Raw genomic sequence first — 227,926 nt, forward strand, 5'->3', positions numbered from 1 at the left:
CGAGGTGCCGAAGGCGCTGACGACCGACCTGATCGTCGCCACCGGCCGCATCACCGCCGCCGACCTTGCAAACCGCTTCGGAATTGCCAAGCCGCGGCTCGCCATCGCCGGCCTCAACCCTCATGCCGGCGAAGGCGGCGCGATGGGCACCGAAGACGAGCGGATCGTGCGCCCGGCGATCGACAGGCTGAGGCAGGAAGGAATCGACGCCTTCGGGCCATTGCCGGCCGACACCCTGTTTCACGCTCGCGCCCGCACCGGCTATGACGTGGTGCTCTGCATGTATCATGACCAGGCGCTGATCCCCGCCAAGGCGCTGGCGTTTGACGAGGCAGTCAATGTCACGCTCGGCCTGCCCTTCATCCGCACCTCGCCCGACCACGGCACCGCCTTCGACATCGCCGGCAAGGGCATTGCCCGTGCCGACAGCCTGATTGCGGCGCTGAAACTCGCTCGCCTGCTTGCCGATACCGGGAAAAGGCCGTAGGCCACTGAGCCAAATGAGCCCAATTCGATGGCCTTAACCCGACGAGCCCAGCCCGATGAGCCCAGCCCGATGAGCATAGACGGCCTGCCGCCACTGCGCGAGGTGATCGAGCGCTATGGGCTGCAGGCGAAAAAGGCACTCGGCCAGAATTTTCTGTTCGACCTTAACCTGACAAGCAAGATTGCGCGGACCGCCGGCGACCTGAGCGACGTTACGGTTATCGAGGTCGGTCCCGGTCCGGGCGGGCTGACTCGGGCCCTGCTCCTCAACGGCGCCCGGCGGGTCGTCGCGATCGAGCGCGATGAGCGCTGCCTGGCGGCCCTGGACGAGATCGCGAAGCACTATCCGGGTCGGCTCGAGATCGTGGCCGGCGATGCGCTGAAAACTGATTTTGCAGCGCTTGCCAAAGGAGCGCCGGGAAGCGGGGGGTCGGTGAAAATCGTTGCCAACCTGCCTTACAATATCGGCACCGAATTGCTGATCCGCTGGCTGACCGTGACCGAGTGGCCGCCTTTCTACGCATCAATGACGCTGATGTTCCAGCGCGAGGTCGCCGAACGCATTGCAGCCAGCCCCGGCAGCGAGGCCTATGGCCGGCTCGGCGTGCTTGCAGGCTGGCGGACGGAGGCGAGGATTGTCTTCGACGTGCCGCCCCAGGCGTTCACACCGGCACCCAAGGTGACGTCCTCGGTGGTGCATCTAGTGCCGCGCGCCAGCCCCTTGCCGGCAGAGGTCAAACGGCTTAGCCGCGTCACCGAAGCGGCATTCGGCCAGCGCCGGAAAATGCTGCGGCAGAGCGTGAAAAGCCTCGGCGGCGAGGCACTGCTCACCCGCGCCGGCATCGATCCGACCAGGCGTGCGGAGACGCTCAGCGTCGAGGAATTCATTCGCCTGACCAACGCGGTGTGATGCCGGGAAGCGTCCGCGTGGAATTTCCGCTCTCATGGCATAGATAGCCGGACAAACCCTGCCCGGAGACAAACAGTGGCCGCCTATGTCATTTCCGACGTCACGATCCGTGACACAGAGGCTATCGAAGCCTATCGCGCCCGCGCGGCTGCCTCCATCGCCCAGCATGGCGGGCGCTATCTGGTACGCGGCGGCGAGGTGGAAAGGTTGGAAGGCGACTGGTCTCCCGGGCCGCTGATCATCGTGGAATTCCCCGACATGGACACGGCGCGGCGTTGGTACCGCTCCGCCGAATATGCCGCGGCATTGGAACTGCGCGACGCCGCGCTCAGCCGCAATCTGATCCTGGTCGCGGGGACAACGCCTTGATCAATCCGTCTTCTCATCGAGCAGCCCTGAGACAAAATCGAACAGGCCCGGCCGGCGATCGCGTCTGAGCCGTTCGGCCGTGACGATGCCGCGCACCTCGGCGAAAGCACGGTCGAGATCGTCGTTGACTATGACGAAATCATATTCCTTCCAGTGCTCGATCTCGTTGCGGGCGTTCTTGAGCCGCGTCTCGATCACCGCTTCCTGGTCCTCGGCGCGACGCTTCAGCCGTGCCTTCAATTCCTTCATCGACGGCGGCAGGATGAAGATCGAGACGATGTCGGCGCGCATCTTCTCCTTGAGCTGCTGAGCGCCTTGCCAGTCGATGTCGAACAGCATGTCGCGGCCTTCGGCCAGCGCCTGTTCGGCCGGCTCGCGCGGCGTCGCGTAGCAATTGCCGTGCACCTCCGCCCATTCGAGCAGCGCATCGGAATCGCGTAGCCGCTCGAACTCGCGCATGGTGCGGAAGTGGTAATGGACGCCCTCGATCTCGCTGCCGCGGCGTGGCCGCGTGGTGACCGAGACCGACAATTCGAGGCTGGAATCGCTCTCCAGCAGATTGCGCGCGATCGTCGACTTGCCGGCGCCTGACGGCGACGACAAGACCAGCATCAGCCCGCGGCGCCGAATGCGGGAACCCAAATCCCTAGCGGTCATGGGGCTTGGCAGTCATGTGGCTTGGCATCGGGATCATTCCAGATTCTGGACCTGTTCGCGAAACTGGTCGACGACCGCCTTCAGTTCCAGCCCGATGGCGGTGACCGCGGCAGCATTCGACTTGGAACACAGCGTATTCGATTCGCGGTTGAATTCCTGTGCCAGGAAATCGAGCTTGCGGCCGATGGCGCCACCGCCGGCGAGCAGCGCCCGCCCCGACGTCACGTGCGTCTTCAGCCTGTCGATTTCCTCGCGTATGTCGGCCTTGGTGGCCAGAAACGCCGCTTCCATATGCAGCCGGCTGGCGTCCAGATTGGCGGACGCGTCCATCAGCAGGCGGATCTGCTCGGCGAGCCTTTCGCGGATCGTGGCCGGCTCGCGTGATGGATCGGCCTCGGCCCGCAGCGTCAGCGCCTCGATGGCATCGATATGGCCGGACAGCAGGGAACGAAGTGCGGCACCTTCGCCCTGGCGCGCCTGCTGCAGCCCGTTCAGTGCTGCTTCCAGCGCCGACAGTATTGCGGTATCGAGCGCACTGCGCGCCTCTTCGGTTTCGATGGTTTCGGGAATGTCGAGGACGCCGCGCAGCGCAAGCAGGCCGTCGGCCGCCGCAGGGGCTACTCCGAACTGCTCCTGCAGCCGCTTGGCCAAGCCCGCCAGATCCCTCAGGAAAGCCTCGTTGACCACGGGTTGCGCTTGCGCGCCGGCGGCGCGGCCAATGGTCAGCGTCATCTGGAAATTGCCGCGCGCAAAACGCTTTTGCACCGTCTGCCGGACGGCCGGCTCCAGCCGGTCGAAACCTTGCGGCAGCCGCAGCCTGACCTCGACGCTTTTGCCGTTGACGGACTTGGCTTCCCAGGCAATCGCAGTGCCGTCGTGTTCGGCGACACTGCGCGCAAAACCGGTCATGCTCTGCAAGTTCATGTAGCCGTGCGTCCCTTTGCCGAATGCCCTCAAGCCGGAGCAATTTTCTCCGGGCAGGATCATGTGAATTTCAATGCCATAGCAGCCCTTGCACATCCACCCGGACATGCACAGGGCCAACCTGATGGCGTCCGGCCCTACTGGGCGGCGGTGGCGCCCGCATCGTCAACGATGGCTCCCGCCGGCGTGTCGGCTCCGGTATTGGTTGCCCCGGCCTTGGCGGCGTCCTGCGCCTGCTTTTTCAGCAGCGCCCGGTAGCGAGCGACATTCTCGTTATGCTCATCGAGCGTCGAGGCAAAGACGTGGCCGCCGCTGCCGTCGGCGACGAAGTAGAGATCGCTGGTCTTCGACGGATTGGCGACGGCCTCCAGCGCCGCACGGCCGGGATTGGCGATCGGCGTCGGCGGCAAACCGTTGATCAGATAGGTGTTGTAGGGCGTCGGCTTCTGGATGTCCGACTGATAGATCGGGCGGTCGATGGGTTTGCCCTTGCCGCCGAAGAGGCCGTAGATGATGGTCGGGTCCGACTGCAGCCGCATACCCTTGGCCAGCCGATTGAGGAAGACGGCGGCTACGCGCGAGCGTTCATCGCCCTTGCCGGTCTCCTTCTCGACGATCGAGGCCAGGGTGACAAAATCCTCAACATTGGCGATCGGCAGATCTGGCGCTCGGCGCTGCCAGACCTCGTCGACCAGCTTCTTCTGGTCGGCCAGAAGCTTGTCAACCATCTGCTGACGTGTTGCGCCGCGGGTGAAGCGCAGCGTGTCGGTGGCGAGGCTGCCCTCAGGTGGAGTGGTCGACGGCATATCGCCGGTCAGCGCGTCCTGCTCGGCGATCCGTTGCAGCGCCTGCTCCACCGTCAGCCCCTCGGGGATAGTCAGCGAATACATCACCGACTTGCCGCTCTTCAGCAGTTCCATGATGTCGTGCATCGACGCCTGCGGCTTGATCTCGTATTCGCCGGCCTTCAGCGCGGAATCATTGCCGAAGGCGCGCACGCCAAGGCGGAAAATGCGGGCGTCGCTGATCAGTCCTCGCCGCTCAAGCTGGTCGGCGATCTCCTGGACGCCGCTATTCGGCTTGACCAGGAAGGTGTCCCCATTGGCCGACGGGCCGGGCTCGTTGAACTCCTGCTTGCCGAAATACAGCGCAACGCCCGCCGCCAGAACCATCAGCATCACCGAAGAGATGACAAAGTTCATGAACACGACGAACTGGCTGCGCGAGGCACGCGAGCGCTTCGGCGGCGGCGTGCCGGCCTCGGGCCGCAACGCCTCGCTGGCCGTTTTCGGCACGATCGGGCCGGACGTTGCTCGCCGTTGCCCGAATTCCCCGTTATCGGCCGGATTTGTGTTCATAGCGCCCTACCATCTGATCTTGCGACGAATCCCCTCGGGCAGAGTAGGGGCGAATATGGCAAAATTGACGGCAGACGGAAACCGGCAGAGCGGTCAGCCATTGTAGCGCTGGAAGACGAGCGAGGCGTTGGTGCCACCGAAGCCGAAGGAGTTGGACAGCGCCACGTCGATCTGCCGGGCTCGCGGCTTGTGCGGCACCAGGTCGATCGCCGTTTCGCGCTCCGGATTGTCGAGATTGATGGTCGGCGGCGCGATGTTGTCGCGAATGGCGAGGATCGAAAAGATCGCCTCGGCAGCACCAGCCGCGCCCAGCAGGTGGCCAATCGACGATTTGGTCGACGACATCGATATCTTAGAGGCGGCGTTGCCGACCAGCCGCTCGACGGCGCCGAGTTCGATCGTGTCGGCCATGGTCGATGTGCCGTGCGCGTTGATGTAGTCGACATCTGCGGGCGTCAGCTTCGCCCGGTTTAGCGCCGCTGTCATGCAACGGAAAGCGCCGTCGCCATCCTCGGCAGGCGCGGTGATGTGATAGGCGTCACCGGTCAGACCGTAGCCGGTGACCTCGGCATAGATCTTGGCGCCGCGGGCCTTGGCGTGTTCGAGTTCCTCGAGCACGACAACACCGGCGCCCTCACCCATGACGAAGCCGTCGCGATCGCGATCATAGGGACGCGAGGCCGTTTGCGGCGCGTCGTTGCGCTCGGTGGAGAGCGCGCGGCAAGCGGCGAACCCGGCGATCGACAGTCTCGTCACCGGCGCTTCGGCGCCGCCTGCGACCATAACGTCTGCATCGCCCCAGATGATCAGGCGGGCGGCGTCGCCGATGGCGTGCGCACCGGTCGAGCAAGCGGTGACGACGGCGTGGTTTGGGCCTTTCAGCCCATGCCGGATCGAGACCTGGCCGGAGACGAGGTTGATGATCTGGCCGGGGATGAAGAACGGGCTGATGCGGCGCGGGCCGCGTTCCTTGAGGATCATCGCATTCTCGGCAATGCCTTCGATGCCGCCGATGCCCGAACCGATCAGCACGCCGGTGGCGCACTGTTCCTCGTGCGTCTTCGGCTGCCAGCCGGAATCCTTGAGTGCCTCGTCGGCGGCCGCGATCCCGTACAGGATAAAATCGCCGATCTTGCGCAGTTCCTTCGGCTCGAGAACGGCTTCAGGATTGAAAGTGGCATTGGAGCCGTCACCGCGCGGAATGACGTGGGCGACCTTGCAGGCAAGGTCTTCCACCTCGAATTCGGTGATGCGCTTGGCTGCGCTGCGGCCGGTCAGAAGCTCCTTCCAGCTGTGCTCGAAGCCCATGCCGAACGGCGAAAGCAGCCCAAGGCCCGTGACGACGACACGCCTCATCGCAGGTCCTCCTCGGTGATGACTGCAAATAGCGTCAGGCCGAGGCCTTGTCGATGTATTTCACCGCATCGCCAACAGTCAGGATGGTCTCGGCGGCGTCGTCCGGGATCTCGACACCGAACTCTTCTTCGAACGCCATAACAAGTTCGACCGTGTCGAGGCTGTCCGCGCCCAGATCATCGATGAAGCTCGCCTGCTCCGTCACCTTGTCGGCATCGACGCCAAGGTGCTCGATGACGATCTTCTTGACGCGCTCTGCGGTGTCACTCATTTGGGCATCCTCGTCTTTTGGTTGTCTGTCTTCGTTAGCGGGCAGAATGCCGCTAATCAAGCTGAAAGATGGTCCTGCCGGAAACGCAGCGGAACAGGACCGGTTTTTGCCCGAACCGCCGGGTTGCGGGCGGCATTACACGAAAAATCCCATGCATCCAAGACGGAATGAAGCGTTTTCCCAAGTGTTAGATCATTGCCATGCCGCCATTGACATGAATGGTCTGGCCGGTGACGTAGGCTGCCTCGTTGGAAGCGAGGTAGGCGACGGCAGAGGCGACTTCGGCGCCCGTGCCCATGCGCCGGGTCGGGATCGCCGCCATGATCGCCTCTTTCTGCTTGTCGTTGAGCTTGGCGGTCATCGCCGATTCGATGAAGCCCGGGGCGACGCAGTTGACGGTGATATTGCGGGTGGCGATCTCCTGCGCCAGCGATTTGGAAAAGCCGATCATACCGGCTTTGGAGGCGCAGTAATTGGTCTGGCCGGGATTGCCGGTGACGCCAACCACTGAAGTGATGTTGATGATGCGGCCATGGCGGCGCCGCATCATCGGATGGGTAAGCTCGCGGGTCAGCCGGAACACGGCGGTCAGGTTGACCTCGAGCACGCTATCCCAGTCGGCGTCAGCCATGCGCACGAACAACCCGTCCTTGGTGATGCCGGCATTGTTGACGAGGATGTCGACGCCTTCGAGGTCGGCCTCCGCCTTCTGGCCGAGCGCCTTGACGTCGTCGCGGTTGGAAAGATTGGCCGGGAAAAGCTTGACCCGGTCGCCCAATTCGGCGGCCAGCGCCTCCAATTTCTCGATACGTGTGCCATGCAGGCCGACGATGGCGCCCTGGCCGTGCAGCACGCGGGCGATCGCCTCGCCGATACCTCCCGATGCGCCGGTGACGAGCGCCTTGCGGCCGGTCAATTCGAACATTCTTGCCTCCTGATCTGAGCGAACACCCTTTGCATGGAGCGGGGTCAAATCGCCAGTTGATTATGCAAGCGCCGCCAGCGCCGCCTCGACATCCGCCGCGGATCCGATGGCAGTGGTGGCAATATCGCGGTTGATGCGGCGGGCCAGCCCCGACAGCACCTTGCCGGCGCCCACTTCGTAAAGCGTCGCAACGCCGTTGCTGCCGAACCACTCCACCGTTTCGCGCCAGCGCACGCGCCCGATCACCTGTTCGACGAGGCGGCGGGCAATCTCGTCAGGATCGCTCGTCGGGGTCACAGTAACATTCGAGACCAGCGGCACGACCGGCGCACGCTTCGTCACGGCGGCCAACGCCTCCCGCATGATCTCGGCCGCAGGCTTCATCAATGCCGAATGGAAGGGCGCCGAGACCTGCAGCATCAGCGCCCGCTTGGCGCCCTTTTCCGTGCATAGCTTCGCCGCCAGTTCGACCGCCGGCCTGGCGCCGGAGATCACCAGCTGGCCGCCGCCATTGTCGTTGGCGATCTGGCACACCAAGGCTTGCGCGGGATCTTTGGCGGTGCCTTGGGCGGCCTCTGCGCAAGCGGCCTCGACGTCGGCCTGTTCCAGCCCGATGATCGCCGCCATCGCGCCCTCGCCGGCCGGTACAGCCGCCTGCATGGCATTGCCGCGGATACGCAACAGCCGGGCGGCGTCGGCGACCGAAACGAAACCAGCGGCCGCAAGTGCCGAATATTCACCGAGCGAATGGCCGGCGACATAGGTGACCTTGCCGTTCAGGGAGAAGCCGCGCGCCTCCAGCGCCCGGACTGCGGCAAGTGACACCGCCATCAGCGCCGGCTGAGCATTGGCGGTCAGCGTCAGCGTCTCTTCCGGGCCTTCCCAGATCAGCTGCGATAGTTTTTCACCGAGCGCGTCGTCGACTTCCTCGAAGATCTGCCGCGATTCCACAAAAGTATCGGCGAGGTCCTTGCCCATGCCGACAGCCTGGCTGCCCTGCCCCGGAAAGGTGAATGCGATGGCCATCGTCGGCTCCCAGCTGCTGGTTCTCGCTGCCTGTGACGCAAGGCGTGCGCCCAAGTCAAGTCCAACCTTGACCGCTCGGCGTCGGCCGAGTGCCTGTTTCGGCAGGCTTTTTGGCGATCACTCATGATGAAAACCGCTCACGATTTGTTTGCTGGCTCTTCTTATTTCCGCCGCAGGCGCTAGGCTTTGCGTGACAGTTCGATGACAATCGAGTGACGCCTTTGTTGCGGGCCGGGGAACTATTGAAGTGGCAAAGACCAAGCAGAGCGCAGCCGAGGCGGCGCCACAGTTTCTTGAAGGCGATCCGTCGACTGGCTATCTGCCGGCGCGCAGATGGCCTGTCATCCGCTATGGCCTTATCAGCTTGCTGGCTGCGGCTATCCTGGTGTTTGCCATCGAACTGATCGTGCGCGGCAACTTTGCCGGCACCATTGATTTCTTTCTGCAGCCTTTCAAACCCGGCTGGACCACGATCATCATTTTTGCGCTGATCCTCATCGGCCTCGACGCCGTGCTCGGCCGCAGCCATCAGAGCCTGATGATCGTCGCGCCGCTGACATTGTCGCTGGCGTTCGTCGGCCACCAGAAGTCGCTCTATCTCGGCGATCCGCTCTATCCGACCGATTTCCTCTATTCCCGGCAGATCGTGGCACTGATGCCACTCCTGGTCCGCGATCGCCCGGGAACCGCCATTGCCCTGGCGATCGGCATCGTCGGCGGGCTGTCGCTGCTCGTCTATGGCTGGCGGTTATGGCGCCGCCGCGTTCCGGCGCTCAGCCACAAGGGCCGCCTTGCCCGGCTGACGCTGACGGTGCCGCTGATCGCTTTCTTCGTCTCCATCATGGACTATGCCACTTTCTCGTGGACGCGCGACCGGCTGCAGATCATCCCGATTATGTGGGACCAGAAGGAAAACTATGCCTCGAACGGTTTTGCGCTCGCCTTCGCGCTGAACGTCCCGATGGCGCATGTCTCGGCGCCGCCCGGCTATTCCGACAAGGCGATCGAAGCGATCGGCAAACCGCAGGTGATCGCCTCGGTACCTGCCGAGAAGCCCGACATCATCGTCGTGATGAGCGAATCCTTCTGGGATCCGACCAAGCTGCCCGGCGTCACCATCACACCCGACCCTATCCCCAATGTGCGGGCACTGCGCACGGGCTACATGTTCTCGCCCGAGTTCGGCGGCATGACGGCCAACATCGAGTTCGAGGCCCTGACCGGCTTTTCCAACGCCTTCCTGCCGGCGGGCAGCATTCCCTACCAGCAATATGTGCGGACACCGACTCCCTCGCTGGCGACCTTCCTGAAAAGTCAGGGCTACCGAGCGCGCGCCATCCATCCCGGCACCAACTGGTTCTGGAACCGGGGGGCCGTCTATGCCGATTTCGGCTTCAACGACTTCAAGTCCGAGGAGACGTTGCCGCCCATGCAGAAGCGCGGACCGCTCGCGTCGGACGCAGCGATGACCGACGAGATCATCCGCGAAGCCGATACCAGCGCCGAGCCGGTCTTCTTTTTCGCCGTCAGCCTGCAGAACCACGGGCCGTATGAGCCGTATCGCTATACCAATCCGACCCACAAGGTGCAGGCGCCGATCAGCCAATGGGCACGTGAATCGCTGTTGAGCTACGCCGAAGGCTCTTCCGACGCGGACCGCGGCCTCGAGCGGCTGATCGAATGGGCGAAGAAACGCGAGCGGCCGACCGTCATCGCATTCTTCGGCGATCACCTGCCGCCGCTTGGGCCGGTCTACGTCGAGACCGGTTTCCTGAAGGACAATGTCGCGCCGCGCAAGGAGCCGGCCGACCAGATGCTGCAGCACCACCAGACGCCATTGATCGTCTGGTCGAACCGCAGCGGCCCCTCCGAGGATCTGGGCGCCGTCAGCCCGGCCTTCCTGCCCTACCATATCCTGAAAACGGCCGGCATCAGCCATCCCTATTACACCGGCTTCCTCGGCCAGTTGCGAGAGCGCTACCGCGTCATCGACCGTAATTTGCTGTTGGCACCGGGGGGCGAGGCCACCCCCGATTGGTCGCGTCAGAAAGAGATCGACCCGGCAATCCGCGACTTCCGTCTGCTGCAATACGACATGATGTTCGGCAAGCGCCATGCGGCGCCCGATTTCTTCCCCGAAACCACAGGCAAAGTGGCTGCACACACGAGCTGAGGCAGCTGAAGTTGCAGCGTGATGCGCGAACTCCGATCGTGTCGTCGAGAGACGGGAATTGTTGCAGCTGATTGCCGACTGCGTAGAGCTGTTCGATTTGTTGGCGTTACCTCGACCGTCTCCCGCGATTATACGAACAGGGCATCCGGTTTGTTTTGTCAGGCGAAATGCAGGAAAACATTCTTGGGTCCGGGCAGGGAATCCGTAAGACCTTGCGAATGAGGCCAGCAGCCCAATAAGACCGGACAACTCATGTGCTACCTAATCCGGACAACTCATCTGCTTACGACACGTCGGCCGTTTGCCCTTGCCTTGCGGCCAAATTCCTGTATAGACGCCCGCAATCTGCCGGTCCTTGCTGGGGGCTGAACGGAGGGCCGGAGGTTTTTCGAAACCTTCGCGTGAAGCCAGAAGCGCTTCCGCCTCCCGTGTCTCCGCTCTCGACCGTCTCGTCATGCTCCTTTCTTCCCCGCCTTCGCAAGGATTGCGGGTCAGAGAAGTTGCAGAGGCTTTTGCCGCCGGGAACCGGGAGAGAAACGAAGAAAGGCACGAACACTATGGCTCTATACGAACATGTGTTTCTTGCTCGGCAGGACCTCTCGCAGCAGCAGGTCGATGCGCTTGTCGAACAGTACAAGGGCGTCATCACCGCGAATGGCGGGTCCGTCGGCCGGGTCGAGAACTGGGGACTGAAGTCCCTCACCTACCGGGTCAACAAGAACCGGAAGGCATATTATACACTCATGGACATCACCTGCCCCCCGGCCGCGCTCAACGAAATGGAGCGCCAGATGGGTCTGTCCGAGGACGTACTGCGTTTCCTGACCATCAAGGTCGATGCGCATGAGGAAGGTCCGTCGGCAATGATGCAGAAGCGCGAAGAGCGCTCGGAACGCGGCGGCTTCGGCGACCGCGACCGTGGCCCGCGCTCATTCGGCGACCGCGATCGCGGTGACCGTGGTGATCGTCCGCCGCGCAGCTTCGGCGATGGCGGTGCCGATCGTGGCCCGCGCCGTCCGCGCGAAGGCTTTGAAGGAGCCGCAGAATAATGGTCGACATCAATCAGATCCCAACCCGGCGCCCCTTCCACCGCCGCCGCAAGACTTGCCCGTTCTCTGGCGCCAACGCGCCGAAGATCGACTACAAGGACGTGCGGCTTCTGCAGCGCTACATCTCCGAGCGCGGCAAGATCGTGCCATCGCGCATCACCGCCGTCAGCCAGAAGAAGCAGCGCGAACTCGCCAAGGCGATCAAGCGTGCCCGCTTCCTCGGCCTGCTGCCCTACGTGGTCCGCTAAATCTACGCGGGCGGTTCGCCGCCCGCTTTTTGTCACCGGCCACGACGGGCGTAGCCGGATCGAACACCAAATCCCGGGTTGGATTTCGACACGAGATCCTAACTGCCGCGACAGGCAGGACAGCGACACAGGCGGTGACGCCCCAGCTTTCTGACCTGTTCCAGACAACTCGGCGCCGATCCTGAGGATAGCGCCCAAGCGAAGGAACAAAACCATGGAAGTCATTCTTCTCGAACGCGTTTCCCGCCTCGGCCAGATGGGCGACACCGTCAAGGTCAAGGACGGATTCGCCCGCAATTTCCTGTTGCCGCAGGGCAAGGCGCTGCGCGCCAACGAAGCTAACAAGAAGAAGTTCGAGGGACAGCGGGCGCAACTGGAAGCCCGCAACCTGGAGCGCAAGTCCGAGGCCGCGCAGATTGCAGAAAAGCTCGACGGCAAGAGCTTCATCGCCGTGCGCTCAGCCGGCGAGACCGGTCAGCTTTATGGTTCGGTCTCGACACGCGACATCGCCGAGCTGGTGACGGCGGAAGGTTTTTCGGTCAACCGCAACCAGATCCTGCTCAACCAGCCGATCAAGACCATTGGCGTCACCAATGTGGCGATCGCGCTGCATCCGGAGGTCGAGGTTACCATCACGCTCAACATTGCCCGCACGGCCGACGAAGCCGAGCGCCAGGCCAAGGGCGAAACGCTGACAACCGCGGAAGCCATCTACGGCGAGGACATCAACGATAATGCGCGGCCGGAAAACTTCTTCGATCCGAATGCGGAGTTCGAGGGCGGCGAAGACAACGGCTGATCGTCATTCGTCGGCATTCGCCGGCTAATCGCTATTCTGGACCAATGCCCGGGCCTCGTACCCGGGCATTTTTATGCCAAATGGAACTTTTCGAACCCCTATATCTTGATGCAGAATAAGACAGCCTGTCTGACCGAGAGGGGACATTTGGTCATGAATATTCTGCTGAAACGCATTCTCGACCGCCTGGTCCGCACAGGCAATCTCAAGGTGACAGGGCCGCAAGGCTCGATGGTGACTTTCGGTGACGGCAGCGGCGAACCGGTGCACATGCACATCAAGACCAGGCATGCCGAGCGCGCCATCACTTTCGATCCGATGCTGGCGGTGCCGGAAGCCTACATGGACGGTGAACTCGACATTCTCGAGGGCGGCGTGCTGGGGGTGATGCGGATTGCCTTCCAGAACATGGGCAGCGGCGGTATCGATGCCACCTGGTCGAAAGCGATCGAAGGTCTGCGCCACGCCTTCCGGCGCCTGCAGCAGATCAACACGGCGTCGCGGGCGCGCCGCAACGTGCAGCGCCATTACGATCTGTCGGGCGACCTCTACCGCCTCTTCCTCGATGAGGACATGCAATATTCCTGCGCTTATTTCGAGCAGCCGGATATGACCCTCGACGAGGCACAAGCGGCCAAGAAGCGCCATATTGCCGCCAAGCTCAGGCTGAAGGCCGGCCAGACGGTGCTCGATATCGGCTCCGGCTGGGGTGGGCTTGGCCTTTATCTCGCCAAGGCGTTCGACGTCGACGTACAGGGCGTGACGCTGTCGACCGAGCAGCACGGCGTTGCCACCGACCGCGCCCATGCGCAGGGCCTGCAAAACCGGGTTCATTTCGACATTAAGGACTATCGCGAACTCAATGAACGTTTCGATCGCATCGTCTCGGTCGGCATGTTCGAGCATGTCGGCGTCAATCATTTCCGCACCTTCTTCGACAAGTCGGCGACGCTGCTGAAACCGGACGGCGTCATGCTGCTGCATACGATCGGCCGCTCCGGCGTGCCGTGGGCGACCAGCGCCTTCATCCGCAAATACATCTTCCCGGGCGGCTATATTCCGTCGCTCTCCGAAGTGATGCCGGCCATCGAAAAATCGGGGCTCGTCGTCACCGACATCGAGGTTCTGCGGCTGCATTATGCCGAGACGCTGAAGCATTGGGGCGAACGCTTCGCGGCCAACCGCGACAAGGCCAAGGCGATTTATGACGAGCGCTTCTGCCGTATGTGGGAGTTCTATCTTGCCGCCTCGGAAGCTGCGTTCCGCTGGCAAGATCTGGTGATCTTCCAGATCCAGATTGCCAAGAAGAACGACACGCTGCCGATGACGCGCGACTACATGGCCAATTGTGAGAAGGCGCTGGAGATGCGCGATCTTGGACGTCGTGAAAAGGCTCCGGCGGCCAAGCCCGCTCGCCGCCGCAAAATGGTGGATCCGGAGTAGACGGCCGGCGATCGCGCCATTGCCGCTTGCCATTTGCCGACTGGCACGCTGAAAAGGCTCCCGTCAACGCGGGACCTTTTTATGACCTACCTCCTCTACGTCGCTGCCGCACTTGCCGAGATCGCCGGCTGCTTTTCGTTCTGGACATGGTGGCGGCTGGAAAAATCGCCGCTGTGGTTGGCGCCCGGTCTCGTCTCGCTGGTGCTATTCGCGTGGCTGCTGGCGCTGGTCGACACCAGCGCCGCGGGCCGGGCCTACGCCGCCTATGGCGGCATCTACATTGCCGCCTCGCTGGCCTGGCTGTGGCTGGCGGAAGGCGTGCACCCCGACCGCTGGGATCTTGCCGGTGCCGCGATCTGCATCGTTGGCGCCTCGGTCATTCTGCTCTCACCTCGGACTGTCTAAGCGATGGAACTGCCCGTCCCGCTTAGACAAGGCGTCGATCGCCTTCTCGAACAGGTGCCGTTGCCGATGCTTAAGCAAGCGGCAAAGACGCTGTCGGACCGCTACCGCGCAGAGTTGCGCGACGGTCGCCTGCACATGGCCGAAGACATGGCGGTGAAGGCCTATCTGGCAACGCGGCTGCCGGCGACTTATGCTGCCGTCCGCGCCAGCCTCGACGCGGTAAGCGAGGCGCGGCCCGATTATGCTCCGAGAACGCTGCTCGATGTCGGCGCCGGCCCTGGCACGGTGCTTTGGGCCACAATCAATCTCTGGCCTGATCTCCAGCAGGCGGTGCTGCTCGAGGCCGGCGCCGCGGTACGAAGGGTCGGCGAAGCACTTGCCGCGCATGCGATCACGGCCAGGACCGCCTGGCGGACCGGCGACGTCACCGTCGACCTGGTCGATCTGGAGCCGGCCGAGTTGGTGACTTCAGCCTATGTGCTGGATGAGATCGCGCCGGCATCGCTGGCAAAACTCGTCGACCGGCTCTGGCAGCTGACCGCCGACACGCTGCTGGTCGTCGAGCCGGGCACGCCGGCCGGCTGGCAGCGTATTCTTGCCGTGCGGCGGCAGCTGATCGATACGGGGGCGCACGTGCTTGCGCCCTGCCCGCATGAGGCGCCCTGCCCTCTCGTCGCTCCCGACTGGTGCCATTTCGCCCGCCGGGTCGCCCGCTCGCGCCTGCACCGTCTGGCCAAGGATGCCGAGGTGCCGTGGGAGGACGAGAAATTCATCTTTGTCGCGGCTTCCCGCCATCCGGCCACTCCGCCTCGAGCGCGAGTGATCGCACCGCCGAAGTCTGGCTCCGGCAAGGTCTTGCTGAAGCTTTGCCAACAGGATGGAAGTGCTGCCGAGCGACTGTTCACCAAGCGCGATGGCGAGACGTTCAAGGCCGCACGGCGACTGGAGTGGGGTGATGCCTTGCCGGAATGACCGGCAGCTATTTTCCTGTTTTGTTCTCGCCCAAGAACGGCTAGGCTCGCCATCTTGATTCGAGTCAATTGAGATTCTTTCCACCGAAAGAACCTGGCTGTGAATCGCGGGCATCAAAGTTGGTTGGTTGGGGACTGATGCAGATAAGTCATCACCGACTTGTCTCGTTCTGATATCGAGAGACCGGGGATCAGGACCGGGGACATCATGGCAGAGGCAGCACGAAAATTCGGCGTGGCGGAAACACCGCTCTATCGCGAGGCGCCGAACAACATCGAGGCCGAGCAGGCGCTGCTCGGCGCCATACTGGTCAACAACGATGCCTTCTACCGCGTCTCCGACTTCCTGAAGCCCGGCCATTTCTACGAGCCGCTGCATAGAAAGATCTTCGAGGTCGCGGCCGAGCTCATCCGCATGGGCAAGATCGCGACGCCAATCACGCTGAAGACCTTCCTGCCGGCCGACGAGAAGGTCGGCGACATGACGGTGGCGCAATATGTCGTGCGGTTGGCGGTCGAGGCCGTCACGGTCGTCAACGCCACCGACTATGGCCGCGCCATCTACGATCTGGCCACGCGGCGCGCGCTGATCACCGTCGGCGAGGACATGGTCAACATCGCCTATGACGCGCCGGTCGACATGTCGCCCTCCGACCAAATCGAGGATGCCGAGCGGCGCCTGTTCGAGTTGGCCGAGACCGGCCGCTATGATGGCGGCTTCGAGAGCTTCACCGACGCCGTCAAGACCGCCGTCGACATGGCCAATGCCGCCTATATGCGCGACGGGCATCTGTCGGGCGTCGCCACCGGCTTGCGCGACCTCGACCGCCGCATGGGCGGCCTGCAGTCGTCCGACCTGATCATCATTGCGGGGCGCCCCGGCATGGGCAAGACCTCGCTCGCCACCAATATCGCCTTCAATATCGCCGAGGCCTACGTCCCGGCGCAGCAGGCCGACGGGTCGTTCAAAGCGGCCAATGGCGGCGTCGTCGGCTTCTTTTCGCTCGAAATGTCGTCCGAACAGCTGGCCACCCGCATCATCTCCGAACAGACCGAAATCCCGTCGTCGAAAATCCGGCGCGGCGAGATCAGCGAGATGGATTTCGAAAAGCTCGTCGCGTGCTCGCAGACGATGCAGAAAATCCCGCTGTTCATCGATCAGACCGGCGGCATTTCCATTGCTCAGCTGTCCGCCCGGGCACGTCGCCTGAAGCGCCAGCGCGGCCTCGACGTCATCGTCATCGACTATATCCAGCTGATGCAGGGGTCGAGCGCGAAATCATCGCAAAACCGCGTCCAGGAGATCACCGAGATCACCACCGGGCTCAAGGCGCTAGCCAAGGAGCTGGCGGTGCCGATCATTGCGCTGTCGCAGCTGTCGCGCCAGGTCGAGAGCCGCGACGACAAGCGCCCGCAGCTTTCGGATCTGCGCGAATCCGGTTCGATCGAGCAGGACGCCGACGTGGTGCTGTTCGTCTACCGCGAGGAATACTACCTGAAGAACCGCGAGCCGAAGCCGGGCACCGACGAATACATCAAATGGGAACACGAGATGAACGAAATGCGCGGCAAGGCCGAAGTCATCGTCGCCAAGCAGCGCCACGGCCCAACGGGGTCGGTCAGCCTCGCCTTCCAGGGCGAGTTCACCCGCTTCTCCGACCTTGCCGAGGAACATCATTTGCCGGATCGGTTTGAGTAGCATGGGTAACCACTTCAGACGCGCCGCCGTTCTTGCTTTTGCGCTCATTGGCGCGGTTGCCGCCCTCGCAACCGCCTCTGCTTGTTCCATGCCTCCACATTGGACGCCGCAGCGAGCGTTTGCGGAGGCCTCCCTGGTATTCCGAGGCATGGTTACTGAAACTGAGCTTAGCCCAATCAAACTTGGAACTGTTCCGCCTGATGAGGGTGATGGCCGAATACTGGTTAACGTACGATACGAGATTGCCGAGGTGTTCAAGGGCAAACCGGAACCGAATGGCGTGGTCTCCACGACCACTCTGATCATGGGTGGATGCGGTGTGCCTGTTCTGGCCGGGCAGAATTTCCTGTTTTACGTGGATGCGATCACTGAGGAAGCGCGGAAAGCGGAGCCGGAGTTTGCCACCCAGACACAGGGGATGATTTCCATCTACAACTCGCAGATGCTGCCACCCAACCCGGAATTGCTCGACGAGGCGCTTGCCGAAGTTCGCGCTCTCGCCAAGAAGCACTGAATTTGAACCAGCTCGCTAAACCACGCCCCGAAAATGCGGTCGGCGCTCTACGGCGCCCCCCTCTGTCCTGCCGGACATCTCCCCCACATGGGGGGAGATTGGCCGTCACTCGCGACGCCACTCTTTTTTGCGACGCGGAAAATTGGCGAAATCCTACGTTCAGTCCGATCTCCCCCCTCGTGGGGGAGATGTCCGGCAGGACAGAGGGGGGCGCTGTCCCGCCTCCCTATCCTGCGCTGGCACCTGCCACACCCGAACCGGGCCACGCCTGATGGCCAAATCGCGCGTCCAGTTCATCTGCCAGAATTGTGGTTCGGTGCATCAGCGCTGGGCCGGCAAATGCGATGCGTGCGGCGAGTGGAACACGCTGGTCGAGGAAGGTACGTCCGGCGGCATCGGCTCGGGTCCGGCCAATAGCCGTAACGCGCGCAAGGGTCGCGCCGTAGTGCTCACCACCTTGTCCGGCGACATCGAGGACGCGCCGCGCATCGTCTCCGGCATCGGCGAGCTCGACCGCGCCACGGGCGGCGGCTTCGTGCGCGGCTCGGCGCTGCTGGTCGGCGGCGATCCCGGCATCGGCAAGTCGACGCTGCTCACCCAGGCCGCGGCCGCGCTGGCGGCAAAGGGCCACCGCATCGTCTACGTCTCGGGTGAAGAGGCGGTCGCCCAGATCAGGCTGCGCGCCCAGCGGCTCGGCGTCGCCGACACCCCGGTCGAGCTCGCCGCCGAAACCAATGTCGAGGACATCCTCGCCACCATCGCCGATGGCAAGCGGCCGGATCTGGTCATTCTCGATTCGATCCAGACGCTGTGGACCGACATGGCTGATTCGGCGCCCGGCACGGTGACCCAGGTGCGTGCCGCGGCCCAGGCGATGATCCGCTACGCAAAATCCACAGGGGCGGCGATCGTTCTGGTCGGCCATGTCACCAAGGAGGGCCAGATCGCCGGCCCACGCGTCGTCGAGCACATGGTCGACGCGGTGCTCTATTTCGAGGGCGAAGGCGGCCACCACTTCCGTATCCTGCGCACGGTCAAGAATCGTTTCGGGCCAACCGACGAGATCGGCGTCTTCGAAATGTCGGACAAGGGCTTGCGGGAAGTCGCCAACCCGTCCGAGCTTTTCCTCGGTGAACGCCACGCGAAGTCGCCGGGCGCCGCGGTTTTCGCGGGCATGGAAGGCACACGGCCGGTGCTGGTCGAGATCCAGGCGCTGGTAGCACCGTCGTCGCTCGGCACGCCGCGCCGCGCCGTCGTCGGCTGGGACGGTGCCCGGCTGTCGATGATCCTGGCGGTTCTGGAAGCTCATTGCGGCGTCCGCTTCGGCACCCACGACGTCTATCTCAACGTTGCCGGCGGCTACCGCATTTCGGAGCCGGCGGCCGACCTGGCGGTGGCTGCGGCACTGGTTTCCTCGCTCACCGGTCTTGCCCTTCCCGCCGATTGCGTCTATTTCGGCGAAATCAGCCTTTCGGGTGCGGTGAGGCCGGTTGCACATGCGCAGCAGCGCCTCAAGGAAGCCGAAAAGCTGGGTTTCGGAAGCGCGGTTCTGCCCTTGGGCAGCGAGGAACTTGTCGGTTGTAATGGGGTCGGGGGGATCGGAGCCGGCGCTTTCCAGCCCACCGAGCTTGCCGATCTCGTGGCGCGCATAGCCGGCTCACGGCGCAGCCGCGTCGACGAGCGAGAGTGATGCGGCTCGTCGAGCCGCGAAAAAGAGATCGGAGTGGGGCGAAAACATGCCGATTACGCTGCTTGACGGAATTCTCGTCGGCTTCACCCTGGTCTCGGCGATGCTCGCCATGGTTCGCGGCTTTTCGCGCGAGATCCTGTCGATCATCTCCTGGGCAGCCGCCGCGGCGGCCGCCTTCTTCTTCTACAAGCCGGTGCTGCCTTACATTCAGCCCTATATCGACAACGAAAAGGCCGCCATGGCCGCGGCCGCCGGTATCGTCTTCATTGTAGCGCTGATCGTCGTTTCGGTCATCACCATGAAGCTCGCCGACTGGATCATCGATTCCAGGATCGGCGCGCTCGATCGTACACTTGGCTTCCTCTATGGCGCGGCGCGCGGTATCCTGGTCGTCGCTGTTGCTCTGCTTTTCTTCAATTGGCTGGCCGGCGCCAAGGCCCCAGGCTGGATTGCCAACGCCAAGTCAAAGCCGCTGCTCGAATCGATCGGCGCCAAGCTCGAAAGCCTGCTGCCCGAGGATCCGGAAAACGCCATCCTCAACAAGCTCAATCCGAATCAGCCAGCCACCGAGACGCCTCTGGCCCCAGACGCGCCTGCAGCGGAAGCACCTGCCGCCGGCGACGACGCCACCGCACCGGCACCCGACGACAGTGACGCGCCGCCAGCAGACAATGCGCCCGCGACGCCGGCACCTGCAAACCCGGCGCCGGCAAACTGATTTCGACAGACTTGCCAATCTGCAGACTTGGCGAGGCATCAAGACTGACGATCATGTGAACGCCGCACGACGTGCGTTGCTTTCGATCCGCTATGGCCTTATATGGCGACTTTAGCGGAGCTTGAGCCCCCAATGGCAGCCTCAATGGCAGACGCAGACGACGTGCTTTCCGCCGAAGCCGACGACCATTTCCACGACGAATGCGGCGTGTTCGGCATTTTCGGCCGGCAGGACGCCGCAGCCATCGTAACCCTCGGCCTGCATGCGTTGCAGCATCGAGGCCAGGAAGCGGCCGGAATCGTTTCCTACGACGGCACCCAATTCCATGTCGAACGCCATGTCGGCCTGATCGGCGACACCTTCACCAAGCAGCGTGTCATCGACAGCCTGCAAGGCAACCGTGCCATCGGCCACACGCGCTATGCCACCACCGGCGGCTCCGGCCTGCGCAACATCCAGCCTTTCTTCGCCGAACTTGCCGATGGCGGCTTTGCCGTCGCCCACAACGGCAATCTCACCAACGCCATGACCGTGCAGCGCGCGCTGCAGAAGCAAGGCGCCATCTTCTCTTCCACCTCCGATACCGAGACGCTCTTGCATCTGGTTGCCACCAGCAAGGAGCGCGACCTGAATTCGCGCTTTATCGATGCGGTGCGCCAGGTCGAAGGCGCCTTCTCGCTGGTGGCGATGACGTCCAAGAAGATGATCGGCTGCCGCGACCCGCTCGGCATCCGCCCGCTGGTACTCGGCGATCTTGACGGTGCCTGGATCCTCGCCTCGGAAACCTGTGCGCTCGATATCATCGGGGCGCGTTTCGTGCGTGACCTGAAGCCCGGCGAAATGGTCGTCGTCACCAGCAAGGGGATCGAAAGCCTGTTCCCGTTCGAGCCGCAGAAGACCCGCTTCTGCATTTTCGAATATGTCTATTTCGCGCGGCCGGATTCGTCTGTCGAAGGCCGCAATGTCTACGAAGTGCGCAAGCGCATCGGCGCCGAGCTGGCGCTGGAAAGCCCGGTCGAGGCGGACATCGTCGTGCCGGTGCCGGATTCGGGCACGCCGGCGGCGATCGGCTTTTCACAGGCCGCGGGCATTCCGTTCGAGCTCGGCATCATCCGCAACCACTATGTCGGCCGTACCTTCATTCAGCCCGGCGATTCGATCCGCCACATGGGCGTCAAGCTCAAGCACAACGCCAATCGCCGCATGATCGAAGGCAAGCGGGTGGTTCTGGTGGACGATTCGATCGTGCGCGGCACCACCAGCCAGAAGATCGTGCAGATGGTGCGCGATGCCGGCGCGAAGGAAGTGCATATGCGCATTGCCTCGCCGCCGACGCGCGCCTCATGCTTTTACGGCGTCGACACGCCGGAGAAATCGAAGCTGCTGGCATCGCGCATGTCGGTGGAGGAGATGGCCGAGTTCATCCGCGTCGATTCGCTCGGCTTCCTGTCGATAGACGGGCTCTATCGCGCCGTCGGCGAAGCCGGCCGCGACAACGAGCAGCCGCAATTCTGCGACGCCTGCTTCACCGGTCAGTATCCGACCCGGCTTGCCGATTTCGAAGGCTCCGACAATGTGCGCACGCTGTCGCTGTTGGCGGCAGGTGGGTCGTAGGCCTTGCCGGTCCGTTTGTCTCCGTCCCCTTGGCCCCTTACGGCGGTTTCACCTTGCCTGTCGGAATCCATCGTATGAGCCTTGACCTCTCCGGCCGCGTTGCGGTCGTCACCGGCGCGTCGCGCGGTATCGGCTATTTCATCGCCAGGGAGCTTGCCGCGGCCGGTGCGCATGTGATTGCAGTTGCTCGCACCGTCGGCGGCTTGGAAGAACTCGACGACCAGATCAAGGCAGATGGCGGGCAGGCGACGCTGGTCCCGCTCGATCTTGCCGACATGGCGGGGATCGACCGGCTGGGCGGCGCCATCCACGAGCGCTGGGGCAAGCTCGATATACTGGTCGCCAACGCCGCTGTGCTCGGCGTCATCGCCCCGATCGGCCATGTCGAGGCCAAGACCTTCGAGAAGGTGATGACCATCAACGTCACCGCAACATGGCGGCTGATCCGCTCGGTCGACCCGCTGCTCAGGCTTTCAGATGCCGGCCGTGCTATCGTGCTGAGCTCCAGCCTTGCCCACTCCGCACGCGCCTTCTGGGCGCCTTATGCGGCGTCGAAGGCGGCGGTCGAGGCCATGACGCGTTCATGGGCGCATGAGACCGAAAACCTGCCGCTCAGGGTCAATGCCGCCGATCCCGGGGCAACGCGCACCGCGATGCGGGCGCAGGCCGTACCCGGCGAGGATCCTGAAACACTGCCGCACCCTTCGGAGATCGCCAAGCGTATCGTGCCGCTGGCCAGCCCTATGCTCAAGGAGACCGGGCTGATCTTCCAGGCCAAGCACAATCGCTTTGTCGCCTACCGGCAGCCGGAGTAGCCACACATCGCATTTTGCCGGAAGAATTGCGCCGGCACCAACGTTGTTCGGGTGCCACAATTCGAGGAACGGAGGACCATATGCGGAGACTGCTTCTCTTGACTGCCACCGCGCTGCTTGCAGTTATCGGCGCCACGTCGTCGCAGGAGGCAACGATGAGCTTTTTCGTCACCAGCGTCGGCTCCGGCAAAGGCGCCGATCTCGGCGGTGTGGCCGGCGCCGACGCCCATTGTAGTTCACTGGCCGAAGCCGCGGGCGTTACCGGCAAGACATGGCGCGCTTATCTCTCGACCAGCGATACCGATGCACGCGACCGTATCGGCAAAGGCCCGTGGTTCAACGCCAAGGGCGTCAAGATCGCCGATGATGTCGCTTCCCTGCATAGCGATGCCAACGCCATCACCAAACAGACGGCACTCGACGAAAAGGGCCAAATGGTCAACGGCCGCGGCGACACGCCCAACCGGCACGACGTTTTGACCGGCTCCAAGCCGGATGGCGCGAAAATAGCCGACCAGACCTGCGGCGACTGGACGCTGAGCGGAGCAGAAGGTGTGGCGATGATGGGTCATCACGATCGTACCGGCCTCGATGATTCGGCAGCCGCCAAATCGTGGAATTCCTCGCATGCGTCACGCGGTGGCTGCAGCCAGGAGGCGCTGAAGGGCACCGGCGGCGACGGCCTGTTCTATTGTTTTGCGGTGAACTGAACCACAGCCGGAAAACGACCGACATCACGCGGCTGTGATGCCGTGGCTTAACGCCGCGCTTTGGCCCAGCTTTCGCCGCTGGGCCGGAGTTGCTAGGATCGTGCGACTCCCAAACAAGCAGAGCGAGGAAATACTCATGGCGGCACCGAGCGTAGCGTTAGTCTGGTATCTGGTGATCGCCGGCCCGCAAGGCGGCATGGTCGTGCTGCCCAGCACATTCGACACCCGCGAACAGTGCGCCTTCGCCATAACCGAATACCAGAAGCAACCGACGCCGGCCGGCTGGTCGGTGCAGTGCGTGCCGAGCGCCTCGCCCTTCGCCGACGAGGGCGACGCCGAGGAGCCGTCGGCGCAGTAGGACAGCGTGATCTCCCCCCTTGAGGGGGAGATGGCCGACAGGCCAGAGGGGGGTTGGTCCGATCGGGCTCGGCCTGCTGCAGCGGTTGGCGCTTCACGCGAGACAACCCTCTGTCGCCTTCGGCGACATCTCCCCCTGAGGACCCTCAAGGGGAGATCGTCAGCGTCGCGCGCTGACCGTCAGCTCCGGCTTCTGGCTGATGGTCTGAAACACCACGCAGTAGCGCTCGGTCAGCTTGAGCAGCGCATCGATGCGCTCCTGCGGTTCGTCGGTGTCGAGCCCAAATGTCAGCCGGATGGCGCGGAAGCCAACCGGCGCATCCCTCGCCACGCCAAGCGTGCCGCGAAAGTCGAGATCGCCTTCGGCTTCCACCGTGGCGGCTCCAAGCTTGAATTCCAGCGCCGTCGCCACTGCCTTCAGCGTGACACCGGCGCAAGCCACCAGCGCCTCCAGCAGCATGTCGCCGGAGCAGAGTTCGAGCCCGGTGCCGCCGGTCGCCGGATGCAGCCCGGCAATGGCAATCGCCCTGCCCGTCTCGACCTTGCAGGCGATCGATTGGTCGTCGATCGAGCCCTTGGCCTTGAGGGTAATCAGCGCGCGCGAGGCGTCGTCGCGATAGGCCTCCTTCAGCGGCGCCTGCATGGCCTTCAATGCGATCGCGTCCATTTCATTTCTCTCCCATAGTTGTCTGGCTTCGCCGCTTAACGGCGGTGTCGCCTGCCCCAAACGCAAGTCCCCGCTGGCGTAGCGCTTGGCAGGGTTTCGCCCGTATAGCCTGACGATACGGGTGCCCGACATCCAACGCCTTCACACCCTCTCTCGCAACACATTCGTAAGGCCGCCGGACATATGGCCGATATCGCCACCCTGGAAACCCGCGAAAGGGTTCTTGCGGGCCTCCTGTTCAACGGCGCTGCCGTCTGCTGTTTCGATGCACGACGCCTCGATCAAGCTGACACTATGGTGTCAGGACGGGGCAGCGTAAGCTGGTAAAATGACGGAATCGCTGGACATGTCAGGCACAGTGGAAAGCGCCCGCGAACGTACCCTCGGCATCATCCTGGTCTCGGCATCGGCGGCCGTCTTCGGCCTCACCGGCGTGCTGACCAAATCGATCCATGCCGACCCGCTGACCATCACCTGCTGGCGCGGCTTCGTCGGCTCGATCCTGATCAGCCTTTATGTGCTATGGCGTCGCCAGCGCTCCGGCGGTCGCGACAGCCTGCGGCTCGGCTGGCGCGGCTGGCTGCTGGCGATCGAGGGCGCGCTCGCCAGCATCGCCTTCATCTCGGCGTTCAAGTTCACCTTTGTCGCCAATGTCGCGATCATCTATGCCACGGCCCCTTTCGTCACCGCGCTGCTTGCCTTCATGCTGGTCCGCGAGCCGTTCCGGCTGCAGACGCTTGCCGCCGCCGCCGTGTCACTGTGCGGTGTGGCGATCATGGTCTGGTCCGGCTTCGGCACCGGCCATCTGTTCGGCGACGGGTTGGCGCTGCTGATGACGATCGGCAGCGCGCTCTACATGATCATGGTGCGGGCCTTCCGCGATACGCCGGTGGTGTGGGCGGGTGCCATGTCGGCGTTCCTCCTGTTCGTGCTCGGCTGGCTCATCACCGATCCGCTGGCCGTCTCGGCCAGGGACGCTGTGCTTCTAGCCACCTTCGGCGCCTCGTTCGCGCTGGCCTCGATCCTGTGGACGGAGGGCACCCGGCTTATTCCGGCGGCCGAGTCAGGATTGCTGGGCTCGGCCGAAGTGCCATTCGCGATCCTGTTTGCCTTCCTGTTCCTCGCGGAGATCCCGCCGGCAGCCAGCATGCTCGGCGGGGCCATCGTGCTTTGCGCGGTGTTCGCTCACGCCGGCCGAGACTGGCTGATGGCCAAGCAGCGCGCAGCGGATGCATGACCAATCCTCGCCGCGTCCGAGGGCGAGTTGGCGGTCCGATCACGAGAAGTCCGTTCCTCAAAATAAATTTGAAAAGTCATGGAACCATCATAGGGCTCAGTCATTATGGCTGCGACGGGCCACCCCAAGTCCCCCCAAACCCCTCGGCCCGTCCTACTCAGAGCCGACCGCAAGGTCGGCTTTTTCTTTGCTGGCTCAGTTGGCCAAGGCCAGGTTGCCGCTGAACAACGCGGCCAGATCCTGCGCTGGTCGATCGGCATCCTCACGCAAGCGGATGGCGAATTCGGCGACCGGCACTGGCGGCAGATCAAGATCGCGCGGCGCCTCGACGATGCCGGAATGAGCGAAGCGCGCAGTCCTCAACGTCAAGGCGATGCCGGCGTGCACTGCCGTGCGCAGGCCGGCAAGGCTGGCACTGCCGGCAGCAATACGGTAGCGACGGCCGGCCGCATCGAGTGTACTGGTCGCCGCTTCGCGAAACCCGCAATGAGGATCGAGCAGTGCCAAGGACAGTTCGTCATGGCGGGTGGCCAGCCCATTCTGTGAGCAAAGCCAGATCATCGGTTCCTTGAGCACGCCGATTTCGTCGCGTGTCGGCACCTGCCGCATGGCAATGGCCAGATCAAGGGCGCCGGCCTGCAAAGCCTGCGCCAGTTCGGCGGAACGGCCGACGCGCAATTCGATCCTGACGCGAGGATGGCTGACAGCGAAAGCCCTGAGAAGCTGCGGCAAGCCGCTGTCGGCGAAGTCCTGCGTGGTGCCGATGGCGACGCGCCCGTCGGCACGCGCCCCTTTGAGGGCCAGCCACGCCTCGCGGTGCGCGGCAAGGATGCGACGCGCGTGGCCGACAAGATCCTCGCCTGCCGGCGTCAGACCGCGTCCTCGCCCCTGCGGTACCAGCAGCGCTTCGCCGACAACATCCTCGAGCCGCTGCATCTGCGCGGTCACTGCGGACGGCGAGCGGCCGACGATCGACGCAGCCCGCGCCAGGGAACCGCCATCGACGAAAGCGAGGAAAGTCTTGAGGAGGTCGGGATCGAACACCTGCATAATTCGATATTATCAAAGTGTTTATCAAAAACAATTCGATTTTTTTGATTTAATAATGATGGCACGATTTTTTGGACGGCGAGAAACGCCGCTTGAAGCCGAGGAGAAGAAACATGCCGATCATCAATGTCAGCGTTACCGGCAAACCCGATGCCGGTTTGTCAGCCGCCATTGCCAAGGAGGTAACCGAACTGACGGCCATGCATCTGCGCAAAGACGCAACGATTACAGCTGTTGCCATTTCCTATCACGACCCCGAGCACTGGTTCGCCGGCGGCAAGTCGCTGGCCGAGCATGGCGCCAACACGGCTTGGCTCGACATCAAGGTTGTCGACGGCACCAACACCAAGCTCGAGCTGGAGGCGTATCTGCAGGCAATTTTTGCCGCATTCGGCCGGCTTCTGGGCAAGGTGCATGAGGAAAGCTACGCCCTCGTGCATGAAGTACCTGCGGCGGCCTATGGCTTTGGCGGCAAAACGCAGGAATTCCGCTTCATCAGCGGAAGGATGAAAGCGGCGTAGCTGCGATAGGCAGCCGAATCCAGTGATGACAGGAGAAAAGGAAAATGGAGCCGCATTGACGTTGATCCAACTTCGGCTAGGTTCTCACCCGAAGCGGCCACTGAAGAGCCGTGACGTGAGATTGTTGGGAGATGCGGCGATGATCCTGACACTGGCGCTGCTTGCGGGTCTTGTCGCGGAGTGGCTGCTGATCGGCGTGGTGGAGACGTTCCGCCTCGGCCTGCGTTTGAGCCAGGCGCTGCTCTACGTGCCGTTCAAGCTCGCCTACCGGATCAGCGACGAGCGCATCAAGATTGCCCGCAAGTCGGCGGCCCCGGTCATCTACGTCGTTTGGCATCAGTCACGCATCGAGCCGGCGCTGATGCTGTCGCTGCTGCCGGAGGACACGCTGCACATCCTCGACCAGGCTTCGGCCAGGTCGCCGTGGCTGGAGCCGTGGCGTGAGCTCGGCCGCACCATCGCCTTCAACGCCGAGCATGTCTTCGTCAGCCGCAGATTGGTGCGGGTGCTGAAGGGCAAGGGCCGGCTCGCCGTTTACCTGCCGGATGCGGTCGAGCCCGACGTCAAGTCGTTTCGGTTGTTTCGCGCCATCACCCGTATCGCCATGCAGGCCGACGCGCGCATCGTGCCGATCTTCGTTGCCGGCGCACGCAGCCTGCCGGCTTCACTGACGCCAGCGGACAAGGCGCCCCGCCACTGGTTTCCGCAGCTGTCGATCAGCGTGCTGGAGCCGATGACCATTGCCGAGTTGGTGGCGCGGAATCCTGATCAGGCCTCCAACACAAATGCGTTGTTCGATCGCTTCGCTGAGGCCAGGCTTTTCGGCAACGATCTCGATCGCGGCCTGTTTCTTGCCATGCGCGATGCCGCCGACCGGGTTGGCGCTTCCCATCCAATTGTCGAGGACGTCATTGGTGGCGCGCTGAGCTACCGGAAAATGTTCATCGGCGCCAGGGTTTTGGGCCACCGCTTCGAGGCAATAACAGCGCCGGGCGAAGCGGTTGGGCTGCTCCTGCCCAACGCTAATGGCGTCGTGCTGTCGTTCGTCGGACTTTTGTCGGCTGCGCGGGTGGCAGCAATGATCAACTATACCGCCGGCCCGGCCAGCGTCACCGCCGCCGTCCGCACGGCGATGATCCGCACCGTGGTCTCCTCACGCGCGTTTGTCGAAAAGGCCAACCTCGCCGACATCGTCGAGGCGGTGGAAAAGGGCGGGGCGAAACTGTTGTGGCTGGAGGATGTCCGCGCAAGCGTGACCGTGCTGGACAAGGCCGCAGCCGCCTTGCTGTGGCGCTGGCCGCTGCAGCGCCAGGATGCGGCCAAGCCGGCGGTGATCCTGTTCACCTCCGGCTCGGAAGGCACGCCCAAGGCAGTGGTGCTGTCGCACCGGAACCTTCTTGCCAATGCGATGCAGGCGGAAGCCCGCATCACCATCTCGCCTGCCGACATCCTGCTAAACGTGCTGCCGGTGTTCCACTCGTTCGGGTTGACCGGCGGCACCATCCTGCCGCTGGTCACCGGAGTAAAGCTGTTCCTCTACCCGTCACCGCTCCACTACAAACTTATTCCGGAGGTGGCGCGCAAGGTCCGGCCAACGGTGATGTTCGGCACCGACACGTTCCTCGCCAACTATGCCCGCACCGCCAAGGACGGCGATTTTTCCAGCCTGCGCTTCGTCGTCGCCGGTGCCGAGGCGGTGAAGCCGGAGACGCGCCGGGTGTACCGCGAGCGCTTCCAGGCCGAGATCATCGAAGGTTTTGGCTTGACCGAGGCCGCACCGGTGGTTGCCGTCAACACCGCCATCCACGGCCGCGACGGAACGGTCGGGCGGCTGCTGCCGGCCATGCGCATGAAACTCGAACCGGTCGAAGGCATCAGCGACGCCGGCCGGCTGTGGCTCGACGGGCCGAACCTGATGATGGGCTACATGACCGCCGATAGGCCGGGCGAGCTGCAGCCGCTCGAAGGCTGGCACGACACCGGCGATATCGTTTCGGTCGATCGCGAAGGCTTCATCACCATTCGCGGCCGCGCCAAGCGCTTCGCCAAGATAGCCGGCGAGATGGTATCGCTTGGTGCGGTCGAGATGCTGGTGCAGTCGCTGTGGCCGGAAGAACATCACGCCGTGGTGGCAGTGCCGGACAAGCGGCGCGGCGAGCGCCTCGTTCTGGTCTCCACCGCCGACAATGCGGATCCCGACGAATTGCGCGAATTCGGCAAAAAAGCCGGGGCGGCCGAACTGATGGTGCCGAACGACATCGTCAAGGTCGAAGAGATCCCGGTGCTGGGCTCCGGCAAGACCGACTATGTCTCGACTAGAAAGCTGGCGCTCGAGAGGCTGGGACTGAGCGCAGCCGCCTGAGGTTTGCTGTCGAAACTCCAAAGCGCGTCGCGTTTGACCGGCCTTGTGCGACGCGCTTAGATTCTTGCTTTTGTATGCCGTTATCGCAAAACCGCTGCACATTTTTGCGCGACATCCATTAGAAGACCACTACCGACAACAGCAGAATGATGCCGACGGCCATCATCAGCAGGCCCGGCCAGTTCTGCGACAGGCCGAGAAAACGGAGCCCGCGTCGTCGCGGCTCCAGAGTCGGACCTGGTGTTGCGAGATTGGGCGTCGGACTATCCGGCGCGGCGGAGACAGCGGCCGGCTCACTAAGCCGCCCGCGCATGATGGCCGCAACCGCCATATAGACGAGGCCGGCGACAGTCAGTAACGCGCCGATGAGGATGACAGCCATTTCTCCTCGTTTCCGATGGTTTGCGCCCGATGCGGCAGCTTGCGCGACGTTGACGATGTATCACGACCCGCCGCTCAAACGGACCTACCAACACAAACGATCTGGCCGCCCAGCAAGTTCCGAAAACGGGTTTTTGAGCTGCGTTCCACAGCGCCGCGTGCTCTGCGAGCCGCTCCCAAGTCAAAATCCGTCAGCCAATGTCCGACGACGGCACCTTCTCGCCTTCGCGCTTGGCGCGTCTCGAATAGGCGCGCACGCTGAACGGCAAGAAGACCAGGTAGCCGGCAACCGAGGCCGTCAGCGTATACCAGGGATAGGTCATCAAAAGCAGGACGTAGAGAACGACTGCGAGAATGATCGGCAGCACCCTGTCGCCCGGTATCCTGACGCTCTTGCCGGAATAGACGGGCAATCTGCTGACCAGCAGGAACGCCACCAATATTGTAAAGCCGGTGGCAATGAAGGCCGCCAGGCGGCTGGGTTCAAGCCCAAGCCTGAGGAAGAACAGATAGAGCGGCAGCATCACCAACACCGCACCCGCCGGCGCCGGCACGCCGACGAAATATTCGGTCTGCCACTGCGGACGGTCGAGCTCTTCGTCGAGCACGTTGAAACGGGCAAGCCTCATCCCACAGGCGATGGTGAACAGCAGTGCGGCGATCCAGCCCGGCGAACCTGCCCTATCGAGCAGAAAGGCATAGAGCACCAGCGCCGGTGCCACGCCGAAATTGACGATATCGGCCAGCGAATCCATCTGGGCGCCGAATTTGGAAGTCGCCTTCAGCATTCGCGCCAGACGGCCGTCGATACCATCAAGGAAGGCGGCGAGCAGCACCATCACCACCGCTGGCTCGAAGCGGCCTTCGAAGCCGAAGCGAATACCGGACAGGCCAGCGCAGATGGCAAGCACCGTGACCAGATTGGGCAGCACCATGCGCATCGGGATTTCGCGAATGCGCGGGCCACCGCCGCCATGCGCCTCGAATTTCTTGAACGGCGGCGCCACCGGTCAGGAGACCCGCACGAGCGGCGTTGCAGCAACGCCGCCGAATTCCGCCAGCACCGTCTCACCGCCAACCGCGGTCTGGCCGACGGCGACACGCGGCGTCGCGGTCGAGGGCAGGAATACATCGACGCGCGAGCCAAAGCGGATCAGCCCGAAGCGCTCGCCGGTGCCGATGGCGCCGCCGGGCTCGGCCCAGCAGACGATGCGCCGCGCCACCAGGCCGGCAATCTGCACCGCGGCGACCGTTCCATTGGGGCTTTCGATGACCAGCCCGTTGCGCTCGTTCTCGGTGCTTGCCTTGTCGAGTTCGGCGTTGAGGAATTTTCCTGGCCGATGCTCGATCCTGGAAATGCGGCCACGCACCGGAGAGCGGTTAACGTGGCAGGAAAAGACGTTCATGAATACCGAGATGCGGGTCATTTCGCCGCCGCCGAGGCCAAGCTCGCGCGGCGGCACGGCCGGGCCAACCGCCGAGACGATGCCGTCGGCCGGGCTGACAACCAGCCGCTCGTCGATCGGCGTGACACGCTCGGGATCGCGGAAGAAATAGGCGCACCAGGCTGTCAGGATGAGACCGATCCAGAACAGGGTCGAGGAGAAATAGCCAAGAAAGAGCGTCGCCGCGCCGAACGCAGCGATAAAGGGATAACCCTCGCGATGGATCGGAACGAACGCATTCTTGATCGTGTCAACGAGGCTCATGGGATCAGGACAACCTTGGTTCCAAGTCCGGCCTCAATAGCGGAAACACCCCGCGGTCGCAACGCGACAATGGGGGCGGTTGAGGGTTTGGCGGTCGCGCCGCCGTCTCTCAGAACGACCAAGCGAAATCCACTCAGGCACCCGCTGCCGCCGCTTGGTCGAAATACTCGTCGAGCTCGCGCCGATCGGCCTCCGCCAGGCTCTCTTCGTGGCTGCCGCGCAGCTCGGCGCCGTTCGGGGTCGACTGGAGGAAGAATACGTGCCCGTCGGCCATAACCACCCAGTTCACAACCGTGTCGCCTTCCCTGGCCACGACCGAGTTCGCCGAGACAATTGCTTCGGTCGGATCGAACCCGGCCCTGCGTAGCAAGAGGTCGACAGCGACCGGCGCATGATAGGCTGCGGCCAATTCGAGCACCGTTTCTATTGCCTGCGCTTCAACACGGGCAAGTCTCTTGCCGACGCGCGGGGCGCCGGCAGCGAATGGATTCTCGCCCGGACGCGCGACGTACGAATCCTTCGGGGCGATATATTCATAGACGGCCGCATGCGTGGGCGTGGCGACGGCTAGACGCGGCTCCTTGGCATTGGTGCGCAGCTGAAAAGCCAACAGTTTTTCGCCCTCGACGTCCAGCACCCTTGCCATGCCGAGCGCCAGCTTGACCTCGGGCCTAGGCGCCTCGGCGCATGCAAGGCCGACGCCGACATCACGCCAGCCCGTCATTTGATTGACCAGCTTGCCAACAGAACGATGGAGTAGCCTCGGCTGGCGCCGGGGATTGGTCACGGCCAGCTGATGAATGGCTTCTCGGTAGTCGGCATCCTCAACGATTGCGAGTTCAGGCCACGAGTTTATCCAGCGCGCCGATAGAGCGAGCATCGATGCGGCCTGATCGGCTTGGTAGAATAGACGGTCGAGAGTACTGAGCTTATCGTCAGTACCTCCTTCGAAGCCTGTCTGTTCCTCAGTCTCCTCGGGGTGCTCCGCGACCCAGGCAGCCATTTGGTCCAAAGTCGCCAGTTGTCCGTGCGCGCCCATCTCAGCGAGGGCGGTGCGTGCGTCGGCAATGACGGTGTCGAGTTCTTCGCCAGAATTATAGATGAACTGGCTATGGCCGCCATTGTTGACCTCAGCCAAATAGTCATCGGCATGACAGGCCTGCATTGCCTTGGGGCTGATTTCCGTGGAACGGTAAAGGCCTTGCGAGACCATGGCTTCGACGAATTCTCTGACGGCTACAATGAGACCGAAAGGATTGTCGGCCGCGTCTTCCACGACTGAGCGCGGCACGATCACCGAAGATGATGGCTTGCCTGGGAATGACTGTTTGGACCGAGTCGGTGAAATGGTCGCTGATCGCTGAAATTTCTTCTTAGCCCAGCGGGAAAATCTTTCAAACACGCCAAACGCCCTTCCTGCTTGCCACTACAGGATTCTGCGGGCCAACGTGATTCTTGCATTTGACTTTCTCGTCCGCAAGCACCGGCCGGTTATACTTCATTGAAGAAGGATGAGTGGAGGCGCACGGCGCATCGCGCGGTTCCGTGCGGCTACTCAGGTCAAATATAAACGACGCCGTCGCCATCCTCATTTGTCGGAACGCAGCACTCTCGCCCGTCCTTGGCAAGACAGCGCCTCTCATCGGCCTTTCGGCCTTGACGATTTGCGCAAACTCGGAGGTTCTCGGCCCATGCAGAAATCAGCAGCTAGGCAAGTGCAAGTGGTGATGAACGGCTTGGCCTTCGGCGAGTCACCGCGCTGGCACGATGGCCGGCTGTGGTTCTGCAACTGGGGTACGGGCCAGATCATCGCCGTTGACGCCCTAGGCAACAGTGAGATCGTGCTCACCGTGCCGGCCACCCTGCCCTATTCCATTGACTGGCTGCCGGACGGGCGCCTGCTTGTCGTGTCCGGCCGCGAAGGGCTGATCCTCAGGCAGGAGGTAGACAGGACATTGGTCACCCATGCCGATCTGAGACAACTATCAAAGAGCCCGTGGAACGAGATCGTCGTCGATGGACGCGGCAACATCTATGTCAATGGTGGTGGGCCTGCTCCGGGTCCCGGCCAGCAATTCGGCCCCGGCGCCATCGTGCTGGTCGCACCTGACGGCTCGGTTCAACAAGTGGCTGAGAACCTCGCCTTCGCCAATGGCATGGCGGTGACGCCTGACAATAAGACGCTTATCGTTGCCGAGTCCCACGCCAACCGGCTGACCGCCTTCGACATCGCTGCCGATGGCGGCCTTTCCAACCGCAGGATCTGGGCCAATCTCGGCAACGGTTTTCCAGACGGCATCTGCCTCGATGCCGAAGGTGCGGCCTGGTATGCCGACGTTCCGAACCGGCATTGCGTGCGGGTGCGCGAGGGCGGCGCGATGCTCGAAAGCGTCGATGTCGACCGCGGCTGCTTTGCCTGCATGCTCGGCGGCAGCGAGGGAAAAACGCTGTTCATCGTCGCCGCCGAATGGCGCGGCTTCGAACATATGATCAGCGATGCCCGTAGCGGCCATGTGCTCAGCGTCGACGCTACTGCGCCGGGCGCCGGCTGGCCGTAGAGAGCTTACATCCCGGGAATCCGCTGATAGTTGGCAATATCGGCCTTGACGCCAAGTCGCGCGATGGTCTCCTGAGGATTGAAGCCGCTGCGCTCATGCGCAGCCTTGATGATCGGCACCACCTTGTCGACAGCGGCCTGCCCTTCCCATTCGACAATGGTCACGAGGTTGAACTCGCCCGGCCCCGAGAATTGCTCAAGCAGGAAATCCTGGACGAACCCTTGCTGCTGGCGCAGCAATTCATGCGTCATTCGGACCTTGGCCAGAATCTCCTCGCGGGCGTTTGCCGGAACGACAAACTTGTCCACCCGGAATACGCTTCCGCCACTACCTGCCTGATTTGTCCCATTCATATCGATTGTCTCCGTTTTTGAACGACGCATCTTGCTGCGATCCAAAACGGCCTACGATCTCAACTTAAGTTGAGGTCAAGCACGATTTTCAGCTCACCTCCGAGGTGCGGCGGCGGACGACGACGCCGAACTCGTCGCGTTCGCGGGCAATACGCAGCCGCTCCTCGGCTTCGCTTGCCTCGCGCTGGCGGTCCCACATCGATGCATAAAGGCCGCGCTTGGCCATCAAGGCGGCATGGGTGCCGCGCTCGGCGATCCGGCCGTCCTGCAGGACGATGATTTCGTCGGCGGAAATCACTGTAGACAGCCGATGGGCGATGACGAGGGTGGTGCGGCCCTGGCTGACCAGGTCGAGTGCCGCCTGGATCTCCTGCTCGGTGTGGCTGTCCAGCGCCGAAGTCGCCTCGTCGAGCATCAGGATCGGCGGAGCCTTCAAGATGGTGCGGGCAATCGCCACCCGCTGCTTCTCGCCGCCGGAGAGTTTCAGCCCGCGCTCGCCCACCATTGAGCGATAGCCGTCGGGCAGCCGCTCGATGAACGGTCCGATCTGGGCCAGCTCTGCTGCCTTGCGCACATCCTCCTCGCTGGCGCCGATGCGGCCGTAGCGGATGTTGTAGGCGATGGTATCGTTGAACAGCACCGTGTCCTGCGGCACCATGCCGATGGCGGCGCGTAAGCTCTCCTGCGTCACGTCGCGAATGTCCTGGCCGTCGATCAGAACCTTGCCGCGCTGGATGTCGTAGAAACGAAACAAAAGCCGCGAAATGGTCGACTTTCCGGCTCCGGAGGGACCGACAATGGCCACCGTCTTGCCTGCTGGCACCTCGAAGCTGATACCCTTCAGGATCTTGCGGTTGGGGTCGTAGGAAAAATGCACGTCACGGAACTCGACATTGCCGGCGCTGACGACCAGTGGCTTGGCGCCCGGCCGATCGACGATCTCGCGCTTGACGTCAAGCAGATCGAACATGTTTTCGATGTCGGTCAGGCCCTGGCGGATTTCGCGGTAGATCATGCCGATGAAATTCAGCGGCACCGAAAGCTGCATGAGCATGGCGTTGACGAAGACGAAATCGCCGACGCTCTGTGTGCCTGCCTTCACCTCGAGTGCCGACAGCACCATGACGACGGTCATGCCGATGCCGAAGATCACGCCTTGGCCGAAGTTCAGCCAACCAAGCGAGGTCCAGGTCCTGGTCGCAGCCACCTCATAGCGCGCCGTGGAACGGTCGAAGCGCTCGGCCTCCATGGCTTCGTTGTTGAAATATTTGACTGTTTCGTAGTTGAGCAGCGAATCGATCGCCTTCGTGCTGGCTTCATTGTCGCTGTCGTTCATCTCGCGGCGGATCGAAATACGCCAATCGCTCGCCCTGACGGTGAACCAGACATAGAGCCAGACCGTGACCGCGATCACCAAGACGTACAGCCAGCCATAGGTGACGGCGAAGATGCCGGCGGTGAGCGCGAATTCGACGATCGTCGGCGCAGTCGCCAGCATGGTGAACCGGACGATCGTCTCGATGCCTTTAGTGCCGCGCTCGATGACGCGCGACAGTCCGCCGGTGCGCCGTTCGAGGTGGAAGCGCAGCGACAATTCGTGCATGTGCACGAAGGTACGGAAGGCGAGCCGACGCACGGCATGCTGGCCGACCCGTGCAAACAGGGCGTCGCGCAGCTGGTTGAAGCCGAGCTGCACCAGCCGCACGGCATTGTAGGCGACGACCAGCATGACCGGCGCCAGCAGAAAGGCCGGCAGCGGCGGCGGCGATTTGCTATCGCCGGCCAGTGCGTCGGTCGCCCATTTGAAGAAATAGGGTCCGGCCACCAGGGTCAGCTTGGCGACAACCAGCAGCACGGTGGCCCACACCACCCGGGCCCTCAGGTCGGCGCGGTCGGCCGGCCACATGTAGGGCCAGAGATTGCGCAACGTTCTGAAGGTCGAGCCGGAATCGGCGGAAACGGTTTTCTCGGCCATTCTTGTTTACCTTTTATAATCTTAGCGGCCGGAGCAGCAGGAATCGACCAGCGCGGCTAGTGATGCCGAAACATCGGCGAGCGCGGCGCGGTCGAGCTCATAGCGCGAGCGCTGGCGGTCAGGCTCGAAGCGGATCAGCCCGGCCTCGACCAGGATCTTCAAATGCTGGGAAACGGTGGACTGCGCCAGATCGAGATGCTCGACGACCTCGCGACAGCAGCAGGAACGGCTGGCGGAAAGGTGTTTGAGAATTTCGATCCGCGCCGGATGCGAAAGGGCCGCGAGCCGGACAGCGACAGCGCGGCTATCCGGCGTGCAGTTGGCCGGCGTGCAATTGGCCGGCGCGCGTTCATCTGCCGCCCGGCGTCGGTCCATTACGGGGGGAGATTCGATCATCGTGCATCGGCGATAAACGATGACTGGCCCTGCCGCAAGCTATCCTGATGGGCAGAACGGCTACTCGGTCTTGGCTGGCGCCGTCGTCATCTGGTCGCCCATTGCCTTGAGATCGGCGGGTTCGCCTTCCTTCGATTTCTCCGGCACCTTGAACACCTGTCCCGGCCAGATGCGGTTCGGATTGCTGATCTGGTCCTGGTTGGCGAGATAGATGGTCGAGTAGCGCATGCCCTGGCCATAGACTCGCCGCGAAATTCGCCACAGCGTGTCATGGCGGCGGATAATGACTGCGCCATCGGCATGTTCGAGCTTAGGAGCGACGGTCTCGGGAGTCTCGCCCGGGGGTGTTGCGACGGCCATTTCGGCCGGAGCCTCGGTGGCAGGAGTGGGGGTGGTTGCCGGCGTTTCGGCGGCTGTTGCCGGTGTAGTCGGCGCGGCTTCGGTCGCTGGCGCATTCGGCTCGGCCGGTTTTATCTCGGCAGGCTTCGGCTCGGCCGGCGCCACGGCGGCAACCGCCTCGCCTGGCTCGCGTTCGAACGGCACGGCGGCACGGGCCACCACGCTCACGCCGTCGGCATCGAGCGCGTCGACATGGATGGTGTAGGTGCCGACCGGGATGTCACGTGTCGCTTCGACCAGGAAGTGGCGGTCGGGCGAGGTCTTCGCGTCGCCGAGCAGGATATCGTTGGCATAGGCGCGCACCTTGCGGCCGGGATCAGTGACGCCGGCAATGAAAATCTTGTTGCCATCGATTTCGACGGCTTCGACGACGATCTTGGGCTCTGCCGCGGGAGCAGCAGACGCTGCCGGTGTGGCGGGCGCCACCGGAGCCGGTGCGGCTTCAATGGCGGCCGGCGCGGCTGGTGCCGGCGCGGCGGCGGCCGGCAGTTCGGTGCCGGGGGCAGGCAGCGCGGCATCAGATTTTGCCTCAGGGGCCGGAACAGTGAGCAGTTCGGACGGCTTGCCCGGCTCCTCGACCATTGCCAGCACCTGGCCGGTGGAATTCCGGGGGATCGAAACGACGGCGGTCTGCGCCGAGGCGGTCGCGACATTGCCAGCCGTCGAGCGCAGCGTGATCGTGTAGTCGCCGGGCTTCAGCGGATCGTCGAGAATAATGGCAAAGGCGCCGTCGGGACCGGCGACCGTCGAGCCGAGCACAGTCGAACCGTTGAGAATCTCGACCTTGGCGTTGGGCGCCGCATTGCCGGCGACGACGATCGAGCCGTTGCTTTCGACGCGCACGATGTCGAAGGTCGGCACGATTGCACCTGCTGCGGTCGGCGCAGCGGGCGCTGCCGCATCGGTGGACGCCGCGGGCGCAGGCGGCAACCGGCCCTCGGTCGCCGGAGCGACCGGTTTCGAAGCCGGCGGCGTCAGCGCCGCGACCTCCGCAGGCCGGGTAGAATTGAGATACGGGTCGAGCGCGCCCGATAGATAGGCGGTTCCCGCCGCGGCGACAGAGCCGCCAGCCGCGAACAAAAACGCCTTCAACGGATTAATTGCCATGTTTCCCTGCCCCTTAGCCACCTAATTCGGTCTAGCCTGTTTTACCAAATCCGACAAGAAAAAGCCCGCCCCAGGGCTTGACCATGCCAATAGTCCCTATCACCAATCATAACATGAACACGATTCGATCTGTCTGCGTCTATTGCGGCTCGTCCCCGGGCCGAGATGAAACTTATATCAAGGCCGGACATCTGCTTGGCCGCTCGATCGCCAAGTCCGGCCTGCGTCTGATTTACGGGGGTGGCACTAAAGGGATCATGGGTGCCGTCGCTGAAGGGGCATTAAAGGCCGGCGGCAAGGTAACCGGCATAATTCCACGTTTTCTGATCAACCGGGAGGCGACCGAAACCGCGCTTAACCGGCTCGACGAGCTCGTCATCACCGACAATATGCATGAGCGCAAACATAGGATGTTCGAGAAATCCGACGCCTTTGTGGCGTTGCCCGGCGGCATCGGCACGGTCGAGGAGATCGTCGAGATCATGACTTGGGCGCAACTCGGCCACCACCGCAAGCCGATCGTCTTCGGTAACGTCGGAGGGTTCTGGGATCCGATGCTAGCGCTGCTCGACCACATGGCAACGGAAGGCTTCATCCACACGGCGCAACGGGTAAAGCCGCTGGTGGTCGAGGATCCGGAAGCAATCGTCGCCGCCATCATGGTGGCGGGATCGTCCGTCGACGCTCCGACGGAGGGCGTACAGTCGGTGATTGATAAGATGTAGAGTGAACAGTGAATAGTGAAACACAAGACGTTCCAGACCGCGCCTGTCTATCCACTACTGATTATTCACTATTCACTCCTTTCCCTACTGCCTTCCTTAAATCCGCAATGACCGGCCAACCGCCTTTCTTCGTTACGCGGCTCGAGCTGATGCGGAAACGGTCTTGCGCACCGAAGAAAACATCGACCAGGAGTACATCGCCAGTGCTGCCCAGATCAGCCCGAAGGCTATGGCCTGAACACTGCCGAAGGGTTCGCCGAAAATCAGCACCGCGATCAAAAAGACGATGGTCGGCGCGATATATTGCATGATGCCGATGGTGGAGAGGCGCAGCAGCCTGGCGCCGAACGCAAACAACAGCAGCGGCACGGCGGTGACCGGCCCGCAGCCGATCAGCAAGGCGGTGTCGTTCAACGAGCTGGAGACGAAATGATCCTGTCCTGTGGCGATCAGGAAGATGATGTAGCCGAGCGCCGGCACCGACAGCAGCAGCACTTCAAGCAGGAAGCCCTGGCTCGGGCCGATTGGCAGCGTCTTGCGGAAGAAGGCATAGGCGGCAAAGGAAAAGGCCAGCACCAGCGACACCCAAGGCAGCTTGCCGGCGTCGATGGTCAGTACCGCGACGGCGATTGCCGCGAGCACCACCGCCACGACCTGCAGGCGGTCGAGCCGTTCGCCGAGCAGCAGCGCGCCGACAACGACGCTGACCAGCGGGTTGATGTAGTAGCCAAGCGCGGTCTCGATGGTGCGGTCGACCGCGATCGCCCAGACATAGATGCCCCAGTTGACCGAGATCAGCGCCGCTGTCAGCACGGCCATCGAAATGATGCGCGGCGAACGAACTGCCGCTTTGAAATCGGCAGTCCGGCCTGCCCAGACCAGGACAGCGGCGGCGATTGGCACCGACCAGACGATGCGGTGGGCGATGACTTCGGCCAGCGGCAGATGCGCGACAGCCTTCATGTAGAAGGGCAGCAGCCCCCAAAGGAGGTAGGCGCCAAGCGCCAGCAGAAAACCGCGACGAGCTTTGGTGTCGGCTTCGATTTGCATTGCTTGGGCGGTCATGGCCCAACGCTATGCGCCAGCGGCTTGCCCAAAACCATCGCAAATTTCTGATGGATCAATGGAGTCTCGCTGATGGTTCAACGCTACTCCGCCGCCGCCAATCCCGCCATGTCGCGGTTCTTCATCAGCTTGTAGACGATCGAATCCATCAGCGCCTGGAACGAAGCATCGATGATGTTTTCGGAGACGCCGACCGTCCACCAGCGCGCGCCGGTGCCGTCATGGGATTCGATCAGCACGCGGGTGATCGCCTCGGTGCCGCCATTGAGGATACGCACCTTGAAGTCGGCCAGCTCGAGATCGGCGATCTCGCTCTGGAATTTGCCGAGATCCTTGCGCAGCGCAATGTCGAGCGCGTTGACCGGGCCATGGCCTTCGGCGACCGACATCTTCTCCTCGCCCTCGACCAGCACTTTCACAATCGCCTCCGAGACCGTCTTCAACTGGCCGTTGGCGTCGAAGCGGCGCTCGACCATGCAGCGGAACGAGGTGACGCGGAAGAATTCCGGCAGGCCATGCAGCATCTTGCGCGCCAGAAGCTCGAAGCTGGCGTCGGCGCCTTCGTAAGCGTAACCCTCCGCCTCACGGTCTTTGACCACGGCGATCAGAGCGTCGAGGCGATGGTCATCCCGGGGCACGTCGATGCCGCGCCGCTTCAGCTCGGCGAGGAAATTGGCCTTCCCACCTTGGTCCGACACCATGACGCGGCGGCGGTTGCCGACAGTCTCTGGCGGCACATGCTCGTAGGTCGCCGGCTCCTTGGCCAGCGCCGAGGCATGGATGCCGGCCTTGGTGGCGAAAGCGGAGGCGCCGACATAGGGCGCCTGCGCTTCGGGCGCGCGGTTCAGCAACTCGTCGAAGGCGCGGGACAGACGCGATATACCGGTCAACGCCTCTGCCGAAATGCCTGTAGCAAAGCGGCCCGAAAAGGCCGCCTTCAGCGCCAATGTCGGCACGATCGAGATCAGATTGGCGTTGCCGCAGCGCTCGCCGATGCCATTCAGCGTGCCCTGGATCTGGCGCACGCCGGCCTCCACGGCGGCAAGCGAATTCGCCACCGCCTGGCCGGTGTCGTCATGGGCGTGGATGCCGAGATGGTCGCCCGGTATGCCGGCGGCGATCACCTTTTCGACGGTGGCGCGCACCTCAGAGGGCTGGGTGCCGCCATTGGTGTCGCACAGAACCACCCAGCGCGCGCCGGCTTCATAAGCCGTTCTGGCGCAGGCCAGCGCATAATCGGGGTTGGCCTTAAAGCCATCGAAGAAATGCTCGCAGTCGACCATCGCCTCCTTGCCGGCAGTGAGCGCCGCCTCGACCGAGGTCTTGATCGCCTCGAGGTTCTCCTCATTGGTGCAGCCGAGCGCGACGCGGACGTGGTAGTCCCAGCTCTTGGCGACGAAGCAGATGGCATCAGATTTGGATTGGATCAGCGTCGTGAGGCCGGGGTCGTTCGAAGCCGACACGCCTGCCCGCTTGGTCATGCCGAAAGCAACGAATTTGGCATCGGCCGTGCGGCGCTCGGCAAAGAAGGCGGTGTCGGTTGGATTGGCGCCGGGGTAGCCGCCCTCGACGTAGTCGATGCCGAACGCGTCCAGCAGCTTGGCGATGGCGATCTTGTCCTCGACGGAAAAGTCGATACCCGGCGTCTGCTGACCATCGCGCAGCGTGGTGTCGAACAGATAAAGGCGCTCGCGAGCCATGGTCATTTCCCGGCAAACATGTCCGTTGCGCGGATCAGCCTGTCGAGGATGCCCGGCTCCGAATAGGCGTGGCCGGCGCCTTCGATCAGATGGAAGTCCGCTTTCGGCCACGCCTTGTGCAGCGCCCAGGCATAGCGCGCCGGGCACGGCATGTCGTAGCGGCCGTGAACGATGGTACCCGGGATATCCTTAAGCTTCCATGCATCGCGCAGCAGCTGTCCCTCTTCCAGCCAGCCGGCATGGACGAAATAGTGGTTCTCGATGCGGGCGAAAGCCAGGGCATAATCATCCTGGCCGAAGGGACCGCTGGTTTCCGGTTCCGGCAGCAGCGTGATCGTCTCGCCCTCCCACAGGCTCCAGGCGCAGGCGGCCTCGACCCGCGCCACAGGATCGTTGCCGACCAGCCGTTTGCGGTAGGCGGCCATCATGTCGGCGCGCTCAGCCTCCGGAATGGGTGCCAAAAACCGCTCCCACTTGTCGGGGAACATCTCCGAGACGCCGAACTGGTAGTACCATTCGAGTTCGGCGCGGGTCAGCGTGTAGATGCCGCGCACGACCAGTTCGCTGACCTGCTCGGGGTGGGTCTCGGCATAGGCCAGCGCCAACGTCGAACCCCACGAGCCGCCGAACACCAGCCATTTGTCGAAGCCGCACATTTTTCGCAGGCGCTCGATGTCGGCGACCAGGTGCCAGGTGGTGTTGGCTTCGAGCGACGCATTGGGCGTCGATTTTCCGCAGCCGCGCTGGTCGAACAGAACGAGGTCGTAGAGCTTCGGGTCGAACAGCCGCCGGTGCTTTGGCGAAATGGTGCCGCCCGGCCCGCCATGCAGGAATATAGCCGGCTTGGCCCCCTTGGTGCCGGAGCGCTCCCAATAGACCTGATGGCCATCGCCAACGTCGAGCATGCCGGACTCGAAGGCCTCGATCTCGGGATAGAGGGTACGGAATTCGCTGCTCATAATTTCAGGCCCTGCTGCGGCCAGTTGGCCGTCTCGTGATCGGGATGCTGGAAGGAGATGATGGATTCCTGTCGCGCGTAGAAATCCGGGTCGTCGTGGATCGGTGCGTCGAAGATCGTCTCGACCCAAGGCAGCCTGGCGGCGTAGTTGACCTGGATCTGCGGCGCCAGATCGGAACGGTCGTCGAAGGCGCCGATGGCGATCTCCAGCGCGCCGGGCTGGCGGTAGGTCAGCGGTGTGCCGCAGCGGGCGCAGAAGCCGCGATCGATGTTGACCGACGACTGAAAGTAACTCGGCTCCTCGCGCACCCATTCGACGCCGTCGCTCGGCACTGTCACCAGCGCGCCGAAAAACGACCCGAACTGTTTCTGGCACATGCCGCAATGACAAATGGACGGGCGGCCGAGCGCCCCGTGGATGCGGAAGCGCACGGCGCCGCACTGGCAGCCACCGGTACGAACGGTTTCGGTCATGATTTTTCCTCCGGCGGCCATTGTTCGGTGTCGTGGTCGGGATGTTGGTAGGAGACGAGGTCGGCGAGATAGGAGGCAGACGAGACGTCGGCCATCGTTTCCTCACCGGGCAATTCGTGAACATGATCCACATAGGGGAGCTTGGCTTCGACACCCCATTGGATCGTCGGCGCAATCTCCTCGGGGTGGTCGAATGCGGCGATGGCGAGCGCCACGCCATCGGGCGCTTCGAAGGTCAGCGGCGTGCCGCATTCGGCGCAGAAACCGCGCAAAGCCGCGTTGGACGAGCGGAAGCGTTTGGGCTCACCGCGCGTCCAGTCCAGCCTAGCGCCGCGCACCGAGACCAGCGGCAGGTAGAAATTGCCGCTCGCCTTCTGGCACATGCGGCAATGGCAGACGGAAGCATCGCCGAGCGTGCCTTCGACGCGGAAGCGCACGGCGCCGCACTGGCAGCCGCCTGTATACACCGGTCTGTTGTCGAGGCTCATCGCGCACTACTCCGGAGCATGGCAGACCGCCTCGACATTGTTGCCGTCGGGGTCGAGGACGAAGGCGCCATAATAGTTCGGATGGTAGTGCGGGCGCAGGCCAGGCCCGCCATTGTCTTTGCCGCCGGCGGCGATTGCCGCGGCGTGAAAGGCATCGACCTCGGCGCGGCTGCGCGCGGTGAAAGCGACATGCTGATGATGCTTCGACTTGTCCTTGCCGGCGTGCAGCCAAAACACCGGCCGGTCGCGGCCGTAGCCGCCGACCTTGGCGCCGCCGGTATATTCCTGCGGCACCATGTACAGCAGCGAGGCGCCGAGCGGCGCCATCGCCCTGTCGCAAAAAGCCTTCGACGCGTCGAAATCCGAAACGGTGATGCCGAGATGATCGATCATGGAACTACCTCCGTTGCTGGCTGGCCTGCCAACACGTCGGCGCCAGTCAGGCCGGCCACGATCACGATGTGCTGGCAGACATTGTCAATATCGCGAACGACGTCGTCGTTCCAAAAGCGCAGGATGGTCCAGCCGCTGGCATTCAAGTACGCGCTTCGTGCCTCGTCACGCTGGACGCTTTCGGGATCCGCGTGCTGGCTGCCGTCAACCTCAATGATCAAGCTGTGTGTCGAGCAAGCAAAGTCGATGATGTAAGGTCCGATCGGCACCTGCCGGCGAAAGCTCATCCCCATCAGCCGATGGGCGCGCAATTCGTTCCAAAGCTTCAACTCGGCATCGGTCATGCCACGGCGCAGAGATTTTGCATTCTTTCGCTGACGCGATGGAACGAGGTCGTGACCCATCAAGCACCCTCGCCTTCGCGATTGGCGAAATCATCGACGACAGCCAATCTCCCCCCTTGCGGGGGAGATGTCCGGCAGGACAGAGGGGGGTACTGTCCCTCCGGCCTGTCAACCGATGGCAGCCACGCCCTCAAGCAGGTTCCGGGGTGCGAATGGGTTACGTCGAAAGTCGGCGATCCTTCCCACCCCCCTCTGTCCTGCCGGACATCTCCCCCGCAAGGGGGGAGATCGGCCATCACAAAAGCCTTCGCCAGCCTTGCACACATTTCGACCTCCACCCTCACCGCTTTACCTCCCAGGTGGTGATGCGGGCGCCGGTGACCGGGTCCTTTCCGTCCTTCAATTGCACGCCTTGCGCCAGAAGCTCGTCGCGGATGCGGTCGGCCTCGGCCCAGTTCTTTTCGCGAATAAGACCGAGTCTTTCGTCTATACGCGCTCTGATACGATCCTTGGTGGGACCAACAGAGCCGTATGAGTCGAGGGTGTCGTCCTCCTCCTGAATGCTTGCGTGGGCGACGGCCTTGGTCTCAGTCACAGCTGGGACGCCACGTAAGAATTCATCTGGGGTGTGCTGCATAAGACCCAGAAGTTTTAGACCAGCCAAGACTCGGCCCGCATCATCCCCAGCTCCGTACGCAGATGAAGAAGCGGTGCGGAACGCATCGTATGTCTGCAAATCGTCGAGCAGATGCTCCAATATTCGAGGTTCCGGTGTGATTGGGTTCACGGGCCAGATTTCATCAAATCGACGGTAGAGTTTCGTAAGCAGCCTTTCCGCCTCTTCCAGCTTGCGCACGGAAAAGTCGATCGGCTCGCGATAATGCGTCATCAGCATCGCCAGCCTGAGCACCTCGCCCGGCCATTTGCGGCCGCCAAAGGTATCCGTCTCCAGCAATTCGGTGATCGAATAGAAATTGCCCAGGCTCTTGGACATCTTCTGCCCTTCGACCTGCAGGAAACCGTTGTGCATCCAAACCTTGGCCATCGTTTCGGTGCCGTGGGCGCAACGCGATTGCGCGATCTCGTTCTCGTGGTGCGGAAAGATCAGGTCGAGACCACCGCCATGGATGTCGAACACCTCGCCGAGATAGGCGGCCGACATCGCCGAGCACTCGATGTGCCAGCCCGGCCGACCCCTGCCCCACGGGCTGTCCCAGCCCGGCTCCTCGGGCGAAGACAATTTCCACAGCACGAAATCCTGCGGGTTCTTCTTATGCGCATCGACGGCGACGCGGGCGCCGGCCTGCTGCTCATCGAGATTGCGCTTCGACAACTGCCCATAATCCGGCATGGAAGCGGTGTCGAACAAGACTTCTCCAGCCGCGACATAGGCATGGCCGCCTTCGATCAAGCGTTGAATCAAGAAGATCATGTCGACTTTGCCGTCGGGCCTGGGCTCGACGAACTCGGTGGCGCGCGGCTCGACCGTCGGTTCCAGGCAACCGAGCGCCGCAACGTCCTTGTGGAACTGACCGGCGGTCTTTTCGGTGACCCGCCTGATCGCTTCGTTCAGCGACAGCTTGCCCGATGCAATCTCGCCGCCGAAATCGCGCAGCGCGCGAGCGTTGATCTTGTCGTCGACGTCCGTAATGTTGCGGACATAAGTGACGTGCGCTTGCCCGTAGAGATGCCGTAGCAAACGGAACAGCACGTCGAAGACGATCACCGGCCGCGCATTGCCGATATGGGCGAAGTCATAGACCGTCGGGCCGCAGACATACATGCGCACGTTGCGCGGATCGATCGGGAAGAAATCCTCCTTGCTCCGCGTTAGCGTGTTGTAGAGGCGCAGGCTCTTCGATGCGTCAGACATACGTGCGTTCCCGGTGCGTTACTTTGGTTGAGCATGATCTTTGGGATCGTGCTCTGGATGAAGCCAGTTACGCCGAGGCGCAAATCGGGCTCCAGCCTGCTGGCCGGGGCGTTTGTCCAATCTTGGAGGAGATGAGGCGAAAACGTCCAGGACCAGCGCGAGGCTAGCCGATAATGCAAATGCCACAAATGGCGAAAGGCGTTTTCATGGCCGGCTTTATCGCCTTGCCCGGTGTTGCCGTCAAGTCGCTACCTTCGCCAAAAATATCGTTGGATCACAGGAAATGCGGCACTGAAACATTTTATTAAACATGTCGGCACTGTCATGAAACATTCGCCGGCTAGATCAGCAAGCGTCACGATTTGGTCGGATTCGGCCAGCAAACGCAGACACGAAGACGTTACTAGGGAAGAGAAGAATGCCCAAGCAGGAACCCAGCCGTGCCAAGCAACCGGCGCTCGACAGCTATTACCGAGCGATCGGCCCGGCAGCAATCGTCGCCGCTCTTCTGCACACCGCGAAGAAGAAGAAGCCGGCACAGAAGATCGTCTCGCCGCGCGCTGCCTGAGAATGCGGTCGGGTGAAGATTGAGGCGCTCACGGCGAGCCAGTAACAGTAGCTTTTGCTAAAATAAACTCATCTGATTGTCGTTCGCGCCGGACTTCTGGCGCTTGACCTTCTCGGGCTCAGGCTCGATGACGCCCTTCTCCTGAATCTCCGACCCGGTATCGGCGACCTTATTGACGAGGTCGGAAACCGGGATCGCTTCGAAGAAATCGGGCTGGGCGGGTCTCAGCAGATCGGCCACGTCGCGCGGCTCGAGCGTGCGGCAATCCAGCCAGCGTGCGAAATCCTCGGGATGGATCACTACCGGCATGCGGTCGTGGATATGGGCAGTATCGGCATTGGCGTGGGCGGTCAGAATGGCGCCGGTGTCCACTTCCGAGCCGCCCGGCTCGGCATAGGTCTCAATCAGCCCGGCGAAGGCGACAAGCCCGCCCTGTCTTGGCCGCACCCAATAGGGCTGCCCTCTTCTGCCACCGGTTTGGTGCCATTCGTAGAATCCCGAAGCCGGCACCAGGGCGCGGCGATGGCGCATGGCAGCGCGAAACGACGCCTTTTCCGAAGCCCCCTCGGAACGCGCGTTGAACAGCAGCGGGAAATTACGCGTATCCTTCACCCAAGCAGGAATCAGGCCCCAGCGCACCAGAATCGAGCGGCGGTCGGGCAGGTTCGAGCCCGGCGCCTGCGTCAATCCGGCGAGCGCCATCAGCACCGGCTGCGTCGGCGCGATATTGTAGCGGGCCGGAAACTCCTCAGGTTCCGCCAGGCCGAGAAAGGCAGCGGTCTGGTCCGGAGTGGCTGTCAAAGCAAAGCGTCCGCACATGAATTCAGCTTTCGATTGGTGGCGTATGAAAGTGGCCATGGAACCTGCCTTTCGCAACCGCTAAAGCTGTTCGCCGACGGTCGGTCCACAACGGGCTGTGCCAATCGAGCGATCCGGAGCCATGGAAGCACGCAAGATCATTCCGGCAGTCTCGGCCTGCGTCGTGCGCGAGAACACGGTGCTGCTGGTCAAGCGGGCCAGGCCGCCCTCGCAAGGCCTCTATGCCTTTCCCGGCGGCAAGGTCGAAGCCGGCGAGACGCTGGAACAGGCAGCACGGCGCGAATTGCTGGAAGAGACCGGATTGCAGGCGTGCAGCTACCGGCCGCTGCGGGAAATCCACATTGACGGCAGCGGGGACGGACATCCGGTCGACTACTGGCTGACGGTGTTTGGGGCCGATTATGCCGGCGGCGAGGCGGTTGCCAGCGACGACGCCGAAACCGCGGCTTTCTATACGCTGGCCGAAATGATGGCGATGCCGCTCGCCGATGCAGTGTTTGAAATTGCCGACGATCTACTCGGTCCCAAAAAAGACGGCGAGACGTGAGCCAGAGAATCGCCTTGCAGGCGACAAATTGTTCCAGCACAAAGCCTCATGAGCCGCACGTCTTCGTTTCTCGCCGCATGCCTCGCCGTCAGTGTGGTTGTCGGTGCGCGCCCGGCGATTGCCGCCGAAGCACCGTTCGAGCCCGGGCTGATGCGGCTGGCGGAAGTGCTCGGCTCGCTGCATTTCCTGCGTAATCTGTGTGGCGAGAAGGGCGATCGGTGGCGAGCCGAGATGGAAAAACTGATCGCATCGGAAAATCCGAACCCGGAGCGGCGCGCCCGCTTCATCGCCAGCTTCAACCGCGGCTACCGGTCGTTCGGCGGCACTTATACGCAATGCACCGCCTCGGCGACGGAAGCCATCAGCCGCTACATGAAGGAAGGCGAGACGCTGTCTCGCGACATCGCTTCGCGCTACGGAAACTGACGACGGCAGCCGCTTTCCGGAAAAGCTGCATCAAGGGTCGGCGCCGTCGCGGCGGACGCGTTCGACACTTCCCCGCTTGCCTCGACTGAGGTCTTGGTGCAAACCTAATGTTGCACTTTTGCAACTATGTTAACGAAACGTTAGCGCGCAGATGTGAAATTAACTCAAACTGAAGGTTTCCGTCCCCTTGGCCGACCTAATCGGCTAAGTTTGAAACGGATCGGATGCAGGTTTGCTAGACGCGACGGAATTTGTAGACAGCGACCAAAAAAATGTCGCATTTACAGATACTTACTTGCGCCTGCGTGTAAAAGGGACAACTCAAGCTTGATCCCTGTCCAACGGATCACCGCTTGAAAGGGTGGACATCGCAATGGAACATGGCGTCAACGACATCGACGCGCTGGTCAGGGAAGAAAAGCGCCTGACTGCCGTGGAAAGCCACAGCGAAGCCTGGGCAGAAGGATTGTCGGCGGGGATCGAGCCGGAAATCATCGCCGAGGCAGCCCTCGAAACGGCATTCGGCGAAATGCTGCGCGCCAATGGCGAGACCTCGGCGCTTGCCCTGCTCGATCGCATGCGTGAAAAGGTGATTGCCGGGGCCTTCGAGCCCGAAAGACTGCGGCACTGATCTCGGTTCTTTGACGACGGCGCGCCGCCGGACGTCATGTCCGGGCACATGGATGGGCTGGAACCAGGGAGTAGCAGGCGGTGAATTTTTCGATATCAGGCAAGCCACGCGGCCTGGTCCTCGGCATTTGGCTTACTGCTTCCTGCGCCACAATTCCCCTTGCACTGTTTCTTGCGAGCAGTCCCGCTCACGCCCTCAGCGAGATCAAACGCGAAGACCTGCCCTCGCCGGTCACGCCGCCGCCGGACGGCGACATGTCGCCGTCTGGAAGTACCGTGCCGATGCCCGGCCCGCTCGGCACGGTACCACCTCCAGCCCGCCAGCCGACTCCATCCGAGGAGCCAGAGCAAACCGAACCGAAAGGGCCAACGGACGATGGCGGGATGGCCAATCCGCATGTCGATCCGGACGCGCCTGTGCCCGAAGTCGTCTACGACCTGGCCAAGTTGCCGGAACCGGTCAGGCGCATGCACGATCTGATCGTCGAGGCGTGCAAAAGCGGCGACATCGAAAAGCTTCGGCCGCTGATCGGCACGGGAGACATGATGACCCAATTGTCGCTGGGTGACATCGAGGGCGACCCGATCGCCTTCCTGAAGGGCCTTTCGGGCGATACGGAAGGCCAGGAGATCCTCGCCATCCTGGAAGAGGTGCTCAGTGCCGGTTTTGTCCATGTCGATGCCGGCACGCCGCAGGATCTCTATGTCTGGCCCTATTTCTTCGCCCTGCCGCTGGACAAGCTCGATGCCAGGCAGCGGGTCGAGCTGTTCAAGATCGTCACCGCCAGCGACTATGACGATATGAAGCAGTTCGGTGCGTACATCTTCTACCGAGTCGGCATCACGCCGACCGGACAATGGACGTTCTTCGTTGCTGGGGATTGAGTGGTTTAGCCTGGCCCTTATGAGGCAGGGAGCTTAGCCCGCCAACGCCTCGCAAAACTCCACCGCCCTGCCCTGGCTCGGCGCGACGATCTCGCCTTCCCACATCACGCGCCGGCCCCGAACGATGGTGCCGACCGGCCAGCCGGTCACCTGCCTGCCGTCATAAGGCGTCCAGCCGGCCTTGGAGCCTTGCTGGGCGTTGGCGATGGTCTCTCGGCGCTTCAGATCGACGATGGTCAGATCGGCATCGTAGCCGGCGGCAATACGGCCTTTCCTGGCGATGCCGAAAATACGCTGCGGGCCGTGGCTGGTCAGGTCGACAAAGCGCTGCAGCGTCAGCCGGCCGGCGTTGACATGGTCCAGCATGATCGGCACCAAAGTCTGCACCCCGGTCATGCCGGACGGCGACGCCGGATAAGCTTTTGCCTTCTCGGCCAGCGTGTGCGGCGCATGGTCTGAGCCGAGGACATCGACAACGCCTTGCGCAATGCCCTGCCAGATCCCCTCGCGATGACGCGTGGCGCGCACCGGCGGGTTCATCTGGATCAACGTACCGAGCTGCGCATAGTCATCGGCGCTCAGCGTCAAATGATGCGGCGTCGCCTCGCAGGTCGCGACATCCTTGTGCTGTTCGAGGAAGCCTATCTCCTCGGCGGTCGAGATGTGCAGCACGTGGATCCGGGCGCGAACCTGGCGCGCGATGCGCACAAGGCGCTCTGTGCAGCGCAATGCAGCGATCTCGTCGCGCCACACCGGATGTGAGGACGGATCGCCCGCGATGCGCTCGCCAAGCCGCTCGCGCAGCCGGAACTCGTCCTCGGAATGAAAGGCGGCGCGGCGGCGTGTGTTCCTCAGGATCGAGGCAACGCCTTCGTCGTCCTCGACCAGCAGGTCGCCGGTGGACGAGCCCATGAACACTTTTATGCCGGCCGCACCCGGCAGCCGCTCGAGATTGCCAACGTCTTTTGCATTGTCGCGGGTCCCGCCGACCCAGAAGGCAAAGTCGCAATGCATGCGGCCGGTGGCACGCCGCACCTTGTCGACAAGGGTTGCCTCGCTGGTGGTCAGCGGATTGGTGTTCGGCATCTCGAAGACGGCGGTGACGCCGCCAAGCACCGCTGCCCGGGAGCCCGTCTCCAAATCTTCCTTGTGCTCCAGTCCCGGCTCGCGGAAATGCACCTGACTGTCGACGACGCCCGGCAGGATATGCAGCCCGTGGCAGTCGATCGTCTCGCCCGCCGATGCCTGGCGGAGGTCGCCGATGGCAGCGATGCGCCCACCATTGATACCGACGTCGCGAAAACCCTCGCCGTCGTGATTGACCACGGTGCCGCCTGTCAGGATGAGATCGTAGAGGGGGGCCATGCGGATCCGGTCTCTTGCGGGGGAAGTGCCAGCGGCTTACGTAATGACCGATAGTTTTGCAAGATCAGGCTCGTTTTCCCACCATGCCCTTTGCCTCGCTCAGAGATCGCGCACTCGTTTCCGTGTCCGGACCGGATGCCGAACACTTTTTGCAGAACATCCTGACCACCGACCTAGACGCGCTAGGCCGCGGCGAAGCAAAGCCCGGCGCCTTACTGACGCCGCAAGGCAAGATCCTTTTCGACTTCCTGATCTCGCGCGCTGGCGAAAATATTTTCCTGCTCGAATGCCGTGCTGAGACCACCGATGACTTCATGCGACGGCTGACGCTCTACAAGTTGCGCGCCAAAGTCGAAATTGCCAAGGCAGATCAGTCGGTTGTGACCGTCGTATGGGAAAGCGATTCAACTGCCTCGCAATTTGAATCCGCACCGGTTGCCGATGCGCGGTTTGTCGATGCTATCGTCACGCGCTTCTATGGTGGCGCCGCAGACAGCGGCGACCTTGCCGCATGGCAAGCCTTTCGCATCGCCAATGGCATTGCCGAAAGCGGCAGCGACTATCAGCTCGGCGACGCGTTTCCGCATGATGTGCTGCTCGACGAGATCGGTGGCGTCGGCTTCAAGAAAGGCTGCTACGTCGGCCAGGAGGTCGTCTCGCGCATGCAGCATCGCGGCACTGCCAGGCGCCGAGTGTTGATCGTCTCGGCCGAACGCCCCCTGCCCACTTCGCGCGCAGAGTTGGCCGTGGCGGGGCGACCAGTCGGCACGCTTGGCTCTACCGCCGGCACGACAGGCCTTGCCATTGCCCGCATCGACCGGGTCAAGGCAGCGCTCGACGCCGGCCTGCCGATCCTGGCTGACGACGTCGCTGTGTCGCTCGCCATCCCGTCCTGGGCGAAATTCAGCTTTCCGCAGGAAGCCGTCGGCGCGGAGGACGCCTGATGGCGGCCGACCGCGCCGGGGCGCCGCCGCGTGCCTGGCAACGTATGCTGTCCGGCCGCCGGCTCGACCTGCTCGATCCCTCGCCGCTCGACATCGAGATCTCCGATATTGCCCATGGCCTTGCCCGCGTCGCACGCTGGAATGGCCAGACCAGAGGCGATCACGCCTTTTCGGTCGCCCAGCATTCGCTGCTGGTCGAAACGCTTGTCGGCGAACTGATGCCGGATGCCGACGCTGACGCGCGGTTGGCGGCGCTGCTGCATGACGCGCCGGAATACGTCATTGGCGATATGATCTCGCCGTTCAAATCCGTGATGGGCGGCAGCTACAGGGATTGCGAGACCAGGCTGCAGCGCGCCATCCATCTGCGCTTTTCACTGCCGGCCGAACTCGACGCGGGGCTGCGCAAGGAAATTAAGCGAGCGGATCAGATCGCCGCTTATTTCGAAGCAACGCTGCTTGCGGGTTTTTCGACGGCAGAGGCGACCGAGTTCTTCGGCAGGCCGCGCGGTTTCAACGCCGAGCACTTCGATGTCACGCCGCGCTCGGTGACCTGGGCGCAGAATGCCTTTCTCAAACGGTTTGCGGCGATCGAAAAGTCGCGACGCCAGACTGCCGTTCCAGCCGGCTGAAAACGGTAAATTAACCGGCAGGGACAACAGTGCCGTGGTTAACCATGGTCCATAGGCTTGCCTCATGCCCGTTGCCGGTATCAAGGCTGGTTCATCCGTCCGCCGACGGAGGGCCAAAGGCGTTGGTCTGCCGCGACGGATCGAAGACGAGCTACGCGAACAGAACGAGCGTTTTTCGGCAGCGATCGAGAACATGTCGCATGGCCTGTGCATGTTCGATGCCGATGAGCGGATGATCATCTGCAACAGGAACTACATCAGCATCTTTCGCCTCGACGCCGAAGTGGTGCGGCCCGGCATCCGGTTTTTCGACATCCTCCAGCACAGCGTGGATATCGGCATCGCCTCGCAAAGCGCCGAGCAACTCTATGCCATCCGCAAGCCCTATATCGACCAGGCAAAACCTTCCACCTATGAGGAAACGCTTGCAGACGGGCGCATCGTCAACATTTCGCACCGGCCGCTGGCGTCAGGTGGCTGGGTCTCGATCTACGAGGACATCACCGAGCAACGGCGCGCCGAGCAGGAGTTGAAAGAGCAGCACCGCCGTTTCGACGCAGCACTTGCCAACATGTCGCAAGGCCTTTTGATGTACGATGCGGACGGCAAGCTGATCGTGCGCAACGAACGTTTCCTGGAACTTTATCATGTCAGGCCCGCCGACTTCCCGCTTGGCATGAGCCACCGTGATGCGTTCAAGCGGCTGCTGGAACTGGGCATTTATACAAAGCTCGACCCCGACAGCGAAATCTCGCAAATCGAAGCCTGCCTGCGGGCGGGGAAAACACACGTAACGCATCGTCATCTCGCCGACGGCAGGACGCTGCTGGTTGCGCGCCGGCCGATGAGCGGCGGCGGCTGGGTCGCGACGTTCGACGATGTCACCGAGCGCAGGCGTGTGGAAGAGCGCATGACCCATCTTGCGCACCACGACACATTGACCAACCTGCCCAATCGCTCGATGCTTCGCGAACGGCTCGACCAAGCCCTGAGCGAGACGAGAGACGGATCGCTGGCGATATTCTCGCTCGACCTCGATCACTTCAAGGCAGTCAATGATACTTGGGGTCACCCCGCCGGCGACTGGCTGCTGAAATGCGTGGCCGAACGGCTGCAACGGTGCCTGCGCAATGAAACGGACGTTGTCTCCCGCTTCGGCGGCGACGAATTCGTCATCATCCTGTTCAATCTCAAAAGCCCGGGCGACGCGGAAAAGCTGGCCAAACGCATAGTCGAGATCATCGGAAAGCCGTTTCGCGACAAGAGACACGACATGCGTGTCGGCATCAGTCTCGGCATCGCGCTGTTTCCGAATGACGGCAAGGACGCCGAGACTTTGCTGAAAAATGCCGATATGGCGCTCTATCGGGCAAAGAGCGAAGGGCGCAACCTCTACCGCTTCTTCGAACCGGCCATGGACGCGAGGGTGCGGGCCCGCCGGGCGCTCGAAATCGATCTCAGGGCAGCGCTGTCGCGCCGCGAATTCGAGCTGGATTTCCAGCCGATCATGAACATCGCCTCCGGCGAAATCGTCGGTGCCGAAGCCTTGATGCGCTGGCGATCGCCGGTGCGCGGCCTGGTGCGGCCGGACGACTTCATTCCGGCCGCCGAGGAGACCGGGCTGATCGTGCCGCTCGGAGAATGGGCGCTGCGAAAAGCCTGCACGACCGCGGCCGGCTGGGCGGCTTGGCGCATCGCAGTCAATGTCTCCGCCGTGCAGATCAAAAGCGGTACCTTTGCCCGCAGCGTCATTTCGGCACTGGCGTTCTCGGGCGTGCCGGCCAACCGACTTGAACTGGAAATCACCGAAACGGTGCTGATGGACGAGAGCGATCTGGTGCTCAAGACACTCAGGCAGCTACGCGATCTGGGCGTCCGCATCGCGCTGGACGATTTCGGCACCGGCTATTCCTCGCTGGGCTACCTCAGGCGCTTTCCCGTCGACAAGATCAAGATCGATCGCTCGTTCACCCGTGACATCGACAGTCGCGATACCGCGGCGATCGTGCGCACCATCATCGGGCTTGGCGCACAGCTGGGCATCACCGTCACCGCCGAAGGTGTCGAGACCGAAGCGCAGCTTGAATTCCTGCAAAAAGAGGGTTGTGTCGAGGCCCAAGGCTATTTGATCGGCGTGCCGTCAAAGGCGTCGGACATCAATCGGCTGCTGAAGTCGAGCGCGGCGATCCGGCAGTCCGGCTAAGTGCGACAGTCTCGCGGAAGCGCGGGCAACCGGCTTAGATCTGCTTGAGATGACGCTCGATTCGCGTGTTAATTCCTTGATAGAGAAGGCGGAATTCAGGTGTGGCGAACCAGGAGGTTCCTTGCCGGGTCAGAGGTGCCCGTTCAATGCCTCAACCATATCCTTGTTCGTCGCCACAGGAACAATCTCGAATTCGACCAGATCCGCCCATTCGATGACCCACCGCTGCAGGAGCGTGATGTCATCGGCCTCCACCAGCAGGAAGCAGCGGCTCATATCCGCTGCGATCCAGCTGTGGTGCACGAGAAGCGCGTCCGGCTTCAGGCGGCCCTGGTCGCGGAAACGGCGGTAGATCTCCTTGCGGTCGCAGCCGCGAAAATCCTCGATCACGAAGAACAGCATCTTTTCCCCCACAATCGTATATCATCGCCCCGGCCTGTCCAGCCGCTCCAGGAACCACTGCGTCAGCCGCACCCAGACCTCGTCCTTTTCGCCAGAGTCTTCCCAGCCGTGGTCGAGGTTGGGGTTGTCGTTGACCTCGATGACGAAGACGCCGTCCCTAGTTTCCTTGAGGTCGACGCCGTAGAGGCCGTCGCCGATGCAACGCGCCGCACTCACCGCCGTCTCGACGACATGGGCCGGCGCTTCCTTCAGGGTGAAGGTCTTGATGCCGCCCTGGTCGGGCTTGCCGTTGGCCTTGTGATTGACGATCTGCCAATGTTTCTTGGCCATCAGATAATGGACAGCAAACAAGGGCTGGCCGCCGAGGACGCCGACGCGCCAGTCATATTCCGTCGGAATGAATTTTTGCGCGATCAGGAGGTCGGAATCCTCCAGCCATTCGGTTGCGAGCGTCTTCAGCTCGTCGAAGGTGCCGCATTTCTTGACGCCGCGCGAAAACGAGGAGTCCGGGATCTTCAGCACCAGCGGGAAGCCCAGCGTCTGCGCCGCAAGTTCCAGGTCCGAGGTGCCGGCTATCATCACCGTTGGCGGCACCGGTACCTTGTTGTAGGTCATCAGCTCGTTGAGATAGACCTTGTTGGTGCAGCGGATCATCGACAGCGGATCGTCGATGACCGGCATGCCTTCCTGCTGGGCGCGGCGGGCAAAGCGGTAGGTGTGGTTGGAGATCGAGGTGGTCTCGCGGATGAACAGCGCGTCGTAGTTGGCGAGCTTGGCCAGATCCCGCTTGGTGATCGGCTCGATTTCGACGCCCATCTTTTCAGCGATCTTGGCCCAGTGGCGCAGCGACGAAATCTCCGACGGTGGCAGTTCCTCATGCGGATCGACCAGAGTGGCGAAAGTGTAGCGCGCCGGCGTGCGGCCCTTGGTGTCGCGCCACTCGCGGTTGGTGTAGGTCTCCAGGCACTGGAGAAAGTGCGTTTCCTCGTCCTCGGTCATCCTGGCCAGGGGATGGAACCCGATCTTGCGGATCGAGGCCCATTCGGCGCTGTCCCTGATGTGGACCTCGAGCGCCGGGGCACGGAACCAGTCGAACAGAAGTTTTGCGAAGCGGTCCCAGATCCTGGATGGTCCGATGCCGAAGAAGATGCAGACCTTCTGGGGAAAAGCGCCACCCAGATCCTTGCGGCACTTGTTGAGTGCGAGTTCGAGTTCCGGCAACGCGTGCTCATAGAGCTTGCGCTCCGACAGGTCGATCATCGTTTCGACCGTCGGGATGACCTTATGGCCGCGCGAACCAGCAAGCAGCGACGCGTAATAGCCGCGGCTCTGGTAGCCGTAATTGTTCGACAGGTTGATGACCTTCGGCCGCTGACCGCGAAACAGTGCCGGATGGGCAAGGTAGTCGCGATTGGTGATGATCTTGTGCGGCGTCGCCACTTGGTCGAGATCGTTCTGCCGGCCGGTAAGGATGACCCAGGTCATTGGCTATCGCGCTTTCCGAGAGTGATAGCGGCGCGCAATCCGTCGCGGCCGAATTGCGCCATGTTCATGAAGATGCCGTAAGGCACGGGAATGTTGGCAGCATCGAGGATCGTCTCCTGCCGCTCGTCCTCGACCCAGGGGTCGTGGATCAGGATATGATCGCCGTCGTCACCGATGGCCAATACCCAGTGCGGAACCTTCTTGCCGAACATCAGGAAGCCGCTGATCAGGACCAGCACCAGTTTTCCCTCTGCGATCGCGGTGCGAATGTCGTCAAGCCCGAATGAACGGTAATTCACCGGGATGCTGTAAAGTTCCGCGCGGCGGCGAAAGTCGACCTGCGCCAGCTCCATGACGCGGCGCTTGTCCTCGCTGCGCACCGACTGCAGGAACAGCGCGCCGTAGAAGGAGACATAGATCTCAGCAGCAAGCCCGCTCTCATAGCCGGCGACGGCAAGCCCGAACGGTTCGCAGCCGCCCGGCCCCGACATCATGAAAACGGTCGTCGCCTCACGCCACAGCCTGATTTCCATCACCGGATCCGGCACGAATCCGGGGCCGAAGTAAGCCATCGCCATCATCAGGCAGCATGGTCCGCAAGTGAATTCGCAAGTTTGCTGATAAAACGGCACTTCGGTGGCCACCGGAATGTCGCCGCGCAAGGTCTTTTCATAGCGCAGCGCCGTGGCGCCATCCTCGTAATAGTCCGGCTCGCGGCCGATCTTGCGGTAGCCGCTCTGCTCGTAGATCTGGATCGCGCGCGGGTTGTCCTCGCGGACTTCCAAACGAAGCATCATGCGGCCGTGCTCGAAAGCGGCGGCCTCGGCCTCTTCCAGCAGCAGCCGGCCAACGCCACGGCCGCCGAAAAATGGACCAACGGCGATCGAATAAAGCCTCGCGACGCCGCTGCCCTTGCGAAACAGCACGACTGCATAGCCGGCGACGCGGCCATCGCTTTCGCCAACCAGCAGCTCGGCGGTGTCGCGTTCGATCAGTTGGCGAAAGGAGCGGCGAGAAATGCGATCGCTCGAGAAAACGGCTTTTTCGATGGCGGCGAGGTCATCGACGTCGGACGCGCGGGCCTTGCGAATCTCGGCAGGCATGCGGGCTCAGAAAACCTCGATTGGGTTGTGGAAACGGCCCTAGTCTAAACATCGGTCACACCAGCCGAAGTGCCAGCATTAAGCAAGCGCTATCGCACCTCGATTAGGGCCGAATTGTGACAGTTTTGACTGCAGGCAGGTCGCGCAAAGGCTTTGAACGACCTCCGTGTTTAGGCATCGGCGCGGCTTCGGAAGAGCGAGAGCCTGCTCAGCTTTGCAAGCCCGCCAAAAGCTGGCCATAGGCGCTCTTGGCCACTGCGGCCAGTTGCTCGCGCGGCAGCGAGCCGACGACGGCGCAGCCATAACCCTTGTCCAGCCAATAGACGGCCTCAGGACCATCGTCCTCCCCATAGGTGCCCTTGGCCTTGGCTGCCGATTCGGCGGTGACGAAGAGCGATATGCGCTCGCCCTTGACGTCCTCGTAAAGCAGCATCGCGGCCTTGCCCTGGCCGGCGGGCAGCAGCCGGCCACCGACCAGTTGGAATCCTTGCGCCGCCAGATCCGGCGCGACGAGCTTCAGACCCACCTGGTTCGACAACCAGCTCTGCAAATGATCCTTGTCGCTTGCCGGCACTTCCACCGCATGCCGCGTTTCGGCGGCATAGATGACGTGGGCGGCGATCGCCTCTTCGGCAAGCTGGTCCTCGGCGGTATTTTCCAGTCCGAGGCGGCCGATGCCGGCAAGGTAGCCGCCAGCACCGCCAATCGCCAGGATGGCGGCAGCGGCGGCCGCAAGCCACCAACGCGAGCGCGACGGCGATACTCTGACCACCGGCGCCTCGCCAAGCACCACCTTGCTCAACCGCACCGGCACGGGTTCGTCCAGCACGCCATTAAAGGCTGCGCGCAACGCTTCCCGGTCGGCGGCGTAGCGTGCGCTCTTGGCCTTCATCTCGGCATTGGCCTCGAGCCATGCCTCATAGGCCGTCCGCTCGTCGCCCGGCAACTCGCCATCGAGAGCCATGTGGATGTCGCGTTCGGAGAAATCGCGCCGGCTCATTTCTCAACGATCCTTATCGAGCGGCGGCGCGCGGTATCATCCAGCAGCGCTCGCAGTTCGTCACGCCCGCGCGCGATGCGCGACATCAAAGTGCCGGCGGGCACTCCAAGGATGTTGGCGGCTTCGGCATAGGAAAACCCTTCGATGGCGACCATCACAAGTGCCGCGCGCCGGTCAGGGCTGATCGCCTGCAGCGCGTCGACGATCTCGCGCGAGGCGATGCTCTCGACCTGCTCGGCGGGTGCTGCCTGCGCCTCGCTTGTCTCGAGCGGCAGCATCGCCGCCTCGCCGCGCCGGTTCACCTTGCGCATCTGGTCGATGAACAAATGGTGCATGATCGTAAACAGCCACCTCCTGGGGCTTTCTCCTGTCTGCCAATTGTCGAGCCGCACAAGCGCCCGCTCGAGACAATCCTGGACGAGATCGTCGGCGGAATCGCGGTCGCGCAACAGCGAGCGTGCATAGCGGCGCAGACGCGGTATTTCACCCAGGATTGCTGCCTTCTTTTCGTCCATGACCGCTGGTTCTGGAGCCCCTGTCCGTGGTGATTGAACGCGCCTTTGCAGCGCGGCGCAAGCGGCCAGCGCGAAGCGGTCCGCCGCCCCGGTCACCCAAGCAACTGAATAACGCTGCCGGTGGCAGGTTTATTCCCGGGTTGCATCCGAAAGTTGAAAGAAATGCGTGGTGACGAATAGCGGCGCGTCGACAAACGTCAGTCTTCCCGCGTCTCGTCTGTGAATTTCTTCATATCGAAGTCAGGATTGGGCAGGCCCATCCTCACCGCCTCGGCTTGCAGCCTGGCAATCCGGTCGCGAAGCGACACATTGGTGCGACTGCGTTCGAGTTCGTGCAAAGCGCGGTCCGCACCGCCTCCGTTTTGCTTGGAGCGTCCGTCTGGCGCTGCAACATAGTCGCTGAAGCATCCACTTCGGGGCCTCGTATATAGAGTGCCATTTGATCCTATGTCTCCCTTGCTGCGGGTCAGCGGCCGCAGTACTATTCAATCACACGCACCGCTCTATTTACTATATTTGAAGGCACCGTTAGACCGAGCTTTCTCGCGGTCTGCAAGTTCACCACCAATTCGTGCTGGGACAAAGTCTGAATTGGTATGTCGCGGGGGCTCTTGCCATCAAGAATCTTCTTCGCGCACAGCGCCATGTGATATGTTGCGCTTCGCAAGCTGGTGCCGTAGCAGAACAGACCTCCCGCATCGATCTGCTCCCGCGCGAAGATGGTTGGCAAGCGACGCGCAAGGGCAAGCTCCGCGATTCTTGCGCGGAGTGCTGCAATGTTCGGCTCCTCGAGGACGATGAGCGCTTCGACCAGTTCGCGATCCATCGCTGCAAAAGCGCCGTCAAGATCGGGCTGAGGCCCTATAATGCGGAGAACCTGCGGGTTCAGCCCAAATTCTTGTATTGCCCCAGCATTGGAGGCTGACAGGCAATCGGACACCCCCTGATCGCTCAAGATCGCGATGCGGGAGAGCGCTGGTAAGACGGCTCGCAACAACTCGACATGCGTCCGCGCCTGGTTTGGATCGAAGCTGGTTACTCCTGTCATGTTGCCGCCGGGCTTCTCCAGGCTTGCGGCGAGGCCATCACTGACCGGATCGACGACGACAGAATAAACGACGGGGAGCTCCGTTGTCGCCTTTTGGACCGCACGCGCGGTTACCGCCCCGATCACGGCGATAAGGTCGACGTTCAGCCTAACCAGTTCCGTCGCCAGGGTGGGAAGCCTGCCCAAATCACCATTGGCCGATCGCTGCTCAAACCGAATGCTCCGGCCTTCGGCAAATCCCAATTCTCTCAGCCCCTCCTTGAAGCCTTCGATTGGTCCCCCAGGGCCTGCCGTGATGATGCCGATCGTAGCTATGTCGTTTATGAGCAACGCGCTGTCCTCCAGGCTGGAGCTTCTTGCAGTGGACGACCTAATTTACCTCTCTCGCCGCCCTTGTCAGCAGCCGCTGATAAAACAGGCCGATGCCGATGAGCACCGCGCCGAGGCCGATGAAGGACAGCGCCCGTAACACCCCTTCCAGTTCCGACATGTCGAAGACGAAGACTTTGAGCACGGCGATCGAGATCAGCGCCGCCGACGCTATGCGCAGCACCTGGGACTTCAGCCAGACACCGGCGGTGAGCAGCACCACGCCGATGACCAGCCACAGAGCCGAATAAGTATAGGTCTCAAGCTGGCCGAGACCGCTCCACAGTCCGATGAACTCACCCTTGAACAGGCGCCTGACCGACAGCGTGGCATAGGCAAAAGCGAGCACCGCCGCCACCACCGCCAGCATCGCCGCATACCATTGCGGCCGCTTGTCACGGGAATAGAGTGCCAGTGCGCCTGCCGCGACCGCCGGCAAGAGGTAGGCGAGGAACAGAAGGTTGAACACCGGAATGCTGCCGGTCGATTCATCGGTCAGCAACGGGTTCAACGCCAGAAAATGCTGGAGGACGATGAAGGCGACCGAGACCACGCCCGCTGCAATCGAGCCGTAACGCAGCACCTGACTTGGCGAGCGCATGTCGATAGCGACCAGGATGGCACCGGCACCGATGGCGATCAGCGTGTAGATCGCCTGTTCGGCAAGCGTTGCAGCAGCCGTATCGATGACGCCGCCATGCATGGCATGGCGCACCAGCATGGCGACGGTGAGCAGGCAAAACAGCGCGGCGCCGGCCTCCATGGCAAGGCGCGGTCGGCCATTGGTAGTTCGGGCAAGCTGCCAGGCGGCAAAACCGAAAGCGAGCGCCGGCACGCCATATCCAAGCAGCAGCCAGTTGAACACCGGCGTCTTCGACAGGAACTCGGCACCGACGATGGTCGGGTCGAAGGCAGCGCGGCCAAGCACTGCAATCACCGCACCAACGGAAATCCAGCCAAGCACCGGATAGCTACGCCAGCGCGTCGCCAGCGCCGGCACGGCGGCGGCTGCTCCGAGCAGGATGGTTGTCCAGCCGGAACCAAAGGCCATGTGCAGCATCAGCAGGCCGGCAATCGCCGCGCCGCCGAGCGCGAAGGAGACGGCAGCGCCGCCGGTCAGCGGCGGCGCTTCGCCGCGTGCTATCCATTCGCCGCCGGCGACGAAGACGCCGACCAAAACGGCTGCGACCGCCGCATAAGCAAGGTCACGGTCGAGATTGCCGAAGGTAGACCAGAGCGCCAGCAGGATGACCAGTGGCGCGACAGCGCTCCAGGCCGCCCATGTGGCGGCGCGCAGCCAGCCATGGGCCGCAAAACGGCGCGCTGCCCAAAAGCCGAGGCCGATGAAGACCAGGCCGAGAACGATGCCGACCCTGAGCATCAAGGCATCGGACGCCACAACCGGCATGCCGTCGACGCCAAGAGCGCCGCCCGAAAAATCGGAAGCGATCGTGGTCGGCGGAATGATGCCGAGATAGACCAGTACCGTCGCCAGCCCGGCGGCGTGCAGCAGTGCCAGCGCCCGCGGCCGATAGAGCGCCACCCCCACCAGGGCTGCGACAAGGGCGGCACCCGGCAATGCACCGCGGATGGCGGCGAAGGCCGGATCGACAAACAGGGCCAGCGCCGAAAGCCCGACGAAGAAGCCCGGCGCGATCGACGGCCAATCGAAGCCGCTGCCGGCGACCGTTTCGTCGCGGCGGCCAAGCCAGACGAAGGCGAGCACGGCCAGTGTCACCCCGTCGATAAAAAGGATGACGGAAAGGTTCGTCCCCGGCGCTTCGGTCATGTAGAAGACGGTCCAGATGCCGGTGGCGACGAAGGCAGCGGCCATCAAAAGGCTCCAGTCGCGGATACGGGCGATGACGCCGGTGGCGACGAGCACGATCGCCAGATAGCCGAACAGCGCCCACGGATTGGGCGCCTGCGAGGCGACCAGCAGCGGCGTCACCATGGCACCGAGCAGGCCGACGCCGGCCAGCGCCTGACCGTGGACCAGGCTTGCCGCGATCGTCGCCACCCCGATGGCGCCGAGCAGCGTGAAAGCGAGCGTCGGGCCGATGAAGCCGTAAATGCTGTACGCGGCGTAGACGGTACCGAACAGGATGAAAGCGCCGGCGGCCGTCAGGATTGCCGGGATATAGGCACCGGCGGCACCTTGCACCGGCACCCTGAAGCCGGTGCGCCGGATGAACTCGCCGCCGGCGACCAGCACCAGCCCGAGTGCCGCCGTCATGGCGAGCCGCACGCGCGGCCCGAAAATGCCGGCCTCGATGGTGTAGCGGATCAGGAACAGGCCGCCCAGCGCCAGCGCGATGCCGCCGACCCAGACCGCCCAGCGAGTACCGAGAGCCGTTTCGACGTCGGACTGGCGAGCTGGCTTCGCCGCGGCCGCCGGTAGCGCCGACTCCGGCGCGGATGGCGCCGCGGTATCGGCCTCGGCCTCTGTGGCTGATGCGACCGCTGCGGTCCCTGGCGATGCCAGGTCGGCTGCGGCCGCAAGCGGTATTGCGGCATCCGCCGGTTTGCTGTCGTTTGCTGCCGGTTCTTTGGCTTGCAGCGGCAGCGCAGGCATGCCCGAAAGCACAAGGCTGCGCAAGGCGCCAAGCTCGCGCTCGATCAGGCCGATACGGCCCTGCTGGCGTGAAATGATGACGAACAGCGCGATGATGGCGACGAGGCCAATCAGGCTTTCAAACATGGCGGTTCCCCCAAACCAGGCCAGTTGTCACTGACTTTCAATGTTCAGTGACATTCAAATGCGGCGGCCAAACGGCCGGTCCATTCAACGTGCCACCAGATTGGCCGCCGGACAGATCGAGCATGTTTCAGTGCCGAAAGCCAGCAGCTTGCCGTTGACATCCTTCAGCGCCGCTTCCGAAACCGCCAGCGTGCCGCCCTTTGTGCCAAGGCCGAGCGGCGAAACGTTGCCGGGATAAGGTTCAACGTCGCTCATCTGGTGGTCTCCCCGGCGGTTTCTGCGGCGCTCGCCTTGCCGGATTCATGGCCGGGTGAGTGATGCCTGCGCAAGGCGGCGAGAAACCCGGCGCGGGCGCCGGGAGGCTCGATGCCGCGCGGTTCGTAGACATGGCGGGTCAAAAAGAAGCCGGTCAGCCGGAAGGCGTCCTCGATCGCCGCCGGATCGGCGCGCAGCCCGGAGCCGCGCTGCAGGAAGGCCGGCAGCGCCAGCATCTTGTCGCGCCACGGCGCGCCCGCCGCGCGCGACACGGCGCGGCCGGATTTCGGCGAGACATAGGCAAGATCCTGCCTGGTGCCGGTCGCCGCACACTGGCTGAGATCGAGGCCGAAACCGAGTTCGTCGAGGACCAGCAGCTCGAAGCGGGCCACCAGCTCGCCTGCGGCATCGGCATCGTCGAGATGAGCGATCATCACCGCAAGCGTCTCGAAAAGGCCGCCATGGGCGTCACGCTCGGGCAGAAGACGCAAATGTGCGGCCATCGTCTGCAGGCCGTAGACGGCAACGGCGCTGTCCATCAGCCGGGCGGCGTTCATCTCGATCGCCTCGACCTGGAACGTGCCGAGATGCTCGTCGAGCCGCGCCCGCCACAGCAGGTCGACGCGATTGCCGGGCTGCAAGACCGGCTGCTGTTTGCGCGAACGGCCGCCGCGCACGAGGCCGAGATGGCGGCCATGCACGCGCGTCATCACCTCGAGGATGGCGCTGGTTTCGCCATGCTTGCGGGTGCCCAGAATGATTCCCTCGTCGCGCCATTCCATGACGAGAGCTTGTCACCGGTTGGATGGCGAAATCAAGATGAGCGACTATCCGCCGCAAACCAAAACGGCCCGTAGCGTATCGCTACGGGCCGTTCGGAGATACTGGCTTCGATTAGAACGAGCGCTGGAAGCGGAGAATGCCGCCGACGCTGTTTTCCTTGTCGGCTTTGGTGAAATTCGTGACGGAATCTTCACCAAGATGCAAGTAGTCGACTTCGGCTGTGATCTTGAGACCCTTGACGATTTCATAGGCGATGTTCGCTGCAAGGCCGAAGTTCTTGCCTTCGTCATAGGAGAGCTGGGTGTTGAACGAGATCTTCTCGTTGATAGTGTAGGTGCCACCCCCCCAGACCGCCCAGTTGCCGCTCCACTGCTTGTAGAAGCCACGACCGTGGGCGTCGATCGCGTTGCCTGCGTCATCCGTGAGGTTGTCGTCGGTGCCGTAGCCGCCCATGATGAACAGAGACAGGTTGTCCATGGGCTTGACGTCCAGGCGAACCTTGCCGGCCACTTCTTCATAGTTGCTGTCATAAGCGACGACGCCGGTGATGGCGCCCCAACCCTGCGTGTATTTCACGCCCCCGACGACATGCGGAACGTAGCTGTCGATCGTACCAACGACGCCAGAGCCTTCTTCGAGCGAGACCACGGCCGAGAAGCCAGTGCCGGCGTCGAAATAGTACTGGACGACATTCGTGTCGAAGGCACCATACGGAACCAGCGTATCCTGGATGACGCTACCGGCATAGCCGATGAACGTGTCGAAGGCCGATTCGTCCTTACCGACGCGCAGACCACCGAGTTGGATCCAGGCGAATTTTAGCGACAGGCTCCTGTTATGGGCTTCGTTGGCGAAGATGTAGTCGTTTTCATTACCGAAGTTGAAGCGGGTCTCGGTGTAGGTCTTCAAGGTGCCGAGCTCGGTTTCCTGGCCGGTCCAGGTCTTAAGCGTGAAGCGGGCGTTCTTGCGGTAGGTGTCATTCGCGCTGCCATCATCATGGTCGCCGGTGACCGCACCGTCGAACGAGCCGACATCACCCACGCCGATATCGTAACGGACATAGCCGCCGATGCGCAGGCAGGTTTCGGTGCCGGGGATGTAGAAGTAGCCAGCGCCGTAAACGTCGCAGATCTTGACGTATTCGGCGGGTTCCGGCTCGGCAACGACGACGGCGTCAGCGGCGCGCGCGCCGGATACTGCGATCAGCGCCGCAGCGGAGCCGAGAAGCAGGCTCTTGATGTTCATTTTCTGACCTCTCCAGTCAAAGTTAAAAATGGTTTCGAATTTTGTGGCTGAACAGCAGCATTCCCCGCCTCACCCCACATCGAAAAAGGCTCGCACCGCTCCCCCTTTTCGGCGGCGAACATACCCAACCGCGCTTGATCCTCAATGACTATTCCGAAAATAATTATGGTTTTTGCAACAGAATAAATTCGTGTTGCGCAAATATCACGTTCGTTTAATCCACCAAGCTGAAATGACACAAATGGCACATTGTCACGTAAGTTAGAAGAGTACTTGTACGTTAGCCGTCCAATTGCAGCCCAACGTTTATCTACCCATCTAGAAAATTCGAAGGGTAGAAGGAAATTAAGCCAGCTTCATACGTGCTTCGTGCTGAGCAGCAACGGCAACATCCGCCACCAAATCCTGTTTAAGCAACTCAATTGGAATACGGCCGCCGAGCACGGCAGCGGGGCGGATCAGCCAGTGCCATGCGCGCCGCGGATTCGGCATTGCAGACAACACTTCCCGGATGCCGGATGCCGGCCTGCCGTCGACGAACTGCGCCAGCGGAAACACATGTTTGCGGCCGCCGGTGCGCAAGGCGACGACCCTACTGCTCCGCTGCCAACGATGCAGGGTCGACCGGGATATACCGAAATTGTCTTCCAGGAATGTCGGTCCGGCGACGCGACCTGCCCAGTCTTCGACCCGCATCGAATCGACGTCGTCTCGTCCGGCAGGCCGGCTTGAGACGTGTATGCTCCGGCCTTCAAACCCCGATGAGGCAGACGCCTCGGTGGCTTGGCCGCCGGCTTCCGCTGCCAGTATCCTCACGAACTGCAATACCCTGTCAGGCAGCCTTTCCTGCATGGTGTCGATGGCCCGAAGTTCGCTCGGTTGAAGTAGGGCGATTGCAGCGGCGATGGCTCCGGCGATCCTGCCCGCCGAACCAATCGCATCGTCATCGATGATTTGATCTCGCCGCGCCAGCACCCGCTCGATCTCAACAGCGACGGCATTTGCAACTCGGTCTGACGGATGGGGTCGATGCGATTCCAAGTCCTCATCATGTCCTAGATCTGGCTGCTTGCCCGTCACTTCCGTGTTGCTCGGAAGCGGGTCTTTCGCACAGCCTATACGGAGCATGTATGACGGAGGGACGACGAACGAGAACCGTCCAAGCGGCGACGTAAGGACCGGTCTGACCGCCGCTTGTATCAGAGCCGCGCGTCTTGACCTTAGCCGATCTCTAATGCGGAAACTCCAGCCCCATCTCGCGGTAGCGCTCGGGATCGTCGCCCCAGTTCTCGCGCACCTTGACGAACAGGAAGAGGTGCACCTTCTGCTCGAGGATGCCTGCGATCTCCATACGCGCGGCCTGGCCGATGGCGCGGATCGTCTCGCCCTTATGGCCGAGCACGATCTTCTTCTGGCTGTCGCGCTCGACATAGATTGTCTGGTCGATGCGCACCGACCCGTCCTTCCTCTCTTCCCATTTCTCTGTCTCGATGTGGGAGGAATAAGGCAGTTCCTGATGCAGCCTGAGGTAGAGCTTTTCGCGGGTGATCTCGGCTGCGAGCTGGCGCATCGGAAGGTCGGAGATCTGGTCTTCAGGGTAGTACCAGGGTCCGGCCGGTAGGGTCTCGGCGAGATAGTCGAGCAGGTCCTTGCAGCCGGACCCCGTCAGCGCCGAAACCATGAAGGTGCGCTTGAACGGCACCCTTTCGTTGGCTGCCGCCGACAATGCAAGCAACGTCTCGTGCTTGACCCGATCGACCTTGTTGAGGATCAACACCATCGGCTGCCGGACATCCTTCAGCCGCTCGAGGATGGCATCGGCATCGCCCCGGATGCCGCGCTCGGCATCGATCAAGAGCAGCACGATATCGGCGTCCTTGGCACCGCCCCAGGCTGTGGTCACCATCGCGGTGTCCAGCCGGCGCTTCGGCTTGAATATGCCCGGCGTGTCGACGAAGACGATCTGCGCGTTGTTGTGGGTGGCGATGCCGCGCACGATGGCGCGCGTGGTCTGCACCTTGTGCGTCACGATCGACACCTTGGCGCCGACCAGTTGGTTGACCAGCGTCGATTTCCCCGCATTAGGCGCGCCGATCAGCGCGACGAAGCCGGAGCGGGTAGCGGGCGCTTCTGTTGCGGGAGCTTCGGTGGCGGTCATGCGGCACTCCCTTGATCGAGCCAGACGCCTTCCCGCTGCAGAAGTGCCGCGGCTGCAGCCTGCTCCGCTTCGCGCTTGGAGCGCCCGCTACCGGTCGCCGGCGGATAGGCGCCGACCTTCACACTGACGGTGAACAGCGGATCGTGGTCCGGTCCCTCGCGGCTGTCGATTATGTAAACCGGCACTGCGCTTGCCGCCTGATGCGCCCATTCCTGGAGTTCGGTTTTCGCATCGCGACGGGCGGCGTCAATGGCTTGCGAGCGCGGCTGCCAGTATCTGTGGATAAAGGCACGGGCCGCTTCCAACCCGCCGTCGAGATAGAGCACGGCGATCAGCGATTCCAATGCATCGGCGCGCAGATTGACGCGCTTGCGCCCATCGAGGCCGCGTACGTCCGAACCGGCGCGAATGAGTTCCGGCAGGCCGATCTCATCGGCGATTTCCGCCAGGGCCTCGGCGTTGACCAGGGCGTTCAGTCTGAGCGACAGCTCACCCTCGGCAGCGTCGGGAAATGCCGCCAGCAGCATATCGGCAACGACAAGGCCGAGAACGCGGTCGCCCAGGAATTCGAAACGTTCGTAGTCGACGCCGGCATGACTGCCGCGAGCGCTGGCATGGGTCAGCGCCCGCTGCAGGCGCTGGTGGTCGCCAAAACTGTGGCCGGTGCGCTCCTTGAGCGCCTCGGCGAGCGCATCGGCGGTCAGCCGTTTCGTCGCCGCCATGGTCCTAATTGACGAAATGGAACAGGCGCGAGGCGCGCATCTGCGACGGCCATTTCCAGATTTCGAGCGGGCTGGCGCTGCCGCCGATCGAGAAGAAAATGAGGTTGGCGCGGCCGACCAAATTCTCGTCCGGCACGAAGCCGACGGTGAAGCGGCTGTCCGACGAGTTGTCGCGATTGTCGCCCATCATGAAATAGTGACCGGGCGGCACCTTGAACTCTTTGGTATTGTCGCCGATCGAAGCCTGCGTCAGGTCGAGCGTGTCGTAGCTGACGCCGTTCGGCAGCGTCTCGCGATAGACATCGACCGGCCCGTTCTCCTCGGTGATGTCGCGGTTGTCGATCTGCCCGACTTTGACGCGCGGCACGCCCACGTCGTTGATGAAGAGCTGGCCATCCTTGACCTGGATCTTGTCGCCCGGCAGGCCGACGACGCGCTTGATATAATCGACAGAAGGATCCGGCGGAAACTTGAACACCACCACGTCGCCGCGCTTCGGCTCGGAGCCCCAGATGCGGCCCGAAAAGATGTTCGGCCCGAACGGCAGCGAATAGCGGGAAAAGCCGTAGGACCACTTGGTGACGAAGAGATAGTCGCCTTCGAGCAAAGTCGGCCGCATCGACCCGGACGGGATCGAGAACGGCTGGAACAGGAGCGTGCGGATGACCAGCGCAAGCAGCAGGGCCTGGACGATGACGCTGACGGTTTCGCCAAGTCCACCGGATTTCTTCTGGGTTTTTTCAGCCACGCTCATGTCGTCCTCGATTGTGCGTTGGATGGTATAGAGTCTCGGCGCGCGCTGGGCAACGTCATGCCGGTGGTCAGATGCAATCAATGTGGCGCTTCTTCGACCGGCAACGCTTCAATGATCACAAAGGCTTGAGCGAGCGGAAAATCATCGGTTATGGTGAGGTGGATCACGGCTCGGTGCCTTTCAGGCAGGATTTCGTCCAGCCGCGCTGCCGCCCCGTTGGTGAGCGCCATGGTCGGCTTGCCGCTGGCCAGGTTGACGACCCCCATGTCACGCCAGAACACACCCTGCGCAAGACCGGTGCCCAACGCCTTGGCGCAGGCCTCCTTGGCGGCGAAACGCTTGGCGTAGGAGGCCGCACGCGCCGCGCGGTTTTCGGAGCGCGCCTGTTCGATCTCGGTGTAGATGCGTTGGATGAAGCGCTGACCGTGACGTTCCAACGACTTCTCGATGCGTCTGATGTCGATGAGATCGCTGCCGATACCGATAATCATTCGGCGGGAACTTCCGGCCCGGTTTTTTCAGCCTTTGCCGCTCTTTCGGCCAGACGCTTGCGGCGCTGCTCCTGGAAAGTGACCATGCCCCAGCGGGTGATGCCGTAAAACAGCAGCCCGAAAACCAGGCCGAGCGGTATTGCGCCAACCGTCATCGGCTTCAGTACCGGTCCCCACAATTGCGCGAAGGAAAGATTGTGCAGCATGTCGCCGAGATGGGCAGGCGGTCCGTGTGCCGGCAGGTGTTCATGCAGGATCAGCTTGCCGACCTCCCAGGAGGCGGCCCATAGCAGCGGAAAGGTAAGGGGGTTGCCGAAGACCGTGCCGAGTGCTGCGGCAACCAGATTGCCGGCGATCAGCCAGCACAGGATGGCGGCAATGATGAAGTGGAAGCCAAGCGGGAAAAACGACGCGAATACGCCCGCCGCAACACCGGCGGCCACGGCATGCGGCGTGGCTCTAAGCCGCAGGATGCGCTTGGAAAAATACCGCAGCGAGCGCGAGAACGAGCGGCGCGGCCACAAATAAGTACGCACCCGCTCTAAGAAACCATCAGGCTTGCGCCGTCGAAAAAGCACTCTGTTCCTGTTCCTAGTTCCGTCAATAACTTCACGCCGGCTTCTCCAGCCGGGCGCGACAGCCCCATGCTGCGCTCTACGGTCGCCGAAAAGCAACTACGACTTTGATATAGCGATGCGCTGGCCGAAGAACAACGAGGCCGAGGGCATCCGCTCGGTGGCCGGTCGCGCCAGCCTTGGGTATCGCCGTTCTGAACAGGGCATGATCGCGGCGAATTTAAGGAGCGCCACTTAGGATCGATATTCGCTGACCTCGACGAGGTTGCCGTCCGGATCGCGGAAATAGACCGACATCATCGCGCCACGAGCGCCGGCACGCTCGACCGGGCCGACCTCTATCACCACGCCATTGGCGGCGAGGTTGGCACATATCTCGGCGAGCGGCCGGGCGGCAATCAAGCAGAAATCCCCGGAGCCCGGCGTCGGCGCCTTGGCCTTCGGCTCGAAGGTGTGCCCGACCTCATGCACATTGATCTTTTGCGTTCCAAACAGCAGCGCCGTCGGCCGGTCCGGCTCGTCGAGGCGCTTGAAGCCAAGCACGCGCTGATAGAAGGCGCAGGTGTCTTCAACGGAGCGAACCGTCAGCACGAAATGGTCGATACCAGCAATCACGGCAGCGCCTCTTGACTTGTTTTATGCATTTCTTTGTCCCAAAACCGCTGCACATGCTCGGTTCAAGCCCGCGGATAAGCTTTGGGCGACATGCATTAGATATTGCGGCTGCCCGGCTTGATCGCCGGTATGGCGGCGAGTTCGGGCGGCAGCCTGTCGGCCGGATATGCCGGAACCTCGTATTCGGCGAGCGCGATCAGCGGCACGCCGACATCGCTCTTACCGGCCGAGCGGTCAATGATGCACGCAGCGGCAACGACATCGGCACCAAGTGCGCGCAGACAGTCGATGGTCTCGCGGATCGACAGGCCGGTGGTGACGATGTCCTCGACAATGACGACGCGCGATCCCTTGGCGATCTCGAAGCGGCGCAGCCTGAATTCGCCCCCTTCCCGCTCGACCCAGATCGCCGGCACACCAAGATGGCGCGAGGTCTCATAGGCCGGGATCAGCCCGCCGATCGCCGGGCCGACGACGTAGTCGATCCTGCCGGGCACGCCAGCGCGGATCTTTTCGGCGAGCGCCTTGCACAAGCGCTCGGTCTTGTCGGCATGCATGAAAACGCGCGCCTTCTGCAGGAAGACCGGGCTGCGCAGGCCGGACGTCAGGATGAAATGCCCTTCAAGAACGGCGCCGGCCTCGCGGAAAATGCCCAGCACTTCGTCGGTGTTCATCTTCTGCCTCTTCCAACAAAGTTGGTGGTCTAGCCGTTGACGCGTCGCGCGTCGCTGACGCTCGAATTGTCCTTTAGCTGCGACAGCAGCCGGTTCAAGTGCTTGAGGTCCCACACTTCGAGATCGATCAGCATTTCGGTGAAATCGGGCGCGGTGCGCACCATCGACAAAGTGTGGATGTTGGCATCGTTGGATGCGACGACTTGCGCAATGTCGGCTAGCGAACCCGGCGCGTTGATGGCGGTGACCGAGACGCGCGCCGGGAACCGCTCCTTGGTGCGCTCGTCAATATCCCAGCGCACGTCGATCCAGCGCTCGGGCTGGTCGTCAAAGGCCTGCAACGCCGGCGACTGGATCGGATAGATGGTGATACCGGTTCCCGGCTGCACGATGCCGACGATGCGATCGCCTGGCACTGCCCCTTCCGGCGCGAAGCGCACCGGCAAATCGCCGCGCACACCGCGGATCGGCACCGCATCGTCGCGCGGCTGGTTTTTATCCTTGCGCGCGGCGCGGCCCGGAATCTGGAACAGCATGCCGGCGGCATTGCGGATCTTCGACCAGCCCTCCTCGCGCTGCTTGGGCGCGACCAGCGTGACGCGCTCGTCCTTGTAGTCGGGAAACACCGCCTTCATGACATCGGTGGAGGCAACTTCGCCTCGGCCGACCGCGGCCAGCACATCCTCGATGTCCTTGCGCGCGAGGCGGTGCAGCACCGGCTTCAGGCTTTCCTTGGTGAAGGTCTTGCCGGACCGTTCGAAGGCGCGCTCCAGAATGCGGATACCGAGACCTGAATATTGCTTCCGAATAGCGTTCTTGGTGGCGCGGCGGATGGCCGACCGCGCCTTGCCGGTAACCACCACCGATTCCCATGCCGCAGGCGGCACCTGCGCCTTCGAGCGGATGATCTCAACCTCGTCGCCGTTCTTCAGCTCCGTCATCAGCGGCATGATGCGGCCATTGACCTTGGCGCCGACGCAAGTGTCGCCGACATCGGTGTGGACGGCATAGGCAAAGTCGATCGGCGTGGCGCCGCGCGGCAGCGCGATCAGCATGCCCTTCGGCGTAAAGCAGAACACCTGGTCCTGGAACAGTTCCAGCTTGGTGTTTTCGAGGAAGTCCTCGGGGTTGTCGCCTTCGGCAAGCTGCTCGATGGTGCGCCGCAGCCAGGCATAGGCATTGGTTTCCTTCGAGATCGCATGGGCGGCACCATTCATCTTGCCGCCGGTATCCTTATAGATCGAATGAGCGGCGACGCCGTATTCGGCGATCTTGTTCATCTGGTAGGTGCGGATCTGCAATTCGACGCGCTGGCGCGACGGGCCGACGATGGTGGTGTGGATCGAGCGGTAGTCGTTCTGCTTCGGCGTGGAGATGTAGTCCTTGAAGCGGCCGGGCACCATCGACCAGGTGGTGTGGATGGCGCCGAGCGCCCGGTAGCAGTCCTCGACGGTATCGACGACGACGCGAAAGCCGAAGATGTCGGACAGCTGCTCGAAGGACAACGCCTTGGCTTCCATCTTGCGAAACACCGACCACGGCTTCTTCTGCCGGCTCTTGACCTCGGCCTTGATCGCATATTTGTCGAACAGCGTGGAGAGCGCCTTCTCGATCTCGGACAGCACACCCTTGTTGCGCTCGAAGATTTCGGCGAGCCGTGCGGTGACGGCGCGGTAGGCTTCCGGATTGATGAAGCGGAAGGCGATCTCCTCGAGCTCCTCGCGCATGCCTTGCATGCCCATGCGCCCGGCCAGCGGCGCATAGATATCCATCGTTTCCTCGGCGATGCGCAGGCGCTTGGCTTCCGGCACATGGTCGAGCGTGCGCATGTTGTGCAGGCGGTCGGCGAGCTTGACGAGCAGCACGCGAACGTCTTCCGAGATCGCCAGCAACAGCTTGCGTAGGTTCTCCGCCTGCTCGGCCTTTTTGGAGACGAGGTCGAGCTTCTTCAGCTTGGTCAAGCCTTCGACCAGCTTGCCCATTTCCGGGCCGAACAATTCGTCGATCTCGGCCCTGGTCGCCGTGGTGTCCTCGATCGTGTCATGCAGCAAGGCAACGGCGATCGTCGCCTCGTCCATATGCATTTCGGTGAGGATGGCGGCGACTTCGAGCGGATGCGAGAAATAGGGATCGCCGGAAGCGCGCTTCTGGTGGCCATGCTTCTGCATGGCGTAGACATAGGCCTTGTTGAGCAGCGCCTCGTTGACGTCAGGCTTGTAGCGCTGGACGCGCTCGACAAGCTCATACTGACGCATCATGGGCGGGATCTCGCAATGCTGAAATGAATCATGCGCCGCACTGGCGTACGGCGCATGTCATAAATAGCCACGAAACTGCCGACGCGAAAGTGTCGGCAGTTGTCGCTAAGATCAATAATCGTCGCTTTTTTCCGGCGGCACCAAACCTTCGATGCCGGCCAACAGGTCTTCTTCGGTCATGCGATCGAAGGTGACGTTGTCCTCGGCGTCGTCGGCATGGGTGGCCGCAACGGCGCTGCCGGTCTGGTCGGCAATCGCCTCGCCGTCGGCTTCCGGCTCATCGACCTCGACATGCTTCTGCAGCGAATGGATGAGATCTTCCTTGAGGTCGTCCGGCGACAGCGTCTCTTCGGCGATTTCGCGGAGCGCAACGACCGGGTTCTTGTCGTTGTCGCGCGGTACGGTGATCTGCGCGCCCTGGCTGATCTGACGGGCGCGGTGGCCGGCCAGGAGCACCAGCTCGAAGCGGTTGTCGACCTTGTCGATGCAATCTTCAACGGTTACGCGGGCCATGAGTTGCCCCTTTCATGCCTGGATTTAATGGAAAACAGGCGCGGTCCATAACCCGAACGCCGCCAAAATACAAGCTTTTATGGCGGTGCGCAGCTCCGACGCGGGCCGCCTGCGACGACACAGCGCCGATCACAATTGCTTGCAGTGCGGCATGGCGCCTTGGATTGCCGTAAAACTGGCGTTATCTCGAACAATGAAGGCCAACAGGTCTATTATCAGACCGGTATCAGACTGGCCGGTAGTCGCGACGCATTTAGACGACCGCTTATTTCGAAAAAGGACATTTTTCCATGTTCGATCCTCGTGAAAAAATCGCTCTCTTTATCGACGGTGCAAATCTCTACGCCACCTCGCGCGCGCTGGGCTTTGACATCGACTACCGCAAACTTTTGTCGAGCTTCCAGAAACGCGGCTATCTGCTGCGCGCCTATTACTACACCGCGCTGGTCGAGGATCAGGAATACTCCTCGATACGTCCGCTGATCGACTGGCTCGATTATAACGGCTTCAAGGTGGTGACCAAGCCGGCCAAGGAATTCACCGACTCGACCGGCCGGCGCAAGATCAAGGGCAATATGGATATCGAGCTGACCGTCGATGCGCTGGAGCTTGCCGACGTCGTCGACCATTATGTCATCTTCTCAGGCGACGGCGATTTCCGTACGCTGGTCGAGGCGCTGCAGCGGCGCGGGCGCAAGGTGTCGATCGTCTCGACGATGGCGTCGCAGCCGCCGATGATCTCCGACGATCTGCGCCGCCAGGCCGACCATTTCATTGACCTGATGACACTCAAGAACGAAGTCGGCCGCGATCCGTCGGAGCGGCCGGTGCGTCGGCCCGAACCGGCCGAAGTCGACGAGGAAGACTATTGACGGTCGTTGCCTTGACCGCGCCCCCGGTCGTCTCGCCCGAACCCGATCGCGATTGCCCGCTCTGCCCGCGGCTGCACGACTTCATCGCCGGGTGGCGGCGGCGCGAGCCGTCCTGGTTCAACGCGCCAGTGCCGACCTTTTTGCCGCCGGAAGGCGAGGATGCGGTGCGCTTGCTGATCGTCGGCCTGGCGCCTGGCCTGCGCGGGGCGAACCGGACGGGGCGCCCCTTCACCGGCGATTTTGCCGGCGACCTGCTCTACAACACGCTGATCGCGCACGGCTTTGCGCGCGGCGAATTCAAAGCGCGACCAGATGACGGGCTGGAGCTTGTCGGTACGGCGATTACCAATGCGGTGCGGTGCGTGCCGCCGGATAACAAGCCGGTTGGCGCCGAGATAGCGACCTGCCGGACGTTCCTGGTGCCGACGATCGCGCGGTTTCCAAATCTGCGCGCTGTGCTGGCACTGGGCTCGATCGCGCACCAGTCGACCGTGCGGGCGCTCGGCCAGCGCGTCGCCGCCTATCCGTTCCGGCATGGTGGGCAGCAGCAGGCCAATGGCATCACGCTGTTTTCCAGCTATCATTGCTCGCGCTACAACACCAATACCGGCGTGTTGACGGAAGCGATGTTCGTCAACGTCTTCAGTCAGATAGAAGCTTTTCTGAAGACATAGAGTCGGACGACGCCCGCCAGGGCACGAGCCCTAGATTCGAGCAATCGCAAACAACCAGGCCAGGAGATCCAGCAACCACAGAAACAGTGCAAGCTGCAGCGCGACGCGCAGGCGTTGGATGATCCGCCAATTGCTGGCCATGTCGGATTTGATGCGCAGCAAGCGCTCGGTGCATCCCGTCCACGGTTGCGGGAGGGTGCTGATCGACGAAGTCGTGGAGCAGCTTCTTGGGATCGAAACGGAACGTATAGTTATAATACGGCCACACCATAATCGCGACCAGCAGCCCGATCAGAAAGAGCAATGTCAGCGCCATCCAGTCCCAAGGCCCTACGCCATCCAGGAGCGCCCTGCCTCCAAGGAGAGAACTCGCGAACGCAGTTGCGAAAATCAGATTGCCAGCGCGCGTACTGAGACTTTCAACCACACCCCGCTGGTGTTGGAGGCCACGCACCGCCTCCGCGTAGACAAATGCCAGGCGGGGGTCGCCGCCGTCCGTCGCTGCAGGCGGGGCGTTGCTGTCATTGGTCGATGAAGGGCGCTTTGGCATCAAATGTACTTAGCACAGCGCCACCTGCGATATGAATTGGCGAAGGCTTCGTCGTCATCGCGCCACTGAGGGTGCTTTCGGGCGGACAGGAATAGTGTCAATCCGACGCCGTCGCTTCAGGCTCTGCGGCAAACAACGCGGCCAGCGTCGCCGGCCCGCCTTGGAGAACATTCAGGTCGACGTCGCCGCTGATGCCGTCGACGCGGCCCCGGTTGTGGTACTGCCAGTAAATCCAGGCGTCATGGCCTGGCCGCAGCGCCAGCGAACGCAGCCAGCGCCGGCGGCCGGCTACCTGCCCGGCATAGGCTTGGGCGGCCTCGTCGGTCACATAGAGGATCGCCGTCTTGCCGAACGCTGCTTCGACCGGGCCGAGGAAGGCTGAGAGTTCGGCGCTCAGCTGTTCGGGAGTTGGCCGCTGCGGGCAATTGCCGCCGAACTCGATGTCTACCACCGGCGGCAGCAAAGGCTGATCGCGCGGCACCACCGAGATAAAGTTGCGTGCCTGATCGGCACCCGGCCTGCAGAAGGTGAAAAAGTGATAGGCGCCGACGGCAAGGCCGGCGGCGCGGGCCGCACGCAAATTGCCCGCGAAGGCATCGTCGACATGGTCGCCGCCTTCAGTTGCCTTGATAACGGCGAAGGCGACATCGTCGGCGGCAACACGCCGCCAGTCGATCTGCCGCTGATGGTGGGAAACGTCGATGCCCCTGATCGGATATTTGCCGCGATCCGGAGAAAACGTCTGAAAGTAGGTATAGCCGCCGGCCAGGATGAGGCCCGCCATGAGCAGACCGGCAGCACCCCACAAGACGATCCGGTTTTTCAACAGAGACCTATCCCTATTGGTCCGCCCTGCCCGCCGCTATGGCTCCGGGCGTTCGTCGCTCGAAAAGCCAAATCATTGGCTTTCCTCCGCTTCGGACCGCCCCTCACCCTCGCTCTTTCAGCAGCCGGCCCTTCTCGCGCGACCAGTCGCGCTGCTTTTCGGTCTCGCGCTTGTCGTGCAATTTCTTGCCACGGCCAACGGCGAGCAGCAGCTTGGCACGGCCCTGGTCGTTGAAGTAGATCTTCAGCGGCACCAGCGTCATGCCTTCGCGGTCGACGCTCTGCGACAGCTTGGCCATCTCGCGCTTGTTGAGCAGGAGTTTGCGGCGGCGGCGTGGCTCGTGGTTGAAGCGGTTGGCCTGCAGGTATTCCGGCAGATAGGAGTTGATCAGCCAGATCTCGCCGCCCTCGACCGAGGCGTAGCTGTCCTGGATGTTGGCCTGGCCCTGGCGCAGCGACTTCACTTCGGTACCGGTCAGCACCAGGCCGGCCTCGATCGTGTCGAGCACCTCATAGGAAAACCGCGCCTTGCGGTTTTCCGCAACGGTCTTGTTGTTGGGATCGGCTTTTCTGACTTGATTCATGATGCGGAGAGGTGGCGCCTCATCCCTAGTTTATCAAGCCGGCGTGCTTCATCGCCGCGTCGATCTTCTCGGCGGTCGACGGCTCGACCGTCATTAGCGGCGAGCGCAGCACGTTTTCGACCTTGCCCAGCTTCGACAGCGCATATTTCGCGCCGGAAACGCCGGGCTCCATGAAAATCGCCTTATGCAGCGGTAACAGACGGTCCTGCAGGTCGAGCGCCTTGGCGCTGTCGCCGGAAAGCGTTGCCTCCTGGAATTCGGCGCAGAGCCTGGGCGCGACATTTGCTGTCACCGAGATGCAACCGACACCGCCATGCGCGTTGAAGCCGAGTGCCGAGGCGTCTTCGCCGGAGAGCTGGATGAAATCCTTACCGCAAGTGGCGCGCTGCTCTGAAACCCGCTCGACCTTGCCGGTGGCATCCTTGACGCCGACGATGTTCTTGAAGTCGTGTACCAATTGCCCCATCGTCTCCGGGCTCATGTCGACCACCGAGCGCGGTGGAATGTTGTAGATGATGATCGGCAGGCTGGTCGCCTTGGCGACGGCGGCGAAATGCGCATAGAGGCCGCGCTGCGTCGGCCTGTTGTAATAGGGCGTGACGACAAGGGCCGCGTCGGCGCCCGCCTTCTCGGCATACTGAACCAGGCCGACCGCCTCTTCGGTGTTGTTGGAGCCGGCGCCGGCGACGACCGGAACCCGGCCCTTGGCGACCTCGATGCAAACCTTGACGACTTGGCGGTGCTCGTCATGCGACAGCGTCGGCGACTCGCCGGTGGTGCCGACCGGGACCACGCCCGTCGTGCCTTCCGCGATCTGCCACGCGATGAACGCGCGAAAGGCTTTCTCGTCGAAACGGCCGCTCTTTTCGAACGGTGTAACGAGCGCGGTCAGCGAGCCTCTCAGCATGTCGTCCAACTCCTTGGGGCCTTTCGGGTTTTGTCGTGCGCGCCTTCTAGCCGAAAGCGAAGCGGCGCACCATAGTCTCGACATTGTTGCGCGGCAAGCATTGCGCCGGCAATCGCAATTCGAACGACCTCGACAAAGTTTCTTTACGGGCCCTTCACCACCGACGAATAGGCTTCGGTTCAACTGTGCCTGTTGTAACGTCGAAGAACAGGAAATGACCAGATCCATGCCGGCCAGGCGGCCTCATCTTTTCGCGCTTTTCGGCGCGATCGTCGCGTTGATACCCGGCGCGGCGATCGGCGGCAGCGTCGATATGCGGGTCACGTCGGCGATCCCGATGACGGCGCCGGACAACGATGCGCTGCCGCAGTCCCCGTCGCCTTCCGCCAGCGTTGCGATGCTGAAGAGCGGTCTCGACGCGCTGGCGGCAAACGACATCCAGCGCGCGCGCCAGATGCGCGAGGCGCTGCCGGCCAAATCGCTCGATCGGCACATCCTTGCCTGGGCGATAGCGCTCTATGGCGGCGACCAGGTGCCGAGCGGCGACATCGCCGATGCCGCGAAGATGCTGCCGAACTGGCCGGGCACGATCGCCTTGCGCAAGAACAGCGAGCGCGCGCTCTATCGCGAGAACCCCGCGCCACAGGTCGTGGTGCGGGCGTTCGACGGCAGCCAGCCGCTGACCTTCGAGGGCGTGGTGATCCTGGCCCGCTCCTATGTAGCGCTGGGCGATACGAAGGCGGCGCGCTCGGTGCTGTCGCCGTTCTGGCGCACCGAAAAGCTCGAAGCCAGGGACGAGGCGGCGGTCATCCGCGAGTTCGGCGCGCTGATCCCGGCCGCCGACCATCGCTTCCGCATGGAGCGCATGTTCTATGCCGACCGGGTCGCTTCGGCGCTGCGCGTCGCCGGTCTCGCCGGCGCCCAGCAATTGGCCGACGCCTGGGCGGCAGTCACCAAAGGCGACAAGAACGCGGCCAAGCTGCTGAAGGCGGTGCCGACAGCGCAGCGGGCGGCCGGCTATCTCTTTGCCGAAGCCGAATATCTGCGCAAGCAGCAGAAATTTTCAGACGCTGCCGCGCTGGTGCTGAAGGCGCCGGGCGACCGTGACGCGCTGGTCGATCCGGACGCCTGGTGGGTCGAGCGCCGGGTGCTGTCGCGCGCGCTGGTCGACCAGGGCGACATGAAGACCGCCTACAGAATAGTCGCCGCGCACGCCGCCGAAAGTGCCGCCAATGCCGCCGAGGCGGAATTCCACGCCGGCTGGTACGCGCTGCGCGGCCTCAACGATCCCGGCACCGCCGCGAAGCATTTTGCGCGAATCGCGGAGCTCGCCCAAGGGCCGATGTCGCTGTCGCGCGCCTATTACTGGCTCGGCCGCGCTGCTGAAGTCGGCGGGCCCGGCAATGCCAAGGATTATTTCAGCCGCGCCGCCAGCTACGGCACGACCTTTTACGGCCAACTCGCCGGCGAGCGCGTCGGCCGGCAGACCCTCAACATCGTCTACCCCCAGCCAAGTGCCGCCGACCGCCGGAATTTTGCCATCCGCGAGGCGGTCAGCGCCATCAAGCGGCTGCAGGAGGCCGGCTATGACCGCTACGCCGAAACGCTCTACCGCGACCTTGCCGGGCAGCTGAACAGCCCCGGCGAACTTGCGCTGCTGGCGGCGCTGGCGGAAAGACAAGGCAACCATTTCATGGCGCTGAAGGTCGGCAAGATCGCCGGCGCCCGCGGCATCGACGTCGGCGCGCTGTCGCATCCGCTCGGCGTCATTCCCGACACCGCCAACATCACCGGCTCGGGCAAGGCGCTGGCCTATGCGATTGCCCGGCAGGAAAGCGAGTTCAACATCGGCGCTGTCTCCAGCGCCGGCGCGCGCGGACTGCTGCAGCTGATGCCGGGCACGGCCAAGCAATTGGCGAAGAAGGCCGGCATCACATTTTCTCAGGCCCGGCTGACCACCGATGCCGGCTACAATGCAACGCTGGGCGCTGCCTTTCTCGGCGAGCAGCTCGGCCGTTTCGATGGCTCCTACGTGCTGACCTTCGCAGGCTACAATGCCGGCCCCACCCGCGCCGCCCAGTGGGTGGCGAAATACGGCGACCCGCGCGGCAAGGACGTCGACGCCATCGTCGACTGGATCGAGCGAATTCCCTATACGGAAACAAGAAGTTACGTCCAGCGCGTGATGGAGAATTACGAGGTCTACAAGATGCGCATTTCCGGCAAATACGACATTGTCGGGGATCTGGTGAACGGCCGAGGGTGACGACCGGGCTTCAAGCCAAGTCAGGCTGCGATCCTTCGCGCCCCCCTCTGTCCTGCCGGACATCTCCCCCTCTAGTGCAGGGGAATCGCATATGGCGATTTTGGGGTTGAGTTTAGGCTGAGAAAGGATTCTTTGGAGAGGCAGTTGAGCGAAGGAGCGACTGCCATTTCCTGCCTTGAGAGCTACTTTGGCGCGGTGCCTGATCCACGCGCGCCCAACGCCACGCACCGGCTTGGCGACCTGATCGTGATGATGATCGCGGCAAGCCTGTGTGGTGCCAGCAATGCGACGGAGTTCGCCCTGTTTGCGCAGGAGCGCAAGCAGGCGCTGTCGCGGCTGATCGACTATGACGCAGCTCCCAGCCACGACACCTTCTCGCGGCTGCTGCGCCTGCTCGACCCGAAGGCCTTTGGTCGCGCCTTTGCTGCCTTTGCCGCAGCTTTCGCCCGAGCCAGCCGAGAGACGCCCGAGGTGGTGTCGCTTGACGGCAAGGCTTTGCGGCGGGCCTACGAGAAGGGCTTGGCAGCCAGTCCGCCGTTGACGGTGTCGGCCTTCGCCGCCGAGACCCGACTGTGCCTGGCGGCAGTCTCGCCGAGCGCTGGTGAGAACGAAGTCGAGGCCGCGCTCAAAGTCGTCGAACTCATTGATCTTACGGGCAGATTGGTCACCGCCGACGCGCTCCACTGCCACACCCGCATGGCTGCGGCCATTACCCAAAGAGGTGGCGATTACCTGCTTGCGCTGAAGGGCAACCGTCGTCATTGGCTGCGCCGTGCCAACCTGCAACTGGCCGACGCCACCCCTTCCATTGCCGAGCGGACCGAGACCAGCCACGGCCGCAACGAGTGGCGGCAAGCCGAGATCGTGGCGGCGGCCGAGCCGCTGATGCCCGGCCACCTGGCCTTCATCCGCATCACCAGCCGACGCGATCAGGCCAGGCCGTTGATGCGCCTGTTCATGGCCTCCACGCTCATGTCGCCGCAGCGGGCGCTCGACCTCACCAGAGCTCATTGGCAGATCGAGAACGGCCTGCATTGGATGCTCGATGTCCATCTCGATGAGGATCTCAGCCGTGCCCGCAAGGATAATGCTCCCGCCAACACAGCCCTTCTCAATCGCCTCGCCAGAAACATCCTTCAGACCGCCGATGCTGCCAAAGTTCCCATCAGCCATCGCATCAAGAAATGCGCCTGGAACGACGACTATCTCATCAATGCCATCACTCATATGCGATAGCCCTGCCCTCTAGTGGGAGATTGGCAGCTTCGCTGAGGGGTACTTTTCTGCAACTTGGGATGTTATCGAAAACGGAGATGATGGCCGATCTCCCCCCTTTGAGGGTACCTTGTGGGGGAGATGGCCGGCAGGCCAGAGGGGCGCTGTCCGCCGACATCTCGAAGATTCTCAGCGCCGACGCTTCGATTTGACCGCCTCTGCCCTCGCCTGTAGCTGTCGGAAACGACCCGGACGAGGCAAGGGAATACCATGGCAAGCCAAGGCTTCTCCGACTTCTTCTACGCCGCGCCGGACGGGCTGTCCCTGCACGCCCGCATCTACGACGAAGCGAATTCCGGCCATTGGCCAGTCGTTTGCCTGCCCGGCCTGACCCGCAATTGCCGTGATTTTCACGAGCTGGCGCTTTATCTATCAGTGCAGGGGAAGCGCAAGGTCGTCGCTTTCGACTATCGCGGGCGCGGGCAGTCCGCCTACGATGCCGATATCGGCCATTACAATATCGGCATCGAAGCCGGCGATATTCTCGCCGGGCTGGCGGCGCTGAGCATCGAGGAGGCTGCCTTCATCGGCACGTCGCGCGGTGGATTGATCATCCATGTGCTCGGGGCGATGCGGCCGGCCGTGCTGAAGGCCATCGTCCTCAACGACATCGGCCCGGTGATCGAGTCGCAAGGTCTCGCCCATATCCGCTCCTACCTCGACCCCATGCCAAGGCCGAAGACGTACGCCGAGGTGGTCCGCGACCTGCGCAGCATCCATGGCCCGGATTTTCCGGCGCTGACCGATGCGGATTGGGAGCGGATGGCGTCAGCCTTCTACCGCGAGGCCAAGGAGGGATTTCTGCCCGACTTCGACCCGAAACTGGTCGACACGCTGGCGGGCCTAGACCTCACTCAGCCGCTGCCTGATCTGTGGCCGCAGTTCGACGCGCTGGCGGCGGTTCCGATGCTCGTCATACGCGGCGCCAACTCGAAGCTGCTGTCCGCGGAAACACTCGAGCAGATGCGCACGGGCCATGCCGACATCGAAACGATCACGGTCGACGGCCAGGGGCATGCACCGTTCTTGGAGTCCGGGATCCTTACGGGCAGGATCGCTGGTTTTTTCGAGCGGGCGGAGCGGCGGGGTGATGGGAAGTAAAGCTCGAGAACTGAGGAATTTAATGGGCAGTGCTGCACCGACTTTGAGCGGTGGCGGAGAGGATGGGATTCGAACCCACGAGAAGCTTTTGACCTCTACTCCCTTAGCAGGGGAGCGCCTTCGACCACTCGGCCACCTCTCCGTTGCGCCGGTGGATAAAGAAAAGCGCCGCCACAATCAACAAGCTGGTGTCACTATCGTCGAAAAATCGGGCTTCCGCCAAATTGCCACCTGTGGCTTGCGGCGATTCCGCGGCAATTCCCTGGCTGTTGAGTCGGCGCATGGTCACAGTTTGAGCGGGCCATTGCCGGAATTGGCTGGAATGCGGGGTTGCCGGGGCCCGATAGTTAATGGGAGCTTTCGGAGTGAGGCCAAATCGTGTCATTTGTGCAACAACGCTCGGCGATAGCGCCACCACAAACCTTTTGCCGGTACGATCGTGGTTGAACGACGCCGCCTCATGGGTAATGTCGGGTTTGAAGGAGCGGCGCGGTGCGCATCTTTTTCGGTAGTGGGGATGGGGCAGGGAACGCTGTCCTTCAGCAAAGAATACCCAGACCCGTTTTTTAACTTTTGACTGGAGGTCAGAAAATGAACATCAAGAGCCTGCTTCTCGGCTCCGCTGCGGCGCTGATCGCAGTATCCGGTGCGCGCGCCGCCGACGCCGTCGTCGTCGCCGAGCCGGAACCCGCTGAATACGTCAAGATCTGCGACGTCTACGGCGCTGGCTACTTCTACATCCCCGGCACCGAAACCTGCCTGCGCATCGGCGGCTATGTCCGCTACGACATCGGCATCGGCGACGTCGGTTCGTTCGACGGTGCTGAGAATTTCGATCACGAAGATGGCGATATCCAGGACACCTACTACAAGAACGCCCGCTTCAACCTGAAGACCTGGACCGCTCAGGAAACCGAACTCGGCACCTTGAAGACCTACACCGAGACCCGGTTCAATTTCGGCAACCGCAACCGTCACGTTAGCACCACAACCACCGATCCGGACGGCCCCGAGGGTCCGCTGCTGCCGGTCACGACCATCGTCAGAAATGACGCCGAAAACAAGGGCGTTTCGCTGAACTTCGCCTGGATCCAGCTCGGTGGCCTGCGCGTCGGTAAGGACGAATCGGCCTTCAACACGTTCATCGGCTACGCCGGCAGCGTCATCCAGGATACGCTGGTTCCTTACGGTGATTTCGACACCAACGTCGTCCAGTACTACTTCGATTTCGGCAACGGCTTCTCGGCCGTGGCTTCGCTCGAGCAGGGCGCGGGCCGCGTTGGGACCATCGACAGCTACGTTCCGCATGTCGTCGGCGGCCTGAAGTGGACGCAGGGCTGGGGCGCGATCACCGGCGTCATCGCCTACGACAGCAACTACGAAGAAGTGGCCGGCAAGGTTCGTTTGGACGTGAATGCAACCGACGCGCTGTCGCTGTTCATCATGGCGGGCTACGGCACTGACGATAACCTCAATGACCCGGGCAACTTTGTCCCAGCCAATGGCCGTGGTTTCTACAAGCAGTGGGGCGGCAACTGGGCGGTTTGGGGTGGCGGCACCTACAAGTTCAACGAGAAGACCTCGTTCAACGTGCAGGCTTCCGCTGACGACGACAAGAACTATGCCGTCGCGGCGAACATCGCCTACGACATCGTTCCTGGCCTGACGATCACCGCCGAAGTCGATTGGGACCACTACGGGCGGTTTAACGATCCGGCCAGCTTCACCAACGTCAACTGGACCAGTGCGGACAAGAAGGACAGCATTGGCGGCCTCCTCCGCTTCCAGCGCTCATTCTAATAAGTTCGACCTGACCAATATTGAACCCGGCGGGCAACCGCCGGGTTTTTCTTTGAGCCATTCGCCGGCTGCCACATTTCAAGGCTGCCGCGGAACTTGCGCAGGCCAAGCCGGCAGGCTAGCAAGAAGGCCCCTTTTTTAACGAGCCTTTGCCATGCGCCCTCCCCTTACACCGCTCATCGCAGCGCTTCCCTCCACGGTGCCGTTTGTCGGCCCGGAGGCGCAGGAGCGCGACCGCGGCCGCGCCTTTCGCGCCCGCATCGGGGCCAATGAGAGCAGCTTTGGCCCTTCGCCGCGCGTCGTTACCCGCATGGCCGGGATTGCCGGCGACATGTGGATGTATTGCGACCCCGATAATCACGATTTGAAGGTAGCCGTAGCCAGGCATCTCGGCGTCGGCGCCGAAAACGTCGTCGTCGGCGAAGGCATAGACGGGCTGCTCAGCCTGGTTGCGCGCATGTATGTGGCGCCCGGCGACGCGGTGGTGACCTCGCTCGGCGCCTATCCGACCTTCAACTTTCATGTTGCCGGCGTCGGCGGCCGATTGGTCGCAGTGCCCTACGAGAACGATCGGGAAAACCTCGACGGCCTGCTGGCTGCGGTCGCCAGGGAGAAGGCGCCACTGGTCTACCTGTCCAACCCGGACAATCCGATGGGCAGCTGGTGGGAAGCCGCCGAACTCGGCCGCTTCATCGAGGCCTTGCCGGAAACCACAATGCTGGTGCTCGACGAGGCCTATGGCGAATTAGGGCCAGCCTCAGCGCTGCCGCCAATCGATGTGGCGCGGCCGAACGTCATCCGCATGCGCACCTTCTCCAAGGCCTATGGGCTGGCCGGCATACGCTGCGGCTACGCGGTGGCCGAGGCCCAGGTGATTCGCGACTTCGAGAAGATCCGCAACCACTACGGCGTCAGCCGCATGGCGCAGATCGCCGGCGTCGAGGCGCTTGCCGATCAAGCCTGGCTGGAAAGCGTGGTGGCGCGGGTCGCCTCCGGCCGCCGACGCATTGCCGGAACAGCCGAGGCGAACGGGCTGAAGCCGCTGGCTTCGGCGACCAATTTCGTCACCATCGATTGCGGCCGCGACGGCGCCTTCGCGCTGAAGGTGCTGCGGGCGCTGTTGTCGCGCGACGTCTTCATCCGCAAGCCGATGGTGCCGGTGCTCGATCGCTGCATCCGGGTCAGCGTCGGCCTCGACCACGAGCTCGACATTTTTGCCGAGGAATTGCCCGGCGCACTGGCGGCAGCACGGGGGAACTGAAGAGCCTTCGCCCTATGTGGCTGACTGGCGGCAGCGTGGTTGAATTTGCACGGCGATGCGCCAGACTCGACTCAGAGGATGGAGAGCGCGATGACCGACCGCACTGTACAAGTACGCATATATGGCAAGGTGCAAGGCGTCAGCTACCGGGTCTGGGCGCGGCGCGAGGCGTCGGCGCTTGGCCTCGCCGGGTGGGTGCGCAACGAAGTTGACGGCTCGGTGACAGCCTTGATTGCAGGAACCGGGGCGGCGGTCTCGACGATGATTGAGCGACTTTGGCAAGGGCCGGCAGGGGCAGCAGTTTCGAAGGTCGATGTCGAGGACATCGAGGCACGCAACACGTCCGCGGGTTTCAGGATTATTGCCTAGCAAGGCATGATCCTGCTCATTGCTTCCATCGGACAAAATCTCCAGGGTGCAGAGAGAGCAAACCTGAAGCCATTGCCCTGCCCGAATGCTTCGGTCCTTGAATTAATTGAACGTTTGTTTTATTACGTCGTAAAAGGCGGTTTGTCATGGCGCGTACGACCGGTTCTCACGGAGAAAAGACCGAAGCTGCGGTCCGCGAGGCGGCGGTCAGCCTGATTGCGCGTCTCGGCTACGAAGCGATGTCGATGCGCCAGCTGGCGGCCGAAGTCGGCGTCCAGGCAGCGGCGCTTTACCGCTACTTCCCGACCAAGCAGGACCTTCTGTTCACGCTGATGCGCGAGCATATGGAAGGCTTGATCGAGGCGTGGCGCGCAACACGCCCTGTCGGCGCCGATCCGGCAACGCGGCTTGCCGCCTATGTCGAAAACCACATCGCTTTCCATATCGAACGCCGCCATTCCACCCATGTCTCGAACATGGAGCTGCGCAGCCTGTCGCACGAAAAACTCACGCAGATCCTGCGCATGCGCACGGCCTACGAGAAGGAGCTGCGCACCATCCTGCGCGACGGCGTCGAAGCGGGCTTATTCAGCATCGAAGACACAGGGCTCACCGCCATGGCGCTGATCCAGATGATGACCGGCGTCATCGTCTGGTTCCGGCCGGGCGAACGGCTGTCGATCGCCGAAGTCACCGCTACATATCTAGCAATGACAATGCGCCTTGTTGGAGCAAAGAACGATGGCGCGACAACGAGCTCCGGCGCCGTGCGTTCATTCGAGCGCGCAAAGGACGCTCTAGCACTTTGATTTCGCGCATGATCCCGATTTTCGGGGTCGTGCGCCGGGAGGAACGGCATGTACACGCATACGCTCAACTTCGGGCTTGACGAAGATGTCGAGGCGCTGCGCGACCTGGTGCGGCGCTTCGCCCAAGAGAAAATCGCGCCGATAGCCGCCGAGATCGACCGGTCGAACGAATTCCCGGCGCATCTGTGGGTGGAGCTCGGCGGGCTTGGCCTGCTCGGCATCACCGCCGATCCCGATTTCGGCGGCAGCGGCATGGGCTACCTCGCCCACGTCGTGGCGATGGAGGAGATTTCGCGCGCCTCCGCCTCGGTCGGCCTCTCCTACGGCGCCCATTCCAACCTCTGCGTCAACCAGATCAATCGCTGGGCGACGCAGGCGCAGAAGGAAAAATATCTGCCTTCGCTGTGCAGTGGCGAAAAGGTCGGCGCGCTGGCAATGTCGGAATCCGGCGCCGGGTCCGACGTCGTGTCGCTGCGCCTGCGCGCGGAAAGGCGCAACGACCGCTATGTGCTCAACGGCACCAAGATGTGGATCACCAACGGACCGGATGCCGAGACGCTGGTCGTGTATGCCAAGACCGATCCGGAACTCCATTCGCGCGGCATCACCGCTTTCATCGTCGAAAAGGCCTTTGCCGGTTTTTCGGTTGCGCAAAAGCTCGACAAGCTTGGCATGCGCGGCTCGAACACCGGCGAGCTGGTGTTCGAGAATGTCGAAGTCCCGTTCGACAATGTGCTGCATGAGGAAGGGCGCGGCGTCGAGGTGTTGATGTCGGGCCTCGACTACGAACGTGCCGTGCTGGCCGGCGGGCCGATCGGGCTGATGGCGGCGTGCCTCGACGTGGCGATACCTTACGTGCACGAGCGCAAGCAGTTCGGCCAGCCGATCGGCGAATTCCAGCTGGTGCAAGGCAAGCTCGCCGACATGTATGCGACGATGAACGCGGCGCGCGCCTACGTCTATGCCGTGGCCGCCGCTTGCGATCGCGGTGAGACGGCCCGCAAGGATGCTGCCGCCTGTATTCTCTTCGCCGCCGAAAAGGCGACGCTGATGGCGCTCGAGGCCATCCAGCTTTTGGGCGGCAATGGCTACATCAACGACTACCCGACCGGCCGGCTGCTGCGCGACGCCAAGCTCTACGAGATCGGCGCCGGCACCAGCGAAATCCGTCGTTGGCTGATCGGGCGGGAAATCATGGCGGAGAGCGCCTAATGGCATCCTTTTGAACTTTTGCCAGAAGCCATGCGATGTGGCATATTTCGGACTATGTGCCACAACCTAGCGAGACGAACCATGGCGGACAGAACGGGAAAGTCCGGATTTGACGAAGATCCGCAAGCACAGTTCGATGCCAGCGCTCGCAAAACGCCACTTAGGGTTCCGGCGAAACGCGAGCGTGTTAAACTTGGCGAGGGCGGGCGCTTCGTCATCCCTGCTGCGATGCGCGAGGAGATGGGCGTGAAGCCTGGCGAGGAGATGATCCTGCATGTCGAAAACGGCGAGCTGCGGGTAAGATCGTGGCTGCAGAATCTGCGGCGCGTCCAGGCCGAATTGTCGGCGCTGAAACAGCCCGGTGAAAGCGTCGTCGACGAATTTCTGAAAGAGCGGCGGGAAGAGCAGCGTCGAAGCGACAAGCGTCTCGACCGGCTTCACGCCGAAGGGACGACAGGAAAGCGGGCGAAATGAAGCCCTACGTCATGGACAGTTCGGCGGCACTCGCAATCCTGCTCAACGAGCAAGGCACCGATAGTGCTTTGGGGTTCGCGCCGGATGCACAATGCAGTTCGGTCAATGCGGCCGAAATCATTGCCAAGCTGATCGACAAGGGACGCAGCATGGAACAGGCCGCGGACGACCTCGCCAGTCTCGGCATGCCGATCGCCGTTTTCGACGAAGCGATGGGCATCGCCGCCGGGCAGCTTCGCCAACTGACGCGGCATCGCGGCCTGTCGTTGGGCGATCGGGCCTGCCTCGCGCTGGCTATTCGCGAGAACGCCATTGCCGTCACCGCTGATCGCGATTGGAGCGACCTCGATGTCGGCTGCAAGATCGAGCTGATCCGGTAGCGCCATGGCCCCCCTCAACTCGCAGATCTCGCCCGCCTCCGATATTTTCCGCGCCAATGCCGAGCGCATGCGGGCGCTGGTCGCCGATATTGCTGAGAAAGCGGCCACGGTCGAACGCGGCGGCTCGGAAGATGCGCGCGAGCGGCACGTCTCCCGCGGCAAGCTCCTGCCGCGGCAACGCCTCGCCCAATTGCTTGATACCGGCTCGCCCTTCCTCGAAATCGGCCAGTTCGCGGCATGGTCGATGTATGGCGAGGACATCCCGTCGGCCGGTCTCATCGCCGGCATCGGGCGCGTCGAAGGCACCGAAGTGATGGTCGTCGTCAACGACGCCACGGTGAAGGGCGGCACCTATTATCCGCTGACAGTGAAGAAGCATCTGCGTGCACAGGAAATCGCGCTGCAGAACAATCTGCCTTGCGTCTATCTGGTCGACAGCGGCGGCGCCAATCTGCCCAATCAGGACGAGGTGTTTCCCGACCGCGATCATTTCGGCCGCATCTTCTATAACCAGGCCAACATGTCGGCCGCCGGCATTCCGCAGATCGCCTGCGTCATGGGGTCGTGCACTGCCGGCGGCGCCTATGTGCCTGCGATGTCGGACGAGACAATCATGGTGCGCAACCAGGCAACCATCTTTCTCGGCGGCCCGCCGCTGGTGAAGGCGGCCACCGGCGAGGACGTCACCGCCGAGGACCTCGGTGGCGCCGACGTGCACACAAGGCTTTCCGGCGTTGCCGACCACTATGCGCTCGACGACGAGCATGCGCTGGCCATATGCCGGCGTATCGTCAAAAACCTGAATCGGAACAAGACTGTAAGCCTTGCCTTACAGAAATCGATTCCGCCGCTTCACGATCCACATGAACTCTACGGAATCGTGCCGACGGATCTGCGCCAGCCCTATGACGTACGCGAGGTAATCGCCCGCACCGTCGACGGCTCCGAATTCGATGAGTTCAAGCAGAATTATGGCACCACGCTGGTCACCGGTTTTGCCCATCTCAGCGGCATGCCGGTCGGCATCATCGCCAACAATGGCGTGCTGTTTTCGGAAAGCGCGCTAAAGGGCGCGCATTTCATCGAGCTGTGCTGCCAGCGCAGGATCCCGCTGATTTTCCTGCAGAACATCACCGGCTTCATGGTCGGGCGGAGATACGAGGCCGGCGGCATCGCCAAGGACGGCGCCAAGCTGGTCATGGCGGTCGCAACGGCCAAGGTGCCGAAGATGACCGTGATCATCGGCGGCTCGTTCGGCGCCGGCAATTACGGTATGTGCGGACGCGCCTATTCGCCACGCTTCCTGTGGATGTGGCCGAATGCCCGCATCTCGGTGATGGGCGGCGAGCAGGCGGCAACGGTGCTGGCCATGGTCAAGCGCGAAGGCATCGAGCGCAAGGGCGGGGAATGGAGCGCCGAGGAGGAGGCGAAATTCAAGAAGCCGATCCTTATGAAATACGAGCATGAAGGCCACCCGCTCTATTCGTCGGCAAGGCTCTGGGACGACGGCATCATCGACCCGGCCAAGACCCGCGAGGTGCTGGCGCTCAGCCTTTCGGCCGCGCTCAACGCCGAGATCGAAGAGACAAGGTTCGGCGTGTTCAGGATGTGAGATGAGCGAAATCGGCCAGAGGATTCGTATTCAAACCGGCGACATCACGAAGCTGGCGGTCGACGCCATCGTCAACGCCGCCAACACCTCTCTTCTCGGAGGCGGCGGCGTCGACGGCGCTATCCACCGCGCGGCCGGCCCCGAGCTTGTGGCAGAATGCCGGACCTTGCATGGCTGCAAGGTCGGAGACGCAAAAATCACCAAGGGCTACAGGCTACCCGCGCGCTACGTCATTCATACGGTCGGGCCGGTCTGGCAAGGTGGCAGCAAAGGAGAAGCCGAACTGCTCGCCTCCTGCTATCGCCGGTCGCTCGAAATCGCCGCCGCAAAGGACTGCCGGACGGTGGCGTTTCCAGCGATCTCGACCGGGGCCTACCGCTACCCGAAGGATCAGGCGACGCAAATTGCAGTCGGGACCGTGAGCGCCTTCATCGGCCAGAACACCGTTCCGGAAACCGTCATTTTCTGCTGCTTCGACGAGCCGACGGCCGAATTGTATCAGCGGGCCGTTGCTGCACTCGGCAAAGCGTGATCCACAGCCATGAGAAATCTGCAGACCCATTTTCAATCATCCAACTGGCCATACAGAAAAATTGCGGCTATTGCTGTTTTTCAACGTCAATGGGGCTTGGGCGAAGATGAAACAGCAACTTTTCCAGAAAACTACTGCCGCAATACTTTCGGGGTTACTTATATTAGCTGCACCAGGCACGGGCGCGGCGGGATCGCTGGCCGGAAGCGAAGGCGACAAGCGCTTTTCACCACTTCTGCCTGGCAGCGCCAAGGACGAGTGCACCAAGGCCTACAAGGCCTATGTCGCTGCAAGCGGCCATTCGGCATACGCCACGACATCTTTCGTGCGGGTCAGGGACGGTTACGTCCTGTGTGGCGCTCACTGCAATGCCTCGTCGCAAAAGGCGGCAGAGGCCATGGCGATGAAATCCTGCCAGAGCGCACGGGCGTACTACAAGGTGGCGGCCAGCGGCAACTGTCAGATCGCGGCTTCGAAGTAGACGGGCAAACGCCGATCCGGGATTGCCCGCGCCAAATCCGGGAGGCCCGATGTTCGCCAAGATCCTGATCGCCAACCGTGGCGAGATCGTCTGCCGGGTGGTCCGCACGGCACGCAGGATGGGTGTGCGCAGCGTCGCCGTCTATTCCGATGCCGACGCTCACGCCTTGCATGTCGAAATGGCCGACGAAGCGGTGCATATCGGCGCCTCTCCCGCCAGCGAAAGCTATCTGCGCGGCGACAGGATCATTGCGGCGGCCTTGGCCACAGGTGCCGAGGCCATCCATCCGGGCTACGGCTTTCTTTCGGAAAACCCCGATTTCGTCGACCAGGTGGTCGCGGCCAGGCTGATCTTCATTGGGCCGTCGGCGGCCTCGATCCGTGCCATGGGACTGAAGGACGCGGCCAAGCGGCTGATGGAAAAGGCCGGCGTGCCTGTCGTTCCGGGCTACCATGGCGAAGCGCAGGAGATCGTGTTGCTCGCCTCCAAGGCGCGCGAGATAGGCTACCCCGTACTGATCAAGGCGCGCGCCGGCGGCGGCGGCAAAGGCATGCGGCGCGTCGAGCATCCCGATGATTTTTCGGAAGCACTGTCGGGCGCGCGGCGTGAGGCGAAAGCCGCGTTCGGTGACGACCGCGTGCTGGTCGAGAAGTATGTCGACAAGCCGCGCCACATCGAGGTGCAGATATTCGGCGACAGTTTCGGCAATGTCGTGCACCTCTACGAACGTGACTGCTCGGCGCAGCGCCGCCACCAGAAGGTGATCGAGGAGACGCCTGCCCCGGGCATGACGCCGGCACTGCGCAAGGCGATGACCGAGGCGGCGGTGAAAGCCGCCAAGGCAATCCACTATTCCGGCGCCGGTACCATCGAGTTCATCGTCGATGCCTCGCAAGGTCTGAAGGCCGACCGTTTCTGGTTCATGGAAATGAACACCCGCCTGCAGGTCGAGCACCCCGTCACCGAAATGGTCACCGGCATCGACCTGGTCGAGTGGCAGTTGCGGGTAGCCTCCGGCGAAAAACTGCCGAAGACGCAGAGCGAGATCGCGCTCTCCGGCCACGCCTTCGAGGCGCGCATCTATGGCGAGGACGCGGCAAGAGGGTTTTTGCCGGCGACCGGCACGTTGCACCATCTGAAATTTCCGCAGCCAGCACCGGAAGGTGCGACCATGCGCATCGAAACCGGCGTGCGCGCCGGCGATGCGATTTCGCCGTTTTACGACCCGATGATCGCCAAGCTGATCGTCCATGGCAAGGACAGACGGGCGGCGCTCACGGCACTTGGCGAGGCGCTGTCGCAGACCGAAATCGCCGGCTCGACCGTCAACACTGGCTTTCTTGCCGCGCTGGCCGCTGATGCAGCTTTTGCGGCGGGCGATGTCGATACCGGCCTGATCTCCAGGCATCAGCAGGCGTTGACGGCGGTTGCGCCGCCGAGCGGTGAGACGATTGCCGCTGCGGCACTTGCCGCGTCCGGTGCGCGCGACTTGCCGTCCTCGGACGATCCCTGGTTGTCGCTGGCCGGCTATGCGCATTTCCACGCTGTAGTGCGGCGCATGCTGCTGAAGTTTGGCGAGCAGGAGATCGTCGCGCGCGTGTCGGTGCGGCCGGACAGACGGTTCGAGGTGGCGCTGGAAGCGCCCTATGACAGCGTCAATTCGCATGATCTCCGTACCGCCCCTCGCCTCGCCCGCTGGCCGGGCCACGTCACCGTCTTCGAGGGCGCTATCGGCTACGATTTTGCCGTGCCGGACCCGCTGGCGCGAGCCGACGAAGCCGCCGCTTCCGGCAGCCTGCGCGCGCCGATGCCGGGCCTGGTCAAATTGGTACGTGCGGCAAAAGGCGAGGCCGTGATCAAGGGCCAGCCGCTGCTGATACTGGAGGCGATGAAGATGGAGCACACCATTGCCGCGCCCCATGACGGGCTTATTGCCGAGATCGCCGCCGAAGGCGCGCAGGTCACAGACGGAACCGTGCTGGTTCGCTTTGCCGAGGAACCACAGCTGACCGCAGTTTCCTTATCCACGAAGTGACCCCGAGCGCGTCACAAAAGGCACCGCAAAGATGAAAATGGCCAGGTTCGACCCGGCCATTTTCAATTACAACGTAGTTCTATCAGGGCTGGATCGGCGCGTATTTGCCGTCATGCCACTGGTTGATGTCGTAGCTGGCGTTCTTGAGGTCGCCCTTCTCGTCGAAGGTGACCGGCCCGACAACCGTGCTGATCGGCTGGCCGTTCTTCAACGCCTCGGCGACCTTGGCCGGGTCGTCGCTGCCGGCGCGCTTGATGCCCTCGGCGAATGCCTGGATCACGGCATAGGAAAACAGCGTGAAGCCCTCCGGCACGAAGCCGCCGGCCTTGATCTTGGCGATGGCTTCCTTGGCTTCGGGCTTCGACTGCGGATCCGATGGGAAGACGAACATGGTGCCTTCGCCGGCCGGACCGGCAACCTGCCAGAATTCTGGCGAAGCGATCGAGTCCGGCATGATCAACTGGAACTTGAGGTTCTGCTCCGCCGACTGGCGCAGGATGAGGCCGGCTTCGGGGTGATAGCCGCCGAAATAGACGACGTCAGCCTTCAGCTCCTTGAGCTTGGTAACGAGCGCAGAATAGTCCTTCTCGCCGGCGTTGATGCCCTCGTAGAGGATTTCATTGAGACCGTTCTGGTTCATCGTTGCCTTGACGGCATCGGCCACGCCCTGCCCATAGGCGCTCTTGTCGTGCAGGATGACGACTTTCTTGCCGGCATATTTCTTGGCGATCCAGGGACCGATGAAAGCGCCCTGCGCATCGTCGCGCGTATAGAGGCGCATGATCGTCGGCCAGCCCGCCTTCGCCGCTGCGTCGGTCAACACGGGGTTCGAGGAAGCCGGACTCATCATCAGCGCACCGGCTTCGGCGTAGACGGCGGAGGCCGGGATGCTAGAGCCCGAGCAGGCGTGACCATCGATGAACTTGACACCATTGGCGATGATGCGGTTGGCGACCGAAACCGCCTGCTTCGGATCGCACTGATCATCCTCGATGTCGAGCTTGATCTGGCGACCGTCGACGCCGCCAGCCGCGTTGATCGCGTCGGCGGCGGCTTGCGCGCCTTGCTTGAACTGATCGCCGATGGTGGCAAGCTGCCCGGTCATCGGTCCGACCACCGAAAAGGTGATGTCGTCGGCCAAGGCGACCGGCGCGGTCATCATCAGGCCAAATATGGCTGCGCTCAAAATACTGAATTTCTTCATGGTGACATAACTCCTCCACTCTCGCGCAGCCGCCCGGCCGCGCCTCTTCCAGAGTGGCGGGAGAATTTCATCCTTCGCCGGAGCTGTCTAGACGCATCGTCGGCGCTCGATTGGGCCTGTAACATGCGGTCCCAAAGACAAAGCCGCGCCAGCCCTGGCCCGGCCGGTCGCGGCTTTTGCCGTTGAGCTTGCCGGCGCATCAGCGCCGGAACCCGCTGGCTTTCCCTGTCTGTTGCACGGCTCGGCCTGATCAGCCTGCCGTGTTCTTGGTTTTGACTTGGTCGGCCATCTTGCGCGGCCTCTTTTTTTCGGGCCAGCCGTCTGCGCGACCTTGACCCGAAGCGTCCCTGTCAGTGAACTCAGTGCCGGCGAATTCAGTGCATCGTCATCCATTCGCGGGCTTCGCGCAGCGCCCTGGCGATCTCGACTTTCGACATGGCGGCCGACAATTCAGAACGCAGTTCCGCGGCGCGGGCCGAACCCTTGATCGCGGCGATGTTGAACCATTTGTGGGCGGCGACGACATCGGTCTCGCAATCGCGGCCGGTCGCATACATCATGCCCAACTCGAAAAGAATATCGGCCTGGGCAGTTGCCCCCATGGCGCCGAAGCCGGCTTCAAGCATTTCAAAACGTGCCATTTCAAATCCCCTGTTCTGGCTCCCGAGAGCTGTCTCCGTCTGTCCCTCGGTGTCCTTGATTACCTTCGGGGGCGGCCGCTCTTTCGATGCTTTCGAGAATGCCGCGGAGGCTTGAATCCGTCGTTAAATGGCGTGCTTAATTTGAGGAAAACAAAGCTAAAACAAGAGGTAAACGCGAAAATTCGTTAAGGATACAAAGCCAGCAACTGCGCCAGTTTGCACAAAATTTGAAGAAAACTTGCGAGGCGCGGATCAAGACTCCGCTAACCACAGAAGACAAAGACGTGTGCGGCCCGTTTCATTTTTCGCCGGCGCGGCCGTTCGGGAGCGGGCAAAAGCCCGCAACCCTTCCGTCGCGGCACCGCTTTTGTTTTTCCGGGAGCTGGACTAGCTTACGTTTGCGTAAGGGCAGACGGCCGGGACGGAGCCCGATTGGACTTGCCTGAGGGAGGAAAGACATGTTTCGACACGTGAGCCTGGCCCTCGCGGCCGCAATAATGATGACCGGCGCGGCATGGGCCGATCCGATCGAAGGCAATTGGAAAACGCAAGCCGGAGCGACTGCCGCCATTTCGGGTGGCGGCGGGGCATTTTCGATTACGCTCAAATCCGGCAAATTTGCCGGCAAGAACATCGGTTCACTGAAGGTGGCCGGCGACAACAAATATGCCGGCACCATAACCGACCCCGAAACCGACAAGACCTATTCGGGCAAGGCTTCGCTTTCCGGCAGTTCGCTCAAGATGAGCGGCTGCGTGTTCGGCGGGCTGATCTGCAAGAGCCAGACCTGGCACAAGCTCTGATCGTGCCATTCCTGCCGGGGTGCGCGGGGCCAGTCGGCCCCGTTTTCATATATCGGTCTCGCAGCCGCGGCTCGCCATAGGTCACTGCTTTCAAGGCGGCCCGCCCAGAGATCATCAACCATTTTGAACCCCAGATGAACGCCGCCATCAGAGCCGGTTCAGCCTGGGCAAGGCATTGTCATGCGTGTTGAAGGAGACACCGCGCGATGCTTGCCCGCCGCTTCACCATCGTCTGCCTGCTGATGAGCCTGTTCGGCATGTTGTTCGCCGTCCTTGTCGCCGAAGCCGGCCGGCCGGCCCGCGCCTGGGACGTGGCCATTTCCTGCCGGCTCGGTTGCCCGAACCAGCTTCGCCACTGAACCCGACAGCGAGATATTGAAACCCACGCCATGACCCGCCTCACCGCCAATGTCGTCAAGATCCTTCGGCTTCTGCCGCGGACGGCACTCATCCTGACGCTTCTGGCGGCCCCGGTCCTGGCCGTGCCGACGATGCGCGCCGATGCCGGTTCGACCATCGAGGCGCCTGCGCTGAGAAAGGCCGGCGTCGGCTTTGTGCTGCTGGTCAGCTTGCGGCGAGGCTAGGCCGCCGGAAAGAAAACCGCCGACAGGGCGTTTTGAGACCGCCTTACCCCCTCCCAACTGCGCGCCCAACTCTCTATATTGGGTCATGGAAAAGCGAATCTATCCTCAAGCCATTGAATCGGTTGTCACGCCGGAGCCGTTCGGCCGACAGAGCTTCAACGATGCCAAGAAGGCGGTCGCGGCCCTGCAGGTGCTTTACGACCGCAACACCAAGTTCCTGCGCGATTCATTTGCCGCGCTCGCCGCGGGCGGCGACAACAACAAACGCTACCGGGCCTTCTATCCGGAAATCGGCGTCACCACGAGTTCGTTCACCCAAATCGACTCGAGGCAGGCCTATGGTCACATGCCGACGCCGGGGCATTTCTCAACCACCATCACCCAACCTGCTCTTTTCGAAAGCTACCTCACCGAACAGCTTCGGCTCATCATGCGCAACCACGGCGTTCCGGTCACGGTTTCAGAATCGACCACTCCCATCCCCCTGCATTTCGCCTTTCTCGAAGGCACGCATGTCGACGGTGCCGCCGCGGAACGCATCAAACGGCCGATCCGTGACCTGTTCGACGTGCCGGATCTCGACGGCACCGACGACCAGATCGCCAACGGTACCTTTGAAGTGGGATTGGGCGAGGCGCGGCCGCTGGCGCCGTTCACGGCACAACGGATCGACTATTCGCTGCATCGGATGTCGCACTATACGGCGACCAGTCCCCAGCATTTCCAGAACTTCGTGCTGTTCACCAACTACCAGTTCTACATCGACGAATTCGTCGCCCGTGCACGCGAATTGATGGCCAATGGCGGTGACGGATATGTAGAGTTCGTCGAGCCGGGCAATATCGTGACCAAAGTGGGCGACAGCGCGCCTGGTGAGGGTGCTGCGCCCCCTCGCCTGCCGCAGATGCCGGCCTATCATCTGAAGAAGCCGAATCATGGCGGCATCACCATGGTCAATATCGGCGTTGGACCTTCCAACGCCAAGACCATCACCGACCATATTGCGGTGCTCCGGCCGCATGCCTGGGTGATGCTCGGCCATTGCGCCGGCCTGCGCAACACGCAGGCGCTGGGCGATTATGTGCTGGCACACGCCTACGTTCGGGAAGACCATGTCCTCGACGACGATCTTCCGGTCTGGGTGCCGATCCCGCCGCTGGCTGAAATCCAAGTGGCGCTGCAGGAAGCGGTCGCCGAGGTCACCGGGCTTTCCGGCTACGACCTCAAGCGCATCATGCGCACCGGCACCGTCGCCACCATCGACAACCGCAACTGGGAGCTGCGCGACCAGCGCGGGCCGGTGCAGCGGCTGTCGCAGTCGCGGGCGATCGCGCTCGATATGGAATCGGCCACGATCGCCGCCAACGGCTTCCGCTTCCGGGTTCCCTATGGCACGCTGCTTTGCGTATCCGACAAGCCGCTGCATGGCGAATTGAAGCTGCCCGGCATGGCGACCGAGTTCTACAAGCGGCAAGTGGCGCAGCACCTGACCATCGGCATCAGGGCGATGGAGAAGCTGGCTGAAATGCCGATGGAGCGACTGCATTCGCGTAAGCTCAGGAGCTTTTCGGAAACGGCCTTCCAGTAAATGCCGAATCGCATGTTTCGGTCCGGGTCAGGACATTTCGTCATCTTGATTGAGCCGCACTTCTGCCGATAGACAAAGCGATGGCACGTATTCGGGATATGACGGTTGCGCTGGCATTCGTCGCAATGCTTGCGCTCTCGGCCGCGCTGGTGGCCGGGTTTTTCGGATCGCTGCATCCGGCCCTCGATTCCTTTGCTCATTTCCGCGTCCATTTTTCGGTGCTGATGGCGCTTTGCGCGCTGCCCCTGCTCGCCACCTCGTTTCGCCTGCAGGCCGCGGCCGCCTTGCTGTTTGCGGTAGCCTCCTTTGCCACCACGTCGAATGCCTTGCCGCTTTCGCGGCTATGGCAGGTGCAGGCCGCCTACGAAGCCAAACCTGGTGACGAGCCGGTCTACCGCCTGCTGCAGATGAACCTCAGGTTCAACAATCCAACGCCTGAGAAAGTGCTGTCGCTGATCGGCCGGACCCAGCCCGATGTGATCACCCTCGACGAGGTGTCCGAGATGTGGAAAGCAAAGCTTGGGCTGCTGTCCGGCGCTTATCCCTACCGGATCCTCTGCCCGTATCCCAATGGCGTGTTCGGCGTTGCGTTGCTGTCCAGACGACCGTTTGCCACAGGCACGGCGCCGCACTGCGACAGCCGCGGCGCGATGGCGATCGCCACGGTCGATTTTGGCGGAACCGACGTCGATGTCGGCGCCATCCACCTCACCTGGCCATGGCCGCACAACCAATCACGGCAGATTGGGGGGTTGTCTGACGAAATCGCCTCGCTTGGCGAGACGTCGATACTGGCGGGCGACTGCAACGCAGCGCCATGGAGCGCCGCTGTCCGGCGCGTCGCATCGCTTGGCAAGCTGACTGTAATGCCGTCGGTCGGGCCGACCTGGCTCTACAGAAAGCTGCCGGATTTCCTGCGCTTCGCCGGACTGCCGATCGACCAGGTTTTCAGCAAGGGCGCCATCCTTATCCGTTCGGCGTCGACCCTTGAGGACACCGGCTCAGACCATCTGCCGGTGCTGGTGGAGTTTTCGCTACGGTCGCTCGACGAGCACCAGACGGCGACCGCGCTTGCAGCGCTGCCTGGCGGGACGCGAAGCTGAAAATCCGCAGTCCAGTCTCGACCTGGCTTATTACTGGCCCACAAAAGCGCGGATGAGGTGCTCGACAGGGCCGCCGTCGCGATGCTCGTGCGCATCGAAGGCGATCTGCTTTGCCTCGTATTCGGCATAGATGGCATTGATCCGGCGCTTTGCCTCGCGACGTGCCTCGAAACAGTGCGGGTCATCAGCGACTGTCAGCCCTCGAACCGACTTTTCGGTGGCCCGCATCATCTGTCTGGCGATGCGGCCATGGGTCTCTTCATGGGCGCGGACGCCAGCGAAGAACCGCTTCCAGCGCTTCTGCAGCGCAGGCGATGGGGCTGAGACCAGTTTGGGATAGGTATAGAAGAGATTGAGCGTCCCGTTGGCCTGGCGCAGGCGGCAGACGCCGTTTTCCTGATGGGCGTCGAAGGTCCAATCACCGACGCTGTAGCCGGTTTGCGCGATGGCGTGGGTCATGAAGCCGTGCTTCGGCCCACTGCGATCCATGGCCTCGATCAGGGCCGCGCCGGTGGTTCCGGCAATGTTGTAAGTTCGTGTCTTGACCAGCACCTTAGTGCCGGCCAAGGCTGCAGGGGCGCACAATGCCCCGATCGCCACAACGCTCGTCAGAACTGCCAGGCGCATTTTTCCTTCCTCCCTGTCGCGGCAGAAAGGAAACACAGGCAGGCGGTTTATTCAACAATCCTACGGTTGCGCTGCTCCTCATCTTGTTTAGTCCGGAACAAACCTTGTGACTTACATGTTCTGGTAGACCGGGCCCTCGCCGCCCTGTGGCGGCACCCAATTTATATTCTGGTTCGGGTCCTTGATATCGCAAGTCTTGCAGTGCACGCAGTTCTGCGCGTTGATGACGAAGCGCACATCCTTTGCCGCAGGATCGGCGGCGGCATTGCCGTCCTTGTCGACCCATTCGTAGACGCTGGCCGGGCAGTAACGCGTCGAGGGCCCGGCATAGACGTCATGCTCGGAGCGCTTTTGCAGGTCCATGTCGGCGACGAGCAGATGGACCGGCTCGTTCTCCTCGTGGTTGGTGTTGGACAGGAACACCGACGACAGCCGGTCGAAGGTCAGCACCCCGTCCGGCTTCGGGTAGGCGATCTTCTGGTGCGCGGCGGCCGGTTCCAGCGTGGCGTAGTCGGCCTTGCCGTGCTTCATCGTGCCGAAGGGCGAGAAGCCGAACAGCGTGTTCAGCCACATGTCGAGCCCGCCAAGGCCAACACCGACAATGGTGCCGAAGCGCGACCATAGCGGCTTGACGTTGCGCACTTTCTTCAAGTCCTTGCCGATATCGGTGGCGCGCCAGGTGGCCTCATAGGAGGCCAGCTCGTCATTGGCGCGGCCGGCGGCTATCGCATCACAGACATGCTCGGCCGCCAGCATTCCGGAGAGCACGGCATTGTGCGAGCCCTTGATGCGCGGCACGTTGACGAAGCCGGCCGCGCAGCCGATCAGCGCACCGCCGGGGAAGGACAGTTTCGGCACCGACTGCCAGCCGCCTTCGGTGATGGCGCGGGCACCATAGCCCAGCCGCTTGGCACCCTCGAAGGTGCCGCGGATCGCCGGATGGGTCTTGAAGCGCTGAAACTCGTCAAAGGGCGACAGATAGGGGTTCTTGTAGTTCAGGTGAACGACGAAGCCGACTGCCACCTGGTTGTCCTCGAGATGGTAGAGGAAGGAGCCGCCGCCGGTCTTCATATCGAGCGGCCAGCCGAAGGAATGCTGGACAAGGCCCGGCCGGTGGTTTTCCGGTTTGATCTGCCAGAGTTCCTTGAGGCCGATGCCGTATTTTCCGGGCTCACGACCGTCGGAAAGGTGGTGTTTGGCGATCAGTTGCTTGGCCAGCGAGCCGCGCGCGCCCTCGCCGATCAAGACATATTTGCCCATCAGCGCCATGCCCGGCGCAAAGCCCGGACCGTGCGTGCCGTCCTTCTCGACGCCCATGTCGCCGGTGACGACGCCGGTGACCGCACCGGCCTCGTTGTAGAGCAGGCCGACCGCGGCAAAGCCCGGATAGATCTCGACGCCCAGCGCCTCGGCCTTGGTCGCCAGCCAGCGGCAGACATTGCCGAGCGAGACGATATAGTTGCCGTGATTGTTCATCAGCGGCGGCATCAGGATATTGGGCAGACGGAACGAACCGGCGGGGCCGAGAACCAGGAAATGGTCGTCGGTGACCGGTGTCCTGAAGGGATGACCCTCCTCTTCGCGCCAGCCGGGCAGCAGCCGGTCGATGCCGATCGGATCGACGACGGCGCCGGACAGGATGTGCGCGCCGACTTCGCCGCCCTTTTCCAGCACGACGACGGAAAGCTCGGGATTGACCTGCTTGAGACGGATCGCGGCGGCGAGGCCGGCCGGGCCGGCGCCGACGATGACCACGTCGAATTCCATGCTTTCGCGTTCGATATCGCTCATCGATCCCTCACTGGCTCGCTATTCCCGGCATCTTGCTGGCTCACGCGCTGCATAGCGCATCAAATAGCGACGGGAAACCGGCGCGGACGTGACAATACCGATTTCGTCAAAAAGTCGCGTCCTGCCGCACAAATTCGCGGTGACGAGCATCAATCTTCAATCCTATTCGGTTTGCACAGATATGTCGCACTGATGTTTTTAATTGTTCGACGGCTTGCTTATCGGCCATACTTCCCGCCATGCGCATATTCGGGCCGGCTGGCTTTTCATCGACGCGCTTTTTTTTCACGCCCGGCCGGTTTTGCCGTGCGGCGCTCTTGGCGCTTCTGCCACTGACGGCCCTCGATGCCCGTGCCGAGCAGCAACTGGTCTGGGCGACCGGCGCCTATTCCTTTTCCGACGAGCGCGGCGGTTTCCGCATCACCGGGGCTTCCGGCATCGGCACGAAGGAGGATCCGCTGGTCATCACCGAAGAGCTGAATTCAGCGACGCCGGTAACGCTGGCCATTCGCACAACAAGGCCGATCCAGCCGTTCGGCAAGGCGGGAGACTTCGCCAATGGTCTGATGTATATGCGCATCGACGTGCTCAACAATAGCGGCCAAGCCTGGGTCGAGTTCCAGTTCGAACTCCAGGAGATCCTCGACCAGCCGAGCGTGTTCGGCGACGGCCTGTCGTTCGACCAGCGCAACAAAACGCCCGAAAATATCTGGTCGAGCAGCTACGCCGATTTCGACCGCAATTTCGAACCGTATGACCGCCTGCTGTTCAAGAACGGCAAGATCGACCCGCTGAAGACCGCCAGCTTCTATTTCCTGATCACCGACTACACGCCGCGCTGGACGTTCTATCTGGTGCAGGATCCGCGCATACCGTCGAGCTGAACTTGCAAATTCAAGCTTCGCGGCCGAATGTGAAACCATGACTGCCGCCCCCCACAATAGCCGAGCCGATCTCGCCGAGCTGCTGGCCTTCTACGCCAGCGCCGGCGTCGACGAGGCACTTGAAGAACAGCCGGTAAACAGGTTTGCAGAAGCCAGGCCACCGGAGCGGGTGCCCGCGGCGGCCGCTGTGCCGCTCAGTGAAAATGCGACGCCACAACGCTCGACGAGCGTATCGCGCGCCGAAATGGGCGAGAGACCGAGTACAGCACCGGCAGTGCGAGCGTCCCCGGCCATGTCAACGGTGCCCGACGAGGCGCAAGCGGCATTGGCGCGGCAACTGGCGAGATCGGCGGCAAGCCTCGACGAGCTTCGCCAGCACATGGCGGCATTCGACGGCTGCAATCTCAAATTCACCGCCAAGAACCTTGTGTTCGCCGACGGCAATCCAACTGCCGAGGTGATGCTGGTCGGCGAAGCGCCGGGTCGCGATGAAGACATAGAGGGCTTGCCGTTCGTTGGCCGCTCCGGCCGGCTGCTCGACCGCATGCTGGCCGCGATCGGTCTTGACCGGACGTCCGTCTACATCGCCAATGTCATTCCCTGGCGGCCGCCGGGCAACCGCACGCCGACCCCGCACGAGACCGAGATCTGCCGGCCGTTCATCGAGCGGCAGATCGAGTTGGTCAATCCGAAGGTGCTGGTCAATCTCGGCGGCCCGTCGGCAAAGACCCTGCTCAACACCTCCGAAGGCATATTGCGGCTGCGCGGCAACTGGCGCGTCCACACGACCCCGTCCGGCGTCGCCATTCCTGCCATGCCGACCCTGCATCCGGCCTATTTGCTGAGAACGCCGGCGCACAAGAAGCTGGCGTGGCGGGATTTCCTCGAAGTGAAGGCGAAGTTGCGGGCGCTCGGGTAATGGTGCAGAGCGCGTCTTCAGTTCTCCCCTTGCGAGAAAGGAAGGGCGGCATCATGACTTCGCAGGTAATTGAAATGCGCCCACTGCCGGCCTAGTCATCTCGTTATGACAGCAGCCCAGATTTCCGCCGGCAGTCTCATTCGCGAATGGCGTACACGCCGGCGCATGAGCCAGCTCGACCTCGCTATGGAGGCCGAGATCTCGCAGCGGCATCTGAGTTTCGTTGAAAGCGGCCGCGCCGCACCCTCGCGTGACATGGTGCTGCATCTGGCGGAGCAGCTTTCGATCCCGCTCAGGCAGCGCAACCAGCTGCTGCTGGCTGCCGGCTTTGCCCCGAGCTTCGGCGAACGACCACTTGACGATGCCTCGATGGCACCGGCGATGGCGGCGGTCGAGACCGTGCTCAAGGCGCACGAGCCGTTCCCGGCGCTTGCCGTCGACCGGCATTGGAACCTGGTGTCGGCGAACGCCGCCATCGGCCCGTTCCTCGCCAATGTCGCCGATGCCTCCCTGCTGAAGCCACCGGTCAACGTTTTGCGCCTCAGCCTGCATCCCGGCGGCATCGCGCCATGTATCGTCAACCTAGCGGAATGGCGGACACATCTTCTGGAGCGGCTGAAGCGGCAGAACGACGCTACCGCCGATCCGGCTCTTGTCGAGCTCGAGCGCGAGCTTCGGGCCTATCCGTCCGGCCTTAGAGGCAGCCGGCCGGCGCCGGTCGAACCGAACGCGATTGCCCATCCGCTCAAGCTTGCCCATGGCGACGCGGTGCTGTCGTTCATCAGCACCATCACCGTGTTCGGCACGCCGCTCGACGTGACGCTGTCGGAGCTGGCGATCGAATCTTTTTTCCCCGCCGACGAACAGACGCGGGCGGTGCTGGTGCGGCTGGCGACAGAGCGGACTGACGCTGCGAAGCCGTGATCACCCTTCCGGCGCGACGGCCTTGCGGGTGCGGGTGCGTTCGAGACCAAGCTGGCGCTCGCGCCAGATGATGAAAATCCCCGCCGCAACCACGATCATGCCGCCGACCAGCATATTGATCGTGGCGACGTCGCCAAAGACCAGATAGCCGACGACGACGCCGAGGATCATCGAAGTGTATTCGAAGGGTGCCACGACGGAAGCCTCGGCATGGCGATAGGCCGAGGTCATCAGGATCTGGCCAAGCCCGCCGCAAAAACCCGCGGCAATCAGAAGCCCCGCCTGCGCTGGCGTCAGCGCCTGCCAGCCGAATGGCAGCGAAAGCAGCGCCATGAGGCTCGCGGTAACCGAAAACCACAGCACGATGGTCGCCGTCCGCTCGCTCTGGACGAGGTTGCGAACCAGGAGCATGGCGATGGCGGAGATCGCCGCGGCTATGAGGGCGGCAATGACGCCGAGCACCTCCTGATCGCCGAGGGCAGCGCCCGAACTGAGCAGCGTCAGTTCCGGCCACGAGATGATCAGCACCCCGACCAGGCCGACGGCAACCGCACTCCAGCGATAGATGCGGATGGCTTCGCCGAGGAAGATCGAACTGAACACCACGACCAGCAGCGGCTGCGCGTAGTTCAGCGTGATCGCCTCCGGCAGCGGCAGCCGCGTCAGCGCGAAGAAGCCGAGCCCCATGGCACAGACACCGACGACGCCACGCGCAATATGGTTGAGCGGGCGCTTTGTCGAAAAGGCGGTTCCGAGTTTTCCCTGGAAGGCGAGGAAGGCGATGATCGGAAAAATGGCAAAGAAGGAGCGGAAGAAGACGATCTGGCCCGCCGGCACGGTGCCCGCCGCCTTGATGCAGGACGACATGCCGACGAAGACCGCCACCGATACGATCTTGAGCAAGATCCCGGTCAGTGTGCTGTGCTCGCCGGCAAGATCGCCGGCTGCAAGCACTGGCAAATCCGGTCTGGCTGTCACGCCCTTTTTGCTTCCTCGATCGCCCAGATGCGCGCCGGCGTTGCCGGCATGTCGATATGCCTGATGCCGTAGGCGCGGTAGAACGCGTCGGTCACCGCATTGAGCGCGGCAGGCGTCGATACGATCGTATCCGCCCCGGCGCCTTTGATGAAGGCCCGATCGTCGCGACGCAACACAGAGGCGCTCATCCCGAATTTCGGCGTGACGATGGTCATGGAAGCCTCGCGATGATGCTCGGGAAATGATCGCCGGAAATAGACGTCGCTGCAGTTTTGTCGAGGGAGTGTTTCGTGTAAAGAGCGCAGACTTCAAATTATTTGGACCAGCGGACCCGCCCGCCGCTCCCGGATCGACAGGAAAAATCAAGGAATGCGCACGGATACCGGCCAGGTCTTCAAACTCGAAGACTATCGCCCTAGTGATTATCTGATTCCGGAAACCAGCCTGACTTTCCGCCTTTCGCCTGAAGCAACGCATGTCACCGCCGTGCTGACGGTCGAACGTCGCGACGAGATTGCCGTGTCGGTGCCACTGGTGCTGGATGGCGACGGGCTGACGCTCCGCAGTATCGCCATCGACGGCCAGGAACCGAGGCCTGCGGATTTTCTCGTCACGCCCGATCAACTGACAATCATCAGCCCCCCTGCCACAAGGCGCTTCCAGCTGAGAATTGAAACCGTGTTGGCGCCGGCGCAGAACGAAGCGCTGATGGGCCTCTATCGCTCCAGCGACGTCTATTGCACGCAATGCGAGGCCGAAGGCTTTCGCCGCATCACTTATTTCCTCGACCGTCCCGACATCCTGTCGGTCTATACGGTGCGTATCGAAGCTGAGCGCAAGGAGGCGCCGCTGCTTTTGTCCAACGGCAACCCGGCCGGCAGCGGCGAGCTTGCCGGCGGCTGGCACTATGCGGTCTGGCACGACCCCTTCCCCAAGCCGTCCTATTTGTTTGCGCTGGTGGCCGGCGACCTCGGCAAGATCTCGGACAGTTTCGTCACCCTGTCTGGCCGCAAGGTCGAGCTCGGAATCTATGTCGAACCGGGTAAAGAGAGGCTCGCCGGCTACGCCATGGACGCTTTGAAACGGTCGATGAAATGGGACGAGGAGGCATTCGGCCGCGAATACGACCTCGATGTCTTCAACATCGTCGCCGTGTCCGACTTCAATATGGGCGCGATGGAGAACAAGGGCCTCAACATCTTCAACGACAAATATGTGCTGGCCGACCAGGAAACCGCGACCGACGCCGATTTCGCCAATATCGAAGCCATCATTGCGCATGAGTATTTCCACAATTGGACAGGTAACAGAATCACTTGCCGTGACTGGTTCCAGCTTTGCCTGAAGGAAGGCCTGACCGTTTTCCGCGACCACGAATTCTCGGCAGATCAGCGCTCGCGCGCCGTCAAGCGCATCGCCGAGGTGCGTACACTGCGCGCCCATCAGTTTCCCGAGGACCAGGGGCCGCTGGCGCATCCGGTGCGGCCGCGCCGCTATCGCGAGATCAACAATTTCTATACGGCGACGGTCTATGAAAAGGGCTCGGAAGTCGTGCGCATGATCCACACTATCCTCGGCGCAGAGACGTTCCGCGCCGGCATGGACCTCTACTTCGAACGTCACGACGGCCAGGCGGCGACGATCGAAGACTTCATCAAGGTGTTCGAAGACGTTTCCGGTCGCGACCTGTCGCAGTTTTCGCTCTGGTATCATCAGGCCGGTACGCCGAACCTGACCGTCAGTTCAGCGTATAATCCTGCGGCGCAGGAATTCACGCTCGAAATCGAGCAGTCGGTGCCGCCAACGCCGTCGGAAAGCCGCAAACGGCTGATGCACATTCCGCTTGCCTTCGGCCTGGTCGGCGCCGGCGGAGAGGCGACAGCCTATAGCGGCGTGGAGGGGGCGAATGTCGAGGACGGCGTCATCCATATCCGCAAACGCCGCCATGTCGTCAGGTTTTCCGGGATTGCCGAGCGGCCGGCCATGTCGCTCAACCGCGGCTTTTCGGCGCCAGTGACGCTTTCGGTCGAGCAGCGGCCCGACGACCAGTTTTTTCTGGCTGGCCACGACAGCGACGCCTTCTCGCGCTGGCAGGCATTCAACACGCTTTTGACCGATGCGCTGATTGCAGCTTTCCGCCAGATCCTGGACCACAGGCAACCCGAGTTCAGCTCCCGGCTGACCGGGCTTGCCGGCAAAATAGCCGGCGACGACGCGCTCGAACCCGCCTATCGGGCACTGACGCTGGCGCTGCCCGGCGAGGCCGATATCGCCCGCGACATCGGCAAGAACATCGACCCCGATGCCATTTTCGCGGCGCGCGGGGCGCTGGCAGTTGCGATCGCCGAGGCCAACCGCGAGATATTCCCCAACTTCTATGATCGGCTCGCCGACAATGGTCCGTTCAGCCCGGACGCGGCCAGTGCCGGGCGGCGGGCGCTGCGCAATGTCCTGCTGGACTATCTCTCCTTGCTGCCGGCAGGTGCGGAACTCGCTGCCCGGCACTTCCAATCGGCGACCAACATGACGGATCGTGCCGCGGCGTTGACCGTGCTTGCGCACCGTCACCACGGCTCACCTGAGGCAACCAAGGCACTGGCCGATTTCGAGGCGAAATATGCAACCGATCCGCTGGTCATGGACAAATGGTTCCAGATCCAGGCCAGCGTGCCCGGTCCGCAAACCGTCGACGCGGTGCGCGCCTTGACCAGCCACCCAGCGTTCTCGATGGTCAACCCGAACCGGGTACGCTCGCTCATCGGTACGTTTTCCAGCGCCAACCAGACCGGCTTTCATCGCGCCGACGGCGAGGGCTACCGGCTTTTCGTCGAAACGGTGCTGCAGGTCGAAAAACGCAACCCGCAGGTGGCCGCCAGGCTGGCGACGGCGCTCAGATCGTGGCGCTCGCTCGAACCCGTGCGGCAGGCCAAGGCAAGGGAGGCGTTGCTTTCAATCGCCAATACCGAGAAGCTGTCGGCCGATTTGCGAGACATCGTCGAGCGCACCCTGGCGTAAGCGACCTCCCCTTCTCCCCTTGTCGTGGGAGAAGGGAAGACCATCCGAAAACCCATTATTTTAGTCGATTTTTAATCTTTTTTCGCCGCACCTCTGGACAAGGCGAATCCCCTTTGATTCTTTAGTGACGATTCGGAAGTGCGGCGTTGCCGGATCGTCAAGCGGGACAGAAGATCGGGGAGTGCCATTTATGGCGAAGGCGGACGCGTGGGGCGCGCCCGGTGGGACGGCGTTTGAGCGTCGCGAGGCGCGAAACGACGGTCTCGCGGGCAATACGCGGCTCATCGCCGAACCTGCCTACCGACGGCTGCTGGCAGCCGAACCGCTGTTGCGGCGATCGATACCGGCCCTCATTATCATGTTTCTGTTGATCATCGCAGTACTGCGCTTTCTGTCACTGATGAACGAGCGCGACGAGATCGAGCGCGGCGCCAAGGCGATCCTTGCGCTGGCCGCCGGCCAACTGGCCAGTTCGATCGCCGACGCGACCATGGTTTCCACGCCAGGTGCGATCCAGGACCTGCTGGAGAGCACCGGTCGTCAGGGCGCGATGGGCCGAAGCCACGTACTGGCGATCACCGACAGCGCCTTCAAGATCATTGCCGTATCGCCGCAGTCGATGCACTGGGAGGGCCGATCGCTCGATGGCGTCGTGCAGGGCGGGCAGCCGCTGTTCATGTTCGGCGATCGCGCCGGAGTGATGGAGGTCAGCATCGGCGGACAGGACTGGTACGCAGCAGTGAGCCTGGCGAATGGCCGAAAGGGTGCCGCGGCAGCGTTCGTGCCGCAGGAGGCAGTTTTTGACGCCTGGCGCAAGACGGTCTCACTCAATGTCACGCTGTTCGTGCTGACGGCCGGCGTGCTGATCGTCATCCTTTATGCCTATTTCGGCCAGGCGGCGCGTGCCCAGGCCGCCGACCGCATCTATCTCGAAGCCCACCAACGCATCGACATGGCGTTGGTACGCGGCCGCTGCGGCCTGTGGGATTGGGACATGGTGCGCGGCAAGATGTACTGGTCGCGCTCGATGTACGACATGCTGGGCTACGAGCCTTGCGACACGATGCTGTCGTTCGGCGAAGTCGACGAAATCATTCATCCCGAGGACGGCGATTTGTTCGAACTCGCCAACAGGATCGTCGCACGCGAGATCGACTATATCGACCAGGTGTTCCGGATGCGCCATGCCGACGGGCAATGGGTTTGGATGCGCGCAAGAGCGCAGGTTATCGACCCGGAAGCGCCGGAGATCCAGCTGATCGGCATCGCCGTCGACGTCACCGAGCAGCGGCACCTGGCGCTGCGCTCCGAAGCGGCGGACCTGCGCCTGAGGACGGCCATCGAAAACATCAACGAATCCTTCGTGCTGTGGGATTCGTCCGAGCGCCTGATCATGTGCAATTCCAAATACCAGCAGGACAACGGCCTGTCGGATCGCGACGTGATGCCGGGCGCTCCGCGCGCCGTTCTGGAGGAACGCATGCTGGCCTTTGCCTCGGAGCGGCGGCTTGCCAATACCAATGGACCGCAGGGGGGCGTGACCTTCGAGCGCCAGCTTGCCGACGGCCGCTGGCTGCAAGTGAACGAGTTGCGGACAAGGGACGGCGGCACCGTCTCCGTCGGCTCCGACATCACCCAGATCAAGCTGCACCAGGAGAAGCTGGTCGACAGCGAGCGCCGGCTGATGGCGACAATCCACGACCTCAGCCTTGCCCGCCGCGCGGAAGAAGAACGGGCTCGTGAGCTCGTCGAGCTCAATCGCAAATACATGAAGGAAACCGAGCGGGCCGAAGCGGCAAACCGGGCCAAATCCGAATTCCTGGCCAACATGTCGCACGAGTTGCGCACCCCGCTCAACGCGATCATCGGCTTCTCGGAACTGATGGAACGGCGGCTGTTCGGGCCGCTGGGGTCGCCGCGCTACGAAGAGTATGCCACCGACATCAACGGCAGCGGCAAATATCTTCTCGGCGTGATCAACGACATCCTCGACATGTCGAAGATCGAGGCCGGCCAGTTCGCCTTGGATCAGGAAGAAATCGATCTCTGCCCGCTCATCAGGGAGACGGTTCGCGTCGTCTCGCTGCAGGCGGCGGAAAAGTCGATCACCGTCGAAACCCGCATCGCCGATTCGCTGACGCTGTTCGCCGACCGCAGGGCGATCAAGCAGATCCTCATCAACCTTCTGTCCAATGCGGTGAAGTTCACCGGGCTAGGCGGCCACATCTCGGTCAGAGCCCGCAGCATTTCCAGCGCGCTGATCCTGACGATCGAGGACAATGGCTGCGGCATCCCGAAAGCGGCGCTGAGCAAGCTCGGACGGCCATTCGAACAGGTGCAAAACCAGTTCTCCAAGAGCCATGCCGGCTCTGGGCTCGGCCTCGCCATCTCGCGCTCGCTGGCCGAGCTTCAGGGTGGCGCCTTGAAGATCCGTTCGACCGAAAGCATCGGCACGATCGTCTCGGTACGCATCCCGATGAAGAAAGTCGCGCAGGCGGTCAGGGCGGCTGCCTGAACGACCAAATAAGTCTCCGGCGGCTCGCGCCGCCGGAGCGGTTGTCAATTCTCACTGCATGCCGTCAGCGCCATCATTACCCTCGCCGTCCCATTGGCGGTGGCGGCCGGGACCCTTCGGCAGTTCGTTCTTCTCGATCTTGCCGTCATTGTCACGGTCGAGCATGGCGAACACCTTCTTCTGGCGGCTGGTGATATCGTCGGCGGTCAGGGTCCCGTCCCCCTTGGTGTCGTAGCGGGCGATGATGCGCCTGGCCATCTGCTCGAAGCGCGCCTTCTCCAGCGCGTCGGCGAGCTGTGCCACGGTCAGCTTGCCGCCATTGTCAGCGACCATCTTCTTCAGCCGCGCGTTCATGGCGTCGGAGAACTGGTCGAAGGTGATGGTGCCGTCATTGTCCTTCATGACTTTGCCCAGGCGCATCATCATGCCGCCGCGCGGCCCGGCGCCGGAGTGCTCGTCTGCATAGGCTGCGGTGCCGACGGCGCCGGCCAGGGCTGCGAAAACGAGTGCAAGTCTGGTTGTCTTTCTCATGGTCTTCTCCTGTTGCATCGTCACCCCCGATGCTAGAGCGGCGGACCTTCAATCCCCCGCTCTATCTCTTTGATTGAACATCGGAACCTCCCAGAAAAGGTCGCAATTTTGGGTCCGATGCTCTCGCCCGTACGCTGGTTGCCGTCACGGTTGTTTCGCACGAACCAGAAGGTCGAAATCCTTTCTGACCTTCTGCGATGTCTCCTTGAGATGCCCTTCAAGCACACCGAAATCAGGCAGGTCGGTGACCGCAAGAAGCAGATCGGAAAGCCCTGGCGGAACGTCGTCGCGTTCGAACGCGCCGGTGAGGCAAAGCCGTATCATCTGAGTCAGCGCCAGATAGAGCGAATAGGCATCCACCAGTTCCTGCCTGACCTGGGCGCTGGCGAAATCCGGCGCCAGGCGCGACAGGACCTCAGCCGTGCCGGTGGCCCTGCGGCCGGCTTCGATCTTTCCCGTGATCAGCGCAACCTGGGCAATGAATTCGAGATCTATGAGGCCGCCCGGGATCAGCTTGATGTCCCAGGGATCGCGCGGCGGCTTCTCCTTGTCGACCATGGCGCGCATCTCGGATGCCTCGGCCATCACCTTGGCTGGATCGCGCGGCAGAGCGAGTACTGCGGCAACTTCCTCCTCAACCTCGCGGCAGAGCTCGGCATCGCCACCGATCGTGCGGGCTCGCGCCAGCGCCATATGCTCCCACGTCCAGGCGTCCTGGCGCTGGTACTTCTTGAATGCATCGACGTGCGTCGCCACCGGCCCCTTGTTGCCAGACGGTCGCAGGCGAAGGTCGAGCTCGTAGAGCACGCCCTCGGCGGTCGGCGCGGCAACGGCGGCGATCAGCCGCTGCGTCAGCCGGCTGTAGTAATGCGACGGGGCAAGCGGCTTGTGGCCGTCGGACTCCTCGGCATCGGCGTCGTGATCGTAGAGCAGGATGAGGTCGACGTCGGAACCCGCCGTCAGTTCGCGGCTGCCGAGCTTACCCATGCCGAGCAGTGCGACCCTGCCGCCGGCAATATAGCCATGACGCAACGCGAATTCCGCTGTCACCGCCTGCAACGCCGCCTCGATGGTCAGGTCGGCGAGATCGGAAAAAGCGCGGCCGGCGCGCGGCGGATCGATCGACCCGGCAAGCAGCCTGACGCCGATCAGGAATTTTTGCTCCGAAGCAAAGATGCGCAGCCGGTCGAGCACGTCCTCGTAAGCCCTGTCGCCTTCGAGGAAGGCAGCGAGGCGCGCCGACAGATAGGCGCGGTTGGGCAGTTCGCTCAGCAGCGCCGGATCGAGCAGGCCATCGAAGACATGCGGCCGGCGCGTGATGATGGCGGCTAGCCGCGGTGCTGCGCCCATGATCGTCGCCATCAGCTTCAGCAACGCCGGATTCGACTGCAGCAGCGAAAACAGCTGGATGCCGGCAGGCAGGCCGGCAAGGAATTCGTCGAAGCGGATCACCGCCTCGTCCGCTCGCCGCGTCTGGCCGAAGGCTTGCAGCAGCGCCGGCGTCAGTTCGGTCAGCCGCTCGCGCGCCTCCGCCGACCGGGTGACGCGGTAGCGGCCGAAGTGCCAGCCGCGGATAACCCGGCAGATGTCGCTCGGCCGCTGGAAGCCGAGCCGCCGCAGGGTCTGCAAGGTATCGGGATCGTCGACGTCGCCGGTAAAGACCAGATTGCCGATGCCGGCCGAAAGCTCCGGCGCGGTCTCGAACAGCGCTGCATAGTGGCGCTCGACCTGATGCAGCGCCGCGCGGAACGTTTCGGCAAAGCCTGCCGCATCGGCAAAGCCCAGCATGCGGGCGACGCGTTCCAGCCCCTCTTCGTCCTCCGGCAGAATATGCGTCTGCTGGTCGGCAACCATCTGGATGGCATGTTCGACGCGGCGCAGGAACCAGTATTGCCTGGTGAGTGCATCGCGCGCGTCGGCGGTGATCCAGCCGCGCGCGGCGAGTTCGCCGAGCATCGGCACGGTCTCGCGGCCGCGCAGTTCGGGAAAGCGGCCGCCGGCGATAAGCTGCTGGGTCTGGACGAAGAACTCGATCTCGCGGATGCCGCCGCGGCCGAGCTTGACGTTGTGGCCCTTGACCGCGACCTCGCCATGGCCCTTGTGGGCGTGGATCTGGCGCTTGATCGAATGGACGTCGGCAATCGCCGCATAGTCCATGTATTTGCGCCAGATATAGGGCTGCAGTTCCTTCAGGAACGCGGCGCCGGCGGCAACATCGCCGGCCACCGGGCGAGCCTTGATCATGGCGGCGCGCTCCCAGTTCTGGCCGCGCGCCTCATAGTAGCGCAGCGCTGCCTCGACCGGGATCGCCAGCGGCGTCGAGCCGGGGTCGGGACGAAGCCTGAGATCGGTGCGGAAGACGTAACCGTGCTCGGTGCGGTCCTGGAGGATACGGACCAGCCGGCGGGTCAGGCGCGAAAACAGCTCTGTGGCATCGAGCGGATCGACGACGGCAGGCGCATCGGGGTCGAAGAAGACGACGAGGTCGATGTCGGAGGAGAAGTTCAGCTCATGCGCGCCGAGCTTGCCCATGCCGAGCAGAATCCAGCCCGAGCGTCGCGCCGGATTTTTGGGATCCGGCAATCGGAGCTTGCCCTGCTCATGCGCGTCGCGGAGCAGGAAATCGACGGCCGCACGCGTGCAGGCATCGGCAAGGTCGCTCAGTCGCCGCACTGTCAACGAGGTCTCGGCCTCGCCCGCGAGATCGGCCAAGGCGATCAGGAAATGGGCCTCCGCCTTGCATTGGCGCAGCTCCATCATCAGGCTGCTTTCGGAGACGGCCTCTGCGCGTGCTGCCTTGTCGACCGCGGCGCCGATCGATGACAGCCGCGCCTCGACCCTCCCGTCGAAAAGCGCATCGAGTATCCGCGGCCGGCGGCGCGCGGTATCGCGCAGGAACGGCGACAGGTCGAACACGGCGGCGAGGAAATCCTGGACGAGCCCCTTGCCGGCGAGAAATTTCGCCAGTCGCGGCAGTTCCTTTTGCCGCGCGGCGTCGGCGATCTCCGACAGTTCCTGCCTGGCGAGGCTTGCATCCAGCGGAACGAGCCTTACCGCCGGCTTCAACAGCCAGTCCGTCTCCAGGCGTCGCACTGCCATCCTCGCAACCATCAGCGATCCTCCCGCCCGGGAAAACTCATGACGACCGACAATCCGGGATTGCCGGGCAGAAGCTCAAGCCGTCCATTGTGGAATGTCATGATCGCCTTGGCGAGACTCAAGCCAAGGCCGGAACCCGGCTGCGAGCGGCTCTTTTCCAACCGCACGAAACGCTCGGTCACCCTGGCGCGGTCGACATCGTCGGGAATGCCTTGGCCGTTGTCGGAGACGGCGAGCCTGATCTCGCTACCGACACGCTCCAGCGTCACGCGAACCGTAGGCCTGGAGGTCGAGTCGGTCGAATATTTGATCGCGTTGTCGACGATGTTGGACAGCGCTTGGCCGATCAGCTCGCGATTGCCGTCGACGACGAAAGAACCTTGCACCGAAGTTTCGAGCGTCACGCCCGCCTCCTCCGCTACCGGCTCGTAGAGTTCGACGACATCGTGCACGGCAGCGGCCAGATCGACCCTGGTGGTGCTTTCCGAGGAATAGCCGGCCTCCAGCCGCGAGATCATCAGGATAGCGTTGAAGGTCTTTATCAGCTGATCGGATTCGGCGATCGTTCCTTCCAGCGCCTGCCGGTAGTCACTGGTGTTGTGCTTGCCGGAAAGCGTCGCCTCGGCGCGATTGCGCAGCCTGGTCAGCGGCGTCTTCAGGTCGTGGGCGATGTTGTCGGAGACCTGCTTCAGGCCCTCGTTCAGCGTGGCGATCCGGGCCAGCATGGAATTGAGGTTTTCCGACAGCCGGTCGAACTCGTCACCGGCGCCGGTGACCGGCAGCCGGCCGGAAAGATCGCCGCCCATGATGCGGCGGCTCGCCTCCGACACGCTGTCGATGCGCTTCAGCGCCGCGCGCCCGACGAAGAACCAGATCAGCAGCCCGCCGACGCCCATCATGCCGAGCGCCAGCATCAAGGCGCGGCGAATGACGGCGCGGAAGCGCTCCGGCTCGCCGAGGTCGCGGCCGACCAGCATGATCATCTGGTTGGGCAGGCGCAGCACCAGGGCAACGGCGTTGTGGCCTTTCTCGCCTTCGGTCTGGACTTCGCTCTGGGCGGGCTCGTTCGGGTCGGAGACCGGGTTGCGTTGCCGCTCGAGCTCGCCCTCACCGAAGCGGCGGTAGGAGAACGGTTCGGTGGTCCAGCCCTCGGCCTCGATCACGCCCGGCTCCAGGCTCTGCACGTTGCCGGTCAGGATCTGGCCGTTGGCATCGGCGATCAGATAGAGATTGGCGCCGGGCTGGCGGGAGCGCTGCTCGACGACGCGGACCAGCAGCGGCAGGCCGCCGCGCTGATAGGCGCGGGCAAGGCCGAGCACCTCGTCGTTGATCGTCTCCTGCGTCTGGGCGGTCAGCATGCGCACCGAGAGCGAGGTCATGTACAAGACCAGCAACACCGCACACAGCGCAAAAAGCAGAAGATAAAGCGCCGAAAGCCGCGCTGCCGTCGTCTTCATGATGGCCGGCACGGAAAGAGCCATGGGGTTCTAGCCGCTTTTCAGCATGTAGCCGGCGCCGCGAACCGTGTGCAGGATCGGCTTGTCGAAGCCCTTCTCGATCTTGCCCCGCAGCCGCGAGATATGAACGTCGATGACGTTGGTCTGCGGATCGAAATGGTAGTCCCAGACGTTCTCGAGCAGCATGGTGCGCGTCACCACCTGGCCGGCATGGCGCATCAGATATTCGAGCAGGCGGAACTCGCGCGGCTGCAGCGTTATCTCGCGCCCGGCGCGGCGCACCGAATGCGACAGCCGGTCGAGTTCGAGATCACCGACCCGGTAGACGGTTTCGGCTTCCCTGGCGCTGGCGCGGCGGTTCAGCACCTCGACGCGGGCGAGCAGTTCGGAAAAGGCGTAGGGTTTGGTCAGGTAGTCGTCACCGCCGGCGCGCAGACCGGTGACCCGGTCGTCGACTTCGCCGAGCGCCGACAAGATGAGCACGGGCGTCGTATTGCCTCGGGACCTGAGCCCGGCAATGACGGACAGGCCGTCGCGGCGCGGCATCATGCGGTCAACGACCATGACGTCATAGTCGCCGGAATCGGCGAGCGCGAAGCCGGTTTCGCCGTCGCCGGCGACATGGGCGGTATGGCCGGCCTCGGCGAACGCCTTCTGCAGGTAGTCGGCTGCCTCGCGATCGTCTTCTATGACGAGAATCTTCATAGAACCGTTATACGCGATTTCGCTGGAAGATTGAGTGGCCGGCATACGCATCGTGGCCTTCTCCATGGCGTATCGCGAACAAAGTGATTCAGGGATACGCGGTAAGTCTTTGTTTTAGCATGTCGTAGCCTAAAACCGCTTCACGCTTTGAGCGACATGTTCGAGCGGCAGCGGGCGATGGGAAGCCCGCTGCCGCTGGGGCGGAACACGATGACTGACTAACGTATTCAGGCCCCGTGCTTTCCCGTGCGGCGGCTCGGGGGTGTTGAAAACCGCCGCACCGGAAAAGTCAGCCCTTGGCGACAGGCAGTGCGACGAAGCGGTTGCTGTCGTCGCGGGTGATCTGCATCAACACCGCCTTGCGGCCGGACTTCACCGCGTCGGCCATCGCCTTGTCGACGTCGGCGGTGCCGCTCACTTCCGTCGAATTGACGGAGGTGATGACGTCGCCGGGCTGGATGCCGCGATCGGCGGCATCGCTGTCGGGGTCGACGTCGGTCACCACAAGTCCCTTGCCATTTTCGGACTTGGTAACGGTCAGGCCGAGATCGGCGAGCGTGTCGGTCTTCGGTGCCGGAGCAGGCTGCTGGTCGGCCGAGGCCTGCTTGTCGCTCGACGGCAGCTTGCCAAGGTCGACCTTGACCGCCTCGCTCTTGCCGTTGCGCCACAACGTGACATCGACCGATTTGCCGGGCGGGTAAGCGCCAATCAGGCGGGCGAGTTCCTTCGGCGAAGCAACGTCCTTGCCGTCCACCTGGGTGATCACGTCACCGGCCGTGATGCCGGCCTTCTTGCCGGGACCGTTGTCCTGCGCGCTGGCAACGAGCGCGCCCTTGCCGGACCCAAGGCCAAGCGACTCGGCGATTTCGGGCGTGACCGGCTGGATTTCGACGCCGAGCCAGCCGCGCTGGACGGTACCGTTCCTCATCAGGTCCTGCACGACCTGCTTGGCGGTCGAAGCGGGAATGTCGAAGGCAATGCCGACGCTGCCGCCCGACGGCGAGAAGATCGCGGTGTTGATGCCGACAACCTGGCCGTTGAGGTTGAAGGTCGGGCCGCCCGAATTGCCGCGGTTCACCGAGGCGTCGATCTGGATGAAGTCGTCATAGGGACCGGCGCCGATATCGCGGCCGCGGGCCGAAACGATGCCTGCGGTAACCGTGCCGCCGAGGCCGAACGGATTGCCGACAGCCACCACCCAGTCGCCGACGCGAACCTTGGAATCATCGGCGAAGTCGACATAGGTGAACCTGTTGCCATCATCGACCTTGAGCACGGCAAGATCGGTGCGCGGATCCGTGCCGATCAGCTTGGCGTCAAGCTCCTTGCCGTCATTGGTCACCACGGTGAAGGCGGTGCCCTCCTCGACGACATGGTTGTTGGTGACGAGATAGCCGTCATCGGAGATGAAGAAGCCGGACCCTTGCGCCACCGGCCGCGGCTGGTCGTTGTTGCGGTCACGATGTCCAAAACGGCGCATTCCGTTCGGGCCCTGATCGCCAAAGCCGCGGAATTCGCGGAAGAAACGCCGCAGCTGCGGGTTATCGGGAAGATTGCCTAAGCCGTCTTCGTCGTCCATCTGGTCGGAACCGTCATCGGCCGTCGGCTGGATCTTGGCCTTGACGCGCACGCTGACAACCGCCGGCGAAACGCGCTCGACCACATCGGCGAAGCTTGGGACCTGCGGTGCCTCGACACGCACGGCGTCGGCCAGCACCGGGGCTGTCCCGGTGGCAACGGCGCCGAAGCCGATCGCGCCGGCAATGGCCAGGGATGCGGCTGCGGCCAGCAGGCGTTTGCGAGTGCGAAGAGATGAATTGGGGGCAACATTCATGGTTCTCGTATCCTCTTTTCAAGGGACGCCCCTTGGTTGGCATCCTCGACAAAGGAAATAGAGAGCCGCACATTACGGCGCCATTTCCGGTACATGAAACTTTCGTAATGTATCGATCAATCGCGGCGGAGTATCGCGTCCAACGCCGCCTGCTCGTCCGCGGTCAGGGCACTGGTCGCCGTCGAGCGGCGCGAGCGGGCGGCCAGCAGGATGCACGTCCCGCCAACGAGCAGCAGAAGAACTGGCGTCCCCCAGAGCAAGACATTGCGCAGATTGAAGCGTGGCTTCAGCAGCACGAACTCGCCGTAGCGCGAAACGACATAGTCCATCACCTGCTGATCGGTATCGCCGGCGACCAGGCGCTGGCGCACAAGGATGCGCAGGTCACGGGCAAGATCGGCATCGGACTCGTCGATCGACTGGTTCTGGCAGACCATGCAGCGCAGGCCTTCCGACAAAGCGCGCGCCCTCGCCTCGAGTGCCGGGTCGGCGAGCACCTCGTCGGGCTTGACCGCCTGCGCGGCGCCGGCGAACAACAGCGCCAGCAGCAGGACCAGCGAGGCCAGCGTGCTCCTTCTCATTGCGGGCTCGCCGATGGCATGGCGCCTGCAGGCTTGCGGCGCGACGGTGCGCCGACGCGCAGGCGGCGGTCGAGCAGCGACATCGCCGCGCCCGCCATCATCACCAGTCCGCCGCCCCAGATCAGCGTCACCAGCGGCTTCCACCACAGACGAACGACCACCGAGCCATCGCTGCCCTCGTCGCCAAGCGAAAGATAGAGCTGGCTGAAGCCGATCGTCCTGATGCCGGATTCGGTCGTGGTCATCTGGCGCACCGGATATGAGCGCTTGGCCGAGGTGATCTCGCCTGCGACGCTGCCGTCGGCGCCAAGCAGGGCGAAGCGGCCGCGATCCTCACTGTAGTTAGGCCCCTGGGCCGGGTAGAGCCCCTCGAAGCGCAGCTTGTGACCGGACAGTTCGACGGTCTCGCCGGCATGCATCGACAGGATTTTTTCGGTGCCGAAGCAAAGCGTGCCGACAATGCCGAGCGTCGTCAGCCCGAGACCGAGATGCGCAAGCGCTGTACCGAAGACCGAGCGCGGCAGGCCGGCGAAGCGCCTGAGCATGGTGGCGAGCGCGACGGTGCCGAAGCCGGATTTGACGGCGAGATCGGTGAGCGCACCGCAGATTAGCCAGAAGGCAAGGCCGACCCCGAGCGCTGCGAACACCGATGCGCCATCGATGAACAAGGCCGTCACCAGTACGGCGAGCAGCGCCGCGGCGAAAGCCGCCATCAGGCGCTGGGCGACCGCGAAAATGTCGCCGCGCTTCCAGGCGAGCAGCGGCCCGAACGGCACGACGACCAAGAGCGGCACCATCAGCGGGCCGAATGTCAGGTCGAAGAACGGCGCGCCGACGGAAATCTTGTCGGCAGACAGGGCTTCGACGACGAGCGGATAGAGCGTGCCGACCAGCACGGTGGCGGTGGCGGTGGTCAGGAACAGATTGTTCAGGACCAGCGCGCCTTCGCGCGAGATCGGGTGAAACAGGCCGCCGGCCGTCAGCCGGGAGGCGCGCAAGGCAAACAGCGCCAGCGAGCCGCCGATGAACAGCGTCAGGATGCAGAGGATGAAAACGCCACGCGTCGGATCGGTGGCGAATGCGTGCACCGAGGTCAGCACGCCGGAACGCACCAGGAAGGTGCCGAGCAGCGACAGTGAGAAGGTCAGGATCGCCAGAAGCAGCGTCCAGATCTTCAGCGCCGAGCGCTTTTCCATGACGATGGCCGAATGCAGCAGCGCCGTGCCCGCCAGCCACGGCATGAACGATGCGTTCTCGACCGGATCCCAGAACCAGAAGCCGCCCCAGCCGAGCTCGTAATAGGCCCAATAGGAGCCCATGGCGATGCCGCCGGTCAGGAACATCCAGGCAACCAATGTCCACGGCCTTACCCAGCGCGCCCACGAAGCGTCGATGCGGCCCTCGATGAGGGCAGCGACAGAGAAGGAAAAGCAGATCGAGAAACCGACATAGCCGAGATAGAGCAGCGGCGGATGGATGGCGAGGCCGAGGTCCTGCAGGATCGGGTTGAGATCGCGGCCCTCGATGGGCGCCGGATTGAGCCTGACGAACGGGTTCGACGTCGTCAGGATGAACAGGAAGAACGTGGCGCCGATCGCTCCCTGCACGGCAAGCACATTGGCCCGGAGCGTCGCCGGAAGATTGCCGCCGAAAACGGCGACAAGCGCGCCGAAGAAGGTCAGGATCAGCACCCAGAGCAGCATCGAACCTTCGTGATTGCCCCAGGTTCCGGTGATCTTGTAGATCAGCGGCTGCAGCGAATGCGAGTTCTCCCAGACGCTCTCAACCGAAAAATCGGACCCTGCATAGGCGGTCGCCAGCGCTACGAAGGACAGCGCCGTCAAGGCAAAGCCGGTCAGCGCGGCGGGTGCGCCGACGGCCATCATCTTGTGGTTGCCGGTGCGCGCGCCGAACACCGGCACCACCGTCTGCACCAGGGCCAGCGCAAACGCCAGGACCAGGGCGAAATGTCCGGTTTCAACCATTGTCGCCGCACCCGCTAGATCTTGCCGCAGGTTCTTGCCGCAAAACCGTGGAACACTTTTGCGGAACCTGCTCAGTCACTCTTGCTCTCCTGCCACACGCCCTTGGCCTTGAGGCCGTCGGCCACTTCCTTGGGCATATAGGTCTCGTCATGCTTGGCGAGCACGCTGTCGGCGACAAAGATGCCGTCAGGGCCAAACGAGCCTTCGGTGATCACGCCCTGCCCTTCCCGGAAAAGGTCGGGAAGAATGCCGGTATAGGTAACCTTGACGTCCTTCTGGTTGTCGGTCACCGAAAAGGCGACGGTGGCGCCTTGGCTACGCTCGACCGTGCCTTTTTCGACGAGGCCGCCGAGCCTGATGCGCTGGCCCGGCTGAAGGCTGGCGGTGGCCAGATCGGCCGGCATGTAGAAATAGGAGGCCTTCTGGCCAAGCGCATAGAAGGTCAGCCCGGTGGCAACACCGAGAAACCCCAGCCCCGCGGCGATCACCGACAGTCGTTTCTGCTTGCGCGTCATCGTCTACTCCGTCGCCGTCACGCCGAGCGAGGCGGCAAAGGCGGTGAATTTCCTGGCCTGGTCGCTATCGGCGCCAAAGACGGCAATACCGCGATTGAGCGCGTCACGTGCCTGATCTGTCTTGCCCAGCACGACATAAGAACGAACGAGCTGCATCCACCCTTCCTCGTCGCGCGGATTTTGCCGAAGCATTTCGTCGAGGCCGGCAACCATAGTGCTGATCATGGCTTGTCGGTCCTGCGGCGACATCGAGGAGGCAGCATCGATATCCTCGGCGCTCGATCCTTTCGCGGGCGCTCCGGAAGCGACGTTGCGGGCGGCGGATCAGCCAGCGCCTGCTCGACGGCGCCGCGCCACGGCGAGCCCTGCGGCAAGGCGGCAAGCATCTTTTGCCAGGCCGCCGTGGCTTCAGCTATGCGGCCCTCCTGTGCCATGCCCATCGCGAGATAGAACGCGGCCTTCGGATTGGCCGGATCGAGCTTCAACGCCGCCTCGAACGCCGCCTGCGCTTCGGCTGAGACAATGCCGCCGGCCGCATTGGCGATCGCCTCGCCAAGACCCGCCTGACGGGCGGCGCTGTCGCCGTCGAGGCGGATGGCGTTGCGATAGGCGGTCACCGCATCGGCGTATCGCTGCATGCGCAGATAGACCGGCGCCAGAACGTCCCAGCCACGGCCATCGGATGGGTTGGCCGCCAGGTGCGCCTCGGCGCGGGCTATCAGCTCGTCGACCGAGCTGTCGGCGGGGTTCTTGGCCAGGCGTTCGCTGAGTGGCTGCGATGGCAGGTCGGGTGAGCCGAGATGGCCATAGAGGCCCCAGCTGACCAGTGGAACCGCCAGCACGGCAGCCGTCGCCACCAGTCTTGTCGACCGCGACGGCTGCGTCGCCGTCTCGCCGGCTTGGCCGGCATTGCTCAGGCGAAGGATGCGGCGGGCGATTTCGGCGCGAGCCTCTTCGGCCTCCATCGGCTGGATCAGGCCACGCGCCATATCGCGGTCAAGCTCGGCCAGCTGGTCGCGATAGACTTCGAGGTCGTGATCGCCGGCAGCGGACGCGTTCTTCGATCCACCGGCCAACGGCAGCAGCACCGCCAGGCTTGCGCCCAGCGTCAGGATTGCGGCTATGACCCAGAACAGCATGGCTCTTCCAATAGAACGAGACCCCTGCCCTGCCAACACAAGCGTGCTGCGACGCTTTGGCGGGGCCGAACGCGACGTGCTTTGGTGCCGATCGGGATCGGCGCACCAACGGCCGGACCAGCTACGTCAGCGGCGTCCAGCTGCCGTCGGCATTGCGGCAGGCGGTTCCGCGCGCGGTGGCGCCGGCGGTGCCGGTAAACACCGTATGGGTGTATTGCCGGCAGTCCTGCGATCCGACGCGATAGGGCTGGGCGGCAACCACTTCGCCGCGATGGGCCGAACTGTCGCTCTTCCAAGCCACTTTCTGGCCGCTCGCCGTGTATTCAAGCGCCTTGTATTCCGCCTCGAGCGCGCTGCGTTTCTCGGTCTCGCTCAGGCTGGCGCCGATAGAGCCGCCGACGAGGCCGCCGCCCATGGCGGAGATGATCGTCGTCGCCACCTTGGCGCCGCTGGGGGGCGTGGCGGCCGGCGTTGCCGTAACGGCCGGGCCCTTGCTGAGCGTCGTGCAGCCGGAGATGGCGAGCAAGGCGGAAACGAGCGCGACGCGAATCTTCATGCCAATACCGGCTTTCTTGAGCTGGACCGCCGCGCTGTCATCAGGCTGGCGCGGCCATAATGTCGATGTTTGTCGGAAATTTGGCCGCAGCCGGCCACCTGGAAAAGCATTACTGAAGGCTCCGCAATCGAACCATCGCCTTCAATCCACCCATGACGGATCGTTCCAGCGCCAGAGAGCCTCCATACTCGTTGACAAGGTCGGCGACAATGGCAAGTCCGAGCCCGCTGCCCGGTTTTGTCTCGTCGAGACGCCGGCCGCGCTGCAATACCTCGCGCGCCTTGTCGTCGGGAATGCCGGGGCCGTCATCCTCGATGGCTATCTCGAATAGATTGGCCGCGCCCTCCTTGCTGGCGCCACCCTTGCTGGAGATTGGCTTCACGGAAACGGCGACCGCGCTCCTTGCCCATTTCATCGCATTGTCGAGCAGATTGCCGAGCAACTCCTCCAGGTCCTCGCGTTCGCCGGCAAAGACGATGTCGGTGGCCGGCAATGACAGCGACAGCGCCGTCTGCGGGTTGAGCTTCTGCAGCACCCGCACCATGCGCTGGACCAGCGGTATCACCGGCGTTCGGTAGACGACGCTGTCGCGCTGCGCGGCGACGCGGGCACGTTGCAGATAATGGTCCACTTGCTTCTGCATGGAAGCAGCCTGCTCGGCGATCAGCTGCCCCTTGGCGCCACCCAGCGCCCGCGCCTCGTTGAGCAGCACGGCAAGCGGCGTCTTCAGCGAGTGCGCCAGGTTGCCGACCTGCGTGCGCGACCGCTCGACGATACGCCTGTTGTTCTCGATCAGCGCATTGGTCTCGTTGGCGAGCGGCTCGATCTCGGCCGGGAAACGGCCGTCGAGGCGCTGCGCGGTTCCTTCGCGTACCATCGCAAGGGCATTCCTGACCCGGCGCAGCGGCTGCAGGCCGAGCAGGATCGCAATCGCGTTGATGGCGATCATGCCGACGCCGAACAGCGACAGATAGGTCAACAGGCGCCGCTGGAAGGTAGCGATTTCCTGCTCGAGCTCGGTCTGGTTGCCCATGACACGGAAGCGCGCGGCGCGATTTTTCGCATCGAGGACGAACTCGCTCTCGAACACCTCCAACTGCTCGCCTTCGATGCCGTCCGCTGAATAGCTGCGCTGGAAGCTGGCATTGAAGGGCACCTCGGCAACGCTTGGCGACGGGATCGCCTTGGTCATCGACGACGAATGGAGATCGCCGTGCACGCCTTCCGAGGCGGGCTCGACCGACCAGTACCAGCCGGAATTCGGCTCCGAGAACCTCAAATCGCCGAGGTCGGGGGCGCCCGTCAACTGGCCGCCTTCGGAAACGCCCACCGAGCCGATCAGGTTGAACAGATGCGCCGAAAGCAGGCTGTCGAAACCGCGCTCGCTGGCCTGGCGATAGAGCGTGGTGATCAAGGTGAAGATGACCACCAGAGTGAGGATCGCCCAGACCGTGGAAAAGGCGATGACGCGAAACGCCAGCGAACGCGGCCACGACCGCAGCGACGGCGTGTTCGAGACGGCGGGTCTTGTAGGAAGCGGTTCCGCGTTACGCCTCCGGCTTACGCATGCGGTAGCCCATGCCGCGAACGGTTTCGATCATGTCGATGCCCATCTTCTTGCGAAGCCGCCCGACAAAGACCTCGATCGTGTTGGAATCGCGGTCGAAATCCTGGTCGTAGAGATGCTCGACCAGTTCGGTCCGGGACACCACCTCGCCCATATGGTGCATGAGGTAAGCAAGCAAGCGGAATTCGTGCGAGGTCAGCTTCAGCGGTACGCCGTCGACGTCGGCTTTGGAGGCCTTGGTGTCGAGACGCAGCGGCCCGCAGGTCAGCTCGGACGAGGCATGCCCGGCAGCGCGCCGGATCAGAGCGCGCACCCTGGCCAGAATTTCCTCGATGTGGAAGGGTTTGGTGACGTAGTCGTCGGCGCCGGCGTCGATGCCGGCAACCTTGTCGCTCCAGCGGTCGCGTGCCGTCAGGATCAGCACCGGCATCTTGCGGCCGCCGCGCCGCCAGCGCTCGACCACGCTGATGCCGTCCATCTGCGGCAGGCCGATATCGAGCACCACGGCATCATAGGGCTCGGTGTCGCCGAGAAAGTGCCCTTCCTCGCCATCGAAAGCGCGGTCGACGACATAGCCGGCATCGACCAGCGCGTCGCCGATCTGCCGGTTGAGATCCTTGTCATCTTCGACGACGAGTACGCGCATGCAGAAGGCCTGTTGAAGCTGTTCAGATATAGGCCGATTCCGGCAGACTGGGAAACGGCACGGTTCAGTTCAGCGGAACGACGATCTCCGAGCGACGGGGACGCTGCCCGTCCTTGCCCGGAACGAGCACGACGATGACGCAGACCGGCTGGCCGCCGCGTGTCGACTGCGAGGCCTTGGCCAAAGTGCCGCCATTCTGCTCCGCCACCTGCTGGCCGATCGCGTAGCAGTCGGACGCGGCGAGGAGGACCGACTGGGGCTGCTCGAGGGTGCCAGCGGGGATCGCCATCGCTTGCGACGCAAGCAGGCCGGCGGCTGAGAGCGCTAGTGCCGCGGTCCGGAAGTGGGAGCGAAGGGTTTTCATGGCCAGCGTTCTAACGCGCCGGTGCTGAACGTGATATGAACGGTGAACGCTCGAATGCATGCCCGCCACACCCCTGAAGCGCGAGATTACCGGACTGCCATTTCGCCGCCCATCCCGCGAAATCGCCAAAGTTTAACCTAGCCCTCCGATCCTCCGCCGACAACCGCGCATCGTTTGGCGGTGAAAAGGCAATCGCTTTAGGTTTGCCCCAACTCGAGAATTGATCCGGCAACCGAAGGCAGATTCAGCCGAACCGACCGGAAATAAAAAAACCCGCTCTGCGACGGGTCATTGGCGCCAATCAGCACCATAGCCAAATTAATAGCATAGCTGCCGGCACAAAGCAAGAACAAAATAGCCCGATTTTACGGAAAGTGCCCGACGGTCAGCCGTCTTCCTCGATCACCGCGCGGAAGCGCAGCAGCCCATGATGGGCCGAAAGGTCCTCGTCGTAGCGGGCTTCGGCGAATTCGGGCTTGAGATGGGCGCGACGATGTTCGCCAAGCGAGAGCGCCGCATCTCGCAGGCGGGCGCTGAGCAGGTCCATGATGTCGGTGGTTTCCTTGCTGGCCTCGGACTTTGACCAGATATGCAGCGTCAGCAACTGCTCGGCGTTGTTCTCCGTCCCCGTTGCCCAGTCGTAGACGCTGGTGCGGCCGACGGTCATGTGGGGAAATGCAACATTTTCCGGCGCACGGTCGAACAATCGTGCGTCGCCCAGTGCCGCCGACAAATCGGGATCGTCGTTCACTGCCTCGAATATGGCTTTCTGCAATTCGAGGGCCGGCGCGGTCATTGTCTTTGCCCTCGCCCGTCGCGTCGACCTCCCGGCTGCGTAGCTGCGTTGCATGACGGCATCCCGGCAAAAGCGCGAATCAGCGCGTCTCATACGGATTATGAACCTTCATGACCTCGGGAATAAGCCCTGCTCCTGGAATGCGCGACGCCGCAGCCCTCCGCGTCACGGACCCGTGACCGGCTGAACGGTCGCGACGTCAAGCGGCGAGCGAAGGCGAACCGGAAGCCCTGAGAAAGCGTCTTGTGGACGGATCGCGACGGATCTAGCGAAAATCAGCCGCAGTCAGCACATATATGCTCCTGCGGGTGCGGGCATAGGCATTCCTGGCGACATCGTGGATCGAGTTGGAAGCCGTGTCGAAGGCTGCCAGGTAGGTAGCTTCTGAGGCCGCCGTTCCCGGCTGCATCTTGGAGATGGCATCGGTTGCGACAGAGAAGGAAATCTGGAACATGCCGTCATGGCCGACGAAGCGAATGCGTTTGCTTGCCTCGTCGTAGCTGCGGCTGGGATTGGGAAATGTCAGGCTCATGATTTTGCCTCCGTCGATGCGGATACGGCCTTCTTGACTGTCCGCGACGCCCGCTTCTTCTTTGGTGCGACCGGATTCAGAGCTTCCGCCGCGCGGTCCGCCTCTTCCTTGGCCAGTCGCAATTCCCTCAGCCTTGCCGTTTTGATGACCCTGGCCTTGGCCTCCGAGACGTATTCGGCAGTTGCTTTGTTCCGCTCCGCCGTTTTCTTCTGATTTTCCATGAAGCGAGCCTGAGCTTTTTCCATGATGTTCTGATTGCCTTCGGCCATCGGTAAAATCTCCCTTGCAGCGAAAGTCGTGAATGTGAACTTCACCGTAAAATAGGTGTTCAAAGACAGAAATTCAATTTCAATAATATTCGGCAAGGCCCGAACACCGGGGGATGGCCAGGCAAGATAATAAATTCAATATTTGATGTGCCCTATGAATATTTTTTGGCACTCCTATCAATCGAGTGCCAAGGCGCCTATAGAGAGGGGCGGCCGCCTAAGCTGGCCCCAGAAAGAGTCCCCATGAAATTCCGGCCACTTCACGATCGCGTCGTCATTCGGCGCGCCGAAAGCGACACCAAATCCAAGGGCGGCATCATCATCCCCGACAATGCCAAGGAAAAACCGCAGGAAGGCGAAGTGATCGCCGTGGGGCCGGGCGCGCGGGACGAAGGCGGCGCGCTGATCCCGCTCGACGTCAAGACCGGCGACCTCATCCTGTTCGGCAAATGGTCCGGCACCGAGGTCAAGATAGACGGCGAGGACCTTCTGATCATGAAGGAAGCCGACATCATGGGCATCGTCGACAAAAGCGAGATGGGCACCGTCGACAAGACCGTGGCTGCCAAGAAGGCCGCCTGATTGGAAGGCCGCGCGCCCTCCCGGACGCGCAAGGACGCTCCGAGCTTTGATTCAGGCGCTGCAAGCGCCGTGCCACGACAACCGAACTGGAAAAAATCATGTCTGCCAAGGAAATCAAATTCTCCACCGACGCGCGTGACCGCATGCTGCGCGGCGTCGAAATTCTCAACAACGCCGTCAAGGTGACGCTCGGCCCCAAGGGCCGCAACGTTATCATCGATAAGGCCTACGGCGCGCCGCGCATCACCAAGGACGGGGTGACGGTGGCCAAGGAAATCGAGCTTTCCGACAAGTTCGAAAACATGGGCGCACAGATGGTGCGCGAAGTGGCCTCGAAAACCAACGACCTCGCCGGCGACGGCACCACCACCGCCACGGTGCTTGCCGCTTCCATCCTGCGCGAGGGCGCCAAATTCGTTGCCGCCGGCATGAACCCGATGGACCTCAAGCGCGGCATCGACTTTGCCGTCAGCGCCGTCGTCCAGGAAATCCAGGCGCGCGCCAAGAAGGTCAAGTCCTCAGGCGAGATCGCGCAGGTCGGCACCATTGCCGCCAATGGCGACACCAGCGTCGGTGCCATGATCGCCAAGGCGATGGACAAGGTCGGCAATGACGGCGTCATCACTGTCGAGGAGGCCAAGACCGCCGAAACCGAACTCGACGTCGTCGAAGGCATGCAGTTCGACCGCGGCTATCTTTCGCCCTATTTCGTCACCAATGCCGAAAAGATGCGCGCCGAGCTGGAAGACCCTTACGTCCTCATCCACGAAAAGAAGCTCGGCAATCTGCAGGCGCTGTTGCCCATCCTCGAAGCCGTGGTGCAAAGCGGCAGGCCGCTGTTGATCATCTCCGAGGACGTCGAGGGCGAAGCGCTAGCGACGCTGGTCGTCAACAAGCTGCGCGGCGGCCTCAAGGTCGCGGCCGTCAAGGCGCCTGGCTTCGGTGACCGCCGCAAGGCCATGCTGGAAGACATCGCCGTGCTCACCGCCGGACAGATGATTTCCGAGGATCTCGGCATCAAGCTGGAGAACATCACCATAGACATGCTCGGCCGCGCCAAGCGCGTGCTGATCGAGAAGGACACCACCACGATCATCGACGGCGCCGGCGAGAAGACCACCATCCAGGCGCGCGTCCAGCAGATCAAGGGGCAGATCGAGGAAACCACGTCCGACTATGACAAGGAGAAGCTGCAGGAACGTCTCGCCAAGCTGGCGGGCGGCGTTGCCGTCATCCGCGTCGGCGGCGCCACCGAATCCGAGGTCAAGGAAAAGAAGGACCGCATCGACGATGCGCTGAACGCCACGCGCGCGGCCGTTGAAGAAGGCATCGTTCCGGGCGGCGGTGTCGCGTTGCTGCGCGCCAAGGCTGTGCTGAACGGGATGACCGGAGCCAATGCCGATGTGACAGCGGGCATTGCGATCGTGTCGAGAGCGCTCGAAGCGCCGATCCGGCAGATCGCCGAGAATTCCGGCGTCGAAGGTTCGATCGTCGTCGGCAAGCTCGCCGACAGCAAGGATCACAATCAGGGCTTCGATGCCCAGAACGAGGTCTATGTCGACATGATCAAGGCCGGCATCGTCGACCCGGCGAAGGTGGTACGGACGGCGCTGCAGGACGCGGGCTCCATTGCGGCGCTTCTGATCACGGCGGAAGCCATGATCACCGACGTTCCGGCGAAGGAAGCCGCTGCTTCGCCCGGCGGCATGGGCTATTGACCAGCCACTGCCGGAAACAAGCCTGAAAGACAGCCGCCGGGGTATCTTCCCCGGCGCGCACCATCGGCAAGGAGATCGATCAATGATCGCACTCGTCCCGAAGCCAAATGCAGCGGCGAAAATCGAAGTGGCCGAGGAAAGCCGCTTCGATCGCGTTCGCAGGCTTGCCGACAAGCACAGGAAAGCCAACGCCGGCACGTTAGGCCGCGACCCGAAAAAGATCGCGGACAAGCGTCCCATGTGACGCTGCCAATCCTCGGCACCCACGCAAGCGCGGAACCTTCATCGCCCTTGTAGGCAGCACCAAAATGGACGAATAGTCTTGAAAGGCGCGCCGCCGTGAAATTGCCGGCATGCGGTTTCTCAGTTGGCGGCGTCGCCGCAGCCGGATCCTGGAATGGCCAGTCCTTTGGAACCACGCAAGAGAAGAGGTCCGATCGCCGCAAGGCTGCTGGCGGTGGATGCGTGGATCGATTCCTCTGTCTACGAATTCGGCTTCAGGGCGCGCCAGTTCTGGGAAGCGGCCACCATCTTCTCGCGGCGTTTCCGCGTCGGCGGCTGGCGCCGCGGCCTGATCGAACTGTTGAGTGAAGGCTTTACGCTCGGTGCCGGCGGCATCGTCGTCCTTTTGGCGCTGGCCTTGCCGGCCTTCCAGATAACCGCCGGCGACTGGCGCACGCAAGGCGACTTCGCCGTCACCTTCCTCGACCGCTACGGCAACGAGATCGGCCAGCGCGGCATCATCCAGCGCGATTCGGTGCCGGTCGACGAGATGCCCGACCATGTCATCAAGGCGGTGCTGGCCACCGAGGACCGCCGTTTCTTCGACCATTACGGCATCGATGTGCTCGGCCTGTCGCGGGCGATATTCGAGAATGTGCGGGCCAATTCCGTCGTCCAGGGCGGCTCGAGCATCACCCAGCAGCTGGCCAAGAACCTGTTCCTGACCAATGAACGGACCTTCGAGCGCAAGATCAAGGAAGCCTTCCTGTCGCTGTGGCTCGAAGCCAATCTGTCGAAGAAGGAAATCCTGCAGCTTTACCTCGACCGCGCCTATATGGGCGGCGGCACTTTCGGCATCGAGGCGGCAGCGGATTTCTATTTCGGCAAGAGCGTCAAGGACCTGAACCTTGCCGAGGCGGCGATGCTGGCCGGCTTGTTCAAGGCGCCGACCAAATACGCGCCGCACATAAACCTGCCCGCCGCCCGGGCGCGGGCCAATGTGGTACTGTCCAATCTGGTCGATTCCGGCTTCATGACCGAAGGCCAGGTGCTGCAGGCAAGATTACACCCGGCCGAAATCGTCGACCGCGGCGAGCAGAAGAGCCCCGATTATTACCTCGACTGGGCCTTCGACGAGGTCAAGAAGATCGCCGCCAAAGGCGGCCCGCACTCGCTTGTCGCCCACACCACCTTCGACGCCAACATCCAGAAGGCGGCCGAAGAATCGATGGAGTTCCACCTCCGCCAGTTCGGCAAGGAATACAACGTCACCGAGGGCGCCATCGTCGTCATCGAGACCAACGGCGCCGTCCGGGCGATCGTCGGCGGCCGCGACTACGGCGCCAGCCAGTTCAACCGCGCCACCAAGGCACTTCGCCAGACCGGCTCCTCGTTCAAGCCCTATGTCTATGCCACGGCGATGGAGCATGGCTTCACGCCGGATTCGGTGGTGTCCGGCGGACCCATCTCCTGGGGCAGCTGGTCGCCCCACAATTACAATGGCGGGTCGGCCGGCAAGGTGACGCTGATCACGGCGATGGCCAAATCGATCAACACCGTGCCGGTGCGGCTGGCCAAGGATTATCTCGGCATCAAGCCGATCAAGGCGATGGCCGAGGCGATGGGCGTCGAGTCGCCGCTGGAATCGCACAAGACCATGGTGCTCGGCACGTCGGGCATGACTGTGATGGACCAGGCGACGGGCTACAGCGTGTTCGCCCAGAACGGCTTTGCCGGAACCCGGCACGGCATAAGCCAACTCTTCAACCGTACCGGCGAGGTGGTCTACGACTTCGCCAAGGACGCGCCGCCGCCGCACCGGGTGCTGTCGGAGCAGGCGCTCAAATACATGAACACCATGCTGGCCGCCGTTCCGGTGATCGGTACGGCCCGGCGCGCGGCCCTTCCAAACATCGTTGTCGCCGGCAAGACCGGCACGACGCAATCCTACCGCGATGCCTGGTTCGTCGGTTTTACCGGCAACTACACAGCCGCCGTCTGGCTCGGTAACGACGACTTCACCGCGACCAACAAGATGACCGGCGGCACGCTCCCGGCAATGGTGTGGCAGCGGCTGATGCTCTATGCGCACCAGAATATAGACCTGAAACCGATCCCCGGTATCGATCACCCCTTCGTCGATGCCGAAATTGCCGCCAAGGCCGAGGAAGCGGAAAAGAAGAACGCCGAACAGGCAGCAGCCGACGCCGACGCCGAGCGTCCGCCGGTGCTGTCCAGCCGGACCACCCGGACCCTGAAAGAACTGACCAGGCTTTTCCAGGCGGCACCCGTGCTCGACGCGCCCGCTGCACCGGAGACCCTGTCGGCGCTGTGACGGCCAATTCCGCGGGGCCGCTTGCCATAAGCCCCTGCGCCGAGATATCCCGGGCCGCAATCTTTCTGTCCCCGGCCTTCGGTTCTCTCGGCTCCTCATGCTCAAGAACGCCTTCCTGACGCTGCTTTCGCTTGCCATCGCCATCGGTGGCGGTGGCGCCAGCGTCTGGTACGCGCTGAAGCTGCAGGATGGCGTCGGCGCCATCAGGATCGGCCAATGGACCGCCTTCCCGGATATCGGCACGCCGACGGCGGATCCCTATTCCAAGGCCCGCGTGGCTCGCGAAGGCGTGCTGGCGCTTGGACAGGCGGAAGGACTGTCCTTCATAGCCGAACGCGATTCCGGCGGCGAACAGCTCAAGCGGCAATGCGCCTACAAGATTGCGGGCGGTTTTCCCACCGCCCGGTTCTGGACGCTTTATGCCGCCGACCAGTCGCTTGGGGTGGTCGAGACCGGCACGCCGAGGCCGGCTGCGCTGCAGTCCTATCAAGTGCTGCGCCAGGCCGACAATTCGGTGGTCATTTCCGTCGGCAGCCGCCCTGCGCCCGGCAACTGGCTGCTGACCAGCGGCGCCGGCAAGATGTATTTGGTGCTCACGTTCTACGACACACCGATCGCCAGCAGCACCGGTCTGTCGGACGTCACGCTACCACAAATCCAGAAGGTCGGCTGCAATGCGTAGCCTGCTGCATGCCGTGCTGCTCGGCCTGCTCGGCGCCGGCATCGTGCACATCGTCGTGCTGCTGCTCGTCCCCGAGTTCTCCGAACGCGACGCCTGGTCGCGATTGGCCATGGCCTCGGATCTCTACAAGATGACCAGGCTCGACGCGGAAGCCGGCGGCGCGCCGGTGGTGAAATCGGTCGATCCGCTGTTTTATGCGGCGGCTTGCCGCTTCGACCTTGCCGAGGGGATGGTGCGGGTCAAGGCGCCGGGCAAGGTGCCGTTCTGGTCGATATCGGTCTACGACCGCGGCGGCCATAACATCTACTCGTTCAACGACCACAGTGCGACCGCAGGCGTGCTGGACACCGTTGTGCTGACGCCGGCCCAGATGATCGAAGTCCGCAAGGACCTTCCCGAGGAACTGCAAGGAGCCATCTTCGTCGAGGCGCCGATAGAGGAAGGCGTGTTCGTCATCCGTTCGTTCGTGCCCGACGACAGTTGGAAGCCGATCGTCTCGCGGTTTCTCGAACAGAGTTCCTGCGAACTGCAGGATTTTTAGGCCGGTTCCGATGCTCAGTGGTGCGGTACCGGCAATGTTCCCGACGGTCCCGGCTTGTCGGGGCCGGTCGGCCGCGTTTCGCCCGTCAGCGGCCGCTGCTCGTAGCGCACCCCGGGAAATATGATCACTGCCGCCGGCGCGGCTTGTTGTGCTCGATTGGTTGCCGCCGTTCGCGGCACGAAATACAGTACCATGCCCATGGTTCGCGTATTCCTCTCGGTTGCCCCGGAGCACAACGCAACGCCTCCATAGTCGATTAAGAAGGCAGTAGGTTAACGGAGCGCTAACGGATCGCCGCTAAATTGATCTTTGTTCTTGGGAAACGCGAAACCGGTACAGCCCGGCAGAGCGCCCTCCAGATCGTGTCGAGTGTCGGGCGTATCCTTCGTGTCAGCTTCGGATTTCAGGCAAATCGCAGCAGGAGCTGAATCGGGAAAGGCCGAAAGGCTGTTTCGCGCCGCGGTATCGGCATTCTGTTCGCTCACCCGCCCTTCGCGCCGGGAGATCGCGCAGCTCGAAGACCTGACGCTGCCGCTTTTCGAGAATGTCTCGGTCGAATCGCGCCGCTACGTCGCAGCGGCCCTTTCCGAATGCGAATATGCACCCGCCGCGCTGGTGCGGCGGCTTTGCCAGGAGCGGGTCGACATCGCCGCTCCGCTACTCATCCGCTCGCGTGCCCTCAGCGACATCGACCTGATCGCGCTGATCGGGCGTCACGGCCTGCCGCATGCCCGTGCCATTGCCCGCCGCAAGGATCTCAACCAAACCATCGCCGATCTCATCAAAGTGCTTGAAAGGCCGACGCTGGTGCGGTCGCAGCAGCAGCCGGAAGCAACTGCCATTGCCCCGTCCGAAAACGCGGAAATGGTCGCGAGCGACGCAAACAGACAAGAGACGGCCGACGCCGCCGAAACCGTACGCCGCCGGTTGCGATCCATGATGCGCTCCGAGCGCGGCACCGCCATCAGACCGTTCGTCGAGCCACAAACCTACGTCAAGCTGCGCGAAACCGCGCTGACCGGCAATGCGGCATTCTTTCAGACAGCGCTCGCCGATGCGCTCGAAGTCGATTTTTCAACGGCGCGGACGCTCACCGCGAGCCAAAATTACACACCGCTACTTTTCGCCTTGCGCGCGCTCGACCTCAGCGAAGACAAGGCGTTCCTGATCACGGCTGCCATCTATCCGACCGAGTTTCCGCACCCGCAGGCGATCCGCATCTTCCTCGACCGCTACCGCCTGCTGCACCGCGACGCTGCGTTGGACAGGCTCCGCGGCTGGAAGGCCGACACCGTGTCGAAAATCGTTCGCAAGCCCGGGCGCGTCGCGGCAAATGCCGACCTGCGCAAGCCGAACAGCGCCGATGTAACCGCCACCCCAAAGGCGCTTCGCATCTGAAGGCTTGCCGTTACGACGCCTTGACCGAGATAAGCTCCTCGACGGGAACGACGCCCGCCTCGATCTCGATCACCCAGATATCCGGATCGAATTTCTTCTCGCGCTCCAGCTGCGCGTCGAAAATGGCGGCATCGTCGCCTTCGCCAAGCAGACTGAAAAAACGGTCGTCCGGCCTGGCCGAATCGTAGCTCGTCTGCGGCGCCGGCCCGAACAGCGCCATCTCTCCTAGCCGGCCACGCGCCAACACGAAAACTGCGCCGGCTTCCGTGGCGCCGCGCTTGACCACGGCGGCAAAGCCGCCGGCGCTAAAAACCCGGCGCAACAGGGCCGACACCCACAGATCGGTGGTTACCCGCATGGCGGGACCCTGTACGATTTCGGGTTTGTGGTGTCGAGATTCTCACTTATTCGCGAGCAACGGTTGGCCATCAAAGCAAGTCCCGGAATGCGACGATTTACCAACAAAGTCTAACAAAACTTGTTGGCCTCTGTGAAAAATGCTATAGTGCCCGGTATGAAAGCCCAGCCCATGCGCACTCTTACTGTGTCGCTTACCCCCAAGCAGGCCGCCCGTCTACAAGACGCCGTGAACAGCGGAGACTATGCTTCCAACAGTGAAATCGTCAGGGAAGCACTACGTCTATGGGAGCAGCGCGAGGAATTCCGCACTCTTGAACTGGAACGCCTCAAAAGGGCCTATGACGAAGGGATGGCAAGTGGCGAAGGTCAACACGTAAATCGTACGGCTTTCTTACGCGCTCTGAAGGCCGAACGCGCAGTCCGTGGCTGAATACCGGCTCACCCCGCGAGCTTCTCAGGATTTGCGAGATATTTGGCATCACATTGCCGTCGATAACGAGAAGACGGCTGACAAGCTGATCGGACGCATTTTCGACAGGCTGGAATTGGCTTGCGAGCACGCCAAAATGGGCGCAGCTCGACCGGAATTGAGCGCCACCGCCCGCATTCTGGTCGAGGGGCGCTACATCGTGATTTACGAGCCCATGCCCTACGGCGTGTTAGCCGTGGCGATAGTCCATGGAATGCGTGACCCGGAGCAATGGCTTAAATAGGCCGGGAGACTAGGTTTCGGCCCTCAGTTGGTCAGGCCGATCTCGCGCATCTTGACGTAGACGATCTCGTCTGGCTCGCCGGTCTCCGGCAAGCCGAACAGCGCCTGGAATTCCTTGATCGCGGCCTTGGTGCGCGCGCCTACGACGCCATCCAATTGCATGTCCTCATTGCCGAACGCTTTCAGTCCGGCCTGGATCTTGACGATGCGGGGATCAGGCGTTTGCGCTGCTGCATTTGCTGGTGCGGATACCGGAATGGCGGCCGGAGCAGCGGCCGTTTCGACCGGCCGCGGCACGGGATGCGGAACCACGGCCGCGGTCTTTGGCGTGGCGCCCAGTTGATCCAGCAGGACGCCGTCGATCTCGCCGGAGGCATTCAATCCGACTTTCTGCTGATAGGCCTGGATGGCCTTGCGCGTATTCGGTCCGGGAATACCGTCGATGGTGCCGGAATAGAAATCGAGATCCTTCAAGATGCCCTGGACCTGCTCGACGACCGGGTCGCTCTTGATCGGCGCAGCGGCCGGACGCACGATATTGATGGTGGTTTCGGGCTCATCGCTATCCGCCCGCGGAAAGCGTTCGATGCTTCTGGTAGCGAAAAACGCTCCGGCATGCGGAAAGGGCTGGTACCAAAGCGCGTTCGCCGAGACGTAGAACAGCGTCACCAGGAACGCGGTGGAGCCGCCGACCACAACAGGATTGCGCGAGATCAGGCTGCCCAGCGCCATCGCTCCGTGCTCGAAGGCATTGCCGCGGCGTTTGACCGCCTTAGGCTGTTTTGCGGAGCGACCCATTGCTCTCCCCTTTGCCACCGTCCGCCTTGGCTTTGACCGCGGACATCGGCACCACGCCGGTCTTCTCCGCCGAGCGGCGCGTCGGGCCGCTCACGGGAAGGCTGATCGTCACCGTGGTGCCCTCGCCCGGCATGCTTTCGATCGACATTGTGCCCTCGTGCAGCGCCACCAGCCCCTTCACCAGCGAAAGCCCGAGCCCTGTGCCTTCGAAACGGCGGGTATAGTCGTTCTGGATCTGCATGAACGGCTTGCCGAGATTGGCGAAATCTTCCTCGGCGATGCCGATGCCGGTGTCCCGGACCCAGAAATGCAGCCGCGAGCCGATGCGCTTGGCGCCGATGACGACATTGCCGCCTTCAGGCGTGAACTTGATCGCGTTAGAGACGAGATTGATCAGGATCTGCTGCACGGCGCGACGGTCGGCATTTATTTCGCCTGCGTCCGGCGCGATCTGGGCCTGCAGATCGATGGCCTTTGCCTCGGCTTGCAGGCGCATCATCGACTGGCACATCTCGACCGCTTCGCGGAAGCGGAACGGTTCCGGTTCGGTCGCGTAGGCGCCCGATTCGATCCGCGATACGTCGAGTATCGAGGTGACGACGGCAAGCAAGTGCTGGCCCGAATCCCTGACCAAGCCGACATATTCCTTCTGGCGCGGATCCTTGAAGCTGCCGAACATCTCGTGCAGCAGCATGTCGGAAAAGCCAATGATGGCATTGAGCGGGGTGCGCAACTCATGGCTGACGACGGCAAGGAAGCGTCCTTTCGCCACCTCGGCCGAAGCAGCCGCCTCGTTGGCAGCGGCAAGCTCCTGGCGCAGTCCGGCCAGTTCATCGTTCTCGCGCAGAAGAAGCGTGAAGACAGTCTCCTGCCCAGGCGCGCACATCATCTCGAGCGAAAACGGCTGGTAGTTGTCGGCCGTCACGCCGCTGCTCTGCGGCAGCCGGACGCGAAGATCGAGCCGGCGCGACAGGGCGCCCTCGCGCATATCGGCCAGCGCACTGAGATATGGGACGCGGTCGGACAGATGGATGCGATCGAAAAGTCCGGTGCCGAAAAGCAGCTCCGGTGGCAGCCTCAGCATCGTGCGTGCCTTAGCCGAGGCGTCCAGAACCTCGCCATGCGCAGCGATTCGCAGCACGACGGCGTCGATCAGGTCTTCGAGCCGGTCGCTGCGGGCCGGATCGAGCTGAGCGCTGGCGGTGGCACGAAGTGAAGCGACACGCGGAATGAGCGTGAGCGCCCAGGCCAACGGCACCAGCCAGTGCCATGCGGCGATTTCGGTCTGGCCGAGCGGCAAGACGGAACCGGCTAAAGGCTGCAGCAAGACTGCGACAAGGGCCGAGATGGCGCCCCAGATCACGGCACGCCGCGACTGGCCGATCCACCAGGCTTCAAACGGCAGCGCCACCGCGAGCAAGGCAACCGGCGAGGCCACACCGCCGGCGGCAGCGATAAGGGCACCCAGGGCAACACTGCCGACGACCAAGGCTAGTTGGCCGGCCAGGGTCATCTTGCCCGATGCAGCCACCAGCAGGGCGGCGAACCAGCAAAGGCCGAACGCCGCAAAGATCGCAGCCACAGTCACGGCCGCGCCCATGCCCGACGTGACCAGCGTCACCGCTGCACCCGCGCTGAAGAACGGAGCCGCCAGCATGACGCCAATGAACCGGCTCTCACGGCGGCGGTCGTCCTGGCCGAGGACGGACGGATGAACCATCCGTTCGCAACCGGCGGCTATCGCGCCCGGCAACTCGGCGTATCTGGCCTTGATCGCACTCAACTCAACGCACCCGGTCGTGAACGGCCCTGCTTTGCAGGCGGCTTTTGTCGATCCGAAACTCGCATCCAGCGTTTAAGGAATGGATAAGGCTGCGCCGATCGTCCCCCGGCAGGCTGCAAATATCGGGATACCGGCGGGGAAAAACCGGGGCACTTGCCGCCATAGTAAACGGAGCGTTATCCGGACCACCCGCGCCTAAGCTTGCGGCCAATCGCACCAAACTGTCACCAATGCAAAAAATAACGAGTAAAAACAGCGCGTTGTATGGTAATCATTTGCTGAATGAAATATGAACCATTCGAGGCAAATGAACTTCAAAACGCTTTGTTTCGAATCTGCCTAAAATTTGAGGAAAACTGTTGCTTTCGGGACAAGCCGTCCTTTGCGCCTCCGTGCCAGTATCGCGGTACAAGGGTCGTGCGGTTCGGAGGCATGACCGTCATAAAGGACAGACAGATGGGCTTTCTGATAAGAGCTGCTTTCTGGTTTTCGCTGGTGCTTCTGGCGCTGCCGCTGGGTGTCGGCGCCGATGATGCGGGCCGCGAAAGCGTTGGGCCGCTCCAGGCTCTGTTTGCGGCGCGCGAAGCCGTCGGCGATATCGCCGGCATCTGCGAGCGCAAGCCGGACGTGTGCGAGACCGGCAAATCGGCAATGCACACAATTACCGCAAGGGCAAAGGAGACCGCCAAGATCGCGGCCGCCATGCTGGACGACAAAACCCCTGAACCAGATACGGTGACGACCACCGGCAGCGTGCCCGAGGAAATCGTCTTGCCTGCGAAAGTCGATCTGCCGGCGAAACTGCACTTGCCGGCGAAGAACTGAGACGGTTTCGGCCGAATTCGTCGCCAGACCGCAAGGCTCCCCGCTCTCGGCGCCTGCGGCGTTTCTCCTCTTTTTCCGTGACGTGGCAGCGCCGGATGACTATATCCGGGGTGATGACTACGACGATCCAGACCATCCGCGACGACTTTTCCCTGCTCGACGAGTGGGAAGACCGCTATCGCTATGTGATTGAACTGGGTGAAGCGCTGCCGCCGTTTCCCGACGAGCAACGCACACAAGCCAACAAGGTGCCCGGCTGCGTCAGCCAGGTCTGGTTGACCACCGAACAGGGCGGGGGTGCCGACCCCGTTATCACCTTCAAGGGCGATTCCGACGCCCATATCGTGCGCGGTCTGGTCGCCATCATGCTGGCGCTGTTTTCGGGACGGCCGGCCAGCGAAATACAGAGGACCGACGCAGAGGCAACATTGAAGGCGCTCGGACTTGACGAGCACCTGTCGCCGCAGCGCGCCAATGGCCTTCGCTCGATGGTCAAGCGCATCAAACGTGACGCCGAAGCAGCGTTGAAGCAGACCGCCTGACCGGACGGCAGTTGCCGGCAGCATGGCGGGTTCGACCTTTGACCCCATAATACAAAACGGCGCCCGCAGGCGCCGTTTGAGTGTCAAACCCGAAGAGCCGGTTATCAGCGTCCCTTGCGCTTGCGGCCGAGACCCATCTTCTTGGCGAGCTGCGAACGGGCGGCCGCATAATTGGGCGCAACCATCGGATAGCTCGGGTCCAGGTTCCACTTTTCGCGATACTGGTCGGGCGTGAGATCATAGTGGGTCATCAAGTGACGCTTGAGCGACTTGAACTTCTTGCCGTCTTCGAGACAGATGATGTAGTCGTCATGCACCGAACGCTTCGGATTTACCGCCGGCTTCTGCTTGTCGGCAGGCGGCTGCTCGGCGGCCCCGCCGACGCGCCCCAAAGCGGCATGGACATCGGCAATGAGGTTCGGCAATTCGCCGACCGGCACGGGATTGTTGCTGACATAGGCGGCCACCACGTCGGCGGTAAGCTCGATCAGCGCGTCACTGTTTCTGGAAGGTGTTTCGGTAATATCCATGGCATTCAGGCCCCAACGAGAATTGTTTCTGTTTGCGCCCGTTTCGATAGTTGGGCATCGCGCGAACTTGTGCAGGAAAAAGCCTCCGCGATTCGCGTCGCGGCACCTTAATGGGCCTTGGCGTCAAGTAAGTCAATTCGCTTCTTGCGCTCTATTCAGCGATGCAAGTCAAATCTTTCATATTCAGCTTCACTCTTTCGTGCAGAGTGTAAACTTGCCGTTTTTTCTGGTCAGACCAGCATCGACTGACGCGGCGGCAAGCAGCCATTACACAGACTGCAGCAGGTAAATAGACCTCAATGCTTGATCCAGCCGGCAGCATTACAGCCTGGCCAATCGGCGGATTCAGTAAAATCATAGGTTGCGAAACATTACTGTTGCTCGTGAGCCGTCGGCCGGGAGCGGCGTGCCGCGTCACTGAAACGGGGTGATGTATTTTCCGTAGACCCAGCCGGTGACGAACTGGCCGTTCTGTGCCGGATCATGCCAGACTTGGCACCAGTGATTGCGGATCTTCTGTTTCTGCTGCCAGTACGAATGGTTGGCGAGATTCAGCAGATTTATCCCACCGGTGCATTTGCCGGTCATCTGCAGAACCGTCCCGTTGGGATAGGCGGCCTGCTTCTGCGAAGTTCCCGAAGGATATTTGCGCACATTGAGTGTGTCGCCGAACGGCACATTGGCCACTTGCCAAGCCGCAAAGGCAGTTGCATGAGAATGACCGGCATTGGCCAGGGTCGTCGCAGCGACGGCGAGGGCCGCGACAGTCCGAGAAAAAATGTTCATTGTCCTCTCCTCCAGCCCGTCCCCTCGAGCCACCACGACAATAGATCATAGCCGCTGAACCCGCGCTGATCGGCGTGTTCATTCGCTATTCAAGTAACTTCCACAGCGAGACGCAATGACCAGAACCCCAGTGTTTCCGACCGCCACCCCACCGCAGCCGGAGAAACGGCCGATCTTCGACACGCATCACGGCATGACGCGGACGGACGACTATGCTTGGCTGAGGGCCACCAATTGGCAAGAGATGTTCAGGGATCCGTCTCTGCTCGACGGCCAAATCCGCGCCCACCTCGAAGCCGAGAATGCTTACCAGGCGGCGCTGATGGCCGATACGGCTCAGCTGCAGAAGCAGCTTTTCGCGGAAATGAAGGGGCGTATCAAGGAAGATGATTCCTCTGTGCCTATGAAGGATGGGCCCTATGCCTACGGCTCCTCCTTCAAGCTTGGCGGCCAGCAGCCGCGTTATTTCCGCACGGCGCGCGACGGCGGCGACAAGCAGATATTGCTCGACGGCGATGCCGAGGCCGAGGGTAAACCCTATTTCCGGCTGGGCGGCGTCGATCATTCGGACGACCACAGCAAGCTGCTCTGGGCCTTCGACGACAAGGGTTCCGAATTCTACACGCTGCGCGTCCGCGATCTCGCCGGCGGCAACGACCTGGCGGATAGGGTTCCGGACACCGGCGGTGGCGGTGTTTGGGATGCCGGCAATGACGGGTTTTTCTACACTCGCCTCGACCCCAACCACCGGCCTTCCAAAGTGCTGTTCCATGCGCTTGGTGACAGTCCTGAAAACGACCGGCTGATCTACGAGGAAACTGATCCCGGCTTCTTCATGGATGTCGGCGGCACGCGCTCCAACGAGTGGATCATGATCGGCATCAACGACCATGAGACCTCGGAATACCGAATCATGAGCGCCAACGATCCGTTCGCAGAGCCGAAGCTGGTTGCAGCGCGCCAGACCGGCCTGCAGTACGAGCTCGAGGAAGGCGGCGACATCTTCTTCATCCTCACCAATGCCGACGGTGCCAAGGACTTCAAGATCATGACGGCGCCGGCGCATGATCCGGTGCGCGCCAACTGGCAGGAACTGGTGCCGCACGAAGCGGGCCGGCTGATCCTTTCGGTGATCGGCTTCAAGGACCACATGGTCCGGCTCGAGCGCAAGGAAGGCCTGCCGCGCATCGTCGTACACGACCGCAAGAGCGGCGAGGAGCACCTGATCTCCTTCGACGAGGAAGCCTTCTCGCTCGGCCTGTCCGGCTCCTACGAATACGACACCGAGATCATGCGCTTTTCCTATTCGTCGATGACGACCCCGGCGCAGGTCTTCGATTACAACATGCGCACCCGCGAGCGAGTGCTGCTCAAGACCCAGGAAGTGCCGTCCGGCCACGACCCGGAGCACTACGTCACGCGCCGGCTGATGGCGCCTGCCGCCGACGGCGAACTGGTGCCGATCTCGCTCCTCCATCACCGCGACACGCCGCTCGACGGGTCGGCGCCGTGCCTGCTTTACGGCTACGGCTCCTACGGCATCACCGTGCCGGCCGCGTTCAATACCAATCTGTTTTCGCTGGTCGACCGCGGCTTTGTCTACGCGATAGCCCATGTTCGCGGCGGCAAGGACAAGGGCTATGGCTGGTACGACGACGGCAAGCGGGCGAACAAGATGAACACGTTCACCGACTTCATCGCGGTCGCTCAGCACCTCGTCGCCGAACGCTATACGCAGCATGACCGCATCGTCGCGCAAGGCGGTTCGGCCGGCGGCATGCTGATGGGGGCGGTCGCCAACATGGCGCCGCAATGTTTCGGCGCCATCATCGCCGAAGTTCCCTTCGTCGACGTGCTCTCCACCATGCTCGACGCCAGCCTGCCGCTGACGCCGCCGGAATGGCCGGAATGGGGCAATCCGATCGCTTCGGCGGAGGATTACCGGACCATCGCCGCCTATTCACCCTACGACAATGTCGCCGCACTCGACTATCCGCCGATTCTGGCGCTGGCCGGCCTGACCGACCCGCGCGTCACTTATTGGGAGCCGGCCAAATGGGTAGCGCGGTTGCGCGACCGCAAGACAGGTGAGAATCCGGTGCTGTTCAAGATCAACATGGATTCAGGCCATGCCGGCGCCTCTGGCCGGTTTTCGAGGCTGGAGGAAATCGCCTTCACCTATGCCTTTGCGCTCAAGGTGACAGGGAAGGCCGAGCTTGCCGCGTGAACACCGCGGATAGGCAGGTATTGCTTGCTGTTCCGCTACATGCCTTCATTGAGGATGGAAGTTGCGGAGAAGCCCACCAATGATCGATCTTGCCACATTGATTGCGTATGTCGCGGTTGTGCTTGGCTTTGTTTTCATCCCGGGTCCTGCCACCCTTTTGACCGTGGCGCGAGCAACCAGCTCTGGAACCAGGGTGGGCATCGCGACCGGCGCGGGGATCGCGGCCGGCGACGTGGTTCACACCTTCATGGCGATCGTCGGCATTTCGGCGATCATTGCCACGTCGGGGGCGCTTTTCAGCATAGTGAAGTACATCGGCGCAGCCTACCTCATTTATCTCGGCGTTCGCGCGATCATCGAGAAAACGCCTGCCTATCCGGCCGCCGGCGCACTTGCGATCCCCGCTGCCAAAGCATTTCGGCAGGCTGTTTTGACCGAGATTCTCAACCCCAAGACCGCGCTTTTCTTCCTTGCATTTCTTCCGCAGTTTGTGCGGCCTGAAAACGGATCGGTGATGCTTCAACTGGCGACATTGGGCGTGATCTTTGTTCTGTTGGGCCTCGTCAGCACGGTGGTTTTCGCCGTGGGTGCGGGCGGCCTCGGCGCTTTCCTGCGCCGAAACCCGACGGTGCTGAGATGGCAGGGCAAGGCTGTCGGCTGCATCTATTGCGTCTTGGGCATCCGGCTGGCGCTGCAACAGCGCTAGGGTCTCGACATGCGACGCCGCATGAGGCTTCGGATACTGGGCAGGCACAGTTGATTTTCCGCTCGCAATTGCAAAGGTCGCGCGCTACCCAATGCGCGGCCTTTTCACGGTCGCCGCCAACACTCAATCACCCAGGGATCTGCCATGTTGCTCGTCGATGTCTATCTCGACAAATCGCCCATCCAGGGCATCGGCGTCTTTGCCAAGAACCACATTCCCCGAGGCACGCTGGTCTGGAAGCTCGACCCGAAATACGACCGCCGCATCGAGGTGACGACCTACGAGCGGGAAACCGGGCCGGTGAAAACCTATCTTGACCGCTACGCCTACCCGGACCGGTGCGACCCGAACTACATCGTCTTCGAAGCCGACGATGCGCGCTACATGAACCATGCCGACGACCCGAATTGCGACGTCTCGCAGCCGGAGGAGACCTATGCCTTGCGAGACATTGCGCCTGGCGAGGAAATGACCTGCGACTACAATCACTTCTTCGAAACCGGCTTCGACTTTCTCGGCGACCGCTGACGCAACGACCGTCAGCTCGCCGGCTTCTTGCGCGCCGGATAGCCGTTGGGGTGCGGCGGCACGGCTTTCAGATAGGCGGCGATCGCCGCGCGGTCCTCCGGGGTCAGCACGGCCATGTTCCGTTGCACGTCGACCATTGCGCCGCCGACCGTATCGAAATCCGGCGTGAAGCCGGTTTCGAGATAGTTGGCGATGTCAGCTTCGGACCAGTCGGCAATGCCGCCCTCGCCCGACGTGATGTTCGGCACGATGCCGCTGCCTTCGGCGGCGGCCGCACCTGCCAGCCACTGACTCTTCCTGGTGCCGCCGGCAAGGTCCCGCGGCGTGTGGCATTCGCCGCAATGACCGGGGCCTTCGACCAGATAACGGCCTGTCAACACCGGGTCCGCTGTGCCGTCGGGAAAGGAAACGACCGGCTGGTCACTCAAATAGAGCAGCTTCCACAAGCCAAGACCGCGTCGGATATTCAAGGGAAATACCAGCGAATTGGCGGGCGCCTTGCCGGCGACCGCGGGCAAGGTCTTCAGGAATGCATAGAGATCGGCAATGTCGGCCGGCTTCATGCGCGCGTACGAAGTATAGGGAAATGCCGGATAAAGATGCTCGCCCGACGGTGATACGCCCTTCAGCATGGCGTTGGCAAAGTCCTCGACGGACCAGGCGCCGATGCCGTCCCTGGCATCCTGCGATATGTTCGGCGGCACGAAGGTGCCGAACGGCGTCTTGAGCTCGAGGCCGCCGACCAGCTGAAGGCGGGCGTCGCCTTGCGAGCCGGGCTTGGCATGACAGGACGTGCAGCCGCCGGCGTAGAAGATGCGCTTGCCCCTGGCAGCGTCGCCGGGACCAAGCTCAGCCAGCGTTGCGGCATCGAGCCTGACCGGAGCCGACAGGAACCAGCCGGCAATCGCGGCCGCGCCGCCCAGAACGAGGGCGGCGCCGGCAAGTTTCTTCAGCAAGCGCATTGCCCGCCATCAGCCTTTTTTCACCCTGTAGTTTTGATGACAGTTGCCGCAGCCGCCGCCGATGGTGTTGAACTGTGCCTTCAACGCCTCGGCGTCCGCAGGTGCTGCGGCGACCGCTGCCTTGACGTCTGCGAGGTACTTGCCTTCAGCCGTCTTGAAGCCGGCCATGTCCTGCCAGATCTTGGGAGACGCCGTGGTGTCGCCGGTGTCGCTGCCCGCCGGGAAAAGCGTGTCGACGCCGGCATGGAATTTCTCGGCATTGGCCTGCAGTGCCTGCAACGCGGTCAGCACCGAAGCTGCGTCGTAGGGCGTCTCGCCCTTGACCACTTTCGACAAGCCGGCGGCAATCTTGCCACGTTCCTTCATCAGGGCCTGCCGGTCAGCAACCGGGTCGGCAAACGCCGCCGAACCGACGAAGGCGAGCATCGAGATGGCGAGGATAAGCTTTCTCATTCACTTGGCTCCATGTTGAAGGCAATTCAGGATACGGTCCCACCCGATGACAAACGGCAAGGATGGCTTAAAAATTCCGGCGCTTCGCCTCACGCTTGCGTGAAATTTTTGCAGCTGTCGTTTCTGATGCTGAAAAAGAAAAGCCCCGGTTCTGCCGGGGCTTTTCTGGAACGGATCAGGCCTTTTCGTAGAGTTCGAGCACATAGTCCCAGTTGATGAGACTGTCGACGAAGGCTTCGAGGTATTTCGGCCGGGCGTTGCGATAATCGATGTAATAGGAATGTTCCCAAACATCGACGCCGAGGATCGGCGTCGCGCCATGGACGAGCGGGTTCTCGCCATTCGGCGTCTTCGAGATCGCCAGCTTGCCGTCCTTGACCGAAACCCAGGCCCAGCCCGAACCGAACTGTGTGGTGCCGGCGGCGATGAAGTCGGCCTTGAACTTGTCGTAGCCACCAAGATCGCTGTCGACCGCCTTTTGCAATGCGCCCGGCAGCTTGTTGCCACCGCCGCCCTTCTTCATCCATTTCCAGAAATGGATGTGATTGTAGTGCTGGGCGGCATTGTTGAAGAGGCCCGCATTCTTGCCGAAGGACTGTTTGACGGCCTCTTCGACCGACAAATCGCCCATGCCCGCCTCGGCGGCCAGCTTGTTGCCGTTGTCGACATAGGCCTTATGGTGCTTGTCGTGGTGATATTCCAGCGTTTCCTTTGACATATAAGGCTGCAAGGCCTCGTAATCATAGGGCAATGCGGGCAATTCAAAAGCCATCTGTCGTACTCCCTCGTGGAAAAATCCGGTGTCGATACCGGACTAACATAGGACTGGATTGGTCTGGAACAACTCCGGAAACGAAGCGCCGGCCGCTTTTTAGCGGGTCAGCCGGGCGAAGTCGAATGCGCCCATTCCCAATAGAGTTCGCGCGCCTTCTTGGCCACTGGTCCGGGCTGCAGATTGCGCTCCTCGATACGGGTGACCGGCACGACTTTCGAGTGGTTTCCGGTCGAGAAGATTTCGTCCGCCTCGAGAAAATCGCGGATCGACAGCGTCTTTTCGGTCGTCGTGAAGCCGTATTCGCCCAGCAGGGCCATCGTGCGCGCGCGGGTAATGCCGGACAGGAAGGTGCCGTTCGGCGCCGGCGTCAGGACATGGCCGTCCTTGACCAGAAAAATATTCGAGGTGCCGGTCTCGGCGACATTGCCCAGCATGTCGAGCACCAGCGCATTGTCGAAGCCGCGCATCTTGGCTTCGAGGATAGCCCGGCCGTTGTTGGGATAAAGGCAGCCGGCCTTGGCGTTGGTCGGCATGGTTTCGATGGTCGGGCGCCGGAACGGCGACACCGTCACCGAAAACCCCGCCGGCGAGATCATCGGCGATTCGTAGAGGCAAAGGCAGAAACGCGTCGAGGCCGGGTCGGCCGGCACGCCCATATAGCCGCCATGCTCGGCCCAATACATCGGCCTGATGTAGACTGCTGTCTTGCCGTCGAACTTCTTCAGCCCGTCCCAGGTCAGGCCGACGATCTTGTCGGTGCTCATCGTCGGCTTCAGGCCGAGCGCGATCGCCGAGGCATTGACCCGCGCTGCATGGCGATCGAGATCGGGAGCGACACCCTCGAACCAGCGGGCGCCGTCGAACACGCTGGTGCCGAGCCACATGGCGTGGCTGCGCGGCCCTAGAATGGCAACATTGCCCTCGTACCAGTCGCCGTCGACGAAGGTCCATGTCGCGGATTGCGCCGCAGTCGCCAGTGTCATTGCCAGGTTCCGTTCAATGCTTGTTGCGGCGCATTGGAAGATGCTTTGGCGGCCGCCGTCAACCGGCCTGGCTGAGATTTGTTGAGGCCAGCGGGCTGGCGAACTGCAATCAGCGCTTGCGCCTTGCCTTACGCGGCCTCAAAACTGTCGAATGCAGTTCGCGGCTTACGTTTTCGACGCCTATGGCACGCTGTTCGACGTGCATGCGGCCGTGCGCCGTCACGCCGACCAGATTGGGCCGGACGGCCAGTTGCTGTCCGATATCTGGCGCGCCAAGCAGCTGGAATATTCCTGGGTCAGGACGCTGATGGGGGCCTATGCCGATTTCTGGCAGCTCACCGAGCAGGCCCTCGACTTCGCCCTGCGCAAGGTTCCATCCGCGGATGCCGGGCTGAGGGCGAAGCTGCTCGAGGCCTATTGGCGGCTGGACTGCTATCCGGAGGTACCGGCCGTGCTCAAGGCGCTCAAGGCATCGGGGGCAAGGCTGGCGATCCTGTCAAACGGTTCGCCTGAGATGTTGGAAGCGGCGGTCAAATCCGCCGCGCTCGACCAGGTCCTGGACGACGTCTTTTCCGTCGACAGCGTCAGGCGCTTCAAGACCGATCCGTCGGTCTACGACATGGTCACCACGGGCTGGCGCCTCTATCCGGGCGCCGTCTCTTTCCAGTCATCCAACCGCTGGGACGTCGCCGGCGCCACCAAGTTCGGCTTCAGGACGGTGTGGATCAACCGCGCCAATCAGCCAGAGGAATACCGGGATTTTCCACCGGCCCTGATCCTGCCGTCCCTCGATGGTCTGATCTCCGGGGTTTGACGGCCGGACATGTTGCCTCGACGCAACAGTACGGTCCAGTCACAGCTTTGCCTTTGTTTGTCCACCCTGCGGCCAGAATTGGAACCGCCTATCGCGCCGGGCATTGCTCGGCACCTGCGCAACAGGACGCATTTATGCTTTGTTGCGATTTGAGACTTAAAAAAGGCAATCATGTTCACACCCCAATCGTCCTCTCTTCGCCTGAGCCGTCGCGGTTTCCTCAACGCGGCCGCCTTTGGCGCCGCCTCGGTCGCGGTTTCCAGTTGCACCACGCTGTCGCAGCAGCCAGTCGAGCCACCGCCGCCGACCTATGTCGAGCCGGCGCTCGGCGACTACGTGACGATGTATGGGCCGATGTCGGATGGCGGCTTCGAGCTGCCGGCCATACCTGTCGACAAGATCGACCCGCAGTTCCTGCGCCAGATCGTTGACGATCCGACCGGGCAGCAGCCCGGCACCATCGTCGTCGACACGACCAACCACTTCCTCTACCTGGTGCGCCCCGGCGGCCAGGCGATCCGCTACGGCGTCGGCCTCGGCCGCGCCGGCTTCGAATGGTCGGGCGATGCGGTGGTCCAATGGAAGCAGAAATGGCCGAAATGGACGCCACCGGAGGACATGATAGCCCGCCAGCCCGAGCTCGCAAAATACAGCGCCGATAATGGCGGCATGCCCGGCGGGCTGGACAACCCGCTTGGCGCGCGTGCGCTTTACCTGTTCCAGGGTAACCAGGACACGCTGTACCGGTTGCACGGCTCGCCGGAATGGCGGTCGATCGGCAAGTCGGTGTCGTCGGGCTGCGTGCGCCTGATGAACCAGGACATTATCGATCTCTACGATCGTGTGCCGAACAAGACCCCGGTCGTGGTGACAGCCGATGTCGGCCAGCCGGTGGTGGCAACAGCAAACCGCAGAGCCATTCCGATCGACGCCGGCGTGCCGGAAGGATCGATCCTGCTCGGTCCGATAAAATCGATCACAAATTCGATCTTCTGAGCTGGTCGAAAGCGCGGGCGGGATCTTCCTCGCTCCCGCTGGTTTTGCTGCGCGTCGGCGTGCCTGTACCGGTGCCGGCCTTTAGGTCCGATGCTTACGCCGAGCAGCGGATTTTGCCGTGCTGTGGGCAGACGCCACCAGTGACAGCTCATGACCGCATAGCCGCCGTCCGCTGTCCTCCAGATCTGGATACTGGCGCTTGATTCCAGGACAGAATTGCCAACACCGATGCCCGCCTTCGGGTCCGATGCCCCTCACCTGCCCCTGGACAGGCTCCCCAGAATACCCCGCACGATCGCTCGTCCGACCGACGAGCCGACCGAGCGCACCACGGATTTGATCGCAGCCTCCGCCACCGTCTGGCGGTTGGAGGGCCGCGGCGCGCGGCGGCCGCCGGTCGGCTGGGGATCGTCGTTGCCAAAGCCGGGAATGGTCCAGCGCGAACGGCCTGCGTCCTGTTGCTGCGCCTGTGCCTCCTGGGCGTCCTTAGCCTTTTTCTGCAGGATCTCGAAGGCCGATTCGCGATCGACGGTCTGGTCGTACTGTCCCGCGACCGGGCTCTCATTGATCAGCTTGCGGCGCTCTTCGGGCGTGATCGGGCCAAGGCGCGACGATGGCGGGCGGATCAGCGTCCGCTGCACCATGGACGGCACGCCCTTGGCTTCCAGCGTCGAGACAAGCGCCTCGCCGGTGCCGAGCTGCGTGATCACGGTTGCGCAGTCGAAATCGGGATTGGGCCTGAACGTCTCGGCCGCCGTCTTGACGGCCTTCTGTTCGCGCGGCGTATAGGCACGAAGTGCGTGCTGCACGCGGTTGCCCAACTGGGCCAGCACGGTTTCAGGGATATCCAGCGGATTTTGCGTGACAAAATAAACGCCGACGCCCTTCGAACGGATCAGCCGGACCACCTGCTCGACGCGGTCGACCAGCACCTTCGGGGCATCGTCGAACAGAAGGTGCGCCTCGTCGAAGAAGAAGACCAGCTTCGGCTTGTCCGGGTCGCCGACTTCCGGCAGTTCCTCGAACAGTTCCGACATCAGCCACAGAAGGAACGTCGCATAGAGCCGCGGATTCATCATCAGCTTGTCGGCGGCGAGCACGCTGATGGCGCCGCGTCCATCGCGCGTGGTGCGCATGATGTCGGCGATCCGCAATGCCGGCTCGCCGAAGAAATTGGCAGCGCCCTGCTGCTCCAGGACCAGCAGCGTGCGCTGGATGGCGCCGACCGAAGGTTTCGTCACATTGCCGTAGCGGGCGCCGATCTCTTCGGCGCGGTCGGCGATGTTGGCAAGCAGTGACTGCAGGTCCTTCAAGTCGAGCAGCAAAAGGCCTTCCTCGTCGGCGATGCGGAAGGCGATGTTCATGATGCCTTCCTGCGCCTCGGAAAGGTTCATCAGCCGCGACAGAAGCAGCGGCCCCATCTCCGAGATGGTGGCGCGGATCGGGTGGCCCTGCTCGCCGAACAGATCCCAGAAGATGACCGGGAATTCCTGGAATTCATAAGGATCGAGCTTGACCTGCTCGGCCCGCTTGACCAGGAAATCCTGCGCTGTGCCCATCATGGCGATACCCGACAGGTCGCCCTTGATGTCGGCGCAGAATACCGGCACGCCGGCATTGGAGAAACCCTCGGCCAAAATCTGCAGGGTCACCGTCTTGCCGGTGCCGGTCGCGCCGGTGACCAGGCCGTGACGATTGCCATACTGCAGCAAAAGCTGTTCGGGCCGCTGATAGCTGTCGTCCGGCTTGCGGCTGGCCCCTATGAAGATACTGGTATCGTCGGCCATGTGTCCGGTCTCCGCAAACCTATAGGATTGAATGCCCTGATCCCTTGAAGAAAAGGGAGCCCCGCCGCAGGTATAGTGAGGCCATTGCGCAGCGACAATGGGCACCGTCGAAAATGGCTTTTGGAGCTTGCGGAACCTGCCCATGTTTGGCAATCGGTTGACGGTCGGCATCACGGAAGGCGTGTTGCACGGCAAGTGTGCTGCATTGTGATATCGGGCCGGGGACCGTAGACTGACATAGTCGGCCGCCGCGGCCGCTAGAACGAGGAGAACCGATGGGCGCCGGTGCCTTGACCCAGGATGCCGAACTTCCAAACGTCGACCGGCAACGATGGCTGGCGCTGGCGGAGAAGGCGCTGGGCGGCGGGTCCTTCGAGGAAAAGCTCGTCTCGCATACGGACGACGCCATCCGCATCGAGCCGCTCTACGAGCGTTCGGTAACCGCCGAGCCTGTCGTGCGCGCCAACCCGGGATCACCGTGGATCGTCAGCCAGCGTATCGACGATCCGGATATAGGCCGCGCCAGTGCGCAGGCGCTGGAAGACGTCGCGCAGGGTGCTACCGGACTGTCGCTTGTCTTCGAAGGTGCGCCGAACGCCTTCGGCTACGGCTTGCCGAGGACGGCGGAGGCGCTGGAGGGCGTACTCGACGGCGTGCCGCTCAACCGCATCCAGATCCGCATCGACGCCCATCCCTGGAGCCGTGCCGTGGCCGACTGGCTGGTGGCGTTCTTGACCAAGCGCCGCTCCGACCCGGCAAAGCTCAACCTCTCCTTCGGCATCGATCCGGCGGCGATCTTTGCCGGGACCGGCAGGCTGCGCATGTCGATCGAGGCTTTACAGGCTTCGATGCCGCAATCGCTGGCGCATTTCTTTTCGATGGGTGTGCCCGGCGTGCTGCTGGAGGCCGACGGGCGGGTATTCCACAATGCCGGCGCCACCGAGGCGCAGGAGCTTGGCACCATGCTCGCCTCGGCCGTCTCCTATTTGAGGCTGTTCGAGAAGGCGCGCCAGCCGCTCGTCTACGCGGCGCCGCATATTGGTTTTGCGCTGAGCGTCGACCACGACCAATTCGTTTCGACGGCCAAGGTCAGGACGTTGCGCAGGCTGTGGGCGCGTGTCCAGGAGGCCTGCTCGATACCGCCCTCCACCGCCAGCATCCATGCCGAAACCTCCTTCCGGATGATGACGGCGGCCGACCCGGAAACCAACATCCTGCGCACCACCATCGCCGCTTTCGCGGCTGCCGTCGGCGGCGCGGATTCGATCGCCATCCTGCCGCACACGATCGCGCACGGCCTACCCGCGGGTTTTGCTCGCCGCGTTGCCCGCAACGCGCAACTGATCATGGCCAATGAAAGCCACATCGACCACGTCGCCGATCCGGTTTGCGGTTCGGGCGCCGTCGAAGCGCTGACTGCGGAGCTCTGCGCGGCGGCCTGGCAGGAGTTCCAGCAGATCGAGGCAGAAGGCGGCGTGCTGACCAGCCTTGAGCAAGGCCACATCCAGAGGCGCGTCCAGGCAGCTTCCGCCCGCCGCAACACAGCCTACCAGGCGGGCGAACGGGCGATCGTCGGCACGACGCTGCACCCGTCGAAGACCGAGCGTCCGGTCGAGACGCTGGCGGCGGAGCGGCGGCCTGCCTTCACCGAAGGCGTTGCGGTGTGCGAGCCGCTATTTCCGATCCGCATCGATCAGTCGATCGGAGCCGTGCCTTGATCCCGGATTTCAGCCAGATCGGCTGGTCGCCGCCACGGCGGGTGCCGGTCGAGGTCAAAGGCCAGCGGGTGACGCCGGAAGGCATTGCCGTCAAGCATCTCTACAACCAGGGCGATCTCAAGGGCTTGCCACATCTCGATACCTATCCAGGCCTGCCGCCCTTCGTGCGCGGCCCCTATCCGACGATGTATGTCCAGCAACCCTGGACGATCCGGCAATATGCCGGCTTCTCGACTGCCGAAGAGTCCAATGCCTTCTACCGTCGCAACCTTGCCGCCGGCCAGAAGGGCCTGTCGGTCGCCTTCGATCTCGCCACGCATCGCGGCTACGACAGCGACCATCCGCGCGTCGCCGGCGATGTCGGCATGGCCGGCGTCGCCATCGATTCCATTCTCGACATGCGCCAGTTGTTCGACGGCATCCCGCTTAACGAGATGACGGTATCGATGACGATGAACGGCGCGGTGCTGCCGATCATGGCGCTCTATATTGTGGCGGCGGAGGAACAGGGCGTCGCGCAGAAGGATCTCACTGGGACCATTCAGAACGACATCCTGAAAGAGTTCATGGTGCGCAACACCTACATCTATCCGCCAAAACCTTCGATGCGGATCGTGTCGGACATTTTTTCCTACACGTCGAAGCACATGCCGAAGTTCAATTCGATCTCGATCTCCGGCTACCACATGCAGGAGGCAGGAGCGACGGCGGATCTCGAGCTCGCCTACACGATTGCAGACGGTATCGAATATGCCCGCGCCGGCGTCGCGGCCGGCCTCGACATCGACCGTTTCGCGCCGCGCCTTTCCTTCTTCTGGGCGATCGGCATGAATTTCTTCATGGAAGTCGCCAAGCTGAGAGCAGCGCGCCTTTTGTGGGCCAGCCTGATGCTGAAGAACTTTTCGCCGAAGGGCGAGCGCTCGCTGTCGCTGCGCACCCATTGCCAGACTTCGGGCTGGTCGCTGACGGCGCAGGATCCCTACAACAACATCATCCGCACCATGATCGAGGCGATGGCGGCGACTCAAGGGCATACGCAGTCGCTGCACACCAATTCCTTCGACGAGGCAATGGCGCTGCCGACCGACCATTCGGCCCGCATCGCCCGCAACGCACAGCTCATCCTGCAGAAGGAGTCCGGCACGACGCGCATTATCGACCCGTGGGGCGGCTCCGCCTATGTCGAACGGCTGACGCATGATCTGGCGGCGCGTGCGCTTGCGCATATCGAGGAGGTCGAGAGCCTCGGCGGCATGGCCGCGGCGATCGAAAAGGGCCTACCGAAGCTGCGCATTGAAGAGGCTGCCGCGCGCACCCAGGCGCGCATCGATTCAGGCGAACAGATCGTGGTCGGTGTCAATGCTCACCGTCCCGGCACGGACATCGAAGTCGACGTGCTGAAGATCGACAATGCCGAAGTCAGGGCGCGGCAATTGTCGAAGCTGCAGCGGCTGAAAGGCACGCGTGACGTCGCCGCCGTCGAGAGCGCGCTCGATGCGCTTACCCGTGCTGCCGGGAGTAACGCAAACCTGCTGGAATTCGCCATCCGGGCCGCACGCGCCAACGCCACGGTCGGCGAGATTTCGCTGGCGCTGGAAAAGGTTTTCGGCCGCCATGTCGCCTCGGTGCAGACGATCTCCGGCGTCTATCGCAACGCGCTCGGCCACAATCCGGTGGTCGACCGGCTGCAGGACAAGATCATCGCGTTCGAGGAGAAGTCCGGCGGCAAGCCGCGCATTCTGGTCGCCAAGATGGGGCAAGACGGCCATGATCGCGGCCAGAAAGTGATCGCCACCGCCTTTGCCGACCTAGGCTTCGACGTCACCGTCGGGCCGATGTTCCAGACGCCGGACGAGATCGCCAGGCTGGCGGTCGAGCATGACGTGCACATCGTCGGCGCCTCGTCGCTGGCTGCGGGCCATTTGACGCTTATTCCCGAACTCAAGCATGCGCTGAAGAAGCTCGGCCGCGACGACATGCTGATCGTCGCCGGCGGCGTCATCCCGCCGCAGGATTACGACGCAGTCCGGCAGGCAGGCGCCACTGAAATCTTCCCGCCCGGCACGGTTATCCCGGAAGCGGCGGAGCGGCTGATGGACCGGCTGCTGCAGGCCGGCTGACGCTTTGTTATAATGTCTGTTGCAACAAGAAACACGCTGAGTTATAATCAGCGTTGCAACAGGATGCCTCACCATGAACACGACCATTCGCAAGATCGGCAATTCCGAAGGCGTGATCCTGCCGAGGGAGCTTCTCGATCGTCTGAACCTGAAGGCCGGCGACCAGCTTCAAATCGTTGAAACAGGTGACGGTCTTGCGCTGAAGCCAGTGGACGACAGCTTCGAGCGGCAAATGAAAGCTGCCCGCGAGGTCATGGACAAATACAAGGTCGCGCTTCAGAAGCTCGCCGAATGAGCTGGGAGTTTCTAACGCGGCGTGCAGTCGAAGCCATGCACGCGGAGCAGTTGCGCCGACACGGCGGAGCACAAGGCTTGAGGGATGAAAATGCCCTCGAATCGGCGCTCGCTCGCGCCGAAAACAAGGCCAACTACGGAGACCCGTCGGTTGAGGAACTCGCAGCCGCCTATGTCTTCGGCATTGCCAGAAATCATGCCTTTGTCGACGGCAACAAACGCACGGCCATTGTCGCGTCCGGCGCATTTCTGATTGTGAATGGTTATGCCCTGTCGGCCAATGACGGCATGCTTTACGAATTCGTCATGGGCGTCGCCGCCGGCGAAATCGACGAGGCCGGCGCCGCAGCGTTCTTCCGCGATCATGTCGTCAAGCTCGAAGACTAACTGTCGGAGAGCTTGACGATCTCCCATTCCTTGCCGTTGACCACGGCAACTTCGCCGACCTTCTTGCCGAACAGCGCCATCGCCATCGGCGACATATGGGAAATTGTCCCTTTGCCCGGATTGGCTTCGTCCTCGCCGACGATCTTCCAGTGCACCTTCTTGCCGTCGTCGCTTTCCAGGGTGACACCCATGCCGAAACGAACCAGGTCGCTCCCCGGTTCGGGCACCGAAAGCTCGGCGCTTTCACGCCGCGCCGTCCAATAGCGGAGATCACGCGACACCAGCGCGATGCGCTCGCGGTCGGCCCTCTTCTCGGCTCTGCCCAGTTCGTCGCGCAGAGCGGCCACCTCGGCATCGATCAGCGCCATGCCGCGTTCCGTGACCAGATTGCGGTGATGGCTGATCGGCCGCTCGCCGATGCCGGCGATGGCGTTTTCGCTGTCTTCCTCGCGGGTGAAGGCCCTGCTCATCTGACGAACTTAGGCTTGGAATGGCGACTCCACAAGCCATTGCTGATGAAGAGGCTAATGGTGAAGATCTGGGGTTCAGTACCCGAGATTAGACAGCTGCTTGGGGTGTAAAGCTGGCCATGCGAATGCCTCAACTTGGCGCACTATCGCGCTTCGAGGGCCGCAAGGCTAAGGTCCGGTTGCGCAACTAGGTAGCGGAGCCCCTTGGTTCCGACGTCGCCTTGCTCAACGATATTGAAGCCGTGCCGGCCGAGATCCGCTGCAACTTTGTCCAAATCGACGTAACCATGCCGGTGGAGCCGAAAGGTGCTCTTCTGGCGCGGCGGTTTCGCAAAATCGACGATAAGCACACGACCGCCCGGCCTCAGGACGCGGAAGGCCTCTCTGCCGAATTCCTCGCGGCCCTTCTTTGGAAGATGGTGGAACATCAGCGTGCTGAGGACGACATCAAATTCCCCATCCTTGAAAGGCAGTTCCTGAGCGGTGGCGGTCGAGAACCCGACTTGTAGCCCGGCTCGCCGGGCCTTTGCCGTCGCGCGCGCAACCATTTCGGCGGAGGCGTCGACGCCGTGCACGCGCCCCTCCGGCGCCACTTTTGTCTGGCAAGGAGCGCGGTGGTGCCGGTGCCGCACCCGACATCCAGGACCACTTCTCCCGGCTTCAGCTCCGCAAAGCTTAATATCCTTTCGCGAAAAGCACGTTCGCGACCGAAGGTCAGAAGCCACGCCAGCATATCGTACAGGGCGGCGGAATGAAGCGTGATGCCGACATGCAGCGCCTTCTCCTCGCCGGCGGCCGGTCTGCGGTCCTTTCCGGACAGCCGCCCGTGAGCGCTTTGCCATATCAATAAGCTCGCGACTACGACGAGTGCACCAGCATGAAGCAGGAGGACGGGAACTCCCAAGGAAAAGACCGCATTTGCCTGTCCCAACGAGAAAAATGCCGCGAGCACCACGGCCACTTTGACGAGCGCGACTAACGCATGCCCTCCGACTATTGTTCCGAAAAGACGTTGGTGCATTGCTTTATCTCCGGCCAGCCGGGCATCGCGCTGGGCCTTCCGCAAGAGCATAGGATACTGGACAGTGTGTCCAGTATCAGTTTTACTGGCCACATCGCACCGACGCGCCCAATACTGGACGATTTGGTGTCCTTTGGCCGGAAAAGGATGTTGCCGATGCCAGCCGGACCGATCGACCGTCGGGTCGCCAGGACCCGCAGCCGACTGCAGCAGGCGCTTTTCAGACTGACCGCCGAGAAGGGATATACGGCGATCACGGTCGAGGATATCTGCAGGGAAGCCGATGTCGGCCGCTCGACTTTCTACACACACTATCCCGACAAGGACCGCTTGAGGAAAGCAACGATCGACGACCATCTGAAGACCTTGCAGGCGCACGGTGCCGAACGCTATTCGCAGCGAAACGCCAAGGGCTTTTCCTTCAGCGGTCCGGTGTTCGAGCATGCTCTTGCCACGCGGGAGATGCACCGTGCGCTGATGGGCGGGAAAAAGCGCGAAATGCCAGAAGAGATCCGCGGCTGGATAAGCAGGCAGGTTCGCCATGAGTTGGCGAATATCCAAGGTGATCAAGGCGGGGCCAGACTTGAGATCGCCACACGCTTCATCGTTGGCGCGTTCTTTGAAGTGATGCACTGGTGGCTTGAGAGGGATACGAAGCTGTCCCCCGCGGAGATCGACCAGACATTCCTGCAACTTGCCTTCAACGGGGTAAATGCGGTGATCGCTGAGCCAACGAGGATCGAATAGGGGCCAAGCGTCAGATTTTCACCACGAGTTCGACCGGGCTAGTCTGGCACGAATCCTGCGGCGTGAGCGTTGGACGCAAGGATCTGTGCCGATGTTGAACAGACGAACGCTGCTTGCGCAGACCGCCGGCTTTGCCGTCATGGGGATTTCGCTCGGCAAAGCAGCGGCGAAAAACCTGGCCGGCATCGAGAAAGCCGCGATGCGCGGGGCGATCAACGCGACCGAGCTCGGCGTCCGGCCCGGCGCGCTTGACGACCAGAGCAAGGCTTTCGCCAAGCTGCTGCGCGACGCGCACGACCGCGACATGCCGGTGTTCCTGCCGCCGGGGATCTATATCGTTTCCAACCTGTCGCTGCCCGGCCGGGTGCGCCTGTCCGGCGTGCCGGGCGCATCGCGGATCGTCTATGGTGGCAATGGCCATCTCATTATGGCCGAACGGGCCGAGCATATCGAACTCAGCGGGCTGGTGTTCGACGGCAGCAACCGCTGGATGGGCGACTACACGCAAGGCCTGCTCGATCTGCGCCGCATCGCCCATCTGGTCGTCGACAACTGCCAGATGACCGGCAGCGGCAAGAACAGTCTGGCGCTCGAACATGCCTCGGGCCGCATCGAGCGCTCGGAGATATCCGGTGCGGCCGATGCCGGCATCTATTCGGTCGAGGCCGATGGCCTGGAAATATCAGGCAATAGCGTCTCCGACTGCGCCAATGGCGGCATTCTCGTGCACCGCTGGCAGGCAGCGGAAGACGGCACCATCGTCAGCGGCAACCGGATCGAGCGCATCCAGGCGCGCAGCGGCGGAACCGGCCAGAACGGCAACGGCATCAATGCGTTCCGCGCCGGCAATGTCATCATCTCCGGCAATATTGTCTCGGATTGCGCGTTCTCGGCGATCCGCGCCAACAGTTCCAGCAATTTGCAGATCACCGGCAACACCTGCTCGCGTTCGGGCGAGACGGCCGTGTATTCCGAATTCTCGTTCGAAGGCGCCGTCATCGGCAACAACATCGTCGATGGTGCTGCGAACGGTATTTCGATCGTCAACTTCAACGAAGGCGGCCGCATGGGCGTGTGCTCCGGCAACATCGTCCGCAATCTGTCGACCAGCGGTCCCTACCCTGCGGACGCGCCCGGCTTCGGCGTCGGCATCAGCGTCGAGGCCGACACCACCGTTTCCGGCAATGTCGTCGAGAATGCGCCGCTCTACGGCATGCAGATCGGCTGGGGACCGTTCATGCGCAATGTGGTCGCCACGGGAAACATCGTCCGCAAGGCGGGGACCGGCATCGTCGTGACCGTGGTCGAAGGTGCCGGAACGGCAATCATCTCCGACAATGTCATCGACCGAGTCCAGAACGGCGCGATCGTCGGCCAACGCTGGGCCGAGCGAGTGACCGGTGACCTCGCCGCATCAGGCAATGCCGGCTACGCGCATTTGACCGTCGAGCGCAACCACGTCAGTTGAGGGTGGCCGTCGGCCGGAGCGCGCCGACCTTGGCGCCGATCCGGCTTTCGATAGGCGGATTTGCCTGTTCGGTCAGTTTCGCTGCGAGCGCCTGGTCGGCTTGCAAAAGCTTAGCCAGCACGGCTGCGACCATCACTTCAGCGGCGCGGCCGGCGCCATCGTCGCACTTCAGCGCGATGCCAAGGCCAAGCTCCGGAACGGCTGCACAAAAAACACCTTCGGCGCCTCCCTTGACGAAAATCCGGCCCGGCGCGGCCTCCATCATCGCGACGTCGGACCTGCCCGTGCCGGCGACGAAAAACGGCTCGGCCATGCAGGCGGAAAGCAGCCGCTTCGCCGCCCGGGCGCGCACCGGCTCGAAGCCGGCACCTGTCGCCATGCGGGCAAAGCCAAGGGCAAAGCTGCGCAGCGGCACGGCATAGGTCGGAATCGAGCAGCCGTCGGTGCCGCGGTGATCGGCGTCATGGGCAGCACCGGTCACCGCCTGCATCGCTTCGCGCACCATCTCCTGCGAGGCATGGCCAGCCTCGACGTAACCACGATGGGCGATGCCGCTGTGAACGCAGGTGCATAGGAAGCCTGAGTGCTTGCCGGAACAATTATTGTGCAAGGTGTTCGGCGCACGGCCGGCGCGGGCAAGCGCCAGCGTCGCCCCGTGGCTCGACGGCCAATGCGCGCCGCATTCGAGTGCCGTCTCGTCGAGGCCGGCTTTCGCCAGCATGGCGCGTGCCAGCTCGACATGCGGCGGCTCGCCGGAATGGGAGGCGCAGGCCAGCGCCAGCTCCCGGTCACCGAAGCCGTAGGCATCGGCAGCGCCGCTCTCGACCAGCGGCAGCGCCTGGATCGCCTTGACCGCCGAACGCGGGAACACCGGCTGTGCCGTGTCGCCGATCTCCCAGACCGGCTTGCCGTCGGCGTCGAAGACGGCAACAGCGCCGCGATGGGCGCTCTCGACGAGAGCGCCGCGCAAGACCTCGACCAGAACCGGATTTGTCATGTCACCTCCCGCAAATGCGGGCGGGTTTATCTGATCCGGTCGAGAATGGAAACGTAGTTGGCGACCGCGGCACCACCCATGTTGAAGATGCCGCCGAGCTTTGCTCCCGGCACCTGGATGCCGCCCGCCTCACCGACGAGTTGCATCGCGCCCAGCACATGCATCGATACGCCGGTGGCACCGATCGGGTGGCCCTTGGCCTTCAGCCCGCCAGACGGATTGACCGGCAGCCTTCCATCTTTCGCCGTCTCGCCATCCAGGGCCAGCTTGGCGCCCTCGCCCGGCCTGGCCAGGCCCATCGCCTCATACTCGATCAGTTCGGCGATGGTGAAACAGTCATGCGTCTCGACGAAGGACAGGTCGCCGAGCGTCACGCCCGCCTGCTTCAGCGCCTGGTTCCAGGCCTGCTCGCAGCCTTCGAAGGCGAGAATGTCGCGCTTCGACATCGGCAGAAAATCCTGCACATGCTCATTGGCGCGGAAGGCGACGGCGCGGCGCATCTTCAGCGCCGTGGCCGTGTCGGCAAGGACAAGCGCGGCGGCACCGTCCGACACCAGCGAGCAGTCTGTGCGCTTCAGCGGACCGGCGACGAAGGGGTTTTTTTCGCTTTCCTGCCGGCAGAACTCGTAGCCGAAATCCTTGCGCATCTGCGCGTAGGGATTGTCGACGCCGTTCTTGTGGTTCTTGGCGGCGATCATCGCCAGCGCATCCGACTGGTCGCCGTAGCGCTGGAAATAGGCTTGGGCGATCTTGCCGAAGACGCCAGCGAAGCCTGCCGGCGTGTCACCGTCCTCCGGCAGATACGAGGCCTTGAGCAGGTTCTTGCCGATCTCGGGACCGGGCGTCGTCGTCATCTGCTCGGCGCCGACCACCAGCACGATACGGGCGGCATTGGCGTCGATGGCGCGGATGCCTTGCCTGACCGCCGCCGAGCCGGTGGCGCAGGCGTTCTCGACGCGGGTCGCCGGCTTGAAGCGCAGCCGGTCGTCGGCCTGGAGGACCAGGCTCGCGGTGAAATCCTGGGCGGAAAACCCGGCGTTGAAGTGGCCGAGCACGATCTCGTCGACGTCATCCGGACCGATGCCGGCATGATCGAGCGCCTCGACTGCCACCTTGGTGATCAGGCTCTCCAGCGTCTCGCCTTCGAGCTTGCCGAAGCGCGAATGCGCCCAGCCGACGATGCATGCTGTCATGGCAACCTCCATCCTGCGGGCCGGGCAACGTATGTCGCGGCCCGCCTCAGCATTGTTCAAGCATGAACCGTTCCGCCGGCTTCGTGAAGGGGCCAGAACCGCACAATCGCTTGATCTTGATCATCTGGTCATAGTGCCTGGCTTTTGCCAGCAAATCAGGCTGGATTTTTGTTGATTGATGCGTCAATAAAAAATAATCTTGTCCCAACAGGCCGGAGCAGGAATGCCGAAACTCGGAATGGAGCCGTTGCGCCGCAGGGCGCTCATCGACGCAACGATCTCGGCGATCGGCGAGCGCGGTTCGCTTGATGTGACGATGTCGGAAATCGCCGGGCGCGCCGGCGTGTCCTCGGCGCTTGCCCACCATTATTTCGGCGTCAAGGACGAATTGCTGTTGGCGACGATGCGGCACATCCTCAGCGAACTCACCGCCGATACGCGCCGCGCACTTCGCGCGGCCGGCACGGCGCGCCAGCGCGTCTCGGCGGTGGTCGCGGTCAATTTCTCCGACATCCAGTTCCAGCCCGAAACGATCGCCGCCTGGCTCGCCTTCTATGTCGAGGCGCAGAAATCGGCAGCACTCCGCCGGCTGCTCAAGGTCTATGCGCGCCGGCTGCATTCCAATCTGCTCAGCGGGCTGGCCGGCATCCTGCCGAGAAGCGAGGCCGATCGGGTCGCCGAAGCGACCGCGGCGCTGATCGACGGGCTCTATATCAGGCGCGCGCTGAAGGACGGTGTTCCCGATGCCGCGACCGCGATTGCACTGGTCGAGGACTATCTCGAAACGAAGCTCAGCGGACGGCAGAAGCAGTGACATCCAAGCGACCCAACATCCTGATCGTCATGGTCGATCAGCTCAACGGAACGCTGTTTCCGGATGGGCCGGCGGACTTCCTGCACGCGCCGCATCTGAAGGCGCTCGCCGCGCGTTCGGCGCGTTTTTGCAACAATTACACGGCCTCGCCGCTCTGCGCGCCGGGCCGCGCCGCATTCATGAGCGGCCAGTTGCCGTCACGCACCGGGGTCTATGACAACGCCGCCGAATTCGCGTCTTCGATCCCGACCTTTGCCCATCATCTGCGCGCCGCAGGTTATCACACCTGCCTCTCCGGCAAGATGCATTTCGTCGGGCCGGACCAGTTGCACGGTTTCGAGGAGCGGCTGACCACCGACATCTATCCGGCCGATTTCGGCTGGACACCCGACTATCGCAAACCCGGCGAGCGCATCGACTGGTGGTATCACAATCTCGGCTCCGTCAGCGGCGCCGGTACCGCCGAGATCACCAACCAGCTGGAATATGACGACGAGGTCGCCTTCCATGCGGTGCAGAAGCTCTACGATTTTGCCCGCGTCTCCGACGATGCCGCACATCGGCCCTGGTGCTTGACGGTTTCCTTCACCCATCCGCACGATCCCTACGTCGCACGGCGGCGCTACTGGGACCTCTACCAGGATTGCCCGGCGCTCGAGCCCGAGGTCGGCTTCATTCCTTACGACAGGCAGGACCCTCATTCGCAGCGGCTCTACCGCGCCAGCGACTATGACAGGTTCGACATCACCGCTGAGCAGATACGCCGCGCACGGCGCGGCTATTTCGCCAACATCTCCTATCTCGACGACAAGGTCGGCGAATTGCTGTCGGTACTCGAGCGCACGCGAATGCTCGACGATACGATCATCCTGTTCTGCTCGGATCACGGCGACATGCTCGGCGAGCGCGGCCTGTGGTTCAAGATGTGCTTTTTCGAAGGTTCGGCGCGGGTGCCGCTGATGATCGCCGGCAAGGGCGTACACGCCGGGCTGATCGAGACGCCGGTTTCCAACCTCGACGTGACGCCGACGCTTTGCGATCTCGCCGGCATCGACATCAGCGCGATTGCGCCGTGGACCGACGGCCAGTCGCTGCTGCCGTTGCTGAACGGAAAGAAACGCTCCGCGCCGGTGCTGATGGAATATGCCGCCGAAGGCTCCAACGCGCCGATGGTGGCGATGCGCGAGGGCCGCTACAAATTCATCCATTGCGAGATCGATCCGCCGCAACTGTTTGATCTTGAATCGGATCCGCGGGAATTGACCAATCTCGCCGCCGATCCGGCCAATGCGGCTTTGGTGGCCGCTTTCACCGACAAGGTGCGGGCGCGTTGGGACATGGCGGCGTTCGATGCCGCGGTGCGTGCCAGCCAGGCACGCCGCTGGGTGGTCTACCCGGCGCTGCGCAACGGCACCCATTATCCCTGGGAATTCCAGCCGCTGCAGAAGGCATCGGAGCGCTACATGCGCAACCATATGAACCTCGACCTGCTCGAAGAGCAGAAGCGCTTTCCGCGAGGCAAATGATGGCAGACCGTCTCGTCCCCTCGCTCGACCATCTCAGGCAGGCCTATGCCGTCACCTCCAAGGCAACGCAGGTCACGCCGCTGCTGGAATCGGCGGCACTCGCCCGCGAGACCGGCGCTGCCCGCGTCTTCGTTAAGGCCGAATCGCTGCAATGGGCCGGATCGTTCAAGGTGCGCGGCGCCTACTGGCGGCTGAAGAAGCTCTCGCCTGACGAAACCAAAAAGGGCGTCGTCGCCTACTCCTCCGGCAATTTTGCGCAAGGGCTGGCGGCGGCAGGCGAAGCGCTTGGCATTCCCGTCACCATCGTCATGCCGATCGACGCGCCGGCCGCCAAGCGCGACGCCACATCGGGCTACGGCGCGCGCGTGGTGCTGACTGACCATGGCGAGCGCGCGCGTGAGGAAGTCGCCGCCGCCAAGGCGCGCGAGATCGCTGCGGGCGAAGGCCTGGCGCTGCTGCACCCGTTCGACGATCCGGAGATCGTCGCCGGCCAGGCCGGTGCCGGGCTGGAGGCACTCGACCAGCTCGCCGCCAGGCAAGCGGAGGCCGATCTCTTGTTCTGCTCAGTCGGCGGCGGCGGCCTGATCGGGGGCGTTTCGCTGGCCTTCCACTACCTATTGCCCGCCACGGAGATCATCGGCGTCGAGCCCGAAGGTTTTGACGGCATGGGCTCGTCGCTGGCGCATGGCGCCATCGAAACCATGCCGATCGGGCCGAAATCGATCTGCGACGGGCTGATGTCGCGGCGGCCGGGCGACGCGCCGTTCGCAGCGGTGAAGGCGGCCGGCGTTCGCGGCGTCACCGTCGACGATGCCTCGGTGCGGCGCGCCATGCGCATCGCCTTCGAGCGGCTGAAGCTGGTGCTCGAACCATCCGGCGCTGCTTCGCTGGCGGCGTTGCTCGGCGGTAAGGTCGACGCGACCGGCAAGACCGTTCTCGTAGTGGCAACCGGCGGCAACGTCTCGCTGGCCGATTTCATTGCGCATATGAACCACGGGCGCGCATGAACCATGCTTGAAGCGGATTTCGTCATTATCGGCTCCGGCTCGGCCGGCTCGGCCATGGCCTACCGGCTGTCGGAGGAGGGCAAGCATTCGGTCATCGTCATCGAATATGGCGGCAGCGATATTGGGCCGCTGATCCAGATGCCGTCGGCGCTGTCGATCCCGCTCAATATGAGCCTCTACGACTGGGGCTTTGCCAGCGAGCCCGAGCCGCACCTCGGTGGCCGCGTGCTGGCGACGCCGCGTGGCAAGGTCATCGGCGGCTCGTCCTCGATCAACGGCATGGTCTATGTGCGCGGCCATGCCCGCGACTTCGACCACTGGGCCGAACAGGGCGCGGCCGGCTGGGGGTTTGCCGACGTGCTCCCCTATTTCAAGCGCATGGAGGACAGCGCAGGCGGCGAGGATGGCTGGCGCGGCCATGGCGGCCCGCTGACTGTGCAGCGCGGCTCGAGGACGAACCCACTCTATGGCGCCTTCGTCGAGGCAGGCCGTCAGGCCGGCTTCGAGCTGACCGACGACTATAATGGCGCGAAGCAGGAGGGCTTTGGGCCGATGGAGCAGACCATCCGCGGCGGCCGTCGCTGGTCGGCGGCGAGCGCCTATCTGAGGCCGGCGCTGAGGCGGAAAAATGTCATCCTGGTCAAGGGTTTCGCCCGGCGGGTGATCATCGAGAATCAACGCGCCACCGGCGTCGAGATCGAAGCGCGCAAACGGATTCAGGTAGTCAGAGCGCGGCGCGAGGTGATCGTTGCCGCGTCCTCGATCAACTCGCCCAAGATCCTGATGCTGTCCGGCATCGGCCCCGGCCAGCACCTTAGGGAGAACGGCATTCCCGTGATCGCCGACCGGCCGGGCGTCGGCCGCAATCTGCAGGATCATATGGAGCTCTACATCCAGCAGGAATCGACAAAGCCGATCACGCTGAACTCGGTGCTGAATCCGTTTTCGAAGGCGATGATCGGGGCACAATGGCTGTTCTTCAAATCCGGCCTCGGCGCTACCAACCATTTCGAGGCAGCCGCCTTCGTGCGCTCGCGCGCTGGCGTCGATTATCCCGATATCCAGTATCACTTCATCCCGGCCGCGGTCCGCTATGACGGCAAAGCGGCGGCCAAGGCGCATGGTTTCCAGGCGCATGTCGGGCCGATGCGGTCGAAGTCGCGCGGTTCGGTCACGCTGCGCTCGCCCGATCCCAAATCGAAGCCGGTGATCCGCTTCAACTACATGTCGCATCCGGACGACTGGAAGGAGTTCCGCCACTGCATCCGGCTGACCCGCGAGATCTTCGGGCAAGCGGCCTTCGATCCGTACCGCGGCAAGGAACTGTCGCCGGGCTCGCATGTGCAGTCCGACGACGACCTCAACGCCTTCATTCGCGACCACGCCGAAAGCGCCTACCACCCTTGCGGCACCTGCAAGATGGGCCGTGCCGATGATGCGATGAGCGTGGTCGATCCGGAATGCCGCGTCATTGGCGTTGAAGGGCTGCGGGTCGCCGATTCCTCGATCTTCCCGCGCGTCACCAACGGCAATCTCAACGCGCCGTCGATCATGACTGGCGAGAAGGCCGCCGACCACATTCTCGGGCGCACGCCGCTGCCACCTTCCAACCAGGAACCATGGATCAATCCGCGCTGGCAGGTGTCGGACAGATAGGCCATGATCCGGCGGACGCATATTCCGCATGCCGCGGCAAGACGATTTGGAGAACAGTCATGCGCGCCCAGCCAACGGCATCGCATTATGTCAACGGCCGCTATATCGAGGACGAGCGCGGCGCAGCGCTGCCGGTTATCTATCCGGCAACCGGCGAGACCATCGCCATGCTGCGCTCGGCGACGCCGAACGTGCTGGAGCTCGCGATCGAGGCGGCGCGTGCGGCACAACCGGCCTGGGCGCGGCTGAAGCCCGTCGAACGCGGCCGCATCCTGCGCCGTGCCGCCGACATTCTGCGCGCGCGCAATGCCGATCTGGCGCGCATCGAGACGCTGGATACCGGCAAGCCTATCCAGGAGACGCTGGTTGCTGACGCCCCGTCGGCGGCCGACTGCCTGGAATATTTCGGCGGCGCCGTTGCCGCCTTTAATGGCGAGGCCGTCGATCTCGGCGGGCCCTTTGCCTATACCAAGCGCGAGGCGCTCGGCGTCTGCGTCGGCATCGGCGCCTGGAACTACCCGATCCAGATCGCCGGCTGGAAATCCGCACCGGCTCTCGCCATGGGCAATGCGATGGTGTTCAAGCCGTCGGAGAACACGCCTCTTTCAGCGCTGGCGCTCGCCGAAATCTACACCGAGGCCGGCCTGCCGGACGGGCTGTTCAATGTCGTGCAAGGTTTGGGCGATGTCGGCGCCGGCCTTGTCGGCCATGACGTCGTCGCCAAGGTCTCGGTGACCGGCTCGGTGCCGACCGGCCGCAAGGTGCTGTCGCTCGCCGGCTCGAAGATGAAGCACGCGACGATGGAGCTCGGCGGCAAGTCGCCGCTGATCGTCTTCGAAGACGCCAACCTCGAAAATGCCATCGGCGGCGCGATGCTCGGCAATTTCTATTCGACCGGCCAGATCTGCTCCAACGGCACGCGGGTCTTCGTGCAGAGCGGCATCCATGACCGTTTCGTCGAGAGGCTGACCGAACGGACGAAGAAAATCCGCATCGGCGATCCGCTCGATCCGGACACGCAGATGGGGCCGCTGGTCTCGAAGGCGCAGCACGACAAGGTGGTCTCTTACATCGAGGCCGGCAAGCAGGATGGCGCGGTGCTCGCCTGCGGCGGCAATGTGCCTTCGCTGCAGGGTTTCCAGGGTGGCTTCTTCGTCGAGCCGACGGTGTTCACCGAGGTCACCGACACGATGCGCATAGCGCGCGAGGAGATTTTCGGGCCGGTGATGAGCGTGCTGAAGTTCGACAGCGAGGACGAGGTGATCGAGCGCGCCAACGATACCGAATTCGGCCTCGCCGCCGGCGTGTTCACCCGCGACCTGGCGCGCGCCCATCGTGTCATCGCCGAACTGCAGGCCGGCACCTGCTGGATCAACGCCTACAATCTGACGCCGGTCGAAATCCCCTTCGGTGGCTTCAAGCAGTCCGGCATCGGCCGCGAGAACTCACTCGCGGCGCTAGCACTCTATTCGCAGCTGAAGTCGGTCTATGTCGAGACCGGGGATGTCGCCAGCCCGTACTGATCCTTGCGGGCCGTGCCGTCGAGATACTGGGTCAGCGCGCAGACGAGATGATAGAAGATGCTGGCCGGCACCTCGTTTGCCAGCGAGCGGCCGCGTTCGTCGATGCGGTCGATCCACAGGCCGAGCGGTGCCGGATTGATGTGCCAGCGGAACAGCCGGCCGACCCGCGCCTCGATTTCCGGCTTCAGGTCGGGCCCCCCCGAACCGTCCAGCGCGATCGCCGCCTTGATCGCTTCGGCCTGCGGCCAGCTGCGCGAGACGCGGTCGAGCGGCAGTCCTTGCCGCGAGACGGCGCCGTAGGCGAGGCCCGTGGCGCGGTTCAGGCCATTGGCGATCGCCGACGCGTAGAGCTTCCTGGCGAGGCCGGTCAAGTCGCTCTGGCGGCTGCGGCCGGCGAAGTCGACCAGCAGCGAGGCCCATTCGAAATGATGGCCCGGTTCGGTCCAGGTGCCCTTCTCGCCAGGGGCCGGCCGCCATTCATGGTCGAAATACTCGCCAAGGGTCCAGCTTTCCGGGTCGAAGAAATGGCTGCGGAACAGATCGACGATGCGCGCGGCGCGGCGGAGATGAGCGCGCTCGCCGGTCGCCTGATGCCAGGCCAGGAACGCCTCGAGCAGATGCATGTGCGGGTTGGAGCGGCGCTCGCCCTCGCCGCTCGAGGTCTCGCGGAAGCCGGTCAGGCGTTCGTCCTCGAGATGCGCGTCGATGAACGCAAAGGTTTCCTCGCCAAGCCGCAACGCATCGGGATTGCCGCACATATGGGCATGCGCCAGCGCCAGGAGCACGCAGGAATGATCGTAAGCATCCTCGGCGCCGTCGGCGACGGTGCCGTCGATGTTGAGGGTGCGTACCCAGCCGCCATTGTCGGTACGTCCGTGCCTGGCCATGAATTCGAGGCCGTGGCTGATCAGCCGATCGGCCGGGCCGTTCCAGCCGCGCGCCTTGGCGACGGCGAAGGCGTAGATCTGCCTGGCCTGCGTGCGCATGCGTTTGGGTTTCATCAGCGGGGCGGCATCGAAGCCGAGCGCTTCGTGGAAACCGCCATGGCGCTCATCGACGCCGACCGTCGACCACAACGGCACCGTCTCCTCGAACAGCCAATGGTGCACGCGGCGCTGCCAGGCGCCGCTTTCGATGACGCGATCGTCGGCGGGCGTGAACCTGGTCTCAAGGCGACCGCTCTTTTCGAGCTGCTCGACGATTTTTTTGACATTCTGGCTGTGGCTGACCGGCGCGACGAAAGTGGCGTCGGCGGTCGACACGATGGCGACGTCCTTCAGGCCAATGGCCGACAGCAGGCGACCATCGCTGCGGATATAGGAGTTCTCGCAATCGATGGCGACGACATCGCCGACGATGACATTGCCCTGCCTGTCGGAGGGGCCGACGTCGAGCAGCGATTGCCAGGAGCCGAGATCGTTCCAGCGAAAGCCCGCCGGCACCATGGCGATGCCGCTGGCGCGCTCCATGATCGCATAGTCGATCGATGTCGATGGGATGGCGGCATAGAGCTCCAGAGGCATGTAGAGGCCCGAAAGGTCTGATGTCGCCGCCTGAAAGGCAGCCTCGGTGGCGCTCCAGATATCGGGCTGGAAAGCCATGAATGCGTCGCGCATGGCGCTGGCGCGAAACAGGAAGATGCCGGTGTTCCAATAGAAGTTACCGGCCTCGAGATAGCTCTGCGCCGTGGCGAGATCGGGTTTTTCGACGAAACGCGAGACGTCGCAGATGCCGTCCCGCTCGCCGGCCACCTCGATGTAGCCATAGCCGGTCTCGGGTTGCGCGGGCTTGATGCCGAAAACCACCAGCCTGCCGTCGCGCGCCGCCGCGGTGCCGGCTTCGACGCTCTGCCAGAATTGCTGCGCCGTCGCGATCTCGTGGTCGGAGGGCACCACCAGCACCAGGCTGTCGCCGAATTCCGACAAGGTGCGCAGGCTTGCCAAGGCAACGGCCGCGGCAGTGTTGCGGCCGGTCGGCTCGAACAGCGGGCCGCCGCCGGAAAGCTCGAGACCGGCAATATCGGCATGAACGCGGTCGGCGTGCCTTTCCGAGGCAATCAGGAAGACCGGCGTTTCGCCCTCCGGCCGTGCGGTCAGCCGCCGCAGCGTCTTGGCCAGCATCGAGCCGTCGCCGGAGAAATCATGGAACTGCTTGGGATTATCCTCGCGCGACAGCGGCCACAGCCGCGAGCCGACGCCGCCACTCATCACAAAACTGACGATCCGTTCGGTCATGAAGACGAGCCCCGCTCAAAAGGTCTGGTTGTAGGCGCCGACTTCGGGGCTGCGGCGCAGCACCGCATCGACGGCTTCGAACATCTGCCGGCGCCGCTCGGATGATACCGGGCTCTCCACCACCACCACAAGCTCCGGCTTGTTCGATGATGCCCGCACCAGCCCCCAGGTACCATCCTCCGCCACGACCCTGACGCCGTTGACGGTGATCAGTTCGGCGATCTTCTGGCCGGCGAAGACCGCGCCGTCGTTCTTCATCTTGCGAAAATCGCTTACGACGCGCTCGACGACGCCGTATTTGAGCTCGTCGGCGCAGTGTGGCGACATGGTCGGCGTGCCGAAGGTCAGCGGCAGATCGCGGTAGAGATCGGCCATGCTGCTTTGCGGGCTGCGATCCAGCATCTGGCATATGGCGATGGCCGTTACCAGGCCATCGTCATAGCCGCGGCCGATCGGCGGATTGAAGAAGAAATGGCCCGATTTCTCGAAACCGGCGGCGGCGCCGAGTTCGGCGACGCGCCGTTTGATATAGGAGTGACCGGTTTTCCAATAGTCGGTGACCGCGCCATTTTCCCGCAACGCCTTGTCAGTCATGAACAATCCGGTCGACTTGACGTCGACGACGAAAGTCGAGCCGGGATAGAGGTGCGAAATGTCGCGCGCCAGCATGACACCGACCTTGTCGGCGAAGATCTCGTTGCCCTCATTGTCGACCACGCCGCAGCGGTCGCCGTCGCCATCGAAACCGAGCCCGACATCGGCGCCCGTTTCCAGCACCTTGTCGCGAATGGCGTGCAGCATCTGCATGTCTTCGGGGTTGGGATTGTAATTGGGAAACGTATGATCGAGCTCGACGTCGAGCGGGATCACGTCGCAGCCGATCCTTTCCAGTGCCTCGGGAGCGAAAGCCCCAGCGGTGCCGTTGCCGCAAGCGGCCACCACCTTGAGGTTCCTCGAGATACGCTTTCCCGCTGTCAGATCGTCAAGGTAGGTTTTGCGGAAGTCCGCAACGAAGTCATAGGAGCCGCCACCTACAAGATCGAAATCGCCGGACAGCACGATCGCCTTCAACGCACTCATCTCCTCCGGACCAAAAGTCAGCGGGCGCGCCGCGCCCATCTTGACGCCGGTCCAGCCATTCTCGTTGTGCGAGGCAGTGACCATGGCGACGGACGGGGTGTCGAGCGCGAACTGGGCGAAATAAGCCATCGGCGACAGGGCCAGCCCGACATCCTTGACCCGTGCGCCGGCTGCCATCAGCCCGGAAACCAGCGCCAGCTTTATGGCAAGCGAATAGGAGCGAAAATCGTGACCGGTGACGATGTCGGGCCCGGCACCCAGGCGACGGATCAGCGTGCCGAGCCCCATGCCGAGCGCCTGGACGCCGATCAGATTGAGTTCCGGCGTTTCGTTCGAGCCGGGATGGCCGAACCACCAGCGCGCATCATATTCGCGAAACCCGGACGGCTTGATCAGCGCCGAGGTTTCAAACTCAAAAGTGTTTGGTCTGACATCGCTAACGATCTTCATCGACAAGGCTGCAAACTCCAGGCTGCTGAATCAGGTGCTTCGAGGCAAGGCGACGGTTACCCAGAAGCCCTTTAAGCCGTGTTTGTGCGACAGGAAACTGAAACCTGTATGACGTGGCGGCGAAAGCGAAAGAAATGCGACAGAAGCGCCTCCATTGACGCTTGCAGTAACCAAACGCGGCGGCTATAAGCCCGCGGTCTGGTCACGGAGTGTAGCGCAGCCTGGTAGCGCACATCGTTCGGGACGATGGGGTCGCAGGTTCAAATCCTGCCACTCCGACCAGAAAAAACAGCGGCTTAGCTGTTTTTGTTCCCGACACAACCACTATCCGCCGCAGTTCTGACCAATCGCGCTATGCGCTCAGGCGAAATCGCGTGACATCGATGGCCGCGGCCATCAGTGTCTGTGTGTAGGTTGCCTGCGGATTGCTGAAGATCGCCTCGGCCGGTCCCTCCTCGACGATCTTGCCCTGTTTCATGACGATGATGTAGTCGGCCATGGCGCGCACGACGGCGAGGTCGTGGCTGATGAACAGATAGGACAGCTCGTGGTCGGCCTGCAGCTTGCGCAGCAATTCGACGATCTGCTTCTGCACGGAGCGGTCCAGCGCCGAGGTCGGCTCGTCCAGCACCACCACTTTAGGCTTGAGTATCATGGCGCGCGCAATGGCGATGCGCTGCCGCTGGCCGCCGGAGAATTCGTGCGGATAGCGGTTACGCGTGTTCGGGTCGAGCCCGACTTCGAGCAAGGCGTCGACCGCGCGGAGATCGCGCTGCCTGCCCGACAGATTGGGCTCGTGGACCAGCAGCCCCTCAGTGATTATCTGGCCGACGGTCATGCGTGGCGACAGGGAGCCGAATGGATCCTGGAAGACCAGCTGTAATTCGCGCCGCAGCGGCCGCATTGCGTGGCGGTCGGCGTGGGAAATGTCGCGGTCGCCAAGCCGGATGATGCCGTCGCTGGGCAGGAGCCGCAGCAAGGCGCGGCCGAGCGTCGATTTTCCCGAGCCGGATTCGCCGACGATGCCGATCGTCTGGTTGCGCTTCAGCCGTATCGAAATGCGATCGACGGCGCGCAGCAGAAGCGGCTCGCCGCCAAGGAATCCGCCGCCGATCTTGAAGGTCACCTCGACGTTCCTGCCTTCAAGCAGGACAGGGGCATTCGGCGGCGGCGGCGCCTTGGTGCCGGTCGGTTCGGCGGCCAGCAGCATCTTGGTGTAGGCGTGCTGCGGGTTGGCGAAGATCGCTTCCGCCTTGCCCTCCTCGACCACCTCGCCATAGCGCATCACATAGACCCGATCGGCAAAGCGCCGGACGATGCCGAGGTCGTGGGTGATGAAGACGATCGCCATGCCGAGCTTGCGCTGCAATTCGGCGAGTAGCATGAGGATCTGCGCCTGGATGGTGACGTCGAGCGCGGTCGTCGGCTCGTCGGCGATCAGTATGTCGGGGTCGTTGGCCAACGCCATGGCGATCATGACGCGCTGGCGCTGACCGCCCGACAATTCGTGCGGGTAGGATTTCATCCGCCGCTCCGGATCGGGAATATGGACCAGCCGCAGCAGCTTGAGCGCCTCCTCGCGCGCCGCCGCGGCGCCCAGCCCGCGATGCTTGCGGATCGGCTCGATCAACTGGTTGCCGATCGAATAGAGCGGGTCGAGCGAAGTCATCGGCTCCTGGAAGATCATGCTGATCTTGCGGCCGCGTATCTTGTTGAGCTCGGGCTTGCTCAAGGTCAAAAGATTGCGGCCGCGATAATCGACGGTGCCGGTGGCCTCGCCGTTCGAGGCGAGCAGGCTCATCGCCGCCATCATCGTCTGGCTCTTGCCGGAACCGGATTCGCCGACGACGGCGACGGTCTCGCCTGATTTGACGTGGATATTGATGCCCTTCACCGCCTCCACCACACCGTCGAGAGTGCGGAAGCGGACCCGAAGGTCCTTGACGCTGAGGATGGTTTCGGAAGCAGCCATCTCTCAACGATCCTTCGGGTCGAGCGCGTCGCGCAGGCCGTCGCCGACGAAATTCAACGCGAACAACGTCGAGACGAGAAAGAATGCCGGGAACAAAAGCAGCCAGTTGGCCGAGCCGATGTTCTGGGCGCCGACCGAGATCAGCACGCCCCAGCTTGTCATCGGCTCCTGGACGCCGAGCCCGAGGAACGACAGGAAGCTTTCCAGGATAATGACCTGCGGCACCAGCAGCGTCATGTAGATCACCACCGGCCCGAGCAAATTGGGGATAACGTGGCGCAGCAAAATGCCACGCTGTCCGACGCCCATCGCCTCTGCCGCCTGGACATATTCCTGCCGGCGGATCGACAGCGCCTGTCCGCGCACGATGCGCGCCATGTCGAGCCACAGCACCGCGCCGACGGCCAGGAACATTAGCACGAAGTTCCTGCCGAAAAACACAACCAGCATGATGACGAAGAAGATGAACGGCAAAGAATAGAGCACGTCGACGACACGCATCATCACCTCGTCGACCCTGCCGCCGGCAAGGCCTGCGGTGGCGCCGTAGAGCACGCCGATGACCACGGCCACAATGCCGGCAAGCAATCCGATGGCCAGCGATATGCGCCCGGCCATCAGCGTTCGCGACAGCAGATCGCGGCCGGTGTTGTCGGTGCCGAACAGGAAATATTGCTGCTTGATCGAGGCACTCATCACCATTTCGAGACCATCCGGCGATTTGCTCTCGATCTTTGTGTCATCAAAGGTATCGGAACGATCAAGGTAGCGAATGTTACGGTCGTCGATCGGCTTGGACGATCTGACGGTAACGAACACACGGCTGCCCTCCTGCCGCCAATCCTTAATGTCGACGCGCATACGCCTGATCGCCTCATCGAGAGCGCCTTCGATCATGTCGGCCTGCGGATAGGCGGAGAAGCTCGGCGGCGTGCGCACATAGTCGGCATAGATGGTGGTATACTGGTGCGGCACGAAATAGGGCCCAAACACACTGATGACGGTGATGAAGGCAAGATAATACAGACTGAACATGGCCGCGCGATTGGCCTTGAGGCGCGCCCAGGCGTCACCCCACAGGGATCGGCCGACGACCGGTGCGGCAACTGCGATATCAGTCATAGCGCACCCTCGGATCGACGACACCATAGAGGACGTCGACGATCAGGTTGAAGACAATGGTGAAGAGCGCGATGACCACCACCGTCCCCATAACCAGAGTGTAGTCGCGGTTGAGCGCGGCAACGACAAAATGGCGGCCGATGCCCGGTATAGAGAAGATGGTCTCGACGATGATCGAGCCGGTGAGAAGGGCTGCAGCTGCCGGACCGGTAAAGGAGACGATCGGCAGGATGGCGCCGCGCAGCGCATGCTTGACGACGACTGACCAGTCGGACAGGCCGAGAGCGCGCGCGGTACGGATGTGATGTGAGTGCAGCGATTCGATCATCGAGCCGCGCATCAGGCGGGCAACGATGGCGATCTGCGGCAGAGCGAGCGTCAGTACCGGGCCGACCTTGTTGATAAGGGCTCCATCGCCCCAGCCACCGATCGGCAGCAGCTTCCACGTCAATCCGAATACAAGCTGGATTACCGGGGCGATGACGAAGGTCGGTATGGTGCTGCCGGCGGTCGCCAGCGCGATCACCGAATAGTCGGCAAGCTTATTCTGGTTGAGCGCCGCAACAGTGCCGAGCACGCTGCCGAGGAGCAGCGCCAGAACGAGTGCCGAAGCGCCGAGTTGGATCGAGATCGGCAGGCCCTCCCTGAACAACTCGCCGACGGTGAAATCCGGCATATTGTAGCTGGGACCGAAATTGCCGCGCAGAAGATTGCCCAGATAGTGGACGTACTGCAGCCAGAGCGGATCATTGAGGCCGAACTGGGCTTCGAGATTGGCCCTGATCTCGGGGCTCAGGCCCCGCTCCTGGTTGAACGGGCCGCCCGGCGCGACACGTATCAGGAAGAACGCTATGGTCACGATGACGAACAGCGTCGGAATGGCGGTCAGAAGCCGCCGGAATACGTAACGCAGCATCGGTGCCCCGCTTGATCCAGAGCGCGCGTCCAGCTGGACGATTGCACTCTAGCCTTCAAATCTTCGCACCGACATTGCCGAAAATCGATTCCGGTTCCCGGGCCGATGCGATGGCAAACCGGCACCGCCGCGCATTGAGTTGCGCGGCGGCCCAGCTAAGGGATCAGTCCTTGCTGATGAAGCGGGACGGATGGATGTCCATCACATTGTCGTCGAAGCCATGCAGCTTCGAGGAAACGATATCGTGGTAGCTGTAGTAGAGAAGCGGGATCTCGCCGACGTCGTCGACGAGGATGCGCTCGGCTTCGGCGAGTTTCTTCATACGCTCTTCGGGCTTGCCGCCCGCGGCGGCCGCCTCGTCCATGGCTGCCTCGAATTTCGGACTGTTGTAAACCGAATAGTTGTTGCCGCTGGCCTTGCGAGAGATGCCGAGAAAGGTTTCCGGATCCTTGTAGTCGGCGATCCAGGCGGCACGCGCCACGTCATAGTCACCCTTCTGCTCGAGGAAGGAGTAGTGGGTCTTGGTGTCGGTGTTGAGCAGCGTGACCTCGACGCCGAGCGGCTTCAGCTGTTCCTGGATGGCGACAGCGGTGTTCTTGTGGTTCTCCGAAGTGTTGTAGCGGATCTGCATCTTCAGCGGATGCTCGGGCGTATAGCCGAGCTTCTCCAGGATTTTCTTGGCTTCATCTTCGCGGTCGATCTGCGGCATGTCGGCGTATTTTGCCAGTGCCGGCGTGTAGCCCTCGATGCCCGGAGGTACCATCGAATAGCCGGGCAGCATCGAATTCTGCCAGACTTTCTCGGCCAGGAAATCGCGATCGATCGCCATAGAGATGGCGTTGCGCAGTTCGACATTGTCCCACGGCGCCTTGTCGGTCTTGATCGCATAATAGTAGATGCCGAGATATGGCCCGACGCGGACCTGGTCGCCGAATTTGGCCTTGAGATCGGCGAGCTGTTCGGTCGGCAGGTCACCGTAACTGTCGAGTTCGCCGGCCTCGAAGCGCTTCATCGCAGACGAGCGATCCTCGGTCGGGATGTAGTTGACCACGTCGAACTTGACGCTCGCGGCGTCCCAGAATTTCGGATTCTTGACCAGCTTCAGATGGTCGTTGGGAATCCACTCCGCCGCTGTAAAGGCCCCGTTGGAGACCAGCTTGCCTGCCTTGATCCAGTCGGCGCCAAGCTTTTCGATGGACGCCTTGTTAACCGGATAGGTCGCCTGATGGGTCAGCATCTCCAGGAAGTAAGGCGTTGGCGCCTTGAGCGTGACTTCGAGAGTATTTGCGTCAATCGCCTTGACGCCCATATCCTCCGGCTTGCCCTTCTTGGTGTTGACTTCCTCGGCACCCTTCACGGGATAGAGCATGGAAGCGTATTCGGCAGCGGTGGCCGGATCTTCCAGCCGACGGAACGAATAAACGAAGTCGTCCGCCGTCACCGGGCTGCCATCCGACCAGAGGCCGTCCTTGCGCAGCTTGAAGGTGTAGACAGTGCCGTCGTCGGAGACTGTCCAGCTTTCGGCGGCACCCGGAATGAGGTTCGTCTTCTGGTCATGCATGACGAGGCCCTGGAACAGGTCGCGTATGATATCGGCTTCGTAGACCGTCGAGGTCTTGTGTGGATCGAGCGTCTCCGCTTCGGCGGCGGCTCCGCGGTTGTAGACGGTCTCGGCGAAAGCCGGCGTGTAGAACGTACCGGCGGCCAAGGCCATAGTCGTGGCGAGTACCGTCGCCTTCAGCACATGTTTCAACATGGAGTTCTCCCTAATGACGTCGCCCTTCAGCCACGTCTCTAAGCGTTGACGCCCCGAAACCGATTGGCTGGTTCCTTTCGAGCGCGCAGCCGGTTCCCTTTCCGGCAGCTGGTGGCCAAACAGTAACGTGCAGATTTTTTATTTCAACAGTCTCTCGGGGTCACCCAAAGTAAGGCGCCGGGACAGTCGCCTTGCGACGGCCAATTAAGGATCGAAACCATGGGCTTGGCTGCGTTTCATCGCCCAGAAAACGCCCGTCCGTGGGAGATAATCTGGCGGATCATTTCAGTTTGCGGGAATGTCTTAATTGGTTCTTAGTCAACCACGGGTTACATATTTGGACGGGTTCGGCACATCCCTCTTAAGTTCCGTGGACAAGGGCAATGGATAAGACAGACAGTAAAGCTGTCTCATTAGCGGCAAAAAACACGTGTCGAATAAGGACAAATCTACGCAAAATTGGAGATGAGTCCGGAACTTCCGCGATCGAATTTGCCCTGCTTTCACCGGTCTTCATCCTGCTCCTGCTCGGAATGGTTGCATATGGTATCTATTTTGGTGCAAGCAACTCCTTACAGCAGATCGCCGCCGATGCCGCCCGCACTGCGATTGCCGGATTGAACCAAACCGAGCGCCAGGCGCTGGTGGCGAGTTTCGTCAAAAACAATGCCAGTGGATACCCGTTCGTCGATTCCGGCAAGCTGACATATCAGGCAACGGACAGCACGGCCGATGGAAATCAGTTCGTCGTGTCGATCCAATACGATGCGAGCAACCTGCCGATCTGGAACCTGTTACCAAGCCTTGCGATGCCGCAAACCACGATCTCACGCAGGTCGACCATAAGGATTGGAGGCATTTGAATGTCGCAGTTCTTGCTGAGGGGCATCGGGCGGATCGCTCGCTCGCTGGTTGGCGACGAGAAGGCGAACTTTGCCGTCATGACGGCGCTGATAGCGCCATTCGCCCTGGGGCTTGCGGCCTTCGCCGTCGACGAAGGTTCGATCTACACGGAGCGCAGGGAAGCCCAGGCGATGACGGATCTGGCGGCGATCACCGCGGCGTCGAACATCAACAATATGGAAGCCGCGGCAGTAACCACGCTCAGTGACAACCGAATGCCCGGCATCATTGTTCAAAAGCCAGGTCAGACAATCGTCCCGACGGCTGGGAAAACCGTCGTGTCCGTCACCGGCGGTCGATACTCAGCGGCTTCCTCCGTTGGTGTCGACAAGCGCTTCGAAGCCGGTAAAACGCCGTACAATGCCGTTCGCGTCACTCTGCACAAAATCCCCGCCCGGTATTTCGCCAGTTCGCTCATCCCTACTCCAGTTATCGGCACCGAAGCCATTGCCAGCGTGACCCCGCAAGCGATGTTCTCGGTCGGGTCAAGGCTCCTCAGCGTCAATGGCGGCATCCTTAACGCGCTTCTAAGCAAGTTGCTGGGCGGCAACATCTCGCTCAGCGTCATGGACTACAACGCGCTGATCTCGGCCGACGTCAACGTGCTTTCGTTCGTCGATGCCCTTGCCGTACAGTTGCAACTGACAGGTGTCAGTTATTCCGACGTGCTGGCGTCAAAAGCGACGGTAGGCCAGATCGCGACCGCCATGGCCAATGCGTCCGGGTCGGGCAGCGCCAGCAAACTTGTGCTGCAGACGATCGCGTCAAGGGCCACGAACACGGTCAAGATACCCCTCAGTCATCTTATCGATCTTGGCCCGATCGGTAAGCTCGGCCTCGGACAAAAGTCTCCCGGCTTTTCCGTCGACGCAAGCGCGATGGGCATGCTGGGTGCCGCCGCCTCGCTGGCCAATGGCTCAAACCAGGTCCAGGTCGATCTCGGCGCCACTATTCCGGGACTTACCTCCACTACGCTCGCCATCGCCATCGGTGAACCGTTGCAATATTCACCCTGGCTGGCTGTAGGTGAAAAAGGCACCGTGGTGCGCACCGCGCAGACACGAATCAAGCTGGTCACCACAGTCGGCATCGGCAATTCCAATCTCGGCGGCGGCATCAGTCTGCTGTCCGTCAATCTGCCTCTGCATGTCGAAGTCGCCTATGCGGAAGCCAAGCTGACTGACATCAGCTGCCCGACGGGCCGGCCGGATAGCATCAAGGTCTCTATCGCCGCGCAGCCTGGCGTGGCCTCGCTGCACCTTGCCGCCAGCGACGCAGACAACAATCCATCGGCCTTCGCCGATTTCAGCAATCCGCAATCGTTCTCCGATGCCACGATTGCCCAGGTAAGCGTGAAGCTGCTGCTGCTTAGCCTCAATCTGCTCGATGTGAAGGGTTCTTCATCACTTGCCATCACCAACAACGATCCGACCACATTGACCTTCGACAGCACCGATATCGCCAACAAGACGATAAAAACTGTCGCCACGAAAAACCTGACGCAATCGCTCACGACATCGCTGGTCAGCGGCCTCTCGCTCTCCGTCAATGCACTGGGCCTCGGGCTGGACGTGACGGCCCTGCTCGGAACGGTTAAGCCGGCGGTGGTAACGGTTCTGAACGGCGTGACGGCGCCGGTCGACGCACTGGTCTACAACGTGCTTGCGGCTGTCGGCGTGCATGTCGGCGAGGCCGATGTGCGGGTTGTCGGCGCGACTTGCGGGCGCTCCGTGCTTGTTCAATGAAATGATGAAATAGGGCTCAGCCGATCTGGCCGAGGAAACAGCCCAGCGGCGGCAGCGACAGAGTTCTTTCCTGCAAGACGCCGGCAGCACCGCCAAGATCTCTCGGCTCAATCGCTTCCAGATCCGGTGGCAATTGCCAGCCGGCCGGCTCGTCGGCGAAATTGAAGACACACAGCAGCTTTTCGTCACCGCCTTCGCGAATGAAAGCAAGGACGTCGCCTTCGGCATCGAGGAACCGGATCGAGCCTCGAACCAACGCCGGATGCTGCTTGCGCAAGGCCAGCATCGCCCGGTAGCTCGCCAGGACGGAAGTTTGCTCGCCATTCTGGACGTCGACCGCCCGGGCGCGATGGCTTGCCGGGACCGGAAGCCACGGCTTGCCGGTTGAAAAGCCGGCATTGTCGGCGCCAGCCTCCCAGACCATCGGCGTTCGGCACCCATCCCGCCCCTTGATTGCCGGCCAGAAGCGGATGCCGAAGGGATCGCGCAAATCCTCGAACGCCAGTTCGGCCTCCTCCAGCCCGAGTTCTTCGCCCTGGTAAAGGCAGATCGATCCGCGCAAGCAGGAAAGCAGCACGATCGAGAATTTCGCCACCCTGTGCGGATCGCCGCCCGGCCTTGTCCATCGACTGACATGGCGCACGACATCGTGATTGGAGAACGCCCAGCAAACCCAGCCGTCGAACACCTTACTCTCGAAGGCCTCGACACAGCCACGCACATGCGACGCCGAGAATTGCGGGCCGAGCAGATCGAACGTGTAGGACATTTGGAGCTTGTCGCCACCGCCGGTATAGGCGGCGAGTGTCTGCAAGGAACGAGTTTCGTCGCCAATCTCGCCGACAGCGACGCGGCCTTCATACTCGTCAAGCAAGGCCCGGAAGCGCTTGAGAAAAGTAAGGTTTTCCGGCTGGCTCTTGTCGAACAGATGCTCCTGATAGAGATAGGGGCTGGTTGCCGTATTGGAGCCGGCGACGCTTTCCGCCAAAGGCGGGTTGCTGCGCAGCCAGCGGTCGTGGACGTAATAGTTGACCGTATCCAGCCGGAAACCGTCGACGCCGCGCTCGAGCCAGAACCGCACCGTTTCCAGCAAGGCGTCCTGCACCTGCGGGTTGTGGAAATTCAGGTCCGGCTGCGAGGCGAGGAAATTGTGCAGGTAATATTGCCTGCGCGTCGCATCCCATTCCCAGGCCGGTCCGCCGAAGAGCGACAGCCAATTATTGGGGGCGGTGCCGTCGGGCTTCGCATCGGCCCAGACGTACCAGTCGGCCTTGGGGTTGTCGCGGCTCGTGCGGCTTTCGACGAACCATTCGTGCCGATCCGATGAGTGCGACAGGACCTGGTCGATGATCACCTTCAGGCCCAACCGGTGTGCCTCGGCAACCAGCGCGTCGAAGTCCTCTGATGTGCCGAACATCGGATCGACGGCGCAGTAATCCGAAACGTCGTAACCCATATCGGCCATTGGTGACTTGAAGAAAGGCGACAGCCAGACCGCGTCGACCCCGAGCGATGCGACATGGGCCAGCCTCGAGGTGATGCCGCTGAGATCGCCGCTGCCGTCGCCTGTCGTGTCCTGGAAGGAGCGCGGGTAAATCTGGTAGATGACGCAGCCGCGCCACCATTCGGCATTGTCAGCCATCATAGCTTCCCCCTGCGCGCTCCTGCCCGGCCCAGTGTTCAATCATGAACATGACCGTTCGCCCAGGCACCGGCCGTGAGATGTCGCCAGTGTCCGTTTCGATGGCTGGGCGCCAGTGAAAACCCGCCCGTTCCGGCAGCGTGAACACGCAGGCCCGGCGGTCGCCGTTGATGACCACCGCAAGGCGACTGTTCTCACCGCTACCGAGAACCATGACCACCCGGTGCCGCCTGGCATCGTGCCAGGCTGCTTCATCCAGCGGCACGCCGGTTTCCGTCAGCCAGACGACGTCAGGTATTTGCGAGCCGGCCGGCAGTTCTCCGGTCAGGAAGCTGGTGTCCGAAAGCGCCGGCGCGGCACGACGCATCTTGGCGAGCAGAGCCGTGTACCGCTCCAGCGCCCGGTCGCGCCCGGACCAGTCGAGCCAGGTAATGTCATTGTCCTGCGCGTAAGCGTTGTTGTTGCCGCGCTGCGTGCGGCCGAACTCGTCTCCGGCCGTCAGCATGATCGTGCCGCGCGAGGCAAAGAGCGTCGCCAGCAGCGCGCACTGGTCATCGAAACGGGCCGTAACGATTGACTGGTCGTCCGTCTGACCCTCGACGCTATTGTTCCAGGACAGGTTGTCATCGTGACCATCGCGGTTCTGTTCGCCATTGGCCTCGTTGTGCTTGTGCTCGTAGGCAACGATATCGGCCAGCGTCATGCCGTCATGCGCAGCGATGAAATTGAGGCTTCGGCTCGTTGTCTGGCCTGCTTTGGAAAAGACGTCGGACGAACCGGCAAGCCGCGTCGCCAGCGCACCGATCATGCCGCCGTCGCCGCGCCAGAAGCGGCGGATATCGTCACGGTATCTGTCGTTCCATTCTAGGAAGGGCGGCGGAAAATTGCCGAGCTGATAGCCATCCGGTCCGACATCCCAAGGTTCGGCGATCAGCACCCGGTCGCCAAGAACAGGGTCGTTGCGAATGGCGTTCAGCAGCGGCGCATCGGCGTCGAAAACGCCGTCGCCGCGGCCGAGGATCGGCGCCAGGTCGAAGCGGAAACCGTCGACGCCGGCGCGCTGGACAAAGTGGCGAAGCGTGTCGAGGACCATGTCCCGGACGACCGGACGGTCGCAGGCCACCGTATTGCCGGTTCCGGTGTCATTGACCAGCGCGCCGTTGGCCTCGTGCCGGTAGTAGGCGCGGCTGTCGAGGCCGCGCAGCGACAATGTCGGGCCGAGCCGGTCGCTTTCGCCGGTGTGATTGAACACCAGGTCGAGAATGGTGCCGATGCCGGCCTCGCGCAGCGCAGCGACCGTTCCGCGCAACTCGGCCAGACCGCCGGGCGCCAGTCGCGGATCGAGCGCCATGAAGGTCACGGGACTATAACCCCAGGCGTTGCGCAGCCCGAGCGGCGGCAAATGCCGTTCGTCGATCGATGCCGTCACCGGCATCAACTCAACGGCTGCAACACCGAGTTTTTGCAGATGCTCTACAACAAGGGGGTGAGCGAGAGCTGCAATGGTGCCGCGCTGCTTCTCGGGGATGTCCTTATGCAGCTTTGTGAAGGCGCGTACCGGCACTTCGTAGATTAGGCCGCCGGGCCGAAACAGCGGCGGCAAGGCAGGCAGCGGCTTCGGCAAGGCGCCGGCAATCGCCTTCGGCATCAGCGGCGCGGTGTCGGCCCCCTCGCCCCGCCGCGCGGCCAGTCGGCCGTCATAGGCATAAGGCCTGTCGATCTCGACGGCGTAGGGATCGGCCAGCAGCTTGTCGGGATCGAACCAAAGGCCCTGCTCCGGCGCGTAGTCGCCATCGGCGCGGAACCCGTATCGGGTGCCGGCGCCGAGACCGGCAACAAAAAGCGCGTGCACGCCCTCGCCTTCCGACGGGAGTTGCAGCCGGTCGATTTCGCGGTTGCCGCGCTGGTCGAAGATCGAGACCCAGATGCGCCGAGCCGACGAGGACCATGCGGCGAAGCGGATGCCTTCTTTGGTGATGGTTGCGCCGAGTTGGCTCATACGGCGTCTCCTTCTCCCCTTGTGGGAGAAGGTGGACCGGCGCGCAGCACCGAGACGGATGAGGGGTGCTGGAAGAAACGAGGCATGGGCGATTTGTGCAAAGGTGTGCGCCAAGCTGGAACACCCCTCATCCGACCGAGCTTCGCTCGGCCACCTTCTCCCACAAGGGGAGAAGGGGGAGCCTCGCAACGCAGGCCGAACTCAGACGGCCGGCTGTCAACCAAAGTCACGTAATCACGCTCGGCTTGGCGCGACCGGTATGGCTGCGAATCCCGGCGATGTCGTCGGCCGCCGCAATCAGGTCGGCAAGTGCCTCCTGGGTCTCCAGATTGTGGCGGCTGTTGTCCGGCTCGTAGCGCTCGACATAAAGCCGCAGTGTCGCGCCCGAGGTGCCGGTGCCGGACAGGCGGAAGACGACGCGTGAGCCACCTTCGAACAACACCCTGATGCCCTGGTTCTTGCTGACCGAGCCGTCGACCGGATCGTGATAGGCGAAATCATCGGCGCTGGCGATCGTCATGCCGCGCACGCTGGTGCCAGGCAGCGAGCCGAGCTTGGCGCGCAGTTCGTCGACGAGCGCATTGGCACGGTCGGTCTCGACCTCCTCGTAATCGTGCCGCGAATAGTAGTTACGGCCGTAGGCTGCCCAATGCTGGGTAACGATCTGCTTGGCGCTTTCGCCGCGCACGGCAAGGATGTTGAGCCACAAAAGCACGGCCCACAGGCCGTCCTTTTCGCGTACATGGTTGGAGCCGGTCCCCGCACTCTCCTCGCCGCAGATCGTCGCCATGCCGGCATCGAGCAGATTGCCGAAAAACTTCCAGCCGGTCGGCGTTTCATAGATGCCGATGCCGAGCTTTTCGGCGATGCGGTCGGCAGCACCGCTGGTCGGCATCGAACGGGCTATGCCTTTCAGCCCGGCCTTGTAGCCCGGCGCCAGATGGGCGTTGGCGGCGAGCATCGCCAGCGAATCCGACGGGGTGATGAAAATGCCCTTGCCGATGATCAGGTTGCGGTCGCCATCGCCATCAGAGGCAGCGCCAAAGTCGGGCGCATCCGGGCCCATCATCTCGTCGTAGAGGTGTTTTGCATGCACCAGATTGGGATCGGGATGGTGGCCGCCGAAATCCGGCAGCGGAATGAAATTGCGGGCGGTGCCATTCGGCGCGCCGAGCCGGTTTTCGAGGATCTCCTTGGCGTAGGGGCCGGTCACCGCATGCATGGCATCGAAGCGCATGCGGAAGCCCGATTTGAACAGCGCTCGCAAGGCCTCGAAATCGAACAGGCTTTCCATCAGATCGGCATAGTCGGCAACCGGATCGATGATTTCGACGGTCATGTCAGCCGCCTTGACCGTGCCGATCGTATCGATGTCGACCGGCCCGATATCGGCGATCTTGAAGCTTGAAATCGCCTTGGTTTTTTCGAAGATCGCGTCGGTCAGCTTTTCCGGCGCCGGGCCGCCGTTGCCGGCATTGTACTTGATCCCAAAATCCTCATGTGGGCCACCCGGATTGTGGCTGGCCGACAGGATGATGCCGCCGAAGGTCTTGTATTTGCGAATTACATGCGAAGCGGCCGGCGTCGACAAGATGCCGCCCTGCCCGACCATCACCTTGCCGAAGCCGTTTGCCGCGGCCATGGCGATGGCCTTCTGGATGACCTCGCGGTTATAAAAGCGGCCGTCGCCGCCGATCACCAGGGTTTTGCCATCGAATCCGTCCAGCGCGTCGAAGATCGACTGGATGAAGTTCTCGGCATAGTGCTCCTGCTGGAACACCGGGACTTTCTTGCGCAGCCCTGAGGTGCCGGGTTTCTGGTCGGGATAGGGTTTGGTGGCGACGGTGCGGATCATCAGTCAGGCAGCCCTTTTCGAAAGCAGCAAGCGATAGAGTTGAACATATTTTTCGGCGCTTTTATCCCACGAAACGTCGGCCTTCATGCCTTGCCGCTGCATCGACGTCCACACCGCGGGATTGGCATGCGCCTCGACAAGGCGGCGGACGGCGTGCAGCAAGGCGCCGGCATTGGCGGGCGCGAATTGGAAGCCGGTCGCCACGCCGGCAGAGATGGCGGCTTCGTTGGCATCGATGACCGTGTCGGCAAGGCCGCCGGTGCGCGCGACGACCGGCACGCAGCCATAGCGCAGGCCGTAAAGTTGCGTCAGCCCGCAAGGTTCGAAGCGCGACGGGATGATGATGGCGTCGCAGCCGCCCTGCATGGTGTGGGAGAGCCCCTCGTCATAGCCGACGACGACGCCGATGCGGCCACGATGGCGGGCTGCGGCGGCAAGCAACGTGCCTTCCAGCCCAGCGTCGCCAGACCCAAGGATTGCCAGCCGTGCACCTGCCGCGACGATGCCGTCGACGGCAGCAGCCAATATGTCCATGCCCTTTTGCCAGGTTAGCCGGCTGACGACGCAGACGATCGGGCTGTCATCGCGATCGAGGCTGAACCGGTCCTCGACCGCGGCCTTGTTGGGCATTCGCGCCTTAAGCGTCTTTGCCGTGTAGTTGGAGACCAGATGCTTGTCGGTTTCCGGGTTCCATATCTCGGTATCGATGCCGTTGACGATGCCATGGAGATCGACGGAGCGCATGTTGATCAGGCCGTCGAGGCCCATGCCGAATTCGGGCAAACGGATTTCCTGCGCATAGGTCGGGCTGACCGTGGTGATCGCCCAGGCGGCCTGCAGGCCGGCCTTGAGGAAGCCGACGCCGCCGTAATATTCGACGCCGTCGAGCGCCATCGCCGCCGCCGGCAGGCCAAGCTCGCCAAAGATGCCGGCGCCGAACTGGCCCTGGAAGGCGAGGTTGTGCACGGTGATCATCGACGGCGTGCCGACCGCCTTGCCGTAGCGCATGTAGGCGAGCGTCATCGCCGACTGCCAGTCATGGGCATGGACGATATCGGGCAGGTAGCCCGAGATGGAGCCCCCGGCGATGTCGCCGCCTACCTGGCTCAAGGCAGCGAACCGCCGCCAATTGTCCGGCCAGTCGGCGCCGGTCGCGTTGCCGTATGGACCGCCGGGGCGGTCGAAAAGATGCGGCGCGTCGAGCACGAACAGGTCGAGGCCGGCGATCTGGACGGCGTGCACCGACGCCTTGCCGCCCTGCAGCAGCGGATATTGCTGAACCGCCTTCTTTTTCTTGAAGGCGCCTATCACCTGCGGGTAGCCGGGGACGAGCGTGCGCATGGTGACGCCCTTGCCGGCCAATGCCATGGGCAAGGCGCCGGTTACGTCGGCGAGCCCTCCGGTCTTGACCAGCGGAAAGATCTCGGGCGCCACCGACAGAACCTGCATGCACTACGATCCCAGCCTGTTGATCATGTCCTGCGTGACCAGGCAGATGCCTTTTTCCGAAACGCGGAAACGCTTGGCGTCGAGGACGGGATCCTCGCCGACCACCAGCCCCTCCGGAATCCTGACGCCGTGATCGATGACTACGCGCTTCAGCCTGGCGTTGCGGCCGACATGGACGTCGGGCAGCATGACGACCTCCTCCAGTGTCGAATAGGAATTGATGCGCGCGCCGGTGAAGATCAGGCTTCGCTTCAGCGAAGCGCCCGAAACGATGCAATCGCCCGACACGAGAGACGACACGGCCGACCCGCGGCGGCCATCCTCGTCATGCACGAACTTTGCCGGCGGCTTCAACTCGGCGTAAGTCCAGATCGGCCAGTCGCGGTCGTAGAGGTCGAGTTCCGGCGTGATGTCGGTCAGGTCGATATTGGCCTCCCAATAGGCGTCGACCGTTCCGACGTCGCGCCAATAGGCCTCGTTCTCGGCGGTCGAGCGCACGCAGGATTTGGCGAAGCGATGGGCGATCGCCTTTCCGTGCTCGACGATGTAGGGGATGATGTCCTTGCCGAAGTCGCGGCTCGAGCCGGGCTCTGCCGCATCGCGACGCAATTGCTCCATCAGGAACTTGGTCTTGAACACATAGATGCCCATCGAGGCCAGCGCAAAATCCGGTTTGTCGGGAATGCCCGGCGGATCGGCGGGCTTTTCGATGAAGGAGATAATGGTGTCCTTGGGATCGACATGCATGACGCCGAAGCCGGTAGCTTCCATGCGCGGCACTTCGAGGCAGCCGACGGTGACGTCGGCGCCGGCCTCGACATGTTGGCGCAGCATCATTTCGTAGTCCATCTTGTAGACATGGTCGCCGGCCAGGATGACCATGTATTCCGGCCCATAGGCCTCGATGATATCGATGTTCTGGTAAACGGCGTCGGCGGTGCCCTCGTACCATTGCGTTTCCGACACACGCTGGCTGGCCGGCAGGATGTCGAAACTCTCGTTGCGCTCGGGCCGCAGGAAGTTCCACCCGCGCTGCAGGTGGCGGATCAGCGAATGCGCCTTGTACTGGGTGGCGACGCCGAGGCGGCGGATACCGGAATTGAGCGCATTGGAGAGCGCGAAATCGATGATGCGGGTCTTGCCCCCGAAATAGACCGCCGGCTTGGCGCGGCGGTCGGTCAGTTCCTTGAGCCGGCTGCCACGGCCGCCGGCCAGCACATAAGCCATGGCGTCGCGTGCCAGCGGCTGGGTTCGGTTTATTTCAGCCATTCCTATCCTCCCAGGTTAGATACTCCAGACATAGCTCAGTCCGGGACGAATTCGAGCATGATCGTCGACAGCGGCGGCAAAAGCATCGTCGCCGAAATGCCTCCTCCCGCTTCCGCTCGAGCCTCGACCGCGCCGCTGTTGCCCTTGCCGGAACCGCCATAGTCTGTGGCGTCGGTGTTGATGATCTCGCGCCATTTTCCGGCCTGCGGCAACGGCACGCGATAATTGTCGCGCGGCACCGGCGTGAAGTTGGAAATGACGGCGACCGGGTTGCCGCCCGGCGCGCTGCGCAGCCAGGCAAAGACCGAGTTCGCGCTGTCGTCGACGATAAGCCAGGAAAAGCCCTCCGGCTCGCAGTCGCGGGCATGCAGCGCCGGGCGCGAGCGGTAGAGATAGTTGAGGTCGCGCACCGTCTGCCAGACGCCACGGTGGAGCCGGAAATCGAGCAGGTTCCAGTCAAGCGCGCGCGCCTCGCTCCACTCGCGGCGCTGCGCGAACTCCTGGCCCATGAACAACAGCTTCTTGCCGGGATAACCCCACATGAAGGCGTAATAGGCGCGCAGCGTCGCGAATTTCTGCCAGTCGTCGCCGGCCATCTTGTTGAGCAGCGTGCCTTTGCCGTGCACCACCTCGTCGTGGGACAGCGGCAGCACGAAATTCTCGCTGAAGGCGTAGACCAGGCCGAAGGTGATGTCGTTGTGGTGATGCTTGCGGAAGATCGGCTCCTTTGAGAAATACTCCAAAGTGTCGTGCATGAAGCCCATGTTCCACTTGAAGCCGAAGCCCAGCCCGCCTTCATGCACCGGCTGCGAGACTTTCGGCCACGAGGTCGATTCCTCGGCGATGGTCATCACGCCCGGATGGTGGCCGTAGACCTCCTTGTTCATACGCTGCAGGAAGCTGACCGCCTCGAGGTTTTCGCGCCCGCCCTTCTCGTTGGGGATCCATTCGCCGGCCTTGCGCGAATAATCGAGATAAAGCATCGAGGCGACCGCATCGACGCGCAGTCCGTCGACGTGATATTTCTCGGCCCAGAACAGCGCATTGTTGACCAGGAACGAAATCACTTCGCGGCGCCCAAAATTATAGATCGCTGTGTTCCAGTCGGGATGGAAACCCTTGCGCGGATCGGCATGTTCGTAGAGCGCGGTACCGTCGAACTTTGCCAGACCGTGTTCGTCAACCGGGAAATGCGCCGGCACCCAGTCGAGGATGACGCCGATGCCGGCACGGTGGGCGCCGTCGACGAAGCGGGCAAAACCGTCCGGATCGCCAAAGCGGGCGCTCGGCGCATAAAGACCCGTCGTCTGGTAGCCCCAGGACGGGTCATAAGGGTGTTCGGAGATCGGCATGAATTCGATGTGGGTAAAACCGGTCTCGACCACGTAAGGGATCAGCCTGTCGGCGAGCTCATCCCAAGACAGGAAGCTGCCGTCGTCGTGAAGCCGCCATGACCCGGCATGGACCTCGTAGATCGATACAGCTTCGCGCCTGTGGTCGGCATTGCGCCAGTAGTTCCGGTGCGCCTCGTCACCCCATTCATGCGCCGGCGGCAAAGCCGTCACCGAGGCGGTGGCCGGGCGCAGTTCGGACTTGAAGGCGAACGGATCGGCTTTGAGCGGCAATCTCACGCCATCCGGCCCGATGATTTCATACTTATACGGGCGGCCAGCGCCGATGTCGGGAATGAACAGCTCCCAGATGCCGGTGTCGCGGCGGACGCGCATGGTATGCCTGCGGCCGTCCCACTCGTTGAAGTCGCCGACCACCGAAACGCGCCTTGCATTGGGCGCCCACACCGCAAAATGTACGCCCGATGCACCTTCATGGTCTATGAGATGGGCGCCGAGCTTGTCGAACAGCCTGAGATGCGATCCTTCGGCGATGTAATAATCGTCTAGCGGACCGAGCACGGGGCCGAAGGAATATGGATCGGTCAGCCACCAGTCACCGCCGGCGTTCCTGGCGTGGTAGCGCAGCGGCTGGCGTTTGCGCAGCGACAGTTTGCCTTCGAAGAAACCGCGATCGTCACGCCTCGACAGCTCGCCAGCCTTCTTGCCGGTCAGCGTGTAGGCAGTGACGGACTCGGCATGAGGAACGAAGCAACGGGCGACAAATCCCTTCCCAGCCTCATGCACGCCGAGCACGGCAAACGGGTCGCCGTGCGTGCCCGCGACAATCGCCGCGACATCGCTGGTTTGCGCCAGTCCGTCCGGCCCGCTTGTCGCAACGGTCGCGCGCGGCTTGCTCATCAGGCAGTGATCCTCCCCGGGGCACCAAGTGTATGTTTCTAGTGGAGTTTTGAATTCGACATTCGCATGCCGCCTGACCCTCCAAAGGATGCGAGGGTCAAATCCACTCCACTAGGACCACATTGTTCGTGGTCTCATGCAATCATATCAGGCGGGCACGTGCCATATGTCTTTCGCATATTGGCGGATCGTGCGGTCGGACGAGAACCAGCCGACGCGGGCGACATTGCGGATGGCTCTGGCGTACCAGTCCGGGCTGTTGCGCCAGACGGCATCGACGTCGCGCTGGGTGGCGGCGTAGGCATCGAAATCCGCGGCGACCATGAACCAGTCGCTCTGGTAAAGACCGTTGATCAGGTCGCGATAACGGTCCGGGTCGTCAGGTGAGAAGACGCCCGATGAAATCGCCGACAGGGCCTGCGCCAATTCGGGCGAGCCCTCGATCACGGCGCGCGGATCGTAACCATTGTTGCGCCGCTCGGCGACTTCCTCTGTGGTCAGGCCGAAGATGAAGATGTTGTTGTCGCCGACGCATTCCTTGATCTCGACATTGGCGCCGTCGAGCGTGCCGATGGTCAGCGCGCCGTTCAGCGCGAACTTCATGTTGCCGGTGCCGGAGGCTTCCATGCCGGCGGTCGATATCTGCTCCGAAAGATCGGCGGCCGGCATCATGATCTCGGCCAGGCTGACATTGTAGTTCGGCACGAACACCACTTTCAGCAAGCCGCGCACCGCGGGGTCGCGGTTGATGACACGGGCGACGTCGTTGGCAAGTTTGATGATCAGCTTGGCATTGTGATAGCTGGGTGCCGCCTTGCCGCCGAAGAATTTGACGCGGGGCATCCAGTCGCGCTCTGGATGTGAGCGGATCTGGTCGTAAAGCGCGACCGCTTCGAGAATGTTCAAGAGCTGGCGCTTATATTCGTGGATGCGCTTGACCTGGATGTCGAACAGCGCCGAGGGGTCCACCTTGATGCCGAGCCGGTCGGCAACAAGATTGGCAAGCCTCGTCTTGTTCGCCCGTTTGACGGCGGCGAACTTGTCTCGGAACGCGGCGTCCCCGGCGAAAGGATCGAGCCGCTTTATCTCGTCGATGTCGTCGAGGAAACCGTCGCCAATCGCCTCTCGGGTGAGTGTCGTGAGGCCGGGATTGCACTGGATCAGCCAGCGCCGCGGCGTGATCCCGTTGGTCTTGTTGTTGATGCGGTCCGGGTAGAGCCTGTGGAGATCGGCAAACACCGTCTCCTTCATCAATTCCGTGTGCAGGGCCGAGACCCCGTTGATCGAGTGCGAGCCGACAAAGGCCAGATTGCCCATGCGCACGCGGCGATCGCCATTTTCCTGGATCAGCGAAATGCGGCTGATCTGCTCGTCCGAGAACTGGTCGGAGGCGCGCGCCTCGAGCAGCACTTCGGCGTTGATCGCGTAGACGATCTGCATGTGGCGCGGCAACAGCCGCTCGAACAACGGCACCGGCCAGCTTTCCAGCGCTTCGGGAAGCAGCGTGTGGTTGGTGTAGCCGAAGGTGCGCTTGGTGATGCTCCAGGCCTGGTCGAAATCTATGCCGTGGACATCCATCAACAGGCGCATCAGCTCGGCTACGGCGATCGCCGGATGGGTGTCGTTGAGATGGATCGCCGCCTTGTCGGGCAGCGATTGCAAGTCGCCATACTGGCTGAGATGACGCTGGACGATGTCCTGCAGCGAGGCGGTGGAGAAGAAATACTCCTGCCTCAGTCGCAGCTCCTGGCCGGCCTTGTGGGAATCGGCCGGGTAAAGGACGCGCGACAATGCATCGGCCTTGTTGCTTTCGGCGAGCGCGCCGATGTGATCGCCGGCGTTGAACTTGTCGAGCAGGATCGGGTCGACCGGCATGCCGGACCACAGACGCAGCGTATTGACGCGATTGGCCCGCCAGCCGACCACTGGCGTATCGTAAGCAACGGCCAGAACATGTTCGGTCGGCTTCCAGACGTGGCGCTCGAGCCTGCCGTCCTTCGAGGTGATCGATTCCACCGAGCCGCCGAAGCCGACCTCGAAGGAGCGCTCGCGGCGTTCGAACTCCCAGGGATTGCCGTGATCGAGCCATGTCTCGGGCAGTTCCACCTGCCAGCCGTCATGAATCTCCTGCCGAAACATGCCGTTGGCATAGCGAATGCCGTAGCCATGCGCGGGGATATCGACGGTAGCCATGCTTTCCATGAAACAGGCGGCGAGCCGGCCAAGACCGCCATTGCCAAGGGCAGCGTCCGGTTCGAGCGCTGCAATGATGTCGAGGTCGACGCCAAGCGACGACAGCGCCTCGCGCATATTGTCCATCAGGCCGAGATTGGAGAAGGCATCGCGCATCAGGCGGCCGATGAGGAATTCCAGCGACAGGTAATAGACGCGCTTTTCCTGCTGGGCGTAGGCCTCTTGGGTCGCCTGCATCCAGTGATCGACGATGCGGTCGCGCACAACCTTGATCGAGGCGGTGAGCCAGTCGTACTGGGTTGCAACGTTGGTGCCCTTGCCGACTCTGTATTTGAGGGCCTGCAAGACTTCGTCGGCGAGTGTCTTGGGATCCGGGTTTTCGAGTGTGGGCGGAGGAGCTTCGGTTGTCATCGCGCGCGTCATGCTGCCTCTCGTGACGTTGCCAGGATCATGCGGCTTTCACCATCTCTGCCAATGCTAGTGCATCCCACCGGATGTTCAATCGATTCAGGCGACCGAAAGCCGGGTTGCCCTGCGGCAATTTGGCATTTGGAAACAGCGCGTTCGGGTTCCTCGGCGATGGGCCTCAAGCTCTTGCTCAAGCTGCAAGCGCCGCTTCCGGCGGCACCTTGGCGCCGGTCATGAAGGCGACGGCGTCGGACATCGTATGCTGCTTCGGATCGATGACGCACAGGCGACGGCCAAGCCGATGAATGTGGATGCGGTCGGCCACCTCGAAGACATGCGGCATGTTGTGTGAAATCAGCACGATCGGCAGGCCTCGCTTCTTCACGTCGAGGATCAATTCGAGGACGCGGCGGCTCTCCTTGACGCCAAGTGCCGCCGTCGGCTCATCCATGATCACCACCCGGCTGCCAAAGGCGGCGGCGCGCGCCACCGCCACACCCTGACGCTGGCCGCCGGAAAGCGTTTCCACGGCCTGGCTGATGTTCTGGATGGTCATCAGGCCAAGCTCCGTGAGCTTGTCGCGGGCGCGCTTTTCCATCGCCGGGCGATCGAGCATGCGCAGCCATTCGCCGAGGAACCCCGGCTTGCGGATCTCCCGGCCGAGGAACATGTTGTCGGCGATGGACAGCGCCGGCGACAGAGCCAGGTTCTGGTAGACGGTTTCGATGCCGGCCTCGCGGGCCTCCATCGGCGACTTGAAGGCAACGGGCTTGCCTTCAAGCCGGATCTCACCTTCATCGGGCACGACCGCGCCGGAAATCGCCTTGATGAGCGACGATTTGCCGGCGCCATTGTCGCCGATGACGGCAAGGATTTCGCCCGGATAGAGATCGAAATCGGCATTGTCGAGTGCGGTAACGCGACCGTAGCGCTTGACCAGGCTGCGCGCTGTGAGGAGGGGTTCCTGGGTCATGGCTATGCCGAAACCTTTCTGATCCATTGATCGATCGCCACGGCGCCGATGATCAGCACGCCGGTGAGCAGCACCTTCCACTGCGGATCCGCGCCCAGCATGTTGAGGCCCATCGAGACGACGCCGACGATCATGGCGCCGAACAGAGTGCCGAGGATCGAGCCGCGCCCGCCGAACAGCGAAATACCGCCGATCACCGTCGCGGTGATGGCCTGAAGATTGTAGTCGGTCACGGCGGCGGAAGGCGAGATCGAGCCATTGCGGCCGATGGAGACCCAGGCTGCGAAGGCGGCGATCAGCCCGGCAAGAGCATATACCGTCACCAGCACCTTCTTCGTCTGGATGCCCGACAGTTTCGCGGCCTCCTGATCGTCACCGACCGCGTAGACATGGCGGCCCCACGCGGTGTGGTTGAGCACGTACCAGAGGACCAACACGAGAACGACCATGGCAATGACGCCAAGCGTCAGCACGGCCGTGCCGACCTTGAAGCTCAAGGCAAACAGGTGCAGCAGAGGCGCCTGAACGTCGACGTCGGTGTCGCGGATGGTCTCATTGGCCGAGTAGATGAAGTTGGTGGCCATGACGATGTTCCAGGTGCCTAGCGTCACGATGAAGGGCGGCAGCTTCATGTAGGCGACCAGCACCCCGTTGAGCAGGCCGCATGCGCCACCAGCGACAAGCCCGATTGCCACCGCGAGCACGGCCGGCATACCGTAGCTGACCGCGCAATTGCCCATGATCACAGCCGAAATCACCATGATCACGCCAATCGACAGGTCGATGCCGGCGGTCAGGATCACCAGCGTCTGCGCGGCGCCCAGAATGCCGACAATGGCGATCTGCTGAAGGATCAGCGTCAGCGTATAGGATGAAAAAAAACGCCCGCCGATGGTGATGCCAAAGATAATGATCGCCAGAACCAGTACGATCAGCGGCACCGCTGCCGGCGTGGAATGCAGGAAATGCTGGGCGCGCTTGACGGCCGATTTATGCTCGTCGAACGCGGCGACGCTTGTGTCGCTGCTCGATAGAACTTTTTCGAATTCTTGTGCTTGAGACATGTTTCCTCCCCTGGGCTTCAGCCAAGAGCCAACGCCGTCCACGCCTTCCGGTCTGCCGCCGGGACTATTTGCGTTTAGACCGGCACATCGTCCACCCTGATCGGCCGGGGATCAAGCCCCGGCCGATCGCGATCTGTTGCCGGTCAGGCCAGCCTCAGCCCCAGCACTTGGCGAGGCCTTCCTTGGTGTCGATGGACTTCACACCGTTGGCGGGCTTGTCGGTGACAAGGTTGACGCCGGTGTCGAAGAAGTTCTTGCCTTCGGTCGGCTTCGGCTTCGTCCCGTCCTTGGCGAAAGTGGCGATCGCCTCGATGCCGAGCGCCGCCATTTGCAGCGGATATTGCTGCGAGGTAGCGCCGATCACGCCTTCGGTGACCGACTTCACGCCGGGGCAACCACCGTCGACCGAGACGATCAGCACCTGGCTTTCGAGACCGACGGCCTTCAGCGCCTGGTAGGCGCCGACAGCTGCCGGCTCGTTGATGGTGTGGATGACGTTGATGGTGTTGTCCTTCTGCAGAAGGTTCTCCATCGCCTTGCGGCCGCCCTCTTCATTGCCGTTCGTCACGTCATGGCCAACGATGCGCGGGTCGTCCTCGTCGCCAATCTTGTTGGGGTCCTTCACGTCGATGCCGAAGCCCATCATGAAGCCCTGGTCGCGCAGCACGTCGACCGTGGGCTGCGACGGCGTCAGGTCGAGGAAGCCGATCTTGGCATCCTTGGCCTTATCGCCAAGCGTCGCGGCGGCCCATGCGCCAATCAGCTTGCCGGCTTCCAGATTGTCCGTCGCGAAGGTCGCGTCAGCCGCATCGATCGGATCAAGCGGCGTGTCGAGCGCTATCACCAACAGCCCGGCGTCCCGCGCTTTCTTCACCGTCGGCACGATGCCCTTAGTATCGGACGCGGTGATGAGGATACCCTTGGCGCCGTCGGCGATACAGCTCTCGATTGCAGCCACCTGGCTCTCGCTGTCGCCGTCGATCTTGCCGGCGTAAGTCTTGAGATCGACGCCAAGCTCCTTGGCCTTGGCCGTCGCACCTTCCTTCATCTTGACGAAGAAGGGATTGGTGTCGGTCTTGGTGATCAAGCAGGCGCCGACCCCGGCGGCCGATGCCGTCGACGCAAAGGCCATCAGGCTCAGTCCGGCCGCGGCGAACACGGTGGATTTCAACAGTTTTGACGTGGTCACGATTTTCCTCCCATGGAACCATTTAGGATGCCGGCCAACCGACATCTGCAGCGCGCCCGACGAAATCTCCCAGCATCGGCGCCGATCCCAAGAGACACCAGTCCGCCAGCACTGTCAATAATTAAATCACTCTTATTTATTATTGACAACGCAGGATTGTTCACCCACTCTAGACCAAAAGCATTGAGGGGAAACGACGGAGGAACAGGGTGGAGACCGGCGTTACGAGGCACGGTTCGCCCAATGCGGCCGAAAGCCGTCTGCACCGCGGCACCAATCAAAGCGGCATGCGGGACCACAATGAGCGGCTGGTGCTGTCGCTGGTGCGCCAGCATGGCAGCCTGGCCAAATCCGACATTGCACGCATGACCGGCCTTTCGGCGCAGACGGTCTCGGTGATCATGCGCGAGCTGGAGGAGGACGACCTGCTCGTCCGCCAGGCGCCGTTGCGCGGCAAGATCGGCCAGCCCTCGATACCCATGGCGCTCAATCCCGACGGTGCCTATTTCATCGGCCTGAAGATCGGCCGCCGCAGCGCCGAATTGGTGCTGATCGATTTCCTCGGCAACGTACGCTCGATGCTGCAGCATTCCTACCGCTACCCTGCCCCGCGCGAGACGGTGGAATTCGTCACAGGCGGCATGAACAAGATGCGCGGCGAGCTCACCCCGGCGCAAGATAAGCGCATTGCCGGGCTTGGCATCGCCATGCCGTTCGAATTGTGGAACTGGGCCGATACCGCGGGCGCGCCGCGCGAAATCATGGACGAATGGCGCCATCGCGACATCCGCGCCGACATCCAGGCGCAATGCGAATTTCCAGTCTATCTGCAGAACGATGCCACCTCGGCCTGCGGTGCCGAGCTCGTGTTCGGTCACGCGGCAGGTGCGGCACGCGATTTCGTCTATTTCTACATCGGCGCCTTTGCCGGCGGCGGCATCGTGCTGAACGGCCGGTTGTTTGGCGGCCCAACCGGCAATGCCGGCGCGCTGGGCTCGATGCCGGTGCCCGGGCCGGACGGCAAGCCGACGCAGTTGATCGACGTGGCGTCGATCGCCATGCTGGAAAAGGCGCTCAACGCGCGCGGCATCGAGGCCTCGCATCTGTGGACATCACCGGGGGACTGGGGCGAGATCGGCGCCGAGCTCGACGACTGGATCGCCAGCGCCTCGCAGGCGCTCGCCTATGCCATCGTTTCGGCGTCCTCCGTCATTGATTTCGAAGCCGCGGTGATCGACGGGTGGATGCCGCTTGCCGTGCGCAGTCGGCTTGTCGATGCCGTCATCCAGGCGATCGGCCGGATCGACGGCGAGGGCCTGAGGCTGCCGGCCATTCGTGAGGGAACCGTCGGCATTCATGCGCGGGCGCTGGGTGGCGCCAGTCTGCCGCTGTCGGAGCGCTTCCTCATCGGTTCGACCACGATTTCCCGGAGCTTCTGAGCATGCTGATCGGCATCCCGGCGCTGCTCGGCCCGGAGTTTCTGGCGATATTGCGCGCCATGGGCCATGGCGACGAGATCGCCCTGGTCGACGGCAACTACCCGGCCGAGCAGCAGGCACAGCGGCTGATCCGCGCCGACGGTCACCATCTCGTCCCGGTGCTCGATGCGGTATTGAGCGTATTGCCGGTCGACGACGCCGTGCCGCAGGCGCTGTTTCGCGCCTCGGCCAAAGGCGATCCCCTGCTCGCCGATCCGGTTCACCATGAGATGGAAGCGATCTGCGCCAGGCGTGCGCCGGGCCGCAAGGTGGTTGCGCTTGCCGGCGCCGACTTTTATGCACGGGTCAAGGCCGCACACGCGATCGTCGCGACGAGCGAGCCGCGGCTTTATGCCAACATCATCATTCGCAAGGGCGTGATCTATCCGCCGGAAAGCAAGACTTCATGATCCTCTGCTGTGGCGAAGCCCTGATCGATATGCTGCCGCGGACCACGACGGAGGGCGAGTCGGCCTTTGCGCCCTATGTCGGCGGTGCCGTCTTCAACTCGGCAATTGCGCTTGGCCGGCTCGGCGCGCCCGCTGCCTTCTTCTCCGGCCTGTCGTCGGATCTGTTCGGGGGCCAGCTCAGGGAGGCACTGGGAGCCAGCAAGGTCAGTTCCACCTATGCACACACCTCGCCCCGCCCGACTACGCTCGCCTTCGTGCGGCTCAACAACGGCCAGGCGACCTACACCTTCTACGACGAGAACACCGCCGGGCGCATGCTGACCATCGAGGACCTGCCGGAACTCGGCAGCGAGATCGAGGCCATGCTGTTCGGCGCCATCAGCCTGATCTCGGAGCCGGCCGGGTCGGCCTATGAAGAGTTCATGCGACGCGAGCATGAGCGCCGAGTGATGATGCTCGACCCCAACATCCGGCCAAACTTCATTCCCGACAACGCCAAGCACCTCAGGCGCATCCGCGGCATGATGGCGATGGCCGACATCGTGAAACTGTCGGACGAGGATCTGAACTGGTTCGGCGAAGCCGGCTCGCATGAGGACGTCGTGCGCAACTGGCTGGACCGCGGTCCGAAGCTGATCGTCGTCACCCACGGCAGCGAGGGCGCGGTCGGTTACAGCAGCCGGCACCGGGTCACGGTCGTGCCGGACAAGGTCGAGGTGGTCGATACGGTCGGCGCCGGCGACACATTCAATGCCGGCATCCTTGCCTCCTTGCACGAACAGGGCCTGTTGTCGAAGACGGCCATCGCCGGCCTGCCGGAAGAAGCCATCCATAAGACGCTGACGCTCGGCGCGAAAGCCGCGGCTGTGACGGTCTCGCGGGCCGGCGCCAACCCGCCGTGGCGGCATGAAATCGCCTGACCGGCTGGCAACACGCTCAAGGACCTGCCTGCCGCGATCACTTTATGTTTCGTCGACCCGGCGGGACGGGCTGTGAAGGTCCATATCGAGCCGGCCGAAGCCCGGATTTCCCCGCGTTTAAGAGGGCAGGTCGGAAGTCAGTGGTAACAGGCTGCGACATTTGAGCAATTCAGGGTTTTGCCCCGCGGCTTTCTCGGCTGTGCCAAGTCTGCTACCAGCGGCCGGTTATCTGACTAAACCGTTTGAGGCCGACATGCAGTTCATCGATCTTGGCGCGCAGCGCGAACGCATCCGCGACAGGCTGAAAGCGGCAATCGACCGGGTCGTCGACGAAGGCCGCTATATCCTCGGACCTCAGGTCACCGAATTCGAAAACAAGCTCTCCGCCTATATCGGCACCAAGCACGTGGTCGCTTGCGCCAACGGCACCGATGCGCTGCTGTTGCCGCTGTTTGCCGCCGGCATCGGCCCGGGCGACGCGGTGTTCGTGCCGAGCTTCACTTTTGCCGCCACGGCCGAAGTGGTGGCGCTGACCAAGGCCGAACCGGTGTTCGTCGATGTCGATGCCGACAGCTACAATATCGACACCGCCAGCCTCGAGGCGGCAATCGCCATGATCAAGGCGGAAGGCCGGCTGAGGCCGAAGGCAATCATTCCCGTCGACCTGTTCGGCCTCGTCGCCGATTACGAGGCGATCATGGCCATCGCCGATCGCGAAGGCCTGATGGTCATCGAGGATGCGGCGCAGGCGACCGGGGGCTCGGCCGACGGCAAGATGTGCGGCTCGTTCGGCACCGTCGGCTCGACCAGCTTCTATCCGGCAAAGCCGCTCGGCTGCTATGGCGACGGCGGTGCGATGTTCACCAATGACGATGCGCTGGCCGAACAGCTGCGCTCGTTCGCCTTTCACGGCAAAGGCGAAACGCAATACGACAATGTCCGCGTCGGCATCAATTCACGGCTCGACACGCTTCAGGCGGCGATCCTGATAGAGAAGCTGGCCATCCTCGAGGACGAGATGGTGGCGCGGCAAGCGGTCGCCAATCGCTATGCCGAAGGTCTCGGCGATATCGTCAAGGCGGCACGCAATCTGGGCGGCGGCCGCTCGGCCTGGGCGCAATACGCCATCGAAACGCCGAAACGCGACGGGCTCAAGGCACATCTCGGTGAAAAGGGCATTCCGTCGGTCATCTACTATGTGAAACCGCTGCACAGCCAGATTGCCTATCGCGATTATCCGCGCACCCCGACCGGCCTTGCCGTTTCGGAAGAGCTGCCGAAGCGCATCCTGTGCCTGCCGATGCATCCCTATCTGAGCGAGGCTGACCAGGACCGGATCATCGAAACGATCCGTAACTATATCGGCTCGAATTCGGCGCATGTAGCGGCGGCATAAATTCGAAAGCTTCGAAGCGTGGTCGCGGATTACATCGACGAGTTCATCATGTTCTGCACCGGGTTGTGGATGGCTGGCGTCGGCTTCGGATTTTTCTTGGACCCCTCTCAAGCTCGCCCCGGCCAACGGCAGGCATGGTGGACGAACTTTGGAACCCATTTTAAATGGATGGGGCCGCTGTTGATCATCATCGCGATAGTGCTCGCATTCGCGGCGCCTTCCTAGCGGACCCTATTTCGGCGGGCTATTCACGAGTTCGGTGTGATCAGCTTGAGCGACGGAAAGTAGGTACGGTAGCGGCCAACATCGCGCGTGAGTAGCGGCAGCCCATTGACGGCGGCATGAGCACCGATGAAGAAATCAGGCAGCACGCCGGTGCGCAATCCCCCCGATCGCCGGTACTGCGTAAAAACCTTTCCCGCGAGGAACAGTGCTGCCCGTGGCATAGGAGCCACTTCGAGACCAGCTTCATCAACAAAGGCGTCGAGATCCTCGATGCGCTCGTATCGGACGGCAAGCTCTGCATAGACAGCATCGTTGATCAATAACGGGCCATTCAGGCTTTGCGCCTCAAGCTGGGCGATCGATCCGCCGAGTCGGTTCATTGGTGACAAGATCGAGCAGAACGTTGGTGTCGACCAGCGTCACACGTCGCCACGCGTCCATTTTCGGGTCGCATATTGTGCTTCTGCATTGCCAAACTCGTCGCCTGCCCTCACCCCAAATCGGCCGGAGCGGCTTTGAAGAGTGCCGTTGGGGCAACATTTTTGAAGTGCTTTGCTCCGCGTCGAAGCATAGTCTGCACCTGTCTTTCCTCTAGGCTGGCTATTTCATGAAGAAGATTGGTTTCCTCTCGTTCGGGCACTGGACGCCCTCGCCGCAATCACAGACGCGGACGGCATCTGATGCGCTTTTGCAGTCCGTCGAGCTGGCCGTCGCGGCCGAGGAGCTGGGTGCGAACGGCGCGTATTTCCGCGTGCATCACTTCGCGCGCCAGCTCGCGTCGCCCTTCCCGCTGCTGGCAGCGGTTGGGGCGAAGACCAGACGAATCGAGATCGGCACGGCGGTGATCGACATGCGTTACGAGAACCCGCTCTATATGGCCGAGGACGCCGGCGCCGCCGATCTAATCGCCGGAGGGCGTCTGCAGCTGGGCATCAGCCGCGGCTCGCCGGAGCAGGTAATCGAGGGATGGCGCTACTTCGGCTACGCCCCGCAAGCGGGCGAGAGCGATGCCGACATGGCCCGCAGACACACCGGAGTGCTGCTCGAAGTGTTGCTAGGCAAAGGCTTTGCGCAGCCCAACCCGCGGCCGATGTTTCCCAACCCGCCTGGCTTGCTTCGCGTCGAGCCGCACTCGGAGGGCCTGCGCGAGCGCATCTGGTGGGGCGCCGCCACAAACGCCACCGCCGAATGGGCGGCGAAACTGGGGATGAACCTGCAGAGCTCCACGCTCAAATTCGATGAGGGGGGAAAGCGGTTTCACATCCAGCAGGCCGAACAGATCCGGGCTTTTCGTGAGGCCTGGAAGGCGGCCGCACACACGCGCGAGCCGCGGGTGTCGGTCAGCCGGAGCATTTTTGCTTTGGTCGACGATCGCGACCGGGCCTATTTCGGCGGCAACCAAAGCGGAGATCATTTCGGTTACATCGAGGCAGACAGACGCGCCGTGTTCGGCCGGTCCTATGCCGCCGAACCGGACGTCCTGATCGAGCAGCTAAAGGGCGACGAAGCCATCGCCGAGGCCGATACGCTGCTGCTTACCGTCCCCAATCAGCTCGGCGTCGACTACAATGCCCACGTCATCGAGGCGATCCTGACCCATGTCGCCCCTGGCTTGGGCTGGCGCTGACGCGCAACTTTGTTGGAAAAGCACGGCGGTCGATACAATGCTTGCGTTCTAGCTGTCTCACGGCTGCTTTCCGTCGGCTCGTTTCAGCATCGCGAATGCGCGACTGATCCGTTGCAGCGCTGTGGCGTTGGCCAGCACTGCGTAAAGCGCGAACCCACCCGCCAGAATCCAGGGCGATGCCGCGCCCAGGGCGGCCGCGACTCCGTCGGCGGCGAGCAGCACGCAAATGAAAACCAGACGTTCCATCCGCTCGAAGAAATCCGGCCAACCATGGTTTTCCACAGGGATTTCCAGCGCCGTCCGCGCCTTGGCGTAACTTGTGAGTATCCCGCCGGCGAACGCGAACATTGCGATCGCCCACAGATCGGCGACCCAGCCGATAGCCGCAAAGACGGCCAATTCCTGATAGCGGTCGACGACGGCATCGAAATAGCCACCGGCCTTGGTGCTCATATTTGTCCGGCGGGCGACCGCACCGTCCAGCGCATCGAAGGTGAAGGCAAACGCCAGGCAAAGGCCGAAGGCAAGGCTTGAATGGTGGTAGACGTAAGCCGCCGAGGACAAAGCGACGAGCACGAGCCCGCTGGCCGTAACCTGGTTCGGCGTCATGCCGATCCCGATCAGCGGAGAAGCGGCCTGCTCCCATAGCGGGTCGATGCGACTTTTCATGAGACCGGCGATCATGGCGGCTCCTCTGACGATGTCGTTTCACCGAGCTTTACCAGCAATTTGCGGGTTTGTTCCACCGTCGCTACCGTTCGACTTGGTCAACGCAGACGGAGAACTGGCTCAGCAACGTTCTCAACCGGCCGCAACAGCGATTTCTTTTTGGCGGATGCGGCCGGCGGATTAAGGCGCTCGCCAAGCTGACGGAGCAAATCGACCGGCGGTCTGGCGGCCGCACCCGAACGATGTGACTATGATTGCTTGCCATCCGTCGGAAGCCGGCCGAAACTCGATGCATAAATTCTCACCCAAGTTTGCCTACCTGCTCGCGACCTCTCTTGGCGCGGGATTATCTCCAATATGGCCGGGCACAGCCGGCGCAATGGTTGGAGTGGCTGTTACCGCAGCTCTGATACCTGCATCGCCTTGGCTGACCGTGCTTGCCTATACGGCCCTGTTCGCCGTCGGCGTATGGGCGTCGTCGCATGTCATCTCCCGTACCGGGACGGAGGATCCACAGATCGTCGTCATCGATGAGACCTTCGGCGCCGCCGTGACACTTTCCATGCTTCCGATCGACCCACTCTGGTGGGCAGCAGGCTTCCTTGCTTTCCGGTTTTTCGACGTCGTCAAGCCTTGGCCCATCCGTATCATGCACGACAAGGTAAGGGGTGGGGCCGGCATTATGCTGGACGATGCCGCCGCGGCTGTCGTCGCTGGGGCGTTGCTGCTCCTGCTGAACGGTTTGATTGACCATTTGCGGTAATGGCGACATTCGGTCTGCCAAGGCCACGGTGGCCCATCGGCGCGGCGGAACGCAGGAGGTATCCGCGCGCTCACCGATGGTGTTCGTGTGCCTGCGTGCGGAAACCAAACCCGTCAAGTGTTTCGATCAGCACCTGTACGGGATCAGGCACGCCGTGCGATGACCGCCACGCGACAAAGCCGTCCGGCCTGACCAAGACAGCACCGCCGCTTTCAACCCCGCGTGGGTCTGGTCAGTCGTCGGACAAGAGAAAGCCTGTGCTGCAGCCGGCCAGGACCGCGCCTGCAATCCGCACGCGCGGATCGGGGAAACTCAGGACGCAATGATGTTTCGGACCGCTCCCGATGGTATAGATCGTTCGTGGAATGCCGTGCCGCACGCTACGACGGTGACACGCAAGTTCGACATCGATCTCTAGGCTTTCGAAATCCAGTATGTGTCGGTCACCAACCAAGCGTTCTCGCTGCCATTTTTTTGTCGCCCTCGGTGATATTGCGCGAGACGGGTAACCTTGCCTCGCGCAGCCTTGAGGGCGGCCATCAAGGCCTTTTCTTCGTCACTGCGCCTGGCTCCGCTGCAGGGGTAAAACCCGCATGGCACAAGTGATCGTACGGGAAAGGTATCGCCAGCCCTTTCCAGAAGCATCATGAAGCCTCGTTGGTCTTCGCCCGTGAACGGCAGCGCCATCCGGCCAGCGTCGGACAAATTTGAAAGCCACCGTTCCGGCACGTGCGTCACTCCGGCAAAGGCGACAACGACATCGAGGTCCGGCAGATCAACTGCCTGCGTTGCATCACCGGATACCACTTCGACATGGGCATAATGAGCAAGATTGCTTTGCGCGCGCCGGGCGAGTTCTTCGTCGATCTCATAGGCAATCACGCGTCCTTCAGAACCCGTCAGTTCAGCGAGGATGGCGGTGAAATAGCCGACACCGGCGCCTACCTGAAGGACGGTCTGGCCGGGAGCGATGTTCACATGGTCGAAAACCAAGGCCCAAAGCGACGGCAAACCGCTGTTTAATCCGCGTTTTTCGTCAAGTGAGACCAGAACGTCGTGGTAAATCTCATGAAGTGCGGCTGAAGGGCTGGTATGGACCGCCCCGATCTGCAATCTCGAATGGATACGCCATGGCCCGTTGCCAAGGTAGTATTCGCGCGGAACCTTTGCGAAGGCCTCGATGACAGCAGGGTTGTGTAAGACTGGTGACGAGACACGCAGGTCTTCGGCAAACCACCGGCGCGCTTCACTAGCATCGCTTTGTGTTGGCATGGACTATTGGCTCCCGAATTGCGCGTATTCAATCATCGTTTCAGAAAGCCGAACGGCGGCAAAGGCTCGCCGTCCTCGTATGGACGGGTGCTGCGCGCTGTGCGATCGAGCGCTGCTTCGCCCAGCGCCCACCGCGAAGCTATAAATCGTGGCGATATGGAAGAACACTCTGCCCGACGATCACATCCTCCGGCTGGCGAGCAGCCTTGTGAGCCAGTCCGGATCCATTTCCGGCACGGAGGACAACAGCCGTTCGGTATAGGGGGCATGCGGCGGCGTGAGAATTTCGCTCTTTAATCCCTGCTCAACGACTTTACCCTGGTGCATGACCACAATTTCGTCGGCGATGGCCCGCACGGTGGCAATGTCATGGGTGATGAAAATGTAGCTCATGCCGAGGTCGCGCTGAAGCCGCATTAACAGCTTCAGGATTTCCTCTTGCACAATCTGGTCGAGCGCGGACGTGATTTCGTCGCAGATAACGAGTTCCGGGTCGGCGGCCAAGGCCCGAGCGATGCAAACGCGCTGCTTCTGACCCCCCGATAGTTCGGCCGGCAGACGGTCAAGGTAAGTTTCGCTCATCTCGACCATGTGCATGAGTTCGTCGATCCGCCGGTCCCTCTGCGCACCCTGCAGGCCAAGGTAGAACTCAAGCGGCCGAGCTATGACTTCTTCGACCGTCTGGCGCGGATTAAGTGCGTTGTCGGGCATTTGATAAATCATCTGTATGCGGCGCAGGATCTCTTTTGGGCGCGTCTTCAGGGTCTTGGAAAGGGTCTGGCCGGCAAAGGAAATCGACCCCGAAAGCGGTGGCAGCAGGCCGGTAACGACGCGGGCGAGCGTCGATTTCCCGGAACCGGATTCGCCGACCACGGCCACTGTTCTTCCACGTGGAACTTTGATGGACACATCCTGGAGCACCTTGACCGCCCGACCGTAGGCCGCCGTGACGTTGTCTATCGTAAGCAGATAGTCATCGGCCGGAACTTCGGGCTTTGCGAGCTTGCGCACGGCCCAGAGCGTTCTGGTATATTCCTGGCTGGGCGAGGCGAGCATCTGGCGCGTTTCTGCCTCCTCCACGGTAAGTCCATGGCGCAAAACCATGATGCGATCCGCCATTTGCGCCACCACCGCCAGGTCATGCGTCACATAGATTGCAGCGGTGTTGAATTCCTCCACGATGTTGCGAATGGAGGCGAGAACTTCGACCTGTGTCGTCACATCGAGCGCCGTCGTTGGCTCGTCGAAGACGATGAGGTCCGGACGGCAAGCCATCGCCATCGCGGTCATAGCCCGCTGCAACTGTCCGCCGGAAACCTGATGAGGATAGCGAAAGCCGATGGTCTCCGGATCTGGAAGCTGAAGACGGCGATAGAGATCGACCGCACTCCGGTTCGCTTTTTCTCGGCTGGCAATCCCATGAGCCACCACAGTTTCGACGGTCTGATCGAGGAGTCGGTGGGCTGGATTGAAAGAGGCCGCGGCGCTTTGCGCGACATAGGCGATGCGCGAGCCTCGGAGGCGGCGACGTCCTGTTTCGCTGATTGCCAGAAGATCGATACCGTCGAACAGGATCGAGCCCTTTGTGATCCGGCAGCCCGGCTTGGCGTAACCCATCGCGGCGAGGCCGATGGTGGATTTTCCGGCGCCTGACTCGCCGATCAGGCCAAGAACCTCCCCCCGCTTCAGCGCCAGATCGACCCCGCGGACAATGGGATGCCACCGCTCGTCCGAGAAACCCTCCACATGCAAATTGCGGATCTGAAGCAGATGCTTGCCTTTTTCGCGCAATCCGGGGGCGCTATTTTTCATCCCGCAACCCACTTGTTGCGTGGAGGAACCAGTCGACGACGAAATTCACGGAGACCGTGAGGAGGGCAATCGCGCCGGCCGGCAGCAGCGGGGTGACGTCGCCGTAGGTGATCAGGGTCGCATTCTCGCGCACCATCGATCCCCAATCGGCGGTCGGTGGCTGAATACCGACGCCCAGGAAGGACAGTGCCGCGATCGTGAGGAATACGAAGCAAAATCGCAAGCCGAATTCCGCGACCAGCGGGGGCATCACGTTGGGAAGGATTTCCTTGGCGATGATCCATTTCGGGCCTTCACCGCGCAATCGCGCCACTTCGACGTATTCCATCACTGCCACGTTAAGCCCGACAGCGCGTGCGAGGCGAAAGACACGGGTAGAATCGAGCAGCGCAATGATGATTATCAGGCTGGTGATCGACGAGCCGAAGATCGAAAGCAGCACCAGGGCAAAGATCAGGCTTGGGATCGACATCAACACGTCCACCGCACGCGACAGTATCTGGTCGAGCCATCCTCGGTACAATGCGGCTAGAAGGCCTAGCGAGACGCCGACTGCGAAGGACAGCAGCGTGGTCGCGACGGCGATACCGATGGTGTTGCGCGCACCATAAATCAAGCGTGTGAGCATATCGCGGCCGAGCTGGTCGGTTCCCAATTTGAACTGCTGGCTCCACGGTGCGAAGGCTTCGCTGAAGACCTGCGTTTCGCCATATGGGGCGATCCAGTGCGCGAAGACCGCAACGATGACATAGCCGATGATCACGAGGATGCCGAACCAGGCACTGAAGGGTGCCTTCTTCAGTGCCGTTTTGGCCCGGGTGCCGCGCGAGCGCCTCAGCCTGTGAACCTGAGCGACGGGTTCGTAGCTGGTCATCGTGGATGCAGGAGCCTGGGATTGGTGGCGATGGAAATGATGTCGGCTGTTAGATTGAGGAGGATATAGGTCGCCGCGAAAATCAGGGCGCAGGCCTGGACAACCGGAACATCCCTGGATTTGACCGCATCAACCATCAGCTGACCAATGCCGGGATAGACGAACACCACTTCGACCACGACCACTCCGACGACGAGATAAGCCAGATTGAACGCCACCACAGTGACGATCGGAGCCCATGCGTTGGGCAACGCATGCCTGAGTACGATTGTCATGGGCGACATTCCCTTGAGACGCGCCATGTCGATATAGGGGCTTGCCAGCATGTTGATGATCGCCGCTCGTGTCATGCGCATCATATGGGCGACGATGACGAGCGTAAGCGTGATCGCCGGCAAGGCTACTCTCCAAACATGCTCCCAGAACGGCGTCTGGTCGTTCACATTCGACAATGTCGGGAACTTGGGAACTGCATTGAGTATCCAGTTCAATGAGACCGCAAGCCAGTGTGGCAGTGATTGTGCGAACTCGGATCCGATGAACGTGTCGCGCGAGATGACGAGATAGGCAAGCATATAGGCGACGAAAAACTCCGGGAACGAAATCGTTGTCAGCGTCACTGCGTTCACCAGCCGGTCGAACCAGCCATTGCGGTAGAGCGCAGCGAGGATGCCCAGTCCCAGGGCTAGCGGAACTGCAATCAGCGCGGTCATCGATGCAAGGAACATCGTATTGTAGAGGCGTGGCGCGATGATGTCGGCGACGGTACGCCGGTACCCGGTGCGACTGGCGAATGAAGAGCCGAAATCACCGTGGAGCATCTGCCCGACCCAGACGAAGTAGCGCTCGACAGGCGGACGGTCGATGCCGATTTCTCGCTGGAAGGCGGCGACCGTTTCGGGTGTCGCGGATTGCCCGAGCATCGCCTTGGCGAAGTCGCCCGGCAGCATTGCAATCGCAGAGAAGATAATGATGGACACGATGAACAGCGTGACCAGGCCGAGGCCAAGCCGCTGCAGAACCGTTCTTGCGACGGGGTTCATGGGTACGCGTTTCCCGTTGCTGCCGCCGCCCTGCCACACCAGTCAGGGCACGCGGTTGCAAGCCGGAGCCTAATAGCCATCGCGGGTCCGGCCCGCACTTTCACGCAGTGGCAATCCACCAGCGTTCGGCCATCTTCAGTCCATCGTTCTCCCAGTTCGGCGCCACCTCGCCATGTGCGAGCTTGCTGGATTTGGCGCTGACGAAATTGTTGAAGACCAGCACGATGCTGCCGCCATCATCATGGGTCAGTTGCTGCATCTCGGCATACATTGCCGCCCGCTTGGCCTCGTCCGTTTCGGCGCGCGCCTGGACAAGCAATTCGTTGAAGCGGGGATTCTTCCAGAACGACTCGTTCCAGCTGGAGTCTGCGGCAAAGGCTTGCGTGAACATCCAGTCGGCTGTCGCGCGACCGCTCCAATACGAAGCGCACCAAGGTTTCTTGAGCCAGACATTGTCCCAGTAGGCGTCCTCGGCCTCACGCACGACGTTTACGTCGATGCCGCACTGGGCTGCCGTCTCGCGGATGAGCGCAGCCGCATCCACCGCGCCTGCAAAAGCGGCATCGGCGACCGAGAGGTCCACCTTCAGTTTTTCCATTCCTGCCTTTTTCAGGTAATGCTTGGCTTTTTCCGGATCGAAACTGTGCTGCGGCTGCGGATTGGTGGCGAATTTGATCGCCGGCGCGATCGGGTTGTCGTTGGCCACGGTGGCGTGACCGAGAAAGATTTTGTCGACGATCTCCTGACGGTTGATCGCCCATTTCAAAGCCATTCGGACGTCTGGATTGTCGAACGGCGCCATCGTGACATTCATCGGTAAGGTATAGTGGCCATAGCCGGTGACCTCGACGATCTCCACCTTGGGATTGCGTTTCAACATGCCGAGGGTCTTGAGGTCGGCGCGGCCAATATAGTCCACCTCCCCTGTCGACAGCGCGGCCATGCGGGCGGCGAGATCGGTGATGGCGATGAACTCCACCTCGTCGAGATAGGGTTTGCCGTTCTTGAAATAGTTCGGATTGCGCTTGAGTTTGGCCGAAACGCCGGGCTGGAAATTCTCGAGCACGAAAGCTCCGGTGCGAACGCCCGATCCCCAATCCGCCTTGCCGTCCTTGGACGGCATGATGACCAGATGGTAGTCACTCATGATGTAGGGGAAATCGGCGTTGCCGCTCTTCAACGTGAAGACAACCGTCTCCGGGCCATCCGCCTTGATGCTTGCGACGGGCTCAAGCAGCGGCTTCGCCGCCGATTTGGTTTCGTCGCCCATATGATAGCGCAGCGAAGCCACGACGTCGTCCGCCGTGACATTCTTGCCATTGTGGAAGGTTGCGCCCTTGCGTAGCTTGAAGACCCAGGTTTTGGCCCCGCCCGACGATTCAAAGCTCTCGGCAAGGTCCGGTTGGACGTTGCCTTTCGCGTCGACCTCGGTGAGGCTGTTGGACATCGAGCCCGAGAACGCGGTCTGTGTGAACGTATCCAGGTAGCCGGCCGGATCGATCGAATCGGTTGTTGCGCCATGTGCCATGCCGAGCTTGGCGAAGCCGCCCTGCAGCGGTTCGGCTCGTGCCGTGCTGACGAAGAGCTTGTCCGCAGCGGTGAGCGTCAGCCCAGCGGCCAGCCCAAGATGAATGAAGTCGCGACGGGAAATCTTGCCGCGACCAATCAGGCTTTGAGCGATACCAAGCTTGTATTCAGATTCTGACATTTGACTCTCCCATTGCGGATTTTCCGCGTTATTGTTCGTCACGCACCCTGTGTAGAAATCTGCTTGTTAGCTGCGATCACCCTTTCTTCTGACTGCTCAAATCCGCACCTCAATCAGGCCGTCACATAGATGCTGCCCGCCTCGACAGTGACTGGAAATGTGCGCGCGCGAACGGACGGATCGACCAAAGCCGCGCCTGATTTGATGTCGAATTCCCAGCCATGCCAGGCGCAGCGCACGATCTCGTTTTCGCGGTGATAGATGAATTGCGCCTCTTCGACCGGTGCAGTTGTTCCGCATTGCGGCCCCTCGCAAAGCGGAGCTCCACGGTGGGGACAAACGTTCAGCAGCGCGTGGAATGAATCTCCGATGCGGAAAACGCCGACCGAAAGGCTGCGGATTTTGGCAATAAAGGGAGATCCGGTTTCGATCTCGTCAACGCGACAGATATATGTCTTCTCGGGCATTGTCTGCTTCCTCAGGCGGCATTCGCCGCTTGCGCGCGGGGGATGCGCTTGTAAACCTCCAGCGCATTCAGGCCCATGATCTTGCTCTTCCAGGCGGGAGGGAGTTGCAGCGTGTTGGCATCGTCATAGTCCCAATGCGGATAGTCGGAGGCAAACATCAGCGTATTTTCCCCGTCCATCGCTTCCAAAGTGGACCAGAGATGCTGAATATTTGCGGGCTGCTCCAGCGGCTGCGTGGAAAAGCGGATGTTGCGCCGGCAATATTCGGAAGGCAGCATCTTCAGCCATGGCGTCTCTTTTCGTAGGGCTTTGTAATCTGCGTCCAGGCGCCACAGCACCGACGGCACCCAGGCGACGCCGCATTCGATGACCACGAAGTAGAGGTCCGGCCATTTTTCGAAGACGCCATGCGCAATCATGCTTGCGACATGCGAAATTGCCGACATGTGCAGGATAGCATGGGTCTCCCAGAAGAATGTCGTCGGCGCAGGAGCGATCGCAGTCGAATTCACGCCGCCATGGCCGCCCAGATGTATGGCAAAGGGCAGCCCCACCTCGGCGCATGCTTCGTAGATCGGATGGTAAAACGGATCGCCATAGGGCTTGACGGAGCCTTGCGAGGCAAGAACCTGAACCATGCGCGGATGATTGCCCAGGCGGCGTATCTCGGCGGCCGCGAGCTTCGGATCCTGTGGCGCGATGATGATCGAGCCCATGAAGCGGTCGTCCTTCGGCAGCCATTGGTCGATCTGGTAGTCATTATAGGCGCTGACGAGGGCGCTGGCATAATAGGGATTGGCGAGAGTGGAAGCCTCGATCGGCTCATCGCCAGTCAGGATCGCCACATCGACGTTGTACTTGTCGAGGTGCTTCTCCTTCATGATGAGATAGTTGTCGGCTTCCGTCTTCGGACGGACGTCCTTGCGGGAGAAGTCCTGCGGATGAAACCAGGGACGATGGCCATGCGGGAAGGCGCCAACGGGACCTGTCTTCTCGCCTTCGACGAACATGTCCTTCCATAGGCCGGAAAGGTAAGGCTCCAACACGGTCGCGCTTGACCAGTAATTGTGACAATCGCAGTCGACTATGAACACGTTGCTCAGCTCCGTAGCTTCAGCCTGGTCGATCTGCCGGCCGATTTCACCGAGTGCAGCTTCGGCCTTGAGTATTGTTTGATCAAGCTTATGATCCTGCGCAATATGATCGACTTTTTCGATCGGAGGTCGCGTGCAGCTAGATCACATCGAAACCTTTCTCGACATCATCGAGTCGCGAAATTTCAATCGTACCGCCGATCGGCTGGGGTTGACCCAGTCGACGATCAGCACCCGGATCAAGAATCTGGAGAGCGCGATCGGGTCCGAGCTCTTCCAGCGCGGGCGCGCCGGTGCTGAGCCGACAGCCGCCGGACGGCGGTTCGAAGCCTACGCCAGATCCCTGCTGTCGACCTGGTCGCAAGCTCGACACGATGTGCGAGCATTCAACCGTTTCGAGGGCACCTTGCGCATCGCCGCACAGGTGGGCATGACCCGCTCGGTCCTGCCCGGATGGGTCGAGACATTGTGCCAGGCGCTTCCAAGATCCTCGATCCATGTCGAGTCGGATTATTCGAACCAGATGGTCAGCGACCTAAGCATGGGAAATCTGGATATCGCCGTCCTTTATGCGCCTCGCTACCTGCCTGAGATCGCCTACGAACATCTGATGGTGGAGGAATATGTGATGGTTTCGACGGCTGCCAGAACGCTGTCCGACGTCGACCCTGAAACCTACATTCGCCCGGGCTACACCGCCGTGCTGGAAAAGACGCACGCAGAACTGCTGGCCCAACTGGCGATCTGCCGGCTTTCGACAGGATCGGAAACTCTGGCGGAGATCATGCTGCGGCGAACGGGCGGCACCTGCTACATGCGCAGCGATGATGCGCGCAGGTTCACAGCTGAACTTCCATCGTTCCTCGTCGAGGGCGCGCCGACGCTGCACCAGCCAGTCCATACCGCGATACTTGCGCGCCGCAAACACGAACCCATTATTCGTAAAGGCATCCGAGCTCTCCAGGTGGCGGTCATGTCACTGGAAGTTTAATCGAAATTGCCGATCATAAAGGTAGGATTGCGCGGCTGTTAAGCGGGTTTTGAAATGGCATCTTGGCTCGACTTCAAACCCGAGTTGAATGATGAATGCACACGCCGCCTTTGGGCCCTCCGGCTTCGTCCCGACGAAGCGTCATCGGCAGTGGGCCCAGAGCACGCCGCAACTTGTGCTCTGCCGGCGCGTGATCGACGAAACGCACGATGTGAAAACATTCGTTCTCACACCCGTTTCAGATCGGATGTTCTGCTTCAGCGCTGGCCAGTATGTTCTGGTGCACCTTACGATCGACGGTGCCGCAGTGACGCGCTCCTACTCCGTTTCGTCACCGCCGACGCGACCGCTCGACCTTCAGATCACCGTGAAACGGACGCCGGGCGGGCTCGTTTCGAATTGGCTGCATGACAATTTGAAGCCGGGCGATGGGATCGAGATCGAAGGGCCGCTCGGCTCGTTCAATCTCGACGATCTGCCGCACGGAAAGTCCCTTTTCCTTTCGGGTGGCAGCGGGATAACGCCCGTCATGTCTATGCTGCGGGCACTTACCGACCGCGCAGCCGACCAGGATATCCGCTTCATTCATAGTGCGAGAACGCCGGACGACATCATCTTTCGGCTAGAACTGGACGCACTTGCCGCTCGCTTTCCCAATGTTCAAGTGACTTGCATTTGCAGTCGGGAAGACCCAGCCTGGACGGGTCCAACTGGACGCATTAACAGTCAGATGCTTCTCAATCTGGTTCCCGATCTCCACAGCCGCACCGTCTTTGCCTGTGGGCCGGAATCCTACATGAAGGCGGCACGCGGCTGCCTGGATGGGATCGGCCTCGCCCCTTCACAGTATCATGAGGAGAGCTTCGGAGGCGGCAACAATTCGCGTTCGGTACTGGCTTCAGAGATTTCGTCTTCGGTCCGCTTCGCCCGCTCCGGCATTGCGCATCACTGCGCGCCTGGAGAGACCTTGCTCGAAGCGGCGCGCCAATGTGGCGTCTACGTCCCGACCGCCTGCCAGCAGGGAGTTTGCGGTACGTGCCGGATCGCCAAGCTGTCCGGCGAAGTCGTCATGGATGACCTAGGCGGGCTGACCTTGGAGGACAAATCGGCAGGCTACGTCCTGGCGTGCTGCAGCTGCCCACAAGGCGACGTTTGGCTTGATCTCTAATTGTCGCATCCGCATCGCGGGACGAAATCGGGGCAGGCTTTGCGTTCCACGAGCAGGCCATACTACTGCAACCGCAAGTGATTAGCGTTTCGGAACCTTTTTCCGCCTACCACTTTGACCAGCGAGATCGTCTCGTGCACGATCGCTAGGGAACGAATGCCCAATTGGCTGCCTTTGCAACCACGACAAAGGCAAGTGGTGGTCAGCCCAGCCGGCTTCGCAGCTACTCGGATGCGGTGGCGAACTCGGTGACTTACAGCATCAAACGATGTCTGCCCGACTCGTAAAGTTGTCCGAGCCGAAAGGTGACGTCCCGCCAAACTAATAGGAAGCCGATCTGACAACAGAAGGCAAGAGCTCCTGGATCATCCCTTGCCGGCGCGGTCCGCCTGCGGCCACCCGATGCTTCGCAATTGAATAGTCGCTTCCCTCAACTCGCAGGGGACTCCCGGCGTCGGATTGAGGCAGGCCTAAGTGTTGGTAGCGGCCTTAGTATAGAGGCAATGACTACGCTCTCAAGTTGGAGCGCCCAAACAGAGCCACGGAAAAGCCGTTCATCAGAACCCGGATCGCATGAGATCCGGAGCGTCCACTCTCCGCCACCGCAATCGAAATCCGCTGTTTGTGAATATCCAAACCAACAAATCAGGTATCTTCCATGAGGCACGTCTCCTATGCATGAGCCCTGTGCCGGCCAGCCGGCTTAACTACTTGCCTTTTTTAAGGGTTCGGCGCCTCGATGTTCCGGCGTAGGCGGGGCGCTCGGCTCCCAGGTCTTTTGCTGACTTGTCGTCGCGCAAACCTTTGAACGCAGCCTGCCTAACATTGCCATCGCGTGTCCAGCCCGCCATTTCGATTTCTGCTACAAGTTCCGGTCTGGTCCAAAATACGGCCGGATCTTCTTTTGGGGCTCCATTGCCGGTGAAGGGCGACGTCTTATCCTTGGCAGCCTTTAGACGTGGGAGAAGCTGCTTGACCTTCGTCTTACTGTAGCCCGTTCCTACCCGGCCAATGTAGGCGAAATGGTCACCGCGATTGACGCCAACCAACAACGACCGAAACTTGCCGTTGGTGGATGACCACCCCCCGATAATCACTTCATGGCCAGACCGACATTTTGATTTCGCCCAGCCATCGCTTCTGCCCGACACGTACACCGCATCGATCTTCTTCGAGATGATGCCCGCAACTCGCAGGGCCGCATGACCGCTATTTGCGAAGTGTTCCACATAACGGACGAGCTGACTGCCCTCCCCATGATGAACATTGCTTAGCATCTGTTTCAGGCGCTCCTTCCGGGCGGAGAGCGGCATTTGCCGCAACTCGCCAGCGTCATCGAACAACATGTCAAAGGCAAAGAAGACAAGGTCATTGGTTCTCCTCAGCGACAAAGCGGCCTGTAGGGCGGAAAAATCCGGCGCTCCGTTTTCGCCATGCGCCACGATCTCGCCATCGATGATGACATCGGGAAGGCTTGACGCCTCTTTTGCAATTGCCGCAAACTTATAGGTCCAATCCAGGCCTTTGCGCGTCTTCAGCGTGACGGCGCCGGCTTGAACACGCAGCTGGATTCGATAGCCGTCGAGCTTAATCTCGTGGACCCAATCGCGCCCACCAGGGGGTCGGGACAGGGTCTCGCACATTTGAGGGGCGATGAACTCCGGCATTCTTGCCTCGGCAGTGCGCGAGGCAGCTTTCCGGTGGGGCTGGGACGGCTTTGCTTTTTTGGTAGCACGCTTGTCCCTGGGGGCGCCCGGGTTACTGTCCCACACGACGCCGCCACTGCCTGCTGCGAAGCCGCTCATCGCAAAAGGTTTTGTGCCTGCACGCTTTCCGGCGCCGATCGTCGCCACAGTTCGGCCGGAGGCCTCCGCCAAGACCGCTTCGCCATCACCGTCGCGAGCTTGTTGATCGCTATGCTTGATCAGTAGCCAGTTTGATCGTTTTGCTGCCATGGTGCGCCGAGCATGCGTCCTCGTGGCGGCAACGACGGCAAATGCGGTGAAGAAGAGAATGCCTGGATCGGCGCCGCCACCTGACACTGAGCCGGCAACTATGCTGGCGAGGGAAGCGTTTCTGACGCTCGTCACGACTGCATCGGTCTCCGGGTCCACCCATTTGCGTACCCGGCCCATTCCGCGGACGACGACACCGAGCATGATGGTCATCAGGAGCGATCCGAAGACGCCAAGCTGGGACAGAACTGCGATCGGCCAGCTCGATGCCCTCGAACTGCCGAAACCGACGCCAAGGCCACTGGTGTCCAGGAAGGATTGCAGGCTCTTGATGTTCCAGTAGGTGCGCTCCTCGCCGGAGGCAGAATCCGCCTTGTTGATAATGGTGGCGTTTATTAGCTTGACGAACGGTTCTAGGAGCTCGGCATTGTAGAGGCTGATGCCTATTATGGCCACCACGCCTGTGGCCATTAGCGCGGTTATCAGTATCTCCTCGCGCTGAACCTTCCCCCTGAGGACCGAAAGCAACGTCGAGAAGGCGACCGGAATGCACAGGAGAATCAGACCAGCGTAGGCGGTCGATGATGTCGACAGAATGGTCAGGAAGAGCAGGACGCCTGCCAGCCACTGGGCAAGGCGTGATTTAGTCTTTCTCCAGTACGTGTAGCAGAATGCCAAGCAGGCGAGGGAAACGCCAGCGAAGGAAGAGGCCTCCGAAAAAGGTCCCGTGATCCGAACGAATCCTGCCTCGACCGCCTCCGTTATAAGGGCGTAGTTCGCGGTTCTGATCGGGGAGAGCAAATCTCCCGCCCCAGCGTTCTTGCCAATGAAATCGACCAGCCCCATGCCTGTGTGCAGACCGCACCACAGAAAGAAGCCGCGGCGGACCTGATCGATCCTGTTGGAGTGCAGCAGCAGCGCACAAAGCGCGATGGCGGTGAGCCCGCCAAGAATGAAGTAGCCCGTCTGGGAAACGTTGCCCGAAACCGGCGCGAGAGAAGCTTCGACGACGGCGCCGCGGGTTTTCGACTGTACGAAGACGGCGGTCTGTCCTGCGAAGAATCTTGGAAACAGCCATGCTCCGATGATTGCGTACGCCATGAGGCTCGTGAGAACCCAAACAGGGCGGATGCTTCCGAATACGCTGCCAAGGTCGAACCAGATGCGACGCCTTGCAGTAACCGCCATGACGAGCAGGGCCGCAAACATGGTGTAGATCAGTGGAGATGATCCACCTAAAAAGGTCAGGGTCATGAGGGCCGTCGCGCCGAACGCCTGGGAAGCTATCAGGCCTATGATCAGCATTCCCCTGGAATAGTAGGCAACGACCAAAATAGCCGCGCACACCAGCAAGCCCGGTAAAGAGACCTGCATTGTTGATCGGCCCTCCCGCTTGGTTTGGCCCTGGTGTGCGCACGCAGGACGCTGTCCGACGGCTCATCTTTCGGCAGGTGGGTATTCCGGGCAAGAGAGCCAAAGGGCGTAGCCTAAGATCCCGCAACTGCAGGACGCGGCAGGCACTCCTCCTTACGGTGGATACTCGGAGGCTTAACCGCCCTTGCAACAGTTTACCTCATTCAAACAGACGAGGACAGTGGGCCAGCCTGCCCCTAGGGTAAGAGGTCGTTCTGTCGAAATTATCCGGGAGATAATGGAGATTACATGGAAGGTGATGGGAAATAGAAGCAACCTCGTGATACTCCATGCAAACATTATTGCAGTTCATAAGCTCTCATCCCATAGGGGGGACATTGTCAAAGAACGAGTGGGGGAACGACGATTTTCTCGGTATTACCGCAAAAATCTACAAACCCCATTCGGTGATATGCCGCCAGGATGACGACAACAGCGAGATATTCATCGTAAAATCGGGTTGGGCCATCCTTTACCAGGGATTACTGGACGGAGAACGGCAGATCATCGACACTCCTCTTAGGGGGGACATTGTCGGTTTCCGTGGTGCGGACGGACCCCGTCTAGCGTCACTGGCGGCCATAACCGAACTAGCCGTTTATGAAATTTCCAGTAAGGAACTGGTAGAGGCGATCTTGTCGGACGGCCGCCTCGGCAAGAAGATCGCCTACTCCCTGGCCCGCCTGAACGCCATCCTTGCCGAACATCTTATGAATACCGGGCGGCGGAACGCGATGAGGCGCACGGCCCATTTCCTGCTCGAGTTGGAGGAGAGGCTCTCCATGGTTGGGCTGTCGGCCCATGGAAGATATGATTGTCCCCTTACCCAAAACGAACTGGCCGACATTCTTGGAATGACCACCGTTCACGTCAACCGAACATTAAGGGAACTTCGCAAGGCCGATCTCGTCTCTTTCAAGTCAGGCCATGTAGAGGTGATCAACCGCAAGAAGCTGGTTGAAACAGCCGGATTCGATAAAGAGTATCTCAGGTAACGGGTATCTCTGTTCGAGCGGCAGCGCATCGGCCATCAGTAAATTTTCCGCTGGGAGACACGACGTTTGCGGACAACTGGTCGTGCGCCGCATACCTGGCAGGGAGCGTATGTCTCGACGGCGGCAGCCGCGACGGCAACACGGTCTGTCGCGAGGACCGGCGCGCTGCCGAAATATCTGCAAGTGCCCACATAGTACGGGTAGACCAAGCGTTCTCGAGCTAAAGCATTGGGCCGCTTGGCCATCGCCAGCAGGCAGTCGAACGTCGATCGCTAGTGCCTGCGGCGGTCCATGCCTGCGTCTTCAGCCAGATTGCAGTCCAGCTCGGCATGGGATTGTCTGAAAATTATGAAAAGACAACCTATGTTAGAGACTGCTTAATAATAAACCTTACACTTCCCAAGCTGGTCTCGCTGAGGGCGGAGAACTGCAAAAGGGTTTAGTGGGGTAATCGAGCCTCGACCTTTCACAAGGCGTGGTATCAAACCTTCAATGCTAGGGAATGAGGATACTATATCGGCCGCCGCAAGGCGGCTTGTTCGGGAAAGAGTGGGTATTGATATGGATTCCACAGCAGAACTGCATAACTACACTTCGGCCAATCGGTCAGGAGTTCCTTCCGACGGAACGGAAAGCGTCCGCGGGCAAGCAGGCAGGGAATGTCTCCTCATCCTGGACGGAAGAGCCTTAGACCGCGAGTGTCTCGCATCGGCTCTCGTGGACCACGATCTCGGCATGCAGGTCGTCGCCATGGGTTCGATCGGCGAATGGCGCGTGAAGAAGGGTTCGGCCCTTCCCCTTGCAGCCATACTCTTCAACCTTGGCGGCCGGAAGGTCACCGATCATGGCATCGCAGACGAGATCAGTCATATTTCGTCCGAGTTCAAATCAGTTCCTGTGGTCATCCTGGCCGACACCGAAGAGCTTGCACAGATACTGACCGCTCTCGAATGCGGCGCACGCGGCTACATTCCGACCTCAGTCGGTATCGACGTCTGTGTCGAGGCTATCAACCTTGCGGCAGCGGGCGGCATCTTCGTGCCAGCGAGCAGTGTCCTTTCCATGCGGCACCTGATACATTCGGGCAGTCGCGACACGCAGCCTTTGACAGGCATGTTCACGCTCAGGCAGGCCGAGGTTGCCCAGGCGCTTCGGCGCGGCAAGGCGAACAAGATCATCGCCTACGAACTGAATCTGCGCGAAAGCACCGTGAAGGTCCACATCCGAAATATCATGAAGAAGCTGAAGGCGACCAACCGCACGGAAGTCGCCTACAAGGTCAACGATCTCCTCGCGGAAGGAACTCTGGCTCAAGAGTGACCCAGGCATAATGCTGCCTGCCTTGGGTCCCGGAAGTCGAAGGGCCTCCGTCATGGGTCTTCGGCACGATCGTCAGTTGCCCAGTTGAGCGTAAGTCGGGTTAATTGCTGCCGCTCAATCTGCAGTCTAAGCAGGCTCGGGATAGGTGTGTCTGCCAACCCATCGTATGGCCTCCTCGATCGTATCGAAATTCTTGTGCTGCCCGCTCAGCAGCCCGAACCCCGTCTCGAGAAACCATTTGCCTTTCGTGGAGTAGGCTTCCTCGTCGATCTGGGTAAGGACCGCCACCAGTTGGTCGCGTTTCCACACCAGAACCCCGGCTTCTCCGCCCTCGACCGTTCCGATCCGGACTTCGCTGAACGACAATCCAGAAGCTATTTTTTGCTTTGCCCATTTTGATGAACCCCTCAAATTCAAAATGGTAGTAAAATCCGTTATATTTAATGTATGTATTCCTTTTTGTATCAACTCAGGCGGTGAATTCAAGCTGTTTCACTCGATCAAATTCGTTGATCCACCCTTATCACAGGAGAATATGGACCAACTGCTAAAGAATGTTGATCTTCCGGAGCGTGAAAGCCTCTGCGAAATGCTCTGGTGCTCGGCATTCCATTCCGCGCAACCTCGCAAGCCCGGCGAATGTCTCGCGGTCGAACCAGTCCTTGGAGCGCTGCGTCCCGAAATGTTCGTAGAGGAGCTCGATCTTGCGCTTCAGCACGTCGGCCGTGAGCGGCACGTAGGCATTGGGCTGGCAAAGGTCGCCGTCCCATTTCGGGATCTCGTACTCGAGCACTAGATGATCGCGGAAGACGTTCCAGGTCAGTTGGTTAACCTCCCGGTGGTCCTGATGGGCGTCGAACCTGGCGTGGGTTAACACCACGTCGGGATCAACCCGTGATCTTACATCCGTCAGCCACTGCTTGATCGATCGGCTATGGGCAGGGAAGTAGCTGTCTTCGAAATCCGCAACGTCGACAGTGGACGAGCTCGATCCTTCGAGGAACGCTTCGGCCGAAGCCCTGGCTTCCGCGACCCGTCGACCGCCTGCGCTCAGCACGCACCAGCGGACGTCCAGTTTGACGCCCGACGCGATCAGGCCGAGTATCGTGCCTCCCGCACCGATTTCGATGTCGTCGGAATGGGCACCAAGGCAGAGGATCGAGAGTTCCTCCCCGCGACGTGCGAGGCCAAGCCCCCTCATGATACGGCCAGCAGCACATTGCGCCTGTTTTTCTCGGCGGTGACCTTCATATTCCAGGGCATGTCGCCCTTTTCGACCATGTCTTCGAGTGATTGCCAATCGCGCAGCGTGTCCATCGAACGCCAGAACCCTTCGTGCTTGTACGCCATCAGCTTGTTGTCAGCGATGAGTCGTCCGAAGGGTTCGAGAACGAGTTCCTCGCCGTCGCGTATGTAGTCGAAGATTTCGGGGCGGAATACGAAGTAGCCGCCATTGATCCAGATCTCCGACGTTTCCGTCGTGCGGAACTCGCGCACGCGGCCGTCTTCCGCGATGTCGGCCAAGTGGTATGTCAGCGGCGCGTGCACGGCAAGGAAGCAGCCGATCTTGCCGCTGGCCTCGAACTTCGCGATCATATCGTCGAGGTCGACATCGGTCAGGCCGTCGGAGTAGTTGGCCAGGAACATCCTCTCGTTCCTGACGTGATCCCGCGCGGCCCAGAGGCGCTCTCCGATGTTGCGCCAGATGCCCGTGTCGAGCAGGGTAATGCTCCAGTCCTTGACGATGTCGCCAAGCAGCTTCACGTCTTGGCCACCATGGGTGACCACGCAATCGGAAAAGGTCTGTGGCCGGGTGTTCAGAAAGAAATCCTTAATGACGGTTGCCTTGTAGCCCAGGCACAAGACGAATTCGTCGTGTCCGTAATCGCTGTACCACTGCATGACGTGGCGCAGGATCGGCTGCTGGCCGAGCGGAATCATCGGCTTCGGTATGCTTTCGGAATAGTCCCGGATCCGGGTCCCGCGGCCTCCGCAGAAAAGGATGACTTTCATCTTGGTAACTCCGATGAATCGATCACTGTCACGAAAGGAATTGGCACCACGAATTTCGCGCCCCAAGCGGCGACATGGTGCATCTGCTGGACGATCTCGTCCTTCAGGTTCCACGGAAGGATTAGGATGTAATCTGGCTTGGCCTGGTCGATCGCGTCGATGGGCTTGATTGGGATGTGCATGCCCGGCGTGAAGCGGCCGTGCTTATATGGATTGCGGTCCACCGTGAAATCGAGGAAGTCGGTGCCGATAGCGCAGTAGTTGAGCAGCGTGTTGCCCTTGCCAGGCGCGCCGTACCCGCAGATCCTCTTGCCTTCGTTTTTAGCCGAAATCAGGAACGCTAGGAGATCTCGCTTCGCGCGCTGCGCCTTGTAGCCGAAGGAGGTGTAGGTCGTCATTACAGTCAGCCCGTGCCTCTTTTCACGGTCGAGGAGTTCGCCGACATTGTGATCCACGGCCCAGCTGCTGCCCTCGTTGGCGAGATAAACACGCAGCGAGCCGCCATGGGTGGGCAGTTCCTCGACATCAATGAGCCGCAACCGGTGGCGGGCCGCCATCAGATCGATCGTCAGCAGCGAGAAATATGAAAAATGCTCGTGGTAGATGGTATCGAACTGGTTCTCGGCCATCAGCCGCTCGATGTGCGGGAACTCGAGAGTGATTACGCCCTCTGGTTTGAGAAGGATTTTCATTCCCGCGACGAAGTCGTTGAGGTTCGGCACCTGCGCCAGGACGTTGTTGCCAATGATGAGATCGGCGTGAAGCCCTTCGGCCGCCATTTCATTTGCCAGCCGCGCTCCAAAAAAGTCGACTCGGGTAGGCACGCCCTTCTCGACCGCAGCGCGCGCAACGTTGGCCGCCGGCTCGACGCCAAGCACGGGAACGCCGAGCGGCAGGAAGTGCTGCAGCAGGTAACCGTCGTTGCTTGCCAGTTCCACCGCAAAGCTGTGAGTTCCAAGCCCAAGCCGCTTCGTGATCGCCTCGCAATAGGCTTTCGAGTGGGCTACCCAACTTGTCGAGAAAGAAGAGAAGTAGGCATATTCGCTGAAGATGGTCTCGGGGCTCATGTACTCCTTGAGTTGCACCAGGTAGCAGCTGTCGCAGACCAGTACTTTGAGCGGGTAATAGAGTTCCATCTGGTCGAGCTGGTCCGGCTGCAGGAAGCCCTCGCAAGGAGGCGACATGCCTAGATCAACTAGTGTGTGGCACAGGCGCGATCCGCAAAGTCTGCAGCTGGCAGTCCGGCGTGCCCCGTTATGGTCGCGAACGATTTCGACAGCCTGAATGTTCATTCCGTGCTCCTGTCCCGCCGGTTTGAAAAGACGGAGACGCATTGGCCTGACCAAGAACCTTTGCCGCCGCACTCCGCAGGAGGTGCTTCTTTTATGGCAGCGGCAGCTTAGGACGGTGCGCGCGCGGGTTCGATTTGCCAATCCGTTGGGTTGCCTTAATCCTAATAGGCAAACCGTAGGGGCAGTGAAGCCGCCAAGACCCTCGATCGGGTAAGCGACCGGCCCGGCATACCGCTATCGGAGAAGCCACCTAAGACTTAGGTAGCTCTTCCAGCCCGAGCGGGCGATGCCAACAATTGGACTGCCGGCCCTTACCCGGCAACTGGGGCTAAGGTTGACATGCAGTTTACCGAAACGGAGCTGAAGGGTGTCTGGCTGATCGAGCCGACGCCGGTGATTGACGACCGCGGTTCCTTCACCCGCCTGTTCTGCGAAAAAGAAATGGCTGATTGCGGGCTGGTGACGCGCTTTGTCCAGCACAGCCGCGCTCATTCGGTCGAAAAGGGAACCCTCCGGGGGCTGCATTATCAAGAGGATCCGTATGCCGAGGTAAAGCTTGTCTCCTGTGTCCGCGGGGCGATTTTTGATGTCGTCGTGGACTTGCGCCTGAACTCGCCGACGCGGCACAGCTGGCTGAGCTTCGAGTTGACGCCCGAAAACATGAAACAGGTCTACATCCCTGCCGGGTTCGCCCACGGGCTCCAGACCCTGACGAAGGACGCCGAGGTCTCGTATCTCATATCGCAGTTCTATACACCCCACGCATCGAAAGGCGTCCGCTACAGCGACCCCGCCATTTCGATAAACTGGCCTTTGATGCCGACCGCGATGTCGGAGAAGGACAGGACGTGGCCGCTGGTCAAGAAGCCGGTCCCCTAATGAACCGAAAGACTGGAAGCGAAAGGTTCAACAGCGCTCATGCGGGCCCCTCGGCCAGGAGACCGTGATCTGACAGTAATCTCGCGGCGGCGGCCAATTCCCTGAATGGCAGACCCGAGCACTCCGCCATCGAAAGAAGCGAATGCTGTCCGTCGGCGAGATTGAGCACCCAAAGCAGGGACATCGAGGTTGCTCCCGAAGACTTCTGCCCTCCCAGGGCTGCGTAGAGGCCGCGTCTGCCGAGCTGTGGTTCGCCCTTGGGAAAAAGGTTCGAAGGCGTCCAGTCCCCTTCGACGATGTCGATCACATCCGTCAGAATCCGGAAGGAGTCTTCCAGGTGCTCCGGGCCGATGAAGTCGAGATTGTCGGCCGACGTGTGGTATTCGGGGAAGGTGCCGTGGACGCTTCGCTGAAACATGCCGACTGGAAGATTGAAGCCCGGCGAACAATATTGCCTCTCGTCATAGCCGTAAGGGGAGAAATCCATCAACTTTGCCCCTGCTTCCTGCCCGAGCACATGGGCCATGGCACGGTCGATGAAGGCGTCGCCTTGACGACTGCGCTTGTATGCCGGGCTAGCGGCATCGCCAACGCATGACAGCACCAAACCGTGGTCGATCAGATGTGTCCGGTCCTCGTTGAGCGACAGCCATGCAATGGAGCCGATCGTACCCGGAGCGAACAGGAAGCGGTAGCTGTATCTTGTTTTCCTTGCCTTCAGGCTTCTAGCAAGGGTTGCCAGCAGGGCCAGGCCTGAACAGTTGTCGTTGGCCAGTGACGGGTGGCAGATGTGTGCCGAAAGAAAGAATTCCCGCTCCGTCTGCCCGCAGTGCAGGTATTCGCCGTAAGTGAGACTGCCGTCCTTGAGTTCAGCATCGATCTCCACCCGATAGAGGCCGTCGGGCATCTTGGCGACACATTCGTAGGCCACGCAGAAGCCCCATGCCGGGGCGTAATAGCAGGTGCGGTATGGGATCACCTCTGGCTGTTCAGGCAGCGTATGGATGTGCGGCCGCAGTTCGTCGAGCGGCAGGACTCCCTTGAAGGGTACGCTGTAGTTGACGACGTGCAAGTTGGAGTCGGCGAAATCCACGACCGTTTTCCCGTCCGGGCCTGTGATGCTCGCCGAGCGGATGTTCCACTCCCTCGGAACAGTCCAGTCGAGCACCTGCGTCCCGGTGGGCACTTCGTGCCTTTCCAAATCAACGTGTCCCGATAGGATATCCAGCGTTTGTCGCACCCCATCTCCGGTGATGCTCCTGCAGATCGGAAAGAGACGTTCGACCAAGGCATAGATTTCCTGGCCGACGCCGATAGAAGACGGCCGCGGCCCGAGTCCGTAGGGGTTCAGGTGTTCCATTCCCATTACTCGGCTGCGACATCCAGCGTTGTCGAACGTTCAGCGACCCGCATGCGCCCGACTAAAAGTCCGTTGGCCAAAAGATACCGGATATGGCCGATGCGCTGGAAGCGGGGCCCCTCGAATTCCTCGAGAGTAACATTCGACTTGCGGTAAGCTTGGTAAAGCTGCTCGGCACCCTTACGCGCATCCCATTGCGGCTTGAAGGCAGGCAGGGTACGCGCGATTTTGTCGAAGCTGACGCGAT

At 62.3% G+C, this 227,926-nt stretch carries 218 protein-coding genes, 2 tRNA genes and 4 pseudogenes (2 of these 224 cut by a window edge); 99 read left to right on the forward strand and 125 right to left on the reverse strand.

Going from position 1 to position 227,926, the window contains the following annotated elements; translation table 11 throughout:
• The 3 genes from pdxA to NKI63_RS13535 all read left to right on the forward strand — a co-directional run.
• A protein-coding gene (pdxA, locus tag NKI63_RS13525) for a 4-hydroxythreonine-4-phosphate dehydrogenase PdxA (RefSeq protein ID WP_352507930.1) crosses the window boundary here: on the forward strand, nt 1–487 show its 3' portion. Its footprint begins 533 nt before the window's first position; only the last 487 of its 1,020 coding nucleotides appear in the window; the start codon falls outside the window, past its left edge; the stop codon is at nt 485–487.
• 69 nt (nt 488–556) lie between these two features.
• Nucleotides 557–1,396, forward strand: a complete 840-nt coding sequence (gene rsmA / locus NKI63_RS13530) for a 16S rRNA (adenine(1518)-N(6)/adenine(1519)-N(6))-dimethyltransferase RsmA (RefSeq protein WP_352507931.1) — start codon at nt 557–559, stop codon at nt 1,394–1,396.
• Between the two features lie 75 nt (nt 1,397–1,471).
• Nucleotides 1,472–1,765 carry a DUF1330 domain-containing protein gene (locus NKI63_RS13535; RefSeq protein ID WP_352507932.1) on the forward strand — a complete coding sequence of 98 codons (294 nt, stop codon included), beginning with the start codon at nt 1,472–1,474 and terminating at the stop codon, nt 1,763–1,765.
• On the opposite strand, the gene gmk is transcribed toward NKI63_RS13535, so the two are convergent.
• The 7 genes from gmk to fabD all read right to left on the reverse strand — a co-directional run bounded on the left by gmk (nt 1,766) and on the right by fabD (nt 8,282).
• A complete protein-coding gene (gene gmk / locus NKI63_RS13540) occupies nt 1,766–2,422 on the reverse strand; it encodes a guanylate kinase (RefSeq protein WP_254820312.1) in 657 nt (218 codons plus the stop codon).
• 33 nt (nt 2,423–2,455) lie between these two features.
• Nucleotides 2,456–3,346: a YicC/YloC family endoribonuclease gene (locus NKI63_RS13545; protein WP_352507933.1), complete on the reverse strand. Its 891-nt coding sequence runs from the start codon at nt 3,344–3,346 to the stop codon at nt 2,456–2,458.
• Nucleotides 3,347–3,483: 137 nt separating this feature from the next.
• Entirely contained in the window at nt 3,484–4,704 is a 1,221-nt protein-coding gene (gene mltG, locus NKI63_RS13550; RefSeq protein WP_352752896.1) for an endolytic transglycosylase MltG, read from the reverse strand.
• 93 nt (nt 4,705–4,797) lie between these two features.
• Nucleotides 4,798–6,060, reverse strand: a complete 1,263-nt coding sequence (gene fabF / locus NKI63_RS13555; protein WP_352467164.1) for a beta-ketoacyl-ACP synthase II — start codon at nt 6,058–6,060, stop codon at nt 4,798–4,800.
• Nucleotides 6,061–6,094: 34 nt separating this feature from the next.
• Nucleotides 6,095–6,331, reverse strand: coding sequence for an acyl carrier protein (locus tag NKI63_RS13560; protein ID WP_006203723.1), 237 nt, complete (start codon nt 6,329–6,331; stop codon nt 6,095–6,097).
• A gap of 187 nt (nt 6,332–6,518) precedes the next feature.
• Nucleotides 6,519–7,256: a 3-oxoacyl-[acyl-carrier-protein] reductase gene (fabG, locus tag NKI63_RS13565; protein ID WP_352453223.1), complete on the reverse strand. Its 738-nt coding sequence runs from the start codon at nt 7,254–7,256 to the stop codon at nt 6,519–6,521.
• A gap of 60 nt (nt 7,257–7,316) precedes the next feature.
• Nucleotides 7,317–8,282, reverse strand: a complete 966-nt coding sequence (gene fabD / locus NKI63_RS13570) for an ACP S-malonyltransferase (protein ID WP_352507935.1) — start codon at nt 8,280–8,282, stop codon at nt 7,317–7,319.
• A 247-nt stretch (nt 8,283–8,529) separates the two neighbouring features.
• On the opposite strand from fabD, the gene NKI63_RS13575 reads away from it, so the two are divergent.
• The 15 genes from NKI63_RS13575 (at nt 8,530) to NKI63_RS13645 (ending at nt 23,488) form a co-directional block, all read left to right on the forward strand.
• The gene (locus NKI63_RS13575; RefSeq protein WP_352507936.1) at nt 8,530–10,455 is read left to right on the forward strand and encodes an LTA synthase family protein; all 1,926 of its coding nucleotides are present in this window, start codon (nt 8,530–8,532) and stop codon (nt 10,453–10,455) included.
• 557 nt (nt 10,456–11,012) lie between these two features.
• The gene (gene rpsF, locus NKI63_RS13580) at nt 11,013–11,504 is read left to right on the forward strand and encodes a 30S ribosomal protein S6 (protein ID WP_254820244.1); all 492 of its coding nucleotides are present in this window, start codon (nt 11,013–11,015) and stop codon (nt 11,502–11,504) included.
• Nucleotides 11,504–11,752: a 30S ribosomal protein S18 gene (rpsR, locus tag NKI63_RS13585; RefSeq protein ID WP_006203718.1), complete on the forward strand. Its 249-nt coding sequence runs from the start codon at nt 11,504–11,506 to the stop codon at nt 11,750–11,752. The genes rpsF and rpsR overlap by 1 nt, the downstream gene beginning before the upstream one ends.
• A gap of 214 nt (nt 11,753–11,966) precedes the next feature.
• Complete coding sequence (rplI, locus tag NKI63_RS13590) at nt 11,967–12,551, forward strand: 50S ribosomal protein L9 (protein WP_254820243.1); 585 nt, start codon at nt 11,967–11,969, stop codon at nt 12,549–12,551.
• Nucleotides 12,552–12,704: 153 nt separating this feature from the next.
• Nucleotides 12,705–13,994 carry a cyclopropane fatty acid synthase gene (locus NKI63_RS13595; protein ID WP_352507937.1) on the forward strand — a complete coding sequence of 430 codons (1,290 nt, stop codon included), beginning with the start codon at nt 12,705–12,707 and terminating at the stop codon, nt 13,992–13,994.
• 81 nt (nt 13,995–14,075) lie between these two features.
• A complete protein-coding gene (locus NKI63_RS13600; protein ID WP_352507938.1) occupies nt 14,076–14,399 on the forward strand; it encodes a YnfA family protein in 324 nt (107 codons plus the stop codon).
• Nucleotides 14,400–14,402: 3 nt separating this feature from the next.
• Entirely contained in the window at nt 14,403–15,371 is a 969-nt protein-coding gene (locus tag NKI63_RS13605) for a small ribosomal subunit Rsm22 family protein (RefSeq protein ID WP_352507939.1), read from the forward strand.
• A gap of 207 nt (nt 15,372–15,578) precedes the next feature.
• Nucleotides 15,579–17,069, forward strand: coding sequence for a replicative DNA helicase (locus NKI63_RS13610; RefSeq protein ID WP_023677714.1), 1,491 nt, complete (start codon nt 15,579–15,581; stop codon nt 17,067–17,069).
• A gap of 1 nt (nt 17,070) precedes the next feature.
• Complete coding sequence (locus tag NKI63_RS13615; protein WP_352507940.1) at nt 17,071–17,583, forward strand: hypothetical protein; 513 nt, start codon at nt 17,071–17,073, stop codon at nt 17,581–17,583.
• Nucleotides 17,584–17,854: 271 nt separating this feature from the next.
• On the forward strand, nt 17,855–19,273 hold the full coding sequence (radA, locus tag NKI63_RS13620) for a DNA repair protein RadA (protein ID WP_352507941.1): 1,419 nt from the start codon (nt 17,855–17,857) through the stop codon (nt 19,271–19,273).
• A gap of 46 nt (nt 19,274–19,319) precedes the next feature.
• Entirely contained in the window at nt 19,320–19,991 is a 672-nt protein-coding gene (locus NKI63_RS13625) for a CvpA family protein (RefSeq protein ID WP_254820238.1), read from the forward strand.
• 144 nt (nt 19,992–20,135) lie between these two features.
• Nucleotides 20,136–21,605, forward strand: a complete 1,470-nt coding sequence (purF, locus tag NKI63_RS13630; RefSeq protein WP_352479226.1) for an amidophosphoribosyltransferase — start codon at nt 20,136–20,138, stop codon at nt 21,603–21,605.
• A 74-nt stretch (nt 21,606–21,679) separates the two neighbouring features.
• Entirely contained in the window at nt 21,680–22,420 is a 741-nt protein-coding gene (locus NKI63_RS13635) for an SDR family NAD(P)-dependent oxidoreductase (RefSeq protein WP_352507942.1), read from the forward strand.
• Nucleotides 22,421–22,500: 80 nt separating this feature from the next.
• Entirely contained in the window at nt 22,501–23,130 is a 630-nt protein-coding gene (locus NKI63_RS13640; protein ID WP_352507943.1) for a hypothetical protein, read from the forward strand.
• A 136-nt stretch (nt 23,131–23,266) separates the two neighbouring features.
• A complete protein-coding gene (locus NKI63_RS13645; RefSeq protein WP_254820234.1) occupies nt 23,267–23,488 on the forward strand; it encodes a hypothetical protein in 222 nt (73 codons plus the stop codon).
• Nucleotides 23,489–23,647: 159 nt separating this feature from the next.
• On the opposite strand, the gene NKI63_RS13650 is transcribed toward NKI63_RS13645, so the two are convergent.
• Entirely contained in the window at nt 23,648–24,154 is a 507-nt protein-coding gene (locus NKI63_RS13650) for an OsmC family protein (protein ID WP_352479222.1), read from the reverse strand.
• A 328-nt stretch (nt 24,155–24,482) separates the two neighbouring features.
• On the opposite strand from NKI63_RS13650, the gene NKI63_RS13655 reads away from it, so the two are divergent.
• Nucleotides 24,483–25,391, forward strand: a complete 909-nt coding sequence (locus tag NKI63_RS13655) for a DMT family transporter (protein WP_352689582.1) — start codon at nt 24,483–24,485, stop codon at nt 25,389–25,391.
• A 195-nt stretch (nt 25,392–25,586) separates the two neighbouring features.
• On the opposite strand, the gene NKI63_RS13660 is transcribed toward NKI63_RS13655, so the two are convergent.
• Nucleotides 25,587–26,441: a LysR substrate-binding domain-containing protein gene (locus NKI63_RS13660; protein ID WP_352508535.1), complete on the reverse strand. Its 855-nt coding sequence runs from the start codon at nt 26,439–26,441 to the stop codon at nt 25,587–25,589.
• 113 nt (nt 26,442–26,554) lie between these two features.
• Here NKI63_RS13660 and NKI63_RS13665 point away from each other — a divergent pair, with 113 nt between their 5' ends.
• Nucleotides 26,555–26,962, forward strand: a complete 408-nt coding sequence (locus NKI63_RS13665; protein ID WP_352479219.1) for a tautomerase family protein — start codon at nt 26,555–26,557, stop codon at nt 26,960–26,962.
• Between the two features lie 139 nt (nt 26,963–27,101).
• Nucleotides 27,102–29,324, forward strand: a complete 2,223-nt coding sequence (locus NKI63_RS13670) for an AMP-binding protein (RefSeq protein WP_352822022.1) — start codon at nt 27,102–27,104, stop codon at nt 29,322–29,324.
• 118 nt (nt 29,325–29,442) lie between these two features.
• On the opposite strand, the gene NKI63_RS13675 is transcribed toward NKI63_RS13670, so the two are convergent.
• From NKI63_RS13675 to NKI63_RS13690, 4 genes are all read right to left on the reverse strand, one after another.
• On the reverse strand, nt 29,443–29,706 hold the full coding sequence (locus NKI63_RS13675) for a hypothetical protein (protein ID WP_352508534.1): 264 nt from the start codon (nt 29,704–29,706) through the stop codon (nt 29,443–29,445).
• Nucleotides 29,707–29,896: 190 nt separating this feature from the next.
• Nucleotides 29,897–30,712 (reverse strand): CDP-alcohol phosphatidyltransferase family protein, encoded by an 816-nt coding sequence (locus NKI63_RS13680; protein WP_023677728.1) that lies wholly within the window; start codon nt 30,710–30,712, stop codon nt 29,897–29,899.
• A gap of 3 nt (nt 30,713–30,715) precedes the next feature.
• The gene (locus NKI63_RS13685) at nt 30,716–31,414 is read right to left on the reverse strand and encodes a phosphatidylserine decarboxylase (RefSeq protein ID WP_352508533.1); all 699 of its coding nucleotides are present in this window, start codon (nt 31,412–31,414) and stop codon (nt 30,716–30,718) included.
• A 133-nt stretch (nt 31,415–31,547) separates the two neighbouring features.
• Nucleotides 31,548–32,816 carry a DMP19 family protein gene (locus NKI63_RS13690; protein ID WP_352508532.1) on the reverse strand — a complete coding sequence of 423 codons (1,269 nt, stop codon included), beginning with the start codon at nt 32,814–32,816 and terminating at the stop codon, nt 31,548–31,550.
• A gap of 289 nt (nt 32,817–33,105) precedes the next feature.
• Between NKI63_RS13690 and NKI63_RS13695 the strand changes: the two genes are divergently transcribed.
• Entirely contained in the window at nt 33,106–33,972 is an 867-nt protein-coding gene (locus NKI63_RS13695) for an SMP-30/gluconolactonase/LRE family protein (RefSeq protein ID WP_352508531.1), read from the forward strand.
• Between the two features lie 5 nt (nt 33,973–33,977).
• On the opposite strand, the gene NKI63_RS13700 is transcribed toward NKI63_RS13695, so the two are convergent.
• The 4 genes from NKI63_RS13700 to NKI63_RS13715 form a co-directional block, all read right to left on the reverse strand.
• Nucleotides 33,978–34,325 (reverse strand): antibiotic biosynthesis monooxygenase, encoded by a 348-nt coding sequence (locus NKI63_RS13700; RefSeq protein WP_352508543.1) that lies wholly within the window; start codon nt 34,323–34,325, stop codon nt 33,978–33,980.
• 88 nt (nt 34,326–34,413) lie between these two features.
• Nucleotides 34,414–36,300 (reverse strand): ABCB family ABC transporter ATP-binding protein/permease, encoded by a 1,887-nt coding sequence (locus NKI63_RS13705; protein ID WP_352508530.1) that lies wholly within the window; start codon nt 36,298–36,300, stop codon nt 34,414–34,416.
• A gap of 21 nt (nt 36,301–36,321) precedes the next feature.
• Complete coding sequence (locus tag NKI63_RS13710; protein WP_352508542.1) at nt 36,322–36,675, reverse strand: ArsR/SmtB family transcription factor; 354 nt, start codon at nt 36,673–36,675, stop codon at nt 36,322–36,324.
• An 81-nt stretch (nt 36,676–36,756) separates the two neighbouring features.
• Nucleotides 36,757–38,202, reverse strand: coding sequence for a LysM peptidoglycan-binding domain-containing protein (locus tag NKI63_RS13715; RefSeq protein WP_352508528.1), 1,446 nt, complete (start codon nt 38,200–38,202; stop codon nt 36,757–36,759).
• A 113-nt stretch (nt 38,203–38,315) separates the two neighbouring features.
• Between NKI63_RS13715 and NKI63_RS13720 the strand changes: the two genes are divergently transcribed.
• Complete coding sequence (locus NKI63_RS13720; protein WP_254820219.1) at nt 38,316–38,927, forward strand: LOG family protein; 612 nt, start codon at nt 38,316–38,318, stop codon at nt 38,925–38,927.
• Nucleotides 38,928–39,059: 132 nt separating this feature from the next.
• Here the strand turns inward: NKI63_RS13720 and rarD are convergent, their stop codons facing one another.
• From rarD to cysS, 8 genes are all read right to left on the reverse strand, one after another.
• Nucleotides 39,060–39,992, reverse strand: a complete 933-nt coding sequence (rarD, locus tag NKI63_RS13725; RefSeq protein WP_352821806.1) for an EamA family transporter RarD — start codon at nt 39,990–39,992, stop codon at nt 39,060–39,062.
• Between the two features lie 83 nt (nt 39,993–40,075).
• Complete coding sequence (cimA, locus tag NKI63_RS13730) at nt 40,076–41,698, reverse strand: citramalate synthase (RefSeq protein ID WP_352821809.1); 1,623 nt, start codon at nt 41,696–41,698, stop codon at nt 40,076–40,078.
• The gene (gene pip, locus NKI63_RS13735) at nt 41,695–42,651 is read right to left on the reverse strand and encodes a prolyl aminopeptidase (RefSeq protein ID WP_352508525.1); all 957 of its coding nucleotides are present in this window, start codon (nt 42,649–42,651) and stop codon (nt 41,695–41,697) included. The genes cimA and pip overlap by 4 nt, the downstream gene beginning before the upstream one ends.
• Nucleotides 42,648–43,124, reverse strand: coding sequence for a GFA family protein (locus NKI63_RS13740; RefSeq protein ID WP_352508524.1), 477 nt, complete (start codon nt 43,122–43,124; stop codon nt 42,648–42,650). The genes pip and NKI63_RS13740 overlap by 4 nt, the downstream gene beginning before the upstream one ends.
• Complete coding sequence (locus NKI63_RS13745; RefSeq protein ID WP_352479207.1) at nt 43,121–43,612, reverse strand: GFA family protein; 492 nt, start codon at nt 43,610–43,612, stop codon at nt 43,121–43,123. Before NKI63_RS13745 ends, NKI63_RS13740 begins: the two co-directional genes overlap by 4 nt.
• A gap of 6 nt (nt 43,613–43,618) precedes the next feature.
• On the reverse strand, nt 43,619–44,005 hold the full coding sequence (locus tag NKI63_RS13750) for a VOC family protein (protein ID WP_352753084.1): 387 nt from the start codon (nt 44,003–44,005) through the stop codon (nt 43,619–43,621).
• Complete coding sequence (locus NKI63_RS13755; protein WP_352508541.1) at nt 44,002–44,409, reverse strand: endonuclease domain-containing protein; 408 nt, start codon at nt 44,407–44,409, stop codon at nt 44,002–44,004. Before NKI63_RS13755 ends, NKI63_RS13750 begins: the two co-directional genes overlap by 4 nt.
• Before the next feature lie 280 nt (nt 44,410–44,689).
• Nucleotides 44,690–46,222, reverse strand: coding sequence for a cysteine--tRNA ligase (cysS, locus tag NKI63_RS13760; RefSeq protein WP_352508522.1), 1,533 nt, complete (start codon nt 46,220–46,222; stop codon nt 44,690–44,692).
• Nucleotides 46,223–46,640: 418 nt separating this feature from the next.
• Here cysS and NKI63_RS13765 point away from each other — a divergent pair, with 418 nt between their 5' ends.
• Nucleotides 46,641–46,790, forward strand: a complete 150-nt coding sequence (locus tag NKI63_RS13765) for a hypothetical protein (RefSeq protein ID WP_352508520.1) — start codon at nt 46,641–46,643, stop codon at nt 46,788–46,790.
• 57 nt (nt 46,791–46,847) lie between these two features.
• On the opposite strand, the gene NKI63_RS13770 is transcribed toward NKI63_RS13765, so the two are convergent.
• Entirely contained in the window at nt 46,848–47,609 is a 762-nt protein-coding gene (locus tag NKI63_RS13770; protein WP_352508540.1) for an SOS response-associated peptidase, read from the reverse strand.
• Between the two features lie 121 nt (nt 47,610–47,730).
• Here NKI63_RS13770 and NKI63_RS13775 point away from each other — a divergent pair, with 121 nt between their 5' ends.
• The 4 genes from NKI63_RS13775 to NKI63_RS13790 all read left to right on the forward strand — a co-directional run bounded on the left by NKI63_RS13775 (nt 47,731) and on the right by NKI63_RS13790 (nt 50,097).
• Nucleotides 47,731–48,156 (forward strand): NUDIX hydrolase, encoded by a 426-nt coding sequence (locus tag NKI63_RS13775; RefSeq protein WP_352508519.1) that lies wholly within the window; start codon nt 47,731–47,733, stop codon nt 48,154–48,156.
• Between the two features lie 48 nt (nt 48,157–48,204).
• Nucleotides 48,205–48,582 (forward strand): TIGR02301 family protein, encoded by a 378-nt coding sequence (locus NKI63_RS13780; RefSeq protein WP_023677748.1) that lies wholly within the window; start codon nt 48,205–48,207, stop codon nt 48,580–48,582.
• Nucleotides 48,583–48,955: 373 nt separating this feature from the next.
• Nucleotides 48,956–49,213 carry a hypothetical protein gene (locus tag NKI63_RS13785; RefSeq protein ID WP_008874920.1) on the forward strand — a complete coding sequence of 86 codons (258 nt, stop codon included), beginning with the start codon at nt 48,956–48,958 and terminating at the stop codon, nt 49,211–49,213.
• Between the two features lie 80 nt (nt 49,214–49,293).
• Nucleotides 49,294–50,097, forward strand: a complete 804-nt coding sequence (locus NKI63_RS13790) for a hypothetical protein (protein WP_352508518.1) — start codon at nt 49,294–49,296, stop codon at nt 50,095–50,097.
• 33 nt (nt 50,098–50,130) lie between these two features.
• On the opposite strand, the gene NKI63_RS13795 is transcribed toward NKI63_RS13790, so the two are convergent.
• Nucleotides 50,131–51,462, reverse strand: a complete 1,332-nt coding sequence (locus NKI63_RS13795) for a dihydroorotase (protein WP_352508517.1) — start codon at nt 51,460–51,462, stop codon at nt 50,131–50,133.
• 83 nt (nt 51,463–51,545) lie between these two features.
• On the opposite strand from NKI63_RS13795, the gene ygfZ reads away from it, so the two are divergent.
• From ygfZ to NKI63_RS13810, 3 genes are all read left to right on the forward strand, one after another.
• Entirely contained in the window at nt 51,546–52,406 is an 861-nt protein-coding gene (ygfZ, locus tag NKI63_RS13800; RefSeq protein ID WP_352508516.1) for a CAF17-like 4Fe-4S cluster assembly/insertion protein YgfZ, read from the forward strand.
• Nucleotides 52,406–53,038, forward strand: coding sequence for a YfbR-like 5'-deoxynucleotidase (locus tag NKI63_RS13805; protein WP_352508515.1), 633 nt, complete (start codon nt 52,406–52,408; stop codon nt 53,036–53,038). Before ygfZ ends, NKI63_RS13805 begins: the two co-directional genes overlap by 1 nt.
• A 64-nt stretch (nt 53,039–53,102) precedes the next feature.
• Entirely contained in the window at nt 53,103–55,241 is a 2,139-nt protein-coding gene (locus NKI63_RS13810; protein ID WP_352821819.1) for a putative bifunctional diguanylate cyclase/phosphodiesterase, read from the forward strand.
• Nucleotides 55,242–55,370: 129 nt separating this feature from the next.
• Here NKI63_RS13810 and NKI63_RS13815 read toward each other — a convergent pair whose 3' ends face one another.
• From NKI63_RS13815 to rpoZ, 22 genes and pseudogenes are all read right to left on the reverse strand, one after another.
• Nucleotides 55,371–55,643, reverse strand: coding sequence for a DUF3303 domain-containing protein (locus tag NKI63_RS13815; protein ID WP_352508513.1), 273 nt, complete (start codon nt 55,641–55,643; stop codon nt 55,371–55,373).
• A gap of 21 nt (nt 55,644–55,664) precedes the next feature.
• Nucleotides 55,665–57,128, reverse strand: a complete 1,464-nt coding sequence (locus NKI63_RS13820) for a RimK family ATP-grasp domain-containing protein (RefSeq protein ID WP_352508512.1) — start codon at nt 57,126–57,128, stop codon at nt 55,665–55,667.
• Nucleotides 57,125–58,231, reverse strand: a complete 1,107-nt coding sequence (locus tag NKI63_RS13825) for a peptidase C39 family protein (protein WP_254820202.1) — start codon at nt 58,229–58,231, stop codon at nt 57,125–57,127. Before NKI63_RS13825 ends, NKI63_RS13820 begins: the two co-directional genes overlap by 4 nt.
• Nucleotides 58,232–58,439: 208 nt before the next feature.
• Nucleotides 58,440–59,231: an anti-sigma factor family protein gene (locus tag NKI63_RS13830; protein WP_352508511.1), complete on the reverse strand. Its 792-nt coding sequence runs from the start codon at nt 59,229–59,231 to the stop codon at nt 58,440–58,442.
• Nucleotides 59,228–59,746: a sigma-70 family RNA polymerase sigma factor gene (locus NKI63_RS13835; protein WP_254820200.1), complete on the reverse strand. Its 519-nt coding sequence runs from the start codon at nt 59,744–59,746 to the stop codon at nt 59,228–59,230. The genes NKI63_RS13830 and NKI63_RS13835 overlap by 4 nt, the downstream gene beginning before the upstream one ends.
• A gap of 197 nt (nt 59,747–59,943) precedes the next feature.
• A complete protein-coding gene (locus tag NKI63_RS30710; RefSeq protein WP_502896235.1) occupies nt 59,944–60,084 on the reverse strand; it encodes a hypothetical protein in 141 nt (46 codons plus the stop codon).
• Nucleotides 60,085–60,128: 44 nt separating this feature from the next.
• Nucleotides 60,129–60,185, reverse strand: a pseudogene (locus NKI63_RS30715) (hypothetical protein); the annotation flags it as partial.
• A 42-nt stretch (nt 60,186–60,227) separates the two neighbouring features.
• Nucleotides 60,228–61,124: an ABC transporter substrate-binding protein gene (locus tag NKI63_RS13845; RefSeq protein ID WP_352508510.1), complete on the reverse strand. Its 897-nt coding sequence runs from the start codon at nt 61,122–61,124 to the stop codon at nt 60,228–60,230.
• A 40-nt stretch (nt 61,125–61,164) separates the two neighbouring features.
• Entirely contained in the window at nt 61,165–63,864 is a 2,700-nt protein-coding gene (locus NKI63_RS13850; RefSeq protein ID WP_352508509.1) for a DUF2339 domain-containing protein, read from the reverse strand.
• Nucleotides 63,865–63,948: 84 nt separating this feature from the next.
• On the reverse strand, nt 63,949–64,119 hold the full coding sequence (locus NKI63_RS13855; protein WP_352508507.1) for a hypothetical protein: 171 nt from the start codon (nt 64,117–64,119) through the stop codon (nt 63,949–63,951).
• Nucleotides 64,116–64,901 (reverse strand): DNA repair protein RecO, encoded by a 786-nt coding sequence (recO, locus tag NKI63_RS13860; RefSeq protein WP_352508505.1) that lies wholly within the window; start codon nt 64,899–64,901, stop codon nt 64,116–64,118. The genes NKI63_RS13855 and recO overlap by 4 nt, the downstream gene beginning before the upstream one ends.
• Before the next feature lie 112 nt (nt 64,902–65,013).
• A complete protein-coding gene (locus NKI63_RS13865; RefSeq protein ID WP_352508503.1) occupies nt 65,014–66,147 on the reverse strand; it encodes a porin in 1,134 nt (377 codons plus the stop codon).
• 345 nt (nt 66,148–66,492) lie between these two features.
• Nucleotides 66,493–67,227 (reverse strand): antitoxin Xre/MbcA/ParS-like domain-containing protein, encoded by a 735-nt coding sequence (locus tag NKI63_RS13870; RefSeq protein ID WP_352508501.1) that lies wholly within the window; start codon nt 67,225–67,227, stop codon nt 66,493–66,495.
• Between the two features lie 151 nt (nt 67,228–67,378).
• Nucleotides 67,379–68,305 (reverse strand): GTPase Era, encoded by a 927-nt coding sequence (era, locus tag NKI63_RS13875; RefSeq protein ID WP_352821827.1) that lies wholly within the window; start codon nt 68,303–68,305, stop codon nt 67,379–67,381.
• Nucleotides 68,302–69,027, reverse strand: a complete 726-nt coding sequence (gene rnc / locus NKI63_RS13880) for a ribonuclease III (RefSeq protein WP_254820195.1) — start codon at nt 69,025–69,027, stop codon at nt 68,302–68,304. The genes era and rnc overlap by 4 nt, the downstream gene beginning before the upstream one ends.
• 4 nt (nt 69,028–69,031) lie before the next feature.
• Nucleotides 69,032–69,781, reverse strand: coding sequence for a signal peptidase I (gene lepB / locus NKI63_RS13885; protein WP_352508500.1), 750 nt, complete (start codon nt 69,779–69,781; stop codon nt 69,032–69,034).
• A 77-nt stretch (nt 69,782–69,858) separates the two neighbouring features.
• Nucleotides 69,859–70,272 (reverse strand): holo-ACP synthase, encoded by a 414-nt coding sequence (gene acpS / locus NKI63_RS13890; protein WP_254820193.1) that lies wholly within the window; start codon nt 70,270–70,272, stop codon nt 69,859–69,861.
• On the reverse strand, nt 70,269–70,850 hold the full coding sequence (locus NKI63_RS13895; RefSeq protein WP_352821830.1) for a DUF2062 domain-containing protein: 582 nt from the start codon (nt 70,848–70,850) through the stop codon (nt 70,269–70,271). Before NKI63_RS13895 ends, acpS begins: the two co-directional genes overlap by 4 nt.
• Before the next feature lie 231 nt (nt 70,851–71,081).
• A complete protein-coding gene (locus NKI63_RS13900) occupies nt 71,082–71,462 on the reverse strand; it encodes a VOC family protein (RefSeq protein ID WP_352821833.1) in 381 nt (126 codons plus the stop codon).
• 95 nt (nt 71,463–71,557) lie between these two features.
• Entirely contained in the window at nt 71,558–72,136 is a 579-nt protein-coding gene (pyrE, locus tag NKI63_RS13905; protein WP_352821835.1) for an orotate phosphoribosyltransferase, read from the reverse strand.
• Between the two features lie 29 nt (nt 72,137–72,165).
• On the reverse strand, nt 72,166–74,394 hold the full coding sequence (locus NKI63_RS13910) for a RelA/SpoT family protein (RefSeq protein ID WP_352821838.1): 2,229 nt from the start codon (nt 74,392–74,394) through the stop codon (nt 72,166–72,168).
• A 111-nt stretch (nt 74,395–74,505) separates the two neighbouring features.
• Nucleotides 74,506–74,907 (reverse strand): DNA-directed RNA polymerase subunit omega, encoded by a 402-nt coding sequence (rpoZ, locus tag NKI63_RS13915; protein WP_352821840.1) that lies wholly within the window; start codon nt 74,905–74,907, stop codon nt 74,506–74,508.
• A gap of 290 nt (nt 74,908–75,197) precedes the next feature.
• Between rpoZ and NKI63_RS13920 the strand changes: the two genes are divergently transcribed.
• Both NKI63_RS13920 and NKI63_RS13925 read left to right on the forward strand, forming a co-directional pair.
• Entirely contained in the window at nt 75,198–75,779 is a 582-nt protein-coding gene (locus tag NKI63_RS13920; protein WP_292657898.1) for a LabA-like NYN domain-containing protein, read from the forward strand.
• Entirely contained in the window at nt 75,776–76,453 is a 678-nt protein-coding gene (locus NKI63_RS13925; RefSeq protein WP_352821843.1) for a uracil-DNA glycosylase, read from the forward strand. The genes NKI63_RS13920 and NKI63_RS13925 overlap by 4 nt, the downstream gene beginning before the upstream one ends.
• Before the next feature lie 30 nt (nt 76,454–76,483).
• On the opposite strand, the gene NKI63_RS13930 is transcribed toward NKI63_RS13925, so the two are convergent.
• The 4 genes from NKI63_RS13930 to dapA all read right to left on the reverse strand — a co-directional run bounded on the left by NKI63_RS13930 (nt 76,484) and on the right by dapA (nt 79,319).
• Nucleotides 76,484–76,615, reverse strand: coding sequence for a hypothetical protein (locus NKI63_RS13930; RefSeq protein ID WP_352508496.1), 132 nt, complete (start codon nt 76,613–76,615; stop codon nt 76,484–76,486).
• A 485-nt stretch (nt 76,616–77,100) separates the two neighbouring features.
• Nucleotides 77,101–77,829: a GH25 family lysozyme gene (locus NKI63_RS13935; protein ID WP_352508495.1), complete on the reverse strand. Its 729-nt coding sequence runs from the start codon at nt 77,827–77,829 to the stop codon at nt 77,101–77,103.
• Between the two features lie 103 nt (nt 77,830–77,932).
• Nucleotides 77,933–78,412 carry an SsrA-binding protein SmpB gene (gene smpB / locus NKI63_RS13940; protein WP_006202221.1) on the reverse strand — a complete coding sequence of 160 codons (480 nt, stop codon included), beginning with the start codon at nt 78,410–78,412 and terminating at the stop codon, nt 77,933–77,935.
• Between the two features lie 25 nt (nt 78,413–78,437).
• Entirely contained in the window at nt 78,438–79,319 is an 882-nt protein-coding gene (gene dapA / locus NKI63_RS13945) for a 4-hydroxy-tetrahydrodipicolinate synthase (protein WP_254820184.1), read from the reverse strand.
• Between the two features lie 226 nt (nt 79,320–79,545).
• On the opposite strand from dapA, the gene NKI63_RS13950 reads away from it, so the two are divergent.
• The 3 genes from NKI63_RS13950 (at nt 79,546) to NKI63_RS13960 (ending at nt 83,961) form a co-directional block, all read left to right on the forward strand.
• Nucleotides 79,546–81,585: a lytic transglycosylase domain-containing protein gene (locus tag NKI63_RS13950; protein WP_352508538.1), complete on the forward strand. Its 2,040-nt coding sequence runs from the start codon at nt 79,546–79,548 to the stop codon at nt 81,583–81,585.
• Between the two features lie 144 nt (nt 81,586–81,729).
• Nucleotides 81,730–82,821: an ISAs1 family transposase gene (locus NKI63_RS13955; RefSeq protein ID WP_352821848.1), complete on the forward strand. Its 1,092-nt coding sequence runs from the start codon at nt 81,730–81,732 to the stop codon at nt 82,819–82,821.
• Nucleotides 82,822–83,070: 249 nt separating this feature from the next.
• The gene (locus NKI63_RS13960) at nt 83,071–83,961 is read left to right on the forward strand and encodes an alpha/beta fold hydrolase (protein WP_352507519.1); all 891 of its coding nucleotides are present in this window, start codon (nt 83,071–83,073) and stop codon (nt 83,959–83,961) included.
• A 51-nt stretch (nt 83,962–84,012) separates the two neighbouring features.
• Here NKI63_RS13960 and NKI63_RS13965 read toward each other — a convergent pair.
• Nucleotides 84,013–84,103: transfer RNA gene (locus NKI63_RS13965), tRNA-Ser, on the reverse strand.
• A gap of 449 nt (nt 84,104–84,552) precedes the next feature.
• Between NKI63_RS13965 and NKI63_RS13970 the strand changes: the two genes are divergently transcribed.
• From NKI63_RS13970 to NKI63_RS14020, 11 genes are all read left to right on the forward strand, one after another.
• The gene (locus tag NKI63_RS13970; RefSeq protein WP_352507518.1) at nt 84,553–85,761 is read left to right on the forward strand and encodes a porin; all 1,209 of its coding nucleotides are present in this window, start codon (nt 84,553–84,555) and stop codon (nt 85,759–85,761) included.
• Between the two features lie 154 nt (nt 85,762–85,915).
• Nucleotides 85,916–87,022, forward strand: a complete 1,107-nt coding sequence (locus NKI63_RS13975; protein ID WP_352690001.1) for a pyridoxal phosphate-dependent aminotransferase — start codon at nt 85,916–85,918, stop codon at nt 87,020–87,022.
• Between the two features lie 90 nt (nt 87,023–87,112).
• Complete coding sequence (locus NKI63_RS13980; RefSeq protein ID WP_352690002.1) at nt 87,113–87,391, forward strand: acylphosphatase; 279 nt, start codon at nt 87,113–87,115, stop codon at nt 87,389–87,391.
• Nucleotides 87,392–87,537: 146 nt separating this feature from the next.
• Nucleotides 87,538–88,200 (forward strand): TetR/AcrR family transcriptional regulator, encoded by a 663-nt coding sequence (locus NKI63_RS13985; RefSeq protein WP_352690003.1) that lies wholly within the window; start codon nt 87,538–87,540, stop codon nt 88,198–88,200.
• Nucleotides 88,201–88,248: 48 nt separating this feature from the next.
• A complete protein-coding gene (locus NKI63_RS13990; protein WP_352690004.1) occupies nt 88,249–89,412 on the forward strand; it encodes an isovaleryl-CoA dehydrogenase in 1,164 nt (387 codons plus the stop codon).
• Nucleotides 89,413–89,493: 81 nt separating this feature from the next.
• The gene (locus NKI63_RS13995) at nt 89,494–89,886 is read left to right on the forward strand and encodes an AbrB/MazE/SpoVT family DNA-binding domain-containing protein (protein ID WP_352690005.1); all 393 of its coding nucleotides are present in this window, start codon (nt 89,494–89,496) and stop codon (nt 89,884–89,886) included.
• Nucleotides 89,883–90,266 (forward strand): type II toxin-antitoxin system VapC family toxin, encoded by a 384-nt coding sequence (locus tag NKI63_RS14000; protein WP_352480311.1) that lies wholly within the window; start codon nt 89,883–89,885, stop codon nt 90,264–90,266. The genes NKI63_RS13995 and NKI63_RS14000 overlap by 4 nt, the downstream gene beginning before the upstream one ends.
• A 4-nt stretch (nt 90,267–90,270) precedes the next feature.
• Nucleotides 90,271–91,878 (forward strand): carboxyl transferase domain-containing protein, encoded by a 1,608-nt coding sequence (locus NKI63_RS14005; RefSeq protein WP_352690006.1) that lies wholly within the window; start codon nt 90,271–90,273, stop codon nt 91,876–91,878.
• Nucleotide 91,879: 1 nt separating this feature from the next.
• Nucleotides 91,880–92,410, forward strand: a complete 531-nt coding sequence (locus NKI63_RS14010; protein ID WP_352690007.1) for an O-acetyl-ADP-ribose deacetylase — start codon at nt 91,880–91,882, stop codon at nt 92,408–92,410.
• 70 nt (nt 92,411–92,480) lie between these two features.
• Nucleotides 92,481–92,891, forward strand: coding sequence for a hypothetical protein (locus NKI63_RS14015; protein ID WP_352821856.1), 411 nt, complete (start codon nt 92,481–92,483; stop codon nt 92,889–92,891).
• Between the two features lie 49 nt (nt 92,892–92,940).
• Nucleotides 92,941–94,926: an acetyl/propionyl/methylcrotonyl-CoA carboxylase subunit alpha gene (locus NKI63_RS14020; protein WP_352821859.1), complete on the forward strand. Its 1,986-nt coding sequence runs from the start codon at nt 92,941–92,943 to the stop codon at nt 94,924–94,926.
• 82 nt (nt 94,927–95,008) lie between these two features.
• Here NKI63_RS14020 and NKI63_RS14025 read toward each other — a convergent pair whose 3' ends face one another.
• Nucleotides 95,009–96,130 (reverse strand): branched-chain amino acid ABC transporter substrate-binding protein, encoded by a 1,122-nt coding sequence (locus tag NKI63_RS14025; protein WP_352507506.1) that lies wholly within the window; start codon nt 96,128–96,130, stop codon nt 95,009–95,011.
• A 374-nt stretch (nt 96,131–96,504) separates the two neighbouring features.
• A complete protein-coding gene (locus tag NKI63_RS14030) occupies nt 96,505–96,771 on the reverse strand; it encodes an SEL1-like repeat protein (protein WP_115145099.1) in 267 nt (88 codons plus the stop codon).
• Between the two features lie 458 nt (nt 96,772–97,229).
• Between NKI63_RS14030 and NKI63_RS14035 the strand changes: the two genes are divergently transcribed.
• The 5 genes from NKI63_RS14035 to NKI63_RS14055 all read left to right on the forward strand — a co-directional run bounded on the left by NKI63_RS14035 (nt 97,230) and on the right by NKI63_RS14055 (nt 100,849).
• Nucleotides 97,230–97,574 carry a DUF2147 domain-containing protein gene (locus NKI63_RS14035; RefSeq protein WP_352647268.1) on the forward strand — a complete coding sequence of 115 codons (345 nt, stop codon included), beginning with the start codon at nt 97,230–97,232 and terminating at the stop codon, nt 97,572–97,574.
• A gap of 206 nt (nt 97,575–97,780) precedes the next feature.
• The gene (locus tag NKI63_RS14040) at nt 97,781–97,933 is read left to right on the forward strand and encodes a hypothetical protein (RefSeq protein ID WP_023718367.1); all 153 of its coding nucleotides are present in this window, start codon (nt 97,781–97,783) and stop codon (nt 97,931–97,933) included.
• A gap of 30 nt (nt 97,934–97,963) precedes the next feature.
• Nucleotides 97,964–98,158 (forward strand): hypothetical protein, encoded by a 195-nt coding sequence (locus tag NKI63_RS14045; protein ID WP_352507504.1) that lies wholly within the window; start codon nt 97,964–97,966, stop codon nt 98,156–98,158.
• 85 nt (nt 98,159–98,243) lie between these two features.
• Nucleotides 98,244–99,746, forward strand: coding sequence for an AMP nucleosidase (locus tag NKI63_RS14050; RefSeq protein WP_352480302.1), 1,503 nt, complete (start codon nt 98,244–98,246; stop codon nt 99,744–99,746).
• 80 nt (nt 99,747–99,826) lie between these two features.
• Nucleotides 99,827–100,849, forward strand: coding sequence for an endonuclease/exonuclease/phosphatase family protein (locus NKI63_RS14055; RefSeq protein WP_352507502.1), 1,023 nt, complete (start codon nt 99,827–99,829; stop codon nt 100,847–100,849).
• A 30-nt stretch (nt 100,850–100,879) separates the two neighbouring features.
• Here NKI63_RS14055 and NKI63_RS14060 read toward each other — a convergent pair whose 3' ends face one another.
• The 3 genes from NKI63_RS14060 to NKI63_RS14070 all read right to left on the reverse strand — a co-directional run bounded on the left by NKI63_RS14060 (nt 100,880) and on the right by NKI63_RS14070 (nt 103,556).
• The gene (locus tag NKI63_RS14060) at nt 100,880–101,476 is read right to left on the reverse strand and encodes a DUF922 domain-containing protein (protein ID WP_352480300.1); all 597 of its coding nucleotides are present in this window, start codon (nt 101,474–101,476) and stop codon (nt 100,880–100,882) included.
• Nucleotides 101,477–101,587: 111 nt separating this feature from the next.
• Nucleotides 101,588–103,267: an electron transfer flavoprotein-ubiquinone oxidoreductase gene (locus tag NKI63_RS14065; protein WP_352507501.1), complete on the reverse strand. Its 1,680-nt coding sequence runs from the start codon at nt 103,265–103,267 to the stop codon at nt 101,588–101,590.
• Between the two features lie 106 nt (nt 103,268–103,373).
• Nucleotides 103,374–103,556: a hypothetical protein gene (locus NKI63_RS14070; RefSeq protein ID WP_352507528.1), complete on the reverse strand. Its 183-nt coding sequence runs from the start codon at nt 103,554–103,556 to the stop codon at nt 103,374–103,376.
• Between NKI63_RS14070 and NKI63_RS14075 the strand changes: the two genes are divergently transcribed.
• The 3 genes from NKI63_RS14075 to NKI63_RS14085 all read left to right on the forward strand — a co-directional run bounded on the left by NKI63_RS14075 (nt 103,507) and on the right by NKI63_RS14085 (nt 105,994).
• Nucleotides 103,507–104,151, forward strand: coding sequence for a hypothetical protein (locus NKI63_RS14075; RefSeq protein WP_023677808.1), 645 nt, complete (start codon nt 103,507–103,509; stop codon nt 104,149–104,151). The two genes, NKI63_RS14070 and NKI63_RS14075, sit on opposite strands and share 50 nt — an antisense overlap.
• Before the next feature lie 37 nt (nt 104,152–104,188).
• Entirely contained in the window at nt 104,189–105,070 is an 882-nt protein-coding gene (locus NKI63_RS14080) for a uracil-DNA glycosylase (RefSeq protein WP_352507500.1), read from the forward strand.
• A 105-nt stretch (nt 105,071–105,175) separates the two neighbouring features.
• A complete protein-coding gene (locus NKI63_RS14085; protein ID WP_352507499.1) occupies nt 105,176–105,994 on the forward strand; it encodes a helix-turn-helix domain-containing protein in 819 nt (272 codons plus the stop codon).
• Here the strand turns inward: NKI63_RS14085 and NKI63_RS14090 are convergent, their stop codons facing one another.
• Complete coding sequence (locus NKI63_RS14090) at nt 105,995–106,972, reverse strand: DMT family transporter (protein WP_502896117.1); 978 nt, start codon at nt 106,970–106,972, stop codon at nt 105,995–105,997.
• On the reverse strand, nt 106,969–107,187 hold the full coding sequence (locus tag NKI63_RS14095) for a hypothetical protein (RefSeq protein WP_352690063.1): 219 nt from the start codon (nt 107,185–107,187) through the stop codon (nt 106,969–106,971). The genes NKI63_RS14090 and NKI63_RS14095 overlap by 4 nt, the downstream gene beginning before the upstream one ends.
• A 154-nt stretch (nt 107,188–107,341) precedes the next feature.
• On the opposite strand from NKI63_RS14095, the gene pepN reads away from it, so the two are divergent.
• A complete protein-coding gene (gene pepN, locus NKI63_RS14100; protein WP_352507498.1) occupies nt 107,342–109,987 on the forward strand; it encodes an aminopeptidase N in 2,646 nt (881 codons plus the stop codon).
• 190 nt (nt 109,988–110,177) lie between these two features.
• A complete protein-coding gene (locus NKI63_RS14105) occupies nt 110,178–112,502 on the forward strand; it encodes a PAS domain-containing sensor histidine kinase (RefSeq protein WP_352821866.1) in 2,325 nt (774 codons plus the stop codon).
• A 51-nt stretch (nt 112,503–112,553) separates the two neighbouring features.
• On the opposite strand, the gene NKI63_RS14110 is transcribed toward NKI63_RS14105, so the two are convergent.
• The 16 genes and pseudogenes from NKI63_RS14110 to NKI63_RS14185 all read right to left on the reverse strand — a co-directional run bounded on the left by NKI63_RS14110 (nt 112,554) and on the right by NKI63_RS14185 (nt 129,078).
• On the reverse strand, nt 112,554–113,033 hold the full coding sequence (locus NKI63_RS14110) for an EF-hand domain-containing protein (RefSeq protein ID WP_352507496.1): 480 nt from the start codon (nt 113,031–113,033) through the stop codon (nt 112,554–112,556).
• Between the two features lie 144 nt (nt 113,034–113,177).
• Entirely contained in the window at nt 113,178–116,144 is a 2,967-nt protein-coding gene (locus NKI63_RS14115; protein WP_352821869.1) for a bifunctional [glutamine synthetase] adenylyltransferase/[glutamine synthetase]-adenylyl-L-tyrosine phosphorylase, read from the reverse strand.
• Entirely contained in the window at nt 116,144–117,613 is a 1,470-nt protein-coding gene (locus NKI63_RS14120) for an ATP-binding protein (protein ID WP_254819963.1), read from the reverse strand. The genes NKI63_RS14115 and NKI63_RS14120 overlap by 1 nt, the downstream gene beginning before the upstream one ends.
• 6 nt (nt 117,614–117,619) lie before the next feature.
• A complete protein-coding gene (locus NKI63_RS14125) occupies nt 117,620–118,294 on the reverse strand; it encodes a response regulator transcription factor (protein WP_254819962.1) in 675 nt (224 codons plus the stop codon).
• A gap of 289 nt (nt 118,295–118,583) precedes the next feature.
• Nucleotides 118,584–120,128 carry a Do family serine endopeptidase gene (locus NKI63_RS14130; RefSeq protein ID WP_352507492.1) on the reverse strand — a complete coding sequence of 515 codons (1,545 nt, stop codon included), beginning with the start codon at nt 120,126–120,128 and terminating at the stop codon, nt 118,584–118,586.
• Nucleotides 120,129–120,244: 116 nt separating this feature from the next.
• Nucleotides 120,245–120,709 (reverse strand): cytochrome c-type biogenesis protein, encoded by a 465-nt coding sequence (locus NKI63_RS14135; RefSeq protein WP_254819960.1) that lies wholly within the window; start codon nt 120,707–120,709, stop codon nt 120,245–120,247.
• Entirely contained in the window at nt 120,706–122,694 is a 1,989-nt protein-coding gene (locus NKI63_RS14140) for a heme lyase CcmF/NrfE family subunit (RefSeq protein WP_352507491.1), read from the reverse strand. The genes NKI63_RS14135 and NKI63_RS14140 overlap by 4 nt, the downstream gene beginning before the upstream one ends.
• 71 nt (nt 122,695–122,765) lie before the next feature.
• Entirely contained in the window at nt 122,766–123,209 is a 444-nt protein-coding gene (gene ccmE / locus NKI63_RS14145) for a cytochrome c maturation protein CcmE (RefSeq protein ID WP_023677821.1), read from the reverse strand.
• A gap of 3 nt (nt 123,210–123,212) precedes the next feature.
• A pseudogene (ccmI, locus tag NKI63_RS14150) lies at nt 123,213–124,348 on the reverse strand (c-type cytochrome biogenesis protein CcmI).
• A gap of 121 nt (nt 124,349–124,469) precedes the next feature.
• Complete coding sequence (locus tag NKI63_RS14155; protein ID WP_352507489.1) at nt 124,470–124,904, reverse strand: RT0821/Lpp0805 family surface protein; 435 nt, start codon at nt 124,902–124,904, stop codon at nt 124,470–124,472.
• 109 nt (nt 124,905–125,013) lie between these two features.
• Nucleotides 125,014–126,369 (reverse strand): ATP-binding protein, encoded by a 1,356-nt coding sequence (locus NKI63_RS14160; RefSeq protein ID WP_502900473.1) that lies wholly within the window; start codon nt 126,367–126,369, stop codon nt 125,014–125,016.
• 82 nt (nt 126,370–126,451) lie between these two features.
• Nucleotides 126,452–127,117, reverse strand: a complete 666-nt coding sequence (locus NKI63_RS14165; RefSeq protein ID WP_023718390.1) for a response regulator transcription factor — start codon at nt 127,115–127,117, stop codon at nt 126,452–126,454.
• A 64-nt stretch (nt 127,118–127,181) separates the two neighbouring features.
• On the reverse strand, nt 127,182–127,481 hold the full coding sequence (locus tag NKI63_RS14170) for a hypothetical protein (RefSeq protein ID WP_352507488.1): 300 nt from the start codon (nt 127,479–127,481) through the stop codon (nt 127,182–127,184).
• A 385-nt stretch (nt 127,482–127,866) separates the two neighbouring features.
• Nucleotides 127,867–128,277, reverse strand: coding sequence for a DUF3168 domain-containing protein (locus NKI63_RS14175; RefSeq protein WP_352507487.1), 411 nt, complete (start codon nt 128,275–128,277; stop codon nt 127,867–127,869).
• A 265-nt stretch (nt 128,278–128,542) separates the two neighbouring features.
• The gene (locus tag NKI63_RS14180; protein ID WP_254819951.1) at nt 128,543–128,809 is read right to left on the reverse strand and encodes a DUF1488 family protein; all 267 of its coding nucleotides are present in this window, start codon (nt 128,807–128,809) and stop codon (nt 128,543–128,545) included.
• A complete protein-coding gene (locus NKI63_RS14185) occupies nt 128,806–129,078 on the reverse strand; it encodes a hypothetical protein (RefSeq protein WP_352507523.1) in 273 nt (90 codons plus the stop codon). Before NKI63_RS14185 ends, NKI63_RS14180 begins: the two co-directional genes overlap by 4 nt.
• A gap of 243 nt (nt 129,079–129,321) precedes the next feature.
• Between NKI63_RS14185 and NKI63_RS14190 the strand changes: the two genes are divergently transcribed.
• The 6 genes from NKI63_RS14190 to NKI63_RS14215 all read left to right on the forward strand — a co-directional run bounded on the left by NKI63_RS14190 (nt 129,322) and on the right by NKI63_RS14215 (nt 135,158).
• Nucleotides 129,322–129,660, forward strand: coding sequence for a co-chaperone GroES (locus NKI63_RS14190; RefSeq protein WP_352821876.1), 339 nt, complete (start codon nt 129,322–129,324; stop codon nt 129,658–129,660).
• A 98-nt stretch (nt 129,661–129,758) separates the two neighbouring features.
• Complete coding sequence (gene groL / locus NKI63_RS14195; RefSeq protein WP_352507485.1) at nt 129,759–131,378, forward strand: chaperonin GroEL; 1,620 nt, start codon at nt 129,759–129,761, stop codon at nt 131,376–131,378.
• Nucleotides 131,379–131,460: 82 nt separating this feature from the next.
• Complete coding sequence (locus NKI63_RS14200) at nt 131,461–131,622, forward strand: hypothetical protein (protein ID WP_352507484.1); 162 nt, start codon at nt 131,461–131,463, stop codon at nt 131,620–131,622.
• Nucleotides 131,623–131,775: 153 nt separating this feature from the next.
• The gene (locus tag NKI63_RS14205; RefSeq protein WP_352821880.1) at nt 131,776–133,935 is read left to right on the forward strand and encodes a transglycosylase domain-containing protein; all 2,160 of its coding nucleotides are present in this window, start codon (nt 131,776–131,778) and stop codon (nt 133,933–133,935) included.
• 97 nt (nt 133,936–134,032) lie between these two features.
• Nucleotides 134,033–134,617: a DUF1214 domain-containing protein gene (locus tag NKI63_RS14210; protein ID WP_352706148.1), complete on the forward strand. Its 585-nt coding sequence runs from the start codon at nt 134,033–134,035 to the stop codon at nt 134,615–134,617.
• A complete protein-coding gene (locus NKI63_RS14215; protein WP_254819944.1) occupies nt 134,610–135,158 on the forward strand; it encodes a DUF1254 domain-containing protein in 549 nt (182 codons plus the stop codon). Before NKI63_RS14210 ends, NKI63_RS14215 begins: the two co-directional genes overlap by 8 nt.
• A 14-nt stretch (nt 135,159–135,172) precedes the next feature.
• On the opposite strand, the gene NKI63_RS14220 is transcribed toward NKI63_RS14215, so the two are convergent.
• Nucleotides 135,173–135,358 (reverse strand): hypothetical protein, encoded by a 186-nt coding sequence (locus tag NKI63_RS14220; RefSeq protein ID WP_352507481.1) that lies wholly within the window; start codon nt 135,356–135,358, stop codon nt 135,173–135,175.
• Between the two features lie 187 nt (nt 135,359–135,545).
• On the opposite strand from NKI63_RS14220, the gene NKI63_RS14225 reads away from it, so the two are divergent.
• Nucleotides 135,546–136,556 carry a hypothetical protein gene (locus NKI63_RS14225; protein ID WP_352821884.1) on the forward strand — a complete coding sequence of 337 codons (1,011 nt, stop codon included), beginning with the start codon at nt 135,546–135,548 and terminating at the stop codon, nt 136,554–136,556.
• Between the two features lie 10 nt (nt 136,557–136,566).
• Here the strand turns inward: NKI63_RS14225 and NKI63_RS14230 are convergent, their stop codons facing one another.
• Nucleotides 136,567–136,914, reverse strand: coding sequence for a DUF1491 family protein (locus NKI63_RS14230; RefSeq protein ID WP_254819941.1), 348 nt, complete (start codon nt 136,912–136,914; stop codon nt 136,567–136,569).
• Between the two features lie 171 nt (nt 136,915–137,085).
• Here NKI63_RS14230 and NKI63_RS14235 point away from each other — a divergent pair, with 171 nt between their 5' ends.
• Both NKI63_RS14235 and NKI63_RS14240 read left to right on the forward strand, forming a co-directional pair.
• Nucleotides 137,086–137,346 (forward strand): type II toxin-antitoxin system ParD family antitoxin, encoded by a 261-nt coding sequence (locus tag NKI63_RS14235; protein ID WP_254819940.1) that lies wholly within the window; start codon nt 137,086–137,088, stop codon nt 137,344–137,346.
• Nucleotides 137,339–137,629 (forward strand): type II toxin-antitoxin system RelE/ParE family toxin, encoded by a 291-nt coding sequence (locus NKI63_RS14240; protein WP_352821888.1) that lies wholly within the window; start codon nt 137,339–137,341, stop codon nt 137,627–137,629. The genes NKI63_RS14235 and NKI63_RS14240 overlap by 8 nt, the downstream gene beginning before the upstream one ends.
• 23 nt (nt 137,630–137,652) lie before the next feature.
• On the opposite strand, the gene NKI63_RS14245 is transcribed toward NKI63_RS14240, so the two are convergent.
• Nucleotides 137,653–138,426, reverse strand: a complete 774-nt coding sequence (locus NKI63_RS14245) for a peptidoglycan-binding domain-containing protein (protein WP_352507479.1) — start codon at nt 138,424–138,426, stop codon at nt 137,653–137,655.
• The gene (locus tag NKI63_RS14250; protein ID WP_352822028.1) at nt 138,401–140,146 is read right to left on the reverse strand and encodes an ATP-binding protein; all 1,746 of its coding nucleotides are present in this window, start codon (nt 140,144–140,146) and stop codon (nt 138,401–138,403) included. The genes NKI63_RS14245 and NKI63_RS14250 overlap by 26 nt, the downstream gene beginning before the upstream one ends.
• 519 nt (nt 140,147–140,665) lie before the next feature.
• Here NKI63_RS14250 and NKI63_RS14255 point away from each other — a divergent pair.
• Together NKI63_RS14255 and NKI63_RS14260 are read left to right on the forward strand one after the other, a co-directional pair.
• Nucleotides 140,666–141,034 (forward strand): DUF5330 domain-containing protein, encoded by a 369-nt coding sequence (locus NKI63_RS14255; RefSeq protein WP_352647411.1) that lies wholly within the window; start codon nt 140,666–140,668, stop codon nt 141,032–141,034.
• A 113-nt stretch (nt 141,035–141,147) separates the two neighbouring features.
• On the forward strand, nt 141,148–141,576 hold the full coding sequence (locus NKI63_RS14260; RefSeq protein WP_352822030.1) for a SufE family protein: 429 nt from the start codon (nt 141,148–141,150) through the stop codon (nt 141,574–141,576).
• A 104-nt stretch (nt 141,577–141,680) separates the two neighbouring features.
• Here the strand turns inward: NKI63_RS14260 and NKI63_RS14265 are convergent, their stop codons facing one another.
• Nucleotides 141,681–142,106: a Ros/MucR family transcriptional regulator gene (locus NKI63_RS14265; RefSeq protein WP_023677844.1), complete on the reverse strand. Its 426-nt coding sequence runs from the start codon at nt 142,104–142,106 to the stop codon at nt 141,681–141,683.
• 414 nt (nt 142,107–142,520) lie between these two features.
• Nucleotides 142,521–142,892 (reverse strand): SH3 domain-containing protein, encoded by a 372-nt coding sequence (locus tag NKI63_RS14270; protein ID WP_352479517.1) that lies wholly within the window; start codon nt 142,890–142,892, stop codon nt 142,521–142,523.
• A 115-nt stretch (nt 142,893–143,007) separates the two neighbouring features.
• On the opposite strand from NKI63_RS14270, the gene NKI63_RS14275 reads away from it, so the two are divergent.
• The 3 genes from NKI63_RS14275 (at nt 143,008) to NKI63_RS14285 (ending at nt 146,353) form a co-directional block, all read left to right on the forward strand.
• Nucleotides 143,008–145,119, forward strand: a complete 2,112-nt coding sequence (locus NKI63_RS14275) for a S9 family peptidase (RefSeq protein ID WP_352821891.1) — start codon at nt 143,008–143,010, stop codon at nt 145,117–145,119.
• Between the two features lie 79 nt (nt 145,120–145,198).
• The gene (locus tag NKI63_RS14280; protein ID WP_352821893.1) at nt 145,199–145,825 is read left to right on the forward strand and encodes a LysE family translocator; all 627 of its coding nucleotides are present in this window, start codon (nt 145,199–145,201) and stop codon (nt 145,823–145,825) included.
• Between the two features lie 144 nt (nt 145,826–145,969).
• Nucleotides 145,970–146,353, forward strand: a complete 384-nt coding sequence (locus NKI63_RS14285) for an SET domain-containing protein (RefSeq protein WP_254819935.1) — start codon at nt 145,970–145,972, stop codon at nt 146,351–146,353.
• A gap of 11 nt (nt 146,354–146,364) precedes the next feature.
• Here the strand turns inward: NKI63_RS14285 and NKI63_RS14290 are convergent, their stop codons facing one another.
• The 4 genes from NKI63_RS14290 to NKI63_RS14305 all read right to left on the reverse strand — a co-directional run bounded on the left by NKI63_RS14290 (nt 146,365) and on the right by NKI63_RS14305 (nt 149,526).
• Nucleotides 146,365–147,315: a cytochrome c gene (locus NKI63_RS14290; protein ID WP_352821896.1), complete on the reverse strand. Its 951-nt coding sequence runs from the start codon at nt 147,313–147,315 to the stop codon at nt 146,365–146,367.
• 9 nt (nt 147,316–147,324) lie between these two features.
• Nucleotides 147,325–147,768: a c-type cytochrome gene (locus NKI63_RS14295; protein ID WP_352821899.1), complete on the reverse strand. Its 444-nt coding sequence runs from the start codon at nt 147,766–147,768 to the stop codon at nt 147,325–147,327.
• A 175-nt stretch (nt 147,769–147,943) separates the two neighbouring features.
• Complete coding sequence (locus tag NKI63_RS14300; RefSeq protein ID WP_023677850.1) at nt 147,944–148,540, reverse strand: superoxide dismutase; 597 nt, start codon at nt 148,538–148,540, stop codon at nt 147,944–147,946.
• A gap of 107 nt (nt 148,541–148,647) precedes the next feature.
• Nucleotides 148,648–149,526 carry a branched-chain amino acid aminotransferase gene (locus tag NKI63_RS14305; RefSeq protein ID WP_352479513.1) on the reverse strand — a complete coding sequence of 293 codons (879 nt, stop codon included), beginning with the start codon at nt 149,524–149,526 and terminating at the stop codon, nt 148,648–148,650.
• Nucleotides 149,527–149,677: 151 nt separating this feature from the next.
• On the opposite strand from NKI63_RS14305, the gene NKI63_RS14310 reads away from it, so the two are divergent.
• Together NKI63_RS14310 and NKI63_RS14315 are read left to right on the forward strand one after the other, a co-directional pair.
• Nucleotides 149,678–150,340 (forward strand): haloacid dehalogenase type II, encoded by a 663-nt coding sequence (locus NKI63_RS14310; RefSeq protein WP_352690040.1) that lies wholly within the window; start codon nt 149,678–149,680, stop codon nt 150,338–150,340.
• Between the two features lie 171 nt (nt 150,341–150,511).
• A complete protein-coding gene (locus NKI63_RS14315; protein ID WP_352507471.1) occupies nt 150,512–151,336 on the forward strand; it encodes a L,D-transpeptidase in 825 nt (274 codons plus the stop codon).
• Between the two features lie 254 nt (nt 151,337–151,590).
• Here the strand turns inward: NKI63_RS14315 and NKI63_RS14320 are convergent, their stop codons facing one another.
• Complete coding sequence (locus NKI63_RS14320) at nt 151,591–153,123, reverse strand: helicase HerA-like C-terminal domain-containing protein (RefSeq protein WP_352507470.1); 1,533 nt, start codon at nt 153,121–153,123, stop codon at nt 151,591–151,593.
• A gap of 275 nt (nt 153,124–153,398) precedes the next feature.
• Here NKI63_RS14320 and NKI63_RS14325 point away from each other — a divergent pair, with 275 nt between their 5' ends.
• The 4 genes from NKI63_RS14325 to NKI63_RS14340 all read left to right on the forward strand — a co-directional run bounded on the left by NKI63_RS14325 (nt 153,399) and on the right by NKI63_RS14340 (nt 157,642).
• Entirely contained in the window at nt 153,399–154,841 is a 1,443-nt protein-coding gene (locus NKI63_RS14325) for a methylmalonyl-CoA mutase subunit beta (protein ID WP_352690043.1), read from the forward strand.
• Entirely contained in the window at nt 154,838–156,961 is a 2,124-nt protein-coding gene (gene scpA, locus NKI63_RS14330) for a methylmalonyl-CoA mutase (RefSeq protein ID WP_352690045.1), read from the forward strand. The genes NKI63_RS14325 and scpA overlap by 4 nt, the downstream gene beginning before the upstream one ends.
• A 73-nt stretch (nt 156,962–157,034) precedes the next feature.
• Nucleotides 157,035–157,256 (forward strand): AbrB/MazE/SpoVT family DNA-binding domain-containing protein, encoded by a 222-nt coding sequence (locus NKI63_RS14335; protein WP_095496758.1) that lies wholly within the window; start codon nt 157,035–157,037, stop codon nt 157,254–157,256.
• Complete coding sequence (locus NKI63_RS14340) at nt 157,253–157,642, forward strand: type II toxin-antitoxin system death-on-curing family toxin (protein WP_352690047.1); 390 nt, start codon at nt 157,253–157,255, stop codon at nt 157,640–157,642. Before NKI63_RS14335 ends, NKI63_RS14340 begins: the two co-directional genes overlap by 4 nt.
• Here NKI63_RS14340 and NKI63_RS14345 read toward each other — a convergent pair.
• Together NKI63_RS14345 and NKI63_RS14350 are read right to left on the reverse strand one after the other, a co-directional pair.
• Nucleotides 157,639–158,112 carry a GreA/GreB family elongation factor gene (locus NKI63_RS14345; protein ID WP_352507466.1) on the reverse strand — a complete coding sequence of 158 codons (474 nt, stop codon included), beginning with the start codon at nt 158,110–158,112 and terminating at the stop codon, nt 157,639–157,641. The two genes, NKI63_RS14340 and NKI63_RS14345, sit on opposite strands and share 4 nt — an antisense overlap.
• A 143-nt stretch (nt 158,113–158,255) precedes the next feature.
• On the reverse strand, nt 158,256–158,954 hold the full coding sequence (locus NKI63_RS14350; protein WP_352740863.1) for a class I SAM-dependent methyltransferase: 699 nt from the start codon (nt 158,952–158,954) through the stop codon (nt 158,256–158,258).
• Nucleotides 158,955–159,094: 140 nt separating this feature from the next.
• Between NKI63_RS14350 and NKI63_RS14355 the strand changes: the two genes are divergently transcribed.
• Entirely contained in the window at nt 159,095–159,880 is a 786-nt protein-coding gene (locus tag NKI63_RS14355) for a TetR/AcrR family transcriptional regulator (protein ID WP_352507465.1), read from the forward strand.
• A 91-nt stretch (nt 159,881–159,971) separates the two neighbouring features.
• Nucleotides 159,972–161,348, forward strand: coding sequence for a TIGR03808 family TAT-translocated repetitive protein (locus NKI63_RS14360; protein ID WP_352507464.1), 1,377 nt, complete (start codon nt 159,972–159,974; stop codon nt 161,346–161,348).
• Here the strand turns inward: NKI63_RS14360 and NKI63_RS14365 are convergent.
• Both NKI63_RS14365 and NKI63_RS14370 read right to left on the reverse strand, forming a co-directional pair.
• A complete protein-coding gene (locus tag NKI63_RS14365; protein ID WP_352507463.1) occupies nt 161,341–162,345 on the reverse strand; it encodes an asparaginase in 1,005 nt (334 codons plus the stop codon). The genes NKI63_RS14360 and NKI63_RS14365 overlap by 8 nt on opposite strands.
• A 26-nt stretch (nt 162,346–162,371) precedes the next feature.
• On the reverse strand, nt 162,372–163,538 hold the full coding sequence (locus NKI63_RS14370) for an acetyl-CoA acetyltransferase (protein WP_352507462.1): 1,167 nt from the start codon (nt 163,536–163,538) through the stop codon (nt 162,372–162,374).
• A 223-nt stretch (nt 163,539–163,761) separates the two neighbouring features.
• On the opposite strand from NKI63_RS14370, the gene betI reads away from it, so the two are divergent.
• Genes betI through betB form a run of 5 tightly spaced genes read left to right on the forward strand, consistent with a single transcriptional unit; the run spans nt 163,762 to nt 170,064 of the window.
• Complete coding sequence (gene betI / locus NKI63_RS14375; protein WP_352454288.1) at nt 163,762–164,352, forward strand: transcriptional regulator BetI; 591 nt, start codon at nt 163,762–163,764, stop codon at nt 164,350–164,352.
• Complete coding sequence (betC, locus tag NKI63_RS14380) at nt 164,349–165,878, forward strand: choline-sulfatase (RefSeq protein ID WP_352507460.1); 1,530 nt, start codon at nt 164,349–164,351, stop codon at nt 165,876–165,878. Before betI ends, betC begins: the two co-directional genes overlap by 4 nt.
• A complete protein-coding gene (locus tag NKI63_RS14385) occupies nt 165,878–166,885 on the forward strand; it encodes a threonine/serine dehydratase family protein (RefSeq protein ID WP_502900469.1) in 1,008 nt (335 codons plus the stop codon). The genes betC and NKI63_RS14385 overlap by 1 nt, the downstream gene beginning before the upstream one ends.
• A 3-nt stretch (nt 166,886–166,888) precedes the next feature.
• Nucleotides 166,889–168,541, forward strand: a complete 1,653-nt coding sequence (gene betA, locus NKI63_RS14390; protein ID WP_352507458.1) for a choline dehydrogenase — start codon at nt 166,889–166,891, stop codon at nt 168,539–168,541.
• A 59-nt stretch (nt 168,542–168,600) separates the two neighbouring features.
• Complete coding sequence (betB, locus tag NKI63_RS14395) at nt 168,601–170,064, forward strand: betaine-aldehyde dehydrogenase (RefSeq protein ID WP_352821910.1); 1,464 nt, start codon at nt 168,601–168,603, stop codon at nt 170,062–170,064.
• Here betB and NKI63_RS14400 read toward each other — a convergent pair.
• Both NKI63_RS14400 and NKI63_RS14405 read right to left on the reverse strand, forming a co-directional pair.
• A complete protein-coding gene (locus NKI63_RS14400) occupies nt 170,028–172,298 on the reverse strand; it encodes an AGE family epimerase/isomerase (protein WP_352821913.1) in 2,271 nt (756 codons plus the stop codon). The two genes, betB and NKI63_RS14400, sit on opposite strands and share 37 nt — an antisense overlap.
• Nucleotides 172,299–172,313: 15 nt before the next feature.
• Entirely contained in the window at nt 172,314–173,828 is a 1,515-nt protein-coding gene (locus NKI63_RS14405; protein WP_502900470.1) for a phosphomannomutase/phosphoglucomutase, read from the reverse strand.
• Between the two features lie 205 nt (nt 173,829–174,033).
• Here NKI63_RS14405 and NKI63_RS14410 point away from each other — a divergent pair.
• A tRNA-Pro gene (locus NKI63_RS14410) sits at nt 174,034–174,110 on the forward strand.
• 70 nt (nt 174,111–174,180) lie between these two features.
• On the opposite strand, the gene NKI63_RS14415 is transcribed toward NKI63_RS14410, so the two are convergent.
• From NKI63_RS14415 to NKI63_RS14430, 4 genes are all read right to left on the reverse strand, one after another.
• Nucleotides 174,181–175,800: an ABC transporter ATP-binding protein gene (locus NKI63_RS14415; RefSeq protein ID WP_352821918.1), complete on the reverse strand. Its 1,620-nt coding sequence runs from the start codon at nt 175,798–175,800 to the stop codon at nt 174,181–174,183.
• Between the two features lie 3 nt (nt 175,801–175,803).
• Nucleotides 175,804–176,922, reverse strand: coding sequence for an ABC transporter permease (locus tag NKI63_RS14420; RefSeq protein ID WP_254819905.1), 1,119 nt, complete (start codon nt 176,920–176,922; stop codon nt 175,804–175,806).
• A complete protein-coding gene (locus tag NKI63_RS14425; protein WP_352479493.1) occupies nt 176,915–177,838 on the reverse strand; it encodes an ABC transporter permease subunit in 924 nt (307 codons plus the stop codon). The genes NKI63_RS14420 and NKI63_RS14425 overlap by 8 nt, the downstream gene beginning before the upstream one ends.
• Nucleotides 177,839–178,001: 163 nt before the next feature.
• Nucleotides 178,002–179,594 (reverse strand): peptide ABC transporter substrate-binding protein, encoded by a 1,593-nt coding sequence (locus NKI63_RS14430; RefSeq protein ID WP_352479492.1) that lies wholly within the window; start codon nt 179,592–179,594, stop codon nt 178,002–178,004.
• 383 nt (nt 179,595–179,977) lie between these two features.
• Between NKI63_RS14430 and NKI63_RS14435 the strand changes: the two genes are divergently transcribed.
• Together NKI63_RS14435 and NKI63_RS14440 are read left to right on the forward strand one after the other, a co-directional pair.
• A complete protein-coding gene (locus tag NKI63_RS14435) occupies nt 179,978–180,457 on the forward strand; it encodes a TadE/TadG family type IV pilus assembly protein (RefSeq protein ID WP_352479491.1) in 480 nt (159 codons plus the stop codon).
• Nucleotides 180,458–182,242, forward strand: coding sequence for a pilus assembly protein TadG-related protein (locus NKI63_RS14440; protein ID WP_352821921.1), 1,785 nt, complete (start codon nt 180,458–180,460; stop codon nt 182,240–182,242). It begins immediately after the preceding gene.
• A gap of 16 nt (nt 182,243–182,258) precedes the next feature.
• Here the strand turns inward: NKI63_RS14440 and bglA are convergent, their stop codons facing one another.
• The 10 genes from bglA to NKI63_RS14490 all read right to left on the reverse strand — a co-directional run bounded on the left by bglA (nt 182,259) and on the right by NKI63_RS14490 (nt 198,478).
• Complete coding sequence (bglA, locus tag NKI63_RS14445; RefSeq protein WP_352821924.1) at nt 182,259–183,887, reverse strand: beta-galactosidase BglA; 1,629 nt, start codon at nt 183,885–183,887, stop codon at nt 182,259–182,261.
• Nucleotides 183,877–185,883 (reverse strand): glycogen debranching protein GlgX, encoded by a 2,007-nt coding sequence (gene glgX / locus NKI63_RS14450; RefSeq protein WP_352821927.1) that lies wholly within the window; start codon nt 185,881–185,883, stop codon nt 183,877–183,879. The genes bglA and glgX overlap by 11 nt, the downstream gene beginning before the upstream one ends.
• Nucleotides 185,884–186,109: 226 nt before the next feature.
• Nucleotides 186,110–187,738, reverse strand: a complete 1,629-nt coding sequence (locus tag NKI63_RS14455) for an alpha-D-glucose phosphate-specific phosphoglucomutase (RefSeq protein ID WP_352821929.1) — start codon at nt 187,736–187,738, stop codon at nt 186,110–186,112.
• A gap of 3 nt (nt 187,739–187,741) precedes the next feature.
• A complete protein-coding gene (gene glgA, locus NKI63_RS14460) occupies nt 187,742–189,187 on the reverse strand; it encodes a glycogen synthase GlgA (protein WP_352821932.1) in 1,446 nt (481 codons plus the stop codon).
• Between the two features lie 3 nt (nt 189,188–189,190).
• The gene (gene glgC / locus NKI63_RS14465) at nt 189,191–190,456 is read right to left on the reverse strand and encodes a glucose-1-phosphate adenylyltransferase (RefSeq protein WP_352821935.1); all 1,266 of its coding nucleotides are present in this window, start codon (nt 190,454–190,456) and stop codon (nt 189,191–189,193) included.
• A gap of 35 nt (nt 190,457–190,491) precedes the next feature.
• Nucleotides 190,492–192,708: a 1,4-alpha-glucan branching protein GlgB gene (glgB, locus tag NKI63_RS14470; protein ID WP_352821937.1), complete on the reverse strand. Its 2,217-nt coding sequence runs from the start codon at nt 192,706–192,708 to the stop codon at nt 190,492–190,494.
• A gap of 147 nt (nt 192,709–192,855) precedes the next feature.
• On the reverse strand, nt 192,856–195,324 hold the full coding sequence (locus NKI63_RS14475; protein ID WP_352821940.1) for a glycogen/starch/alpha-glucan phosphorylase: 2,469 nt from the start codon (nt 195,322–195,324) through the stop codon (nt 192,856–192,858).
• Nucleotides 195,325–195,499: 175 nt separating this feature from the next.
• Complete coding sequence (locus NKI63_RS14480; protein ID WP_352821943.1) at nt 195,500–196,282, reverse strand: ATP-binding cassette domain-containing protein; 783 nt, start codon at nt 196,280–196,282, stop codon at nt 195,500–195,502.
• 2 nt (nt 196,283–196,284) lie between these two features.
• Nucleotides 196,285–197,346, reverse strand: coding sequence for an ABC transporter permease (locus tag NKI63_RS14485; RefSeq protein WP_352479482.1), 1,062 nt, complete (start codon nt 197,344–197,346; stop codon nt 196,285–196,287).
• Nucleotides 197,347–197,500: 154 nt separating this feature from the next.
• On the reverse strand, nt 197,501–198,478 hold the full coding sequence (locus tag NKI63_RS14490) for a sugar ABC transporter substrate-binding protein (RefSeq protein WP_502894341.1): 978 nt from the start codon (nt 198,476–198,478) through the stop codon (nt 197,501–197,503).
• A gap of 266 nt (nt 198,479–198,744) precedes the next feature.
• On the opposite strand from NKI63_RS14490, the gene NKI63_RS14495 reads away from it, so the two are divergent.
• From NKI63_RS14495 to NKI63_RS14515, 5 genes are all read left to right on the forward strand, one after another.
• A complete protein-coding gene (locus NKI63_RS14495) occupies nt 198,745–199,974 on the forward strand; it encodes an ROK family transcriptional regulator (RefSeq protein WP_352705726.1) in 1,230 nt (409 codons plus the stop codon).
• A gap of 2 nt (nt 199,975–199,976) precedes the next feature.
• On the forward strand, nt 199,977–200,423 hold the full coding sequence (locus NKI63_RS14500; protein WP_352705729.1) for an RbsD/FucU family protein: 447 nt from the start codon (nt 199,977–199,979) through the stop codon (nt 200,421–200,423).
• Nucleotides 200,420–201,343: a carbohydrate kinase family protein gene (locus NKI63_RS14505; RefSeq protein WP_352821946.1), complete on the forward strand. Its 924-nt coding sequence runs from the start codon at nt 200,420–200,422 to the stop codon at nt 201,341–201,343. Before NKI63_RS14500 ends, NKI63_RS14505 begins: the two co-directional genes overlap by 4 nt.
• Before the next feature lie 253 nt (nt 201,344–201,596).
• Nucleotides 201,597–202,739, forward strand: coding sequence for a DegT/DnrJ/EryC1/StrS family aminotransferase (locus NKI63_RS14510; protein ID WP_352821949.1), 1,143 nt, complete (start codon nt 201,597–201,599; stop codon nt 202,737–202,739).
• Nucleotides 202,740–202,757: 18 nt separating this feature from the next.
• On the forward strand, nt 202,758–202,964 hold the full coding sequence (locus NKI63_RS14515; RefSeq protein WP_352752385.1) for a hypothetical protein: 207 nt from the start codon (nt 202,758–202,760) through the stop codon (nt 202,962–202,964).
• A 23-nt stretch (nt 202,965–202,987) separates the two neighbouring features.
• Here the strand turns inward: NKI63_RS14515 and NKI63_RS14520 are convergent.
• Nucleotides 202,988–203,387: pseudogene (locus tag NKI63_RS14520) on the reverse strand (type II toxin-antitoxin system VapC family toxin).
• Nucleotides 203,388–203,571: 184 nt separating this feature from the next.
• On the opposite strand from NKI63_RS14520, the gene NKI63_RS14525 reads away from it, so the two are divergent.
• Nucleotides 203,572–204,591 (forward strand): LLM class flavin-dependent oxidoreductase, encoded by a 1,020-nt coding sequence (locus tag NKI63_RS14525; protein WP_352752387.1) that lies wholly within the window; start codon nt 203,572–203,574, stop codon nt 204,589–204,591.
• A 57-nt stretch (nt 204,592–204,648) separates the two neighbouring features.
• On the opposite strand, the gene NKI63_RS14530 is transcribed toward NKI63_RS14525, so the two are convergent.
• Nucleotides 204,649–205,275, reverse strand: a complete 627-nt coding sequence (locus NKI63_RS14530) for a CDP-alcohol phosphatidyltransferase family protein (RefSeq protein ID WP_352754400.1) — start codon at nt 205,273–205,275, stop codon at nt 204,649–204,651.
• Between the two features lie 274 nt (nt 205,276–205,549).
• On the opposite strand from NKI63_RS14530, the gene NKI63_RS14535 reads away from it, so the two are divergent.
• Nucleotides 205,550–206,023 (forward strand): phosphatidylglycerophosphatase A family protein, encoded by a 474-nt coding sequence (locus NKI63_RS14535; protein ID WP_352752391.1) that lies wholly within the window; start codon nt 205,550–205,552, stop codon nt 206,021–206,023.
• A gap of 70 nt (nt 206,024–206,093) precedes the next feature.
• Here NKI63_RS14535 and NKI63_RS14540 read toward each other — a convergent pair.
• From NKI63_RS14540 to NKI63_RS14575, 8 genes and pseudogenes are all read right to left on the reverse strand, one after another.
• Nucleotides 206,094–206,234, reverse strand: a pseudogene (locus NKI63_RS14540) (aromatic-ring hydroxylase C-terminal domain-containing protein); the annotation flags it as partial.
• 203 nt (nt 206,235–206,437) lie between these two features.
• Nucleotides 206,438–207,295, reverse strand: a complete 858-nt coding sequence (locus NKI63_RS14545; RefSeq protein ID WP_352821954.1) for a protein-L-isoaspartate O-methyltransferase family protein — start codon at nt 207,293–207,295, stop codon at nt 206,438–206,440.
• 180 nt (nt 207,296–207,475) lie between these two features.
• Nucleotides 207,476–209,107: an ABC transporter ATP-binding protein gene (locus NKI63_RS14550; RefSeq protein WP_352821957.1), complete on the reverse strand. Its 1,632-nt coding sequence runs from the start codon at nt 209,105–209,107 to the stop codon at nt 207,476–207,478.
• Nucleotides 209,097–209,981 (reverse strand): ABC transporter permease, encoded by an 885-nt coding sequence (locus NKI63_RS14555; protein ID WP_352821960.1) that lies wholly within the window; start codon nt 209,979–209,981, stop codon nt 209,097–209,099. The genes NKI63_RS14550 and NKI63_RS14555 overlap by 11 nt, the downstream gene beginning before the upstream one ends.
• A complete protein-coding gene (locus NKI63_RS14560) occupies nt 209,978–211,024 on the reverse strand; it encodes an ABC transporter permease (protein ID WP_352752398.1) in 1,047 nt (348 codons plus the stop codon). The genes NKI63_RS14555 and NKI63_RS14560 overlap by 4 nt, the downstream gene beginning before the upstream one ends.
• A 100-nt stretch (nt 211,025–211,124) precedes the next feature.
• Nucleotides 211,125–212,732 carry an ABC transporter substrate-binding protein gene (locus tag NKI63_RS14565; protein ID WP_352752400.1) on the reverse strand — a complete coding sequence of 536 codons (1,608 nt, stop codon included), beginning with the start codon at nt 212,730–212,732 and terminating at the stop codon, nt 211,125–211,127.
• 113 nt (nt 212,733–212,845) lie between these two features.
• Nucleotides 212,846–213,199 (reverse strand): Rieske (2Fe-2S) protein, encoded by a 354-nt coding sequence (locus NKI63_RS14570; protein ID WP_292653661.1) that lies wholly within the window; start codon nt 213,197–213,199, stop codon nt 212,846–212,848.
• 11 nt (nt 213,200–213,210) lie between these two features.
• Nucleotides 213,211–214,293, reverse strand: coding sequence for an amidohydrolase family protein (locus tag NKI63_RS14575; RefSeq protein ID WP_352752401.1), 1,083 nt, complete (start codon nt 214,291–214,293; stop codon nt 213,211–213,213).
• A 133-nt stretch (nt 214,294–214,426) separates the two neighbouring features.
• On the opposite strand from NKI63_RS14575, the gene NKI63_RS14580 reads away from it, so the two are divergent.
• Both NKI63_RS14580 and NKI63_RS14585 read left to right on the forward strand, forming a co-directional pair.
• On the forward strand, nt 214,427–215,284 hold the full coding sequence (locus NKI63_RS14580) for a LysR family transcriptional regulator (RefSeq protein WP_352705746.1): 858 nt from the start codon (nt 214,427–214,429) through the stop codon (nt 215,282–215,284).
• Nucleotides 215,285–215,495: 211 nt separating this feature from the next.
• On the forward strand, nt 215,496–216,452 hold the full coding sequence (locus tag NKI63_RS14585; RefSeq protein ID WP_352752403.1) for an FAD-binding oxidoreductase: 957 nt from the start codon (nt 215,496–215,498) through the stop codon (nt 216,450–216,452).
• A 707-nt stretch (nt 216,453–217,159) separates the two neighbouring features.
• Here the strand turns inward: NKI63_RS14585 and ligD are convergent.
• Nucleotides 217,160–219,781, reverse strand: a complete 2,622-nt coding sequence (gene ligD, locus NKI63_RS14590) for a non-homologous end-joining DNA ligase (RefSeq protein WP_352821966.1) — start codon at nt 219,779–219,781, stop codon at nt 217,160–217,162.
• A gap of 377 nt (nt 219,782–220,158) precedes the next feature.
• On the opposite strand from ligD, the gene NKI63_RS14595 reads away from it, so the two are divergent.
• Entirely contained in the window at nt 220,159–220,815 is a 657-nt protein-coding gene (locus NKI63_RS14595) for a Crp/Fnr family transcriptional regulator (protein ID WP_352705754.1), read from the forward strand.
• A 561-nt stretch (nt 220,816–221,376) separates the two neighbouring features.
• The gene (locus tag NKI63_RS14600; protein WP_352821969.1) at nt 221,377–222,135 is read left to right on the forward strand and encodes a LuxR C-terminal-related transcriptional regulator; all 759 of its coding nucleotides are present in this window, start codon (nt 221,377–221,379) and stop codon (nt 222,133–222,135) included.
• Between the two features lie 126 nt (nt 222,136–222,261).
• Here NKI63_RS14600 and NKI63_RS14605 read toward each other — a convergent pair whose 3' ends face one another.
• The 4 genes from NKI63_RS14605 to NKI63_RS14620 all read right to left on the reverse strand — a co-directional run bounded on the left by NKI63_RS14605 (nt 222,262) and on the right by NKI63_RS14620 (nt 225,440).
• Nucleotides 222,262–222,501, reverse strand: a complete 240-nt coding sequence (locus tag NKI63_RS14605) for a hypothetical protein (protein ID WP_352821972.1) — start codon at nt 222,499–222,501, stop codon at nt 222,262–222,264.
• 181 nt (nt 222,502–222,682) lie between these two features.
• Entirely contained in the window at nt 222,683–223,336 is a 654-nt protein-coding gene (locus tag NKI63_RS14610; RefSeq protein WP_352821975.1) for a PIG-L deacetylase family protein, read from the reverse strand.
• Nucleotides 223,333–224,148: a sugar phosphate nucleotidyltransferase gene (locus tag NKI63_RS14615; protein ID WP_352507553.1), complete on the reverse strand. Its 816-nt coding sequence runs from the start codon at nt 224,146–224,148 to the stop codon at nt 223,333–223,335. Before NKI63_RS14615 ends, NKI63_RS14610 begins: the two co-directional genes overlap by 4 nt.
• On the reverse strand, nt 224,145–225,440 hold the full coding sequence (locus NKI63_RS14620; RefSeq protein WP_352821979.1) for a methyltransferase domain-containing protein: 1,296 nt from the start codon (nt 225,438–225,440) through the stop codon (nt 224,145–224,147). The genes NKI63_RS14615 and NKI63_RS14620 overlap by 4 nt, the downstream gene beginning before the upstream one ends.
• 339 nt (nt 225,441–225,779) lie before the next feature.
• Here NKI63_RS14620 and rfbC point away from each other — a divergent pair, with 339 nt between their 5' ends.
• On the forward strand, nt 225,780–226,319 hold the full coding sequence (gene rfbC / locus NKI63_RS14625) for a dTDP-4-dehydrorhamnose 3,5-epimerase (RefSeq protein WP_352507552.1): 540 nt from the start codon (nt 225,780–225,782) through the stop codon (nt 226,317–226,319).
• Nucleotides 226,320–226,356: 37 nt separating this feature from the next.
• Here rfbC and NKI63_RS14630 read toward each other — a convergent pair whose 3' ends face one another.
• Nucleotides 226,357–227,679 (reverse strand): DUF4910 domain-containing protein, encoded by a 1,323-nt coding sequence (locus tag NKI63_RS14630; RefSeq protein WP_352821982.1) that lies wholly within the window; start codon nt 227,677–227,679, stop codon nt 226,357–226,359.
• A gap of 5 nt (nt 227,680–227,684) precedes the next feature.
• On the reverse strand, nt 227,685–227,926 hold the 3' end of the coding sequence (locus NKI63_RS14635) for an NAD-dependent epimerase/dehydratase family protein (RefSeq protein WP_352821985.1). Its footprint extends 820 nt past the window's final position; 242 of the gene's 1,062 nt are visible here — the last part of the coding sequence; its start codon lies beyond the right edge, outside the window — the gene reads right to left on this strand; it ends in the stop codon at nt 227,685–227,687.

Source organism: Mesorhizobium sp. M0410, from assembly GCF_040321435.1.
GTDB lineage: Bacteria > Pseudomonadota > Alphaproteobacteria > Rhizobiales > Rhizobiaceae > Mesorhizobium.

Bases quoted from the DNA above. Each gene is read 5' to 3' on its own strand.
- NKI63_RS13960 (WP_352507519.1), top strand. From the start codon at position 83,071: ATGGCAAGCCAAGGCTTCTCCGACTTCTTCTACGCCGCGCCGGACGGG.
- ligD (WP_352821966.1), bottom strand. From the start codon at position 219,781: ATGCAGGTCTCTTTACCGGGCTTGCTGGTGTGCGCGGCTATTTTGGTC.
- NKI63_RS14155 (WP_352507489.1), bottom strand. From the start codon at position 124,904: ATGAAGATTCGCGTCGCGCTCGTTTCCGCCTTGCTCGCCATCTCCGGC.
- NKI63_RS14300 (WP_023677850.1), bottom strand. From the start codon at position 148,540: ATGGCTTTTGAATTGCCCGCATTGCCCTATGATTACGAGGCCTTGCAG.
- NKI63_RS14285 (WP_254819935.1), top strand. From the start codon at position 145,970: ATGTTGCTCGTCGATGTCTATCTCGACAAATCGCCCATCCAGGGCATC.
- NKI63_RS14245 (WP_352507479.1), bottom strand. From the start codon at position 138,426: ATGGGTCGCTCCGCAAAACAGCCTAAGGCGGTCAAACGCCGCGGCAAT.
- NKI63_RS13605 (WP_352507939.1), top strand. From the start codon at position 14,403: ATGGAACTGCCCGTCCCGCTTAGACAAGGCGTCGATCGCCTTCTCGAA.
- rplI (WP_254820243.1), top strand. From the start codon at position 11,967: ATGGAAGTCATTCTTCTCGAACGCGTTTCCCGCCTCGGCCAGATGGGC.
- NKI63_RS13995 (WP_352690005.1), top strand. From the start codon at position 89,494: ATGGCGGACAGAACGGGAAAGTCCGGATTTGACGAAGATCCGCAAGCA.
- NKI63_RS14365 (WP_352507463.1), bottom strand. From the start codon at position 162,345: ATGACAAATCCGGTTCTGGTCGAGGTCTTGCGCGGCGCTCTCGTCGAG.
- fabD (WP_352507935.1), bottom strand. From the start codon at position 8,282: ATGGCCATCGCATTCACCTTTCCGGGGCAGGGCAGCCAGGCTGTCGGC.
- NKI63_RS14550 (WP_352821957.1), bottom strand. From the start codon at position 209,107: ATGAAAAATAGCGCCCCCGGATTGCGCGAAAAAGGCAAGCATCTGCTT.
- NKI63_RS13855 (WP_352508507.1), bottom strand. From the start codon at position 64,119: ATGAGCGACGTTGAACCTTATCCCGGCAACGTTTCGCCGCTCGGCCTT.
- NKI63_RS13765 (WP_352508520.1), top strand. From the start codon at position 46,641: ATGCCCAAGCAGGAACCCAGCCGTGCCAAGCAACCGGCGCTCGACAGC.
- NKI63_RS14270 (WP_352479517.1), bottom strand. From the start codon at position 142,892: ATGAACATTTTTTCTCGGACTGTCGCGGCCCTCGCCGTCGCTGCGACG.
- NKI63_RS13545 (WP_352507933.1), bottom strand. From the start codon at position 3,346: ATGAACTTGCAGAGCATGACCGGTTTTGCGCGCAGTGTCGCCGAACAC.
- ygfZ (WP_352508516.1), top strand. From the start codon at position 51,546: ATGCCCTTTGCCTCGCTCAGAGATCGCGCACTCGTTTCCGTGTCCGGA.
- lepB (WP_352508500.1), bottom strand. From the start codon at position 69,781: ATGAGCGTGGCTGAAAAAACCCAGAAGAAATCCGGTGGACTTGGCGAA.
- NKI63_RS13830 (WP_352508511.1), bottom strand. From the start codon at position 59,231: ATGAGCCGGCGCGATTTCTCCGAACGCGACATCCACATGGCTCTCGAT.
- NKI63_RS14220 (WP_352507481.1), bottom strand. From the start codon at position 135,358: ATGGGCATGGTACTGTATTTCGTGCCGCGAACGGCGGCAACCAATCGA.
- NKI63_RS14175 (WP_352507487.1), bottom strand. From the start codon at position 128,277: ATGACCGCGCCGGCCCTCGAATTGCAGAAAGCCATATTCGAGGCAGTG.
- NKI63_RS14475 (WP_352821940.1), bottom strand. From the start codon at position 195,324: ATGACGCGCGCGATGACAACCGAAGCTCCTCCGCCCACACTCGAAAAC.
- NKI63_RS14610 (WP_352821975.1), bottom strand. From the start codon at position 223,336: ATGAGGGGGCTTGGCCTCGCACGTCGCGGGGAGGAACTCTCGATCCTC.
- glgC (WP_352821935.1), bottom strand. From the start codon at position 190,456: ATGGCTGAAATAAACCGAACCCAGCCGCTGGCACGCGACGCCATGGCT.
- NKI63_RS14490 (WP_502894341.1), bottom strand. From the start codon at position 198,478: ATGGCCTTTGCGTCGACGGCATCGGCCGCCGGGGTCGGCGCCTGCTTG.
- ccmE (WP_023677821.1), bottom strand. From the start codon at position 123,209: ATGACGCGCAAGCAGAAACGACTGTCGGTGATCGCCGCGGGGCTGGGG.
- NKI63_RS14200 (WP_352507484.1), top strand. From the start codon at position 131,461: ATGATCGCACTCGTCCCGAAGCCAAATGCAGCGGCGAAAATCGAAGTG.
- NKI63_RS14510 (WP_352821949.1), top strand. From the start codon at position 201,597: ATGCAGTTCATCGATCTTGGCGCGCAGCGCGAACGCATCCGCGACAGG.
- NKI63_RS14080 (WP_352507500.1), top strand. From the start codon at position 104,189: ATGACTGCCGCCCCCCACAATAGCCGAGCCGATCTCGCCGAGCTGCTG.
- betB (WP_352821910.1), top strand. From the start codon at position 168,601: ATGCGCGCCCAGCCAACGGCATCGCATTATGTCAACGGCCGCTATATC.
- NKI63_RS14010 (WP_352690007.1), top strand. From the start codon at position 91,880: ATGAGCGAAATCGGCCAGAGGATTCGTATTCAAACCGGCGACATCACG.
- NKI63_RS13820 (WP_352508512.1), bottom strand. From the start codon at position 57,128: ATGACCTGGGTCATCCTTACCGGCCGGCAGAACGATCTCGACCAAGTG.
- glgB (WP_352821937.1), bottom strand. From the start codon at position 192,708: ATGAGCAAGCCGCGCGCGACCGTTGCGACAAGCGGGCCGGACGGACTG.
- NKI63_RS14025 (WP_352507506.1), bottom strand. From the start codon at position 96,130: ATGAAGAAATTCAGTATTTTGAGCGCAGCCATATTTGGCCTGATGATG.
- NKI63_RS13785 (WP_008874920.1), top strand. From the start codon at position 48,956: ATGGAACATGGCGTCAACGACATCGACGCGCTGGTCAGGGAAGAAAAG.
- NKI63_RS14065 (WP_352507501.1), bottom strand. From the start codon at position 103,267: ATGAGCGATATCGAACGCGAAAGCATGGAATTCGACGTGGTCATCGTC.
- NKI63_RS14405 (WP_502900470.1), bottom strand. From the start codon at position 173,828: ATGAAGATCGTTAGCGATGTCAGACCAAACACTTTTGAGTTTGAAACC.
- NKI63_RS14265 (WP_023677844.1), bottom strand. From the start codon at position 142,106: ATGGATATTACCGAAACACCTTCCAGAAACAGTGACGCGCTGATCGAG.
- NKI63_RS14360 (WP_352507464.1), top strand. From the start codon at position 159,972: ATGTTGAACAGACGAACGCTGCTTGCGCAGACCGCCGGCTTTGCCGTC.
- NKI63_RS13740 (WP_352508524.1), bottom strand. From the start codon at position 43,124: ATGACCGAAACCGTTCGTACCGGTGGCTGCCAGTGCGGCGCCGTGCGC.
- NKI63_RS13835 (WP_254820200.1), bottom strand. From the start codon at position 59,746: ATGGACGAAAAGAAGGCAGCAATCCTGGGTGAAATACCGCGTCTGCGC.
- NKI63_RS13815 (WP_352508513.1), bottom strand. From the start codon at position 55,643: ATGCTGTTCTTCGTGATCGAGGATTTTCGCGGCTGCGACCGCAAGGAG.
- NKI63_RS13600 (WP_352507938.1), top strand. From the start codon at position 14,076: ATGACCTACCTCCTCTACGTCGCTGCCGCACTTGCCGAGATCGCCGGC.
- glgA (WP_352821932.1), bottom strand. From the start codon at position 189,187: ATGCAGGTTCTGTCGGTGGCGCCCGAGATCTTTCCGCTGGTCAAGACC.
- NKI63_RS13910 (WP_352821838.1), bottom strand. From the start codon at position 74,394: ATGATGCGTCAGTATGAGCTTGTCGAGCGCGTCCAGCGCTACAAGCCT.
- NKI63_RS13700 (WP_352508543.1), bottom strand. From the start codon at position 34,325: ATGAATGGGACAAATCAGGCAGGTAGTGGCGGAAGCGTATTCCGGGTG.
- NKI63_RS14115 (WP_352821869.1), bottom strand. From the start codon at position 116,144: ATGGTTGCGAGGATGGCAGTGCGACGCCTGGAGACGGACTGGCTGTTG.
- NKI63_RS13685 (WP_352508533.1), bottom strand. From the start codon at position 31,414: ATGAGCCTCGTTGACACGATCAAGAATGCGTTCGTTCCGATCCATCGC.
- rarD (WP_352821806.1), bottom strand. From the start codon at position 39,992: ATGACCGCCCAAGCAATGCAAATCGAAGCCGACACCAAAGCTCGTCGC.
- NKI63_RS14050 (WP_352480302.1), top strand. From the start codon at position 98,244: ATGGAAAAGCGAATCTATCCTCAAGCCATTGAATCGGTTGTCACGCCG.
- bglA (WP_352821924.1), bottom strand. From the start codon at position 183,887: ATGATGGCTGACAATGCCGAATGGTGGCGCGGCTGCGTCATCTACCAG.
- NKI63_RS14560 (WP_352752398.1), bottom strand. From the start codon at position 211,024: ATGAACCCCGTCGCAAGAACGGTTCTGCAGCGGCTTGGCCTCGGCCTG.
- NKI63_RS14075 (WP_023677808.1), top strand. From the start codon at position 103,507: ATGCGCATATTCGGGCCGGCTGGCTTTTCATCGACGCGCTTTTTTTTC.
- fabG (WP_352453223.1), bottom strand. From the start codon at position 7,256: ATGTTCGAATTGACCGGCCGCAAGGCGCTCGTCACCGGCGCATCGGGA.
- NKI63_RS14005 (WP_352690006.1), top strand. From the start codon at position 90,271: ATGGCCCCCCTCAACTCGCAGATCTCGCCCGCCTCCGATATTTTCCGC.
- NKI63_RS14600 (WP_352821969.1), top strand. From the start codon at position 221,377: ATGGATTCCACAGCAGAACTGCATAACTACACTTCGGCCAATCGGTCA.
- NKI63_RS14500 (WP_352705729.1), top strand. From the start codon at position 199,977: ATGCTGATCGGCATCCCGGCGCTGCTCGGCCCGGAGTTTCTGGCGATA.
- mltG (WP_352752896.1), bottom strand. From the start codon at position 4,704: ATGAACACAAATCCGGCCGATAACGGGGAATTCGGGCAACGGCGAGCA.
- rsmA (WP_352507931.1), top strand. From the start codon at position 557: ATGAGCATAGACGGCCTGCCGCCACTGCGCGAGGTGATCGAGCGCTAT.
- NKI63_RS13610 (WP_023677714.1), top strand. From the start codon at position 15,579: ATGGCAGAGGCAGCACGAAAATTCGGCGTGGCGGAAACACCGCTCTAT.
- NKI63_RS14165 (WP_023718390.1), bottom strand. From the start codon at position 127,117: ATGCGCGTACTCGTCGTCGAAGATGACAAGGATCTCAACCGGCAGATC.
- NKI63_RS14190 (WP_352821876.1), top strand. From the start codon at position 129,322: ATGAAATTCCGGCCACTTCACGATCGCGTCGTCATTCGGCGCGCCGAA.
- NKI63_RS14035 (WP_352647268.1), top strand. From the start codon at position 97,230: ATGTTTCGACACGTGAGCCTGGCCCTCGCGGCCGCAATAATGATGACC.
- NKI63_RS13645 (WP_254820234.1), top strand. From the start codon at position 23,267: ATGGCGGCACCGAGCGTAGCGTTAGTCTGGTATCTGGTGATCGCCGGC.
- NKI63_RS14125 (WP_254819962.1), bottom strand. From the start codon at position 118,294: ATGAAGATTCTCGTCATAGAAGACGATCGCGAGGCAGCCGACTACCTG.
- NKI63_RS14290 (WP_352821896.1), bottom strand. From the start codon at position 147,315: ATGCGCTTGCTGAAGAAACTTGCCGGCGCCGCCCTCGTTCTGGGCGGC.
- NKI63_RS14170 (WP_352507488.1), bottom strand. From the start codon at position 127,481: ATGAAAACCCTTCGCTCCCACTTCCGGACCGCGGCACTAGCGCTCTCA.
- NKI63_RS14350 (WP_352740863.1), bottom strand. From the start codon at position 158,954: ATGGCAAAGCGCTCACGGGCGGCTGTCCGGAAAGGACCGCAGACCGGC.
- NKI63_RS14565 (WP_352752400.1), bottom strand. From the start codon at position 212,732: ATGTCAGAATCTGAATACAAGCTTGGTATCGCTCAAAGCCTGATTGGT.
- NKI63_RS13780 (WP_023677748.1), top strand. From the start codon at position 48,205: ATGAGCCGCACGTCTTCGTTTCTCGCCGCATGCCTCGCCGTCAGTGTG.
- NKI63_RS14525 (WP_352752387.1), top strand. From the start codon at position 203,572: ATGAAGAAGATTGGTTTCCTCTCGTTCGGGCACTGGACGCCCTCGCCG.
- NKI63_RS14315 (WP_352507471.1), top strand. From the start codon at position 150,512: ATGTTCACACCCCAATCGTCCTCTCTTCGCCTGAGCCGTCGCGGTTTC.
- era (WP_352821827.1), bottom strand. From the start codon at position 68,305: ATGACCGCCACCGAAGCTCCCGCAACAGAAGCGCCCGCTACCCGCTCC.
- glgX (WP_352821927.1), bottom strand. From the start codon at position 185,883: ATGAGCCAACTCGGCGCAACCATCACCAAAGAAGGCATCCGCTTCGCC.
- NKI63_RS14505 (WP_352821946.1), top strand. From the start codon at position 200,420: ATGATCCTCTGCTGTGGCGAAGCCCTGATCGATATGCTGCCGCGGACC.
- NKI63_RS13980 (WP_352690002.1), top strand. From the start codon at position 87,113: ATGACCGACCGCACTGTACAAGTACGCATATATGGCAAGGTGCAAGGC.
- NKI63_RS14055 (WP_352507502.1), top strand. From the start codon at position 99,827: ATGGCACGTATTCGGGATATGACGGTTGCGCTGGCATTCGTCGCAATG.
- NKI63_RS14135 (WP_254819960.1), bottom strand. From the start codon at position 120,709: ATGAGAAGGAGCACGCTGGCCTCGCTGGTCCTGCTGCTGGCGCTGTTG.
- NKI63_RS14180 (WP_254819951.1), bottom strand. From the start codon at position 128,809: ATGAGCCTGACATTTCCCAATCCCAGCCGCAGCTACGACGAGGCAAGC.
- pyrE (WP_352821835.1), bottom strand. From the start codon at position 72,136: ATGAACACCGACGAAGTGCTGGGCATTTTCCGCGAGGCCGGCGCCGTT.
- NKI63_RS13625 (WP_254820238.1), top strand. From the start codon at position 19,320: ATGCCGATTACGCTGCTTGACGGAATTCTCGTCGGCTTCACCCTGGTC.
- NKI63_RS14420 (WP_254819905.1), bottom strand. From the start codon at position 176,922: ATGACTGATATCGCAGTTGCCGCACCGGTCGTCGGCCGATCCCTGTGG.
- NKI63_RS14545 (WP_352821954.1), bottom strand. From the start codon at position 207,295: ATGCCAACACAAAGCGATGCTAGTGAAGCGCGCCGGTGGTTTGCCGAA.
- NKI63_RS13705 (WP_352508530.1), bottom strand. From the start codon at position 36,300: ATGGCCGAGAAAACCGTTTCCGCCGATTCCGGCTCGACCTTCAGAACG.
- NKI63_RS13795 (WP_352508517.1), bottom strand. From the start codon at position 51,462: ATGGCCCCCCTCTACGATCTCATCCTGACAGGCGGCACCGTGGTCAAT.
- NKI63_RS14235 (WP_254819940.1), top strand. From the start codon at position 137,086: ATGCGCACTCTTACTGTGTCGCTTACCCCCAAGCAGGCCGCCCGTCTA.
- NKI63_RS14295 (WP_352821899.1), bottom strand. From the start codon at position 147,768: ATGAGAAAGCTTATCCTCGCCATCTCGATGCTCGCCTTCGTCGGTTCG.
- NKI63_RS13920 (WP_292657898.1), top strand. From the start codon at position 75,198: ATGTTCGATCCTCGTGAAAAAATCGCTCTCTTTATCGACGGTGCAAAT.
- NKI63_RS14040 (WP_023718367.1), top strand. From the start codon at position 97,781: ATGCTTGCCCGCCGCTTCACCATCGTCTGCCTGCTGATGAGCCTGTTC.
- NKI63_RS14530 (WP_352754400.1), bottom strand. From the start codon at position 205,275: ATGATCGCCGGTCTCATGAAAAGTCGCATCGACCCGCTATGGGAGCAG.
- betI (WP_352454288.1), top strand. From the start codon at position 163,762: ATGCCGAAACTCGGAATGGAGCCGTTGCGCCGCAGGGCGCTCATCGAC.
- dapA (WP_254820184.1), bottom strand. From the start codon at position 79,319: ATGCTGAGAGGCTCGCTGACCGCGCTCGTTACACCGTTCGAAAAGAGC.
- rfbC (WP_352507552.1), top strand. From the start codon at position 225,780: ATGCAGTTTACCGAAACGGAGCTGAAGGGTGTCTGGCTGATCGAGCCG.
- rpsR (WP_006203718.1), top strand. From the start codon at position 11,504: ATGGTCGACATCAATCAGATCCCAACCCGGCGCCCCTTCCACCGCCGC.
- NKI63_RS13970 (WP_352507518.1), top strand. From the start codon at position 84,553: ATGAACATCAAGAGCCTGCTTCTCGGCTCCGCTGCGGCGCTGATCGCA.
- NKI63_RS13665 (WP_352479219.1), top strand. From the start codon at position 26,555: ATGCCGATCATCAATGTCAGCGTTACCGGCAAACCCGATGCCGGTTTG.
- NKI63_RS13750 (WP_352753084.1), bottom strand. From the start codon at position 44,005: ATGATCGATCATCTCGGCATCACCGTTTCGGATTTCGACGCGTCGAAG.
- NKI63_RS13640 (WP_352507943.1), top strand. From the start codon at position 22,501: ATGCGGAGACTGCTTCTCTTGACTGCCACCGCGCTGCTTGCAGTTATC.
- NKI63_RS14340 (WP_352690047.1), top strand. From the start codon at position 157,253: ATGAGCTGGGAGTTTCTAACGCGGCGTGCAGTCGAAGCCATGCACGCG.
- NKI63_RS14370 (WP_352507462.1), bottom strand. From the start codon at position 163,538: ATGACAGCATGCATCGTCGGCTGGGCGCATTCGCGCTTCGGCAAGCTC.
- NKI63_RS14455 (WP_352821929.1), bottom strand. From the start codon at position 187,738: ATGATCCGCACCGTCGCCACCAAACCCTATCCCGACCAGAAACCCGGC.
- betA (WP_352507458.1), top strand. From the start codon at position 166,889: ATGCTTGAAGCGGATTTCGTCATTATCGGCTCCGGCTCGGCCGGCTCG.
- NKI63_RS14185 (WP_352507523.1), bottom strand. From the start codon at position 129,078: ATGGCCGAAGGCAATCAGAACATCATGGAAAAAGCTCAGGCTCGCTTC.
- NKI63_RS13975 (WP_352690001.1), top strand. From the start codon at position 85,916: ATGCGCCCTCCCCTTACACCGCTCATCGCAGCGCTTCCCTCCACGGTG.
- NKI63_RS14000 (WP_352480311.1), top strand. From the start codon at position 89,883: ATGAAGCCCTACGTCATGGACAGTTCGGCGGCACTCGCAATCCTGCTC.
- rnc (WP_254820195.1), bottom strand. From the start codon at position 69,027: ATGGCGGCGACGAAACGGCTGACCGCCGATGCGCTCGCCGAGGCGCTC.
- NKI63_RS14250 (WP_352822028.1), bottom strand. From the start codon at position 140,146: ATGGTTCATCCGTCCGTCCTCGGCCAGGACGACCGCCGCCGTGAGAGC.
- NKI63_RS13745 (WP_352479207.1), bottom strand. From the start codon at position 43,612: ATGAGCCTCGACAACAGACCGGTGTATACAGGCGGCTGCCAGTGCGGC.
- NKI63_RS14335 (WP_095496758.1), top strand. From the start codon at position 157,035: ATGAACACGACCATTCGCAAGATCGGCAATTCCGAAGGCGTGATCCTG.
- NKI63_RS13695 (WP_352508531.1), top strand. From the start codon at position 33,106: ATGCAGAAATCAGCAGCTAGGCAAGTGCAAGTGGTGATGAACGGCTTG.
- NKI63_RS13635 (WP_352507942.1), top strand. From the start codon at position 21,680: ATGAGCCTTGACCTCTCCGGCCGCGTTGCGGTCGTCACCGGCGCGTCG.
- NKI63_RS14275 (WP_352821891.1), top strand. From the start codon at position 143,008: ATGACCAGAACCCCAGTGTTTCCGACCGCCACCCCACCGCAGCCGGAG.
- NKI63_RS13660 (WP_352508535.1), bottom strand. From the start codon at position 26,441: ATGCAGGTGTTCGATCCCGACCTCCTCAAGACTTTCCTCGCTTTCGTC.
- NKI63_RS13715 (WP_352508528.1), bottom strand. From the start codon at position 38,202: ATGGCAATTAATCCGTTGAAGGCGTTTTTGTTCGCGGCTGGCGGCTCT.
- NKI63_RS14440 (WP_352821921.1), top strand. From the start codon at position 180,458: ATGTCGCAGTTCTTGCTGAGGGGCATCGGGCGGATCGCTCGCTCGCTG.
- NKI63_RS14385 (WP_502900469.1), top strand. From the start codon at position 165,878: ATGGCAGACCGTCTCGTCCCCTCGCTCGACCATCTCAGGCAGGCCTAT.
- NKI63_RS14060 (WP_352480300.1), bottom strand. From the start codon at position 101,476: ATGCGCCTGGCAGTTCTGACGAGCGTTGTGGCGATCGGGGCATTGTGC.
- NKI63_RS13990 (WP_352690004.1), top strand. From the start codon at position 88,249: ATGTACACGCATACGCTCAACTTCGGGCTTGACGAAGATGTCGAGGCG.
- gmk (WP_254820312.1), bottom strand. From the start codon at position 2,422: ATGACCGCTAGGGATTTGGGTTCCCGCATTCGGCGCCGCGGGCTGATG.
- NKI63_RS14535 (WP_352752391.1), top strand. From the start codon at position 205,550: ATGCATAAATTCTCACCCAAGTTTGCCTACCTGCTCGCGACCTCTCTT.
- NKI63_RS13710 (WP_352508542.1), bottom strand. From the start codon at position 36,675: ATGGACCGACGCCGGGCGGCAGATGAACGCGCGCCGGCCAATTGCACG.
- NKI63_RS13595 (WP_352507937.1), top strand. From the start codon at position 12,705: ATGAATATTCTGCTGAAACGCATTCTCGACCGCCTGGTCCGCACAGGC.
- NKI63_RS13560 (WP_006203723.1), bottom strand. From the start codon at position 6,331: ATGAGTGACACCGCAGAGCGCGTCAAGAAGATCGTCATCGAGCACCTT.
- NKI63_RS13805 (WP_352508515.1), top strand. From the start codon at position 52,406: ATGGCGGCCGACCGCGCCGGGGCGCCGCCGCGTGCCTGGCAACGTATG.
- NKI63_RS13775 (WP_352508519.1), top strand. From the start codon at position 47,731: ATGGAAGCACGCAAGATCATTCCGGCAGTCTCGGCCTGCGTCGTGCGC.
- NKI63_RS14110 (WP_352507496.1), bottom strand. From the start codon at position 113,033: ATGAGAAAGACAACCAGACTTGCACTCGTTTTCGCAGCCCTGGCCGGC.
- NKI63_RS14230 (WP_254819941.1), bottom strand. From the start codon at position 136,914: ATGCGGGTAACCACCGATCTGTGGGTGTCGGCCCTGTTGCGCCGGGTT.
- NKI63_RS13825 (WP_254820202.1), bottom strand. From the start codon at position 58,231: ATGCCTGCCGAGATTCGCAAGGCCCGCGCGTCCGACGTCGATGACCTC.
- NKI63_RS14045 (WP_352507504.1), top strand. From the start codon at position 97,964: ATGACCCGCCTCACCGCCAATGTCGTCAAGATCCTTCGGCTTCTGCCG.
- NKI63_RS13720 (WP_254820219.1), top strand. From the start codon at position 38,316: ATGAACACGATTCGATCTGTCTGCGTCTATTGCGGCTCGTCCCCGGGC.
- NKI63_RS14320 (WP_352507470.1), bottom strand. From the start codon at position 153,123: ATGGCCGACGATACCAGTATCTTCATAGGGGCCAGCCGCAAGCCGGAC.
- NKI63_RS14120 (WP_254819963.1), bottom strand. From the start codon at position 117,613: ATGGCTCTTTCCGTGCCGGCCATCATGAAGACGACGGCAGCGCGGCTT.
- NKI63_RS14430 (WP_352479492.1), bottom strand. From the start codon at position 179,594: ATGTTGAAACATGTGCTGAAGGCGACGGTACTCGCCACGACTATGGCC.
- NKI63_RS14345 (WP_352507466.1), bottom strand. From the start codon at position 158,112: ATGAGCAGGGCCTTCACCCGCGAGGAAGACAGCGAAAACGCCATCGCC.
- NKI63_RS14435 (WP_352479491.1), top strand. From the start codon at position 179,978: ATGGATAAGACAGACAGTAAAGCTGTCTCATTAGCGGCAAAAAACACG.
- NKI63_RS13770 (WP_352508540.1), bottom strand. From the start codon at position 47,609: ATGTGCGGACGCTTTGCTTTGACAGCCACTCCGGACCAGACCGCTGCC.
- NKI63_RS14425 (WP_352479493.1), bottom strand. From the start codon at position 177,838: ATGCTGCGTTACGTATTCCGGCGGCTTCTGACCGCCATTCCGACGCTG.
- NKI63_RS14630 (WP_352821982.1), bottom strand. From the start codon at position 227,679: ATGGAACACCTGAACCCCTACGGACTCGGGCCGCGGCCGTCTTCTATC.
- rpsF (WP_254820244.1), top strand. From the start codon at position 11,013: ATGGCTCTATACGAACATGTGTTTCTTGCTCGGCAGGACCTCTCGCAG.
- NKI63_RS14105 (WP_352821866.1), top strand. From the start codon at position 110,178: ATGGCGAAGGCGGACGCGTGGGGCGCGCCCGGTGGGACGGCGTTTGAG.
- cysS (WP_352508522.1), bottom strand. From the start codon at position 46,222: ATGTCTGACGCATCGAAGAGCCTGCGCCTCTACAACACGCTAACGCGG.
- cimA (WP_352821809.1), bottom strand. From the start codon at position 41,698: ATGACCATGGCTCGCGAGCGCCTTTATCTGTTCGACACCACGCTGCGC.
- NKI63_RS14615 (WP_352507553.1), bottom strand. From the start codon at position 224,148: ATGAAAGTCATCCTTTTCTGCGGAGGCCGCGGGACCCGGATCCGGGAC.
- NKI63_RS13650 (WP_352479222.1), bottom strand. From the start codon at position 24,154: ATGGACGCGATCGCATTGAAGGCCATGCAGGCGCCGCTGAAGGAGGCC.
- NKI63_RS14400 (WP_352821913.1), bottom strand. From the start codon at position 172,298: ATGACCGAACGGATCGTCAGTTTTGTGATGAGTGGCGGCGTCGGCTCG.
- NKI63_RS14480 (WP_352821943.1), bottom strand. From the start codon at position 196,282: ATGACCCAGGAACCCCTCCTCACAGCGCGCAGCCTGGTCAAGCGCTAC.
- NKI63_RS13810 (WP_352821819.1), top strand. From the start codon at position 53,103: ATGCCCGTTGCCGGTATCAAGGCTGGTTCATCCGTCCGCCGACGGAGG.
- NKI63_RS14620 (WP_352821979.1), bottom strand. From the start codon at position 225,440: ATGAACATTCAGGCTGTCGAAATCGTTCGCGACCATAACGGGGCACGC.
- acpS (WP_254820193.1), bottom strand. From the start codon at position 70,272: ATGATTATCGGTATCGGCAGCGATCTCATCGACATCAGACGCATCGAG.
- NKI63_RS14020 (WP_352821859.1), top strand. From the start codon at position 92,941: ATGTTCGCCAAGATCCTGATCGCCAACCGTGGCGAGATCGTCTGCCGG.
- pip (WP_352508525.1), bottom strand. From the start codon at position 42,651: ATGAGCAGCGAATTCCGTACCCTCTATCCCGAGATCGAGGCCTTCGAG.
- NKI63_RS13865 (WP_352508503.1), bottom strand. From the start codon at position 66,147: ATGAACATCAAGAGCCTGCTTCTCGGCTCCGCTGCGGCGCTGATCGCA.
- NKI63_RS14310 (WP_352690040.1), top strand. From the start codon at position 149,678: ATGCAGTTCGCGGCTTACGTTTTCGACGCCTATGGCACGCTGTTCGAC.
- purF (WP_352479226.1), top strand. From the start codon at position 20,136: ATGGCAGACGCAGACGACGTGCTTTCCGCCGAAGCCGACGACCATTTC.
- NKI63_RS14280 (WP_352821893.1), top strand. From the start codon at position 145,199: ATGATCGATCTTGCCACATTGATTGCGTATGTCGCGGTTGTGCTTGGC.
- rpoZ (WP_352821840.1), bottom strand. From the start codon at position 74,907: ATGGCCCGCGTAACCGTTGAAGATTGCATCGACAAGGTCGACAACCGC.
- NKI63_RS14570 (WP_292653661.1), bottom strand. From the start codon at position 213,199: ATGCCCGAGAAGACATATATCTGTCGCGTTGACGAGATCGAAACCGGA.
- NKI63_RS14305 (WP_352479513.1), bottom strand. From the start codon at position 149,526: ATGACACTGGCGACTGCGGCGCAATCCGCGACATGGACCTTCGTCGAC.
- NKI63_RS13850 (WP_352508509.1), bottom strand. From the start codon at position 63,864: ATGTTTGAAAGCCTGATTGGCCTCGTCGCCATCATCGCGCTGTTCGTC.
- NKI63_RS13950 (WP_352508538.1), top strand. From the start codon at position 79,546: ATGCCGGCCAGGCGGCCTCATCTTTTCGCGCTTTTCGGCGCGATCGTC.
- smpB (WP_006202221.1), bottom strand. From the start codon at position 78,412: ATGAATCAAGTCAGAAAAGCCGATCCCAACAACAAGACCGTTGCGGAA.
- NKI63_RS13670 (WP_352822022.1), top strand. From the start codon at position 27,102: ATGATCCTGACACTGGCGCTGCTTGCGGGTCTTGTCGCGGAGTGGCTG.
- pepN (WP_352507498.1), top strand. From the start codon at position 107,342: ATGCGCACGGATACCGGCCAGGTCTTCAAACTCGAAGACTATCGCCCT.
- NKI63_RS14485 (WP_352479482.1), bottom strand. From the start codon at position 197,346: ATGTCTCAAGCACAAGAATTCGAAAAAGTTCTATCGAGCAGCGACACA.
- NKI63_RS14030 (WP_115145099.1), bottom strand. From the start codon at position 96,771: ATGGCACGTTTTGAAATGCTTGAAGCCGGCTTCGGCGCCATGGGGGCA.
- NKI63_RS13675 (WP_352508534.1), bottom strand. From the start codon at position 29,706: ATGGCTGTCATCCTCATCGGCGCGTTACTGACTGTCGCCGGCCTCGTC.
- NKI63_RS14355 (WP_352507465.1), top strand. From the start codon at position 159,095: ATGCCCTCCGACTATTGTTCCGAAAAGACGTTGGTGCATTGCTTTATC.
- NKI63_RS13985 (WP_352690003.1), top strand. From the start codon at position 87,538: ATGGCGCGTACGACCGGTTCTCACGGAGAAAAGACCGAAGCTGCGGTC.
- NKI63_RS14415 (WP_352821918.1), bottom strand. From the start codon at position 175,800: ATGGCTGCTTCCGAAACCATCCTCAGCGTCAAGGACCTTCGGGTCCGC.
- groL (WP_352507485.1), top strand. From the start codon at position 129,759: ATGTCTGCCAAGGAAATCAAATTCTCCACCGACGCGCGTGACCGCATG.
- NKI63_RS14140 (WP_352507491.1), bottom strand. From the start codon at position 122,694: ATGGTTGAAACCGGACATTTCGCCCTGGTCCTGGCGTTTGCGCTGGCC.
- NKI63_RS14210 (WP_352706148.1), top strand. From the start codon at position 134,033: ATGCTCAAGAACGCCTTCCTGACGCTGCTTTCGCTTGCCATCGCCATC.
- NKI63_RS14130 (WP_352507492.1), bottom strand. From the start codon at position 120,128: ATGAATGTTGCCCCCAATTCATCTCTTCGCACTCGCAAACGCCTGCTG.
- NKI63_RS14260 (WP_352822030.1), top strand. From the start codon at position 141,148: ATGACTACGACGATCCAGACCATCCGCGACGACTTTTCCCTGCTCGAC.
- NKI63_RS14205 (WP_352821880.1), top strand. From the start codon at position 131,776: ATGGCCAGTCCTTTGGAACCACGCAAGAGAAGAGGTCCGATCGCCGCA.
- NKI63_RS13655 (WP_352689582.1), top strand. From the start codon at position 24,483: ATGACGGAATCGCTGGACATGTCAGGCACAGTGGAAAGCGCCCGCGAA.
- recO (WP_352508505.1), bottom strand. From the start codon at position 64,901: ATGGAATGGCGCGACGAGGGAATCATTCTGGGCACCCGCAAGCATGGC.
- NKI63_RS13755 (WP_352508541.1), bottom strand. From the start codon at position 44,409: ATGGGTCACGACCTCGTTCCATCGCGTCAGCGAAAGAATGCAAAATCT.
- NKI63_RS14325 (WP_352690043.1), top strand. From the start codon at position 153,399: ATGGGCGCCGGTGCCTTGACCCAGGATGCCGAACTTCCAAACGTCGAC.
- NKI63_RS14085 (WP_352507499.1), top strand. From the start codon at position 105,176: ATGACAGCAGCCCAGATTTCCGCCGGCAGTCTCATTCGCGAATGGCGT.
- NKI63_RS13615 (WP_352507940.1), top strand. From the start codon at position 17,071: ATGGGTAACCACTTCAGACGCGCCGCCGTTCTTGCTTTTGCGCTCATT.
- NKI63_RS14555 (WP_352821960.1), bottom strand. From the start codon at position 209,981: ATGACCAGCTACGAACCCGTCGCTCAGGTTCACAGGCTGAGGCGCTCG.
- radA (WP_352507941.1), top strand. From the start codon at position 17,855: ATGGCCAAATCGCGCGTCCAGTTCATCTGCCAGAATTGTGGTTCGGTG.
- NKI63_RS14215 (WP_254819944.1), top strand. From the start codon at position 134,610: ATGCGTAGCCTGCTGCATGCCGTGCTGCTCGGCCTGCTCGGCGCCGGC.
- fabF (WP_352467164.1), bottom strand. From the start codon at position 6,060: ATGAGGCGTGTCGTCGTCACGGGCCTTGGGCTGCTTTCGCCGTTCGGC.
- NKI63_RS14255 (WP_352647411.1), top strand. From the start codon at position 140,666: ATGGGCTTTCTGATAAGAGCTGCTTTCTGGTTTTCGCTGGTGCTTCTG.
- NKI63_RS14095 (WP_352690063.1), bottom strand. From the start codon at position 107,187: ATGACCATCGTCACGCCGAAATTCGGGATGAGCGCCTCTGTGTTGCGT.